This is a genomic window from Prodigiosinella aquatilis (assembly GCA_030388725.1).
Taxonomy (GTDB): domain Bacteria; phylum Pseudomonadota; class Gammaproteobacteria; order Enterobacterales; family Enterobacteriaceae; genus Prodigiosinella; species Prodigiosinella aquatilis.
This window is the reverse complement of sequence record CP128857.1, coordinates 3,861,252-4,091,937: the sequence shown is the minus strand read 5'-3', so window position 1 is coordinate 4,091,937 and position 230,686 is coordinate 3,861,252. Positions and strand designations below refer to the sequence as shown.

Annotated in this window: 199 protein-coding genes, 1 tRNA gene, 3 rRNA genes and 17 pseudogenes (1 of these 220 running past the window's edge); 115 read left to right on the top strand and 105 right to left on the bottom strand. The window is 49.2% G+C overall.

Going from position 1 to position 230,686, the window contains the following annotated elements; translation table 11 throughout:
- Positions 1–925 precede the first annotated feature (925 nt).
- Genes PCO85_19120 through PCO85_19105 form a run of 4 tightly spaced genes read left to right on the top strand, consistent with a single transcriptional unit; the run spans position 926 to position 5,184 of the window.
- Positions 926–1,804, top strand: a complete 879-nt coding sequence (locus PCO85_19120; GenBank protein WJV53254.1) for a glycosyltransferase — start codon at positions 926–928, stop codon at positions 1,802–1,804.
- Complete coding sequence (locus tag PCO85_19115; protein WJV53253.1) at positions 1,791–3,011, top strand: hypothetical protein; 1,221 nt, start codon at positions 1,791–1,793, stop codon at positions 3,009–3,011. Before PCO85_19120 ends, PCO85_19115 begins: the two co-directional genes overlap by 14 nt.
- Before the next feature lie 3 nt (positions 3,012–3,014).
- Entirely contained in the window at positions 3,015–4,064 is a 1,050-nt protein-coding gene (locus PCO85_19110; protein WJV53252.1) for a hypothetical protein, read from the top strand.
- Complete coding sequence (locus PCO85_19105; GenBank protein ID WJV53251.1) at positions 4,057–5,184, top strand: glycosyltransferase family 4 protein; 1,128 nt, start codon at positions 4,057–4,059, stop codon at positions 5,182–5,184. Before PCO85_19110 ends, PCO85_19105 begins: the two co-directional genes overlap by 8 nt.
- Positions 5,185–5,291: 107 nt before the next feature.
- Here the strand turns inward: PCO85_19105 and PCO85_19100 are convergent, their stop codons facing one another.
- From PCO85_19100 to PCO85_19075, 6 genes and pseudogenes are all read right to left on the bottom strand, one after another.
- The gene (locus PCO85_19100; protein WJV53250.1) at positions 5,292–5,957 is read right to left on the bottom strand and encodes an amino acid ABC transporter permease; all 666 of its coding nucleotides are present in this window, start codon (positions 5,955–5,957) and stop codon (positions 5,292–5,294) included.
- An 11-nt stretch (positions 5,958–5,968) separates the two neighbouring features.
- Positions 5,969–6,631, bottom strand: coding sequence for an amino acid ABC transporter permease (locus PCO85_19095; protein ID WJV53249.1), 663 nt, complete (start codon positions 6,629–6,631; stop codon positions 5,969–5,971).
- Positions 6,632–6,705: 74 nt separating this feature from the next.
- Complete coding sequence (locus tag PCO85_19090; protein ID WJV53248.1) at positions 6,706–7,536, bottom strand: transporter substrate-binding domain-containing protein; 831 nt, start codon at positions 7,534–7,536, stop codon at positions 6,706–6,708.
- Between the two features lie 28 nt (positions 7,537–7,564).
- A complete protein-coding gene (locus tag PCO85_19085) occupies positions 7,565–8,479 on the bottom strand; it encodes an aminotransferase class IV (protein WJV53247.1) in 915 nt (304 codons plus the stop codon).
- 20 nt (positions 8,480–8,499) lie between these two features.
- A pseudogene (locus PCO85_19080) lies at positions 8,500–9,287 on the bottom strand (amino acid ABC transporter ATP-binding protein).
- A 25-nt stretch (positions 9,288–9,312) separates the two neighbouring features.
- Complete coding sequence (locus tag PCO85_19075) at positions 9,313–9,999, bottom strand: GntR family transcriptional regulator (GenBank protein ID WJV53246.1); 687 nt, start codon at positions 9,997–9,999, stop codon at positions 9,313–9,315.
- Between the two features lie 322 nt (positions 10,000–10,321).
- On the opposite strand from PCO85_19075, the pseudogene PCO85_19070 reads away from it, so the two are divergent.
- From PCO85_19070 to PCO85_19050, 5 genes and pseudogenes are all read left to right on the top strand, one after another.
- Positions 10,322–10,453: pseudogene (locus PCO85_19070) on the top strand (IS1 family transposase).
- A 197-nt stretch (positions 10,454–10,650) separates the two neighbouring features.
- Positions 10,651–11,370, top strand: a complete 720-nt coding sequence (modA, locus tag PCO85_19065) for a molybdate ABC transporter substrate-binding protein (GenBank protein WJV53245.1) — start codon at positions 10,651–10,653, stop codon at positions 11,368–11,370.
- A complete protein-coding gene (locus PCO85_19060) occupies positions 11,367–12,065 on the top strand; it encodes an ABC transporter permease subunit (protein ID WJV53244.1) in 699 nt (232 codons plus the stop codon). Before modA ends, PCO85_19060 begins: the two co-directional genes overlap by 4 nt.
- Entirely contained in the window at positions 12,065–13,168 is a 1,104-nt protein-coding gene (modC, locus tag PCO85_19055) for a molybdenum ABC transporter ATP-binding protein (GenBank protein ID WJV53243.1), read from the top strand. The genes PCO85_19060 and modC overlap by 1 nt, the downstream gene beginning before the upstream one ends.
- A gap of 29 nt (positions 13,169–13,197) precedes the next feature.
- Positions 13,198–13,515 (top strand): annotated as a pseudogene (locus PCO85_19050) (phage portal protein).
- Positions 13,516–13,874: 359 nt separating this feature from the next.
- On the opposite strand, the gene PCO85_19045 reads toward PCO85_19050, so the two are convergent.
- Positions 13,875–14,237, bottom strand: a complete 363-nt coding sequence (locus tag PCO85_19045) for a type II toxin-antitoxin system HicB family antitoxin (protein WJV53242.1) — start codon at positions 14,235–14,237, stop codon at positions 13,875–13,877.
- The gene (locus PCO85_19040; protein WJV56141.1) at positions 14,234–14,509 is read right to left on the bottom strand and encodes a type II toxin-antitoxin system HicA family toxin; all 276 of its coding nucleotides are present in this window, start codon (positions 14,507–14,509) and stop codon (positions 14,234–14,236) included. Before PCO85_19040 ends, PCO85_19045 begins: the two co-directional genes overlap by 4 nt.
- 350 nt (positions 14,510–14,859) lie before the next feature.
- Between PCO85_19040 and PCO85_19035 the strand changes: the two genes are divergently transcribed.
- Positions 14,860–16,725, top strand: coding sequence for an AAA family ATPase (locus PCO85_19035; protein ID WJV53241.1), 1,866 nt, complete (start codon positions 14,860–14,862; stop codon positions 16,723–16,725).
- 254 nt (positions 16,726–16,979) lie between these two features.
- On the opposite strand, the gene PCO85_19030 is transcribed toward PCO85_19035, so the two are convergent.
- Both PCO85_19030 and PCO85_19025 read right to left on the bottom strand, forming a co-directional pair.
- A complete protein-coding gene (locus PCO85_19030) occupies positions 16,980–17,273 on the bottom strand; it encodes a hypothetical protein (protein ID WJV53240.1) in 294 nt (97 codons plus the stop codon).
- Positions 17,274–18,179: 906 nt separating this feature from the next.
- Positions 18,180–18,716 carry a single-stranded DNA-binding protein gene (locus tag PCO85_19025; GenBank protein WJV53239.1) on the bottom strand — a complete coding sequence of 179 codons (537 nt, stop codon included), beginning with the start codon at positions 18,714–18,716 and terminating at the stop codon, positions 18,180–18,182.
- Between the two features lie 232 nt (positions 18,717–18,948).
- On the opposite strand from PCO85_19025, the pseudogene uvrA reads away from it, so the two are divergent.
- Positions 18,949–21,782 (top strand): annotated as a pseudogene (gene uvrA, locus PCO85_19020) (excinuclease ABC subunit UvrA).
- Between the two features lie 24 nt (positions 21,783–21,806).
- The gene (locus PCO85_19015) at positions 21,807–22,226 is read left to right on the top strand and encodes a secondary thiamine-phosphate synthase enzyme YjbQ (protein ID WJV53238.1); all 420 of its coding nucleotides are present in this window, start codon (positions 21,807–21,809) and stop codon (positions 22,224–22,226) included.
- A gap of 94 nt (positions 22,227–22,320) precedes the next feature.
- On the opposite strand, the gene PCO85_19010 is transcribed toward PCO85_19015, so the two are convergent.
- Entirely contained in the window at positions 22,321–23,919 is a 1,599-nt protein-coding gene (locus tag PCO85_19010; protein ID WJV53237.1) for a sensor domain-containing diguanylate cyclase, read from the bottom strand.
- Between the two features lie 1,066 nt (positions 23,920–24,985).
- Here PCO85_19010 and PCO85_19005 point away from each other — a divergent pair.
- Positions 24,986–26,683, top strand: a complete 1,698-nt coding sequence (locus PCO85_19005; GenBank protein WJV53236.1) for a methyl-accepting chemotaxis protein — start codon at positions 24,986–24,988, stop codon at positions 26,681–26,683.
- A gap of 64 nt (positions 26,684–26,747) precedes the next feature.
- On the opposite strand, the pseudogene PCO85_19000 reads toward PCO85_19005, so the two are convergent.
- The 6 genes and pseudogenes from PCO85_19000 to PCO85_18975 form a co-directional block, all read right to left on the bottom strand.
- A pseudogene (locus PCO85_19000) lies at positions 26,748–26,902 on the bottom strand (phosphonate ABC transporter, permease protein PhnE).
- Positions 26,903–26,994: 92 nt separating this feature from the next.
- Complete coding sequence (locus PCO85_18995) at positions 26,995–27,093, bottom strand: type I-F CRISPR-associated endoribonuclease Cas6/Csy4 (GenBank protein WJV56140.1); 99 nt, start codon at positions 27,091–27,093, stop codon at positions 26,995–26,997.
- A gap of 23 nt (positions 27,094–27,116) precedes the next feature.
- On the bottom strand, positions 27,117–28,319 hold the full coding sequence (locus tag PCO85_18990; GenBank protein WJV53235.1) for an IS256 family transposase: 1,203 nt from the start codon (positions 28,317–28,319) through the stop codon (positions 27,117–27,119).
- On the bottom strand, positions 28,286–28,852 hold the full coding sequence (gene cas6f / locus PCO85_18985; GenBank protein ID WJV53234.1) for a type I-F CRISPR-associated endoribonuclease Cas6/Csy4: 567 nt from the start codon (positions 28,850–28,852) through the stop codon (positions 28,286–28,288). Before cas6f ends, PCO85_18990 begins: the two co-directional genes overlap by 34 nt.
- A 9-nt stretch (positions 28,853–28,861) precedes the next feature.
- A pseudogene (csy3, locus tag PCO85_18980) lies at positions 28,862–29,611 on the bottom strand (type I-F CRISPR-associated protein Csy3).
- A gap of 29 nt (positions 29,612–29,640) precedes the next feature.
- Positions 29,641–31,176, bottom strand: a pseudogene (locus tag PCO85_18975) (IS3 family transposase).
- A gap of 291 nt (positions 31,177–31,467) precedes the next feature.
- Between PCO85_18975 and PCO85_18970 the strand changes: the two are divergent.
- The 4 genes from PCO85_18970 (at position 31,468) to PCO85_18955 (ending at position 34,788) form a co-directional block, all read left to right on the top strand.
- On the top strand, positions 31,468–31,668 hold the full coding sequence (locus PCO85_18970; GenBank protein ID WJV53233.1) for a hypothetical protein: 201 nt from the start codon (positions 31,468–31,470) through the stop codon (positions 31,666–31,668).
- A gap of 811 nt (positions 31,669–32,479) precedes the next feature.
- On the top strand, positions 32,480–32,788 hold the full coding sequence (locus PCO85_18965; protein ID WJV53232.1) for an IS66 family insertion sequence element accessory protein TnpB: 309 nt from the start codon (positions 32,480–32,482) through the stop codon (positions 32,786–32,788).
- On the top strand, positions 32,788–33,156 hold the full coding sequence (tnpB, locus tag PCO85_18960; protein WJV53231.1) for an IS66 family insertion sequence element accessory protein TnpB: 369 nt from the start codon (positions 32,788–32,790) through the stop codon (positions 33,154–33,156). The genes PCO85_18965 and tnpB (PCO85_18960) overlap by 1 nt, the downstream gene beginning before the upstream one ends.
- A 45-nt stretch (positions 33,157–33,201) precedes the next feature.
- Positions 33,202–34,788, top strand: a complete 1,587-nt coding sequence (locus PCO85_18955) for an IS66 family transposase (protein ID WJV53230.1) — start codon at positions 33,202–33,204, stop codon at positions 34,786–34,788.
- A 25-nt stretch (positions 34,789–34,813) separates the two neighbouring features.
- Here PCO85_18955 and PCO85_18950 read toward each other — a convergent pair whose 3' ends face one another.
- The 9 genes from PCO85_18950 to PCO85_18910 form a co-directional block, all read right to left on the bottom strand.
- A complete protein-coding gene (locus tag PCO85_18950) occupies positions 34,814–34,996 on the bottom strand; it encodes a hypothetical protein (GenBank protein WJV53229.1) in 183 nt (60 codons plus the stop codon).
- 275 nt (positions 34,997–35,271) lie between these two features.
- Positions 35,272–36,228, bottom strand: coding sequence for a cupin domain-containing protein (locus tag PCO85_18945; GenBank protein ID WJV53228.1), 957 nt, complete (start codon positions 36,226–36,228; stop codon positions 35,272–35,274).
- Entirely contained in the window at positions 36,197–37,477 is a 1,281-nt protein-coding gene (locus PCO85_18940) for an MFS transporter (protein WJV53227.1), read from the bottom strand. The genes PCO85_18945 and PCO85_18940 overlap by 32 nt, the downstream gene beginning before the upstream one ends.
- 5 nt (positions 37,478–37,482) lie before the next feature.
- Complete coding sequence (locus tag PCO85_18935) at positions 37,483–38,607, bottom strand: ThiF family adenylyltransferase (GenBank protein WJV53226.1); 1,125 nt, start codon at positions 38,605–38,607, stop codon at positions 37,483–37,485.
- A 1-nt stretch (position 38,608) separates the two neighbouring features.
- Positions 38,609–38,872, bottom strand: a complete 264-nt coding sequence (locus PCO85_18930) for a MoaD/ThiS family protein (GenBank protein WJV53225.1) — start codon at positions 38,870–38,872, stop codon at positions 38,609–38,611.
- Positions 38,865–39,638, bottom strand: coding sequence for a hypothetical protein (locus PCO85_18925; protein ID WJV53224.1), 774 nt, complete (start codon positions 39,636–39,638; stop codon positions 38,865–38,867). Before PCO85_18925 ends, PCO85_18930 begins: the two co-directional genes overlap by 8 nt.
- A gap of 14 nt (positions 39,639–39,652) precedes the next feature.
- Positions 39,653–40,309, bottom strand: a complete 657-nt coding sequence (locus tag PCO85_18920; GenBank protein WJV53223.1) for a TfuA-like protein — start codon at positions 40,307–40,309, stop codon at positions 39,653–39,655.
- A gap of 1 nt (position 40,310) precedes the next feature.
- On the bottom strand, positions 40,311–41,552 hold the full coding sequence (locus tag PCO85_18915) for a YcaO-like family protein (GenBank protein ID WJV53222.1): 1,242 nt from the start codon (positions 41,550–41,552) through the stop codon (positions 40,311–40,313).
- A 105-nt stretch (positions 41,553–41,657) separates the two neighbouring features.
- The gene (locus tag PCO85_18910; protein ID WJV53221.1) at positions 41,658–41,810 is read right to left on the bottom strand and encodes a hypothetical protein; all 153 of its coding nucleotides are present in this window, start codon (positions 41,808–41,810) and stop codon (positions 41,658–41,660) included.
- Between the two features lie 256 nt (positions 41,811–42,066).
- Here PCO85_18910 and istA point away from each other — a divergent pair, with 256 nt between their 5' ends.
- Both istA and istB read left to right on the top strand, forming a co-directional pair.
- Positions 42,067–43,602, top strand: coding sequence for an IS21 family transposase (gene istA, locus PCO85_18905; protein ID WJV53220.1), 1,536 nt, complete (start codon positions 42,067–42,069; stop codon positions 43,600–43,602).
- 24 nt (positions 43,603–43,626) lie between these two features.
- Positions 43,627–44,382, top strand: coding sequence for an IS21-like element helper ATPase IstB (gene istB / locus PCO85_18900; protein WJV53219.1), 756 nt, complete (start codon positions 43,627–43,629; stop codon positions 44,380–44,382).
- Positions 44,383–44,813: 431 nt separating this feature from the next.
- On the opposite strand, the pseudogene tnpB (PCO85_18895) reads toward istB, so the two are convergent.
- The 3 genes and pseudogenes from tnpB (PCO85_18895) to PCO85_18885 all read right to left on the bottom strand — a co-directional run bounded on the left by tnpB (PCO85_18895) (position 44,814) and on the right by PCO85_18885 (position 47,057).
- Positions 44,814–44,909, bottom strand: a pseudogene (tnpB, locus tag PCO85_18895) (IS66 family insertion sequence element accessory protein TnpB).
- 76 nt (positions 44,910–44,985) lie between these two features.
- Positions 44,986–45,195 (bottom strand): hypothetical protein, encoded by a 210-nt coding sequence (locus tag PCO85_18890; GenBank protein ID WJV53218.1) that lies wholly within the window; start codon positions 45,193–45,195, stop codon positions 44,986–44,988.
- A 326-nt stretch (positions 45,196–45,521) separates the two neighbouring features.
- Positions 45,522–47,057 carry an IS3 family transposase gene (locus tag PCO85_18885; protein ID WJV53217.1) on the bottom strand — a complete coding sequence of 512 codons (1,536 nt, stop codon included), beginning with the start codon at positions 47,055–47,057 and terminating at the stop codon, positions 45,522–45,524.
- A gap of 41 nt (positions 47,058–47,098) precedes the next feature.
- Here PCO85_18885 and PCO85_18880 point away from each other — a divergent pair.
- Positions 47,099–47,293 (top strand): annotated as a pseudogene (locus PCO85_18880) (transposase).
- A 308-nt stretch (positions 47,294–47,601) separates the two neighbouring features.
- Here the strand turns inward: PCO85_18880 and PCO85_18875 are convergent.
- Positions 47,602–49,002, bottom strand: a complete 1,401-nt coding sequence (locus tag PCO85_18875; GenBank protein WJV53216.1) for an MFS transporter — start codon at positions 49,000–49,002, stop codon at positions 47,602–47,604.
- Between the two features lie 491 nt (positions 49,003–49,493).
- Here PCO85_18875 and PCO85_18870 point away from each other — a divergent pair, with 491 nt between their 5' ends.
- Positions 49,494–50,339: a helix-turn-helix transcriptional regulator gene (locus PCO85_18870; GenBank protein ID WJV53215.1), complete on the top strand. Its 846-nt coding sequence runs from the start codon at positions 49,494–49,496 to the stop codon at positions 50,337–50,339.
- A gap of 98 nt (positions 50,340–50,437) precedes the next feature.
- Here the strand turns inward: PCO85_18870 and PCO85_18865 are convergent.
- The 3 genes and pseudogenes from PCO85_18865 to PCO85_18855 all read right to left on the bottom strand — a co-directional run bounded on the left by PCO85_18865 (position 50,438) and on the right by PCO85_18855 (position 52,407).
- Positions 50,438–50,697, bottom strand: a pseudogene (locus PCO85_18865) (transposase).
- Positions 50,698–50,868, bottom strand: a complete 171-nt coding sequence (locus tag PCO85_18860) for a reverse transcriptase N-terminal domain-containing protein (GenBank protein ID WJV53214.1) — start codon at positions 50,866–50,868, stop codon at positions 50,698–50,700.
- A 13-nt stretch (positions 50,869–50,881) separates the two neighbouring features.
- Positions 50,882–52,407, bottom strand: a protein-coding gene (locus PCO85_18855; GenBank protein ID WJV53213.1) for an IS3 family transposase whose coding sequence is annotated in 2 segments (ribosomal slippage) — positions 50,882–51,963 and positions 51,963–52,407 — 1,527 coding nt in all. Because the reading frame shifts where the segments join, the coding sequence is not laid out codon by codon here.
- Positions 52,408–52,471: 64 nt separating this feature from the next.
- Between PCO85_18855 and PCO85_18850 the strand changes: the two are divergent.
- Positions 52,472–52,714 (top strand): annotated as a pseudogene (locus tag PCO85_18850) (IS4 family transposase).
- 56 nt (positions 52,715–52,770) lie between these two features.
- Positions 52,771–52,929, top strand: coding sequence for a hypothetical protein (locus tag PCO85_18845; protein ID WJV53212.1), 159 nt, complete (start codon positions 52,771–52,773; stop codon positions 52,927–52,929).
- 71 nt (positions 52,930–53,000) lie between these two features.
- Here PCO85_18845 and PCO85_18840 read toward each other — a convergent pair whose 3' ends face one another.
- The 3 genes from PCO85_18840 to PCO85_18830 form a co-directional block, all read right to left on the bottom strand.
- A complete protein-coding gene (locus PCO85_18840) occupies positions 53,001–54,194 on the bottom strand; it encodes an amino acid aminotransferase (GenBank protein ID WJV53211.1) in 1,194 nt (397 codons plus the stop codon).
- Positions 54,195–54,259: 65 nt separating this feature from the next.
- Positions 54,260–54,874 (bottom strand): YitT family protein, encoded by a 615-nt coding sequence (locus tag PCO85_18835; GenBank protein WJV53210.1) that lies wholly within the window; start codon positions 54,872–54,874, stop codon positions 54,260–54,262.
- Positions 54,875–55,120: 246 nt separating this feature from the next.
- Positions 55,121–55,600, bottom strand: coding sequence for an Lrp/AsnC family transcriptional regulator (locus PCO85_18830; protein ID WJV53209.1), 480 nt, complete (start codon positions 55,598–55,600; stop codon positions 55,121–55,123).
- A 550-nt stretch (positions 55,601–56,150) separates the two neighbouring features.
- Between PCO85_18830 and PCO85_18825 the strand changes: the two genes are divergently transcribed.
- Together PCO85_18825 and PCO85_18820 are read left to right on the top strand one after the other, a co-directional pair.
- Positions 56,151–56,915 carry a transporter substrate-binding domain-containing protein gene (locus PCO85_18825; GenBank protein ID WJV53208.1) on the top strand — a complete coding sequence of 255 codons (765 nt, stop codon included), beginning with the start codon at positions 56,151–56,153 and terminating at the stop codon, positions 56,913–56,915.
- Positions 56,916–57,166: 251 nt separating this feature from the next.
- A complete protein-coding gene (locus tag PCO85_18820) occupies positions 57,167–57,415 on the top strand; it encodes a DUF1471 domain-containing protein (GenBank protein ID WJV53207.1) in 249 nt (82 codons plus the stop codon).
- A 164-nt stretch (positions 57,416–57,579) separates the two neighbouring features.
- Here the strand turns inward: PCO85_18820 and alr are convergent, their stop codons facing one another.
- Positions 57,580–58,659: an alanine racemase gene (alr, locus tag PCO85_18815; GenBank protein WJV53206.1), complete on the bottom strand. Its 1,080-nt coding sequence runs from the start codon at positions 58,657–58,659 to the stop codon at positions 57,580–57,582.
- Between the two features lie 17 nt (positions 58,660–58,676).
- Positions 58,677–60,080 carry a replicative DNA helicase gene (gene dnaB / locus PCO85_18810; protein WJV53205.1) on the bottom strand — a complete coding sequence of 468 codons (1,404 nt, stop codon included), beginning with the start codon at positions 60,078–60,080 and terminating at the stop codon, positions 58,677–58,679.
- 124 nt (positions 60,081–60,204) lie between these two features.
- On the opposite strand from dnaB, the gene PCO85_18805 reads away from it, so the two are divergent.
- Complete coding sequence (locus PCO85_18805; protein ID WJV53204.1) at positions 60,205–61,194, top strand: quinone oxidoreductase; 990 nt, start codon at positions 60,205–60,207, stop codon at positions 61,192–61,194.
- A gap of 305 nt (positions 61,195–61,499) precedes the next feature.
- On the opposite strand, the gene pspG is transcribed toward PCO85_18805, so the two are convergent.
- From pspG to PCO85_18790, 3 genes are all read right to left on the bottom strand, one after another.
- A complete protein-coding gene (gene pspG, locus PCO85_18800) occupies positions 61,500–61,721 on the bottom strand; it encodes an envelope stress response protein PspG (protein ID WJV53203.1) in 222 nt (73 codons plus the stop codon).
- Positions 61,722–61,898: 177 nt separating this feature from the next.
- A complete protein-coding gene (gene dusA, locus PCO85_18795) occupies positions 61,899–62,873 on the bottom strand; it encodes a tRNA dihydrouridine(20/20a) synthase DusA (GenBank protein ID WJV53202.1) in 975 nt (324 codons plus the stop codon).
- 311 nt (positions 62,874–63,184) lie between these two features.
- The gene (locus PCO85_18790) at positions 63,185–64,039 is read right to left on the bottom strand and encodes a DUF2971 domain-containing protein (protein WJV53201.1); all 855 of its coding nucleotides are present in this window, start codon (positions 64,037–64,039) and stop codon (positions 63,185–63,187) included.
- Between the two features lie 503 nt (positions 64,040–64,542).
- On the opposite strand from PCO85_18790, the gene PCO85_18785 reads away from it, so the two are divergent.
- Together PCO85_18785 and PCO85_18780 are read left to right on the top strand one after the other, a co-directional pair.
- A complete protein-coding gene (locus tag PCO85_18785; GenBank protein ID WJV53200.1) occupies positions 64,543–65,082 on the top strand; it encodes a hypothetical protein in 540 nt (179 codons plus the stop codon).
- On the top strand, positions 65,072–65,995 hold the full coding sequence (locus PCO85_18780; GenBank protein WJV53199.1) for a nucleotidyl transferase AbiEii/AbiGii toxin family protein: 924 nt from the start codon (positions 65,072–65,074) through the stop codon (positions 65,993–65,995). The genes PCO85_18785 and PCO85_18780 overlap by 11 nt, the downstream gene beginning before the upstream one ends.
- A 407-nt stretch (positions 65,996–66,402) precedes the next feature.
- On the opposite strand, the gene PCO85_18775 is transcribed toward PCO85_18780, so the two are convergent.
- Positions 66,403–67,125, bottom strand: a complete 723-nt coding sequence (locus tag PCO85_18775) for a UTRA domain-containing protein (protein ID WJV53198.1) — start codon at positions 67,123–67,125, stop codon at positions 66,403–66,405.
- Positions 67,126–67,330: 205 nt separating this feature from the next.
- Between PCO85_18775 and PCO85_18770 the strand changes: the two genes are divergently transcribed.
- From PCO85_18770 to PCO85_18750, 5 genes are read left to right on the top strand one after another with little or no spacing between them, the layout of a single operon-like run.
- Positions 67,331–68,389, top strand: a complete 1,059-nt coding sequence (locus tag PCO85_18770; protein WJV56139.1) for an extracellular solute-binding protein — start codon at positions 67,331–67,333, stop codon at positions 68,387–68,389.
- A gap of 41 nt (positions 68,390–68,430) precedes the next feature.
- The gene (locus PCO85_18765; GenBank protein ID WJV53197.1) at positions 68,431–69,255 is read left to right on the top strand and encodes an alkaline phosphatase family protein; all 825 of its coding nucleotides are present in this window, start codon (positions 68,431–68,433) and stop codon (positions 69,253–69,255) included.
- A complete protein-coding gene (locus tag PCO85_18760; GenBank protein WJV53196.1) occupies positions 69,252–70,094 on the top strand; it encodes an ABC transporter permease subunit in 843 nt (280 codons plus the stop codon). The genes PCO85_18765 and PCO85_18760 overlap by 4 nt, the downstream gene beginning before the upstream one ends.
- 20 nt (positions 70,095–70,114) lie before the next feature.
- Positions 70,115–70,900: an ABC transporter permease gene (locus tag PCO85_18755; GenBank protein WJV53195.1), complete on the top strand. Its 786-nt coding sequence runs from the start codon at positions 70,115–70,117 to the stop codon at positions 70,898–70,900.
- A gap of 2 nt (positions 70,901–70,902) precedes the next feature.
- Positions 70,903–71,895: an ABC transporter ATP-binding protein gene (locus PCO85_18750; protein WJV53194.1), complete on the top strand. Its 993-nt coding sequence runs from the start codon at positions 70,903–70,905 to the stop codon at positions 71,893–71,895.
- A gap of 20 nt (positions 71,896–71,915) precedes the next feature.
- On the opposite strand, the gene PCO85_18745 is transcribed toward PCO85_18750, so the two are convergent.
- Entirely contained in the window at positions 71,916–72,845 is a 930-nt protein-coding gene (locus PCO85_18745) for a LysR family transcriptional regulator (GenBank protein ID WJV53193.1), read from the bottom strand.
- Positions 72,846–72,979: 134 nt separating this feature from the next.
- On the opposite strand from PCO85_18745, the gene lysA reads away from it, so the two are divergent.
- Positions 72,980–74,245 carry a diaminopimelate decarboxylase gene (gene lysA, locus PCO85_18740; protein WJV53192.1) on the top strand — a complete coding sequence of 422 codons (1,266 nt, stop codon included), beginning with the start codon at positions 72,980–72,982 and terminating at the stop codon, positions 74,243–74,245.
- Between the two features lie 135 nt (positions 74,246–74,380).
- Here lysA and PCO85_18735 read toward each other — a convergent pair whose 3' ends face one another.
- Genes PCO85_18735 through PCO85_18705 form a run of 7 tightly spaced genes read right to left on the bottom strand, consistent with a single transcriptional unit; the run spans position 74,381 to position 81,075 of the window.
- Positions 74,381–75,772: an FAD-binding oxidoreductase gene (locus PCO85_18735; protein ID WJV53191.1), complete on the bottom strand. Its 1,392-nt coding sequence runs from the start codon at positions 75,770–75,772 to the stop codon at positions 74,381–74,383.
- 41 nt (positions 75,773–75,813) lie between these two features.
- Positions 75,814–76,629 (bottom strand): ABC transporter permease, encoded by an 816-nt coding sequence (locus tag PCO85_18730; protein ID WJV53190.1) that lies wholly within the window; start codon positions 76,627–76,629, stop codon positions 75,814–75,816.
- 4 nt (positions 76,630–76,633) lie between these two features.
- Positions 76,634–77,452 (bottom strand): ABC transporter ATP-binding protein, encoded by an 819-nt coding sequence (locus PCO85_18725; GenBank protein WJV53189.1) that lies wholly within the window; start codon positions 77,450–77,452, stop codon positions 76,634–76,636.
- The gene (locus tag PCO85_18720; GenBank protein ID WJV53188.1) at positions 77,449–78,432 is read right to left on the bottom strand and encodes an ABC transporter substrate-binding protein; all 984 of its coding nucleotides are present in this window, start codon (positions 78,430–78,432) and stop codon (positions 77,449–77,451) included. The genes PCO85_18725 and PCO85_18720 overlap by 4 nt, the downstream gene beginning before the upstream one ends.
- Positions 78,433–78,446: 14 nt before the next feature.
- The gene (locus PCO85_18715; GenBank protein WJV53187.1) at positions 78,447–79,328 is read right to left on the bottom strand and encodes a creatininase family protein; all 882 of its coding nucleotides are present in this window, start codon (positions 79,326–79,328) and stop codon (positions 78,447–78,449) included.
- Between the two features lie 21 nt (positions 79,329–79,349).
- Complete coding sequence (locus PCO85_18710) at positions 79,350–79,805, bottom strand: RidA family protein (GenBank protein WJV53186.1); 456 nt, start codon at positions 79,803–79,805, stop codon at positions 79,350–79,352.
- Entirely contained in the window at positions 79,795–81,075 is a 1,281-nt protein-coding gene (locus tag PCO85_18705) for a cytosine deaminase (GenBank protein WJV53185.1), read from the bottom strand. The genes PCO85_18710 and PCO85_18705 overlap by 11 nt, the downstream gene beginning before the upstream one ends.
- A 217-nt stretch (positions 81,076–81,292) precedes the next feature.
- On the opposite strand from PCO85_18705, the gene PCO85_18700 reads away from it, so the two are divergent.
- The 6 genes and pseudogenes from PCO85_18700 (at position 81,293) to ahpF (ending at position 88,324) form a co-directional block, all read left to right on the top strand.
- Positions 81,293–82,207, top strand: coding sequence for a LysR family transcriptional regulator (locus PCO85_18700; GenBank protein ID WJV53184.1), 915 nt, complete (start codon positions 81,293–81,295; stop codon positions 82,205–82,207).
- A 271-nt stretch (positions 82,208–82,478) separates the two neighbouring features.
- Positions 82,479–83,468, top strand: a complete 990-nt coding sequence (locus tag PCO85_18695; GenBank protein ID WJV53183.1) for an ABC transporter substrate-binding protein — start codon at positions 82,479–82,481, stop codon at positions 83,466–83,468.
- 29 nt (positions 83,469–83,497) lie between these two features.
- Positions 83,498–84,917: pseudogene (locus PCO85_18690) on the top strand (amidohydrolase family protein).
- Between the two features lie 29 nt (positions 84,918–84,946).
- Positions 84,947–85,945, top strand: coding sequence for a 2OG-Fe(II) oxygenase family protein (locus PCO85_18685; GenBank protein ID WJV56138.1), 999 nt, complete (start codon positions 84,947–84,949; stop codon positions 85,943–85,945).
- 177 nt (positions 85,946–86,122) lie between these two features.
- Positions 86,123–86,686 carry an alkyl hydroperoxide reductase subunit C gene (gene ahpC, locus PCO85_18680; GenBank protein WJV53182.1) on the top strand — a complete coding sequence of 188 codons (564 nt, stop codon included), beginning with the start codon at positions 86,123–86,125 and terminating at the stop codon, positions 86,684–86,686.
- An 81-nt stretch (positions 86,687–86,767) separates the two neighbouring features.
- Entirely contained in the window at positions 86,768–88,324 is a 1,557-nt protein-coding gene (gene ahpF, locus PCO85_18675) for an alkyl hydroperoxide reductase subunit F (GenBank protein WJV53181.1), read from the top strand.
- A gap of 116 nt (positions 88,325–88,440) precedes the next feature.
- Here ahpF and uraH read toward each other — a convergent pair whose 3' ends face one another.
- The 3 genes from uraH to PCO85_18660 form a co-directional block, all read right to left on the bottom strand.
- Positions 88,441–88,773 (bottom strand): hydroxyisourate hydrolase, encoded by a 333-nt coding sequence (gene uraH, locus PCO85_18670; GenBank protein WJV53180.1) that lies wholly within the window; start codon positions 88,771–88,773, stop codon positions 88,441–88,443.
- Positions 88,770–89,270 carry a 2-oxo-4-hydroxy-4-carboxy-5-ureidoimidazoline decarboxylase gene (gene uraD, locus PCO85_18665; protein WJV53179.1) on the bottom strand — a complete coding sequence of 167 codons (501 nt, stop codon included), beginning with the start codon at positions 89,268–89,270 and terminating at the stop codon, positions 88,770–88,772. The genes uraH and uraD overlap by 4 nt, the downstream gene beginning before the upstream one ends.
- 244 nt (positions 89,271–89,514) lie before the next feature.
- Positions 89,515–90,441, bottom strand: coding sequence for a LysR family transcriptional regulator (locus PCO85_18660; GenBank protein ID WJV53178.1), 927 nt, complete (start codon positions 90,439–90,441; stop codon positions 89,515–89,517).
- 155 nt (positions 90,442–90,596) lie between these two features.
- On the opposite strand from PCO85_18660, the gene PCO85_18655 reads away from it, so the two are divergent.
- The 10 genes from PCO85_18655 to PCO85_18610 all read left to right on the top strand — a co-directional run bounded on the left by PCO85_18655 (position 90,597) and on the right by PCO85_18610 (position 99,346).
- Positions 90,597–91,631: an aromatic ring-hydroxylating dioxygenase subunit alpha gene (locus PCO85_18655; protein ID WJV53177.1), complete on the top strand. Its 1,035-nt coding sequence runs from the start codon at positions 90,597–90,599 to the stop codon at positions 91,629–91,631.
- 8 nt (positions 91,632–91,639) lie between these two features.
- On the top strand, positions 91,640–92,608 hold the full coding sequence (locus PCO85_18650; GenBank protein ID WJV53176.1) for a PDR/VanB family oxidoreductase: 969 nt from the start codon (positions 91,640–91,642) through the stop codon (positions 92,606–92,608).
- 108 nt (positions 92,609–92,716) lie between these two features.
- The gene (gene hpxO / locus PCO85_18645) at positions 92,717–93,871 is read left to right on the top strand and encodes an FAD-dependent urate hydroxylase HpxO (GenBank protein ID WJV53175.1); all 1,155 of its coding nucleotides are present in this window, start codon (positions 92,717–92,719) and stop codon (positions 93,869–93,871) included.
- Between the two features lie 252 nt (positions 93,872–94,123).
- Positions 94,124–94,570 (top strand): aldolase/citrate lyase family protein, encoded by a 447-nt coding sequence (locus tag PCO85_18640; protein WJV53174.1) that lies wholly within the window; start codon positions 94,124–94,126, stop codon positions 94,568–94,570.
- Positions 94,567–94,893: an aldolase/citrate lyase family protein gene (locus tag PCO85_18635; protein ID WJV53173.1), complete on the top strand. Its 327-nt coding sequence runs from the start codon at positions 94,567–94,569 to the stop codon at positions 94,891–94,893. The genes PCO85_18640 and PCO85_18635 overlap by 4 nt, the downstream gene beginning before the upstream one ends.
- Before the next feature lie 38 nt (positions 94,894–94,931).
- Positions 94,932–96,098, top strand: coding sequence for a siderophore biosynthesis protein PvsA (locus tag PCO85_18630; protein ID WJV53172.1), 1,167 nt, complete (start codon positions 94,932–94,934; stop codon positions 96,096–96,098).
- A complete protein-coding gene (locus PCO85_18625) occupies positions 96,098–96,220 on the top strand; it encodes a hypothetical protein (protein WJV53171.1) in 123 nt (40 codons plus the stop codon). The genes PCO85_18630 and PCO85_18625 overlap by 1 nt, the downstream gene beginning before the upstream one ends.
- A gap of 24 nt (positions 96,221–96,244) precedes the next feature.
- Positions 96,245–96,814, top strand: coding sequence for a ferric iron reductase (locus PCO85_18620; GenBank protein ID WJV53170.1), 570 nt, complete (start codon positions 96,245–96,247; stop codon positions 96,812–96,814).
- Positions 96,811–97,989, top strand: coding sequence for a type III PLP-dependent enzyme (locus PCO85_18615; GenBank protein WJV53169.1), 1,179 nt, complete (start codon positions 96,811–96,813; stop codon positions 97,987–97,989). Before PCO85_18620 ends, PCO85_18615 begins: the two co-directional genes overlap by 4 nt.
- A 268-nt stretch (positions 97,990–98,257) precedes the next feature.
- Positions 98,258–99,346: an ABC transporter substrate-binding protein gene (locus PCO85_18610; protein WJV56137.1), complete on the top strand. Its 1,089-nt coding sequence runs from the start codon at positions 98,258–98,260 to the stop codon at positions 99,344–99,346.
- 41 nt (positions 99,347–99,387) lie between these two features.
- Here the strand turns inward: PCO85_18610 and PCO85_18605 are convergent, their stop codons facing one another.
- On the bottom strand, positions 99,388–101,454 hold the full coding sequence (locus PCO85_18605) for a TonB-dependent siderophore receptor (GenBank protein ID WJV53168.1): 2,067 nt from the start codon (positions 101,452–101,454) through the stop codon (positions 99,388–99,390).
- Between the two features lie 136 nt (positions 101,455–101,590).
- Positions 101,591–101,677: pseudogene (locus tag PCO85_18600) on the bottom strand (DNA-binding response regulator).
- A gap of 223 nt (positions 101,678–101,900) precedes the next feature.
- Here PCO85_18600 and yghU point away from each other — a divergent pair.
- The 3 genes from yghU (at position 101,901) to PCO85_18585 (ending at position 103,717) form a co-directional block, all read left to right on the top strand.
- Complete coding sequence (gene yghU, locus PCO85_18595) at positions 101,901–102,755, top strand: glutathione-dependent disulfide-bond oxidoreductase (protein ID WJV53167.1); 855 nt, start codon at positions 101,901–101,903, stop codon at positions 102,753–102,755.
- Between the two features lie 84 nt (positions 102,756–102,839).
- Complete coding sequence (locus PCO85_18590; protein ID WJV53166.1) at positions 102,840–103,514, top strand: glutathione S-transferase N-terminal domain-containing protein; 675 nt, start codon at positions 102,840–102,842, stop codon at positions 103,512–103,514.
- A gap of 74 nt (positions 103,515–103,588) precedes the next feature.
- A complete protein-coding gene (locus PCO85_18585) occupies positions 103,589–103,717 on the top strand; it encodes a hypothetical protein (protein ID WJV53165.1) in 129 nt (42 codons plus the stop codon).
- 43 nt (positions 103,718–103,760) lie between these two features.
- Here the strand turns inward: PCO85_18585 and PCO85_18580 are convergent, their stop codons facing one another.
- Together PCO85_18580 and galR are read right to left on the bottom strand one after the other, a co-directional pair.
- Positions 103,761–104,807: a LacI family DNA-binding transcriptional regulator gene (locus PCO85_18580; protein ID WJV53164.1), complete on the bottom strand. Its 1,047-nt coding sequence runs from the start codon at positions 104,805–104,807 to the stop codon at positions 103,761–103,763.
- Between the two features lie 278 nt (positions 104,808–105,085).
- The gene (gene galR / locus PCO85_18575; protein ID WJV53163.1) at positions 105,086–106,114 is read right to left on the bottom strand and encodes an HTH-type transcriptional regulator GalR; all 1,029 of its coding nucleotides are present in this window, start codon (positions 106,112–106,114) and stop codon (positions 105,086–105,088) included.
- A gap of 645 nt (positions 106,115–106,759) precedes the next feature.
- On the opposite strand from galR, the gene aas reads away from it, so the two are divergent.
- From aas to PCO85_18560, 3 genes and pseudogenes are all read left to right on the top strand, one after another.
- Entirely contained in the window at positions 106,760–108,922 is a 2,163-nt protein-coding gene (gene aas, locus PCO85_18570; protein ID WJV53162.1) for a bifunctional acyl-ACP--phospholipid O-acyltransferase/long-chain-fatty-acid--ACP ligase, read from the top strand.
- Positions 108,919–110,126 (top strand): annotated as a pseudogene (gene lplT, locus PCO85_18565) (lysophospholipid transporter LplT). The gene aas and the pseudogene lplT overlap by 4 nt, the downstream one beginning before the upstream one ends.
- A gap of 51 nt (positions 110,127–110,177) precedes the next feature.
- Positions 110,178–110,633: a GNAT family N-acetyltransferase gene (locus tag PCO85_18560; GenBank protein WJV53161.1), complete on the top strand. Its 456-nt coding sequence runs from the start codon at positions 110,178–110,180 to the stop codon at positions 110,631–110,633.
- 107 nt (positions 110,634–110,740) lie between these two features.
- Here the strand turns inward: PCO85_18560 and PCO85_18555 are convergent, their stop codons facing one another.
- From PCO85_18555 to PCO85_18525, 7 genes and pseudogenes are all read right to left on the bottom strand, one after another.
- A complete protein-coding gene (locus PCO85_18555; protein ID WJV53160.1) occupies positions 110,741–110,869 on the bottom strand; it encodes an entericidin A/B family lipoprotein in 129 nt (42 codons plus the stop codon).
- A 155-nt stretch (positions 110,870–111,024) separates the two neighbouring features.
- Positions 111,025–112,163, bottom strand: a pseudogene (hemW, locus tag PCO85_18550) (radical SAM family heme chaperone HemW).
- Positions 112,156–112,749 (bottom strand): RdgB/HAM1 family non-canonical purine NTP pyrophosphatase, encoded by a 594-nt coding sequence (gene rdgB, locus PCO85_18545; protein WJV53159.1) that lies wholly within the window; start codon positions 112,747–112,749, stop codon positions 112,156–112,158. Before rdgB ends, hemW begins: the two are co-directional and overlap by 8 nt.
- A gap of 17 nt (positions 112,750–112,766) precedes the next feature.
- A complete protein-coding gene (gene yggU / locus PCO85_18540) occupies positions 112,767–113,057 on the bottom strand; it encodes a DUF167 family protein YggU (protein WJV53158.1) in 291 nt (96 codons plus the stop codon).
- Positions 113,054–113,608, bottom strand: coding sequence for a YggT family protein (locus PCO85_18535; GenBank protein ID WJV53157.1), 555 nt, complete (start codon positions 113,606–113,608; stop codon positions 113,054–113,056). The genes yggU and PCO85_18535 overlap by 4 nt, the downstream gene beginning before the upstream one ends.
- A gap of 52 nt (positions 113,609–113,660) precedes the next feature.
- Entirely contained in the window at positions 113,661–114,482 is an 822-nt protein-coding gene (gene proC, locus PCO85_18530) for a pyrroline-5-carboxylate reductase (protein WJV53156.1), read from the bottom strand.
- 24 nt (positions 114,483–114,506) lie between these two features.
- Positions 114,507–115,220, bottom strand: coding sequence for a YggS family pyridoxal phosphate-dependent enzyme (locus PCO85_18525; protein WJV56136.1), 714 nt, complete (start codon positions 115,218–115,220; stop codon positions 114,507–114,509).
- A 39-nt stretch (positions 115,221–115,259) separates the two neighbouring features.
- Between PCO85_18525 and PCO85_18520 the strand changes: the two genes are divergently transcribed.
- Complete coding sequence (locus PCO85_18520; GenBank protein ID WJV53155.1) at positions 115,260–116,252, top strand: type IV pilus twitching motility protein PilT; 993 nt, start codon at positions 115,260–115,262, stop codon at positions 116,250–116,252.
- Positions 116,253–116,428: 176 nt separating this feature from the next.
- On the opposite strand, the gene codA is transcribed toward PCO85_18520, so the two are convergent.
- The 4 genes from codA to PCO85_18500 all read right to left on the bottom strand — a co-directional run bounded on the left by codA (position 116,429) and on the right by PCO85_18500 (position 122,117).
- Positions 116,429–117,667, bottom strand: coding sequence for a cytosine deaminase (codA, locus tag PCO85_18515; protein WJV53154.1), 1,239 nt, complete (start codon positions 117,665–117,667; stop codon positions 116,429–116,431).
- Positions 117,664–118,899: a PucR family transcriptional regulator ligand-binding domain-containing protein gene (locus PCO85_18510; GenBank protein WJV53153.1), complete on the bottom strand. Its 1,236-nt coding sequence runs from the start codon at positions 118,897–118,899 to the stop codon at positions 117,664–117,666. The genes codA and PCO85_18510 overlap by 4 nt, the downstream gene beginning before the upstream one ends.
- A gap of 3 nt (positions 118,900–118,902) precedes the next feature.
- Positions 118,903–120,165: a cytosine permease gene (gene codB / locus PCO85_18505; protein ID WJV53152.1), complete on the bottom strand. Its 1,263-nt coding sequence runs from the start codon at positions 120,163–120,165 to the stop codon at positions 118,903–118,905.
- 362 nt (positions 120,166–120,527) lie between these two features.
- Entirely contained in the window at positions 120,528–122,117 is a 1,590-nt protein-coding gene (locus PCO85_18500; GenBank protein ID WJV53151.1) for a methyl-accepting chemotaxis protein, read from the bottom strand.
- Between the two features lie 405 nt (positions 122,118–122,522).
- Here PCO85_18500 and nsrR point away from each other — a divergent pair, with 405 nt between their 5' ends.
- From nsrR to rlmB, 3 genes are all read left to right on the top strand, one after another.
- On the top strand, positions 122,523–122,948 hold the full coding sequence (gene nsrR / locus PCO85_18495) for a nitric oxide-sensing transcriptional repressor NsrR (protein WJV53150.1): 426 nt from the start codon (positions 122,523–122,525) through the stop codon (positions 122,946–122,948).
- 40 nt (positions 122,949–122,988) lie between these two features.
- Complete coding sequence (gene rnr, locus PCO85_18490) at positions 122,989–125,442, top strand: ribonuclease R (protein ID WJV53149.1); 2,454 nt, start codon at positions 122,989–122,991, stop codon at positions 125,440–125,442.
- An 85-nt stretch (positions 125,443–125,527) separates the two neighbouring features.
- Positions 125,528–126,259, top strand: a complete 732-nt coding sequence (gene rlmB, locus PCO85_18485; protein WJV53148.1) for a 23S rRNA (guanosine(2251)-2'-O)-methyltransferase RlmB — start codon at positions 125,528–125,530, stop codon at positions 126,257–126,259.
- A gap of 233 nt (positions 126,260–126,492) precedes the next feature.
- Here rlmB and bsmA read toward each other — a convergent pair whose 3' ends face one another.
- Positions 126,493–126,855, bottom strand: a complete 363-nt coding sequence (bsmA, locus tag PCO85_18480; protein ID WJV53147.1) for a biofilm peroxide resistance protein BsmA — start codon at positions 126,853–126,855, stop codon at positions 126,493–126,495.
- A gap of 259 nt (positions 126,856–127,114) precedes the next feature.
- Between bsmA and rpsF the strand changes: the two genes are divergently transcribed.
- From rpsF to rplI, 4 genes are read left to right on the top strand one after another with little or no spacing between them, the layout of a single operon-like run.
- Positions 127,115–127,507, top strand: coding sequence for a 30S ribosomal protein S6 (gene rpsF, locus PCO85_18475; protein ID WJV53146.1), 393 nt, complete (start codon positions 127,115–127,117; stop codon positions 127,505–127,507).
- A 5-nt stretch (positions 127,508–127,512) separates the two neighbouring features.
- Entirely contained in the window at positions 127,513–127,833 is a 321-nt protein-coding gene (priB, locus tag PCO85_18470; protein WJV53145.1) for a primosomal replication protein N, read from the top strand.
- Between the two features lie 4 nt (positions 127,834–127,837).
- Positions 127,838–128,065, top strand: a complete 228-nt coding sequence (gene rpsR, locus PCO85_18465) for a 30S ribosomal protein S18 (protein WJV53144.1) — start codon at positions 127,838–127,840, stop codon at positions 128,063–128,065.
- A 41-nt stretch (positions 128,066–128,106) separates the two neighbouring features.
- Positions 128,107–128,559, top strand: a complete 453-nt coding sequence (gene rplI, locus PCO85_18460) for a 50S ribosomal protein L9 (protein WJV53143.1) — start codon at positions 128,107–128,109, stop codon at positions 128,557–128,559.
- Between the two features lie 107 nt (positions 128,560–128,666).
- On the opposite strand, the gene PCO85_18455 is transcribed toward rplI, so the two are convergent.
- Complete coding sequence (locus tag PCO85_18455; GenBank protein WJV53142.1) at positions 128,667–129,350, bottom strand: LysM-like peptidoglycan-binding domain-containing protein; 684 nt, start codon at positions 129,348–129,350, stop codon at positions 128,667–128,669.
- A 252-nt stretch (positions 129,351–129,602) separates the two neighbouring features.
- Here PCO85_18455 and fklB point away from each other — a divergent pair, with 252 nt between their 5' ends.
- The gene (gene fklB / locus PCO85_18450) at positions 129,603–130,223 is read left to right on the top strand and encodes an FKBP-type peptidyl-prolyl cis-trans isomerase (GenBank protein ID WJV53141.1); all 621 of its coding nucleotides are present in this window, start codon (positions 129,603–129,605) and stop codon (positions 130,221–130,223) included.
- Between the two features lie 40 nt (positions 130,224–130,263).
- On the opposite strand, the pseudogene PCO85_18445 reads toward fklB, so the two are convergent.
- From PCO85_18445 to PCO85_18405, 9 genes and pseudogenes are all read right to left on the bottom strand, one after another.
- A pseudogene (locus tag PCO85_18445) lies at positions 130,264–131,996 on the bottom strand (nitrilase-related carbon-nitrogen hydrolase).
- A 42-nt stretch (positions 131,997–132,038) separates the two neighbouring features.
- The gene (locus PCO85_18440) at positions 132,039–132,677 is read right to left on the bottom strand and encodes an ANTAR domain-containing protein (protein ID WJV53140.1); all 639 of its coding nucleotides are present in this window, start codon (positions 132,675–132,677) and stop codon (positions 132,039–132,041) included.
- On the bottom strand, positions 132,667–133,833 hold the full coding sequence (locus PCO85_18435; protein WJV53139.1) for a transporter substrate-binding domain-containing protein: 1,167 nt from the start codon (positions 133,831–133,833) through the stop codon (positions 132,667–132,669). The genes PCO85_18440 and PCO85_18435 overlap by 11 nt, the downstream gene beginning before the upstream one ends.
- Positions 133,834–133,895: 62 nt before the next feature.
- Entirely contained in the window at positions 133,896–134,891 is a 996-nt protein-coding gene (locus PCO85_18430; GenBank protein ID WJV53138.1) for an acetamidase/formamidase family protein, read from the bottom strand.
- A gap of 99 nt (positions 134,892–134,990) precedes the next feature.
- Positions 134,991–135,710 (bottom strand): ABC transporter ATP-binding protein, encoded by a 720-nt coding sequence (locus tag PCO85_18425; protein WJV53137.1) that lies wholly within the window; start codon positions 135,708–135,710, stop codon positions 134,991–134,993.
- Entirely contained in the window at positions 135,707–136,429 is a 723-nt protein-coding gene (locus PCO85_18420) for an ABC transporter ATP-binding protein (protein ID WJV53136.1), read from the bottom strand. Before PCO85_18420 ends, PCO85_18425 begins: the two co-directional genes overlap by 4 nt.
- Positions 136,426–137,472: an ABC transporter permease gene (locus PCO85_18415; GenBank protein WJV53135.1), complete on the bottom strand. Its 1,047-nt coding sequence runs from the start codon at positions 137,470–137,472 to the stop codon at positions 136,426–136,428. The genes PCO85_18420 and PCO85_18415 overlap by 4 nt, the downstream gene beginning before the upstream one ends.
- A gap of 9 nt (positions 137,473–137,481) precedes the next feature.
- A complete protein-coding gene (locus PCO85_18410; GenBank protein ID WJV53134.1) occupies positions 137,482–138,351 on the bottom strand; it encodes a branched-chain amino acid ABC transporter permease in 870 nt (289 codons plus the stop codon).
- 98 nt (positions 138,352–138,449) lie between these two features.
- Positions 138,450–139,619 (bottom strand): urea ABC transporter substrate-binding protein, encoded by a 1,170-nt coding sequence (locus PCO85_18405; GenBank protein WJV56135.1) that lies wholly within the window; start codon positions 139,617–139,619, stop codon positions 138,450–138,452.
- Between the two features lie 831 nt (positions 139,620–140,450).
- Here PCO85_18405 and PCO85_18400 point away from each other — a divergent pair.
- Both PCO85_18400 and cysQ read left to right on the top strand, forming a co-directional pair.
- Positions 140,451–140,804 (top strand): DUF2502 domain-containing protein, encoded by a 354-nt coding sequence (locus tag PCO85_18400; protein WJV53133.1) that lies wholly within the window; start codon positions 140,451–140,453, stop codon positions 140,802–140,804.
- 420 nt (positions 140,805–141,224) lie between these two features.
- Entirely contained in the window at positions 141,225–141,965 is a 741-nt protein-coding gene (cysQ, locus tag PCO85_18395) for a 3'(2'),5'-bisphosphate nucleotidase CysQ (protein WJV53132.1), read from the top strand.
- Here cysQ and PCO85_18390 read toward each other — a convergent pair.
- The gene (locus PCO85_18390) at positions 141,934–142,557 is read right to left on the bottom strand and encodes a YtfJ family protein (protein WJV53131.1); all 624 of its coding nucleotides are present in this window, start codon (positions 142,555–142,557) and stop codon (positions 141,934–141,936) included. The two genes, cysQ and PCO85_18390, sit on opposite strands and share 32 nt — an antisense overlap.
- Before the next feature lie 329 nt (positions 142,558–142,886).
- Between PCO85_18390 and PCO85_18385 the strand changes: the two genes are divergently transcribed.
- Positions 142,887–143,093: a DUF1107 domain-containing protein gene (locus PCO85_18385; protein ID WJV53130.1), complete on the top strand. Its 207-nt coding sequence runs from the start codon at positions 142,887–142,889 to the stop codon at positions 143,091–143,093.
- A gap of 75 nt (positions 143,094–143,168) precedes the next feature.
- Here the strand turns inward: PCO85_18385 and PCO85_18380 are convergent, their stop codons facing one another.
- Positions 143,169–144,494 carry a hemolysin family protein gene (locus PCO85_18380; protein ID WJV53129.1) on the bottom strand — a complete coding sequence of 442 codons (1,326 nt, stop codon included), beginning with the start codon at positions 144,492–144,494 and terminating at the stop codon, positions 143,169–143,171.
- Between the two features lie 198 nt (positions 144,495–144,692).
- A complete protein-coding gene (msrA, locus tag PCO85_18375) occupies positions 144,693–145,331 on the bottom strand; it encodes a peptide-methionine (S)-S-oxide reductase MsrA (GenBank protein ID WJV56134.1) in 639 nt (212 codons plus the stop codon).
- 337 nt (positions 145,332–145,668) lie between these two features.
- On the opposite strand from msrA, the gene PCO85_18370 reads away from it, so the two are divergent.
- Genes PCO85_18370 through PCO85_18360 form a run of 3 tightly spaced genes read left to right on the top strand, consistent with a single transcriptional unit; the run spans position 145,669 to position 151,516 of the window.
- Positions 145,669–147,375, top strand: coding sequence for an autotransporter assembly complex family protein (locus PCO85_18370; protein ID WJV56133.1), 1,707 nt, complete (start codon positions 145,669–145,671; stop codon positions 147,373–147,375).
- Positions 147,372–151,166, top strand: a complete 3,795-nt coding sequence (locus PCO85_18365) for a translocation/assembly module TamB domain-containing protein (GenBank protein WJV53128.1) — start codon at positions 147,372–147,374, stop codon at positions 151,164–151,166. The genes PCO85_18370 and PCO85_18365 overlap by 4 nt, the downstream gene beginning before the upstream one ends.
- 2 nt (positions 151,167–151,168) lie before the next feature.
- Positions 151,169–151,516, top strand: a complete 348-nt coding sequence (locus tag PCO85_18360; GenBank protein WJV53127.1) for a gamma-glutamylcyclotransferase — start codon at positions 151,169–151,171, stop codon at positions 151,514–151,516.
- Positions 151,517–151,623: 107 nt separating this feature from the next.
- On the opposite strand, the gene ppa is transcribed toward PCO85_18360, so the two are convergent.
- Together ppa and plsY are read right to left on the bottom strand one after the other, a co-directional pair.
- Positions 151,624–152,202, bottom strand: a complete 579-nt coding sequence (gene ppa, locus PCO85_18355) for an inorganic diphosphatase (GenBank protein WJV53126.1) — start codon at positions 152,200–152,202, stop codon at positions 151,624–151,626.
- A gap of 187 nt (positions 152,203–152,389) precedes the next feature.
- The gene (gene plsY, locus PCO85_18350; GenBank protein WJV53125.1) at positions 152,390–153,007 is read right to left on the bottom strand and encodes a glycerol-3-phosphate 1-O-acyltransferase PlsY; all 618 of its coding nucleotides are present in this window, start codon (positions 153,005–153,007) and stop codon (positions 152,390–152,392) included.
- A gap of 107 nt (positions 153,008–153,114) precedes the next feature.
- On the opposite strand from plsY, the gene folB reads away from it, so the two are divergent.
- Positions 153,115–153,468, top strand: a complete 354-nt coding sequence (folB, locus tag PCO85_18345; protein WJV56132.1) for a bifunctional dihydroneopterin aldolase/7,8-dihydroneopterin epimerase — start codon at positions 153,115–153,117, stop codon at positions 153,466–153,468.
- A gap of 193 nt (positions 153,469–153,661) precedes the next feature.
- On the top strand, positions 153,662–154,480 hold the full coding sequence (bacA, locus tag PCO85_18340; protein ID WJV53124.1) for an undecaprenyl-diphosphate phosphatase: 819 nt from the start codon (positions 153,662–153,664) through the stop codon (positions 154,478–154,480).
- 167 nt (positions 154,481–154,647) lie between these two features.
- Here the strand turns inward: bacA and PCO85_18335 are convergent, their stop codons facing one another.
- Together PCO85_18335 and PCO85_18330 are read right to left on the bottom strand one after the other, a co-directional pair.
- Positions 154,648–155,892: a multifunctional CCA addition/repair protein gene (locus PCO85_18335; GenBank protein ID WJV53123.1), complete on the bottom strand. Its 1,245-nt coding sequence runs from the start codon at positions 155,890–155,892 to the stop codon at positions 154,648–154,650.
- 226 nt (positions 155,893–156,118) lie between these two features.
- On the bottom strand, positions 156,119–156,739 hold the full coding sequence (locus tag PCO85_18330) for a TIGR04211 family SH3 domain-containing protein (protein ID WJV53122.1): 621 nt from the start codon (positions 156,737–156,739) through the stop codon (positions 156,119–156,121).
- A 248-nt stretch (positions 156,740–156,987) separates the two neighbouring features.
- On the opposite strand from PCO85_18330, the gene PCO85_18325 reads away from it, so the two are divergent.
- From PCO85_18325 to PCO85_18305, 5 genes are all read left to right on the top strand, one after another.
- Positions 156,988–158,322 carry an inorganic triphosphatase gene (locus PCO85_18325; GenBank protein WJV53121.1) on the top strand — a complete coding sequence of 445 codons (1,335 nt, stop codon included), beginning with the start codon at positions 156,988–156,990 and terminating at the stop codon, positions 158,320–158,322.
- A 49-nt stretch (positions 158,323–158,371) separates the two neighbouring features.
- The gene (gene glnE, locus PCO85_18320; protein WJV53120.1) at positions 158,372–161,227 is read left to right on the top strand and encodes a bifunctional [glutamate--ammonia ligase]-adenylyl-L-tyrosine phosphorylase/[glutamate--ammonia-ligase] adenylyltransferase; all 2,856 of its coding nucleotides are present in this window, start codon (positions 158,372–158,374) and stop codon (positions 161,225–161,227) included.
- 106 nt (positions 161,228–161,333) lie between these two features.
- Positions 161,334–162,761, top strand: coding sequence for a bifunctional D-glycero-beta-D-manno-heptose-7-phosphate kinase/D-glycero-beta-D-manno-heptose 1-phosphate adenylyltransferase HldE (hldE, locus tag PCO85_18315; protein WJV53119.1), 1,428 nt, complete (start codon positions 161,334–161,336; stop codon positions 162,759–162,761).
- Between the two features lie 27 nt (positions 162,762–162,788).
- Positions 162,789–164,822, top strand: a complete 2,034-nt coding sequence (gene ligA / locus PCO85_18310) for an NAD-dependent DNA ligase LigA (GenBank protein WJV53118.1) — start codon at positions 162,789–162,791, stop codon at positions 164,820–164,822.
- A 7-nt stretch (positions 164,823–164,829) separates the two neighbouring features.
- Entirely contained in the window at positions 164,830–165,051 is a 222-nt protein-coding gene (locus PCO85_18305; protein ID WJV53117.1) for a DUF3820 family protein, read from the top strand.
- A gap of 139 nt (positions 165,052–165,190) precedes the next feature.
- Here the strand turns inward: PCO85_18305 and PCO85_18300 are convergent, their stop codons facing one another.
- The 5 genes and pseudogenes from PCO85_18300 to garD all read right to left on the bottom strand — a co-directional run bounded on the left by PCO85_18300 (position 165,191) and on the right by garD (position 169,836).
- A complete protein-coding gene (locus PCO85_18300) occupies positions 165,191–165,553 on the bottom strand; it encodes a FlxA-like family protein (protein ID WJV53116.1) in 363 nt (120 codons plus the stop codon).
- Between the two features lie 163 nt (positions 165,554–165,716).
- Complete coding sequence (locus PCO85_18295) at positions 165,717–166,049, bottom strand: FlxA-like family protein (GenBank protein ID WJV53115.1); 333 nt, start codon at positions 166,047–166,049, stop codon at positions 165,717–165,719.
- Between the two features lie 354 nt (positions 166,050–166,403).
- A pseudogene (locus PCO85_18290) lies at positions 166,404–166,487 on the bottom strand (hypothetical protein).
- 161 nt (positions 166,488–166,648) lie between these two features.
- On the bottom strand, positions 166,649–167,635 hold the full coding sequence (locus PCO85_18285; GenBank protein WJV53114.1) for a methyl-accepting chemotaxis protein: 987 nt from the start codon (positions 167,633–167,635) through the stop codon (positions 166,649–166,651).
- Between the two features lie 626 nt (positions 167,636–168,261).
- Positions 168,262–169,836: a galactarate dehydratase gene (gene garD, locus PCO85_18280; GenBank protein WJV53113.1), complete on the bottom strand. Its 1,575-nt coding sequence runs from the start codon at positions 169,834–169,836 to the stop codon at positions 168,262–168,264.
- 640 nt (positions 169,837–170,476) lie between these two features.
- Here garD and PCO85_18275 point away from each other — a divergent pair.
- The 6 genes from PCO85_18275 (at position 170,477) to PCO85_18250 (ending at position 177,714) form a co-directional block, all read left to right on the top strand.
- Positions 170,477–171,829 (top strand): MFS transporter, encoded by a 1,353-nt coding sequence (locus PCO85_18275; GenBank protein WJV53112.1) that lies wholly within the window; start codon positions 170,477–170,479, stop codon positions 171,827–171,829.
- Between the two features lie 27 nt (positions 171,830–171,856).
- Positions 171,857–173,194: an enolase C-terminal domain-like protein gene (locus tag PCO85_18270; protein WJV53111.1), complete on the top strand. Its 1,338-nt coding sequence runs from the start codon at positions 171,857–171,859 to the stop codon at positions 173,192–173,194.
- A gap of 39 nt (positions 173,195–173,233) precedes the next feature.
- Positions 173,234–174,574 (top strand): glucarate dehydratase, encoded by a 1,341-nt coding sequence (gudD, locus tag PCO85_18265; protein ID WJV53110.1) that lies wholly within the window; start codon positions 173,234–173,236, stop codon positions 174,572–174,574.
- A gap of 54 nt (positions 174,575–174,628) precedes the next feature.
- Positions 174,629–175,399, top strand: a complete 771-nt coding sequence (garL, locus tag PCO85_18260) for a 2-dehydro-3-deoxyglucarate aldolase (GenBank protein WJV53109.1) — start codon at positions 174,629–174,631, stop codon at positions 175,397–175,399.
- Between the two features lie 177 nt (positions 175,400–175,576).
- Complete coding sequence (garR, locus tag PCO85_18255) at positions 175,577–176,461, top strand: 2-hydroxy-3-oxopropionate reductase (protein WJV53108.1); 885 nt, start codon at positions 175,577–175,579, stop codon at positions 176,459–176,461.
- A 110-nt stretch (positions 176,462–176,571) separates the two neighbouring features.
- Complete coding sequence (locus PCO85_18250) at positions 176,572–177,714, top strand: glycerate kinase (GenBank protein ID WJV53107.1); 1,143 nt, start codon at positions 176,572–176,574, stop codon at positions 177,712–177,714.
- A 49-nt stretch (positions 177,715–177,763) separates the two neighbouring features.
- On the opposite strand, the gene barA is transcribed toward PCO85_18250, so the two are convergent.
- A complete protein-coding gene (barA, locus tag PCO85_18245) occupies positions 177,764–180,526 on the bottom strand; it encodes a two-component sensor histidine kinase BarA (protein WJV53106.1) in 2,763 nt (920 codons plus the stop codon).
- Positions 180,527–180,585: 59 nt separating this feature from the next.
- On the opposite strand from barA, the gene rlmD reads away from it, so the two are divergent.
- The 10 genes from rlmD (at position 180,586) to queE (ending at position 193,725) form a co-directional block, all read left to right on the top strand.
- Positions 180,586–181,920 carry a 23S rRNA (uracil(1939)-C(5))-methyltransferase RlmD gene (rlmD, locus tag PCO85_18240; GenBank protein ID WJV53105.1) on the top strand — a complete coding sequence of 445 codons (1,335 nt, stop codon included), beginning with the start codon at positions 180,586–180,588 and terminating at the stop codon, positions 181,918–181,920.
- Between the two features lie 9 nt (positions 181,921–181,929).
- Positions 181,930–184,164, top strand: coding sequence for a GTP diphosphokinase (gene relA / locus PCO85_18235; GenBank protein WJV53104.1), 2,235 nt, complete (start codon positions 181,930–181,932; stop codon positions 184,162–184,164).
- A gap of 208 nt (positions 184,165–184,372) precedes the next feature.
- The gene (mazG, locus tag PCO85_18230) at positions 184,373–185,167 is read left to right on the top strand and encodes a nucleoside triphosphate pyrophosphohydrolase (GenBank protein WJV53103.1); all 795 of its coding nucleotides are present in this window, start codon (positions 184,373–184,375) and stop codon (positions 185,165–185,167) included.
- A 227-nt stretch (positions 185,168–185,394) separates the two neighbouring features.
- Positions 185,395–187,032 (top strand): CTP synthase (glutamine hydrolyzing), encoded by a 1,638-nt coding sequence (pyrG, locus tag PCO85_18225; protein WJV53102.1) that lies wholly within the window; start codon positions 185,395–185,397, stop codon positions 187,030–187,032.
- 80 nt (positions 187,033–187,112) lie between these two features.
- Positions 187,113–188,414 carry a phosphopyruvate hydratase gene (gene eno / locus PCO85_18220; GenBank protein ID WJV53101.1) on the top strand — a complete coding sequence of 434 codons (1,302 nt, stop codon included), beginning with the start codon at positions 187,113–187,115 and terminating at the stop codon, positions 188,412–188,414.
- Positions 188,415–188,900: 486 nt separating this feature from the next.
- Complete coding sequence (locus PCO85_18215; GenBank protein WJV53100.1) at positions 188,901–189,893, top strand: TRAP transporter substrate-binding protein; 993 nt, start codon at positions 188,901–188,903, stop codon at positions 189,891–189,893.
- A 57-nt stretch (positions 189,894–189,950) separates the two neighbouring features.
- Complete coding sequence (locus tag PCO85_18210) at positions 189,951–190,481, top strand: TRAP transporter small permease (protein WJV53099.1); 531 nt, start codon at positions 189,951–189,953, stop codon at positions 190,479–190,481.
- Complete coding sequence (locus PCO85_18205; GenBank protein ID WJV53098.1) at positions 190,474–191,781, top strand: TRAP transporter large permease; 1,308 nt, start codon at positions 190,474–190,476, stop codon at positions 191,779–191,781. The genes PCO85_18210 and PCO85_18205 overlap by 8 nt, the downstream gene beginning before the upstream one ends.
- An 18-nt stretch (positions 191,782–191,799) precedes the next feature.
- Positions 191,800–192,939, top strand: a complete 1,140-nt coding sequence (locus PCO85_18200; GenBank protein ID WJV53097.1) for a glycoside hydrolase family 88 protein — start codon at positions 191,800–191,802, stop codon at positions 192,937–192,939.
- 114 nt (positions 192,940–193,053) lie between these two features.
- Entirely contained in the window at positions 193,054–193,725 is a 672-nt protein-coding gene (gene queE, locus PCO85_18195; protein WJV53096.1) for a 7-carboxy-7-deazaguanine synthase QueE, read from the top strand.
- A 9-nt stretch (positions 193,726–193,734) separates the two neighbouring features.
- On the opposite strand, the gene queD is transcribed toward queE, so the two are convergent.
- Complete coding sequence (gene queD / locus PCO85_18190; protein ID WJV53095.1) at positions 193,735–194,112, bottom strand: 6-carboxytetrahydropterin synthase QueD; 378 nt, start codon at positions 194,110–194,112, stop codon at positions 193,735–193,737.
- A 353-nt stretch (positions 194,113–194,465) separates the two neighbouring features.
- Here queD and cysJ point away from each other — a divergent pair, with 353 nt between their 5' ends.
- The 15 genes from cysJ to rpoS all read left to right on the top strand — a co-directional run bounded on the left by cysJ (position 194,466) and on the right by rpoS (position 209,837).
- Positions 194,466–196,286 carry an NADPH-dependent assimilatory sulfite reductase flavoprotein subunit gene (cysJ, locus tag PCO85_18185; protein WJV53094.1) on the top strand — a complete coding sequence of 607 codons (1,821 nt, stop codon included), beginning with the start codon at positions 194,466–194,468 and terminating at the stop codon, positions 196,284–196,286.
- Positions 196,286–198,001, top strand: coding sequence for an assimilatory sulfite reductase (NADPH) hemoprotein subunit (gene cysI / locus PCO85_18180; protein ID WJV53093.1), 1,716 nt, complete (start codon positions 196,286–196,288; stop codon positions 197,999–198,001). The genes cysJ and cysI overlap by 1 nt, the downstream gene beginning before the upstream one ends.
- Before the next feature lie 12 nt (positions 198,002–198,013).
- A complete protein-coding gene (gene cysH / locus PCO85_18175; protein ID WJV53092.1) occupies positions 198,014–198,748 on the top strand; it encodes a phosphoadenosine phosphosulfate reductase in 735 nt (244 codons plus the stop codon).
- A 377-nt stretch (positions 198,749–199,125) separates the two neighbouring features.
- The gene (gene cysG, locus PCO85_18170; protein ID WJV53091.1) at positions 199,126–200,553 is read left to right on the top strand and encodes a siroheme synthase CysG; all 1,428 of its coding nucleotides are present in this window, start codon (positions 199,126–199,128) and stop codon (positions 200,551–200,553) included.
- A 9-nt stretch (positions 200,554–200,562) separates the two neighbouring features.
- Entirely contained in the window at positions 200,563–201,471 is a 909-nt protein-coding gene (cysD, locus tag PCO85_18165) for a sulfate adenylyltransferase subunit CysD (protein ID WJV53090.1), read from the top strand.
- A gap of 12 nt (positions 201,472–201,483) precedes the next feature.
- Entirely contained in the window at positions 201,484–202,911 is a 1,428-nt protein-coding gene (gene cysN / locus PCO85_18160) for a sulfate adenylyltransferase subunit CysN (GenBank protein ID WJV53089.1), read from the top strand.
- Between the two features lie 25 nt (positions 202,912–202,936).
- Positions 202,937–203,542 carry an adenylyl-sulfate kinase gene (cysC, locus tag PCO85_18155; GenBank protein ID WJV56131.1) on the top strand — a complete coding sequence of 202 codons (606 nt, stop codon included), beginning with the start codon at positions 202,937–202,939 and terminating at the stop codon, positions 203,540–203,542.
- Positions 203,543–203,604: 62 nt separating this feature from the next.
- Complete coding sequence (locus PCO85_18150; protein WJV56130.1) at positions 203,605–203,940, top strand: DUF3561 family protein; 336 nt, start codon at positions 203,605–203,607, stop codon at positions 203,938–203,940.
- A 221-nt stretch (positions 203,941–204,161) separates the two neighbouring features.
- A complete protein-coding gene (gene ftsB, locus PCO85_18145) occupies positions 204,162–204,497 on the top strand; it encodes a cell division protein FtsB (protein ID WJV53088.1) in 336 nt (111 codons plus the stop codon).
- A 2-nt stretch (positions 204,498–204,499) separates the two neighbouring features.
- The gene (ispD, locus tag PCO85_18140) at positions 204,500–205,216 is read left to right on the top strand and encodes a 2-C-methyl-D-erythritol 4-phosphate cytidylyltransferase (GenBank protein ID WJV53087.1); all 717 of its coding nucleotides are present in this window, start codon (positions 204,500–204,502) and stop codon (positions 205,214–205,216) included.
- Between the two features lie 14 nt (positions 205,217–205,230).
- Complete coding sequence (gene ispF, locus PCO85_18135) at positions 205,231–205,728, top strand: 2-C-methyl-D-erythritol 2,4-cyclodiphosphate synthase (protein ID WJV53086.1); 498 nt, start codon at positions 205,231–205,233, stop codon at positions 205,726–205,728.
- Between the two features lie 2 nt (positions 205,729–205,730).
- Positions 205,731–206,759 carry a tRNA pseudouridine(13) synthase TruD gene (truD, locus tag PCO85_18130; GenBank protein WJV56129.1) on the top strand — a complete coding sequence of 343 codons (1,029 nt, stop codon included), beginning with the start codon at positions 205,731–205,733 and terminating at the stop codon, positions 206,757–206,759.
- A gap of 149 nt (positions 206,760–206,908) precedes the next feature.
- Complete coding sequence (locus PCO85_18125; GenBank protein ID WJV53085.1) at positions 206,909–207,535, top strand: protein-L-isoaspartate(D-aspartate) O-methyltransferase; 627 nt, start codon at positions 206,909–206,911, stop codon at positions 207,533–207,535.
- A gap of 257 nt (positions 207,536–207,792) precedes the next feature.
- Positions 207,793–208,791, top strand: coding sequence for a murein hydrolase activator NlpD (gene nlpD, locus PCO85_18120; GenBank protein ID WJV53084.1), 999 nt, complete (start codon positions 207,793–207,795; stop codon positions 208,789–208,791).
- A 53-nt stretch (positions 208,792–208,844) separates the two neighbouring features.
- Positions 208,845–209,837, top strand: coding sequence for an RNA polymerase sigma factor RpoS (rpoS, locus tag PCO85_18115; GenBank protein ID WJV53083.1), 993 nt, complete (start codon positions 208,845–208,847; stop codon positions 209,835–209,837).
- Between the two features lie 58 nt (positions 209,838–209,895).
- Here the strand turns inward: rpoS and PCO85_18110 are convergent, their stop codons facing one another.
- The 7 genes from PCO85_18110 to metN all read right to left on the bottom strand — a co-directional run bounded on the left by PCO85_18110 (position 209,896) and on the right by metN (position 216,967).
- A complete protein-coding gene (locus tag PCO85_18110; protein WJV53082.1) occupies positions 209,896–211,212 on the bottom strand; it encodes an IS4 family transposase in 1,317 nt (438 codons plus the stop codon).
- Between the two features lie 143 nt (positions 211,213–211,355).
- Positions 211,356–213,074, bottom strand: a complete 1,719-nt coding sequence (proS, locus tag PCO85_18105) for a proline--tRNA ligase (protein ID WJV53081.1) — start codon at positions 213,072–213,074, stop codon at positions 211,356–211,358.
- A gap of 115 nt (positions 213,075–213,189) precedes the next feature.
- Positions 213,190–213,897, bottom strand: coding sequence for a tRNA (N6-threonylcarbamoyladenosine(37)-N6)-methyltransferase TrmO (gene tsaA / locus PCO85_18100; protein WJV53080.1), 708 nt, complete (start codon positions 213,895–213,897; stop codon positions 213,190–213,192).
- Positions 213,897–214,301 (bottom strand): Rcs stress response system protein RcsF, encoded by a 405-nt coding sequence (rcsF, locus tag PCO85_18095; protein ID WJV53079.1) that lies wholly within the window; start codon positions 214,299–214,301, stop codon positions 213,897–213,899. The genes tsaA and rcsF overlap by 1 nt, the downstream gene beginning before the upstream one ends.
- A gap of 109 nt (positions 214,302–214,410) precedes the next feature.
- Positions 214,411–215,226 carry a MetQ/NlpA family lipoprotein gene (locus PCO85_18090; GenBank protein ID WJV53078.1) on the bottom strand — a complete coding sequence of 272 codons (816 nt, stop codon included), beginning with the start codon at positions 215,224–215,226 and terminating at the stop codon, positions 214,411–214,413.
- 63 nt (positions 215,227–215,289) lie between these two features.
- Positions 215,290–215,943 carry a methionine ABC transporter permease MetI gene (locus tag PCO85_18085; protein ID WJV53077.1) on the bottom strand — a complete coding sequence of 218 codons (654 nt, stop codon included), beginning with the start codon at positions 215,941–215,943 and terminating at the stop codon, positions 215,290–215,292.
- Positions 215,936–216,967 (bottom strand): methionine ABC transporter ATP-binding protein MetN, encoded by a 1,032-nt coding sequence (gene metN, locus PCO85_18080; protein WJV53076.1) that lies wholly within the window; start codon positions 216,965–216,967, stop codon positions 215,936–215,938. Before metN ends, PCO85_18085 begins: the two co-directional genes overlap by 8 nt.
- Positions 216,968–217,150: 183 nt before the next feature.
- On the opposite strand from metN, the gene gmhB reads away from it, so the two are divergent.
- The 5 genes from gmhB (at position 217,151) to rrf (ending at position 223,248) form a co-directional block, all read left to right on the top strand.
- Positions 217,151–217,717: a D-glycero-beta-D-manno-heptose 1,7-bisphosphate 7-phosphatase gene (gmhB, locus tag PCO85_18075; GenBank protein WJV53075.1), complete on the top strand. Its 567-nt coding sequence runs from the start codon at positions 217,151–217,153 to the stop codon at positions 217,715–217,717.
- A gap of 372 nt (positions 217,718–218,089) precedes the next feature.
- A 16S ribosomal RNA gene (locus PCO85_18070) occupies positions 218,090–219,634 on the top strand.
- 81 nt (positions 219,635–219,715) lie between these two features.
- Positions 219,716–219,791: transfer RNA gene (locus PCO85_18065), tRNA-Glu, on the top strand.
- 223 nt (positions 219,792–220,014) lie between these two features.
- Positions 220,015–223,023: ribosomal RNA gene (locus PCO85_18060) — 23S ribosomal RNA — on the top strand.
- Between the two features lie 109 nt (positions 223,024–223,132).
- Positions 223,133–223,248 (top strand): 5S ribosomal RNA (gene rrf / locus PCO85_18055).
- The 16S, 23S and 5S rRNA genes sit together here with 1 tRNA gene alongside, the layout of an rRNA operon.
- Positions 223,249–223,643: 395 nt before the next feature.
- Here the strand turns inward: rrf and pssA are convergent.
- The 4 genes from pssA to trxC all read right to left on the bottom strand — a co-directional run bounded on the left by pssA (position 223,644) and on the right by trxC (position 229,145).
- On the bottom strand, positions 223,644–224,999 hold the full coding sequence (pssA, locus tag PCO85_18050; GenBank protein ID WJV53074.1) for a CDP-diacylglycerol--serine O-phosphatidyltransferase: 1,356 nt from the start codon (positions 224,997–224,999) through the stop codon (positions 223,644–223,646).
- Positions 225,000–225,153: 154 nt separating this feature from the next.
- On the bottom strand, positions 225,154–227,817 hold the full coding sequence (locus PCO85_18045; GenBank protein WJV53073.1) for a bifunctional acetate--CoA ligase family protein/GNAT family N-acetyltransferase: 2,664 nt from the start codon (positions 227,815–227,817) through the stop codon (positions 225,154–225,156).
- Positions 227,818–227,921: 104 nt separating this feature from the next.
- On the bottom strand, positions 227,922–228,638 hold the full coding sequence (locus tag PCO85_18040) for a tRNA-uridine aminocarboxypropyltransferase (GenBank protein ID WJV53072.1): 717 nt from the start codon (positions 228,636–228,638) through the stop codon (positions 227,922–227,924).
- Positions 228,639–228,725: 87 nt separating this feature from the next.
- Positions 228,726–229,145: a thioredoxin TrxC gene (gene trxC / locus PCO85_18035; GenBank protein ID WJV53071.1), complete on the bottom strand. Its 420-nt coding sequence runs from the start codon at positions 229,143–229,145 to the stop codon at positions 228,726–228,728.
- Positions 229,146–229,382: 237 nt separating this feature from the next.
- Between trxC and PCO85_18030 the strand changes: the two genes are divergently transcribed.
- Positions 229,383–230,474, top strand: coding sequence for a tRNA/rRNA methyltransferase (locus PCO85_18030; GenBank protein ID WJV53070.1), 1,092 nt, complete (start codon positions 229,383–229,385; stop codon positions 230,472–230,474).
- A 158-nt stretch (positions 230,475–230,632) separates the two neighbouring features.
- Here PCO85_18030 and emrB read toward each other — a convergent pair whose 3' ends face one another.
- Positions 230,633–230,686: the 3' portion of a multidrug efflux MFS transporter permease subunit EmrB gene (gene emrB / locus PCO85_18025; protein ID WJV53069.1), read on the bottom strand. It continues 1,485 nt past the right edge of the window; 54 of the gene's 1,539 nt are visible here — the last part of the coding sequence; its start codon lies off the right edge, out of view; its stop codon occupies positions 230,633–230,635.

Below are 230,686 nucleotides of genomic sequence, written 5' to 3'. Positions count from 1 at the left end.
AGCACCTTTTAAATGTAGATGTTTATTGATTAATGAATGATATCGTTAATACAATAGCCGCTAGTCTGACAGAAACGGTTCCATATACAGGGAGTATCGCAATACATCAATGCCCGTAGTGAGTGACATTGCAAGAGATAGGTTATTTTTCAGATTCTTTTTAATGTTTCTCTTCATATGGGTCATTTTTACGCATTTATTTTTGCTTAGAGGGTGTTATTTTTCTTGGTACTGACTGATATCTGGCATTGTTTTTCATCATTAAATTAAATAACATGATGATATTAAATTATTTTTACAGGAATGGACCATTTCGTAATGGACAGTGAATTGGTAGCTGAAAGCCAAGGGCGGTAGCGTGGCTGGGCTACCTACAAAGGTAGGTCGTGATAGTGATAATCGCTATTTTTTGAGTGTTTGCCTGCGTGTTTGTGATGCTTTTTGTCGTGCGTAAAGTTGCAAAGAAAATAGGGTTAGTTGACAAACCGAATAGTCGGGAAAAGCCTCAAGGACATGTCCCCCGGGAGGAAGGAATCTCGATCTCTACCTATCGCTATGGGGGATTTTCGTTTTCATGCCAACTGATCCCTCTCCTTTGACATCTACATGCTATGCGCCAGCGGATTGCTGATAATCGGTATCCTTGAGGATCGCTTCGATCTCCCAGTCCTTCCACGTGTTGGATTGCAATCGTTGATAGCAGTAGCACTGATGATGTGTGCTATCTGATGGTGCTATTTTTGATGAAAAACAGGTGAAGTAAACACGAAGTATAGTGATTAGTGACGTAATGAGCACTCTATTTGGTTATGCTAATGCTGTATTATGTCTCAATGTATTCAATGATAAAATGCTTACTAATATTATATTTTTTATGGAATGTTATTGTTTTTTATTTTTTATATGCGACTGAGAAAATAAAATAATGAAGATAGGAATTGTTGTTGTATGGTATAAGCCTACACTAGAACAAATCAATAATATGAAGAATATTGTAGGCAACAATCAATTTAAAATATGTATTGTTGATAATACACCAGATGTGGATAATGTTTTTTATTTTAATGAGTTGTTAGCGAACGGAAATAATTATTATATATATAATGGAAACAAAGGCGGTATTGCTGGAGGCTTTAATCGTGGGGCGGAAAAGTTATTTGAAGATGGCAATGTAGATTATTTCTTCACTATGGATCAGGATTCCTCTCTAATTTCTGACTTTTTCCTGGGAATGTATTCATTCTGTAAAGAGAAAAAATCAGAGATATCCTGCCCTAATTTTTATGATAGAAATGCTAAGGTCTATGGCAGTTTTGTTTTATTGACTCCCTATTTTTATAAAATATCTACAGATGGCACTACGAACTTCTGTATCTCCTCTGGGATGTGTATTTCTCGTCGTGCATGGGAGCTGGTAGGTCCATTTGATGAGTCATTAATAATAGATCATGTTGATACAGCATTTGCTCTAAAGGCATTAGTATTTGGGTTTATTATAAAGGTTAATTATGATGAATGTCTTAACCATGCCATTGGGGAAAGAGAGGTTCATAAGTTATTTGGCATTACAGTTAAACCTAATCATCATAATTACATAAGAAAATATTACATAGTGAGAAATGGTTTTTATTTGTCTTTTAAATATTTTAAAGAGACTAAAGGCTATTTTAATTTAAATGTATTAAGGGTAATGCATGAGTTTGTTTCTGTTATTTTCTATGAAAAAGATAAAATAAGAAAAATTAAATATATGCTTAAAGGTTTGCTCGATGCTGTAAGGGGGAAACTAGGTGATATTAAATAAAATTCCATTCCTCATCTTAAGTATAAGTAGTTTACTCGCATCTCTTTTTTTACAATTTTATTTCGCTAATCTTTTTTCTAGCCAATTGATTAACTTATTTTATATGGGAGTAACTGTATGTGGTGTTGTGATATCTATGTCTACAAGTGGAATAAGCAGCTACTTGATTTCTGAGTTTTCTTCGATAAAGGATAATAAGTTAGATATAAAAAATGCAGCAACATCATTTCTTATTTTTTTTTCTATCCTGGGTATATTAGTTTTCTTGTTTATTTATATCGTTGGGTGCTATGTTTTAAATATTAATGAGTGGGCAGTGCTGTTTTTTTCTTTTGCATTTTTTATTTACTTCCTATCACTGGCTATCGGTATAGTCTTTCAATCTTACGCATATTGTCATTCCAGAACTAAAGGCGTTTTGTCTTATGAAGTGTTGAACTTTTTTTCATTTCTTATTGTTATTTGTATTTTTTATACTATGAAGTCTAATGAGATGTTATTTTATTTCATTTTTTGTATCAGAAGTCTAATTCAAATAGCAATTTACCTAGTTCTCATTAGACATGATTTGTCAGCGAGTAAGTTTTCTTTTAAAAATTTTTTATATTTCGTTAAAAGTGTCAGAGTGATTATTGGTGGTAGTGCATACTATAAATCAGAACCTGTCATAGATAGGTTTTTTATTATTAGTAATAATACAGGAATTGCTGTATATCATCTGGTTTCTCAAATATATACTGCGGCTCTTGGTGTATGGTTTAAAGTGTATGTGTCGCCTCTAATTAAAGAACTTACTATCAATAATAACAATAAAAAAATATTCAATGAGATTTATTTCCATGGATTAAAAAAACAGATTTATTTTGCATTGCTCTGTGGTTTTTTAGTCTTTTTTACACCGATGATCGATTACATTTCAAGAATAAAAATATTTAAAATTCTGTCTGATGGTAACGATATAATTACAATCCTATTTTTCTTCTTTGTGTCCGGGCTATTAGGGCAAGTTATATCGAATGTTTTTTACTGTGTGAATAAACATTCTATCCCGGTTGTTGTATCTTGTATAACTTTCACAATATTTTTACCTCTTAAGTATGTCGTTACACATAAATGGGGAGTAGAGGGATTATGTGTTTTGGTAGCCTTATATCATTTTGTCAATGTTACTATTCTATTTTTGATAAGTTTAAGGTTTAGACACTGAAATATGAAGAAAATATTAGCTATTACTTCAGGAAAAAATACACCGTCGAGTAGATTTAGAATAAGGCAGCATATTGACGGGCTTAATAAGAAAGGATTCTATGTTACTGAGTCATGTCCACCTATAGATAAAAATAAATCTGTTCCTTTTTTAGGAAAGTATAATCCTAGATTCTATCTTCCAATATATTTTGTATGGCAGATAATTAAAATTTTACAACGTATTCCGATTATTTTCAGAAGAAAAAAATACGACTATGTATGGCTAAATAGGGAACTACTCACTGGGTATTACACCCTGGAAGGGTTTTTGGGAGAAAAGGTTATATTGGATGTCGATGATGCAATATGGAAAAATCCACCTTTTGGCTCTTTTGCTGCAAAAAAAATAGCCCAACGATCGTATGCTATAATTTGTGGGAATGATTATCTTGCCGAGTGGTTTAGGCAATATAATAGTAATGTATATGTTATACCTACATCTGTGAATGTTGATAAATACAAACCAAGAGCTGTAGAATATAAATCTGATATTATTACTTTAGGTTGGATTGGTACCCATGGAAACCTGAAATATGTCAAATTAATTAGCTCTGTGTTGGAAAATATACTATCTAAATATTCATTTGTGAAAATTAAGATTGTATGTGATAAGAAATTTGATTTTATTAATAATAATGAGTCTGTTGAGTACGTAGAGTGGTCTGAGATTGATGAAATAAAAAATTTCCAATCAATTGATATCGGATTAATGCCCCTTGATGAGGACGAATGGACGAAAGGAAAGTGTAGTTTCAAATTGTTACAGCATTTATCTTGTGGGAGTATGGTAGTCGGAAGTCCTGTTGGAATGAATAAGAATATTCTTCTGGGCAATGTCAATGGCGCTTATCCTGCAACATCAAATGATGAATGGTTTGATATACTATCGTGTCTTATAGATAACTATGAAGAATATCGAGATATTTATAAGTATAAAACTCGTGACTTTATTCTGGATAATTATGCGTCAGAGAAAATTTTAAGCGAATTGATGCGGGTGTTCAATGACTAACGTAATTATGGTATTACCTCGCTATTTCCCTATATTAGGCGGTGCGGAGGTTCAGTGCAGTAGATTAATAAAAGCATTTTCTGCTGACCCGAATGTTAACATTGTTGAAGTTGTTACAAGGCGACTAACTCCTTTGTTGAAAAAAAATGAAATAATTGATGGAGTAAGAATAAGACGGCTGCCTCCATTTGGCACAGGCGTACTTGCTGAGTACTTTTTTTGCATTATTTTATTTTTTTATTTACTCTATAAATCAAGAAAATATGATGTTATTCATTGCCATGCAACGTCTATTTTTGGGCTTGTTGTTTCTATCGTTGGCCTTCTTCTGAAGAAAAAAGTAATAGTTAAAGTGTCAACAAACGGCGAAGTCAGTGCAATGAATAGTAGTAAAATAAAGAGCCTGATTGCATCAATATGCTCAAAAAGAACTATTTATGTTGCATTAAATAATGAAGGATATCAGGAAACAATAAAATTTCTTCCTAAAAAAAATGTTGTACTGATCCCTAATGGCATAGAACCTTATCGTTTTGATAATAACGACTGTGCGCAGCATTTTAGAAAAAAATTAGAAGATGAGTATGGTAATGATCTCTGTGTATGTTTATTTATTGGTAGATTTGTGATTCGAAAAGGTATTGTTGATATCTTGAGTGTTGCGGAGCGATTGGAGTCAAAAAGTAATTTTGTTTTTGTCTTTATTGGCGATTCTTCATTGCAACGAGACGCAGAAAGTTTTGAGAAATTTTCAAATTTGAAAAATGTACAGTTTTTAGGCCGAAAAGATAATGTATTTCCATATTTAGTGGCTGCTGATTTTTTTATATCTCCTTCATATAATGAAGGACTTCCGAATACGGTTCTTGAAGCATTGTCTTGTGGGGTACATTGTATTTTATCTGATATATCGCCACATGAAGAGCTTAGCGTTGAACATCCTGAATATATCTCTCTATTTAAAAAAGGAGAGGTAAGTGATTTGGAAAATGTCTTAGTGAATAATTATAACGTATTAACTCAAAAGAGCTCATTGGATGATAAAAAACCGGGTGTTTTGAACGAAAAGTACTTAATGAACAATGTGGCTGAAAGTTATTCTAATTTATATAGAAGCTAAGATCTAAACGTCAGCCATGTCTGCGACGGCAGTAAAATCTTTACGCTGCTCATCATTCTTTTTAAACATCTGAAAGCCAGTTATCGTTGGGCTAAGGCCACACACGATTAATCAAACCTGGCGTATTTCTTCTCAAGCCTGGAAGACAGCCAGCTTCCTGGATAAATCACCAGGAAATAGATCACTGCTACGCAGGTGAATATTTCGAACGGCTTGTAGAATGCCGCACTTAGCAGGCGTCCTTGGTACATAATCTCATGGACCGCAATGACCGAACAAAGCGAAGTCATTTTTGCCAGTTCTATCCCTCGGTTAGTGAATGCCGGAAGCATTCGCTTGAATACCTGAGGAAAGATAATACGTTTCAAGATTTGACTATGGCGCATCCCCACGGCCTTGGCTCCTTCCCATTGGCCACGGCTAATGGAGTGAATTCCACTTCGGTATATCTCCGTACAGTAAGCGGATGTATTCAGGGTCAGACCCAAGACCGCAGCCTCAAAAGCGGTCATTTGATAGCCTGTGAGTACTGGCAATGCGTAATAAAACCAAATCAACTGGATGAGAACCGGCGTATTGCGAAACACCTCGACATAGGCAATGGCGGAGATGTTCAGCAGTTTGTTAGATGACGTCCTGGCGAGCCCAAGCAACCCGCCTACGGCCATACCAATGGGGAAGGCTACCAACCATAACTGAATTGTCATGTACACCCCTTTGAGGAGTACGGGTAAACTCTCTAGCGTAACCGCCATATCCCATGAAAAGTGCATCGGTTATCTCCTCAGTACCGAACCAGGCGGTGCTCCGCAATTCTAAATAGCGTGCTCATCATCAACAGTGAAACGAAATAAATAAGTGCAACAGTGGTGTAAACCTCAAGAGGTCTGAAAGTCATACTGTTGACTCGCATAGCTTGGTACAGGACATCGGAGTAGGCCAGCGTGGATGCAAGAGAGGTTGTTTTCGTCAATTCGAACGTTCGCTCGATAAAAGGCCCGGCCATTCTCCGCGCTGCCTGGGGTACGATCACCCTGAACATGGTGCGAAAATGCGACATTCCTATAGCTTTCGCCGCTTCCCATTGTCCCTTCTCGACTGATTTGATTCCTCCTCGAAAGACTTCTGCATAAAAGGCGCCTGATTGGGTAGCCAAAGCGATAGTCGCTGCCCAGTAAGGCGAAAGATTTATTCCGGCTACCATTGGTAGCGCATAAAAAAACCAGAAGAAATGCACAAGTGGCGGCGTATTCCGATAAAACTCAACAAAAACCGTAGCCGGTGCGTTTAAGTATTTTTTAGGTGAAAGACGCATCACCGCAACAATGCACCCAACGACAATCCCGATTCCTACTGAGAGCGTGGCTAATTGTGCGGTGCCTATGATACCAGTCAAGAACATCTCACGATGTTGCCAAACCGAAGCGAAGTTCCATTGGTAATTCATGCAACACCTATAAACACGAGAGTTACAGTCAACAGTGCTGAACCCGCATAAGCGGCTCCAGCACTATGTTTTAATTACTTTTTAATGCTGGGAATCTTATTGGGATCCAAGCCCTTTGAGGCCATGTAGTCACTAAATACCTTCTGGACGAAACCTTCGTTATTCAGCTTTTGGAACTCGGCGTTTATGTAATGAACCCATACCTGATCACTTTCTTTACGTACACCAGCGCTGGTCGGCATTTCGACCACTGGTTCAGGGATTACCAGATTACCGGTACGGATATGTGATTGAGCAATCGCCAATGCAGGATGGTAGAAAGCAAACACATCAATTCGGTTCGCCATGAATGCCGCCACGGTTTCATCGGTATTGGAGAATCGCTCGATGTTCGCGTTAGGCAGGCGCTTAGTTAAATCCCGGTCGGTTGCAGTGCCTAATACAACACCAATACGGACCTCGGGCTTATTAAGATCTTCCCATTTATCTGCTTTCACACCCGTGCGAGCAAGGACGCCTTGCTTGTACCAGAGCAGCGGCTGCTGAGGGAAATCCAGCGCTTTCTTGCGCTCTTCAGTGGCGTCTAGCACCAACATGATATCGATCTGATTTGCCTGAAGCGCCGCGGCGGCATTTCCGTATGTAGTCTCGACAGGCATTAGCTTCACACCAAGGTCTTTCGCTATTCTCTCGCCGATTTTGTACCCTACGCCTGTCCAGTTACCGCTGATCGGATCTTTGTAGTACCAGGGATCACCTGAAGCCACGCCAATCCTCAGTACGTTGGCGCTTTTGACGTTTTCCAACGTATTATCAGCCGCTGAGGCAATGAGCGGCATGGCGGCTACGCAACACATGAGAAACACTCGCGCAGATTTTTGAAAAACGTTACCAATATGATTCATCGTGTTCCCATCCTAGATAAGCGATTAATTAGTTGTTGATGTAGCTCTCGTAAAGCTCACTCAGCTTGGCCGTCATCGGGCCAGGTTTACCTGCACCAATCCCTTTCCCATCGACCATTATCACAGGTGTAATTCCTCCAAGAGTGCCAGTCAGAAAAGCCTCATCGGCAGTATAAATTTCAGCGAGGGTGTAATCGCCGACGAATAGCTTGATGCCATTTTCTTCAGCGAGGCACTTAATGGTCTTATGAGTGATTCCGTTGAAATTGTATTTACCTGTGGATGTCCACAGCTCATCACCGCGCACGATAAAGAAATTGGTAGAGTTACAGCTGGCAACGAAACCATGTGGGTCAAGCATCAGTGCTTCATCAGCACCCGCATTGATAGCTTGAATTAATGCTTGAATGAGATTCAGACGGCTATGCGAATTCAGTCGTAAATCGAATACATCAGGTGCACTGCATCGGAATGTTGACGTGTAGAGTTTGATACCCGTCTTCTTCGATTTATCGATGACTTTGTATTCTGCGACAATGACAATGGTCGCCTGACCTAACGCGAAACGAGGGTCTTGATTTGGCGTGTGTTTTTTGCCACGGCTGATCATTAAGCGAACGTGAGCGCCATCAGTCATGTTGTTGACTTCTAACGTCTTCAAAATAAGACCTTTGAGTTCTTCCTTTGTGACGCCAATATCTAACTCGATGGATTTGGCGCCATCGAAGATACGGTTGATATGCAAATCAAACGATACGATTTTTCCCTTAACCAGCCTCACACCTTCCCAGACGCCATCACCCAGTACAAAACCGCTATCGAAAACTGAAACTGTCGCTTGGTTTTTAGGAACAAACTCACCGTTGATATAAACCAAGACATCATCATTGCGTGGGTCCGGCAAGTACGCCTGGGAACTGGTAGTGGAACGAGTGGTGCTCATATTGGATCCTTGAATCTGACTCAGAAATGGAAAGCGGTGAAGCGCTTGATAAATTCTTGGGTTTTCTCTTTCTGGGGGGACTTCAAAACCTCTTGAGGAGTGCCTGCCTCATGAAATTCTCCATCAGCGAAAAAGATAACCCTGTTAGCAAAATGATAGGCAAAACCCAGTTCATGCGTTACCAGGAGCATTGTTCGTCCCTCATCCGCCAACCCATTAATGACGTTCAGCACTTCACCCACCAATTCAGGATCAAGGGACGAAGTAGGTTCATCAAAGAGTAAAATCTCAGGTTCCATTGCCAAAGCCCGTGCAATTGCAACCCGTTGTTGCTGACCACCTGAAAGCCGGGTCGGATATGCATCGTTTTTTGAATTCAAGCCCACATTGCCAAGCTCACGGAGCGCGATTTCGCGCGCCTCGGCTTTGCTTTTTTCTTCACCTGTATAAGTCCTTCCATGACATTTTCTAACACCGTCATATGGGGAAACAGGTTGAATTGTTGGAACACCATCCCGACTTTTTTGCGTACCTCGCAGAGATCGCGCTCAGGATAGGACATGAATACTTCGCCATCGCTGCCGCGACCGGTCTCTTTTCCAATAACCTTTCCGTCAAGCTTGATCATGCCAGTAGTGGGTGTTTCCATGAAGTTCAGACAGCGCAGCATGGTGCTTTTACCTGATCCGCTCCCTCCGATGATGGCAATCCTGTCGCCTTTTTTAACGTCGAGATCTACGCCTTTCAAGACATGCAAATCGCCAAATTTTTTGTGCAGACAAGAAATGCTCATCAATGTTTCAGACATGATCTTTACCTGTTTAATTCGCTTGCTAAGGTTGATTCACGCTATCTGTATGGGCTTCCAAAGAGGTAACTACTTTTTCTAATCCTCTCTGGACGTGTTCGGAAATCTCGGAACGCATCAGCTCAAAATCATCACCACAAGCTAACGCTACATATTCTTCGTGAGCATCCAGTTTGGCCCCGGCGCGCCCGTGACTCTCTTGATGCATGGACCAATAGAGCTGAAGCTGTCCCGACAAACCGCGCCATACGTTAAGCAGCAGAGCATTGCCGCAACGTTCAAAGACCGCTCCGTGCAGGCTCAACTCAGCTTTTATCGCTTTGGCTTTATCGCCCGAGCGGATGCAGGTTTTCAACGCTTCGTTGCGCCGCAACAAGTCATCACAAAACATCTGCGTGCGCTTATGCCAAATGGTTTCGAATGCAAACGTTTCCAGCACTCTCCGCATACCGTACAAATCCCGCAAGCTTTGTTCGCTAAGGGTTTGTACGTAATAGCCACCAAAAGGCTCATTGATAATCAACCCTTCTTCTACCAATGCCGAGATAGCTTCACGCAGAGGTGCCCGGCTGATACCGAAATCTTTTGCAATTTGCGATTCGACAAGCTTGGCCCCAGGTTTTAGAAAGCCGCTCAGAATTGCTTCGCGCAAACGCTCGCCGACTTCGCTTCGCTTGGTGGGACGTTGTGCAATTGGAGAAATCATACTCATAGCTTGAATCCTTTTATCGTCGACTGTCGCCTGTCGACAATTTAATCAAAGCACTTCTCGTGCCATTTTTACCTAGACTTGATATTCGCAAGCTCATGTTCAGCCTTGATAGCGGATAATATTCTGGAAAATATGATTTTTTTAAATAAAGTTATTGAACTTGAATCGCGTTTAACGTTTCTTCTTCGCGCAAGAAAACCCCTCTACCCAAATCATTTGCACTACTTTGACGCTCCATGCGCCTGTTTAAAGCAGCATTATTCCTCATCTGTTTCGATAGGTAGTGACGCTGGTGGCATCACCATTTGGTTCAAGGGAGCCGCGTATTGAATGTCACCATCTGAACCTGGGACAGTATCTGGCAAGGCTAAAAAGGAAGTGTCGGTCTTTATCAACGTCCGTGGAAATGCATGAAAATGTCATCGGGTATTATTTAAACATCAATAATTATCAATATGTTGGCGTCATTATCTGTATTCCTTATGTCGTCTTTGTCCCATTAATGGTTTTTTTGTTGGTCTTATAGATATCACCGGAATATAGGTTAATATATAACGATCAATGTTGGCATGACGGTTGTGGATTCTGACATGACTGTTGCGACTGTTCGAAAGATTGGACGGATCAATCCAATCTTTTCTGGAACCTATCATGAAAAAAATATTTTTTGTCTTTCTTCTGTGCTGGATGAGCACACTACATGCTGAACCTTTTTTGTTGGCAGCGGGAGCGGGTTACAAGCGACCGGTGACCGACTTGACCCGGGCTTATGAAGCATCTACGGGGAATCGGATCGACGTGTTCTTCGGAAATATGGCCCAGGTTTCTGCCCAGATTAAGCAGAGCGGTAAGGTCGCTATGATTCTGGCCGATCAGGACTTTCTGCAGAAATTCAGGGGTATCGACATAGCGAAAACGATTGTGCTGGGTGATGGAAAGTTGGTGCTGGCTTACGCCAAAGGTAAAACCCTGAAGCAGGCTCAGGAGCTGAGTGATCCGGCCTGGCGTCGAGTCGCAATGCCAGAGCCTGCTAATGCTACTTACGGCAAGGCCGCTCAGGAGTTTTTGGTCAAGAGTGGGCTCGAACGTCAGATTCGAGACAAATTAATGAAGGTCTCGACCGTGCCTCAGGTTTCGGCTTATCTGATTAGCGGAGATGTTGATGCTGGTTTTATCAATCTCACCGATGCGCTGGGTATTCGTAAACAAATTGGTGGTTATATTGAGATTGACCCAGCAAGTTATAGTCGGATCCACATTACAGCTGCAATCCTAAAAGGTTGGGAGGGTAACGCGGGAGTGCATGCTTTTGCGACCTATCTGCAATCACCCTCTGCGCACGCGATTTTGGCCATGCATGGTTTGCAATGAGTTTTCTGCAAACGTTTTGGGATACCTTGTTACTGCCTGACGTACAATTTTCACTCGGTCTGACCTTGCGGGTTTTAGCGATAACGCTGGTTTTGCATCTGTTTGCCGGGCTGAGCTTGGGTTATTTGCTTAGCCGCCGATCCTGGCCCGGACAGGGATTGCTTGATGTGGTGGTGACTTTGCCGTTGGTCTTTCCGCCGATTGCCACGGGGTTCGCACTGCTTTTGCTGCTTGGGCGACATGGTTGGGTTGGACAATGGCTGGAGAGTATGGGGCAAAACGTCGTTTTTGCTCTGCCGGGAGTGGTGATCGCCTCATTTCTGGCTGGACTGCCGCTGGTGGTCAAGCCGGTCGAGGTGGCCATGCGGGAATTGAGTATCCGGCATGGAGAAGTGGCGAGGACGCTGGGCAAGGGCGAGATTGAAATCTTTCTACTGGTGCTGCTACCCAATTTGCGTATACCCCTTGCCACTGGGCTGATTCTTGGCCTGGGACGCGCTTTGGGCGAGGTCGGTGTCACGCTTATGCTGGGTGGCAATATCGTCGGTAAAACCAATACGCTGTCGCTCGAAATCTACAACGCCGTCTTCAGTGGGGACTTTAGCCGTGCCTGCGTACTGTCGGGTTTGTTGGGTGTGGTGTCTTTACTGGTTTTTATGGTACTTCGGAAACTGTCTTTCAGTAGGAGTCTGTGATGCTGCCAGACAGCGGTTCTTTTGACATTCCGGTAATTTCGGTTCGCGTGTGTGCTATTCGACCCGGCTTTACACTTGATGTTGACTTGCAGTTGCCTGGGCATGGAATTACCGCATTTTTTGGGCCCTCTGGTTCGGGCAAGACGACACTTTTGCGTTGTCTGGCTGGGCTGGAACGGGCCAGTGTGGCCGAAATTACGGTCAATGACGTGTGTTGGCAGGATGAGTTTCACTTTATGCCGACGCGTGAGCGGGCGCTGGGTTATGTTTTCCAGGAAGCGAGTCTCTTGCCGCATTGGTCGGTGCGCCGCAATCTGGCTTTCGCCCAGTCACGGGCGTTTTCCTCTGATACACGCCGACAGGCACTAGAAGAAATGGCTGAACGTTTTGGAATTGACCATCTATTGGAACGGGATCCGTCCACACTCTCCGGCGGGGAGCGTCAGCGCGTCGCTATTGCTCGTGCTCTGCTCGCTCAGCCTCGGGTGTTGCTGATGGATGAACCACTGGCTGCGCTGGATCAGCAGCGCAAGAACGAAATTCTGCCTTATCTCGAGCGATTGCATCGGGAACTCAGTATCCCCGTGATCTATGTTAGCCATTCACTCGACGAAGTACTGCGACTCGCCGATCACCTGGTATTGCTCAATGAAGGTCGTGTACAGGCAAGTGGAACATTACAGGCGACATTGGCGAATCTGGAGTGGTTGCGTCGGCCAGATATGCCAGTGCAGACCGTGATAGAAGGGCGAATCGTGGCGCATGAATCCGCAGATGGATTGAGTCGTATTGGTTTTGCCGGTGGCGAGCTGTGGGTGATGCAACGGGATCTGCCGCTTGGGCAGACGGTGCGTTGTGGTATCAATGCGAGTGATGTGAGCCTGTGCTGTGAACTCCCGGGTGCAAGCAGTATTCTTAATCGCTTGAAAGTACAGATCGTCGACATTACAGAGAGCCACCATCCCGCTCAAATGCTTGTTCGGCTTAAGGTTGGCGAGACGCACTTGCTGGCGAGTATCACCCAGCGGTCGTGTCGTTTGCTGGAATTATGTCCCGGGCAGTTTGTCTGGGCGCAGATCAAAACAGTGGCAGTGTTGGATTGACAATAACACGGTGCCCGCAGGCGATAACCAATAGCACTGATGTGGATAAGCTGAAGAGTTCATTAAAGAACGCACGCGGAAGAGGGGGGGCGTTTAAAAACCTGTTTGTGTATGCCGCAGGCGGGAAGAAAGACGGGCTGCAAATTCTGCCGTTCAGTGAGATCACTGCGAAAGATGAGTTTACCGGCATCAAGAATGCGACGCGGGATGACCTGCTGGCCGCACACCGTGTGCCGCCTCAACTTATGGGGATTATGCCGAACAATACCGGCGGGTTTGGCGATGTGGAGAAAGCCGCGAAGGTATTTGCCATCAACGAACTGACATCCATCATGGAAAGCCTCAAATAGTTAAACGATTGGCTAGGGATCGAGGTGTTGCGGTTTACACCGTATGCGCTGGCAACCTCGCGATAGTCTGTTAAAAACTTTCACGTCATCACCACAGCACAAACCGGGTGCACTGTATGACGCCCGGATTTTTATCACTTCAACATACCCCTACCAACCCCCTCAGCGCGCGAGGTCTCCCCCGCCACGCCCGCACATGAAAAGGGCGTGTTTTTGTGCAGTTTTGCAGAATGAGTAAACCCGCGCCGGGACTGGCGCGGAAGGGACGAAATAACATCAGAATTTTTGTGCACTGGTGTGCGGGATTTTGCAGTGATTTTCACAGGGAAAATAAATCCCGCCGGAGCGGGAGATCGTTACGCGTGTTTCATCCGTTCATTAAGCGCTTCGACAATAAACGCATTCACTGAAACCTGGTGTTCAGCAGCAGCAATGGTCAGCCGTTCCCCGAATGACTCAGGATAACGGAGGGTAAAGGTTTTTACTTTTTCCTCACGCTCGTAAGGCTCTATGCTGTTTTCCTGACAATCTTCCAGATATTCACGTAGTGAGATTTCCCCCTCACTTCTCAGCCCATTAATGCTATCGGCAACAAAATCACAATAGCCTGATAGACCAATAAACTTACCGCGAAACATCCCAATCTCAGGCACGTAACTAATAATAGCCGGTTGCCCGGCAACAACCATCGTATTTGGTGTATTGAGTGCTTTAGTCATGGTTTTACCCCTATACTTTCCAGCCATTCACGCAGGCTGACCACTGCGCCTTTATCAGTATCCGGTGACGGATGAGGACGATGGAACCGGGCAATACTCCCGTTCAGTAAAAATCGCACCCTCGATCCACTACCTTCTTTAATCTCACCGCCTAACGCAGTGATAAGTGACTCAACATTCGACCATTTAACGCCAGAGAGTACCGGTGTTTTGAAAATTTGGTTCAGCGTTTCCCGCTGTTTCTTTCTAAGATGGGCTATTTTTTCCTGCATTGCCTGTTCCATGAAGTCACTTTTTGAAGTCATTATAATAATTAGATGGGTGAAGTCAATTTATGAAGTCAAAAAATGTTATCTGTTTTGTTTAACTTAGTCATAACCGCCAGCCGTTCTGCTGGCATCATAGCCTGGTACTTCGCCGCCCGGAGTTCCGCTTGATACGCAGCCGATCGATATAGTCTTTACCAGCAAACGACGCACATGGAAAAGGGCGTGTTTTTTGCATCGATTTAGCTGGACTTGAAGCTTGGGAATCTCGATTTTTTTACTGAGTAGCGTATTGTTATACGTTAAGGGTCGACTGTATTATTTTTTACATAAAACATAACAAGATGGATTATAGTATGAAGATAAAATCGTTCAGAGTGAGAAATTATCGTTCGATATACAATGATATAAAAATAGATAATATAAATGGCACTGCCATTGTAGGACAGAATAATAGCGGTAAAACTAATATATTAAATGCACTTTTGATTTTCTTTAATGGAAAAAAAGATTCAAATCTTTACGATTACAAAAAAGACTTTCCTTCTGGGACATCTGGTGGACAGACTACAATGGCTGTGTCTTTTGAGTTTGATGATGATGAGTTTATTCCTTCTGGTGCAAAGAGTATAAACGAAGTGATTCCTAATACGGAACTTGGTGGTTTTGTAATTCCAGAAACTAGCTACGGCAGTCTAAGCGATGAAGAGGAAGATGAAGACGAAGACGAAAATGAAGTGTTAATGCATCCAAAAGAAGATAAGGGGCCACCCAAGAGGGGAAATAAACGAAAGCAAAATATGTATGATATTTACTTAGATATACATGAAATGCTCGAAGATTCTAGGACGATAAAACCACAAAAGGAATTCACTGTTTATCTAACCATATCAAATAAAAATAATTTCTCTTACTCTTTATTTAAAGGGTATAGAAGGAAAAAAGAAGCCACTTCTGCGAAATATACTTCAAAAGAAAGGAATTTTATAGATAAAATTTTCAAGAAATTCGACTGCATTTATGTTCCATCATCAAAAAGTATTGATGAAATGTATATTTCATTACTCGGACCTTATTTAAGAAATGAAATTGCCAAAACTATATCACCGCATATTAATTTAATTGAAACACGATTGAATGAAATTTCCAGTAAAATAAATGAAAACATGACGGCGTGTGGTATTAATGGATATGAAATAAAATTTAATATTCCCAATATGGATAATCTTGGTGATATATTTAGTAAGGTCAATATGTCCATAAATGATAATGTTGATAGTGATTTAAATAGAAAAGGTATGGGGATTCAGTGCTTATCATTATTCTCATCTTTTGGATTACTTTCCCAAGAAAATAAACAAAAAGGAATAGAGACTATCTGGCTTATTGAAGAACCAGAGTCGTACTTACATCCTTCATTAAGTCGTTCATGCCATGAGGTTTTAGTTTCTTTATCAAAAAATAGTTTCATTTTAATAACAACCCATTCTCTTTCCTTTATTAGTAATGATATAAATAAAGTATTAGAGATAGAGAAAAAAGGTCCTATATCAATAGCTAAAAAGCACACGAAAATATCAGACGCGGTATCTAGTATAAGAAATAATCTTGGTGTAAAGTTTAGTGATTTCTTTAATTTTTCAAGATTTAATATTTTCGTAGAGGGAGTAACAGATAAAGATTATTTGTCTTGGTTCTTATCCGAAATAAGCAAGCATGATGGATTCGGAGATGGGAAATGGGATGAATTAAAAGGAGCAACAATAACAGAATTTGGAGGAATACGCGCCTTAGTTGGCTTTGTTTTATCAAATTATAAAATAATAAATAATGAAGTTGCCTGTGCTATTCTTGCTGATGGAGATGAAACTGGAAAGGAAGAAATGGCAAGATTGCGCTCAAAACTTACTAATAAAGTGCAAGTTAGATTTGAAGCAAATAGAGACTATGTATCTGTAAGAACAGGCTTTGCTATTGAGGGGCTATTCCCGGATAGTTGGATAAATGAATGTTACGGAGATCACAAATCTTGGTTTGATGATTATAGTATCGATGCACAAGGAAGCCTTGAGCAATTTAGTATAAGAGATGAACACAAAAAATCTTTCTTCAAACTAATGACTAATCACCAGTATAAAAATCACACTGAATGGAGTGACAAATGGATAAATGTTGCCAATGCCTTAAATAATATACTGATAGATAAATCAAGTAAAATTTAAGATGTATTTCATGGCGCAATATCAATGTAAAAAATAAAACGCGCCATGCAATCTTTTAACATATAAATTTTATTAAATTATGACCTGCAATTATTCAGTGGCGACTCTATTGCTATCACAACAAAAATGCCTCATAGAAACGGTAGTGAATTATCACTTTATGAGTATGACAATCGATGGGAAAAGGCCAATGTTGGTGTTCTGGTTTTATGAATACCGTGCTACAGCAGGTTCATTTCCGTCTGTATAGGCAACTATGACTCGCAGCTTAATCTCCACAGTGCTGTAATCCGTTGCATCAAGTCCGAACTTGCAACCGGTTTTTTCACTGGCGCCCGATAAAAGCATCCGTCAGCCCGGACAATGTAGGGCTGATCGCCAAAGGTGATCGCGTGACCGGCTATCAGTCGCTGAACTTCACTTCGGCTGATATCCCAGCCCATTGACCGGGAGAAATCATTAATTTTTTCTGCCAACTCGCTCATTTCTGCGTTCACTGCAGGTATGGCGCGGCCTGACGTTTTGCTTTTACTGGACGTTTTTTCCATTCGGTTTTCGGGCATCTTTAGGTATGTGCGTGCGCCGGCAAGGTTTGGGCTTATACAATCCTGTATTTATTAGTTGAATAAGATTAATAATTCTGTCCACGCTCATTTCATCCATCGTAGTGCTATTTATTCCTCTCGTCATGGCTCCCTGATTAGAATAAATATTAGCATAGGCCTGTGCCCAAAGATCTTTATTACTGCACACGATTTTATGCAGTTTCTTGATCTTATAACTTTGTATACTGGATTTGTTTATACTACTTAGAGCATTGAGTGTTCTCTGTGATAGCACTGACTATCGAACCTCGCTTCTATTAGTATAGATACAGCTGACTCCTTTCCCCCTTACGAATATAATTTCATTGATAATTACTTATCAATTTATATATATTTTTCAGATTGGTTAGCTAATTGTGACTCTATTACAGAGCTACATTGGGTACTACGGAGTCTCCGTTACCATAGTGGTTAATTACTTAACCAACTTAGGTAATCTCATATTTCTTTGTAGTCAAGGTGCATCCCACTTAAGTTTCACTTACGTTCAATTACCACTCTCACCGAGCAGGTGCCAATATTGTTGGATATAGTAATCTTCTAAAAATAATTACTATAAATATTGGTATGACTCCTGAATAACCGTGAGCCATAGATATCCCGAAACCCACTATGAACTATGATTCAACCAATCAGGCATAGCCATATGGGATTTGCAATGGCTGGCGCAAAGTAGGTTATTTCCCCGCAACCAGCCTTTTCCTGACATGCTACACTCCCCTCCCTCTTTCGAGGTTCAAACCCATTGCTGGGCAAGGATAAGTCAGGTTTGCAATAGGCATTCCAACAGCCTATGGTTAACTCAATAACTGGAGTTAACCAATTGGTTTACAAAGAAAAGTGGCGCACCTAGAACGGAATATCGTCGTCAAAATCCATCGGTGGTTCGTTGCTGCTGGGTGCTGGCGTGTTTTGCGGACGTGGTGACGCTGCCTGTGCGCCACCGCTGAACTGGTTGGCGGCAGGTGGTTGCTGTGGTTGTCCCCAGCCACCTTGTTGTGGATTCCCGCCACCTGCAGGCGCCGCACCACCGCCCGCACGACCACCGATCATCTGCATGGTGCCGCCAACGTTGACCACCACTTCGGTGGTGTAACGATCCTGTCCACTTTGATCTGTCCATTTGCGGGTCTGAAGCTGGCCTTCAATATAAACCTGAGACCCTTTGCGGAGATATTCACCCGCGACTTCTGCCAGTTTGCCAAACAGTACTACGCGGTGCCATTCTGTCTTTTCTTTCTGCTCGCCGGTCTGCTTGTCGCGCCAGGCTTCGGAAGTGGCCAGGGTAATATTGGCTACCGCGCCACCATTCGGCATGTAACGGACTTCGGGGTCTTGTCCCAGATGCCCGAGAAGTATCACTTTATTAACGCCTCTGCTGGCCATGTTGGTGTCTCCTGATATATCGACTTTTAAAGTGTAAACGATAGATTCTAGCACGCCACTATAGTAGATAGTACCCGCGAGCTGTTATCCGAAAATTTTCCATTTATTGCACTTGTTGCAGTCTAATACTGGATATTCATTCAGTTTTTTTTGTGCCATAATCAGCCGTTTCATATTGGCTTGCTTTCGTCCAGAGAAGATGGAAACAGCGTTTATCGCGGGAAGAGTGTGAATGGATAATATCGAAGTTCGTGGTGCCCGTACCCATAATCTCAAGAATATCAACCTGATAATTCCACGCGATAAACTGATCGTCGTGACCGGTCTTTCCGGTTCAGGCAAGTCATCGCTGGCTTTTGATACCCTGTACGCCGAGGGACAGCGCCGCTACGTGGAGTCGCTTTCAGCTTATGCACGCCAGTTTTTATCCTTGATGGAAAAACCGGACGTCGATCATATCGAAGGGCTGTCACCCGCGATTTCTATTGAACAGAAATCCACTTCACATAACCCGCGTTCCACCGTCGGGACGATTACCGAAATTCATGACTATCTGCGTCTACTGTTTGCCCGTGTGGGCGAGCCGCGTTGCCCTGAACATGATATTCCGCTGGATGCCCAGACTGTCAGCCAAATGGTGGATAACGTACTGGCACAGCCGGAAGGCAAACGTCTGATGCTATTAGCGCCCATTGTGAAAGATCGTAAAGGGGAACATACCAAAACCCTGGAAAATCTGGCGACACAAGGCTATATCCGTGCCCGTATTGATGGCGAAGTCTGTGACCTTTCTGACCCGCCGAAGCTGGAACTTCAGAAAAAACACACCATTGAAATAGTGGTGGACCGTTTCAAAGTACGTGATGATCTGGCCCAGCGGCTGGCTGAATCGTTTGAAACCGCATTGGAGCTGTCCGGCGGCACCGCTATTGTTGCGGATATGGACGATGACGCTCAATCTGAATTGCTGTTTTCCGCCAATTTTGCCTGTCCGGTCTGTGGTTACAGTATGAATGAACTGGAACCACGTATGTTCTCTTTCAATAATCCTGCCGGAGCCTGCCCGAGTTGTGATGGCTTGGGGGTACAACAGTTCTTCGATCCGGCACGTGTAATACAGAATGCGGAACTGTCGTTGGCGGGGGGGGGCGATACGCGGCTGGGATCGGCGTAATTTTTACTATTTCCAGATGCTTCGCTCGTTGGCGGAGCATTATAAATTTGATGTCGATGTACCGTTTGAGAATCTCGATGCAGAAGTTCAGAACGTCATTCTTTACGGCTCCGGCAAGCAGTCCATTGAATTTAAATATATCAATGACCGTGGCGATACTTCCGTGCGTCGTCATCCGTTTGAGGGGGTGCTGCATAACATGGAGCGTCGCTATAAGGAAACGGAATCCACGGCGGTACGTGAGGAACTGGCAAAATTCATCAGCAGCCGTCCTTGCACCAGCTGCCACGGTACTCGCCTGCGTGAAGAGGCGCGTCATGTCTTTGTAGAACAGACCACGTTGCCACAAATTTCCGACATGAGCATCGGTCATGCAATGACCTTCTTTCGGAATATGAAACTGAGTGGCCAGCGGGCACAAATCGCCGAAAAAATACTCAAAGAGATTGGTGACCGACTTAAATTCCTGGTGAATGTCGGGTTGAACTATCTGTCACTGTCTCGTTCGGCAGAAACCCTCTCGGGGGGGAGAAGCCCAGCGTATCCGTCTTGCCAGCCAGATTGGCGCCGGATTGGTGGGCGTGATGTACGTGCTGGACGAACCGTCTATCGGTCTGCATCAACGCGATAATGAGCGTCTGCTGGATACCTTGATTCATCTGCGTAATCTGGGCAATACCGTTATTGTGGTCGAGCATGATGAGGAGGCGATCCGTGCAGCTGATCATGTCATTGATATTGGCCCCGGTGCTGGTGTTCACGGTGGACAAGTGATCGCGGAAGGTACGGTCGAGCAGATCATGGCGGTGCCGGAATCACTTACCGGTCAGTTCCTCAGTGGTGCGCGGAAAATCGATGTGCCGGAAACGCGTGTCCCGGCCGATCCCACCAAAGTGCTGAAGCTGATAGGTGCCAAAGGTAATAACCTGAAAGAGGTAACTTTGACATTACCGGTCGGGTTGTTCACCTGTATTACCGGGGTTTCCGGTTCAGGCAAGTCTACGTTAATCAACGATACTCTGTTCCCGATCGCGCAGCGACAATTGAATGGTGCAACGCTGGGCGAACCGGCGTCGTATCGGGAAATTCATGGGTTGGAATATTTCGACAAGGTGATTGATATTGACCAAAGCCCGATTGGTCGTACTCCACGTTCCAACCCGGCAACCTATACCGGCATTTTTACGCCGATTCGTGAACTGTTTGCTGGCGTGCCGGAATCCCGCAGCCGGGGATATAACCCTGGTCGTTTCAGTTTTAACGTGCGGGGTGGGCGTTGCGAGGCTTGTCAGGGTGATGGTGTTATCAAAGTGGAAATGCATTTCCTGCCCGATATTTATGTGCCGTGTGATCAGTGTAAAGGCAAGCGCTATAACCGCGAGACGTTGGAGATTAAATACAAGGGCAAAAGCATTCACGAAGTGCTGGATATGACGATTGAAGAAGCTCGTGAATTCTTTGATGCCATTCCGGCACTGGCTCGCAAGCTGCAAACGCTGATGGATGTCGGGCTGTCCTATATCCGTTTGGGGCAGTCGGCCACCACGCTTTCAGGGGGTGAGGCACAACGTGTCAAACTGGCGCGTGAACTGTCGAAGCGTGGCACCGGGCAAACACTGTATATTCTGGATGAGCCTACTACTGGCCTGCATTTTGCCGATATCCAGCAATTGCTGGCGGTACTGCACCAGTTGCGAGACCAGGGCAATACCATCGTAGTGATCGAGCATAATCTGGACGTGATCAAAACAGCCGACTGGATTGTCGATCTCGGTCCGGAAGGCGGCAGTGGCGGCGGTGAAATTCTGGTAGCGGGCACGCCGGAAACGGTGGCGCAGTGTGAGAAATCGTATACTGCACGTTTCCTGAAGCCGATGCTGGAACGTCCGTAAATTGATTGTCGGCAGGGGTGTGATATGTGGATACAACACGAAATTCGTCTCAAGCTAAAAGGCAGAGGGTTTCATCTGATTACCGATGAAGTGTTAGCGCAAGTCGGTGAAATCAGGCAAATCAATATCGGCCTGATGCATGTGTTTATCAAGCATACCTCTGCATCATTAACTCTCAATGAAAATGCCGACCCTACCGTGCGAGCGGATTTTGAACGTTTTTTCAATCATCTGGTGCCGGAAGATGCGCCCTATTATCGTCACACCTATGAAGGTAGCGATGACATGCCCGCACATCTTAAGGGTAGCTTGCTGGGTAATAGTCTGAGTCTTCCCATCCGCAATGGACAATTAAATATTGGTACCTGGCAAGGGATTTACCTGTGTGAACATCGTAATCACGGTGGTAATCGTACGCTGGTGGTGACGTTGCAGGGTGAGTAACCTGGCATTGACGCGAGAAACGATAGTGGTCGTTAAAAAATTACCCAAATAGATCTCAATATGTATTAATGCGAGATGCTGTGCGGTGGTGAGATCAAGAATATGTTGGTGAGACATCATCAGAAATATACCGAACGACGACTCTATTCCTGCCGTCTTTTTTGGCTTGATATAGGGCGGTGTCCGCGGTTTTAATGGCAATATCGAATGCGGATTTGTCAGGATTGAACGTCGTAACGCCAACAGAGATAGTAATATGCTTACATCCCGGAAATTGATGATTTTCCACATTGTTTCGTAGACGCTCGGCAATTAGCGCTGCAATGTGAATGTTTGTCCCCGGCAGCAACATTAAAAATTCCTCGCCGCCGGTACGACACATAAGGTCTATCTTCCTCGCGCTGGAGCGAATGAGTCGGGCTAACAGCCGGATAACTTCATCACCTGTACTATGCCCGAAAGTATCATTCACATGCTTGAAATGATCGATATCAATAACGATAGCGGAGACGGTTTTATTTTCTAATAAAATCATATCAATACTATCATGCAGCCCACGACGGTTTAATAACCCGGTCAATGGATCGGTGTGTGCTTCGGAGCTGAGGCGTCCGATACGTTTATGTAGCAAAACCGTTCCTAACAGAATAACGCGCTTTAATTGTTCGACTTCGAAATACCAGGAGGGGACGGATTTGATTTTGTCGATAACACCAGGCTCATCCATTTTGCTGGCGGACATGGCAAGATGGCGCAACGGGCGGGCAATATAGAATGCAAGAATAGTGAGAATCAATAATGTGAGAATGACGACAGGTGACCCCACTTTTAATATATTGAACATCACGTCATTAAGTGGAGCAATGACTGACTGAGATGATTGTAAAGTGATAATGGTCCAACCAGAGCTTTTTACTCTGGCAAATCCTGCAAGCGCGGGTGACCTCCCTTGACCGCTCGGCATAAGAAATGTGCCTTTATCGTGCACGAAAATAGTGTTTCTGACCTGCTCGTCAGTAATCGCTTTTCCAATATACTGTTTGTTGTGGTTATAGATGATAATTCCGTTTTTATCAACTACATAGATATTGTGCGTGTCATTCGAAAATTGGGTGTTCATAAACTCGTTGAGAATTCTACGGTTGTTAAGATAGATGGTCCCACCGATATATCCAACCTGATTACCCTGCTTATCTTTAATTGGCACCGATATAAAAATGATATAGTTACCTGTCGTGGAGGTATATGGTTGGCTGATAAAGAATTTTTTTTCTTTAAGGGCAAGTTGACTTGTATTTGATGTAAGTGTTACTCCCACAAGATTTAATTCTTTCGGGGATGCCGCTATGACGGAATTTCTATTGTTAACAACCACGACCGAATTGAAATTATGACTCAGTTGACGGATACGCTCGACTTCAGATTGTAAACTTTTTTCATCGTTATAATTTTTTTCGATTAATTGTGCGCTGTAGGTCAATTGCTCTCTAGAGGTAGAGAAAAAACTTTCGACTGTTGTCGATAACTTGAATGAGTAATTCAAGTTGAAATTAAATATTTGATCTGAAAGTAATTTTTTCTGTACTTTATAAATTGAAAAATAGCTATTCAATAATGTGATGACTATGCTGGCTATAGAGATAGCTAATATCAGCCATAACAAGTTTATCTGAAAAATCTTTCTTATTCTCATTTATCGTCAACCGACTTGTTATAAATAATAGATGTGGAACCAATGATAATTGCATGGCTGATTAGTGTGCTAAGTATTTGCTGTGACTAAATAAATAAAGTATTAGTCAATGTTTTACTTAGTGTCAATATGGGGGACGATAAATTTGTATAAATTGCGAGGGATTAACACCTGGGTTTAAAAATCTTATCCATTCTATTTGGCTATTGCTGATAATTGTTAAATTGTGGGCGGTATCTTATTGGCAATTATTATTGTGTGACAAGCGTTAGATGTGTGCTGAATTGGGTTGTGAACAATACGCCGTTTTAAAAATGGATAGTTCATATCGATATCTGCCTAAATTATAATCAGAAGTATTGATCTGTTTTTTCCTTATAAAATCAGATGGCTGTTATGGGATATACGCAATAGATTTCCATTCACCGACTATGCCTGAGGATGGGTTATCAAAGGCAGACAATAAAAAGTCGGATACAGATACGGATGTGTTAAACCGGGAGAAATTTTGTTGAGGTATGATGCCAGGTGTAATGATACTCCTTGCAAATAGGCCTCATATGGCTGCCATAATTTTTATAACACAGTGTCTTATGATTCTTGATCCTTCTGCCGATCGATCTGCTGTTTTTAATAGTTAAATCCTATTGCTTTGTGTTTTTTAAATGATTATAACGATCAAAAGATAAAGCTACCCTCCATATTGCCGATAGAGGGAATGGACAACGGAATGGATGGTGACTGTAGACGTGTGGCGAGGGCATTTCTATAAGAAATAGTGATTATCTATTCAGTATTATTTTTATATGTTTTGTGACGTTATTTTTTATAAGTCACGAACTGTGGAAAAGAAATAATTTTTTATGCTGAAAATAGCGGTGAGAATTATTTCGGGACAATGCTGCGTTGGTAACGTCGCCAATGAGCTACCTTTGAGTTTTTATGGGTACTACCCATAGTGAATGGTGTCCTCCTCCAATGTTAAAGCCAAAAGTTCCACTGTGGTTGTCTTGACAAGATTTTCTTAACGAATTTATTTCCATGGAATTTAATATAGGAGTGGGTTATGCATTTATCTAACTGGCGAATAGGTTATCGTTTAAGTGCCGGGTTCACTTTTTTGGTGATGATGCTTTTTATCGTAAGTATGATTTCTATTAAAAAATTATCTGACTTTCATGATAGTGCACTTGACATTGTTACCGTGTTGTACCCTCAGACGGTGGATTCTAATGAACTTATTGGTGATGTGAATTCGGGAGTCCAGGTTTTCCAGCAGCTAATGTTACTCTCCGAACAGGAAAAAATAAAAAGCACTGTCGATTCTATTGCGGATATCTCCAAAAATATAAGCCAACTGATGGATAAGCTAGAAAACAGTGCCAATAATTCTCATGACACTCAATCGCTCCAGATGCTTAAGAATATCCGGCGTATTCGTGCCGATTTTTTAACTTCAGGACAAACGATCAGCCGTCAAATATTGGCGGGTAATCGGGAGGCGGCGCTCAATGAGTTCAATTCACATCTTTATCCTGTGCAATCAGAATATCGTAAGGCGGTGCACCAGCTAGTGGACCATCAGGATGACATGATGAGTGCGACAGTTGATGTGATGGCCAAAACCTATAGTGAAACCCGATGGGTTTTATTGGGTATTTTTGCTATTTGTGCCGCGTTAGGTGCCTGGATAGCCTGGTCGATGACGCGTAGCGTAACACGACCGATACATCAGGCATTAGATGTGGCGGATAAAGTATCACAAGGCGATCTGACATCAACGATCGTAGCCGTTCACAAAGATGAAACCGGTATGTTGCTCCAGTCGTTGGATCACATGAATGCCAGTTTGCGCCAGATTGTTGGTCAAGTACGTGATGGTGCGGAAACCATCTCGACAGCAGCCTCACAGATAGCGGCGGGAAATCAGGACCTTTCTGCCCGGACAGAGGAACAGGCAAGTTCGTTGGAGCAAACCGCGTCGTCAATGGAAGAATTGACATCGACGATTAAGAATACGGCGGACAATACGCATCAGGCGACCGAAATTTCAAATAAAGCATCGAGCGCAGCGCAGCGCAGTAGTGAAGTAATGCATTCTGTCACGCAGAAGATGCGCGGTATTCGGGATTCTTCGCAACGGATGGCTGAAATCATCGGTGTCATTGATGGCATTGCATTTCAGACTAATATTCTGGCGCTAAATGCGGCGGTGGAGGCGGCCCGTGCTGGCGAACAGGGGCGCGGGTTTGCCGTGGTTGCCGGCGAGGTTCGATCTTTGGCGCAGCGCAGCGCTACCGCGGCGAAAGAGATCAAGGAGTTGATTGATGACTCTGTTGACAATATTCAAGATGGCATGCAATTGGTGGATACTGCCGAGGAAACAATGAATGGGCTGGCAGCTCATGTGCAGGATGTGAACGATATTATCGGTGAAATATCGCAAGCCAGTCGGGAGCAGAGCGATGGCATTAACCAAATCAACATCGCTGTGGGGCAAATTGATACGACGACTCAACAGAATGCGGCATTGGTTGAAGAGTCGGCCTCTGCGGCGTTGTCTCTGCAATCACAGGCGGCAATGCTGGCAGAAGCTGTGAGTGCTTTTAAACTGCACATCAGCCAGGCGGAATCTGAACGGTTTCAGTATGCCTCTCAGCAGAGTCCGATGTTAACGCCGGAGTTGCCCGCTGGCAGAATATCTACGATGAGCAAAGGGAAGGACACTGCCGCTTCATCTGCCGGCGAATGGACATCATTCTAACCCCGCTATATAAAGCTGCTTTCGCTGAAGAAAGCGGCTTTATACCTACAGGTAATGAGCCGTAAACATTTTTAGCGTAAATCAACCAGATTCTCCCAGCGCTGATAAACCCCAGGACTACGGTGAGCGGATGTTGGACTTCATCTGATAGAGACTGAATGCCAAAAATATGAGGAAAGATTGGGTGAAAATACCAAAGTGATGCTTTTGCAGGTTGTTGGTACTAGCGGTATTGAAGGTACTAGCGGCATTGAAGGTAACGACCAACGGTATTTAAAACCAAAGTGTTATCGTTGGCCGTTAAAAAAAGGTCAGAACCAGGGAATGGTGGCTTCCATGCTCAGGCCATAGGCGGAGAATTTCCCAACAGAGGGGCAATCCTGTATCGGTCCATGCTCGAGAGCGTTCAGAATTCTGTGTCACGTTAAAAACTCTATAGCGTTATCACACTATTCAGTCGTCCTTCAAAATAAATGGCTAACTGCGACAATGTCAAATTCCAGTTCTGGATCGGCATTGTCCATTTCTCCCGTGCATTCATCAGTCCCAGATAAAGCAGTTTCAACAGGCTGTTTTCATTCGGAAAAGCGCCTTTGGTTTTGGTCAGTTTCCTGAACTGACGGTGCACCGATTCTATCGCGTTGGTTGTGTAGATCACTTTGCGTATGTTAGCCGGGTAGCGGAAGTACGCTGACAGGTTTTCCCACTTGCGCCGCCATGACTGGAGCACCACCGGATATTGCTGACCCCATTTGGCCTCCAGCTCATCCAGTGCCGTTTCTGCGGCTTCTTTTGACACCGCACGATACACCGGCTTCAGGTCGGCCATGAAGGCTTTATGGTGCTTTGAGGCCACGTATTTAATCGAGTTGCGTATCTGGTGAATAACGCACAACTGCACCTCTGTCTGCGGATAAATGCTGTTTATCGCCTCCGGGAACCCAGTCAGTCCGTCCACGCAGGCTATCAGGATGTCTTCAACGCCACGGTTTTGCAGATCGCTTAATACAGATAGCCAGAAGTTTGCCCCTTCGCTTTCCGACAGATACAGACCCAGAACTTCTTTTTTGCCTTCCAGATTCAGCGCCAGCACAGTGTAAACGGCTTTGCTCTGGTAACGGCCATCCTCGCGGATTTTATAGTGAATGGCGTCCAGCCAGACGAAAGGATAAACTTTCTCCAGCGGGCGCTGTTGCCACTGTTTTAACTCAGGAATGACTTTATCGGTGACGGCACTGATGGTGGCGGTAGACACGCTGAATGCGTATAAATCTTCAATCTCCCGGCTGATATCCTGGTAACTCATCCCCAGCGCAAACAGACGAATGATTTTGCGCTCGATCTCATCGGACAGTGTGGTCTGATGCTTTTTCACCAGTTGAGGCTCAAAAGTGCCATTACGATCGCGCGGAGTCGTCAGTTCGAAGCTGCCGGTCGGGGCTTTAATGGTTTTTTTACCAGAGCCGTTTTTACGGTTGGCTTCCACATCTGAAGCCAAATGGGAGTCAAGTTCCGCAGACAGGGCTGCTTCAGTTAACTGTTTGATTAACGGGGTTAAGATGCCATCTTTGCCGGTCAGGGACTGACCGGACTGTAGCGCTTTCAGGGCTTTGTCAAAATCAAAGGGCTGGGACATTTGTCATTCCTTTTTGATGATATATTACTGGAATGACACGGAATTTCTAACACTCCCCCATGCTCCACGAACAACCGGAACATCTGTCCGCTGGACAGGCTTTTCAGTTGTATAAACGGCAACACACTCCGTTTTTCTACTGCATCAGGAATACGTACCGCTGCTTCCGCTTCACTCAGCCAGCCTTTGCTGACTGAACGCCGGCGTAACCGCTTGGCGCTACTCTTGACTTGAACCCGGCGTACGGTTCGGAACCTGACCTCGTCCGGTACTGCCTGAAGTGCGGTAATCTGGGTGTAATCCCGTAACCCTTTCAGCCAGCCAGTCTGTTCCAGTGCGGATAACGCAGGCGCAGTGCCGTGTAACCGCAGGCACTCCCCCAATGTTTTTCCCACATCAGGAAAACTGACGCCCACAGTACCGTCCGCTAATTGCGCCAATGCGCGGTGCAGTTTGGCAAACACCGCGTTTAATAGTTGTGAGGCGTTGAATTCTGGGTCGGGTAATACACGAATATCGATGTAGTGATCCATGCCGCTACCTTATTCACCTTTTTCGCCGAACACGCCGCCACGAATCAGTGTGGCGATCACATAGTGTTGCTGTTCTGGGGCTGGCACATCATTTTTGATCACCCAATTATCCAGCAGTGTATAAAAGTCCATTTTCTCTTTGGGTTGGCGATAAGCTTTGCCACGGCTGGTGACCGAACCATAGGGCTCGACGGCAATCGGGCCGGCTTCATCCGCCGCCGGGTGCCAGTCGTCTATGGTACGCAGTGCATTGCCGATTTTTTGCGAGTGGATTGCTGCGACTCCATTCACCTGATAGAGAATTTTGCTTTTGCCATTGCGGGCCTTCTCATCCAGTATCAGTTCCTGAGAGGGGAAGACTTCCTGCCCGTTGCCCAGTTGCACAAAGGCTTCCACGGTAAATAACGCAGAGGATTCGCCTGTCAGTCCTTGTTCAATGGCTTTCGCCAGCGCGGCCAGCTCAGCAGACGGTTGGCTGAATTGACGCAGTGAGTAATCCTCACCGTTGAACTCCCAACGTTGCTGGCCTTGCGTGACTACCACATGAATGGTTTCCGCCCCGATACGGTTACGCCACAGAAAACGGCCATTCGCGATATTCTCTGCATAACGTGTCGCCAGTACAGTAAAACCATGCTCATCCACATAACCGGTAATGATTTGCGCCAGTGCCGCCTGATAGTCCTGATCGTTACAGACGGAAGGCTGTGCCAGATTACCTAGCACCCGCAGGGTAAACACCACTTTCAACGTGTCGGTAGGGGGTGCGGATGTTTTCTTGGACGGTTTTATTGCGCGATGCCGAGTTGTCGACGGTACATTTCCGGGCTGAGTGCTCCCAGCGACAACTTGATGCGATGTTCGTTATACCATCGTATATAGGCATCAACATGCTGCATAAAGTGCTCAGGTGTCACGCCTGACCACTCATGACCATAGTACATTTCCGTTTTCAGGCGACCAAAGAACCCTTCACAAGCCGCATTATCCGGTGAACAGCCTTTACGGGACATCGAACGGATAAGACTGGCAGCATTCACACGCTTAAGCCAGCCTGGCCAGCGGTAATGCCCGCCTCGATCGCTATGGATTATTGGTCGTTCGCCTGCGGTTAATGTGCTGATTGCACCATCCAGCATGGTATTCGCCAGTTCTGCATCCGGGCGTGTACCCAACGACCAGCTCACAACTTTACCATCGAAGCAGTCGATTACAGGTGACAACCATACTTTGCCTGACGGCAACTGAAACTCCGTGATATCTGTCAGCCATTTTTGATTAGGCTGTTCCGCGTTAAAGTCTCTGGCGAGAAGATTGTCAGGTGCCGGGCCGATTTCTCCGCCGTATGAGCTGTAGCGGCGCCGACGGTTTCGACTGACCACAAGCTGTTCTTCCACCATAAGTCTGCGTACAACCTTCTCAGAGAGTCGCTGGCCTTTGTGCCGTAGCATAGCGTGCAGACGGCGATAGCCATAACAACGATAGTTACCGTTGAAGATCTCTGTTATTGCGATACGCACGGTCGCGTATTTATCTCCCGAGCGCAGAGCTGTCCGGTGGTAAAAAAACCTGCTCCGTGCAAGTTCAAGGACTCGCAGCAGCTCTGTCAACGGGTACGAGCCTCTCAGGACATCAGCGATCTGCGTCTTTTCCCTGTTTGTCAGAGTGCTGACGCTGATGCCCGGGTCTTTTTTTATGATTTCCTCCGCTTTTTTCAGGATATCGAGCTCCATCTGCTGTCGACGTATCTCCTGATTAAGTCGGTTAACTTCTTCGCGCAGCGTGTCGCGCTCTTCCGTAAGAGACGGCTTTTCATGTTTGCGCATGGACTGGTAAGCCTCATCGCCGATGATTTCATCTTTCCATTTGTACAATACCGTGCGACTGATGCCAACGTTCATCGCGATTTCTCTGGCAGGTACATGCCGTGTACAAAGCGCCATGACAGCCTGACGTTTCACCTCAGGTTCAAAAGGTGCATTTTGATTGATCGTACTGGTGAAAATAATCCGTCTGCCGGGATGACGTTCATTAACCCAGCGAGCCAATACATCACAGCAGGGATAATCAAGAGTCCTGCTGGTAAACGCCAAGCAGCAGCCATGGTTAAGATAATGTTCAACAGCAGCCTGCTTTTGCACATCAGAGTAACGAGGCTTACGGAGTATGGATTTTGTAGCACCGTCACTCGCTTCCCATAAACGGATCCAGCGTCGTAGATTTCTTTTAGAGGGGTAACCCAGTTCACGAACTACGGGAGCGAGCTTTTTACTCTATTTGAAGTAGAGCTCAATTGCGTGAATTTTCTCCGTTTCAGTAAACATATTTTATCTCCTGAGAGTCCAGGAAATCGTCCGCACCCCCATAACGGTCAAAGATCGTGGCGTTGACATTAAGCGAAGCAGAAACCAACAATGACCGTGTTGTTATGGCAAAACGCGGACATGCCTCCCGGGGTCGAAGACCCTGTGCATGTGAGGAAGTTCATCATACGGAACCTGGGAGATCCTGAACAAATTCCCACCGTGAGTCAGTGGGACGGCGCAGCCTAAGCCGTAAGGCGAAGCGGTGCTGTGTTCAGGAAGTCGGACGGGAGCATAGTACCGGAGAAATCAATGAACAAGACAGGTAACAATGTGGCGGAATTGATGGAGGGAAGGCTCCCGACCAAGGGGAACAGCCAACAGTACGCCCGTATCCGGACGCAGAGCCGGGAGAATACGACGTCACGGCTGCTGGCTGTGCGAGAAGCAGCAAGAAAGATACGCGGTGCCAGGGAAAAATTTGCATTCCACCACGCTCAATCAATTGGGTAATATGCGGGCCATGATTAATTTTAATCTGTGGCTGATGAGGCAATAGGCGAAAATCTATTTCGTGTTGATTTATCAGGTAATAACAATCCTCATCCACCAGTAGCTTACCTTCTTTCCAGTTAAAATTATCTTTAACCAAGGCAAGATGAATTTCATCGCGTTGTAACCGCTGGAATATCTCTTCGCTATAGCCACTGATCAAATTAATACTAACGCCAGGTTATTGCTGACGAAAATTTTCCAACAACGCAGGCAGACGGTAGGCGGCATAATTACTGGATACCCCGATGCGGATTTCTCCTCAATCGAGCGTAGCGGGCAAAAGCTTTACGCGGCGTTGGCCACAAAATGAACTACGGTTAGACCATGTAGAAAAACGTTGAACCGTTTAAGATAAAACACTGCCTCAAGTCTTTGGATCGAATGATGATCTTCTCCCATGCTCGTTTATAAAAAGCATTGGGCAATTCATTATGGGTTATCTTTTATAGCTGTTTGAAAAATCAATAGAACTAAATTTATTATTCCAATATTCTAAAGAAGGTTTGCCGTTATTTGATACGGGCCCGGCGACAGCATGTTGGGCAGATATCCCACCGCGCATGCCGGCTGCATCGTAACCGAACGGCGAAGTCGCGTTGTGTGATTAAAATAATGTAATAAGCTGGCAGATATTAACTGAAGCTGTTTTCGGCGTAGGGCAACAGTTCGTTTATTCGATTGTTGGTAAGCGCCCTTAAATCGGCATCTTTTTTTCAGTGATTAACTGCGCCACACTGCCGTTGTCTACCCTAAACACCGAGGCGCAATCATGACATCTCAACAGCGGGCCGACTATTGGCGCGAACAGATCACCACCTGGCAAGCATCCGGTCTTTCTGGCCAGGTTTTCTGTCAACAACAGCAGCTGACATATCACCAGTTTGTTTACTGGCGGCAAAAATATTGTACCGATAACCCGACTCAAGCGCGGGCCCCAGGGTTTGCCAAAGTCACCGCCGACATCACCCACGTCGACACCCCAACCGAGCTGACACTCTCATTGCCCAATGGCCTGGTGATCACCGGTCTTAATGACCGCAATGTTTCCCTGCTGGGCGCTATTCTCAGGCAACTCTGATGCGTAACCGTGACTTACGCCCGGCGCTGGCGATGCCACAGATTTTTCTTTATCGCGCACCCATCGATTTCCGCAAGCAGGTCAACGGGCTGGCGGCGCTGATAGAACAGGAATTGGGACACGATCCTTTTACCGGGGCGCTGTATGCTTTTACCAACCGCCAGCGCAATAAAATCAAATGTCTGATGTGGGAAGATAATGGTTTTGTCCTCTATTACAAGGCGCTGGCAGAGGAGAAGTTCAAATGGCCCAGTCTGGCCGATGACCTGTTACCCCTGACCGGGGAGCAGATTAACTGGCTGCTTGATGGTTACGATATCAGTCTACTCAATGGGCATAAAAAACTGCATTATGATGGCGTTAATTAGTCGAAACAGGAAGCATCAGGTGGCTGTTTTTGTTATAATTTAACCATGAAAACGCTCACTTCTCCGTCAGTCGAAAACCCCGACAACCGCAGTTTATCTGCGGTTGAATTGTTGGCATCGAACGAAGAATTGCGGCAACAACTTCAATACCGTGACTATTATATTCTCTTGTTGGAAGAAAAACTCAGGCTCAAAACAGCCCAACAGTTTGCCGCCAGCAGTGAGCGACATGCCGACCAGATTGCCTTGTTCGATGAAGCCGAACTGGAAGCGGCGCTTGAGGCCATGGAGACGCAATTACCTGAAGATGTTCCCGCTACATCATCCGCGCCAAAAAAGACAACACGCCAACGCGGTTTCTCCGATAGTCTGCTGCGTGAGCGTGTGGAGTTGTGCCTGTCCGACGAAGAAAAAACCGGTGCCCGCACCACCTTCTTCAGCAAGGTTAAAGAAGAGCTGGCGTTTATTCCCGCCCAGTTAAAAGTCATCGAATACTGGCAGGAAAAAGCGGTGTTTGACCGCGATGGCGAGGAGTTTATTGTGGCTGCCCGCCGCCCGGCCCATCCGCTGGGCAAATGTTTTGCCACCACCGCCTTGCTGGCGTATATCATCGTCGCCAAATATGCCGATGGGCTGCCGCTGTACCGCCTGGGAAACATGCTTGCCCGCAGTGGCCACCCGGTAGGCCGCACCAATATGGCCCACTGGATCATCCGGTTAGCCAAGGTATTTGCCCCGCTGCTGGCCAGGTTGCGTGACGTGCAAAACAGTAGCCGTTACCTGCAAATGGATGAATCCCGCATCCAGGTGCTGAAAGAAGAAGGCAAAACCGCCCAATCGGACAAATGGATGTGGGTGATACGCGGTGGCCCCCCCGATAAACCTTCAGTGCTGTTTGAGTATGACCCGAGCCGCTCGGGTAGCGTTCCCGTACGCCTGTTGGCGGAATTCACCGGTATTTTGCAAACCGATGGCTATGCCGGTTATGACGCGGTGTGCCGTGAAAACAATCTCGTGCGTATCGGCTGCTGGGATCATGCCCGGCGCAAATATATTGAAGCGGGCAAAGCGGTTCCCAGGAATGCCAAATCTGCCAAAGGCAAACCCACTAAAGCGGATGTGGCGCTGGGCTACATCAGTAAACTGTATGGGATCGAACGGAGCCTGCAGGGGCGCAGTGAAACGGACAAATACCTGGCCCGTCAGCAATATAGCCTGCCGTTGCTCAATGCATTCAAACTATGGCTGGAGCAGAATGTCGGCAAGATAATGAAGGGATCGCTGACCCGTCAGGCCATGGACTACACGCTCAACCACTGGGCAGAATTGATAGGTTATTGCGATCATGGGCAGGTGAACATCAGCAATGCGTTGGCGGAAAATGCCATCCGCCCGTTTGCGGTCGGTCGCAAGGCATGGCTATTTGCCAACAGTTCGCAGGGCGCCAGCGCCAGTGCGGGGTGTTATTCCTTGATCGAAACGGCGAAGGCCAATCAGTTAGAGCCGACGGCGTATATCCAGTATGTGCTGGATCACATCGGCGAAGCGGACTCGCAGGAAAAACTCGACGCGTTATTGCCCTGGAATGTGGACCTGGTCCCTTTTTTAAAAAATGTGCCGCAGTATGGATAGGGGGAGTACGTCGATTTAACGGCGCTTACGGAATAAATGGCGACGCGGCAGGTGCGGCATCGGTATTATTATTGACGTTTTTCAGCCAATAATAAAAATTACTGAGAGTAATACCCTGCTGTTCACAATAATGCTGTTTAGTTAATCCGCTGTGTTGCCCTGCATCAATATGCTGTTGCTGTTCAGTTCGGGTATGCCGCTTTATCATGATCAAATTCACGCTGGTAATGGGTGAAATAAGCATTTCATAACGGTTAACAATCAACAAGGCGAGATGCCCGATCGTTTACGTAACTTCCGTCCTACCGCGACCACCACGACCGTCTAACTGACTGATATAAAAGAATAAAAACACGATATGGGGCAGGCAAGGGAAAAGTTGGGCAGTCTAGGGATAAAACCCAATCGCTGGAAAAACAAACAATGAGGTTACCCTAAGAGAAAGAACGAATTAAACACAAATACGCTAACATGCGAAACTGGCTACTCTTTTAGCAGCGCATGCCCAGTAAAAACCGCGTTCTTCAAATCCCGACGATCACAAGATTCAATATAAGCGCGAAGCGTGCTGTCGTTAATATGTTCACATAGAGCACTCTTTAAGCCATTAATGTATTCTGTGCTATTTGCTAAATCCGCATGCCTGTCAATATCCTTTCTGACGACTAATTCATCACAAAGTTTTGGGATCAACCATTTGAGATAATCCATTCCATTACGGCGTCTGAAAGCAAAGGATACGTGTAAAGAATGTTCACCACAGGGTTCGGGTGCATGCCAATAGCCGCGGGGAATATAAAGAACATTATTTGCTTCCAGCGTTAAGTCCAAAAAGGGTATATCTGAATGCGGTGGCATAGAGTCTTTATTTTCGTCTATTGGCATATCAAGGGACTTCGAATATATTTTCCATCTTTTCTTTCCGCTAAGCTGATATACAATGACATCACTGTTGTCCCAGTGAGCGGTGAAACCTACCTCCTTACCAGAACTAAAGAAAAGGGTTGCCCCTGTTTTTTCAGAGAACAGTGTCGAAAAATCACCACAAACATCATTTATTTCTTCCCAAAGGTCTTCGCAAAAATCAATGGCTAAAGTGGTACCCTCATCAATCAGTTGAGACACTTTTGTAACATCCAAGGTATTAATAGCTTCCCCTAGAGAACCTCCCTTGCGAACAGTGTAACTTGCGGGAGGAATAAGGGTGCCCTGTCTTATCAACCGGCAACGCGGGAAAGATAATCGACGTGTATTCAACAGCTCGACTAAAGAATTTATGTTGAATAAATCAGAAAAATGCCCTATAGCGCTTCCCGAAAAAACCTCTTGCCGGTAGAAGGACTCGATGAAATTCGAAAAGGCCCTTTCACTTAACACCTTATCAATAGACCATGGTGAAATGGTATTCTTATTTAAATGCAGCTGGATACTTTCTTTCATAATAACCATCCATATCTTTATGTGATAATAAAAGTGCATTCCTGACGTTTTGAGAGAAAATCAAGAAAGGAACGATCATGACAATTAATCCTCCTGAGATAATGACGACAAGTTGTACACCGAAGTGAGTAACGGTCAAACCTGCAAGAAATACCCCTATTGGATTAAAAATTCGGGAGAGAAAAGAAGCGATAGCGCTCATTCTTACCCTAAATGTAGGTGGCGTGGCAGAAATACGCAATGTATTGAGGTTTATATTGATAAGCATAAAAGATACACCGCACACGAAAGCAAAACACAGCACTGCATAAGAATAATTTACGCTAACTATTGAAATAATAGAAAATCCAAGCAGCATAAAACCGGTAAGAATAGTATAAAAACGACCAAAAAGTTCATTGAGTAGTTTTACAAAATAACTACTCCCTGCAATAAGGCCTAATCCGAAGGCACCTTCAAATAATCCAAGGTAACTGGCTGGCAGTTTTAAGACTTGATTTATCCAGTAAGGAATGATGATTGAAAAAAACGGATACATGTTAAAATTCACAATTGCCGCAAAAATGGCAATGTAAAGCTCAGACTTAACATTAATGATGGCGACAAACCCGCTTTTAGTTTTCTTAAACCATTCTAACTTTTCACCGTTTGGCCGGGGTAAGTTAACCGGATTATCCTTTTCCAAAGAAACAACTGCCAAGTAAAACAGGGATGATAATACCGAAAAAAATAATGCTGAGAGCAGGGTGGTTTTTATACCCAAATATGACGTCATAAAAGCCGCGATAAGTGGGCCAAGGAAAATATAGATTGAATTTATTTGCGAGCGACGGGAAATTGCATCTGAGACACACTCTTTATGAACTAGATCAGGTATCGTTCCAATTATAGTTGGTTCACGGAAACAGACCAAAACACTGATTAAAATAAGAAGTGTAGTTATAATGTAGATATTGAAATGATCTAACACATTTACAATTATAATCAAAAAAATTATTAATGATATAACCCATTGGCTTGAGCATATTAGCTTCAATCTTGGGTAGTGATCACCGAATGAACTTAGGAGAGGCGATAAATATATTTCAAAGCCAACAGATAATGATATAACCAACGCAAAAGCCGTTGCCGACTTAGTCTCTTCCAGACACCACCAAGCAACAGCAATTCTCATTATGTGGCCGGTTAATAAACCAGATGTCGCGCCGCACTGAAAGAAAAAAAATGACCACCCAAGTTTTGGTTTCAAAATTATTACCTTATGCTACTCATATTAAACCCTTGGAGTGCAGACAGGTCCGCGGCGCTTATACTTATGACCCCGCCCTTAAGACTGACCGCATTCGTAAACCCTTCCTCTAATAAAAACATAACAGCCCGCCGGCTTCGTATGCCAGATTTACAATAAATAACAAGAGGTAAACTACGATCAAGGATATGTACACTTGCAGATAAGCGTGGCAAAGGGATATGCTGTCCACCCAAGGAAATGATATCTCGTTCTTCTGATTCTCTTACATCGAGCAAAACAAAATCTCGCCCCTCGGTATACCATTGCTTTAAATCAGCCGCACTTACCTCGGTTGTTATTCCCACTGAAGTAATATCACTTTGTGGATACGAGGTGGATCTTTGCCGAACTCTTTTTTTGAGTTTCAAAAGGGAGGACCTGCAGGAAAGAGCATCAAATATGAGAACTTTTCCGCTAAGCACATCTCCAATACCAGTAATCATTTTTATGACTTCATTTGCTTGTAAAGTACCAAGCACGCCTGGGAGAGTTCCAATTACGCCAGCATCATTGCAGCTTTCTCGGAACTCTTTGCTAGGTGGTTCTGGGAATAAATCACGATATCCAATATGGTTTTCTTTGTCTTCGCTATAGTGAAAAACAGAGACCTGCCCTTCAAACTGAAATATTGAGGAATACACCAAAGACTTTTTCATTTTCTCACAGGTTTCGTCAATGAGATATTTGGCATCAAAATTATCTGTACAATCAACAATTATCTCGTATTGCGAAAAAATTTCTTCAATGTTCTCTGTGCTGAGAAATTTATTGAAAATATCGATTTCAATATAGGGGTTCAAACGACTGATTCTTTCTTTGGCTTGCTGTGATTTTTCGAAACCTACGGATTTGAAGTCATAGAGAACTTGCCTAGGAAGGTTGCTCACAGTGACTTGATCTCCATCAACAATACCAATTTTCCCAACACCCGCCCCGGCTAAATACAGCATGCAAGGACTTCCGAGCCCACCCGCCCCGATGACTAATACTTTGGCCTGCTTTAACAACAATTGTTTATCTTGCGTAAAACCTGGCAATGAAAAATGGCGTGCATAAATTTCATTTTCACCTTTAGATAAATTAAGCATTTCAACCCCCGGCCACTGCTAAAATAATTTGAATCCTTGTAGCTGAAGCAATAGGTGTAGCTAAATCTTCCACCATTTCATCATCCACAAAAATATTTATAAATCCCTTGACGTTGTGGTCTGAATCAAAAATATATGTTTTCAACATAGGGTGGGTAGTAGTTAGGTCAGTCAAAGCATTACTAACAGTGTTCGCTTTTGTAGTGAAAATGGAACTGGAAGTTGAATATTGTTTAAACTGATTAGGGATCATGATTTCAGCCATGTGTTGCCTCGTAATTTTTAAGTCGATTAACCAGGTCTGTCCCAGTTTTATCCAAACAAATATCTTGTGTTAATAACTTAATACATCCCGTGAGATAATTTTTAAGATAGGAGATTCTATCTTTGCTATTCTGGGTTCTTAACTGCAGTTTTTCTTTTTCTTGAAAATAAATTAAAACTGCAGCTGCAAAGTGCCCCGCAAAAATAACGCCTCTTGCATCTTTATTCTTGGTTCCTGACGGAAGAATGAATCTTTCATCGCTTGAAACCTCATGGAAATGATGTAATTCACAAATCATACCGAGCCAAATATGGGCTAATTCGTGGATTATAACTTCTTCAAGCCATTCACTGCTTTTAAAAGCTTTTACCCCTAAATAAATTGTTTGGGGGATACAGTGATTTGTCAAACTGACGGTCTCTGGTGGGGCACTCAAGGACCTGTAGCTAACAGGCAATGAAAAGTAAATTTCCCATTGAGGCATAACAGCCTTGATAGTTTCAATTGCTTTAAACAGCTTTTCTTGATGTTCATTACTAAGCTCGCTGCTCTCAGGCACCTCAGTGTTAAGGTTTGTATTCTCAGCGTAAATTTTATAAGCAATGTCAGGATATATACATTGATTGGGTGTGAGTTTGTTTTTTGAAATATTTGACCTGTGATGAGCAGTCAGAGAAACAAGTAATTGACAGCTGAATTGCTTGTCAACCATGGGTATCCCTTTAAGCTCATCTATAATGCTTATTTTCTCGTGTTGATTCTCCATACCACCCCTTATTATTAATTTTCACACTTTGATAAAAAGCTTAATACATCTAAGTTTTTCACTCTGTAGTGTTGGAAGTTATTAACTTTTCCATTTAACGTAGACAGATCTGCTTCCGCAACATGATCAATTAGAATTTTCTTAACTGTCTTAAGAGTTCTATATCCAAACCACATATTAAAAAGGTATTGAAGTAACTCAACATAGACCTCATGGGTAATGATTTTCTCTTTCACTAAATCTTTAAGAAAGAAATCTATATGAACTAATGGTTCACTAATTGGTATGTAAGGTGCTTCATTACCATGGATGAGTGCAACATAATCATCAGGAAGATCATCATTACCGGAGAACATACGATACACTTCACCATACCCTTTCATCCCGACAGGCGCTAACTCGACAGCACGAATAGCTCCCATCGAACTTAAACCCCAGAATGTCCATCCGGCTTCGATGGCAGTTCTGATTTCAGCATGTGAAACCGCTGGGTAACTATGGTAAGTTCCGTCAACAAGTACAACGGTTCCAGGTGGATACTCTACCATCAAGTTTTCTATGTCTCCTCTCTTCGCAGGGGGCATAACTTTCATATTAGAAGGGATGTCCAATTGTATTGCGTAGGAGGATGGGCCAATGAACAGGTATGAAATCTCGTTTTTTTTAATCATTTTACATTCCTTTAGCAGAGAGGGGATTTTTATTTTTTTTAAAAGCCTCTGCAAAACGATATCCTATACGCTTCATACCGGGCTCCACATATTCTGCGTTGGGGATTATCACCCTTTGCACACTGAATGGGAAATTTTTTGGACTAAGTTCAACATGAATGCAACCATTTAGATTGTTAGTAATTAACTTTGCTTTGAGGTATTCATAAAGCTGTTCAATATTATGAAAATCAATAACGCTTTCATCTTCAGAAATGAAATTTACATATTTATTTCCCTGCGTCACTCTTTCTCTTAACCCTCCCATAACTTGCTCTTCTAAACCAGCTTCTTTATCTTTGAAATGCTTAACTCTATCGATAATGTCATCACGTCCTCCGTGGATATGTGACAATCTGCTCTGTACAGCTTCAGTAACGGCTCGGATAGCCGCAATTTCTGCAACGGGGTGTAATCCAAAACCATCCGCTATCGAGATATAAGCGCTGTTTGTTTTTTCCAATACATAGGCAGAGAAAAATGGTAAATTAAATTGGTTGATAGTTTTTCGAAGCACAAGAATCAAACCCGCTTCTTCGATTTTATGCCTTAGTACACGTATACTCTCTGGTTCTGTAGAAATATCAACTTTGAGTGACTTATCCTGAATATGATTAAAAGATTGTACATCTCTTTCTAAGACCTCACATATCCCATGAATTATCGCTTCCAGTGATGTATTACCTGAACATAAACCGTTAGTTGTGGTGCCACCGTAAATATATTTTTTTTGCGGATGCTGAAAAGGATGGAAAACTAATTCCGCTGGGATCATGACCTCAATATTATTGATGATATCATGACCTTTAACACAATAAATATCATCGTCGGAGGATATCTTCTCACCTAAACGTATCCCAAAGGAACTTAAAGAATACAGGTTGTTATAAGAGGCAAGGATATCCGCTGATTTCATTAAGTGAATTTTATCTGCATGATGAATATCATCTACCAGTGAAAACTCAATCGACTCCATATAGGCTCCGATCTTTGCTTCGTTGGGTTTTATCCCTTTGCCTGCATGAACATTAAGAGATCCCTTTGAGGCATAGGGTCTAATGCCCGCAAATACAGGGATGCCTATTTTATCTAACCAGGTGACGTTGGTTACTCTCGTAACGCCCATATCGAGAGCAATTGACTTCGCGAGTTTTAAGGAATCTTCTGCTGTTCGTGTACGAAAACTAGAACTCAGTCTAAACATTCTACCCTCCCTGATTTATCCAATTCTTGTAAGAGGGTCAAATAGTGAATCAGTGTTTAGTTCTGATCATTGCACCATTCGACCCTGGAGTTAAACCATCAGATCTTAATCGTAAGTAATCAGCTGGTTGTTGGAGTCATGTGCGTTAAACGCGCAACCTGCAGCGGTTGTCGCATCATTGGCTAAAAAGTCTTGAAGCTCTGCCGTTAACTCATCGGAAATATTGAGATTGAGAGTTTTAGTATCTTCATCTTTCATGGGTAATACCTCGTATTGTTTAGAGTGCAAAATGGCATCTGAATCGATCACTGTTTGGCATTCGAATCGATCATGATTTGGCATGCATCTCCGATCGCGGTTTGGCATCACAATCGATCACGATTTGGCACGCATCCGATCACTGATTGGCATCCTGTCGCTCACTCCGGGAATTAACTCTTTCCATCACAGTCTCCATTGCTGTTTTAAGCCAATGGAGATATCGATGTCCAAAAAGAGAAAAGCCAGGAGTTCCATGGAAACCTGTTTTAAGATCCTTCAGCTTAAGTTCGACCAGAAGCTGACCAACCGTTGCATCGCACTGACACTGAAAATCAGTGCATCAACAGTTTTTGAGGTGCTCTCCCGCTTTAAAGCCACGTCTCTCCCATGGCCCCTCCCTGAAGCAATATCCCATGATGCCCTTGAAAAGCGCATCTTCCCGGCCAAAAGTGCCTCTGCATCAGAACTGGTGATGCCTGACCTGCTTCACTTCGATACTGAGATGAGAAAGCCTGGCGTAACGCGACAGCTGCTGTGGATGGAGTACAAGGCTCAGGCCGGTGAGCTGGCGATGGGGTACTCCCACTTCTGCCGTTGCTACCGGGAGTGGAAAAAAACGCGCCGCCTCTCTATGCGCCAGGAGCACCGCGCCGGCGAAAAACTCTTTATCGACTTCTGTGGCCCGACGCTCCCCGTCATCAACCCGGATACCGGAGAAATACGCCGGGTGGCCATCTTCGTGGCCGTGATGGGGGCATCCAACTACACCTACGTTGAGGCGTGTGAAGGCCAGGACATGATGTCCTGGCTGAACGCCAACAGCCGCTGCCTGACCTTCCTGGGCGGCGTGCCGAAGCTGCTTATCCCCGATAACCTCAAAAGCGCGGTGAAAAAGGCCGATCGCTATGAGCCTGTCATCAATGACAGCTATCAGGCGCTGGCAGAGCACTACGGCACCGTTATTATCCCGACCCGCCCCTATAAGCCGAAAGACAAACCGAAAGCAGAAAACGGCGTCCTCATCGTCGAAAGATGGCTGCTTGCCCGCATCCGCAATGAAACCTTCTACACGCTCAGGGCGCTGAATACCCGCCTGCGGGAGTTGCTGACGGACATGAATAACCGGCCAATGAAAGGGTACGGCAACCAGACCCGCGCAGAGCGCTTCCGCATACTGGATGCGCCGGCACTCTCACCGCTGCCTCTGGCGACGTATGAATACACGGAGTACAAAGCGGTGAAGGTCGGCCCTGACTACCACGTTGAATATGCCCGCCACTGGTACTCGGTTCCGCACGAACTGGTCGGTCAGCGCCTGTCGCTGAAAGCAGGTCAGACGGTGGTTCAGCTCTGGCACAAGGGGCAGTGCGTGGCGCAGCATCCGCGCAGTTCGCATGAGTATAAGCACACTACCAATCCGCTGCATATGCCGGCTCAACACCGGGGGCACGGAACCTGGACACCGGAACGACTGCTCGAGATGGGATGCAGCATCGGCCCGTTCACCGGCAGGGTGGTTGACGCCATGCTGAAAGCAAAGGCTCATCCGGAGCTGGCCTACCGCGCGGTACTCGGTCTGATCGCGCTGCAGAAAAAATACGGAAAAGAGCGGCTGGAAAAAGCCAGTTGCGTCGCCTGGCACTATAACGCACCGGACAGACGCTTTATCGACAACCTGCTGCGTCACCATCGTGAGCACCAGGAGCTGCCGTTATCCCGTCAGAGCGAGCAGCACACCGTGACCTCACCTGAGCATGAAAACCTGCGCGGCCCGGGCTACTACCACTAACTGACAACCAGAGGAACCGACTGTATGAGCGATAACCTGTTAAACAAACTGACCCAACTGAAGCTCCCGGCGATGGCCGGTGGGCTGATACGCCAGCGAGAAACGCCCCAGACTTACGAGGAGCTGTCGTTCGAGGAGCGGCTGACCCTGCTGGCCGATGATGAGTTGCTGAACAGAGAAAACGGTCGTGTTGCGCGGCTGAGAAAAAGCGCCAACCTGAAGTACCAGGCAGCCCCGGAGGGGCTGCATTACCCGGTCTCACGGGGTCTGCGGGCCGAGCAGATGCGGGAACTGCTGAACGGTCACTACATCACCCACAAGAAAAGCCTGTTGATCACCGGTCCGACGGGGTGTGGAAAAAGTTGGATAGCCAATGCGCTGGGTGAGCAGGCATGCCGACAGAAACACAGCGTGCAGTACTGGCGTACGGGACGGCTACTGGAGATGCTGGCGCAGGGTCGCGTTGACGGCAGCTGGCTGAAGCACCTGAAACAGCTGCAAAAAACGCAGGTGCTCATCCTGGACGATCTGGGTCTGGAGCCACTGAGCAACGCGCAATGTAACGACCTGTTGGAGATAATCGAAGACCGCTACGGACAAAGCAGTACCATCGTGGTGAGCCAGTTCCCAGTAGACAAGTGGCACGGTCTGATGGAGAACCCGACAACGGCAGATGCGATCCTGGACAGGCTGGTGCATAACGCGCACAGACTGGCACTCCAGGGTGAGTCAATGAGGAAAAATAAACCGGGAGTGGAAAGCGACGAAAAAACAGGTTAAAAAGCAGTAGGAAAAGTTAAGTTCCCGGCTGATCGAATGGATGAGAATCGCTGATCGAACTTCGATGCCAATCCGTGATCGAATAGAGCGGAATACGCATTAGAGTAGTTTTCAAGTTGTACGCTTTATCAAAGCCATATTAGGTGTAGTGACTTAAGAACTTATAGTCAACATTAATTTAACAAATTCGCATTAAAAATTAAGTCATCCATTCCTTGGTGCTTTGTTAAGTTTATGATAAATATTATTTATTTTTTAATTTTAATTAAGTGTCGCTAGGTGTTGTTTTATCTTAAATTTGCATTCATTAACATAAGTTAAGTATTTACAGTTTCAATTAGTTGAAGCCGACTATCTTGAGATATTCGCTCTTGGGTCATTTCAGCTTAAGATTGCATGGAGGGTTAGATGATTACCCCTTGCCAAGGTTGGTGCAGGTGGTCGGTAATGTATTGAGTCAGGGTATCAATCCCCCGGCGCATATCGACCGGCTCCCGCGCCAGCCAGATGTGTTGCGGCGTTAACATAGAGACAAGGCCTGCATCACGGCGCGCAACTGAGCGGGAAGACACCTGACCGAACACCCGTTGGGGAGGTTGAGCGTCACGGTGTCGGCGTCATTATTCCCTGGCATAACCCGGCGCGCAGGAATAAATGCGGCGTGAACGGCCACGGTCGCATCATCGTGATGGTGTTTGAGCCAGTAGCCGGGTTCAAATCGTGTTGCTGGCAATAGTGCTGTTTAGTCAATCCGCTGTGTTGCCAGGCGTCGAGATGCTGTTGTCGTTCACTGTGAGAATACCGTTTTGCCATATTTTACCTCAGGTTCGTTTTATTGAATGAGGGCAACATGTGGCAGCAGAGTTCTGTTAGCAATATGAGTTCGCCGGACGCTTAGTACGCCAGGCAAGCTGGTGATAGAACTGAGGGTGAAAGTCCCTCCTGGGTAAGAACTAGCCACTCGCCCAGACCTTTAGCTATGCGCGGCAGCGGGTAACTTCTGACGTGAAGTGTTAGCGAAGGCACTCACAGGCCAGGTATTGAGCCACGTAATTAGGAGTCGGAGGTGGTGATGCTGTTAATGTTAGCGCCAGTGATATAAGACGGTAATGGGGGTGCGGATGTTTTCTTGGACGGTTTTATTGCGCGATGCCGAGTTGTCGACGGTACATTTCCGGGCTGAGTGCTCCCAGCGACAACTTGATGCGATGTTCGTTATACCATCGTATATAGGCATCAACATGCTGCATAAAGTGCTCAGGTGTCACGCCTGACCACTCATGACCATAGTACATTTCCGTTTTCAGGCGACCAAAGAACCCTTCACAAGCCGCATTATCCGGTGAACAGCCTTTACGGGACATCGAACGGATAAGACTGGCAGCATTCACACGCTTAAGCCAGCCTGGCCAGCGGTAATACCCGCCTCGATCGCTATGGATTATTGGTCGTTCGCCTGCGGTTAATGTGCTGATTGCACCATCCAGCATGGTATTCGCCAGTTCTGCATCCGGGCGTGTACCCAACGACCAGCTCACAACTTTACCATCGAAGCAGTCGATTACAGGTGACAACCATACTTTGCCTGACGGCAGCTGGAACTCCGTGATATCTGTCAGCCATTTTTGATTAGGCTGTTCCGCGTTAAAGTCTCTGGCGAGAAGATTGTCAGGTGCCGGGCCGATTTCTCCGCCGTATGAGCTGTAGCGGCGCCGACGGTTTCGACTGACCACAAGCTGTTCTTCCACCATAAGTCTGCGTACAACCTTCTCAGAGAGTCGCTGGCCTTTGTGCCGTAGCATAGCGTGCAGACGGCGATAGCCATAACAACGATAGTTACCGTTGAAGATCTCTGTTATTGCGATACGTACGGTCGCGTATTTATCTCCCGAGCGCAGAGCTGTCCGGTGGTAAAAAAAACTGCTCCGTGCAAGTTCAAGGACTCGCAGCAGCTCTGTCAACGGGTACGAGCCTCTCAGGACATCAGCGATCTGCGTCTTTTCCCTGTTTGTCAGAGTGCTGACGCTGATGCCCGGGTCTTTTTTTATGATTTCCTCCGCTTTTTTCAGGATATCGAGCTCCATCTGCTGTCGACGTATCTCCTGATTAAGTCGGTTAACTTCTTCGCGCAGAGTGTCGCGCTCTTCCGTAAGAGACGGCTTTTCATGTTTGCGCATGGACTGGTAAGCCTCATCGCCGATGATTTCATCTTTCCATTTGTACAATACCGTGCGACTGATGCCAACGTTCATGGCGATTTCTCTGGCAGGTACATGCCGTGTACAAAGCGCCATGACAGCCTGACGTTTCACCTCAGGTTCAAAAGGTGCATTTTGATTGATCGTACTGGTGAAAATAAGCCGTCTGCCGGGATGACGTTCATTAACCCAGCGAGCCAATACATCACAGCAGGGATAACCAAGAGTCCTGCTGGTAAACGCCAGGCAGCAGCCATGGTTAAGATAATGTTCAACAGCAGCCTGCTTTTGCACATCAGAGTAACGAGGCTTACGGAGTATGGATTTTGTAGCACCGTCACTCGCTTCCCATAAACGGATCCAGCGTCGTAGATTTCTTTTAGAGGGGTAACCCAGTTCACGAACTACAGGAGCCAGTTTTCTGCCGTATTTAAAGTAAAGTTCAATTGCGCGGAGCCGTTCTGCTTCGGTAAACATTATTTATCTCCTGAGAGTCCAGGAAATCGTCCGCACCCCCTTTTAACCGAACGTACCGGACAGAGATACTGGATTTTTATCTGTTCAGAACCTTGAATGAAGCGAGGGAAATCACAGAGCGCTGGCTGGCGGAATACAACAGCGAGCGGCCTCATGAATCCCTGAATAACCTGACGCCGGAAGAATACCGGCTGATGACTGAAAAACTGGAAATCTCAAAAAGTGTGTGGAACTAAAAGCGGTGTGCTTACAGGTATCGCTCAGTCCGGTTGGTGACTAGTGATGTTTGGTAATTAATCAGACGGTGCAATCAGGGCTGAGTTCCCTCAAAGGGATCTACTATTTGGCGCAGCTATTTAATGGTAATAATAATCGTTAGCCTCGGTAATAATCATTAGTGCCCATCAGTAATATTTGGGCACTATGATTATCTGGTTAGGAAAATATTATTAAATAGTTTCGCATGATAGTATTCCTCTTACATGACATGATATCCCACCAGTGTTGACTCGCATGATGAGAAGTAAAGCATCAATGCAAGAATTTATTTAGACGTCGCTAATGTATATCGATTGCTTTTGACATACATAGGGACGCCTACGAATATGACCAATAACGACAAAATACTGATTGATATTGTAATTGCGTTTAAGTATCCTTGAGACAATGTAAACGAATAGATTGCGCCAGCAAATGCTGTTCCCAACGCAAAACAGCCTTGCTGTACTGTTGCTAAAGCACTACTTGCTTCACTGGCATGATGTTTCCCAACCCGCGATAATGCAAGTCTGTAAGCGGAGGTTAACATTATCGAATTACCTAATCCTACCACGCCTGTAGCTACCCATAAATTATAAAACCTTAAGTCAAATTTAAACTTATGAAATAGATAGACTGTGCCTAAAAATCCTATAACTGTAAGAATTGCCCCTATAGAATACGATTTGACATCTCCAATCCGTTGGCTCAACGGCTTACTGAGTAATGAACCTATAAAAAACATTGTTCCGAGTGCGATAAATGTATTTCCTGATTCAAGCGGTGTGAAACCTAACTTGCTTTGTAAACATAAGGCTGTGACAAATAGATATCCAGGGTAGGCAAAGGTAACTGCCATTTCACTTACAAAACCATTTATGACCATTGGTGTTTTGAAAAGAGATGGTGGTAAAATTGCCTTGCGGCCTGCGAGTTCATGTGACTTTTCTACCTTCCATAATAAAATCCCGCAAGGCAGCGCGCCTAGCAATAACCACCATAATTCGGGCCAATGTTTCCCCAAAGATACAGGTATCATTATAAATGACAGACATAAAATAAGTAATGCAACCCCCCCCATGTCCATGTGTTGCTCTTCATCTGATTTGGTTTCGGGGATAACAAAATAACAAGCTATAAATATAATCACGCCAATAGGTATGTTAATAAAAAAAGCAATTCGCCATCCTAAGTCCCATAAGTTGGTGGAAACTAACCAGCCTCCAACAACTTGGCCAATAACGACAGAAAGACCTGCAATCGCCGTATAAAGACCTACCGCGTACCGGTGGCGCTCCCCTTCCAATGTTGTGTGGATTGTAGCTAGTATTTGCGGTAATAAAAGTGCGGCAAAAAAACCTTGGAGCAAACGTCCTGATAGCATAGAGATAATATCAGTGGCAAATCCGCAAATCGCTGATGCAATACAAAAACCTGCCGTACCAATCATAAAAAGGCGTTTTCTTCCGTACTTATCTCCTAGTCGGCCTCCTGTAGCAATTAGAGCTGCGAAGCTTAATCCGTATAGCGATACTATCAAAACAAGTCCTGTCGCATCTGTTTTTAATGCTTTACCAATTACGTCAAGTGCAACATTAACTATTGAGAAATTTATTTGAGGTAGTATCTGTCCTGCGACAAGGAGCAATACACCAAATGACGACAGTTCTTTAGTTTTACTTAACATTGAATTAATTCCACGTTGGCGATTTTTTAATGAGCTATAGTTAAGTTTGAGGTATAGAAGCATAATAATGTCTGACTGATTTTCCCCTGTTCAGGGAACACATGTTACAGTCTTTGGTATCATAGGTTATCAACCTCCGCCTTGACGATGTGATTTGGTCGACCTCATGCATGCGGACATGCATGAAAGGTACTGCTGAGCATCAATATCTCCATTTTGTCTGTACCCCGATACTTAACTGCTTTGCATTTGGAGCAGGGTAGAGCTGATGTTTTACTGAATGACTTCCCCAATACTGGTTGATCTGATAGAGATATTCTCTTTTTACTATATAATTTTTAAAAGAAAAAATTATTTTTTCACACACGTTCTTTTTATCCATGCACCAAAAAAACCTATAGTTCCTCCCTAATAGAACATGGACATTTTGACCTTTGTTTTATATCGTGCAAGTAACAGGCTAGACACGTATAAATTGTATAGGTTAATCAATGAATGAAAGTAATCTAAAGTTGGTGGGCGATTTCCTAAGAACGAAAAGAGAAAGCATATCTCCTGAAGAGATTGGCTTGGTGAAGCCAATCAGAAGCAGAACTAAAGGTTTGAGAAGGGAGGATGTGGCATATTTTTCAGGTATTAGTACAATTTGGTATAGCAAAATTGAGCGCGGCCAAGTAACTGGTATATCATCACAAGTACTCATGTCTATTTCGAGGGCTTTGCGACTTACGGAATCAGAATACGAATATATATGCAATTTAATTTCACCTCAAGCACGAACTAACAAACAACCTTGCTGTACTATATCCGAGCATACATCTCAGCTCTTATTACATCTGAATCCATTTCCCGCTCTATTAATGAACGATTATCTAGATATTGTTACATGTAATTATGCATTTAGTCTTATGGTTGGTTTTAGTTTTGATTCACTTCCAGCCAGCGAAAAAAATTACCTTTACCTAACGATTAAGAACCCTTCATGGCAAAGACTATTGTGTATCAAAGATGATGAAAAATTGGAACTGCAACTAACAAGGATGGCAGGGTTTCTTAGAGAGACTCTGGCTACGCGACCTGATGATAAAGTGCTAAAACAAAAAACTGATGATTTTAGAGAGCTATCGCATGTTTTCGATAAAGCATGGGCTGATAATACCGTATTGCACCCAGAAGAACTATCGTATATATATGATCATGCTGAGCTAGGGTTAATTTCATTAGATAAACAGTTGTGGTGGAATTTTAGTGGCGATTCCAGTAGCAGATTAAATGTTTACTACCCTCAAAATGAAGTTGATCTGCAACTTTTGAAGGCAGTAATGAATCGTGTATAGTACAGTAAATTCAATGGTTACATTTTAATGAAGAGAGCGTTCAGAATTCTGTGTCACGTTAAAAACTCTATAGCGTTATCACACTATTCAGTCGCCCTTCAAAATAAATGGCTAACCAGTCGCCCTTCAAAATAAATGGCTAACTGCGACAATGTCAAATTCCAGCTCTGGATCGGCATTGTCCATTCTCCTGTGCATTCATCAGTCCCAGATAAAGCAGTTTCAACAGGCTGTTTTCATTCGGAAAAGCGCCTTTGGTTTTGGTCAGTTTCCTGAACTGACGGTGCACCGATTCTATCGCGTTGGTTGTGTAGATCACTTTGCGTATGTTAGCCGGGTAGCGGAAGTACGCTGACAGCTACCGACCCCGGCAGGTCAGCGCTTGAGCCGCTTGCCATTTTTGCTGCGGATTTACCCATAATGCGCCATCAATACCTGGAGTATTACGCCCCCGGTTCGATGTGACGCGTTTCACTGCCAACAACTTCGCCTGATGAGACCGGGCGGTAGCTGTCAACGAAGTTGACACCCTTATTCGTTTTTTACGCTGCAGATTTTAGCCCGGTTTCTGGCTTGTCTGGATTCAACATTACTACATCTACCCGCTGCCACTGACGGCATGAGGCTGACCACCGTTCCGGTCGGGCTTTTTTAGCCATGTCATACAAGGCTTTTCGTTTTGCCAGCAGGCTTATATCTTCTCCCTGATGCCGTTGTTCTGGTGTGACATAACCGATCGCGCCATGCCGATGCTCCTTGTTATACCACCGGCTAAAGCCCTCCACCCAACGCCGGGCTTCAGCCAGATCCAGGAAGCCTGATGACGGCCACGACGGAACATATTTCAGCGTTCTGAACAGCGACTCCACATACGGATTATCGTTGCTGACTCGTGGTCGGCTGTGCGAACCCGTGATGCTCAGTTCTTCCAGTTTCGCTTTCAGCGTCTGGGATTTCATCGGCGCACCATTGTCGGCATGTAACACTAACGGATGGCGGTAACACCGTTCACGTAACACGGTGCGGTGCAGCAGCGCGGCCGCTCGCTCGCCGCTTTCCTCTTCGTGAACCTCGTAACCGACGATTTTACGGCTAAAAATATCTTCTATCAGATACAGATAAAAATAGCGGCCGCGAACCCTGGAGGCCAGCCAGGTGACGTCCCACGTCCACACTTGGCATGGCCCAACAGCCTGATAGCTGGTCGGTTTATTCACCTTCAGCGGTGCGCGGCTACGGCCACGATGATGCACTTGACCCTGCCGCCTCAGTACCCGGTAAAACGTCGATTCACTGGCCAGATAGAGGCCCTTGTCCGCCAGCCGTGGCACGATCTGCGCCGGCGGCAGGCTGGCATATTCCGGCTCATTACATACCGTGACTATCTGATGCTCTTCTTCGGCGGTCAGTTTATTGGCCGGTACCGGACGCTCTGCCGTGGGACGACGGTCTTCAGCCTGGTGATTCCAGCGCCGCCAGGTGCTCAGGCTTAACCCTACTTCCCGACAAGCGGGGATCAGACGTACACCGGCGTTCATGGCTTCACGTATCCATCGGATCAGTTGCACGCGTTCGTGAGCGGGGGTCAGTCGTCCTCGTCCGCCTCGCCGTAATACTGATTCAGTTTTTTTCTCAGGACCAACAGGGCTGCCGCCTCCGCCAGGGCCTTTTCTTTGCGCGCCAATTCACGCTCCAGCCCTTTGATTTTCTTTTGGGCCTGTTTTTGCGACTGCCGGGTATCGACTTGTGGCGTCTGGAGAAAATCCTGTTTCCACTGCGCTATTTGTTCAGGATAAAGCCCTTTGCGACGGCAGTATTCGCTCAGTTCGGCTTCACTGAGTGTCGCGGTTTCAACGATGACGGCAAAACGAGCTTCTGTCGACCAAAGGTCTGTGGTTTTGTTGGCACCGGGCACTGGTTTTCCCTCCAATTTGGCTTGGACCCGCCAATGATAAAGGGTAGCTTCCGATATCCCTTCCTGTTGTGCAAGTGCGGTGACGGTCATGTTGTAAGGAGGAAGTAATTTAGCTAATACAGCGGCCTTACGCTCTGGTGAATAACGTTTCATAACAGGCTCCGTTGCCCCATAGAGATTTTCAGTCTGGGGTGTCAACTATCCTGCCAGAGGGGGGATGGCGTACAGCCTGAAAGGTGTAGAGCCTTATCAGATGAGTTTTAAACAGTCAGCATTGTATCTGAAAAGCCAGCTGAGTCTGTTACCGGGCGTCTCACCGGGAAAAATACCGCGGATAATGGAAGAGGTAATGGCGATGGCCTCCGGACTGGTGCTGCCGGAGAGAAGAGCGCGACATTACCCCAGGGCGGTAAAAAAGAGGCCACAACGTTATCCGTTGCGGCCTCCTTTAAGCGCTTAACTGGCAAGCATTAGGCCATGTGCGGCCTTTTTTATTGCCTGAATTTTGGAATCCACATGATCACACTCTCACTGATGCTCGATACTGAATCTTGGGATATTGGGCTTGACGATAGAAATAATTTGCAAACGGTAGGCAATCCCTATGCCTGTTCTCAGGACGTTGCAACTGCCTGCTCTACGTTCACTGCCGCACAGGCAGTTGAGTCTGGCTAAGAAGAGCCACCGGAGTAACCAAATTCACCATCAATGATGTAGTGGTTCGGTAAACTCCGGTGGCTTGTTACTTACTGTACAGCGGCGAAGGCTTCCGCTACTCGTTGTACGTTATCGTGGTTGAGGCCAGCCATACAAACGCGACCGCTGGCGATCAGGTATACGCCGAACTCTTCCCGCAGGCGATCAACCTGTTCCGGGCTGAAGCCGGTATAGCTGAACATGCCACGCTGGGTCAGCAGGTAATCAAAGTTCCGTGTTGGTAGCGCTTTTTTCAGGGTATCGACCAGTGTCTGACGCATAGCAATAATACGGATGCGCATCGCTTCCACTTCCGCTTTCCACTCCGCATTCAACGTGGCGTCATTCAGCACACGGGAAACCACCTGCGCACCGAAGCTTGGTGGGCTGGAGTAGTTGCGACGAACTGTAGCTTTCAATTGACCCAATACACGCACTGCGGCTTCCTGATCTTCACAAACCACGGAAAGCCCACCAACACGTTCACCGTACAGCGAGAAGATTTTAGAGAACGAATTGCTGATCAGTGCCGGTAGTCCGGTACCTGCGATAGCGCGGATGGCGTAGGCATCGTCGTCGATGCCGTCGCCAAAGCCCTGATAGGCGATATCCAGAAACGGGATCAGTTCACGGTTGATCAGGACTTCAATGACCTGGTCCCACTGTGAATTGGTCAGGTCGGAACCGGTCGGGTTATGGCAGCACGGGTGCAACAGCACAATGCTGCGCGGCGGTAACTGTTTCAGCGCGTCGAGCATGCCATCAATGTTGACGCCCAGACTATCAGCATCAAAATAGGGATAGGTATGCACCTTGAAACCGGCACCGGAGAAAATGGCTACATGGTTTTCCCAGGTTGGATCGCTTACCCATACTTCCGACTCCGGGAAATAGCGCTTGAGGAAGTCCGCCCCGATTTTCAGTGCGCCGGAGCCGCCCAGTGTCTGGATGGTCGCGATACGTTGAGCGGTCAGTGCCGGATGGCGCTCTCCAAATAGCAGTTTCTGAATCGCATTGCGGTAAGGCTGCAAGCCTTCCATCGGCAGATAAACCGAGGCCTGTGCTGGCAGCGCCTGAAGTTGTTGCTCAGCGATGCTGACAGCCTGGAGCTGGGGAATGGTTCCTTGTTCGTCATAATACAGCCCAATACTGAGGTTAACCTTGTCAGTTCTGGGGTCCTGTTTGAACTTCTCCATCAGTGACAGGATGGGATCGCCAGCATAGGCGTCAACATGTTGGAACACGGTCTTATTCTCCTGATAATAAAAGTATCGGGTTGTGCGGTGGTTAATGGTGTGCTGCACCAGTTTTACACTGTATAACGACCCGGACGGTGGTTCATCGCGATAATCAGATTCAGAATAGTGGCACCCAGCACGGATGTTATCAGCATAGGTATGCTTACCACGAACAGCGAAGCCAGCACAATGGTTACATCTACCGCCATCTGGAATTTCCCCGCCCGAATAGCATATTTATCCTGTAAATAGAGCGCCAGAATATTTACCCCGCCCAGACTGGCTTTATGACGGAACAGTACAATAAACCCCAATCCCATGATGATATTGCCAAACAACGTAGCATAGAACGGGTTCAGATGGTCGATATGGATAAACAAGGTGTGCAGATCGGAAAACAGTGACACCAGTGCTACGGCGCAGAAGGTTTTTAGGGTGAAGTTCCATCCCATGCGGTGAATAGACAGATAATAAAATGGCAGATTTAGCAGGAAGAAGGCGATCCCGAAAGAGACGTGTGTCAGATAGTGAAGCAGGAAAGCCATTCCGGCTGTGCCGCCAGTTAATGCTCCAGACTGGCGTAATAAAATAATCCCGAAAGAGACCATCAGCGTGCCGATCAGGATTGCCAGAACATCTTCCAGAAGTGTGTGTGATAGTTTTGCAGTGGTAATAACGTTATCCATGTAAAAGCGCTCAATTCAAAAGAACACCTTTACTTTCAAGCAAAAAGCGCACCACCGCTGCTGTCGGCAATATCGGATTACGCTAATACTGAGCAGCAATAACGTTAACTTATTGAAACTATTACAGCAAAATTTGCACAAACAATGCATTTTTTGGTCTTATTTACGTTGAATATCGCGATTATTGTGCCACCAATGCACTAACTATACATTGCTGTGCACTATCGCGAAGCATACTGCCCCGAATTAGGGCAGTGTTGTGGCCACCGGTGTTGTCAATCCATTCTCTTTCAATCGATTGAGTACCACGGAGGTTTTTAGATGTGCCACGCTTCTATTCTGCGACAAAATCTGGCTGATCAGGTCGCTCAGGCCATGCAGGTCCGACACGGCGACTTTTAGCAGGTAATCTGCGTCACCCGTGGTTTTATAGGCATCGATAATGGCGTCGACATCACCGAGCATAGTATGAAAACTGTTAACACAGTCCGGCGTATGGTTGATGAGTCGGACCTCAATCAGCCCCAGCATTTCCAGCCCTACGGCATCTGGCGCCAGTCGAGCGTGATAACCAAGAATCATCTGCGCTTGTTCCAGTGCAATACGGCGGCGGGAGCATTGAGAAGCGGAAAGCCCTACCAGATCGCTTAACTCCTGATTGGTCAGCCGTCCGTTTGCCTGCAATAACCGCAGAATTTTTAGATCAAAATCATCAACGTTGTACATGCCAATAACCTGCCAAAGATGTTGTGGGGCTACAGACTAGCAGCTTTTCCCATTACCGAAAGCAGAGGTTTTACCTCGCTTAAAGCTGGGGAGGATTTTTACGGGAGATGTCGCACCATCGTGTTTCATTACTGTGCATTTATAATGGTTAATCATACTTTTACACGCATAAAATATCTCACTTGTGCACCAAATAAAGAATGTATACCCAAAATAATTCGAGTTGCAGGAAGGCGGCAAGTGAGCGAATCCCGATGAGCTTACTCAGGTAAGTGATTCGGGTGAGCGAACGCAGCCAACACACTTGCAACTTGAAGTATGACAGGTATACCCATCTATATACATGAGGTGTGAATTTATCCTGCGGTTTGAATGTTTAATTTACTCAAAATGTTAATTGTCATGGTTATGACTCTGGGGAGCCGTATTTCTGTGTGGAGGATCCCGCTCTGGCTACTGGCAATAGCGATAGGCTATTCAATCAAAAAGAAAAAAAGTACAGTGTCTGCTTTGGTAGTCAATTCGGGTAATAGTTAATCAAGGGGAAAAAATGAAAAAATGGTTGCCGCTCGTCCTGTTGACTGTCGCAGGCGGTGCCAGTGCTGCCTCGCATCTGGATCAGATCCAGAAGCAGAGTGTGTTGAAAGTATGCACTACGGGAGATTACAAGCCCTACACCTCGTTGCGTAGTGACGGAAGCTATGAAGGGATTGATATCTCAATGGCGGAATCGCTGGCGAAAAGCCTGGGAGTAAAAGTTGAGTGGGTGAAAACCAGCTGGAAAACGTTAATGCCTGATTTTCAGTCCGGTAAATGTGATATTGCCATGGGCGGGATTTCAGTCACGCTGGCGCGGCAGAAGCAGGTGTTTTTCACTAATATGCTGGATGTGGACGGTAAAATTCCGTTCGTTCGCTGTGAAGACAAGAATAAATATCAAACCATTGAGCAGCTTAATCGGCCTGCTGTTCGCTTGGTAGAACCCGCTGGTGGTACTAATGAGGCGTTTGTACACGCGTATTTGCCGAAAGCCACTCTGGCTTTGCACGATAATGTAACCATTTTTCAGCAATTGGTGGATAAGAAAGCGGACGTCATGATTACCGATGCCTCTGAAGCATTGTTCCAGCAGAAACGCTATCCGCAGTTGTGTGCGGTGAACCCTGACAAACCGTTGCAGTATGGTGAAAAAGCCTACATGTTGCCGCGTGATGATATGAGCTGGAAGCTGTATGTCGACCAGTGGCTGCATCTCGCTAAAATGACGGGGCAGTATCAGAAAATCCTCGGCCAGTGGTTGGCCAGCTCGAAATAACCCTTCTTTGCCCTGTCACGACCTCACCCGGAACGCTGTCGTATTCAGGGCGCTTTCCGGGTCCAAAACCTACAATTTTAATGTACTGATATGCGTGAGTAGTGTGATGTTTCTTACTCTTAAAATATTCAGTTATTTTGAATGACAATGGCAAATTAACCCGTTTTTAATGACCAGATAGCAGGATTATGATGCTCCACATCGAAGGCAATATCAGCCTTCATAACCAAAAAAATTGTGAGAATCTTATCATGAAAGCTATCAGAAATTTTGTTGCAGTTATCGCCTTGTCTACCATTTCTTTCGGCACCTTCGCTGCTACAGAAGTGCAGAGCACACAAGGCCAGAGTATGGGTACCGTATCCGCCACTGGTTTTAGTCTGGATGATCTACAGTCGCAGTTGGCAGAGAAAGCCAATGCCGCTGGCGCGAAGTCTTTCCGTATTATCTCGACCAATGGTGGGAACCAACTACGTGGTGTAGCGGAGCTGTATAACTGATGCCATTTTTGGCATGGAAAGGTACTTGTAGAAAGATACGCGTTCCTGAACCGGGGAACGCGTCATGCAGTTTTACTGCTGCTTTTCCATGGACAGCTGGCGCGATATGGCAGAAATCCGCATGGTGTTCATGGTGTTATGCGGCTTCTGCTTCGTTTTTCAGCTTATTCGTCAACGTATTCCAGTTGAATACGGGAGGTCAGGCGAGTAATCAGTTCATAGGCGCTGATGCCGTTAAAGGCAGCAACTTTTTCCACCGGTAGATTTTTCCCCCACAGAATCACCTCATCACCAACGTTGTCCTGCGCCTCCGGTCCCAGGTCGACCGAAATCATGTCCATCGAAACCCGGCCTACTAACGGCACCTCACGACCATTGACCCACACCGGCGTCCCACTTTTAGCACCACGCGGATAGCCGTCACCATAGCCCATGGCCACCACACCCAGTTTTGTATTGCGTGGGCTACTCCAGGTACTGCCATAACCGACAGGTTCTCCGGCCTGGTGGTCACGTACTGCAATAAGATGTGAAGTCAGTGTCATGGCGGGCTGCAAATTCCATCGGCTGGCATCGCCGGTGTCCAAAGGGGAAACACCATACAGAATAATGCCAGGACGGATCTGATCACGGTGAGCTTGCGGCCACAACAAAATGCCGCCAGATGCCGCAATGGATTGTGCTCCCGGTTTGTCTTTGGTGAATGCATCAAAACAGCTGAGTTGGCGCGCTGTGGTATCCAGTTCTGGTTCATCAGCCCGGCAAAAATGGCTCATGATATTTACCGGTTGCACCACATTGTGGCAATGGACGAGCCGTTGGTAGAATGCTTCCGCCTGTTCCGGTAGCACACCGAGACGATGCATGCCGGTATCCAGTTTCATCCATACTTTTAATGGGCGTGAGAGCGAAGCTTGTTCCAATGCTGCCAGTTGTTCCACGCTGTGGATAGCGGTTTCCAACTGGTATTCGGCCAGCAGCGGCACATCGTTGGCAGAGAAAAAGCCTTCCAGCAGTAGGATCGGTTTAGTGATTCCTCCGGCACGTAATGCCAGTGCTTCACTGAGACGGGAGACGCCATAACCGTCAGCGTCGTTGAAAATGCGGGCGGCTTCCAGTGCGCCGTGCCCATAGGCATTGGCTTTTACAACGGCTATCAGACGGCTTTGTGGCACCATCTGGCGAATTAATTGCAGGTTGTGTTGTAAAGCACGGCGATTAATGACGGCGGTTGCCGTTTTCATTCTGCATCCTTAGCGAATTAGTCATCATATTGTGGGCCAGCGTAATTATCGAAACGCGACCACTGCCCGTTAAAGGTCAAGCGCACAGTACCAATAGGGCCGTTACGCTGTTTCCCTAAAATAATTTCGGCGATACCTTTCATATCACTGCTTTCATGATAAACCTCGTCACGGTAGATAAACATAATCAGGTCGGCGTCTTGCTCGATGGAGCCGGATTCACGCAGGTCTGAGTTTATCGGACGTTTATCGGCGCGCTGTTCCAGCCCGCGATTGAGCTGCGACAGCGCCACTACCGGGACTTGCAATTCTTTTGCCAACGCTTTGAGTGAACGGGAAATTTCTGCAATTTCCAGTGTGCGGTTATCTGACAGCGCTGGCACCCGCATCAATTGCAGGTAGTCGATCATAATTAGACTCAGGCCGTCGTGTTCGCGGAATACCCGACGGGCGCGGGAGCGAACTTCAGTTGGCGTCAGGCCGGATGAATCATCAATGTACATGTTGCGTTTTTCCAGCAGCAATCCCATGGTGCTGGAAATTCGTGCCCAGTCTTCATCATCCAACTGACCGGTACGGATGCGGGTTTGATCGACGTGGGACAGCGACGCCAGCATACGCATCATTATCTGCTCGCCGGGCATTTCCAGACTGAAGATCAGCACCGGTTTGTCCTGCGTCATGGCGGCATTTTCACACAGGTTCATGGCAAAGGTGGTTTTCCCCATTGAAGGGCGGGCGGCAATGATGATCAGATCGGATTTTTGCAGACCGGCGGTTTTTTTATCCAGATCCTGATAGCCGCTGGATACACCGGTAACGCCATCATGTGGGCGTTGATATAACTGCTCGATACGCGAGACGGTGTTTTCCAGAATACGATCAATGCTTTTCGGTCCATCATCTTTACTGGCCCGGTTTTCTGCGATCTGAAACACGCGGGATTCGGCCAGATCCAGCAAATCTTCACTGCTGCGGCCTTGTGGATCGTAACCGGCATCGGCAATTTCATTGGCCACGGCGATCATCTCCCGCACTACTGCACGTTCACGCACGATATCGGCATATGCACCGATATTCGCCGCGCTGGGCGTGTTTTTCGCCAACTCAGCCAGATAAGCAAAACTACCTGCCGATTCCAGTTCACCTTTCTGTTCCAGGGATTCGGAAAGGGTAATCAGGTCAATAGGCTTGTTCATCTCCAGCAGGCGCTGCATTTCGCTGAAAATCAGGCGGTGAGCCCGGTTGAAAAAGTCATTGGTGGATACGCGTTCGGATACGTTGTCCCAGCGCTCGTTATCGAGCATCAAGCCCCCCAACACCGACTGCTCCGCTTCCAGCGAATGAGGGGGGAGTTTTAACCCTTCTACCTGACGATCGCGGGGTCCTGTCGATTTATTGGTCGGTCTTTTTTCTGCCATTGAGCGCATTCTTTACTGGTTGATTTACCTTAAGAGAGAAGCGCATTGTATATCTGAAAAGCAGGAATGACACGTTCTGGCTGTCATGGTAAATAAGCGAAAGCAGATATAACGAGGAGAAGACATGACTAAGCATATTCAATTCAGCACTCATGGTGGGCCAGAGGTGTTGGAATATGTAGATTTCATTCCCCATGATCCCACGCTGAATGAGGTCCAGGTGGAGAACCGGGCTATCGGGATCAATTTTATTGATACTTATTTCAGGTCCGGTCTGTATTCACCGTCGTCGCTGCCTTCTGGACTCGGAACAGAAGCCGCAGGGGTCGTCATCAAAGTGGGAGCCAATGTCAGAAATGTTAAAGTTGGTGACCGGGTTGTCTATGCGCAGTCTATGCTCGGTGCTTATAGTGAAATACATAATGTACCGGAAGATAAGATCGCCATTCTGCCAGATGCCATCAGCTTTGAGCAGGCTGCGGCCTCTTTCCTCAAAGGGCTGACAGTTTATTATCTGTTGCGCCAGACTTATGAAATCAAATCTGGTGAGCTGTTTCTGTTCCATGCTGCCGCAGGTGGTGTCGGCCTGATAGCTTGTCAGTGGGCGAAGGCCCTTGGCGCGAAGTTGATTGGTACGGTGAGTTCAGAGCAGAAAGCCGTGTTGGCGCAGCAGGCTGGTGCCTGGGCCACCATTAATTACCGTACGGAAGATATTGTTCATCGAGTGCTGGAACTGACAGATGAACAGAAAGTCAGTGTGGTTTATGACTCGGTAGGAAAAGACACCTGGGAGACATCACTGGATTGTCTGAAGCGCCGTGGTCTGATGGTGAGTTTTGGCAATACTTCCGGGCCGGTAACCGGTGTTAATCTGGGGATTCTGAACCAGAAAGGGTCGTTGTATGTCACCCGACCTTCGTTGTTTAGCTATATCACTAACCGTACCGAACTGGTGCAGGCCAGTAGTGAATTGTTTTCCATGGTGGCCAGTGGCGCGATTAAGGTTGATGTGGCAGATAAGCAAAAGTTTGCGTTGGCGGATGCCCAAGCGGCTCACCGGGCGCTGGAAGGCAGTCAAACCTCGGGTTCCAGTTTGTTGATTCCAGGGCTATAACCGGATTATCAGAAAGAAAAACGCCTCCATAAAAGGAGGCGTTTTTCTACAGCGGTAATTCCATCGAACCGTATTGTAGGATACAGCGGAATGGTGCCATGGACGATGTCACTGAGTGACTATTATTGATTCCCTGACACCGATGAAATTGGTATTAGTGCGCATACAAGCGCAATGCAACACTCACCAGCAGCTAATGTGCCGCACATCCTAACAACAGTGATAAGCGAAAAATATCTGTTGGCGCACAGTTTTGCATGAAAATAGTGTGCATCAGCGCTTAACACGCCGTTTTTACGCTGTTGTCAGCGGTAATAGCGTGTCGGTTTCTTTTGATAATAACGCCATATCCACACTACTAGTACGGCCAATAACAGCCAGGGAAGCAGTTTGATTGCCATAATAAACAGCCCGCCCAGTAGCATAAAAAACGTAGCAACCACCAGCGCGGCGATGACACCCAACAGTGACACACCGGTCACCATCAGCATAATAAAGAAACCAATAACGAAGAAAATATCAAACATGGCCTGCTCCTGTGGTAACGATTCTGGATTTGATTGACCATCAATCATCTCAGTGGCCGCTATATAGGAATAACAAGATCTGTGCCAAGAATATATCGCAGACAACCTATTGATTTAGCTGTATTAGCAAAAATATCAGGTTTGATGGCGTGGCCTAATACGCTAACTATTAGTCTTTTACACCTGGTTATGTTCTACCAATGACAGTGCTTTTTCAACTACGGCGATGCCAGCACCTGGTTTATGGACCTGTTCACTCAGATAACGACGCCAGCGACGAGCACCGGGTATCCCCTGAAACAACCCCAGCATATGTCGGGTGATATGACCCAGACTGGTTCCCTGTGTCAGCTCTCGTTCGATATAGGGATACATGGTTTCGACCACGGCAAAGGGACTTGGTGTGTGATCGATACCAAACAGCTGCTGGTCAACCTGTGCCAACATACCTGGATTTTGATATGCCTCGCGTCCGATCATCACGCCATCCACATGTTGCAGATGGATTTTGGCCTCTTCCAGCGTTTTGATACCGCCGTTAATCGCGATGGTCAGCGCTGGAAAATCTCGCTTCAGCTGATAAACCCGAGAGTAATCCAGCGGTGGTATTTCCCGGTTTTCTTTCGGGCTGAGACCGGAAAGCCAGGCTTTGCGAGCATGTACGATAAACGAATTGCAACCACCACGTTCTGTCACTGTGTGAATAAAATCACACAGGAAAGCGTAGCTATCCTGATCATCAATACCGATACGGGTTTTGACGGTGACAGGAATGTTGACCTGATCGCGCATTGCCTGCACACCATCCGCTACCAGCGCTGCTTCCGCCATCAGGCAGGCGCCAAAACGGCCGTTCTGTACTCTATCTGACGGGCAACCGACGTTCAGGTTGATCTCATCGTAGCCGCGTTGTTCCGCCAACGCGGCACACTGCGCCAGTGCGGCCGGATCGCTGCCCCCGAGTTGCAGAGCCAGTGGATGTTCTTCTTCGCTGTAAGTCAGATAGTCGCCTTTGCCGTAGATAATGGCGCCGGTGGTTACCATCTCGGTATATAACAGCGCTTGGTGGCTCAATAGGCGGTGAAAATAGCGGCAGTGGCGATCTGTCCAGTCAAGCATCGGTGCGACCGAGAAGCGACAAGATGGGTGCATAACTAAATTCTCTATTTTTTCAGTGCATTAGCCGCTTTTGCGTTTAGACGTATTTAGGGATGTTTCTGCATATTTTGCCCTATTTTGACGTCGCATGTCCCTTGGGGGACATTTTTTTGGGGACATGCGATCAGGCACAAAAATGTAAGGACGCAGAATTATACAGGTCATAGTGAATTGCTTCAAATTTGAGCAAAATTCCGGCGGAACAAACACCTCAAAGCGAATGGTTCGTTTTACCGGGATGCTTACACTTGGACAATACCTGTATCGTCAATTTTAAGCATGTAGCCTCCTTGGCCTATAACGCCTTAAACAAGCGGTAGTTTTAAATAAGACATTGCATCATAGATGTCCTGTATCGGATCCATTCTAATTTCAGAATCGATGACATCGACCGATAGACCAAATTCATCACAAAGTTTCTCAACTGAGTTCTTGAACCATGGGTCAGAATGCGGTGATACAACTATTTTATCTACTAAAGTTTCTAGTTCTACACCTAGTAATACTCCAGTTTCATTATTGACGCAGCACTTAGACAAATCCACGTTAGAATTCCAAGCCACAACTCTAAACTCTTTTTCAAAAGTGAATGGTTTTGATTTAGACATGAAAGGAGACATAGGATCGCTATAGAAACTATCATCAATATGGCTAATGTAATTCACTTCGCTAAACTCTATTTTATCGAATGAGTTACTGGAAGCTACAGAGTCCTTTAATTTTTCGATTGTTGTAAAAACACAAACTGAGTTTTTGTCACTGCCATATATTTTCCACATGGCCGAGCATTCATGCGATGATTGATGCCAACAACTAACGTATAGCCACTGTCTACAGATTGGAAATAGTTGCTCAACTTTATCACATGGGTATGTGCCAAATGGAGTTTCGAATTTTCTCTCACGAAGCTCGCTCTGAGCGTTATTTGCTTTACTCAATCTTAGCTTTCTCTCATCAGAGCTTTCGTAACATTTTGGCCTGCAGCCATTAACTGCAATATCAATTGTTGCCTGAGCATTAGACATTTTGAAAAAATCAGCGACTGTTAATCCGCCTTCCAACGCGTCTTCAAATGCCGCCATCTTTGCCAAATAAATAGACTTAGTTTGCATCAGACTAACAAACTTGGGCAGATCCATATACCTCTGAAGAATCATCAAAATTACCCCTGTTCCGATGATTGCTTATAACGCACCAAACAGAGGCGCTAATATACTTATGAGCGCAGCGAACACAGTCAGCGTTTTTTGGCATCCTCTGCCTTGGTTTTGTTTGGTTTGTTAAGCATGAAACACTCTGATCTTACCATTATCGGTAAAACAAAGAGCTTGATCAAAAGCTATTTTTCTATGCAAGTAATGGGGGTGATCTTTAGTGGACTGCCCCAAAACCGTGGACAGATTCTGTCCTCACGATGAGGCCCGTTCAAAGGCCTCGGGACTGACCCCGCCAAGGTGGCTGTGTCCGCTCGGTAAGACGCTCAGATAAAAACATTGCATCAACTAAGCTAAGTAAGCCTACAAAGCAGCCCGCGAATTTCGCGGGCTTTTAAGTTATCAATAAACCACTTAATACATGTAATAACTGTCTACTTAATAGATTGAATATCCACAAGTGGACACTTATACTACGAATAAGTGTATTTCACGCACAGATAAAAACTATGCTACAAACCACAGCGGTTCAGCGTTTAAGTGAACTAGACCAGCAAGGGCGCTATGTATTTAGCCAGCGCGATCTGGAAAAAATCTTTCCTGAAGATAGCAAACGGACCCTGCATGCCGGGCTTGAGCGTTTGGTACGACAGAACATTCTGGAAAGGGCTGCCCGTGGCGTCTACCTCTTCGCTTTGTCACATCATAAAAAAGGTCCAGACACTCTGGAACTGATTGCTAAAACTCTGCGGCGTGGTGAATACAATTATGTCAGCCTGGAATCTGCGCTCTCCAGTTATGGCGTGATTTCGCAAATCCCGATGGACAGGCTGACCGTGATGACGACAGGGCGCAAAGGTGAATACAAAACTCACTATGGCACCATTGAATTCACTCATACCAAGCGGCCGGTCAGTGAAATTATTCAGAGTTTCATTTCCATCAATCGGCCACTGAGGATGGCCACAAAGCAAGCGGCCTGGCGTGACCAAAAACGGGTTGGCCGGAATACTCATCTGGTCCAAAAGGAAATGCTGAATGAAGATTGACCCGGCTGATTTTAATGCACTGGTGGCAAAGGCAATGCAGCAGGCTGAAGTTGCCGCCATGCGACCTGTGATTGAAAAAGAGTTACTGCACTACGATATTTTGTATTGTCTTGATCAGGCAGGTTTGCTGAATGAGTTGGTGTTTCAAGGCGGAACCTCGTTACGGCTTTGTCATGGCGGCAACCGCTTCAGCGAAGATCTGGATTTTGCCGGTGGTGTCGATTTTTCTTCTGCCAGGCTGGCAGAGATGAAAACCTGTATCGAAGGCTACATTGGCAAGCGTTATGGCCTGGAAGTCACGGTGAAAGAGCCTGCATCGCTGAAAGAAGAAAAAGAGTACGCCGAACTTCGGATTGATAAATGGCAAATTAATATCACCACAGCCCCCGGCCAGAAGGATATGCCGAGGCAAAAAATTAAGCTTGAAGTGGCGAATGTGCCCGCTTACACCAAAGAAGCTTTGCCCCTTCGGAACAACTATGACTTTTTACCTGATGGTTACGAAGACACTCTGGTGTTTACCGAAACACTGGACGAAGTGATGGCGGATAAGCTGATTTCACTGCCTGCGACTCAACGTTACATTCGGCATCGTGATTTATGGGATTTGGTCTGGCTGCAGCAGCAGAACGCCAAGCTTAAGCCTGAGCTCATCCGTTTGAAACTGGCTGACTACAAAATTCCTGACTACCAACAACTGCTGGAAAGCCGGATTGCTTCGCTGGATGAAATTGTGGCAAGTGCAGCATTTCATAATGAGATGAAACGTTTTCTACCAACCAATGTGTATGACCGGACTTTGGGACAGGACAAATTTAAGTCCTTTATGCTGGGCACTTTGAAAAAAATGCTGACGGAGTTACATACACAGTTTTTCAACAGTTCAACCCCAGAACCTGAATTCAAACTTTAAGCTGCAGTGAATAGATAAAAAAAGAACAAAAAACAGACAAAAACGACAAAAATTTAAGACACCTGCCCCATATCTGCCCCATGACAAGCTCAACCCTTGCCAAATAAGGGCTGCAGCCAAGATCTCACCAGTCAAGCATCGGTGCGACGCTGAAGCGGCCACGCCAGAATGACGGCGACACAACGGTGGATTCCGAGGTCTGCTGGGGCGCTGATGCGGTTGATGGCTTACTCATAAACGATGCTGACTCACTGCCGGAGAGAGAGAAATAAGGGACGTAATATAACGTGATTTAATGATTTTTGGGATTGATATATCAATACTGTGACCGATAGCTGCTCGGTCTGGTTTACTGCGTTTTATCGGGCTGATTTCGGCATCACGCGCCATACGGTTGGTCGTCGGGATTATTCCTGATTATCTCGTTTGGCTTCAACATCAATATACAACGCATCGTAGCGCCAGTATTCGCAGTCACAATCAATGATTCTGTCGTATTGATCGCGGTTGATACGGGTAATAAACAAGGACGGGCTGCCGGGGGCCATTTTCAGTGTCGGCGCGGCAATGGTGGGTAGTGGTGTGGGGAGCATGATAAAACGTACCCGACCATAGCGAATGCCGTAATGAGACCAGTAATAATTGGTTAGGGATTGTGTCAGATCGGCTTGTAGTAAATCGGGGAAATAGGCCGGATTGAGGTAGTGTTCCACGTATAACACGGCACGTCCGTTGATGCGCCGCAACCGTCTGATGCGGTAGATTTCCGTCCCTTCCTGTATCTCCAGATGCTGGCTGATTGACGCGCTGGCGGCGACGAGATTGGCATCCAGCACTTCCGTTTCTGCGACCCGCCCCTGTTTTTCCGCCATCTCATGAAAATGACTTTTATGCAGCGGGTTATAGCTCAGACGTGGTGGTGAAAGAAACCAGCCACGTCGGAGTTCACGGTAGACGATGCCCTGTGATTCCATCATGGTCAGCGCCTCACGCAATGTAATTCGCGTGGTGGAAAATTGTTCACTCAATGTGCGTTCCGAGGGCAGTCGAGCCGTAGTAAATTCTCCCCGGCGAATACGTTCAGTCAGGGCATCACAAATCTGAGTGACAGCAGTGGATTGCATTTTCATCGCGGTAAAGCCTTAACGTAGTGCGACCTGCACCATAGCAGGGATTATCGGGAAATCAAATCTACCGAATCTTTAATGTTCATCGTGATGAAATATAACCGTCGCACAACTGTCATGTAATTTTCACACTATTGTGGTGAATTGGCGTGGTTATTGCTGGACTAGACCAGAGTACGTCAACCCTCCCATTATCTGGAGTATCATGATGAGAAAATTATTGTCTTCCGTACTAATCAGTACGGCGTTGCTTTCCTCGTATTCTGCCATGGCGGCGGATAATTTGTCTGCGCTGGAAAAAGCGGCCCGAGCGGAAGGACAGGTTAACAGCGTCGGTATGCCGGACAGCTGGGCCAATTGGAAAGAGACCTGGAATGATTTATCAACCAAATACGGGTTGAAACACAGTGATACCGATATGTCTTCCGCAGAAGAGATCGCCAAGTTTATCGCGGAGAAAAACAATGCCAGTGCAGACATCGGCGACGTTGGCGTAGCGTTTGGGCCGATAGCGGTACAGAAGGGCATCACCCAACCGTATAAACCCAGCACCTGGAGTCAGATACCGGCCTGGGCCAAGGATAAAGACGGAAACTGGGCTGTGGCCTACACCGGTTCTATCGCTTTCATCATCGACAAACAGCAGGTGAAGAATATTCCACACAGCTGGGCCGATCTGTTGAAAGGCAAATACACGGTCAACATTGGTGATGTGGGGGCAGCTTCCCAAGCGGCGAACGGCGTTCTGGCAGCCAATTATGCGCTGGGTGGTAATGAATCCAACCTCAAGCCAGCACTGGCTTTCTTTGCCAAACTGGCCAAAGAAGGACGTCTGGGTTTAGCCAATCCGGGGCTTGCCAATATCGAAAAAGGGGAAGTGCAGGTTGGCGTGATATGGGACTTTAATGCGCTGAACTACCGAGACAAGATTGATAAAAGCCGTTTTGAAGTGCTGATCCCGTCTGATGGTTCGGTTATTTCCGGTTATACCACGATTATCAACAAGTATGCCAAACACCCGAATGCCGCCAAACTGACCCGTGAATATATCTTCTCTGATGCTGGTCAAATCAATCTGGCCCGTGGTTATGCTCGCCCGATTCGTGCCAAGTACATAACGTTGCCTGAAGATGTGAAAGCCAAATTGTTGCCGGATGCGGAATACAAGAATGTACATCCAGTGATGAATGCTGCCGCATGGGAGAAGAGCGTCAAAGCGTTGCCGCGTCAGTGGCAGGAAAATGTCATCATCAATATGAAACAGTAAGTCCGTAAATAGCGTAGTAAGTCGTAAAACGGAGCAAGTGGATGAGAACGATTCTGGTGGTGCTGGACGGACTGGCTTTTCAAGTGGCACGCGACGCCATGGGGTATATGCAGGCCGAGTGTGCGGCGGGGCGCGGTCAGTTGTATCAGCTTGAATGTGAGCTACCGTCGCTGTCCCGTCCGTTGTATGAATGCATCATGACGGGCAGGACGCCCGTCGAGAGCGGCATTGTACACAACGGGATTTCCCGGTTAACCCACGGGCGCAGTATTTTCCATTATGCCCGGGATGCCGGATTAACCACGGCGGCGGCGGCCTATCATTGGGTCAGCGAACTGTATAATCGCGCGCCGTTTGACGCCGTGCGCGATCGTCATACAGAAGATCTATCGCTGCCGATACAGTACGGCCACTTTTACCATGACGACAGCTATCCAGATTCGCATCTGTTTGAGGATGCAGAAAGTCTACTGCGCCGTTATCAGCCGGATTTTCTGCTGATCCATCCGATGAATATTGACGATGCCGGTCATCGGCATGGGTTGTCATCGCCGCAGTACCGTAACAAGGCACGAATGGCCGATGGTTATCTATCGCACTGGATGCCACGTTGGTTGGCGGAAGGGTATCAGGTACTGGTGACGTCGGATCATGGTATGAATGACGATCACAGCCATGGTGGTAGGTTGCCACAGGAGTGTGAAGTGCCGTTGTATGTGTTCGGCCGTGGATTTTCGTTGCGAGCCGATGCCGCGCCACAACAGACTGAATTATGCGGCGTAGTGTGCCAACTGCTGGGTGTGCCGCATGACAAACCCTGGTGCCGGGAGCTTCTCAGCATCAGTACGGAGAGGGTGATGGTGTGAAAAAAAGTTGGCTGAGTGGGTTGATCCTGTTGCCTTTTTTTGTCGTATTTGCCGCCTTTCAGATAGCGCCGCTGGTATGGATTACCATTAACAGTTTTTACAGCGACGTGAATGAAGCCTGGGGGCTGGCAAATTACGTTGATATTTTAACGTCGCCATTTTATCTACAGGCGATCCGTTTTTCGCTCGAAATTTCCTTTTGGTCGAGTGTCTATGGTCTGATCATCGCGCTGATTGGCGGTTATTCGTTGCGCCAGCTCGGTGCTGGTAGATTGCACCGGTTTGTCATGTCATTTGCCAATATGACCAGTAACTTTTCCGGTGTTCCGCTGGCGTTTGCCTTTGTGATTATGCTGGGGCTGAACGGTTTCTTGTCACTGTTGTTGAAACAATATGGTTTGCTGGGTGGATTCAACCTTTATTCACGCAGTGGCCTGATCATGATTTACACCTACTTTCAGATCCCGCTTGGTGTATTGCTGTTGTATCCAGCGTTTGATGGCCTGAAAAGCGAGTGGCAGGAATCCGCAGCGCTGTTAGGGGCCAGCCGAGGGCGTTACTGGCTGCATATCGGTGTACCGGTGCTGACGCCGGCCTTACTTGGTACTTTTGTGATTCTGTTTGCTAACGCCTTAGGTGCCTATGCCACCATTTATGCGCTGACCAGCGGCAACTTTAACGTGGTGCCGATCCGTATTGCTGCGCTGGTATCCGGCGACATCTCACTCGATCCTAATATGGGCAGTGCACTTTCCATATTACTGGTGGCACTGATGACTCTTATTACTGTGATTCACCAATGGCTGCTGCGACGGAGTTATACCCATGTCGCCAAGTAATGGTTTTTCCGGAGGCAACCATGTTCTGTTCTGAAAAGCGTTATCACCAGTTGGTGGTGTGGCTGCTATTGTTGATACTGATGTTGCCGCTGTTGGCAACATTGGGTTATGCATTGGCGACCGAGTGGGGGGCGCGTATTTTGCCGCAGGGCCTGACCCTGAAATGGTTCATTGCACTGTGGAGTGATCCGCGTTTTCTGGCGGCACTCGGTCATTCATTACTGATTTGCTTCGGTTCGCTGCTGTTTTCGCTGGTGTTGGTGCTGCCAACGATGTTTGTCATTGCTTATGCCTTTCCGCAGTTGAATGCCTTGATGAATGTGTTAATTCTGTTGCCATTTGCTGTGCCCCCGGTGGTTTCCTCTGTCGGGTTATTGCAACTGTACGCCACCGAACCGTTGGCAATCACCGGTACGCCATGGATCCTTATCGGTTGTTATTTCACTATTGCCCTGCCGTTTATCTACCGGACCATCGCCAATAATATGCAGGCGATTAACCTACAAGAGTTACTGGATGCCGCGCACTTACTCGGTGCCAGTACCTGGCAGGCGGCGCTGTTGGTGGTATTGCCCAATCTGCGTAAAGGCGTGGTGATTGCCGTGCTGTTGTCTTTCTCATTTCTGATCGGAGAGTTTGTTCTCGCCAATATGCTGGTGGGAACCAACTATGAGACGTTGCAGGTCTATCTCTACAATAAGCGTGACGATAACGCGCACTTTACCAGTGCGTTGGTGATCTCCTATTTTCTGGTGGTGCTACTGATCACCTGGTTGGCCAATTATCTGAACAAAGGGAAAAGCTGAAGATGGCATACCTTGATGTAAAAAATCTCAATAAACACTATGGCCAGGTACAAGTCTTCCATGAGATCAATTTTTCTGCCGATGAGGGAGAATTTGTCACCCTGCTGGGACCGAGTGGATGTGGCAAATCGACTTTATTACGCTGTCTGGCGGGCTTGACCCCGGTGGATAGTGGACAGATTTTGTTGCAGGGGCAGGATATTGTGCCGCTGACTCCGCAGCGGCGGGGGATCGGCATGGTCTTTCAAAACTACGCGCTATTTCCGAATATGACGGTGGCCGGCAATGTGGCTTTCGGCCTGAAAATGCAAAAGCTCGCAGCGGAAGAGATCCGCGAGCGCGTAGCGGAAGTTTTGGCGCTGGTGGAACTCAGTGACTACGCCACTCGTTATCCGCATCAATTGTCGGGCGGGCAATCGCAGCGTGTGGCGCTGGCCCGTTCACTGGTGACGCGTCCACGTCTGCTGCTGCTGGATGAGCCTTTATCAGCGCTGGATGCCCGTATCCGTCGCCATCTGCGTGAACAGATTCGTCGCATTCAACAAGAGCTGAATCTGACCGCCATTTTCGTCACTCACGATCAGGAAGAAGCGCTGACCATGTCAGATCGTATCGTGTTGATCAATAAAGGTGAAATTGTGCAGCATGGTAATGCCGAAACCCTGTACACCCAGCCGGCCAACCTGTTTGCCGCCGGTTTTATCGGTAGCTACAACCTGCTGAGCGCCGAACAGGCAATGACCCTGACCGGGCAAACCTTCAGCCATCAGGTGGCGTTGCGCCCGGAATCCATTTATCCCTGTTCCCCTGAGCAGGGGTTGGCCGGGGATATCATTGGCCATAGCCTGTTGGGTAATGTGATCCGCTATCGTGTGCGGGTAAAAGGGATTGAGCTGCTGGTGGATGTGCTGAATCGCTCGGTTGACGATCTGTATCCGGATGGCAGCCGCATCGGTTTACAGATCGATACCGCGGTACTGCGGGAAGTTGCCTAGCTTTTATCGGCGCGTCGACGCTATGCGCCGATAATCTGTTGCAAGCGAGCCGGGAACGCCTGTGCCACATCGTGTAATTGGGTAATAAAACGATCCACCAGTGCCGATGCAGGACGATGGTTCGGGCGTATCAGGCTCACGGTAAAAGGGACATCAATGCTGAATGGTCGTACGACGACATCGGCTGATGCGGTGGCGTAATCCACCGCGGTTAGTGGATTGACGATCGACACTCCAATGCCCGCCCGCACCATCGAACAGACAGATGCCGCGCTGTGGGTTTCCAGCACCAGCCTGCGTGCGATGCCTGCCTCCTGAAACAGTTTATCCAGCAACTGACGATAGCTATCGGTGCTGGATAGACTGATAAACGGTTGGTTATTGAAATCATCCGGCGTCAGTATGGTTTTTCCTGCCAGCGGATGGCGTGCCGGCAGTACGCAGACTTCATTCAACTGCATCAGCGTTTGCCGCTCGGTTCCGGCGGGAGTCACGGTATTTTCCGTCAACCCCAGGTCATGTCGCTGGGCTGAAAGCCACTCCTCCAGCAACGGGGACTCCTGTGGAATGATATGCAGATTCAGCATCGGGTAGCAGGCGAGTAATGGCTGACAAACGTCAGGTAACAGTGATTGTGAAAATACCGGCAGACAGGCCACCGATAAGTGCGCCTGTTGAAAGCGGCGGATATCCTGTGCGGCACTGACGATACGCTCCAGCCCGTAATAAGATCGCTGTACCTCTTCAAATAGCTGCAATCCCTGTGCGGTAGGGTGCAGGCGACCGCGTACCCGCTCAAACAGTTGCATCTGTATCAGACGCTCAAAACGTGCCAGTTCCCGGCTGACCGTCGGTTGCGAGGTATTCAGCAACGTGGCGGCTTCTGTCAGGTTGCCGGTGGTCATTACCGCATGAAAAATTTCGATATGTCGCAGGGAAATGTCAGCCATAAACCTGTCTCGATGGATAACGTCAACCTATATCATAGATGAATAGACTCTGTGTAAAAGGATATTTGTTTACCTTCCGGGGACTCTTCACAATATTCTTCATTCCATCGTTTATTTTTCAGGTAACAGAAATCATGCCACACGATCTCAATGACACTACCCAGGCGCTGAATGCGCAAAGCCTGCGTACATTACCGGCCCGCTTTGGCTGCCCGGTCTGGGCCTATGATGCGCAAACCATCATCGACCGTATCGGACAATTACGTCAGTTCGATACTATCCGTTTCGCACAGAAAGCCTGTTCCAACACCCATATTCTGCGTCTGATGCGTCAACAGGGCGTTAAAGTGGATTCTGTGTCGCTGGGGGAAATCGAGCGTGCGCTGGTGGCAGGATTTGTGCCGGGCACTGACGCCCATGAGATTGTGTTTACTGCCGACCTGCTGGATAGCCCGACGTTACAGCGCGTAGCCGAACTGAACATTCCAGTCAATGCCGGATCAGTGGATATGCTGAGCCAGCTTGGCAACGTGTCGCCGGGGCATCCGGTATGGCTGCGGGTTAATCCCGGCTTTGGTCACGGGCACAGCCAGAAAACCAATACGGGTGGTGAAAACAGCAAGCATGGCATCTGGCATGCCGATTTACCGCTGGCGCTGGCGGAAATTGAACGTTACTCGCTCCGGCTGGTTGGTATTCATATGCATATCGGTTCCGGTGTGGATTATGGGCATCTGGAGCAGGTCTGTGATGCCATGGTGCGTCAGGTGATCGATTTTGGGCAGGATCTTGATGCCATTTCCGCCGGCGGCGGTTTGTCTATCCCGTATCGTTACGGTGAAGAGGCCATTGATACCCGGCATTATTTTGGGTTGTGGTATCAGGCGCGGGAGAAGATTGCCACGCATCTGGGGCACCCGGTTACGCTGGAAATCGAACCAGGTCGTTTTCTGGTGGCGGAATCCGGTGTGCTGGTTGCTGAAGTCCGGGCGGTAAAATCGATGGGGAGCCGCCATTTTGTGTTGGTAGATGCTGGCTTTAATGACCTGATGCGCCCGTCGATGTACGGTAGCTATCACCATATTACATTGTTGCCCGGAGATGGCCGTGATATCAGCGATAGCGCGACATGGCGTGATAGCGTGGTCGCCGGTCCGTTGTGTGAGTCCGGCGACGTGTTTACCCAACAAGCGGGCGGTGGTGTGGAAACGATCGCTCTACCGGCGGCGCAGGTGGGGGATTATCTGGTCTTCCATGATACCGGTGCCTACGGCGCGTCAATGTCCTCCAATTACAATAGCCGTCCACTGCTGCCGGAGGTGCTGTTTGAAAACGGTGAGCCACGGCTGATCCGTCGTCGCCAAACGTTGGAGGAACTGCTGGCGCTGGAACAACTCTAGGTAAGTGATTTGAATGCTGTTTGCAGCGGCCCCAAAGGGGGAGGCCCGGAAACGGGCCTCAGCCAACACCGCTGCATCTTGAAAGATGCCGCGTATCCCGGTGCTATGCACTTTTTCCGTCTGCGCGGTGTCACCTTATGGGAGTGGCTGCTCCTCCGGTAACAGCGAGTTGCGCATTTCCCAGCCACGCAGTTTGCCAGGATTGAGTAACCCATCAGGATCAAAAGCCTTTTTAACCGCGACAACCTCCGGTCGAATAATGCCTTGCTTGCCGTCTTCAACCTGTAATACGTGCGGGTTATTAATTTTTACCCCGTGATCGCGGAATATCTGCATTATCTCATTCAGGCGAATCTCGCTGGAATAACGGACTAACGGCAGGCCACTACAGGTGATGTTACCGTCGTTGTCACGCAGGAATTCAATATGCGATATAACTTCATCGCCAAATAAATGCGCCACCTCGACAATTTGCTGCATATAACTCGCGGGTGCAAAGGCGGTTTGTAAATAGGTGAAGGTTGGTTCGACTTTCAGCGCGTGCAGTGTGGTGTGGTTCCAGCAATACTCCATCAGCGACGAGTGGGTCGCACGCGCGTTATCTGCCGACTGGCGCACGGCATTCTGCCCGGCATACTGCGCTAACAACTCATCACATAACGGCTCACTCTCCTGCGCCATGATACTGATTACCGCATGCTGCCCAGCCTGGTAATGGCGGCGCAAATGGGTAAAGTAGGCGGGGATTGGCGCGGCAAACAACGCCAGCTCGCGTTTGACCAATCCCGGCGAGCGGGCCAGTGCATCGGCGTAATTCAGCGCAGCGGTGAAGTCGTCGAACATGTCCAACCGTTCAATCCAGTTGTGGATGGGCGCCAGCGCCAGCTCAATCTCAAGAATAATGCCGTTGGTGCCATAGGTGTGGTGCAACAGCAGTGCCTGCGGTGCCGGGATTGTCAGTACGCGCGGTTCAGCTTCCATGGTCATGACCTTTATGCTCAGCACATTGCCGGGCGCGGCCAGCGGGCCGTAATTGATGGAGCCGATACCGCCAAAGCCGCCGCAGTAAAGCCCGCCTAGGCTGGCCAGCCGATAGGTGGATGGCATACAGCGTAGCTCCCAACCCGCAGGGCGGCTCAAGGCTTCGATATCCGCCAAACGAATGCCGGCCTGGGCGCGTACCACGCCGTCGCCAAATGAGCACACCTGATTAAATAAGGTCATGTCTACCATAATGCCGCCTTCTAACGGCACCAACTGGCCATAGTTACCGGTACCGCCGCCACGCAGCATCAACGGCAGTTGCTGCTGCACACAAGCAGCAACCAGCAGGCGCAGTTCTTCTTCATTACGTGGGCGCACCACGGCATCCGCTTGTTTGTCTTCCAGTTGTTGTTTTAGCACTGGACTGAACCAGTGAAAGTCGCGCGACAAGCGTTTGACCTTTGCTGTCGCCCGCGTCCACTCCAGCATGGGTAACGCCTGGTGGATCAGGGTGACGGCGATCTGGCGTTGTTCATAATCCATATCATCAGTACCTATAATAAGTCAGTTGGCCACTCAGGCGGTTAATTGGACTGCACCACTTCGCTTTCATGCCAGGCGCTGAGCGCGCGACGCGATATCCAGGACATCACCCCAAACAGCATGATGCCCGCCAGCGAGATCAACAGTAAGGCAGCGAACATCAGCGGAATATTCAATTGATAGCCAGCCTGCAAGATTTGATAGGCCAGCCCGGTGTCGCTGCCACCAGTACCGGCGACAAACTCCGCCACCACTGCGCCGATTAGCGACAGGCCGCTGGAAATACGCAGCGCGCCGAAGAAGTAGGGGAGTGCCGAGGGGATACGTAAACGCAGTAGGATCTGCAATCGGCTGGCATGGTTCAGTTTGAAATAACTCAATAGACCGGGCGAGACGCTACGTAGTCCCTGAGTGGTGTTGGAAATGATGGGGAACACCGCCATCAGCGTAGAGCACACCACCAACGATAGCGTGGTGTCTTTCACCCAAATAATAATCAATGGCGCGATGGCGACGATCGGCGTCACTTGCAGGAACACAATGTAAGGGAATAGCGCAGTTTCAATAAAGCGGCTCTGCACCAGCAGAAATGCCACGCTGGCACCAATCAGAATCGACAACGCGAACGAAATCAGGGTGATTTTCAGGGTGAATAGCAGCGACAGCATCAGTGATGCCAGATTGTTCCACAGGCTTTGCACCATCACCAGTGGCGACGGCACCAAAAACGTCGGGATGTTGAACCAACTGACCCAACCTTGCCACAGGAAAACCACCAGTATGGCGACCAGTAGTGGGTAAAACACCTGGCGGAAACGTTGATTGTTCATCAGCGGGGAAAATTTTCGCGTTTTCATGTTATTACTCCATACCAGATTGGCTGGCCTGCAACAGACTGTCCTGCAACTGTTGCGCATAGTGTGAAAACTGCGGGCTGACACGGAAGCGGTCAGTGCGTGGGAAAGGCTCATTGATGGCGATGTTTTCCACTACCCGACCTGGGCGGGCCGCCATCATGATCACGCGCTGGGAAAGAAACACCGCTTCGTGGATAGAATGGGTGACAAATACCACCGTTAGATCCTGTTCTCGCCATAGGTGCAGTAAATCACTGTCCAATTTGTTGCGGGTGATTTCATCCAGTGCGCCGAAGGGTTCGTCCATCAGCAGTAGCTTGGGGCGGGTGACCAGGCCGCGAGCAATAGACACTCGCATTTGCATGCCGCCGGAAAGCTCACGTGGCAGTACGTGGGCAAATCGGCCCAGTCCCACCAGTTCCAGCGCTTCACTGACGCGGGTGTCGGCTTCAGCACGCGGGACGCCAGCCAGATCCAATGACAACCGCACATTGTTATGCACATTGCTCCACGGCATCAGTGTGGCTTCCTGAAACACGAACGAAAGCGGTAGCCGCATTTTTTCGCGGCTGTCACGTCGCCACAGCACCAGCTTGCCATCACTCGGTTCCACCAGTCCGGCAATCATTTTCAGTAGTGTGCTTTTGCCACAGCCGGAAGGCCCTAACAGGGTGACAAACTCACCCTGATTGATGGTGAGATTTACGGGTAGCAGTGCCCTGGTGCCGTTGCTGTAGATTTTTTCCGCTGACAGAATCTCGATAGCTGGCGCGGTAGGGGGGCGGATATCTCTCATCACGGTCAGTTTGGCTATCTGGCTCATGGCATAACCCGCGCGTTTTTGATCAGGGCGAGGGTGTAACTCTGAGCAAAAGGTACTTTGTTCGCGTCGATCAGTTTATTTTTCACCAACATGTCCCAGGTCTTTTTCAAACGCGGTTCGGTAATGGTTCCAATGCCGCCGGTCTGGGCGTCGCCGCCGGTCACCAACTGGTATTTCTTCATTTGTGACAGACTGAATGCCAACTGGGCGGCGCTGATACTTGGGTTATTTTTATGGATCAGCACATTTCCTGCGGTTGGGTCTTGCAGATACGATTTCCAGCCCTGCATCGAGGCTTTCACGAACGCCGCCAGCACCGCCGGGCGTTTTTGTACGGTGCTCGCCATGCAGATGATCGAGTTGCCGTATGGCGGGTAGCCCCAGTCGCTCAGCGGATAAACGTGGAATGGCTTGCCGCCTTTGGCCACTGCAAAGGGTTCAGAGGTGATGTAGCCCTGTTGCACCAGATTGTTGTCCGCCAGAAACGGCTGCACGCTGAAGGTGTAAGGGCGGATACGGGCGTTGGCTAACCCCAGCTCGCTCTTGGCCCACGGCCAGAAAGAAGTGTATGCCTCGGTGGCCAGCAGAAAGGTTTTGTCTTTTAGCGCCTGTGGATTTTTCACGGCGTCATGGGTAATAAACACCGTTGGCGAATGCTGGAACACGGTGGCGATGGTCATGGCATGTACACCCGCTTGCCAGGACTCCAGCGCCTGACCATTGTCGCCAAGGACACAATCGGCCTGACCGGCAGCCATCAGTTGCATCACGTTGACCTGCGGCCCTCCCATTTTGATGGTGACATCAAGCCCGGCGGCTTTGTAGCGACCGTTGGCCTGGGCATCGTAAAAGCCACCGTGTTCGGCCTGCGCGTACCAGTTAGTGAGAAAGGTCAGTTTTTCCGCCGCCATGCTGGAAGAAGCGACGGTGAACAGTAACAGGCTTAGCAGCTTGCCATAAGGCAAAAGTCTTGTTTTCATCGTAAGTATTCCTGTTATTCAGTGGCAAAAGGAGACGATGGTGGCGTCACGCGCGATTGCACAAAACCGTGCCAGTGATGTTTACCCCAGCTTGGTTCGTTGCGTACTACCCATTCCATCTGATGGACTTCGGTTATGGCTTGCGCCCAACTGTCGGCCAGTGAGTCAAGAATCGCCTGGCCTTGTTCAGCGGTAGCGTCGGTTGGGTCACCAATCACGCCGCTGGGGCTGAAGTCGTATGATGCCCAGGCAGCGGCCGGACGGCCGCTGGACAGTGTTGGGCAGGGAAATACGGGCGGATAACTGGCCACCGCCTGTTCCATATGTACGTATTCTGGTGCCAGTGCCAGCATCAGGGCGGTTTCGCCATGACCGGCGTGCATCGCCAACTGTTGTTCTCTGACGCTCAGGAATTGGTCGGCCGCATTCGGTACCCGGAATACATCATGGGCTATCAGCACCATGTCGCCGTGTCGCAGTCGCAGTTCGCGCCCAGCCATTTGCAACACCTGCGGCTGGCCGCCGTGACCGTTGATCATCAGCAATTTGCGAAAGCCGGCACGGTAAAGGGATTCACCGATCTCAAGCACGGTTTGCAGTAAGGTATCGCCGCTCAGGGTGAGGGTGCCGGGAAAGTGCAGGTGTTCGTCGGATTTGCCGTAAGTGATAGGTGGGATACCAAACGCCGGTACACTTTCCGGTAAACGAGCCAGTGCATGCCCCGCCACGCCGGAGGCGATCACGCTGTCCACCGCACAAGGCAGGTGCGGGCCGTGCTGCTCAATGGCGCCAGTCGGTAAAATGATAACGGTGTTGGCCTTGTCCGGTAGCGCAGCAATTGCGGGCCAGCTCAGAAAAGGAAGAAAACGTGATGCGGGAATATAGCCGTTTATCATAATTTGCCTCATCGTCAGGAATTATTGTGGTAGCCAGGCAGTGGCTTCGACTTCAATCAGCACCTCGTTGCCGGGCAGCATTTCACTGACCTGCACCACCGTAGAAACTGGCGGTTGCTGCGGATAGAACAGCTTTCTTACCCGGCTGTAATACGGAAAGTGATCCAGATTGCGGAAATATTGCACCAGTTTGAACACGTCGCTCATTTGCCCACCGGCGGACTCAATGGTCTGACGGATGCTCTCCAGCACATACCAGCTCTGCGCCAGGATTGGCCCCTCTTTGGCATCAGTGGAAAACTCACCGGTTTCACCCAACAGGCGGCGCGCTTCTGGTGGAATATCCTGATAGCCGCGTACGATAAGCGAGCGCTGTGGATTGACCGGGATAATGCCGGAAAGAAAGATAAAATCGCCGGCGCGATGCCAGGCGGCATAGTGGGCGAGCGGTTTGCCCGCGCCATCGTCAAGCATCATGAGCGAGTTCCTTGTTCCACGTCCGTTGATGAGTGATGGCGCCACGGCGTATTACTATGCGGGCGGCACTGTTCAATGGCCAGGTGCCAATATCACTGTCGGGGAAGATAACCATATCGGCCGGGTTGCCTGCCGCCAGCGGTGACCCCGTCGGGCCAGCACCAGTCAGTGAATGACGATCACAGATCAGCCGTGATTGCTGGTCGAAAATCTGGTCAAGCTGGGCGGCGAATAGACTGCATATCAGTGTATCCACCGGGTCATAGCTGCCGGTTGGGCAGAAGGCATCCTGCACATTGTCACAGCCGAGCAATACCGGTACACCAGCGTCCTGGGCTTCTTTCAACAGTGTGATGCCGCGCTGGCGCGGCGTGCGGCCAGTGACGGCATCCTGCAACAGCAGATTGGTCATTGGCAGGGCGATCAATGTGACGCGCGATGCCGCTAATGCGGCAAGTACCCATTGCGCCTGTTCTTCGTCGCCAGCCGCCAGGGCGCAGCCGTGGCTACAGCAGATGTGTCCGGGGAAATCGTGCTCGGTCAGGTAGTGAGCCAGCCATACCAGGCCGTTTGCTGTCGGCGACAATTCTTCATCAATGTGCAAGTCCAGGTTTAATCGCCAGCGCGCTGCGCTGCGCATCAGATTAGTCATCGCCGCTTCATCCCAGTTAGATGAGTGGATGAATGCGCCGAGCAGCCCCTGTTCATTGCTGTCTGCGACTTGACGGGCTATTGTTTCAGCCACTGCGATATCGGCAAATAGCGGCAGCGGCACCAGTGCTACGCGCTCCAGTGTGCAATCGTGTTGATCCAACGCAGCGATTTCCAGCCAGGCGGTGGGTGGCGTGGCAGTAAACCAGTCGATATGGGTGCGCAGATGGCTGATACCGCTGGCCACCGCCCGCGCCAGGCCTTGTGCGGCGCGCTGGTGAATATCTTGCGGACTCCAGTGGCGACGGTCTTGATGCATGGCGTCGATGGCGGCCAACAACCCCGGTCCTGCCGGTCGGCTGCGTTGCCGGGTAAACGTTTTGTCCAGGTGTGCATGGGGTTCAATCATTCCGGGTAACACCAATGCGCCGCCGAGATCCCACAAGCCATCCGTAGGCTGATGACCTGGAATCAGTGCAGCAATGTGGCCAGCGCTGAACAGGATGTTGCCGTTAAGCGGTTCCCCGGTTTGTTGTGGCCAACTGGCGGGTAATGCCCAAGCCGGTAGCCGCGCATTACAGAGGCCGTTCAGCGGTACAGGTGGGCGTGACATAGACATGGTGAGACTCCGTGTTGACATTATAGGTCCAGAACCAGAACCGGGCTTTTGCCCGGGAACAACACCGTGCGAATTGCTTAAACAGGATTATCAACACGCTGGACTCGTCTTGAAACGAAAGTTCCCGTTGTCATGAAGGCTACGTTATTGTTATATGATTGTTGCGTCCATTGCTTTGATTCGCACGTCTTGTTGCAAAAAAGAGAGCACCCAACCCATGTTTGCCTTCTCCCGGTTTTTGTTGTATTTCACTGAAGTGGCCCGTCAGGGCTCGTTTCGTAAGGCATCGGAAACGTTGCATGTCGCGGCGTCGTCCATTGACAGACAGATACTGCGCGTGGAGGAGGAGCTGGAAATGCCATTGTTTGAACGGCATCCAGCTGGCCTGCGTCTGACCGCTGCCGGTGAATTGCTGCTCAACGCCGCCAATAATTGGAAAAAGGATTTTAGTCGGGTGCGGGATCAACTCGATGACTTGCGCGGATTACGGCGCGGACATGTGCGCATCGCGACCATTGATGCCATCAACCGGGGGTTTTTCTCGTCGATGCTGAAGAAAATCCACCTGGAATACCCGAATGTCTCATTCACCCTCACCACCATGAACAATATCGATATCCAGCAGGCGTTGATTTCTGGCGATGTGGACTTCGGTATCATGCTCAATCCGCAAAGCTCGAAAGCGTTGCAGGTACAGTCATTCGCTGAAATCAATTTAGGGATCGTGGTGCCACAAGGCCACCCACTGGCGGGACGTGACCGTATTCGTTTCAATCAATGCCTGGACTATCCGTTTATCATTCCCTCCGCACCGTTGATGCTGGCCGAACCAGTGCAGGCATTGTTGAATATTAACGGCGGCAGCGTTAACGAAGTGGGTATTTCCAACAATATCCATATGATTCGCTCGTTGATCAAAGAACAGATTGGCATCGGTATTCTGTGTTGGTTGGACATTATGGACGAGGTACAGCGTGGAGAACTGATGTTCATTCCGCTTAGCGATCCGCAGTTAAAGCCGTTTACTTTGTCACTGTGTGTGGCACCGGCGCGGCAGTTATCGATCGCCGCGTCGATGATGCTCAAGCGACTGGAAATGTTGTTCAGCCAATTGCAGACCGAGAGCCAGTAAACGGAATAAATTGCACCGGTTTGGTGCGGATTGCGCTGTATTGAATCAATCGTTGCAGCTGGCGAAACGGAAATCACTGAAAAAGACGGGGCGGCAGAGCCTGTCACAGATTGGCATCATTTTTGTATCATCCAGTGTGAGTAGAAGCGGTCAGCACAGATATCGGTGCGGGACATTGCTCAGCAATCATTTTCCGGTTCATGACATGAGCTGATTTGAGAGGCTGAGCCATCTTTACCCGGCCTCTCCGACAGCAACAAGGAGAGGCGCAATGAAGGTCATATCACGTATTACTCTGTCATGCTATATGCTGAGCGCGCTTGCGCTTGGCGCTGTTTCCCCGGCCGTTCAGGCCAATGAAAAACTGGTACTGCTGACGTCCTGGTATGCCCAGGCCGAGCAGGGCGGTTACTATCAGGCACTGGCTACCGGGATTTACCGACGCTACGGTCTGGATGTCAGCATCCAGTCGGGCGGGCCACAGGTCAATGGCATGCAACTGCTGCTGGCAAAACGCGCCGATGTGATCATTGGCTATGATTTACAACTGTTGCAAACAGTTGAACGTGGATTCCAGGCTGTAGCGATCGCCGCCCCATTCCAGTTCGACCCTCAAGGCTTGCTGATCCACACGGGGGTAACCTCCCTGGGAGATCTCAAAGGCAAAACCATTCTGGTGTCCAGTTCAGGCCAATCGACCTGGTGGCCGTGGCTGAAAGCACGTTACTCATTGAGTGATGCACAGACTCGTCCCTACACCTTCAACATTCAGCCATTTGTGGCCGACGAGAATATTGCCCAGCAGGCTTATGCCAGCTCGGAGGTTTTCCAGGCACACAAAGCCGGAGTGAAAGCCAACTTCTTCCTGTTTGCCAAGTATGGTTATCCGCCTTACGGCGGCATTCTGATCACCCGGCCGGATGTGATTGCTCGTAACCGCGACGCGATGGCTAAATTCGTGCGCGCCTCCATGGAGGGCTGGGTGAGCTACCTGAAGGATCCGACGCCGGGAAATATGTTGATCAAAAAAGAGAATCCAAACATGGGGGATGATCTGCTGGCGTGGGGGGTGGCGCAAATCAAAAAGTATCACTTGATTGACGGTGGCGACGCGGCTACCCAGGGCTGGGGAACGATGACCGAAGAGCGTTGGCAGAAAACGCGTGATTTCATGGTCAATGCCAAATTGCTGAAAGCCGACACCCATTGGCGACAGGCTTACACCACCCAGTTTATTCAGGATCTGCATGTTAAGCCCTGAGATCCATGCTGCAAGAGGAGTCTGCTGCCGTGTCACTATTGATTAAAAATGCCTACGCCATTCTCACCGGTTTGCCGGGGGAGGCGGGACGTCACACCGGGCCGGATATTCGTGTCGTTGATGGTGTGATCGACGCTATTGGCGTATTGACGCCATTGCCGGAGGAGCCGCTGATTGATGCCCGTGATTGTGTTGTGTACCCGGCATGGGTCAACACGCACCATCACCTGTTTCAGTCGTTGCTGAAGGGAGAACCACAAGGATTGAACCAGAGCCTGACCGCCTGGTTGAGCGCCACGCCGTACCGCTTTCGTGCCGTTTTCGATGAGCAGACGTTCCGTCTGGCGGTACGCATTGGCTTGATTGAGCTATTGCGCTCGGGCTGTGCCACGGTTGCCGACCATAACTATCTGTATTGGCCGGATATGCCGTTCGATACGTCAGAGATCGTGTTTAGTGAAGGGGCGGCGCTGGGGATGCGCATCGTGTTGTGTCGGGGGGGGTGCCACCCAGACACGGGTGTTGGAGCAAGATTTGCCGATCGCGCTGCGCCCGGAGAGTATCGACAACTATATAGCGGATATTGAACGGCTGGTGAAACGTTACCACGATCCGCGGCCAGAGGCGCTGCGCAAGGTAGTAATGGCACCGACCACCGTGTTGCACTCGGCACCGCCGTCGCAATTGCGCGAGATGGCGCGGGTGGCGCGCCGGTTGGGTATCCGCTTACACAGCCATCTGTCGGAAACCGTGGATTATCTGGATGCGGCGCGGGCCAGGTTTGCCATGACGCCAGTGCAGTTCTGCGCTGAACACGAGTGGCTGGGGGATGATGTATGGTTTGCCCATCTGGTGAAATTGTTGCCGGAAGAGATCGCTTTGCTGGGGAAAACCCGAACCGGCATTGCCCATTGTCCGCAGAGCAATGGGCGTCTGGGCAGCGGTATTGCCGATTTGGTAGCGCTGGAACAGGCAGGCGTGCCGATTTCACTCGGGGTTGATGGCGCAGCGTCTAATGAAGCGGCAGACATGCAGAGCGAAGCGCATGCCGCATGGTTGTTGCAGCGCGCGCGAAAAGGCATGCAGGCGCAGCCACGCTACGCGGGTGGCACCTTCGAGGGGGGTGCTGACGCCGTCACCATCGAGGATGTGGTGCGTTGGGGCAGCGCAGGCGGCGCGCAGATCCTTGGGTTGACGCGTAGCGGCACTCTTCAACCTGGCATGTTGGCTGACATTGCCATCTACCGGCTGGACGATCCGCGTTACTTTGGTCTGCACGATATGGCGATTGGTCCGGTGGCCTGTGGTGGTCGTGCAGTGCTCAAAGCGTTAATGATCAATGGCCGGCTTATCGTTGAAGATGACACCGTACCTGGCATCGATCTGGGCGCTATGCGTCAAGAGGCGTTGTCGGCTGTCCGCACACTGAAACGGCGTGTGGGCTTGTAACCTGAGAGAAAAAGAACAGGATAATCATGATGACCCAATCCAATAAGGCTCAACGCTATACGTTGCAGGAACTGGAAAAAGAAGCACTGATGGGTGACATCGGCCAGGAAACCTTTGCCCGTGAAGTGCGCTGTATTGATTTATCTGATTTTGATTGCCGTAAAAGCGAAATCGCCGACCAGCTATGGCGGGCAGCTGTTGAGATCGGCTTCTTCCAGGTGAGTAATCACGGCATTGATTTGATAGACATCCGCCACGCTTTTGATATGACGGAACGGTTCTTCGCGTTGCCCGAAACCGTCAAGGCACAGTATCCGCTGGCCCACAATGCTGGCTGGGAAAGTCGAGCGCAAGTACGCCCTTCTACCCGTACCCCGGATCAAAAAGAGTCTTATCAGATAACGCGTCCACTGATGGATGGCTTGTGGCCGAGTGAGCAGGTGTTGCCGCAGTTCCAACACACCATGTTGGCATTCGAATCACGTTGCTGGCAGTTGGGTATGAAACTGCTTTCCTGTTTTGCTCTCAAACTGGGCTTCCCTGAGCATTTTTTCCAGCAGGCCCACAACCCGAGCCATGCTGACTACCAGAGCACCTTACGCATGCTGCACTATTATGCGACTGACCCGGAGCAGGTTACTCAGCCGGGGCAATGGCGTGCCGGGGCGCATACCGATTTTGACTGCCTGACGCTGTTGTTTCAACGTCCGGGGCAGGGTGGATTGCAGGTTTGTCCGGGTAAAGACAGAGAAAGCCAGCAGTGGACCAGCATTGAGCCGAGTGAAGCGGTGATCACCTGCAATATCGGCGATATGTTGATGCGCTGGAGTGATGATCAACTGCCGTCGAATTTCCATCGGGTGAGGAACCCGACGCCGGACGAGTATCAAGGCCCTCGTTACAGCCTGGCGTTTTTCTGCCAGGCCAATAAAACAGTGGAAATTGTTGGGCCGGGCGGGAAATATCCGGCGATCCGCGCCGATGCATATCTTCAGCAACGTATTCAGGCTAACTTTGCTACAGGATAGCGACAGACGTTCCCTTGCCACGTTTTTATGGCGCTCTGGCGGATCGGCTATCAGGTCTATCGGTCACGAGTAAGGTATTGCTTATTGATTCGATACAGACAACGGATTAGTGACGGGCATCACGTTATTGTATTTTAGCTCCCATGCCAAACACATGAGACAAATGAGGAAATACTAATGTCCGTTATCAATACCCAGGTTAAACCGTTTAAAAATCAGGCGTTCAAAGCAGGTCAGTTTATTGAAGTCACTGAAAAAGATATTGAAGGCAAATGGAGTGTGTTCTTCTTCTATCCGGCTGACTTTACATTTGTCTGCCCAACCGAATTGGGTGACGTAGCAGATTATTACGATGAATTCCAGAAGATCGGGGTTGATATCTATTCTGTGTCCACCGATACCCACTTTACCCATAAAGCGTGGCACGGCAGTTCTGATACCATCGCCAAAATCAAATACGCCATGATCGGCGATCCGACGGGTCAACTGACGCGCAATTTTGAAAACCTGCGTGAAGCAGAGGGTTTAGCTGACCGTGGTACTTTCATCGTTGATCCGCAGGGCATTATTCAGGCAGTGGAAATCACCGCGGAAGGTATTGGCCGTGACGCTTCTGATCTGTTGCGCAAAATAAAAGCGGCTCAGTATGTCGCCGCTCATCCTGGTGAAGTGTGCCCGGCAAAATGGCAGGAAGGTGATGCCACATTGGCGCCGTCTTTGGATCTGGTTGGCAAAATCTGAATAAGCCAGCGTGGTTGAAAGACTGATTTTACTATCGGGTGCTCAGCACCCGATTTTTTCCTCCAATGCCAGGAACCCTCTATGCTCGACAATAACATGCAGATCCAGTTGAAAGCCTATCTGGAAAAATTAACCAAACCGGTTGAGATAGTGGCGACGCTAGATGATTCGGTTAAATCTTCTGAAGTCCGGCAACTGCTGATCGAAATTGCCGAACTATCTGAAAAAGTCAGCTTTTTTGAAAACAATGAACTGCCGGTACGCAAGCCTTCATTTCTGATCACCAATCCGGGATTGGCGACCGGGCCTCGCTTTGCCGGTGCCCCGATGGGACATGAGTTCACTTCACTGGTGTTGGCGCTGTTGCAGACGGGAGGACATCCGTCAAAAGAGACGCAAGAACTGCTCGACCAGATTCGCTATCTGGACGGTAAATTCCATTTCGAAACCTATTATTCGTTGACCTGTCACAACTGTCCTGATGTGGTGCAGGCACTGAATTTAATGTCCATCCTGAATCCAAATATTACCCATACCGCAATTGATGGCGGCGTGTTCCAGGATGAGATCAAAGAACGCAATATTATGGGCGTACCCACGGTATTTCTGAACGGCGAGCACTTCGGTCAGGGACGCATGAGTCTGGGGGAAATTGTCGGCAAGATTGATACCGGCGCCAGCGATAAACTGGTTGAAAAACTCAACAATCGCCCGATTTATGATGTGTTGGTTGTCGGTAGCGGCCCGGCGGGGGCGGCAGCGGCGGTGTATGCCGCCCGTAAAGGGATCCGTACCGGATTGATGGGAGAACGTTTCGGTGGGCAGATTCTCGATACCGTAGATATTGAAAATTATATCTCGGTACCGAAAACTGAAGGCGCCAAATTGGCCACTGCGCTGAAAAGTCATGTCGATGACTATGACGTGGATATTATTGATCTACAAAGCGCGCAGAAACTGGTGCCAGCCAGTGAACCCGGCATGCCGCATCAGATTGAAACCGTATCTGGCGCGGTACTGCGATCCCGCAGCATTATCATCGCTACCGGCGCCCGCTGGCGGAACATGAATGTGCCCGGTGAAGATCAGTATCGTACCCATGGGGTAACCTACTGTCCGCATTGTGATGGCCCCTTGTTCAAAGGTAAACACGTGGCCGTGATCGGCGGCGGTAACTCCGGCGTTGAAGCCGCTATCGATCTGGCGGGGGTAGTGAAACACGTGACGCTACTGGAGTTTGCGCCGGAACTGAAAGCGGACTCTGTGCTACAGGATAAACTGCGTAGCTTGCCAAATGTGGATGTCATCATGAATGCGCAGACGACAGAAGTGCTGGGGGACGGACAAAAAGTCATCGGACTGGCGTATCAGGATCGCGTTAGCAGCAGTATTCATAAGCTGGCGCTGGAAGGGATCTTTGTGCAGATCGGCCTGTTACCCAACACCAACTGGCTGGGTAGTACCGTGGCGCGTAACCGCATCGGTGAAATTGAGATTGATGTCAAATGCGAAACCAGTGTGAAAGGGATCTTCGCTGCCGGTGACTGTACTACTGTGCCGTACAAACAGATCATTATCGCCACAGGTGAAGGGGCCAAAGCCTCGCTGAGTGCCTTTGACCATTTGATCAGAACCTAATATTGCTCGGTATCCGCAATGTGTGGTCGAGCCGACGCCGTTAGCATGCTGACGGCGTTTTTCTATGGCTATCTCGCTACCCGCCAGGGTGTTTAGCATATGTTTTTCTCTCGGTATCAGCTACCGCGATAGGTGGACCAGGAAAAAGGTGAAATCAGGAACGGCAGATGATAATGACCGGCACCAGTCAGCTGAAAGTCGATTTGTGCCGTCACGTACAACGCCTCTCGACCTGCCGCGGCAAACCAGCGGCCGATGTCTGCCGTCATACGGTAGCGACCGGGTAATAGCGGATCAGCGGTGAAGGCCGTAATGCGGCCGTCATCATTGGTCTGATCTTGCGCCACGCTATGCCATTCATCGTTTTCCCACCGTTCCAACAGGATATTCACTCCCGCTGCGGGTTTTCCCTGGGTGGTATCCAGAATATGGGTGCTGAGTGTGCTCATGCGCGAATGATTCCTTCCAGTCTGAGTAACGTGATTTGGCGCAATTGCTCCAGTGTTTCTTCTATTTCCTGCTGTTCACTGTTCTGTAGCCGACGCTGTAGTATCTGTAGGATCTCTTCTCCACTGCGATCTTTGGCACGGATCAGAAATATCCGGCCAAAGGTGTCTTCATAACGGGAATTACCTATCCGTAATGCTGCCGCCAGCGAGAGGTTTTCAGTGCTGATGGCTGACTGTTCCTGCCGGGAAAAATCAGCGTGCCGACGGGTACCGCCAGCCTGTTCACCGATACGGGGATGAGCGCGTAGTGCCAGTGTCAGCTCCTCCTCCTGCCAGCCGGTCATTGCCTGCTGTCCGGTAGCCAGTAGGGCGGCACGGTTGCCATAAGGTCGCCTGGCGGTCACTTGTCTGGCCCAATCGGGAATGGCAACACAAGATTCTAGTAGTGCCACTGCTTCACTGATATTGAGCTGGTTAAAGGCTTCCAGTGTAATCATTGTTTCTCTCCTTGCCCGCTGGCAACAATAGATTCTTTGGTATGACTTATTCGTAATAAGAGAGATGCAACTAGCATGCCATTTATATCGAGACGGGTACCTGAAAAGCCTCTTTTTCAGAATTGAGCGTCAGATAGTTGTACCCGGACAGATTGTCACCCAAACCGGATTTTTTCGGACGAATACCTGGCATTGTCGTGTTCCTTGAGACAAGAATGTGATCGTGTGAGATGGCAGGGTGCCTTTATGGTGCGTCTTTTCCCATCTCTGAATGCATATCATCGATGGCTTGCGTAAAGTGTTTGATCACTAACTGCGCCGCCCGCGATAACTGGCGTTTGGGCGCTACACACAGCGCCAGCGTCAGGGGTCTAACGGCTCGATGGCTGAAGGGGACGAATGTTAATGTGCCACTTCTGACTTCACTATAGACATCCAGCAGACTCAGGATGCCTACTCCGACATTCTGATATACCAGTGATTTCATCACTTTCAGGTCATTACACACCATATTTTGTACCGGGATGAGATGGTGACGGTGGTACAACCCTTCCATGCGCTCATGCACCATGAGTGGCGCGGCAGGCAGTAACTGGCGGTAGCTGACAAGTTGGCTGAGGGTGACATCAGTCTGGCTGGCCAGCGGATGTTCCGGCCGCATCACTACGCCAATGGGGATTTCGGTAAACGCCCGTACCTCGATACCTTGCCCTTCCAGCGGATCGAGCAGAATACCGATATCCACCTCAGACTCGGCCACCAGACTGTTGATGGCATAGCTTTCGTCGGTATGGAGGTTAAACGTCAGATGAGGATATTGACGGCTGATCTCCGCCAGTGCCTGGATCAGCACCCCTTCGCTCAGGGCGGCAACCATCGCCACGGAGACATGGCCGCGCTTGAGTCCCTGTAATTCGTCAAAACGTTGGCGTGTGAGGGCGTACTCTTTTTTCCAGCGATGCAGATCACTATAGAGTAGCTCGCCTGCGGAAGTGAGTCTCAATCCGCTGGGCAGCCTTTCAAACAGCGGGGTTTCCATCTTCTCTTCTGCCATCAGAATCTGCCGGTTGATGGCGGAGCTGGAGACATGCAGCACCTCGGCAGCTTTACGCAAACTGCCCGTAGTGGCCACTGCCATGAAGTAATGGGAAAAACGGGACAAGGGATCCATAGCTTTACCTGTACGAATTTTTGCAGCGAATATGTTAAAAAACTATTATGGACTGCAACACTTCTTGTTATCCACAATAACATTACCCATTTATTGCTCTGGCTGATGGCAGGTTGATATCAGTCTGACCCGTCTTTGTGTGAAAGGTGATGCTTATGAAGGTAACGCTGAATCCCCCCGCCAATTGCTCCTTTGAGTCTGATGACTGGTATCGTCTGGCCCGCTACTGGCATCCGGTGGCGGTAGCGGCAGAGGTTGGTCCAGCGCCTATGTCGGTCACGCTGCTGGATGAGCCATTAGTGGTGTACCGTGCCGGGAACGATATTGTGGCGGCACGGGATATCTGTCCGCATCGCGGGGTGCCGCTCAGTATGGGGTCATCTGACGGGCAGGGGATTGTCTGTCCTTACCATGGGTTGCGGTTCGGAGAGGGCGGGCGTTGTAATCGGGTGCCAGCCAGCCCGGACCTGCCGATTCCGCCCAAATTGAATCTACTGACCTTCGCGGCACGAGAACAGTATGGCCTGGTGTGGGTGTGTATGGATCCGCCGGATGGCATCCTGCCGGCCCTACCGCTGATGCCGCACTGGAATGATGACGGCTTTCAACAGATTGTCTGTCCCTCTTTTCATATCGCCGGTTTTGCCGGACGCCAGATTGAAGGTTTTCTGGATGTGGCGCACTTCGCCTGGGTACACACTGACACTTTCGCTGATCCGAATAATCAACAGGTGCCGGATTACCAAACGCTGGAAACCCCCTACGGATTCAATGCCGATTATGTGAGTTCGGTGTCCAACTTTGCTCATGGTTCGGGATGTCAGGCGCCTGATGGGTTTACCTGGCTGCGTCATTTCGAGATGCACCTGCCGTTTACCGCCACACTGACCATTCATTTTCCGGATGAAGGGCGTCTGGTGATCATGAATGCCGCCTCACCGGTATCCGCTCGCAAAACGTGTCTGTTTGTACCGATAGTCCGCAATTTTGATCTGCACATTCCGGTGGAGGAGGTTCATGCCTTTAACCAACGGGTGTTTGAGGAGGACCGGATGATGGTGGAAAGCCAGCGGCCGGAGCATCTTCCGCTCGACCTGACGCTGGAAGCGCATATTCCGGCGGATCGCAGCTCGATTGCCTACCGCCGTGGTCTAAAACGACTGGGTTTCGGTGAATTTTTTCTGGTGTAAGCGGGAGTATGCCAATGTTGAATGTGGTGGTTGACGCCCTTTCTCGCCAGGGGGAGGGCAATCTGGCGTTGCGGCTGGTATCGGCGGACGAACAGCCGTTGCCGGCATTTGAAGCGGGAGCCCATATTGATGTTCACCTGGCTGATGGTATCCGGCGACCATACTCGCTGGCGGGTGATCCGGCGGATCGCGACCATTATCTGCTCTGCATCCGGCACGAAGCAGCTTCTCGTGGCGCTTCCCTTTATGTACATGAGTCATTGCGCGTAGGGCAGCACCTGACTGTGTCTTACCCACGCAACCAGTTTGCCCTGGTGCCAGCTGAACGTTATCTGTTGCTGGCGGGGGGCATCGGCATTACTCCGCTGTTATCCATGGCGGAGTCGCTGGATCAGGCCGCTACGCCGTTTGAATTGCACTATTTTGTTAAACATCGGCGTGCCATTGCCTTTCGTGATCGTCTACAGCGGGGCTTTCGTCATGGTGAGTGCCAGATTTGGTGCGGAAACGAAGGGCACAGCCCACGCCAGACACTACCGGAAAGCCTGTATACGGGGGCGAGTCATCGGCGTTTATATGTGTGTGGCCCGTCAGGATTTATGGCGCAGGTGATTCAGCAGGCACAAGCTCACGACTGGCCACGGGATAGGATTCATCATGAAGCGTTTTGCCCGCCGGTTGTGGCGGACAGCGCAACAGCGACGGACAGCGAATTTACCGTTGAGCTGGCATCTTCTGGTCGTTCATTTCGGGTGCCATCAGACAAAACCATTGCCGCTGTGTTGTTGGAAAATGACGTGGCGGTGCCGCTTTCCTGCGAAATGGGGATTTGTGGTGCCTGCCTGACTGCCGTAAGGGAAGGTACGCCGGATCACCGCGATACCGTGCAATCTGATGCGGAAAAATCCGACCCGGATCAACACATTGCGCTGTGCTGCTCTCGTAGCCACTCGACGCGTTTGGTTATTGATTTATAAGCATCAGCCGATGCGCTGATGGATCAGTGAACTCGGTGGCGGATGCGTCAGAGATAAAGGATTGGCACACAAATTGCTGCACTTGAAACGGCAACAAATGGGGGATAAATGAAAGCTCTGGTGATTGGTGCCGGTATCGGCGGATTGTGTGCGGCGGTAGCGCTGAAAAAAGTCGGGATCGCCTGCGACGTCTTTGAGGCCGTGGCGGAAATTAAACCGGTGGGTGCTGCCATCTCCATCTGGCCTAATGGTGTGAAGTGCATGAACCATTTAGGCATGGGTGACATCATGGACCGTTCTGGCGGGCCAATGCACTACATTGCGTATCAGGATTATCAACAAGCTCGGATCATGACTCGTTTCAGTCTGAAGCCACTAGTGAACCGGGTGGGAGAACGTCCTTGTCCTGTCGCCCGGGCGGAATTACAGGGGCAGATGTTGGATTTCTGGGGACGCAAATCGGTACAGTTTGGTAAACGAGTCAACCGTATTGAGGAAAACGCTGGCGGCGTCAGTGCTTATTTCAGCGACGGTAGTGTCGCGCAGGGTGATTTTCTGATTGCGGCTGACGGTACTCACTCCGCCATTCGGCCTTATGTGCTGGGGTACACGCCGGAGCGCCGTTACGCTGGGTATGTTAACTGGAACGGACTGGTGCCGATTGATGAAACCATTGCTCCCGCCGACCAATGGACCACGTTTGTGGGGGAGGGCAAGCGCGTGTCGCTGATGCCGGTAGCCGATGGCCGCTTTTACTTCTTTTTTGATGTGCCGTTACCAAAAGGGTTAGCGGAAGATCGCCAGAGTGTACGGCAGGATCTGCAACGTTATTTCTCGGGATGGTGCCTGCCGGTACAGCAGTTGATCGAGCGGATTGATCAGCAAACTACCAATCGGATTGAAATTCACGATATCGACCCTTTCAATCAATTGGTTCGTGGTCGGGTTGCGCTGCTGGGGGATGCCGGCCACAGTACCACGCCGGATATCGGGCAAGGTGGGTGTGCAGCGATGGAAGACGCCGTCGTCCTGGGGCAGGTGCTGGCGTCTCATGACCGCATTGAATCAGCCCTGCTGAATTATCAACAACAGCGACGTGATCGTGTACGGGATTTGGTGCTCAAAGCCCGTAAACGCTGTGATATCACCCACGGTAAAGAGATGCCACAGACCCAGGCGTGGTATGAAGAACTGCGGCAGGAAACCGGCGAACATATTATTGACGGGTTGTGTGACACGGTTTTGGGTGGACCGCTGGCTTGAGATACCACTGAGTCAGGTCTTTCCCTGATGGAGGGCCGCGCTCTTTTTTACGTTAATAAAGAAAAGGATATGACTGTACCAACCCGTTTTCACCCTGGCCTATCCACGGAATTACCTGAGAAATCAGAATTTGTTCAGAATGAAGATATTCATGAGAGAACTAGTTAATAGTTTAAAATAAAAAAACAGGAAAGATACAATTCATTAATGATACTCCCAATGGTAACTGTTATCATTAGCATTTAAATCATTATGCCAGCACTGTATTTACTCTCCGATCGGTTGCAGCAACAGCATCCGCTTTTCGGTATTTTGAATTCGGTCTCCCATCCCACTTTGGTTGAAATGATTGCCTGCGCCGGGTATGACTTTGTCATTCTGGATATGGAACATCTCCCTCATAACGAAACGTTACTTTCACACTGTATTCAAATAGCGCAACTCAATGGCTGTGCGCCATTGGTTCGGTTAACGGTAAACGATCTGGATAAAGCTGGGCGAGTGTTGGATATGGGGGCTCACGGGATTGTTCTCTCCCGCACGGAAACAGGGCAACAGGTTCGGGCCTTACGCGATGCCATCTGTTTCCCACCTCGGGGAAGGCGCGGTATTACCGGTGGGACGGTCACAGGTTTCGGCACCCTGTGCTCCCCGATTACATCCAGCAAGCCAATGATCAGGTGTTGCTCATTCCGATGATTGAATCCCGCGCTGGCGTGGAATCGATAGATGACATTCTTGCTATTGAAGGCGTGAGCATGGTCATGGAAGGCGCTCTTGATCTTGCGCTCGATCTCGGTCTGGGGCCCATTCCTCATCACCCGGACGTAGAGGTGAGCATTCGCCAGATAGCCACGCGCTGCAAACATGCCGATATTCCGTTTTGTGCCAATCCGCGCACGCCTGAACAACAGCATTTCTGGCAGCAAGCTGGAATTCAACTCTGGCTGTGTGGTGAGGATCGGGGATTCTTGTTCCGTACTCTGCGACAGCGTTTGCAGGATATTAAAGCGTCTTCCTGACTTCCATTAACCCTTTCTGAAATCAAACAGGTATCAACATGCCGTGTAAATCTCCTTATTTGATCGTCAGCCACGTCGTCAATGCCGCCGTGATCGAAGGTTTTATTCCCGCCGCGCAACAACTGGGATATCCGGTCGTCCTGGTGACCGATCAGTATCGAGCGCATAACCAGATGCTGGAAGGTCAGGTGCAAATCCTGGAATGTGATGTTTTTAATCCGTTGGCCATCCTTGATGCGTTGACGGAAGAGGGGATGACGCCGGCAGCGGTGTTTTCCAATAGCGATCACCTTCAGACGTCCACGGCAATTGTGGCCAGCGCGCTTGGCCTGCCAGCTAAAAACTGGCAGATCTGTTATGCCGCAAAAGATAAGTGGCGCATGCGTCAGCGTCTGGCTTCACTGTCACTGCCCTCCGCCTGGTCAGCACAGCTATTACCGACCGACACGCCTGATCCTGCCTGGCCTTGGCCATTAGTCATAAAACCCAGCCAGGGTGTCGCCTCCATGGATGTTTCGCTAATCCGGGATTGTGACACGCTTAATCAGCATCTTGCGGTGTTGCCGTTGCGTCAGACTTGGTTGCTTGAACAATTCCTGCAAGGTCCGCTGTTTACTCTGGAAACGTTTGGCGATGGTCATGAACTGGTGGCACTCGGTGGTTTCGATGTCGAACTTTCCGCCCCGCCGCATTTTGTGGAAATGCAGGCACGTTGGGAAGGAGAACACACGGTCCGCTGGCGTGATCAGGCTCTGGAGCAATTACGCCAGTTTGGCGTTGGATTCGGCGTGTGCCACAGCGAATTTATCGCGACGGAAAACGGCCCGGTGTTGGTTGAAATTAACTATCGCAGCATCGGCGACGGGCGGGAGTTCTTGTTGGATCGTATCCTGCCCGGCGGTTGGTTTACCCCTATTCTGCAACTTCACCTTGGTCAACCGATCCCGACCATAAAACCGGCGCAATTACAGGCACTGATCCACTATCTGGTGGCCGAGCGCAGCGGTCTATTATCTGAGGCCCCTCAGCCTGTGAGGTTACCGGGACTGCACTATCGTCGTTTGAAAGAGCAAGGCGAGCCTATCGCGCTGAGCCACTCCAACAAGGACTATCTGGGCGTGCTGTATCTGGAAGCGCCTGATATCGGCCAGTTGCAGAGGCTTACCCAAAAGGCGCTGGCTAGCCTGCACTGGGAGATCGCGTGATGAATCAACGTGATTACATCACACTGCGTATCATCAATGCATGCCTGCGGGAGAACGTCTCCGGCTCAGGATGCCGCGCATTACGCTGGTCTTACTGCGCTACTCAACTGCTACATTCGTGAATTTGCTCAACCACAAGGGGAGGTGTGTCTGGCCTCACACGGCAATATCCCCCAGGGTTGCCTTATCACGATGCTTGTCTGCACTGGCTGACGCACTATCTGGATCGGTTAGTTCCGGGGGTTTTGCACGCCTTCTTTGCTGAGGGCATTATTTTTGAGCCTCATCTGCAAAATGTGTTGGTTGGATTTGAAAACCATCTGCCAACCCAGATTTGGGTTCGTGATCTGGAGGGTACCAAACTGGTGAGTGAATGCTGGCCGGAGAGCCAACTGGCCGATATGTCTGCGCGTGCGCGTCAGTCGGTCTGGTATTCCCGGGAAAAAGGCTGGAACCGCGTCGCCTATTGCCTGTTCATTAATCATCTTTCCGAGGCCATTTTTCATCTGTCAGACGGCGATCGTGTGCTTGAACAACAGCTCTGGAATGTGCTCAGTGCACAACTGGAAACCTGGCAACAGGAACCAGAAATCGCCGCTATGCTGGCGGGCGCGCCTATCCCTTCGAAAAATAATCTGCGTACCCGGCTATTACAGCGGGCTGATAAGTTAGCTGATTATACCTTGATGGACCATCCGATAAGGAGCCGGCAATGACGCCTCGTGTTTATCAGACGCTGCGTGAATTGCAGCAACGCCGTACCGTTCCTTTTTGCGGTTATGTGTATGATTTGGACTCACTACGATCACATATTCAAACTATGCGCTCCGCTCTGCCGGAAGGTTGTGAGTTGTTTTACGCAGCGAAAGCCAATCCTGACGAGCAGATCCTGAATACTCTGGATAAGTGGGTGGATGGATTTGAGGCAGCTTCCGGCGGTGAGTTAGCCTGGTTAAAGCAACATGTTCCGGGTCGGTCATTGATTTTTGGTGGACCGGGAAAACTGATTTCAGAGCTGGAGCTGGCCGTCCGCCATGAGATTGATGCCATTCATGTCGAAAGTCTTACCGAGCTAAACCGGCTGGAGGCGTTGGCGCAACAAACGCAGCAGAGGGTAAATATTTTACTCAGAATGAACATTCCGTTGCCGGGCATTGAGGGGACGCGCTTGATGATGGGCGGCAAGCCCACGCCTTTCGGGCTGGATGTGGACGAGCTTCCCCAGGCTTTACATATCGTGAAGGCTTCCTCCTGGTTACAGCTCAAGGGGTTTCATTTCCATTTAATGTCCCATCAGTTGGATATTGAGCTCCATCTTGCATTAATGCAGCGCTATCTGCGTCAGGTAAAGGCGTGGTGTCGCGAGTTTGCGCTTGAAGTGCAGCTGGTTAATGTCGGCGGCGGGATCGGCATCAATTACCAGGATCCGACGCGTCATTTTGACTGGCCTGCCTTTTGTGCGCGTTTACCGCACACTATTGCTGCTTGCGATGCACAACATCTGACACTGCGTTTTGAGTGTGGCCGCTATATTAGCGCAGGGTGTGGTTATTACGTGATGGAAGTGCTGGATGTGAAGAAAAATCTAGGCGAATGGTTTGCCATTGGTCATGGTGGTACGCATCATTTTCGCACGCCCGCCGCGCAGGGGCATGATCATCCTGTCACCGTGTTAAGACGAGAACACCGGCCTGCGGTGATCGAAAACCAGCGGGTGACGATGGTGGGGCAACTGTGTACGCCGAAGGATGTGCTGGCTCGCCAGCAACCTGTTGCGGCACTTGCACCGGGTGACTGGCTGGTATTCAGTCTTGCTGGTGCCTATGCCTGGAATATTTCTCACCAGAATTTCCTGATGCACAGCCCACCCGAGATGATATGGCTTGACTGACGATGTCACGATGGGCCGGTCAGGTTGATTCGCCCGCTTGTGGTGGCGTATTTTCTGTTTTTTCTTCCTGTGTCTAATAGATTTCAGGATGAGGGAGGGCGGCGAGAGAATGAATACCGCCGAGCTTACGTCAGTAAGTGATTCGGGGCGTGAACGCGGCCAAAACGCACCGGCAACGTGAAGGATGACAGATATATAGTGCTGATATTCACTTTTTTAACATGAGATAACGATGAACAGAGCAATCTGGTTTTTGATTTCAGTGGTGATGTTGTTGTCACCGGCGCTAAGTACCGCATCACCGCTCACGGTAGTGGATATGGCGGGGCGAAAAGTAACACTTAATGTGCCGGTATCACGGGTAATACTCGGCGACAGCCGTATGTTGTTGGCGATGAACATTATTCACCCGGATGCACCTCTGAGCGACATTGTTGCCTGGGATGACTCACTTATTCGCCGGGCGCCGGATATGGCACGCCATTATCAGCAGCGTTATCCGCAATTGAGCAAAATTACCGTTTTTGATAACCCCTATCGCAGCGGCTTTAGCGTCGAACGTGCACTTCTTTTACGGCCTGATCTGATTATTTTTGACACTGGCCTGCTGCCCAGACTGCGCGATAGCGGGACACTGTCACTGTTGGCAAAAAGTGGTATTGCGGTGATATTTATTGATTTCAGGCATCAGCCGCTGACGAACACCTTGGCCAGTATTCGTCTGCTTGGCCAGGTTTTTGCGCAGCCGCAAAATGCGCAACGCTTTATCACGCGCTACCAGCAGTTGCTTGAGCGTGTGCAGCACCGTATTGCTCAGATCCCTCAGACGCAGTGGCCAGGTGTCATATTTGAGAACCATGCCGGTATGACGGGCGACATGTGCTGCGCCGTTTTTGGGCGTAACAGTTTTGGACAGTTTGTCACGGCGGCAGGCGGACGTAATCTTGTCGAAAACAAGGTCCCCGAGCAAGGGGCGAATATTAACGTCGAGCAATTGATTACGGACAATCCAGACTATTATCTGCTGAGCGGGGCAGACTGGCGCCAGCGCGGCAGTAAATCGCTCGCGGTTCCTTTGGGTTATGAGGCATCACGAGAAACGGCGTTACCGAAACTTCAGCACCTGATGACTCGCACTGGGTTCTCGGTTCTCAAAGCGGTGCGAGATAAGAAGGTGATGGCGATTTATCATCAATTCTACGATAGCCCTTTTAACGTGATTGCGCTTGAAGCGATGGCGAAGTTTTTCCACCCACAGCACTTTGCGGATGTTGATCCACACAATGATCTGGTGGCCTTTTATCGAGAGTTTACCGGCGTGGATTACTCAGGCTTATTCTTTCTAACGCTCCAGTAATAAGGCCAGCCCGTAGCGGGCTGGCTGTATTGAGACCGCGGTCAGAACTTATAACTCAGTCCAACCGTCACCGAACGGCCTGGCGCAGGCTGTTGTCCCCATGGGCTGGTGTCAATGCCTCGAAACCAGTAGTCTTCATCAAACAGGTTGTTCACACTGACATAACCACTGAGCAGGTTTCGTCCGGATTTCCACAGGTCGCGACTAATCTGTGCATTCCATACCCAGTAGGATGGCATTTCACCCGCCGAGCCGTTGGCATTTTCATTAACCGTGTTAGCCGTATCCGAGAAGGATTTACTGAAGTAGTAACCGGCCAGTGTAAACGTGGTTTCACGCCATTCATAGCTACCATCAAGTGTAATTTGGTGGCGCGAAGCGTAAGGCACTTTGTTGTTTTTGTACTGTCCATTCATCTGTTCTGCATCAAGATAAGCATAACCGGCGTGCAGCTTCAGGCCCTGAACAACTTGTGGCTGCCAATAACCTTCCAGCTCAATCCCCTGATGGCGCGTTTTGCCGATATTTTCATAGGTATCATTGGTGCTGTTATAGGAAACCTGATCGTTGTAATCGATACGATACAGACCGGCATTCAGGCTGATATTCGTCGCTGGGGTGTAACGGACGCCACTTTCATAGTTCCAGGAAAGTTCAGACGTTACGTCGCCGCCTTTAACTATCTGGGTGGCCTGTGCCGGGCGCAGGCTTTTCTGTGCATTGGCATACAAGAACCACGCTGGCGTCATCTGGTAGCCTAGGGTTAGACCAGGCAACCACTGTTCATCGGGTGCGGACGTATTTAAGCCGGAAACACTATCCCGGTACTTTTCACTAATGTGCTCATAGCGTATACCTGGGGTAATGGTCAGACTATCGTCAAAGAGTTTTACCGCGTTACTGATGTAACCGGCCCAGGCTTTGTCATCAAAATGCCAGTCACGAGTGGTAGTGGTGGTACCCGTTGCCAGCGTGCGTTGGTTCACCTGATAGTCTATTTTTTCCTGGATGAAACGGGTGCCGAGGATCCATTGCTGGTTCACATTGTCACCATCAATATTCAGGCTCAAGCGGGGTTCTGTACCCCAGACTTTAAAATTACGCGGCGAGTTTTGCACAATATCGGCTGGCAAAGACGGATTCCAGGTCTGGCCGGAAACGCGACTCATGCCCACATGAAAATCGCGGTCAGACTCATGTCCGAAAAACATCCAGTTCAACTCGGCGGAGTCGATAAAGCCCAGCGAACCGAGTTGCTGATTATAGACCGCGCTGTAGAGCTTGGTGTGCCCATCATAATCATCCCAGGGGCGGGTGCTTTGGCGGCGATTGGCGTTGTAGTCTGCGGTAGTCAGTGCGCCAGCCAGATCAGCATGTGCATCGTAATATTGATAAGAAAGGTCAAGGGTGGTGTCTTCGTTGATGTTCCACAGGCCGCGCAGGTGGTAGTTTTGGACTTTACTGGCGCTATGGTCGCGGAAGGAGTTCCCCTTGACCTGGTTTAGTTCCACCTGCAAACCAAAATCGTCGTTGACCATTCCACCGGTACGCAGGTAAGTATCCCAGAGATTTTTCCCGCGTCCGTAAAAAGTCGCTCGTTCAGTAATCTCATTTTCCCACGCCACCGGGATCGGTTTGCTGATGAGGTTAATCACACCGCCAACGTTGTTAGGGCCGTATTGGACGGCGGCACCGCCACGCACCACATCAATACGCTCGATAGTGGAGAAACTCACCGGGAACAGTGACATTCCCTCTTGGCCGTAAGGCGCCAGCGCCAGGGGGATGCCATCCTGCAGAATCTGGGTGCGACCGCTACGGCTGTCATAGAGACCGCGAACCGAAATCTGGGGTAAAATCCCGGTTCCGGTTTCATCCTGAATTTTTACCCCTGGCACGCGCTGCAAGGCATCATCCAGTGTCCGGTTTGCGTCTTTGTGCAGTTGCTCCTGAGTAATCACCGTACGGTTTCCGGGCCAGGTTTTCACTTCGTCGGCCCCGGAGTCACCCAGTATGTTGCCATTAACGGTGATGGTTTCTTCTTTTGCCAGTGCGGTATTACTGCATAGAATTAAAGCAATAACGCTGGCAATACGACTATATTGCATTAGCACAATCCTTTTATGTTAATGATAATTATTCGCATAATAATATTTAGAATTATTATCAGATAAAAAGGATTATTTTACATTTATTCACCTTTCCTAACGCTGGCGATCTTCCAGACTCAACTTGTGGGATTTTAACGCGCGTATTTACAGTATGTTCATATCCTTTGTGCTGATAACCCCACACTTGCTCCAACAAACTTAGATAAGAAAAAACCTTGCCGAGCATGGGGAAAGATTTTTCCAGATAGTCATCGTCGTCCCGTTCATGATAATTGGCGTGTAGCGTCTGCCAATAAATCTCCAGCCCGTCAACGCCAGGTAGCATCAACGCACCCCCAACCACTCAAAAAGATCGCTATTGCTTGCTTGCATTACGCTAATGACGTGCGAGTATGATTATCTTCTCACCCTCATCTATTTTTTCGCTGAACAGGAAAATCACAATGGCAGATAACAATTATCAACCACCAAAGGTCTGGACATGGGATAGTGGCAGCGGAGGTAGCTGGGCGAACATTAATCGCCCTACGGCGGGTGCTACGCATGAGGCGACTTTGCCCATTGGCAAACATCCGCTGCAGCTATACTCATTGGGCACGCCCAATGGTCAGAAGGTTACTATACTGCTTGAAGAATTGTTGGCGCTGGGGGAGCAAGGGGCGGAGTATGATGCCCACCTGATTGTTATTAGTGAGGGGGCGCAGTTCTCAAGTGGCTTTGTCGCGGTGAATCCCAATTCTAAAATACCGGCGCTGATGGATTATTCAGCAACGCCGTCCATACGGGTGTTTGAGTCAGGTGCCATCCTGCTTTATCTTGCCGAGAAGTTCGGCCATTTTCTGCCGCAATCCCTTGCCGCCCGTACCGAAGCACTAAACTGGTTGTTCTGGCTACAAGGCGCAGCACCCTACCTGGGGGGCGGTTTTGGTCACTTTTATCACTATGCTCCTGTCAAAATTGAATATGCTATTAACCGTTTCACCATGGAGGTTAAGCGTCAGCTCGATCTACTCAATAGACAACTGCAAGATCATCACTATATCGCAGGCGATGAGTATTCGATTGCCGACATGTCCATTTGGCCGTGGTACGGTAATTTGGTTCAAGGGCTGCAATATGAGGCTGGCGAATTTCTGGATGTGAAGTCTTACCCACATCTGCTGCGCTGGACGCTGGAAATTGCTGAACGTCCTGCGGTTAAGCGTGGGCGTATCGTCAATAAAACCGGGGGAGAACCTGGCAAGCAGCTTGCTGAACGCCATGATGCCTCGGATTTTGACGGTCTATCCATCGGATAATAACACCGGGAAAATCCACCGCGAGAAGTCAGTTAACCCGCACTTTTTGTCAGTCAGATGCTGTTATGATTCAAGGAAAACAAAATGTTAAAATTTTACTTTCATCCCACGCCGAATCCAATGAAAGTGGCTCTTTTTCTGGAAGAAAGTGGTCTACCTTACGAGCTCATCCCGGTCGATACCCTTAAAGGTGAACAGCATTTGCCTGCTTTTCGCCAAATCAATCCGAATGGAAAATTGCCCGCCATTGACGACAATGGCACTGTCGTTTTCGATTCTAATGCGATTCTGCTGTATCTTGCCGAAAAGACGACGAGTTTCCTTGGCCAGCCTGAGGATCGGGGCGCGTTGTTATCCTGGCTGATGTTTATTGCCACTGGATTAGGCCCTTTTTCGGGGCAATCTGTACATTTCCAGCGCATGGCACCAGAACCGATTCCTTATGCGATTAATCGCTACCGTCGTGAAGCAGAACGTCATTACGCGATCCTCGATGAGCATCTGAAAAATCGTGAGTTCATGGTAGGTAACAGCTATACCATTGTTGATATGGCGGCATGGGGTTGGATAGATCGCGTTGCAATGGTTCTTGACGACAAAGCGCTGCAAAGGTTTCCTAATCTGTCTCGCTGGTTTAAACATATTGATAGCCGCCCTGCTGTTGGGCGCGCCCGCGCAGTGGGTAAAGATGTGCAATTCAAGAGTGAACGCGATGAGGTCGCTCTGCGTGCTCTGTTCCCGCAGAACTTCACCCATTAACGACGGATATTCATCACCACCGATCGCCATTCCTTAATTTCAAGACAATATAGCTGCTGTCCACTCTGTATGGTATGCCGGTTATTTCTCTGCCACTGGTTTTGGCAGGCATTGAACGTTACTCGTTCCGGCTGGTGGATATTCATCTGCACATTGGTTCTGGTGTGGATTATGGTCAAATGATGAAGAGCGTATCGGGCTAATAAACAGGTATAGCGATGATTTGTCGCTATACCTGAATGCGGATTAACGCCGATGGTGGTTTGTCATTGATTGTCGGGGGTCTGAAGCGTAGGGACCCGGTAGCACAGATTCCCTGATTTTCAGTTCCCCGGTGAATGGGGAAAGCGGTTTGACAGCCTCTTCGGCAATCAGCTTCAGCGCTTGTGTGATGGCCGCGCTGATCATCTCTTCTATCGGTAGATAAACAGTAGACAAGGAGGGATGCAGGTAAGCCGCGTTAGGTTCATCATCAAATCCAAACAGAGACAGATCCTGCGGCAGCTGTTTGCCCACTTCGATAAAGGCCTTCATCGCCCCGACAATCATGTCGTCATTGCTGGCAAACAGTGCAGTGAAGTTGATATTGCGGGCCAGTAGTTCTTGGGCGGCGCGATAGCCGCTGGATACGGTACTGTCGCCATTGGCGATCCATTGTGGATTGAACTTGATCTGGTGGAATGCCAGCGCCTGTCGATAGCCCGCCAGGCGCGTCTGTGCCGTAGGGGTTTGCATCGGCCCGGTGATACAGGCAATTTCCCGATGACCCTGTTTTACCAGGTAATCCACCACCTGAAATACTGCCTGTTGCTGTTCAAAGGATACACAGCGTTCGCGCATCAGCGGGAGGTCACGGTTGATCACCACCAGCGGTACGGTAGCGTTCTTCAGTAATGTCATCAATTCTTCGTCAGACATATGACGCGTGTAGAGAATAATGGCGTCACAGCGGCGATCGGTCAGTAGTTGAATCGCCTGTAATTCATCGTCCGGCGTGTCATGCCCATCGGTGACGATCAAATGCTTGCCACTGGCTTCTGTCAATTCTGCGGCACGGCGCAATAGGCGGCCAAAGTAAGGACCATCGAAATTGGATACTACCAGCCCAATACTGTTGGAACGGCGGTTTGCCAGCGAACGGGCCAGAAAGTTGGGGCGATAACCCAATTCTTTCATTGATTTGAACACAATATCCCGCGTGCTTTGCCTGACCTGTCCAGTGCCGTTGAGCACCCGTGAGACCGTGGCTTTGGAAACCCCCGCGTGATTGGCCACATCAAGCATGGTAATCATGGAAATTCACCTGTTTAGGTTTATCGCTAAGATCCTTTATTTTAACACAAGCGGTGTCGGATAGCCGTGACCATCCCCAGATTTGCAGCCGTACTGGTAAGTTAAACCGCCTGAATTCGCCGCGTTATCTGTGTGGCTGGAAATGGTATCCCAGGTTTTCCTTAATGGTTGGCTTCCGCCGATGCTTTCAGCAGATCGTCAGATATGGCATGGCGCAGATTGTTTTTTCGCAGATGATCCAAATAGATCAGTACGGTTTACACCATCAGGCTATGACTTCATTTGGGGGTTGATATTTTTTTAGCCACCGTCAGGTTGTTTACCGAATGACGACGGATAAGCGTAGGGTGGAACAGGTTGATTACGTTGGGTAACGGCGTGTTATTGGCCAACGCTAATGCCATTTGGGCCGCCTGCGTCGCCATGGTGACAATCGGGTAACGGATGGTGGTAAGCCGGGGACGTAAATAACGCGACAGCAGGACATCATCAAAGCCTATCAGCGAAATATCCTGGGGTACGTCAATGCTATTATCGCTCAGCACTGATAGTGCGCCAGCCGCCATCGGGTCGTTATAGCAGGTCACGGCAGTGATGGGTTTACCACGTACCAGCAGTTCCGTCATCGTCTGTTCACCACCGGTTTCATCAGGTTCTCCGTAGGCAACCAACTGCTCATCAAACGGAATACTGCTTTCTGCCAGCGCGTCTTTATACCCCAGTAAACGGTCAGCCGCGTCGGAAATCGGGTGATTGGAACAAAGCAGGCCAATCTGGCGGTGTCCTTGCTGAATCAGATGGCGAGTAGCGAGCCAGGCACCGTAGCGGTCATCCAGCGCCACGCAACGGGATTCAAATCCGGGCAGAATGCGGTTAATCAACACCATTCCGGGAATTTGCTGCATCAATTGCACCAGTTCTTCATCCGGCAGCATTTTGGCATGGACCACCAACGCCGCACAGCGGTGACGAATCAGTTGCTCAATGGCTTGACGCTCTTTCTGGGCAATATGATAGCCGTTACCAATCAGCAGAAAGTTTCCAGTACGGTAGGCTTCCTGTTCTACGGCTTTCACCATGCTGCCGAAGAAGGGGTCGGAAACGTCAGACACGACCAGCCCTAGTGTTTCCGTGGATTGCTGGGCCAGCGCCCGGGCGTTGGCATTCGGATGGTATTGCAACTGTTGCATGGCATCGAATACCGCGCTACGAGCCTGCTCACTGGCTTTCGGCGAGTGATTAATGACACGTGACACCGTAGCTACTGATACGCCTGCCAGTTTGGCAACATCCTTAATCGTAGCCATTATGTCTTCCCGGGTTATCTCTGTGTTGAGGATTGAACGAACCTGAATAAAGCGTTTATAACGTTGTGCCGCTCTGTGCAGTGTCACGAAAAAAATGCGTTACTGCAAGGGGTTGGGATCGCAACTTCAGCAGGTATCCTGCCACTGTCGTGGTAAATCAGGCCGTAGATTATCCGACGTTACAGGTTGGTTATTACATGATTCAGTATAATTTTACAGTTGGTTGCACTTCGAGCAGTTATCTTTCGATTATGCGCTAGTGAATTACGATGACTCTCTCTAGAGTAATAAGTCCCAGAGGTATTGATGGGTGACAAATCGATGTGTTCATCACATTGGACCATTCAAATTGCACCAACCTACGCAGATGCGTAGGTTTTTTTTTGCCGGTACTTATTTACATGATAACGGCAAGCAAACATAGACCATTAATACAGGCAAATGGACGCGCCAAAATAAGGACAAACGCAAATTGGGTTGCGCCGGGTTGGGCACATTATTCAGCGCCTTTTCTCTGTTTATTATGGTGACTATCAAGTAGCTGTAGTATTTTGAGCCGCTCGTTATTTACCTAATCCATTTTGAACCATCACGTATACGGCAACGCCAATTCAGGTCATGTCGTTTATTACATAAGGGGGTGGGATGATTTTTACCTTTTTACGTTGGTTATTACGGCACCTGTACCGTATTCGTATTACCGGTGACGAGGTTTTTTCCCAACATTCGAGGTTATTAATTACCCCGAACCATGTTTCGTTTCTTGATGGCGTATTGTTGGTGCTGTTTCTGCCGGTAAACGTCAAACCGGTATTTGCCATCTATTCTCACATTTCTGAGCGCTGGTTTATGCGCTGGCTTCAGCACTATATTGACTTTGTGCCGCTGGACCCCACCAAGCCGTTGGCGCTCAAACGGCTAATCCGTATTGTGGAACAGGGGCGTCCGGTGGTGGTGTTTCCGGAAGGGCGCATTACTGTCACCGGTTCATTGATGAAAATATACAGTGGTGCCGCGTTTGTGGCAGCACGCGCCGGTGCCGTGGTGGTTCCGGTACGACTGGAAGGGCCGGAGTTTACCCCGTTGAGCCGCTTGGCTGGCGTGGTCAAATACCGGATGTTTCCGCCGATCTCCATTCATTTCCTGCCTCCAGTACCATTACCGATGCCGACAGCAGAGACCGCCAGAGCCCGCCGTGAACTGGCCGGACAGCATCTGCACCGGATTATGATGGAGGCCCGCATGGCGATCCGCCCGCCGCATACGTTGTATCAGGCGTTTCTTGCCGCCTGCTCCCGCTATGGCTACAGTTCGGCCAGTATTGAGGATATTGCATTCAAAGAAGACAGCTATCAGTCGCTGCTGAAAAAATCGCTGGGCGTATCGCGCATTCTGCGGCGGTTTACCACCGAAAAAGAGCATGTCGGTTTGCTATTGCCGAATACCACCATCACGGCGGCGGTGATCCTGGGCGCGTCGCTGAGTGGTCGCGTGCCGGCAATGCTGAATTACACCACCGGTGCCAAAGGGTTGCGAAGTGCGGTAACTGCGGCTTCTATCAAAACCATTGTTACGTCCCGCCAGTTTCTGGAAAAGGGTAAGCTGACCAACTTGCCATCACAGGTTTCTGAAGCCAACTGGGTGTATCTGGAAGATTTGAAAGGGGCCGTCACGCTGAGCGACAAACTGTGGATCCTGTTTCATCTGTTGTTTCCGGTGCGAGCCATGAGCTTCCAGCAACCGGACGATGTGGCGATGATTCTGTTTACCTCCGGTTCGGAAGGCAACCCGAAAGGTGTGGTGCATTCTCATGACAGTCTGCTGGCTAATGTTGAGCAGATTCGCACCATTGCCGACTTTACGCCCCACGATCGCTTTATGTCGGCATTACCGTTGTTTCATGCTTTCGGGCTGACGGTCGGACTTTTGACACCGCTGATGACTGGTGCACGGGTATTTCTCTACCCCAGCCCTCTGCATTATCGTGTAGTTCCAGAGCTGGTTTATGATCGCAATTGTACCGTCCTGTTCGGCACATCCACCTTTCTGGGGCATTATGCCCGTTTTGCGCATCCGTATGATTTTGCCCGCTTGCGCTATGTGGTGGCGGGAGCGGAGAAATTGTCAGAAAGCACACGCCACCTTTGGCAGGATAAGTTTGGTATTCGCATTCTGGAAGGCTACGGGGTGACAGAGTGTGCACCCGTGGTGGCGATTAATGTCCCGATGGCGGCGAAAATTCATACTGTTGGCCGCTTGTTGCCGGGGATGGAAGCGCGTCTGATTGATGTGGACGGCATCGCTCATGGCGGCCGTTTGCAACTGCGTGGCCCGAATATGATGAAGGGTTATCTGCGGGTCGAACATCCTGGCGAACTGGAAATACCAATGGCTGAAAATGCCGCAGGTCATCAGGCGGAGGGCTGGTATGACACGGGTGATATTGCCAACCTGGACGATCAAGGCTTCTGTAGCATCGTCGGCCGGGTTAAACGTTTCGCCAAACTGGCGGGGGAAATGGTGTCGTTGGAAAGTGTAGAACTTCTGGCTTTGCAGGTCTCACCCGATGGGCAACATGCCGCCAGCGCCAAAAATGACAGCAGCAAAGGAGAAGCCGTGGTGTTGTTTACGACGGATGCCGAACTGACGCGCGAACGTTTACTGGCGCAGGCACGCCATAGCGGTATACCAGAGCTGGTTGTGCCGCGAGATATCCGGCATATGAAGGCGTTGCCGCTGTTGGGTAGCGGTAAACCGGATTTCGTGACGCTGCGGCAAATGGCAGAGCAATCGGAGCAGACGCTATGAGTAGCGTTCCAGAGAACGCCACATCGCTATTTTCCCGTAGTATGAAGGCGGTTATGGTAGCGCAGTTTTTCTCCGCTTTTGGCGACAATGCCTTGTTGTTCGCCACGTTGGCGTTGGTGAAATTCCTACATTATCCCAACTGGAGCCAGCCTTTTCTGCAAATGGGATTTGTGGCGGCTTACATCATTCTGGCTCCGTTTGTTGGCCAGTTTGCTGACAGTATTGCCAAAGGTCGGGTCATGATGTTGTCGAACGGACTGAAACTGGCGGGCGCGTTAGTGATCTGTTTCGGAGGGAGCCCTTTTTTGGGCTATACGTTGGTGGGGTTGGGGGCGGCGGGCTATTCTCCGGCAAAGTACGGTATCTTGGGAGAAATCACCTGTGGCAACCAACTGGTAAAAGCCAATGGACTGATGGAAGCATCGACCATCGCTGCTATTCTGATCGGCTCGGTGGCAGGTGGTGTACTGGCTGACTGGAATATTTATGGCGCACTGGCGCTCTGTGTGCTGGTGTATGGCATTGCGCTGGTGGCTAACCTGCTGATTCCCCGTTTGCCTGCGGCACGCCCCGGTGCATCGTGGCATCCGTGGCGGATGACACTGGCGTTTTTTCTGCCAGTAGGGTGTTATGGCGCAATGGTGAGACGCGGTTTACGCTGGTCGGGACCAGTATGTTTTGGGGGGCGGGTGTTACACTACGTTTTTTACTGGTGCTGTGGGTGCCGCTGGCGCTCGGTATCAGTGATAACTCGACACCGACGCTGCTGAACGCGATAGTCGCCGTCGGGATTGTGCTCGGCGCCGCCGCTGCCGGGCGTCTGGTGACGCTGAATACGGTTTGGCGTTGTCTGCCAGCGGGTTTGTTGATTGGCGTGATGGTGGTGATTTTTATCCTGCAACACAGTCTGCTGAATGCTTATGTTTGTCTGATTATTCTGGGGGCGCTGGGAGGATTTTTCATTGTGCCGCTCAATGCACTACTGCAAGAGCGGGGTCAGGCGAGTGTTGGTGCGGGGCACGCTATTGCGGTGCAAAATCTGGGGGAAAACAGCGCCATGTTACTGATGCTGGCACTGTATTCACTCGTGGTTAAATTAGGCGTATCTATTATCGTTATCGGAATCGGTTTCGGTATATTGTTCGCGCTGGCGATGGTTGCACTTTGGGCCTGGTTAATCGTGACCAAACGGCGTAATAATTAACAACAACGGGGCAAATCACATCGTGCTGAATATATTACCGGAAGAGTTGATATGAATCTTATATGGCATGACTGGGGTATTGATGATCTCAATCTCTATTCGTTACATGACATTCTATTGCTGCGTAATCAGGTGTTTGTGGTCGAGCAACACTGTCCATATCAGGATATCGACGGCAGAGATCTAACGGTCGGTAACCGTCATGTAACGGCCTACCAAAACGGTAAATTGGTGGCCTATGCCCGCATACTGGCTCCTCATTCAGACCATGATGCAGTGAAAATCGGCAGAGTAATTGTCGCATCACCGGCAAGAGGGGAACATGTTGGACATCAATTGATGGAACACGTTTTGATCGTCAGCGCTCGTCACTGGCCGAAGAAGCCGCTGTTTCTCTCCGCACAGGTCCATTTGCAGCGCTTTTACAGTCAGTTCGGTTTTATGACCACTGGCGACGTCTATGATGAAGACGGTATTCCCCATATTGATATGCGGACGACGCTTTAACGATCTGTCTGGTCTCTCTGATGTGATGTTATTACCGCATCTTAGCGAAAAAATAGCCCCCGGCGTGGGTGCCGAGGGTTAATAGCGGGATATCAGCAATGACGCAATTAGCTGGCTGAATGGGAAATCTTACTGCCCAGTTTCTCCACATCCTGACCAAAGCCGCGTGTGGTATTACAGCCGCTTAACGTTGTGGTCATCAACAGCACTACCGCCAGTAATTTCATTATTTTCATAATTGTTACCTGTTATCTCGGTTTGAATTCTGTGCCCACTTTGTCATATTTCAGCAAGGAAATTCAATATGGTGTGGTGAGCTACTCAAGGTACTCGTGTGTTTCAGCTATTTCCGATAAACCAAGGATACCGCCTGATATCACTGAGGTTATCGTCATTCATCGTCCAGAAACAGTTCCAGCAATGAATTAAGAAACAGTTTTCCGTGTTCGGTAATCTGCCAGTGGCTGTCTGTTTCGATCACATATCCCTGTGTGATCGCCATCTCGATCTGTGGCCGGATGGTATCTTCCGTTAACCCGGTATAGGCAATGAAATCCGCACGTGGCGCAGGTTCCAGCAGACGAAAACGGTTCATGAAAAACTCAAACGGGCGCTCCTTGGCAGCAACATCATTCGTCTGGTGCAGGTAATTCCCTTGCATATAGCCGCGTGGATGCCGGGTTTTAACGGTACGCATAATCCGCCCATCCATAAATGTCAGTTTGCCATGCGCACCGCAGCCAATACCCAAATAGTCGCCGAAACGCCAGTAGTTGAGGTTATGTTGGCACTGGTAGCCCGGTTTGGCATAGGCGGAGGTTTCGTATTGTTGATAGCCTGCATGACTCAGTAACTGGTGACCACGTTCGAAAATTTCCCACAAGGCGTCATCGTCCGGCAAGGCGGGGGGCGCGAGCCAAATAGCGTGTTGGGCTCGATTGTGAGCTGATACCACGACAGATGCGGTGGATTAAGTGCTATCGCCTGGTGTAGATCGTCCAGTGCATCTTCCAGCGATTGATCCGGCAAGCCGTGCATCAGATCAAGATTGAAACTGCGTAAACCAAGTTCTGATGCTAATTGTGCCGCACGTTTGGCCTCTTGTGGGCCGTGAATGCGCCCTAGTCGGGTCAGTTTTTCCGCACTGAAACTCTGCACACCGATGGAAATGCGATTAATGCCCGCGCGCTGGTAGCCACTGAAGCGTTCGGCTTCTACTGTTCCGGGATTGGCCTCCATGGTAACTTCGGCGTTTTCCTCCAGTGGTAAGCGCGCCCGTACACCGTCCAGCAAATGTTGCATGGCGTCGGCGCTGAGTAGACTGGGGGTGCCGCCGCCAATAAAAATGGAATGCAGAGGCCGACCGCTGGCAAGCGGTAAATCGGCATCCAGATCCGCTAGCAGATGTTCCACGTATTCCTGATGTGGTACATCACCTTTCAACGCGTGAGAATTGAAGTCGCAGTACGGGCACTTCTGTACACACCAGGGAATATGAATGTACAAGCTGAGTGGCGGTAGCTTAAGCATGGCGCAATGCGTCCAGCAGCAGGCGTAATGCCTGTCCACGGTGTGAATGGAGGTTCTTTTCGGCGCGGCTCAGTTCGGCGGAAGTTTTTCCCAGTTCAGGAACATAAAAGATTGGATCGTAACCGAATCCGCCTTCTCCAGCAGCAGCATGGGTGATGATGCCGGGCCAGCGTCCATGACACACCAGTGGTGTTGGATCTTCCGCGTGACGCAAATAGACCAGTACACAGTGGAAACTGGCGGATCGCTGTTCATCTGGCACGTCTTTCAGCGTGACTAACAGTTTCTCCAGATTTTGCCGGTCACTGGCTGCATCTCCGGCGTAGCGGGCAGAGTAGATCCCCGGTGCGCCACCCAATGCGTCAACTGCCAGACCAGAGTCATCGGCAATGGCGGGTAAACCCGTGATTTTTGCGGCATGGCGTGCCTTCAGAATCGCGTTCTCAATGAAAGTCAGGCCGGTTTCTTCGGCAGAATCGACACCCAGTTCGGTTTGCGCCACGATATCCAGACCAAAAGCTGTCAGTAGACTGGCGAGTTCACGCACCTTACCGGTATTACCCGTAGCCAAAACCACTTTTTGCATGTGTTATTCCTGCGATGTTATTGAATAAGTTCCGCGACAGTCGCCGGGATAGTTTGCGGATTAACGATTTTAATCTGCTTATGACGCCCAAGTTCACCTTTTTCGATCGTTACCAACCCTTTGGCGACGCGAAACTGCTTGGCGAGAAATTTGATCAGATGCGCATTGGCCTGGCCGTCAACCGGCGAGGCGGTAATGGCGACTTTCAGTTCGTCGCCATGTAAACCGACAATGAGGTCGCGGCTGGCTTTCGGCTGGATATACAGTTGAATTACCAGCCCATTGTCGCAGCGAGTAACGGCACTCACAGCAGGAACCACAGCCCCGGAAACAGATCCATGCCCAGATAATTCAGCATGTACAGAATCAGGATAACCACCATGGCTGAGAAATCCAGCCCGCCCATCACCGGCAGAATACGGCGGATCGGCGACATCATCGGTTCCGTCAGTTGATACAGCAGATAGTCCACCGGGCTACGGCCCTGACTTACCCAGCTCATCAGTGAACGAATGATGATCATCCAGAACACCAGATATCCCGCTGATTTCAGCAGTGACAGCAGACCAACCAGCAGATTCACCGGGCTCAACGAAAATGCCCCTACCTGAATCAGTAACAGTAGCGGATATTTCAGGGTCGTCAGCAGGAAAGCCACCAGTAGCGATGAACTGTCAATCGGGCCCAGTGACGGAATAATCCGACGTAGTGGTCCCACTATCGGTTGGGTCAGCTTCACCACGAGCTGAGAGAGCGGGTTATAAAAATCGCTGCGAGACCACTGCATCCAGATACGTAGCAGCAGTACCATTACATAGAGGTCAACCAACGTTTTGACCAGAAAAGTCAAGGTAAGCATAGAGGCAATAATTCCTTAATTAACAGGGATAATTCCGATGAAATTACCGTCATTAAAACAGCTTTTCCATTTCTTTTGCACGAATTACCGCTGCCTGCATGGCATCGGCAACCGTTTGTGTTAACTGCCGTTCATTAAATACCCGTAAGGCCTCAGCCGTCGTGCCGCCTTTGGAGGTGATATTCTCACGCAGGGTAGCCAGAGACGTTCCAGGGTTGGCTTCGACCAGCGCCGCTGCGCCGCAAGCTGACTGCTGCACGAGCAGGCGTGCGGTATCCGGATCGAACCCTTGACGTATCGCCTCTTCCTGCATGGCTTCCATCAACAGGAAAAAATAGGCTGGAGCGCTGCCCGCCGCTGCAATAATACCGTTAATCTGGGTTTCTTCCTCCACCCAGCACACTTTACCAACACTGCTCATCAGGCTGGCGGTAAACGTCCGATCGGCATCGCTGACCGTTGTCGGGGCGTAAAGGCCGCTCATGCCTTTCCCTACCAGTGATGGCGTATTGGGCATAATCCGCACGATATTTAATTTTTCATCCAGTATGGATTGAAAACGGGCGACACTAATGCCTGCCGCAATCGACAATACCAGCTTGTGACTGAAATCCACCTGCTGTGATAGTGGTTCGCATACGGTTGCCATCAGTTGCGGTTTTACCGCCAGTACGACGACCTCGGCCTGCTGCGCGCAACTGATATTATCATCGCTACTGATGACGCCATAGCGTGCCGCCAACGCATCGCGGTGTAGGGTTGAAGGCGCACATACGCTGATATATTGCGCGGGATACCCGCTATCAACCAAGCCGGCAATAATGGCCTGTGCCATATTCCCCGCTCCAATGAACGCTATTTTACGGTACTCCATACAGATTCTCTTTTTTTCAAATAGTTAAGCGGCTGGTGACGAATAATCACGCGCGCCAAAAATAGCGGTGCCGATCCGAACCAGCGTACTGCCTGCCTCAATTGCCGCCGCCATATCATCCGTCATTCCCATGGACAGCGTGTCGATATGGGGATAGGTAGCCTTGAGCTGTTGAAAAAGTACCGACATCTGCTGGAATACGGCCAACTGGTGCTGGTGATCGGTTTCCGGTGCCGGAATAGCCATCAAACCACGCAGACACATATGGGGCAAAGCCGCAACTTTAGCGGCCAGTTCAGGCAGTTCGTCGACCATAATGCCGGATTTGCTCTGTTCATGGCTGATATTAATCTGTAACAGAACATTGAGCGACGGCAGTGAAGCCGGGCGCTGTTCGCTCAACCGTTGGGCGATACGCAGGCGGTCAATGGTGTGGCACCAGTCAAAGTTCTCCGCGACCAGACGACTTTTATTCGACTGCAACGGACCGATAAAGTGCCATTCCAGTTGTGTCTGTGGTTGGTGTTCCCGGAAGTAATGGATTTTATTCACCCCTTCCTGAACGTAGTTTTCACCAAACGCACGCTGCCCGGCAAGGATGGCTTCTTCGATGGCTGTCACAGGTTTGGTTTTGCTGACAGCAAGCAACGTCACTTCTTCTGGTACCCGCGCGCAATGTTCAACTGCCGCTGAGATTCGCAGCCTGACGTCCTGTAGATTCTGCTGGATAGTGCTCATAGTGAGGTTCGTACTCATAGTTATTCAGGAGGCTTATCTATGGATGTGCATGAATGGGTGAGGTGTAGTGTAAAACAGAATGCCTCTGATCTGCACCTGTGTAGCGGACATCCGCCGGTACAGCGTATTGATGGTGTGCTGAGAATGGACAATAGCATGCCGAACTTGAAATCAGATCAACTGGAATGTTGGTGTGAACGCTGGCTGGAACCTGTTCATCAGCAGCAATTACAACAGTGCGGGCAGGTTGATTGCGCACTCACCTTGCCGGAGGGGCAGCGTTTGCGGGTGAATCTGTTTATGCAACGGCACGGCCTTTCTATTGCACTGCGGTTGATCCCTGCCTCCCATCCTTCGCTTTCCGCGCTGAAAACGCCACCGATTGTCGCGGAGTTGGCTGAGCGTCCAGATGGACTGGTTCTGGTGACCGGCGCCACCGGCAGTGGCAAGTCCACCACATTGGCGGCGATGATCGATGCACTGAACCAGCGGTGTTCACGGCATATCATCACACTGGAAGATCCCATCGAGTTTCTTCATACCAGCCAGCAATGTCTGATTCAGCAGCGTGAAATAGGTCGGCACAGTGAGTCATTTAACGCGGCATTGCGGGCAGCACTGCGAGAAGACCCAGATGTGCTGTTACTGGGGGAATTACGGGATGCCGAGACTATCCGGCTGGCATTGACGGCTGCAGAAACCGGACATCTGGTGCTGGCCACACTACACACCCGTAGCGCTGTGCAGGCGGTAGAACGATTGGTGGATGTGTTTCCCGTCGATGAAAAAGCGTTTGTGCGTACCCAACTGGCAGCGAGTTTACAAGCGGTGGTAGCACAAAAACTGATGCCGGGAGTCGGAGGCGGGCGTATTGCGCTGTTTGAAATATTGATGGTAACGCCTGCCGTTAGTAATCTGATCCGGGAAGGCAAAACCCATCAACTCCCCAGTTTGTTGCAAACCGGTGGGCAATTGGGCATGCAAACCTTTGAGCAAAGCCGTCAGCAGCGTTGTCGGGAAGGCGAATTATAGATAACGATGATGAGTGTCAATTCAACATACGCTATGGCTATTTGCGCCTATCTTGTATCTTTCTTATTTCACTATTGGAAACAGGTATCATCCCATCATCAGATGTCCGCGAGCAGCGGACATCTGATGATGACGCTACGGTAATATAAACATCATGCCTGCGATGTCAGAAGATGCTATTGACCATAACCAATTTGCTCTGGAATGCGCCGCATAATCACTTTACCGTGGCGGATGGAAAGCCGTGCTTTGGCTTGATGTCGTACCGCTTCGTAATCATTTTCCGCATCAAGAATCAGCAGATTTGCCGGACGTCCAACGACAATGCCATAGCGTTCACCCAGATGCATGGCAACGGCGCTGTTATCGGTTACGAAGTCCAGACAACGTTGCAAATCCTGATATCCCATCATATGGCAAATGTGCAATCCGGCATCCAGTATGCGCAGGATGTTTCCGTTGCCCAGCGGATACCAGGGATCTTTGATGGAATCCTGCCCAAAACACACGTTCAGGCCCGCGCGGTCGAGTTCTGCCACTCGGGTGACGCCGCGTCGTTTGGGGAAGGTATCGAAACGTCCTTGCAGGTGAATGCTTTCCGTCGGGCAAGAAATAAAGTTGATGTCTGATAAACGCAGTAGCCGAAACAGTTTGGAGCAGTAGGCATTGTCATAGGAACCCATCGCAACGGTATGACTGGCGGTAACGCGTTGTCCCATACCGCGAACCCGGGCCTCCTCCGCCAATACTTCAAGAAAGCGGGATTGGGGGTCGTCGGTTTCGTCGCAGTGAACGTCAACCAGACAACCGGTGCGTTCAGCCAGGTCCATCAGAAATTTTACCGAACTGACACCCTGCTCACGGGTATTTTCAAAATGTGGAATGCCACCGACGACATCAGCACCCATTTCAATCGCTTGCTCCATTAAGCGGCGACCATTGGCAAACGACTCAATGCCCTCTTGCGGAAACGCCACGATTTGCAGATCGATCAGGCCGCGGGCTTCTTCCTTTACCTCCAGCATGGCCCGCAAAGCGGCCAACGACGGATCAGTAACGTCCACGTGGGTACGTACATGTTGAATGCCGTGATCCCGCAGCATGCCGATCGTGGTATGCGCCCGCTGTTTGATATCATTGTGGGTCATGGTCGCCTTACGTTGGCTCCAACGCTCTATACCTTCAAACAGCGTACCGCTCATGTTCCATTCCGGTTCCCCGGCAGTTAATGTGGCGTCCAGGTGAATATGTGGCTCCACCAGTGGTGGAATGACCAACTGGCCGTTAGCATCAATGGCGTCGCTTTCTGGCGCTAGTCGTCCGGTTTGCGGTTCGATGGCAGCAATCAACCCGTTCTGTAACCGGAGGGTATGGAAACCCTGTTGATGCCGTAGGCTGGCGTTAATCAATTTCATAATAGCTCCTGCTGTTGCGCATTAGACATGCGCCAGACCAGTAAGGCTACTGACGCATTTAACCGAAATTGTGGGTCATTGAGTGATTGCCCGGATCGCTGTTCGATACGCTGTAGTCGCTGATGCAGCGTATTACGGTGGATAGCCAGCCGTTCCGCCGCTTTGATCAGATTACCGTTTTCCTGCAGAACTGCATCCAGTGTTTCAATTAGCAGATCGGGATGTTTTCGGTTGCTTTCGAATAGCATGCCGAGCGTCTCTTTCACAAACTGAGTGACCAGCGCTGGTTCACTTACCGCTGTCAGTAGTTTGAGTACGCCAAGTTCATTGTAATCACACCAGCCTTTTTCCGGTTGCATGCTTTCAGCAACGTCGAGCGCCTGGCGAGCCTCCGTTAATCCCCGTCGATATTGATGAGCCGAAGCCACTACTGATGAAAGACCGCCTAACAGCATCAATGGCTGAATATCGGTGCCGAGAGTTTGCTGCACCTGCTGTAACCACAGTTTGTCTGGCTGAAACAGTACACTATTACTGGGTAACAGCAGAATGTATAAATCTCCCAGCACAATTAACGGTAAAGCGCCTTCAACATCGGCCAGGTACTCTTCCAACCGCTGTTGTACTCGCTGGCGTATCAGTTGAAGTCTGCTTTCGGCAATAGCGGGTGTTTGGGTAGCAAACAAGGTCTGAATGCCGGAAAGCCGTAGTGAGATGACACGATGCGGGCGATCAAGCATCAGTTGCAAGTTATTAGCCCGCAGACTGGCTATATCAATACTGGGGTAGTCGCCGGTGAGCAACTGGACCAGAATGTCGCGCTGTGAACGCAACAAGGTTTCCCGCTGTACCAAGGCAGTACCAATAAGTTGCGTCACGATCACCATCTTGAGCAGGTAAGGTTGCTCAATCAATGGGATACCCAACTGATTCGCCAACATAATCACCGAATCGGGAATAGCGTGAATGAAGGGTTCGCCAGTGAGGATCACCATCCCGGCAATACCGCACTGGTATCCTTCACGCACTAACTGTTGCAGGTTCGCCTCGTCACGAGGATGGTTTATACCGGTCACGAATACCAGTTCCCCGCCCATAACCCACTCAGCAATTCCTTCGTTTTCTGCCACATAATACCAACGTACCGGCCGGTGAATTTTGCTTTGGCCGGCACGCAGCGTTAATTCCTCAAGTCCTGGTAGTACCATAATCTCACTGACGGACAGACTCATGCGCTATTCTCCCTGCGCCGCCACAGAAGGTGTGGCGCGCCTGATGATCATCGTAAGGAGCAGATAGCTGGTTGCGGAGGCGGCAATTCCTACCAACGGCGCAATCCACGGTGAGAAATAGGCCAGCAGTGCGCCGATAGCGTAGGCGCTCAACCCGGTTACATTAAAGCGTGGCAAGACTGTTTGCCGAATGGCGGGGTACTGTCCGCGATAACGAAACCAGTAGTCAGCCATGATGACACCGCCGATCGGGGGAATGATTGACCCCAGTAGTACCAGGAAAGGGATCAGCATTTCATACATACCGCCAAGTGCCAGCAGAATGCCGACTCCCGCGCTGATCAGCGTCAATGTGCGGCGACGTTCGGTACGTAGCAGATGGCAGGCCGCCGCGGAAACGTTGTAAATGGTCGGGCCCTGAATAGTCCACAGATTCAGGCATAGCATGATGACGGCAGCGATAGAAAGCCCTTGTAACATCATGACTGCCACGATATCCGCCTGTTGATAGACAATCGCGCAGTAGGCACCAGAAATAATCATCAGGCCGTTGCCGCCGAGAAAGCTGATCATACTGGCGGTAACGGCAACCTTGCCACTGCGCGCCAGTCGGGTCCAGTTGGTGGCCTGCGTGGCACCGCTGGCAAATGTGCCGAAAACCATGGTAATGGCCACCGACCAGGTCATGGTTTTCGCCGGCATCTTACCTGTCAAACCTTGCCAGCCACCGGCGTCTCCCGTGGCGATCCACATCGATACCACCAGCATGATGAACATCAGTGGTACAGAGATGCGTGACAATATATCCAATCCTTTATAACCCACCAATGCCGTAATGGAAAAACCGAGTCCGAACAGCACCATCAGTGGTTGTGTGAATTCGGCTGGCAACGCCAGCAGTCTGACCAGCGTGATGGCGACTGTCGCGGTGCCCCAGGCATACCAACCCAATTCGGCAAAGCCCAGCAGAAAATCGGAAAGCTTGCTGCCTATTTCGCCAAAGCAGAATCGTCCCATCAGGACAGCGTTCAGCCCGCTGCGCGCGGCAACCAGTGCCAATGACGCAGCATATAAGGCCAGTAGCAGGTTGCCGATAATGGCGATCCACAGCATATCTACAAGCGGAAACGCGACGCCCAGCTTCCCCCCAGCAAACATGGTACCGGTAAAAAAGGTGAAGCTGAACAACACCATGGAAATGGATAATAGCCCTCTGCGGCCCTCTTTCGGGGTTTCGCTTAAGGGAAATTCGGTTTGTTCAGACATGATTTTTCCTCTGGTTCACTCTCTCTGACAGAGATGAAAGCAATAACAATCAGAGGGAATAGAGCAATAAGCGTGCCTATTTTTGTATGTACAGGAAGAGGGCAATCAGCACAATGACTATTGTGCAAAACGCATTGTTTAATGGTTTTTTTTGCTAATTATTGCCCACTTTCTGTGCATTATGCTGAGCAATGCACTGAAGGTGGGCCGCAAAAAAAGAGACCGGTTGATGTTGTATATATCCCTCATCTTGAAGAACGATGAGGATAATCACTCCAATTCAATAATAGTCCTGATTTACATTTCCATACGGCCCTTTTACATAGGGCAGTTTCGTCATGAGTGGTAGTGATGTGTGTTGATCAATTGGCCTGACTCAGCAACGGTGTGTTCTCTTCAATGTGAAACATCCCCATCGCCTGGATCAGCTGACGTGATTGTTCTTCCAGTAACTGTGTCGTGGTGGCGGAGGCTTTTACCAACGAGGCGTTCTGTTGCGCGACCTTGTCGATTTGCGTAAACGCCACATTCACCTGTTCAATGCCGAGATGCTGTTCCTGCGAAGCATACGAAATTTCCTTCATCAGACTGGTAACACGGCTAATTTCCTGAGAGACATCATCCATGGTTTCACCCGCAGTTGATGCCAGATCCAACCCTTCCGACACGCGTGACTGGGAATCCATAATCAGCGTTCGAATCTCTTTGGCCGCCTGGGCACTGTGCTGCGCCAGATTACGCACTTCGCCTGCTACCACCGCAAAGCCTTTACCCTGTTCGCCGGCACGGGCCGCTTCTACCGCCGCATTTAGCGCCAGAATATTGGTCTGGAACGCGATACCATCAATGACGCCCAGAATGTCACTGATACGTTTGGCGCTATTGGAGATTTCCTGCATTTTTTCGATCACATAACAGACCGATTCATTGCCGCGATCGGTCGTGTCAGAGGCTTTATTGGTTAACTGATGCGCCAGCTCGGCATTGTCGGCATTGCGCTTCACAGTGGCACTCAGCTCTTCCAGGCTGGCTGCCGTTTGTTCCAGTGCGGCCACGGATTCCTCCGTGCGTTCAGCCAGATGGCTATTCCCGGCGAACAGCTCCCGGCTGCCATTATCGATCTGAACGCTGGCATCGCGCACTTGGCTGACCGAACCCAGTAGCGCCATTTGCATACGATCAATTGCATCGCTGAGCCGTCCCAGCTCATTGGTTCCTCCTTGTGAGATCCGGTGTGTCAGATCACCGGCAGCGACCAGCTCCAATTGTTCAATGGCGCGATCCAATGGTTTTAACAGCATGTGGCGCAGTGCGACCCAGGCAAGCAACACCATCACCACAGAGAGTGCGCAGGCAATGCCAATCAATAGCAGCATGAGCTTTTCGTCATGTGCGGCTTCCTGAATCCGGGCATCGGAGAGCTGTTGGGCATAGGTGTGGAAATCCTGAATGGATTGTTCAAACGTATCATTCAGCGGCGTGAGGCTATTTTCCAGCAGGGTGTAATATTCATCGGTATACTGTTTTTCCAGCGCCTCGTACATGGGTTTCAGCCCTTGTGCAAGATAGGCCTGATAGCTTTTCAGTACTTTTTGTGCAAGCAATTGTTCTTGTTTGTTTTCGCTTTTTGCCTCGCTAAACTGCTTGAGGACCTTCTCGGATTGCTGGATATAGTTCCCCAGTCGTTCGGTTTCTTTGGCGCCGACGTCCAGCAGGCCTATCTCGATTTTACGCACAGCCAGCGTGGCCGAAGCTCTGGATCGTAATGTCAGGTTATAGCCATCCATCAACCCGCCTAATTGTGTGCCTTGAATCCGGTTTAATGCGGTGAGAGATTCCCGGCTTTTGTTGATGGACTGAATGCCCATGCCGCTGACAATCAGCAGAAGAAGTGTGATGAGTAACAGTAATACCAATAAGCTGGCACGGATGGAGATATTTCTCAGACGCATGATGTCCCTTTCCTAAGGTGTACAGGTAATGAAGATAAAGAATAATTGACAGAACGTGGCAAGGTATCGCTGGGCGCTATGTTCTGCAGTAATAATACGTTCAGAACATAACAAAATAATTATCGTGTATGGAAAAACATTTCACTTATCTTTTACGACATTGCTGGCCTCGTTAACGTGAATTCTGTTTTAAAAAGCAGAAGATGTTTCTACTTTGCATTAAATGATTAGCCCTGATGTTTACGGCTGGTTTATCATCTACCGATAAAAAATGAGCATGTGTTTCGAGAGTGTGTTTATGTGTGCCATTGCGTAATACCTGGTTCTTGTTAATAGTTTATGGTGAAAATCACCATGTACTCTTGACATACCAGCGATTGATACCCTGAGGTTCCAGAGGTTTATGTGCAGTTAACAAGCTTTACGGATTATGGTTTACGGGCGCTGATTTACATGGCGTCACTGCCAGAAGGGCGAATGACCAGCATTTCAGAAGTCACTGAAGTGTATGGCGTCTCACGTAACCATATGGTCAAAATCATCAATCAGTTAAGCCGAGCCGGATTGGTAACCGCGATACGAGGTAAAAACGGAGGCATACGGCTGGGCAAAGATCCTGCCACTATCCGCATCGGTGATGTGGTTCGTGAACTGGAGCCTTTGGCACTGGTTAACTGTAGCCATGAATTTTGCCATATCACTTCAGCCTGCCGGTTAAAGCAGGTGCTTCAACAGGCGGTGCAAAACTTTTTGGTGGAACTGGATAAATATACCCTCGCCGATATGGTTAAAGAGAACCCACCGCTCTACAAATTGCTTTTGGTTGAATAAATTTGTTCAGCCTCCTGCTGATGACAACGGAGGAACCGCTATGTCAAAAGATCCATTTTTGGAACGAGAAGCAGAGAAATACGAATCCCCAATTCCCAGTCGTGAATATATTCTGGCGCACATTGCCAAGCGGGATACGCCAATCAGCCGTGAGGAGTTGGCAACTGATCTGGCATTAACTACCGATGAACAGCTTGAAGCGTTACGCCGCCGCTTGCGGGCCATGGAACGTGATGGGCAGTTGGTCTTTACCCGTCGCCAGTGCTATGCGCTGCCGGAAAAACTGGATCTGCTGCGCGGTAAGGTTATTGGTCACCGCGATGGTTATGGTTTTCTGCGGGTGGAAGGTCGCAAGGACGATCTCTACTTATCGGCAGAGCAAATGAAAATTGCCATTCATGGCGATGTCGTATTAGCCCAACCGTTGGGTGAAGACCGTAAGGGGCGCCGAGAAGGGCGTATTGTCCGTATTCTTGAACCTCGTACCGGGCAGATTGTTGGCCGCTATTTTGTTGACGCTGGTACTGGTTTTGTCGTGCCGGACGACAGTCGCCTGTGTTTCGATATCCTGATCCCGCCGGAATTTATTGGCGGTGCGCGGATGGGGTTCGTGGTGGTTGTAGAGCTGACTCAGCGTGCTACACGCCGCACCAAGGCGGTAGGGAAAATCGTCGAGATCCTCGGAGACAACATGGGCACCGGGCTGGCGGTAGACATTGCCCTGCGCACCAACGAAATACCGCATACCTGGCCACCTAAAGTAGAAGAGCAAGTACGTGATCTTGCTGAAGAGGTGCCGGAAAATGCCAAGAAAGGTCGGGTGGATCTCCGTGAACTACCACTGGTAACAATTGATGGTGAAGATGCCCGTGATTTTGATGACGCCGTTTTCTGCGAGAAAAAACGTGGTGGCGGTTGGCGTTTGTGGGTCGCTATTGCTGATGTCAGTTATTATGTCCGGCCTAATACCCCGTTGGATAACGAGGCTCACGCCCGCGGCACGTCGGTTTACTTTCCTTCCCAAGTTGTTCCCATGCTGCCGGAAGTGCTCTCCAATGGACTGTGCTCGCTGAATCCACAGGTAGATCGTCTGTGTATGGTGTGCGAAATGACGGTCTCAGAGCAAGGTAAACTCACGTCTTACAAATTCTACGAAGCGGTGATGAGTTCCCACGCCCGTCTCACCTATACCAAGGTGTGGCATATTTTGCAGGGCGATGAAGAGTTGCGCGCCCAGTATCATTCACTGGTGACGCCGCTGGAAGAACTGCACCGTTTATATAAGGTGTTGGAACATGCCCGGGATGTCCGCGGCGGTATTGCGTTCGAAACGGAAGAAGCCAAGTTTATTTTTAACGCCGAACGCCGGATTGAGCGGGTCGAGGCAGTGGTGCGTAACGATGCGCATAAACTGATTGAAGAGTGCATGATTCTGGCGAATATCTCGGCAGCCAGATTTGTGGAGAAAAACGAAGAGCCGGCATTATTTCGTGTGCATGATCAGCCGAGTGAAGATCATGTCCTGGCGTTGCGCAGTGTGCTGGGAGAGCTGGGGCTGACATTAAAAGGCGGCATGAAACCGCAGCCGAAAGATTACGCCGAGTTGATGAACGAGGTCGCCGAACGCCCCGATCATGAAATGTTGCAAACCATGCTGCTGCGCTCAATGAAGCAGGCGGTGTACGATCCGGAAAACCGCGGACACTTTGGTCTGGCGTTGACGTCGTATGCGCATTTCACTTCGCCGATTCGTCGTTATCCTGATCTTTCACTGCATCGTGCAATTAAATATCTGCTTGGTGCACGTAAGGAACGTTGGACTCCAACCGGAGGCTGGCACAGTGACTTCCAGGAAATGCTACAACTGGGCCAACACTGTTCGATGACTGAACGCCGTGCGGATGAAGCCACTCGTTATGTATCGGACTGGCTGAAATGTGATTTCATGCAGGATCATGTAGGTAGCGTCTTTACCGGTATTATTGCCAGTGTGACGGGTTTTGGTTTCTTTGTTCGCCTGAACGATCTTTTCATCGACGGCCTGGTGCATGTCTCCACGCTGGATAACGATTACTATCGTTATGATAACGTTGGTCAGCGTTTGATCGGTGAATCCCGTGGCCAGGTTTATCGGCTGGGCGATGAAGTGGAAATCCGTGTGGAAGCGGTACATATGGATGAACGCAATATCGATTTTGCACTGGTTTCCAGTACCCGGAAAGTGCGGGGAGAAGGGAAAACCGCCCGTGAGCGCACCAGGAAAAGCAATGATCGGGAAGAAAAACCTACCCGTCGTCGTCGGGTAAGCCCGCGTACCAATTTTGAGCCGGATAAGGCGTTCCGTAATGAAGGAGAACGGAAGGGCAAAACCGTGGCCAAGTCGACAGACAAGCCGAAAAAGAAAACGGACAAAGCCAAAAAGAACGTGGAAAAAACACGTAAAATTGCGGCCGCGACCAAAGCAAAGCGGGCAAACAAAAAAACCGCAGAGTGATCTCTGTGGTATCGGTGATATGCCGATGATTGATTGAAATGATAGCGGGCGGTTGCCGCCCGTTTACCACTATTGAAGAGCATCAATGAGCGAAATTATTTACGGTATCCATGCGGTTAAAGCCCTGTTGGAGCGCGATCCTCAGCGCTTTCTGGAAGTATTCATCCTAAAAGGACGTGAAGATCGTCGTTTGCAGCCGCTGATTGCGGAACTGGAATCCAGCGGTATCGCGATACAGGTTGCCAACCGTCAGTGGCTGGATACCAAAGTCGAGGGCGCTGTACATCAGGGGATTGTCGCCAGAGTGAAGGAGGGTCGGCAATATCAGGAAAATGATCTGCCCGACTTGTTGTCGTCACTGGATACACCGTTTCTACTGGTGTTGGATGGTGTGACGGATCCGTACAATCTCGGTGCCTGCTTGCGTAGCGCCGATGCTGCCGGCATCCATGCGGTTATTGTCCCACGTGATCGTTCTGCCCAATTAAACGCTACAGTGAAGAAAGTAGCTTGTGGTGCAGCGGAAAATGTACCGCTGATCCGCGTCACTAATCTGGCGCGTACACTGCGTTTTCTGCAGGAACAGAATATCTGGATTGTGGGCACGGCTGGGGAAGCTGACCATACGTTGTACCAAAGTAAACTGAATGGCCCGTTGGCGCTGGTCATGGGTGCCGAGGGTGAGGGCATGCGCCGGTTGACCAGAGAGCATTGCGACGAGTTGATCAGCATCCCGATGGCGGGTAGCGTTTCTTCCTTGAACGTCTCTGTGGCGACGGGGATCTGCCTGTTTGAGGTGGTGCGTCAGCGTAGCTGAAGCGGATTTTTCTGTGGCGGGCAATTAATCACTGGCGTGTTTTATTGCCCGTTTCTCTGGTTGCCTCCATGGGGCGAATCGCCGTAATTTACCTTTATTGAGCAGCGAGTTTCTTCTGTACCATAATGCACCACAGTACCGAGTTCTTGGTCGGCCATGTCTCTTTCTTCGATGTTGATCTCAACAGAACAAAAATGGTAATCGCTTGTTTCATTACTTACTCTCACGCCCTGTTAAAACGACGATGTGGAAGCGGGTTTCACGGATGAACTCGACGCGGAGTGGTACAGCACGGCATAGGCATGCCAAAGCTCCGAGATTATGCCATCACCATCGGTTTTCATGACGATCAGATAGTAATCCGCACCACGGGCATCGGCCTGACGCTGAATTTCCCGATCAGCATCATCCGGGCCGCCACGTACAGTAACGGAAACTGTTCCGAATTTTTTCAGCGAGTAAGTTTGTGCCCGGCTAACTTCAATGGCGTGCTTGCCTGGCGGTGGCGGTGGAACGGGTTTTCCCTCAAACACGCTACATCCGGCCAGTAACATAATCAGCAGGATAGGAATAGCAAGAGTGTGTATCTTCATCATAGGCTCCTATTTTCCCGAGGGTAATTCACAGTGTATCTGTTCTGGCGGATGGTCGATACCATAGCGGAGCAGGGTTCAAGAATATCATCAGGAAAATTACCTCCATTGGCTGATTAATCTGTAATGTTCCTTGTGTTCCCTATCGCTGGCACCTATAATTACGCGTCATTTTTTCAGCCGATCATATAACACGTTCCTTGCTTCCATGGGCCGCGGCTGACCCTGACAGGAGGCTGAATAATCCGTAAGGAGCAATTTGATGCGTCATTACGAAATCGTTTTTATGGTTCATCCTGACCAAAGCGAACAGGTTCCAGGCATGATCGAACGTTACACTGGTGCTATCACCAATGTACAAGGTCAGATTCACCGTCTGGAAGACTGGGGCCGCCGTCAACTGGCTTATCCGATCAACAAACTGCACAAGGCTCATTATGTTCTGATGAACGTTGAGGCTCCGCAGGAAGTGATCGACGAGCTGGAAACTAACTTCCGCTTCAACGACGCCGTTATCCGTAGCATGATTATGCGCGTTAAACACGCGGTAACTGAAGCATCTCCAATGGTGAAAGCGAAAGACGAACGCCGTGAGCGTCGTGATGATTTCGCTGAAGCTGGCGAAGGTGCCGAAGCTGGGGATTCTGAAGAGTAATTGTTGTGGTGACGACTAATCGTCTGGTGCTGTCAGGCACGGTGTGCAAGACACCTATTCGAAAAGTCAGTCCTTCGGGTATTCCTCACTGTCAGTTTGTGCTTGAGCACCGCTCAATGCAGAAGGAAGCCGGATTCAACCGACAAGCATGGTGTCGTATGCCCGTGATTGTCAGTGGACGCGAGTCACAAGCATTTACCCACAGTATAACGGTCGGCATGCAACTTACTGTCTACGGTTTCATTAGTTGCCACCAAGGGCGTAATGGGCTGAGTAAAGTTGTGTTACATGCCGAGCAGATTGAATTGATAGATTCTGGAGACTAGCCAAATGGCACGTTATTTCCGTCGTCGCAAGTTCTGCCGTTTCACCGCGGAAGGCGTTGTAGAGATCGACTATAAAGACATCGCTACGCTGAAAAACTACATCACTGAAAGTGGTAAAATTGTACCAAGCCGTATTACCGGTACCCGTGCAAAATACCAGCGTCAACTGGCTCGTGCGATCAAGCGCGCGCGCTACCTGTCTTTGTTGCCGTACACTGATCGTCATCAGTAATCGGCCACTGTCCATTAACGAGACTTTGAGAGGATAAGGTAATGCAAGTTATTCTGCTTGATAAAGTAGCAAACCTGGGCAGCCTGGGTGACCAGGTAAATGTTAAATCGGGTTATGCTCGTAACTTTCTGGTTCCGCAGGGTAAAGCTGTGCCGGCAACCAAGAAAAACGTAGAGTTCTTTGAAACTCGCCGCGCTGAACTGGAAGCCAAGCTGACAGAAGTTCTGACGGCTGCCGAAGCACGCGCTGCTAAAATCACCGAGCTGGGCACCGTTACCATCGCGTCTAAAGCAGGCGATGAAGGTAAATTGTTTGGTTCTATCGGTACCCGTGATATCGCTGATGCGGTAACTGCGGCGGGTGTTGACATTGCCAAGAGCGAAGTTCGTTTACCGAACGGCGTTCTGCGTACTCTGGGCGATCACGAAGTGAGCTTCCAGGTACACAGCGATGTATTTGCTACGCTGAATGTTGTTGTCGTTGCTGAAGTGTAATTAGCGCTGAAGATAACGAGTGAAACGCTGGCTTAGGCCAGCGTTTTGCATTTTGGGATACATACCCACACCATTACATTAATGGCCTCGCACTATTGCCATCACCATTAACGGGTACGGATGAATGAGCCATCCTGCTGCCGGACAAACTGGATAACCTGATTTTCCGGTGTTTCAATTTCCAACTCACTTACCATGCCTTGTGCGTTAAGTTGCAGCTTTATCTTCTGCCCAGCGTGGAGATTGTTGAGTGGTTTATTGCGCCCTTCTACCTGCGCCATGGCAAATACATCATTTACCGGCAGATTATTATCCCGAAATAATTGCGCCAGCGTTTGCCCGGCAACAATCTGGTAGTTCTTCCACTGATTGTTTGTAGTCGATGCCTCAGGTGCAGGCATGTTATCGACCAGTTTTGCCTGCATTGGTATGTTTCCCATCGTCAGTGGTATGGATCCGGACTCCTGATGTGATTGTAGGGGTGATTGTGGGGATGAATAAGGCCATAGCAGAACCAACAGCAGAAAGCCGGTGGCGATTAAAATCCAGCGACGATGGAAGTGAGGCAGTGGATCCATCCAATGGTAACCATCAGAAAGATGCCAGATATGATTCAGTGACATTTTTATTTGCCGAATAATGAGAAGTGCAGCAGAAGCGGTATCCGTTTCTTTATGCTCACCTGTCGTGCCAGTTTGTATCCGTCTCTGCCGGAAAAAACACAGGCGAGATTGCCACAAGATGTGGCGATTCCGGGTGGCTTTTTCTCTCCTGGGCGCGATTCTGCCCATGGTGACCTCTCTTAAAACCGTATAAAAGTAATAACAGATTAAGTATATCGGTAATTGATGAATGATGACCAGTTAACCATTTGATGCACAGCATAAGATGTACTTTGGTCAGTCTATTCTTTGATAGCTGTCGGATGCCAGTATCATTCTGGTTTGTGAAATAAACTATAACCGTCTGCACAGAGGATTTTACCCCTAAACGCCGCGCTGTTATGCTTCGCTCTCAGTATTTTACAGATTAAAGGAACATCAATGACAACCCCTTCTTATGAAAGTGTAGAAGCGCAGGCAAGTTATGGTATAGGTTTACAGGTTGGTCAACAGTTGCAGGAATCAGGTTTGGAGGGATTAATTCCCGAAGCGCTGGTTGCTGGCTTGCGTGACGCGATAGAAGGAAAAGTGCCAGCAGTGCCTGTAGACGTAGTACATCGTGCGCTGCGTGAGGTTCATGAGCGTGCAGATGCCGTGCGACGTGACCGTCAGCAGGCGTTGGCTGTTGAAGGACAACATTTTCTGGAAGCAAACGCACAGCAGGAAGGCGTAAGCAGTACAGAGTCTGGTCTACAGTTCCGGGTCCTGACCCAGGGCGAAGGTGAGATTCCGTCGCGCCAGGATCGTGTCCGGGTACATTATACTGGGCGTTTGATTGACGGAACGGTATTTGACAGTTCGGTAGAGCGCGGTCAGCCTGCCGAGTTTCCGGTAAATGGTGTGATCCCCGGCTGGATTGAAGCGCTGACCCTGATGCCAGCCGGTTCTAAATGGGAACTCTATATCCCGCATAATCTAGCGTATGGCGAACGTGGCGCAGGTGCCTCTATTCCGCCATTCAGTGCGTTGATTTTTGAAGTTGAATTGCTGGAAATTCTGTAAATAGTCATGCCGGACATCCAGACTGATGTCCGGCTGCTCGTCATCTGGTCAGCATGGGACGATAGTGATGAACCTGTCGCATGGCTACCAGATCTTTGCGCCTGACCACATTGGTGGGATAAGCGCTTCCGGCCAGTGACGTGGTATCCACCTGTAGTGTTGTCGTAACGCCTTCCTCCTGCCATAACACTTGCTCATCTCTGGGATAATGAAAGGTTTCCGGTCCGAACAGACCACTGTACCCGCCGATTCCTGACTTGGGTTCTACTCGGTTTGCCAGGGCCAGATAGAGGTTGTTTTCTCCAGCCCGTGTACGGAATAAGTGCCAGTGAAGCGGGTCAGCCCCTGTGGGGATCGGGTAGTTTTGTGCCACCCGGCTGCCGGTATGCTTATCGGTAAATCCGCCATCCAACGCAGCTGAGCAGGCTACGATATCGCATCCCATCAAGGCCAGAATGCGGGCCGATTCGGGAAATAGTGCATCATGTCCCAGTAGTAGCCCAATACGACCGACAGCAGTATCAAAAACACCCCATTGTTCACCTGCACTGGCCCACTGTTGATAAGTCGTGGGAATGTGCAGTTGGCGATAACAACCGACCACGCCTTCCGGGCCGAGCAACACCTGAGCGTTATAGCGGTTTTCACCGATCTTTTCGGCCATGCCGAATACCAGCCAGACACGCTGGGTCATGGCCAGATGCAACAAGGGTTGGAGATACGGCGACGCTAGCGTGATGGCCCGATTTTCCGGGTTGTCATAACCGGTGAGCGCCAGTTCGGGAAAGACGATCAGGTCACTGTGCTGCTGTTCGATGGCTTGTCGAGCCAGCGTTACCATACGTTTACTGTTGTGTTCAATGTCGTTATCAGGAGAGAACTGAACCACCGAGAGGTGGCTTTGTTTGCCGGGTGGTAGCGGACGGTGATCGTAGAGTTTGAAGAAGTCAGTTGGATTCCATAAGAAACTATCACTTAGCAACTGATGATAGAGCGCGGGGCGGCGTTGCTGAAAAACAGCTTCCCCCAGCACCTGTCGTGGGCGGTTGATAATATCCAGCATGGCGTAGGCGATGCCATTACCCTGATCTACCACATCCAGAATATGGCCGTCCGGCGCAATGATGCAACTCCCACCGCTGAACTGCACGCCTCGTTCCTGTCCCCAGCGGTTACTTTCCAGCAGGTAACAGCTGTTTTCCATGGCTCGGCTGATCCAATATGGCGCAGGAGTTCGTTCCGCTAACCAGTTGCTGATATGGCAGATAATATCTGCCCCGGCCAATGCCAGCAGTCGTGCAGTTTCCACATAATGAATATCCATGCAGATCAGCATACCAATGCGGCCCAACGGGGTATCAAACACCCGGTGTTCCTCGCCTGTGGCGGCCCATTTGGGTTCGAAATATAGGGATGACTTTTGCGGTGGCAACCCATGACGCCATCAGGACCAATTAATACAGCGCTGTTGTAGTAAAGCCCTGTTGCCGCTTCAAGCTCTGGCATACCCAGCACGATGTAACATTGATAGTGTTTCGCCAGTTCGGTAAACCGTTCTGTCGTGCGTCCGGGCACGGTTTCCACTTGATCGGCAATTTCCTCCCGGTCGTACCAACAGTAACCGGTAGTGGCCATTTCTGGGGTAGTGATGAGTCTGGCGCCTTGTTGCGCGGCTTGTTCCACCAGTGAAAACAGACTGTCAATATTGGCTTTCTTGTCGAATAACCTGGGTTCGAACTGCACGGCAGCGGCAAGAAAAGAGGGAGTAGGCATTATGTTTCCTCTTAAAATAGGATTCAGGGATGCGGTTTGCTGTCAGCCTTTTTTGGTAGCAAGCGCATTAGGGGTTGTCATGGAAAACACATCATTGGCTTGCATCAGTGCGCAAGCCATCTCTTCCACAGTGATACGTTTGTCCATGGCCTGATGGCGTAAAATTTCATAAGCACGCACCTCACTGATGCCATGCATACGCATCAGAATCGCTTTGGCTTCGCTGACGTAGCGAATCCCTTGCATTTTCTTTTCCAGTCTTTCGAAACGTTCCGCCATGCATCGGTGTCGCTGGGTATGATGTAGTGCCATCACCATGGAGGAGAGCAGACCTGATGCGCGGATAGGCGTGGTGATGATGGCACCGGCCCCCATGTTTAACGCTTGATCGATAAACGTCGGGTTTTCATAGGTAATCACCGAAATCAGTGCATGGCGGCGGTGATCCATCCAGGGGGTGTCCAATTCCGGTTGATCCGATTGCGGCGTGAAAAAAATGACGTCAGTGTCCGTTGGTAATCGTTCCGGAATCGGCCAGAAGGCCCGAACCTTGAACCCCATGCGGCGCAGATGTTTGGTTAGCGTTTCACCGTCCTCGTCATTGGGATGAAGAACGACACAACGGACTTCCCGGCTGAGCAATAGGGTGGTGGTATTGTTATTAAGTGGGTTATGGCGCATGGGGATACTCCACTTTTGACAGTTTGGTGACCCAGTCTCCCTGTACCTGATTGGTCATGTAAGGATCGGGAGGGACAATCCGTCGTGATTCCCGCAAGATAGTGAACTGGCCGGTTGGGTTGGCTTTTCCGATACGTGGATACAATCCGGTATGGTGGTTAAGCGGGTCGATGCATATCCGTCCCTGGGGAGCGTTAAATTCACTACCGCACAGTGCGGGCAGCAATTTCGGCAGGGCATCACTGCCGCAAGCGCCCATAGCGTTAGCGAACAGATGTACCTGGCTGTAAGTGGCTTCCCAGTTCATGTCCGTGGTCAGTGTCGAGCCGAACATTTGCCGAAATGTGGTCAATGCCATTTGGTTGGCTGGTGTGGCAATGCTTTGAAAATACGGGGACGAGGTGATATGCCCCGCCGCCATGTCTGCTCCCATCACTGCAATTTCCGTCTCGGACGTGTTCAGACTACCGATAGGCATTTTCTCCGGATCGAGCCCTGCCTCATAGTAAGCCCGGTATAGATAGGGAACGGTTTGGCCGATGACCGTACTGAAAATAAAGTCTGGTTGTTTTTTGCGTACTTCTTCCATGATGGGTAGAAACGCGTCATAAGAGGCATTCAGGTCCAAATAGCGTTCACCTATCACCGCGCCATCATCTCGTTGTAACAGCAACTCTTGCATATTCCGGTTGCATTCATAGGGATAGATGTAACGTGAGCCGATCATGAATACCCGGGCGCCAAAATGGCTGGAAAGGTAATCTTCCAGTTGCAGGCAATTCTGGTTTGGTGCCGCCCCGCCATAGAAAATGTTTTCCGAAAATTCAAAACCTTCATATAACTGAGAATAGAACAGCAGGCGCTGATATTTTTCCACCACAGGTGACATGGCTTTGCGGCTGCTGGACGTGTAGCCGCCGAAAATGACATTCACCTGATGTTCCACAATCAGCTGTTCTGCCAATGTTCGAAAGCGGGCATTGTCTGATAATGGATCAAGGTGAATCGCTTGCAGGGGACGTCCGTGGAGCCCCCCGGCCTGATTGATCTCGTCAATGGCTTGCAGTGCTCCCCGTAGCTGAGACTGTTCCAGCAGCGCGGTGACACCACTGGACGAGTACAGCAAGCCGATGTTGATTGGTGTTGAAAGCCCCATAATGACTCGCTTTAGGTTGGTAAAAGGGTAACGAGACGCCGAACGTCATCTATTTCGTAACATTACCGGGCCAGCAGATGTTTGTTCAGCATGGCACCAACGGTATATTTAGGATCGACCATATTGCCCAGCCGGACCTTACCGCACTGGCTTAGCAGCATGTAGGCATCCCACTGTTCAAAGCCAAAATCCTCCACCAGCCAGTAAATCAAGTCACGGTAGGCAATACGGGTGGCATCTTCCAGCGGACGGGCGCTGCCAATGCTCATAATGGTTTCCTGGTTTTCCATCCGCGGCCAGGAGAGTGCCCAATGTTTGATTAGATCGACTTTAATGGTAGTAACGGATGGGTATTCCACCGCCGTACCGCAGATTTCACCATCTCCCTGACAAGCGTGCGCGTCGCCGATGAACAACCTGCCGCCGGGAGAACGTACCGGCAAATAAGTAATGCTGCCTGGGCCGATGTCAGGAACATCCATATTGCCGCCGTGATTATCTGGCGTCAGTGAGTTGATAGAGTCGATCTCCGGCGACACGCTCAGTGTGCCGATATGGGGTTTATAAGGCAGAGTATGGCGTTTGCTCCAGTAGACTTTTTCGCTGTCCAGCTTGATGATCCTGACCTTCTCCGGCAGTGGATCGTTAAGCATGGCGGTCAGATCAGTACCGGTCAGCCCGCCAAAATGCGGGATCATGGCACAGATGCCATAGGGATTTTCCCCACGTGGTAGCATGGATTCAATATGTACCGCCAGCACATCACCTTTTTCCGCGCCACTGACCATAATCGGACCATTTTGCGGATTGAGAAATGGCATCTTCAGCAACTGGCTGGGGATATCCTGCTCGGACTGAATAGCACCTTCAAACGCATCCCGGGTATCGACGATGACACGATCACCTGGCTCGATGGTTAGCACTGGCGTGGAGTAAGGACCGATAGTGTAGTGAAATGCTTTCTGCATCTCTTCGGTCAAATGGTGAGTAATGGATTCTCGCTGTGCGCCTACTCCACGTTTGAACATGATAGATTCTTTCAACCAATCATTTTTCATTGTTCATTTCTCCGTAAATGGGTTACCAACCGCAGGTATGGGTATCGGGCCATCAACGTAAACGTGTGCTGATGACGCCAGTAATTATTGGCATGACGGTTACAACATCAGATGTCGGCGTATGCCGTCGTCATCTGAGAGCTGCCGCTGATCCAGCGTGTCGATGACCCGGCCTTTATCCATGACACAGCATCGGTGAGCAGCCCGTTGAATCATGGCGATATCCTGTTCTACCAAGATCACGGCGACTCGCAGTTCGTGGGCGATGCGCACCAGCGTATCGGCGATGATGGTGACGATAGAGGGCTGAATGCCTTCGGAGGGTTCATCTAGCAACAATACTTTGGGGGAACCGACCAGTGCGCGGGCGATGGCCAGTTGTTGTTGTTCACCACCACTCATGGTGCCGGCCTTTTGTTTCAGCCGCTGGCGTAGAATCGGAAAATAGTTGAGCACCCGCTCCAGCAGATCCTGTGCCAGTTCCCGGTGTTCCCGGACAAACTGCATGCCAACCTGTAGGTTTTCCGCGACGGTCAATCCGGAGAAGATCTCCCGTCCTTGTGGCACATAGCCGATGCCCAGCCGAGCCCGTCGTTGGGGGGAGGTGTGGGTGATTTCGGTTTCGCCCAGCAGTATCTTGCCTTGTCGTATAGGTATGGTGCCGATCAGGGAACGCATCAGTGTGGTTTTACCCACACCATTTCGGCCAATCAATCCCAGGATTTCCGCCGTATTGAGTTGCAATGAGGCGCCATTGAGCACCAGTCCGCCGTCGTAGCCACTAGTGACATTATCGATTTGCAGTAGTACGTCTTTCATCCATTTTTCCCCAGGTAGATATCTGCCACGTCATCCCGCATCAGTACCTCTTGTGCGTTACCGTCGGCAAACACGTGACCACCGTGTAGTACGGTGACCTGAGAGGCGATTTGTCGAACGAACGTCATGTCGTGTTCCACCACCATCAGTGTCAGGCCATCGCGCTGCATTTGTTTGATAAGTTCACCGGTTAAATAGGTTTCTTCCACCGAGAGCCCTGCTACAGGCTCATCCAACATCAGCAGAGAGGGTTGAAGCGACACCGCCATAGCCATTTCGAGCCACTGTTTTTTACCATGAGAGAGGTTGCCCGCCCGTTGATGGTATTCGCTGGTGAGATTGAAACGCTGCAACAGGTCATCAACGTTATCGGACTGGCGGCGCTTTGCACGCCGATGACTCAACGACAGTTGCAGATGCTGCGCTACGCTGAGATCCGCAAAGATGCCGGGGATCTGAAATTTGATGCTCATGCCCCGACGAATGCGCTGAAAAGGGGGTAAAGCATTGAGGCGTTCTCCCTGAAAACGGATCTCGCCGCTACTGGGGGCGTGTTCACCGGTCAACAACTTGAAGAAGGTGCTTTTGCCCGCGCCGTTCGGCCCGATCACACAACGTACTTCTCCCTGGCGGATGCGGATGTCCACCTGATGGATCACCTGAATGCCGCCGAAACGTTTACCCAGTCCCTGCGTCTCTAGTACCGGTGTGTTATTCATGATGAAGTCCTCTTGTGACGAGAGGCGGCAAATAGTCGTCGTATACGATGCATCAACCAGGCCAAAATACCTTCAGGTGCGATAAGAATGACGAACAGCAGAATGACGCCGAGCAGAATCATGGCGTATTCACTGCCATAAACCGCCAGCCACTGCGACAGCCACACCAGTAGTGCGGTTATGATGACAGTGCTGAGGAGGCTTTTTCGTCCAGCGGTAGCCACCCAGATCACTGGCATGGCCGCCGCAGATAATCCCATTGAAGACGGGGTGATGTAGGAGCCCCATAGGGTGTACAGCACACCAGACAGGCCGGACAGTACCCCGCCGATAGTGAATATCAGCAATTGATAGCGACGAATATCAATACCCAACATTTCGGCTCGACGTGGATTTTCCCGGATAGCGGCGAGCGTCAGGCCGGCATCGCTGCGTAACAGACGCTGCATGCCGAAGTAAACCACTGTCAGCAGCAACACAATCAGGTAATAGAAAGCGTTGTCCTCCAGCGTAATCCCTCCCGGCAGCTCCAGCGGCGGCATGCCAGACATACCATTGAAGCCGTTCAGGCGTGCGCTGCCGATAGCCCATTGTGGACCGGCGGTTTGCGACATAAACATTTCCAGCACCAGTGTGAACGACAGCGTGACAATCCCTACGAAGATGCCAGTCACACCACCATAGAACATCATGTAACCGAGGGCGGCAGCGACTGCGCCAGCCATCACTAATGCCAGTACGAAGCCGGACCAGGTAGAAAAAACGCCATCACCGAAGTTCAGTGTTAGAACACCATAGGTATATCCGGCCAGCCCGAAAAAGGCTGTCTGGCCAAATGAGAGAATCCCGGCCTGCCCCCACATGGCGGCCAATCCTATAGCGCAGAAAGCCCAGAGCAGAAAGTAGGCCAGGTTGTTAATGAATCCGCTGTCTAGAATCAGTGGCAACAGTACTGCCGATACCAGAAATATCAGACCATTCCATGGTATACGCGGGTGTTTCTGTCGTTCTGTCATGGTGAGGTTGAGAGAGTTTATGGTCACAGGCAGCTCCTAACGATTGCGGGTAAACAGGCTACCGACACCGTTTGGCAACAGGCGGATAACCAACATGGCCGTAATCAGCAGGCCGATTTGACCGGCCAGTTGTCCATACCAGGCATTCAGACCGGTCTGGATAGTGCTAAGCGTCATGGCAGCAGGAATGGTGCCAATCAGCACATTGGCACCGCCTACGACGACTGAAACGAAAGCTTGTATGATGAACGCATTGCCCATCGTGGGAACAGCCGTCATCGTCGGGGCATAAATAGCCCCCGCCAACCCGGCCATCCCGGCACCCAGTGCGAATGTCTGGGTATAGATACGGTCGGTTTCCAGTCCAAGACAAGAGGCCATGCGGGCATTTTGTATTGTGGCTCTGGCGCAGACGCCGTAATTGGTATGGAAAAACAGCCAGTACAGCAGCAGGAGCACCGCGATGGCAAACAGCGGCAGTAAGGCCCGGTAGGTGGAAAACGAGTAGTCACCCAGTGTGAATGAACCAAACGGCGTGGAAAGTCCTTCCAGTGAGGGCCCCGCCAACAGCAACATGCTTTGCTGCACAATCAGGCTAATCGCCCAGGTGGCTACCACAGAGTCATACAGGCGATCATACAGATGACGAACCACTAGCCGTTCGATGACACCACCGGCAAAAGCCGATACCAGGGCGCCGACCAGCATGGCGAGCGGGAGTGGTAGCCCGGATTTGTTCAGCGTGATGGTCACGTAAGCTCCGCACATGATGAATTCACCATGGGCCAGATTAATAACGCCCATCATGCCGAAGATCACCGCCAGCCCAAGAGCTGACAGAACCAGAAAGGCAAAGTTATCGCCAAACTGGTAGATCGCTGAATAAACAAAGGACAGCAATAACATGAAAGTACAATCCTTGGTGTCCCGACTGACACCGGTTGAGATAGATAACTCAGGGAAGCGCATGTAGGACAACGACTTCCCTGATGGTCATTTCAGACTCAGGCTTTGGGCGGATTGGACGGCGTATACTGGCTGGTATCTGGTTTGACCGGGAGGTTGCAACCTGCCTGATCCAGCCAGTAAGGTTGGATATCCGGCCATACCTTGGGTATTTCGACAGAATGGTCAGCCTTGACGTGCGCCAGATAAATGGTGTGGCTCAGATGGTGGCTTTTGGGATCGATACAGACCTTTCCGGAAGGGCCATCGGTACAGATACCACCACTTTCTAATGCCTTGCGTACAGCAACTTGATTGGTGCTATTGGCTTTTTCCACTGCCAGTTTGTAGAGGTAAACCGCATCATAGGCGTTGGCCGCCTCCTGATTGATATACGGCTCATCAGGGAATTTGGCGTGGAACCGTTTTTTGAAGTCATTACTGGCAGGTGTGTCCACCTCTTCCATATAGTTGGCGGTGATGTACATGTCTTTCAGTGCTGGTGGCTTAAAGCGTTTGTGTTCATAAGCTTGTGCCACGCTAACTGAGCTTGCCATGGGTAGATTCAGTCTGGCGGCAGCTTGCTGCTCATAGTAGGAAGACTGGTTGGTGCCGACCAGAAGTGTCATGACAAAGTCTGGTTTGGCTTTCTGAATATTCTGAATGGTTTGGCTAAACTGAGAAACACTCAGCGGGATAAACTCTTCCCCGACCATGGTGCCACCGTTTTCTGCGACAATTTTTCGCACCCATTCCGCCGAGATCTGACCAAAGTTGTAATCGGCAGCAATGGTATAAACCCGTTTGCCATATTTCTTCATCATCCAGGGAATCAGTGTGGAAAATTGCTGTTCAGGCACCGCGCCGGTGACAAAGACATTGGTGTCGCAGACACCGCCCTCATACTGGTTGTTATACCAGTAAAGCTGTTTTGCTTTATCCATAATAGGGCGAATGGCCTCACGGGAAGCGCTAGAGAAAGCGCCGAAAATAACATCTACTTTATCGTTTTTAATTAAACGACGAGCCATTTGCTGAAAACGGGTATTATCGGATTGGGTATCATATTTAATTAGTTCAATCGGACGACCAAGAATACCGCCTTTCGCATTGATTTCGTCAACAGCTAATTCCGTAGCGTGGATCTTGGGAATAACGGGCAAGGCAAAATTGCCGGATGCGTCTTCTAATAAACCTATTTTAATGGGCTTGTCGGCCGCAACAGCCATGTGTGCAGTGCCTGCTACTAATATGGATGCCAGCGCAAGTGTCAACGTGGCGTAATGACATTGTATTCTGGACATAATTACCCCTGGTGTTGGTATTAAAAAAAAAGCAAAAAAAAAGCCCCGTAAAGTCAGATGACTTTCTCAGGGGCTCTGATGCCTTCACCACAAGCCGACAGCGTTGGCGGTCTTGCGGGGGAGTGGGTATCACTATAAGAAGCGGGTTAATGGATTGTCAACGGTTAACTTGTATTATAAGTATTCTCTATTTCAGTATTAATGATTGCACTTAAATAGCGCCGTGATGCACAAAATATCACAAGATGAAGAGAAGATAGATAAGAAACAAACAACATTTTTACGATAAAAAACAAATGATGAACTTGGCGTAAAACAATATAGAACACAAGTGGAGCGAATTCCGTTAATTATTTGCACCAGAATAAAGCGAGAGTTTATTTTAATCCTTCCATTTTATGAAAGGTTATATGAAAAGTCATTCTTGGACGCCTAAATATAGCTATTCCATTCCTATGAAAGTCATTCATTACATATCTAATAAACGGCAATATGCAGCGGTAAGCATACCTGAGTAAGTGATTCAGGTTTCTGCCTGAGGTCAATCTGAACGCTACTTGCAATAGTTCAGAAGCGGCCGAATACCATGATGAATCATCAGGCTGGCGAACAGAATGAGTGACGGTATTTATCGTGGTTTACGGATAAACATGGGTGATGGCTTATCGAAAATTAGCCCTTTTCTGATGGTGACAAGGTTTGATTTGCCATATATCTGTGCTATCTGCCGCATCGCGGTGACGTAGGGGTTGTTTTATGATCAAGCCGCTTTTATTCGGTGTCATGATGACTGGAATGCTGTTGTTCGCTGTGCCTACGGTACAGGCCGATAGCCTGAGCATTGCGCTGCCGGGGGTCTATTTCCATATTGGCGATCGTGACCAGCGTGGCTATTACTGGGATGGACATCGGTGGTGTGCTCCGCATGAGTGGCGGCGTGAACACAGATACCACAGGCCACGACCCGTTTATTACTATGAAGCACCACCGAGATATTATGAAGCGCCACCACCACGGGTTGTTGTAATGCAACCGCCTCGGCCAGTGTTTATTGCGCCGCCGCCAGGGCCTGGTTGGGGTCACCACTATAGAGGTGACCCTCGTTGGTAAACTGGCACTAGCGAAACCGCGCCATCCCTGGCGCGGATGCTTTGCTTTTCTTCCTCACTATCATCGTGTTGGCTCCGTTCATTTCACCACCGATGTAGGTTCTCAATATCGCCTGATTTTCATCTGGTGATGCAACGGCATTGTATTTCTCGCTGTAAGCACGGCAGTAATTGGCGGTAATCGTAATCAGTGCGACGCGCAAACTTGGCGTCAGCATGTGCTTTATTACATCGTTTTCTCGATGTGTTAATGAGGCCGGTATCTCATGTAATGCTGAATACAGTGTTAATTATCACTGCAAAACACGGAATGTGGCATAGAATAACCACAATAAACATAAAGAATGCCACAGTTATCAGTCACAAAGACAAATCTGAACGGGCGGATGATGCGCCCTGACAACCGGTAGAGAGGTGAAAAATGTTAGAACATATTTGCCAATTGGCGCGTGAGGCAGGCGATGCCATTATGCAGGTTTATGAGGGACATCAGCCGGTTGAGGTAGCGCACAAGAAAGATGATTCCCCAGTAACCGCTGCCGATATGGCGGCACATCGTGTCATCAAACAAGGGTTGGCGGCACAGTACCCCGATATCCCGTTACTGTCTGAGGAAGATCCTCCGCTGTGGTCGGAGCGCCAGCACTGGCAGCGTTACTGGTTAGTGGACCCGCTGGACGGTACGAAAGAGTTTTTGAACCGCAATGGTGAATTCACGGTAAATATTGCGCTGATTGAGAATGATCTACCGGTACTGGGCGTGATCTACGTTCCGGTGACCGGGGTGATGTATGCGGCGGCAAACGGCAAAGCCTGGAAAGAAGAGGGGGGGCACCGACAGCCGATACAGGTGAATGATGCCCGGCCTCCATTGGTGGTGGTAAGCCGTTCACACTCAGATAAGGAGTTACAGGATTACCTTGGTCAGTTGGGTGAGCATGAGACTGTTGCTATTGGGTCATCGTTAAAATTTTGTCTGGTGGCGGAAGGGAAAGCCCAGCTTTATCCCCGTTTTGGGCCCACCTGTATTTGGGATACCGGTGCCGGGCATGCAATCGCGTTAGCGGCGGGAGCACAGATACATGATTGGCAGGGAAAACCGTTATCTTATGCCCCACGGGAATCGTTTATTAATCCCGGATTTCGTGTTTCACTGTTTTGATGACAGGCAGCGTGCCTGTGTCATGATGAGATTCCTCCTGGTTTAATAGGGTATGCAGCAGGCTGACGACCTGCTGTATTTCTTGTCGGTTCAGGGCGCCATCCTTTACAAAACGAACTTTTCCCTGTGCATCCAGCACGACGATAGCCGAGCTTTTAGGCGTCAATTCCCATGCTCGACATGCATCACCATTACTGTCGATAACAAACTGTGACCAGGGATTTGCCTGCTTACTGTCCTTGACGCGTCCACGTACAAACATGCCCGTGCCTATCACGGCATCGTCGACATTGACGATTGTCGTTGTTTGGTAATATTCACGCGGTAGATTAGCCTCCCTGAGCGTGGTGATCAGCGGATTATTCATGTTCCGGGCAGATATACGCCCGGCGACATGCAGGATGACACGGACTTTTCCATTGAGCTGGGCACTACTCCAGTTCTGGTAGCTGAATTTTTCATTCTGATACTTCAGCTCCCCCTTTTCTACCACACCAACGGATGGCACAGGCTGGTTAATGGCAAAGGAGTGTGCGGATGTCAGGAACGGAATAAAAATCAGGGCAACAAACAGACAGGTCATTCTGGTCATTGATATTTCCCTCTTGTATCAAGCCGGTGGCGAGTCGTGTATTACTCATAAGCGTAGATACTGAGTGTTAGTCTGTCCTGAGCGTTTATCGCTGAGTTTGTGCCAGTTCGCACAATTTACAGCGACTTGAAGGTTTATACTGATTTGTGAGGGATAACGTTAATCTACTCCGTAAAATTATGTAAATTCAGTAAGGAATGCTGAGATGTGAGGAACTATTGAGGGAATCACAGCACTAAATATTGTGTATGTCATTGACACTCCATCAGCTCCGTTACTTTTTTGAAACGGACGGCGTGTCAGAAGAAAAAGCGGGAGGAGAATAAAACATGAGGATCTTCGAACGTTACAACCCGATGAAAGTCGCAAAGTACGTGAAAACGTTGTTTCGCGGACGGTTGTATATTAAAGGAGTCGGTGCTTTTGAGTTTGATTATGGCAAGATTTTATTGCCGAAAAAACAGGATAAACAACACTTGGTGGTGATGTCTGAAGTTAACCGCCAAGTGTTGAAATTGCAGGCCGAAATGGGATGACGGTGCGTGCGTACCAGCAGTGCTGAAAAATAAACGGCCCATATACGGGCCGTTGTGGTTTAAGTCGATAATGGTTTATGACTCGGAGGTATTGGCGGCGGATGATGCTACTGTTGGTTTGTCTTCCAGTCGGGTGACCAGTAACTGATCAATTTTGTAACTGTCGATATCCACCACTTCAAATTTATAACCGTAAAAGCGTACAAAATCAGTGCGTTTTGGTATTTTACGCAGCGTATACATCATAAAACCCCCGATGGTTTCGTAGTTACCGGAATGCGGGAATTCATCAATACTCAGCGCTCGCATCACATCGTCGATAGGCGTCCCGCCTTCAATCAGCCACGAGTTTTCATCACGAGCGACAATCTGCTCTTCCAGACCTTGCCCAACCAGATCTCCCATTAGGGTGGTCATCACATCATTGAGCGTAATAATCCCCACGACCAGTGCATATTCATTGAGGATAACGGCAAAATCTTCTCCGGCAGCTTTAAAACTTTCCAGTGCTTCTGACAGGGTAAGGGTATCTGGCACAATCAGCGCCGGACGAATCTGCACGCCACTGTTCAGTTCCAGACTTTGATTCCCCAGTACGCGATTCAGTAAATCTTTCGAGTCGACATAACCGACGATCTGGTCAATGTGGGCATTACAAACCAGAAACTTGGAGTGCGGCTGCTGGGCAATCTTCTCTTTAATCTGCTCTTCGTCCTCATGCAGGTCAAAGTACACCACGCTTTCCCTGGATGTCATGGACGAGGGAACGGTACGGGACTCCAGCTCAAACACATTCTCAATCAGTTCATGTTCTTGCTTGCGCAACACCCCAGCCAGTGCGCCGGCTTCCACCACCGCATAGATGTCATCGGAAGTGATATCGTCCTTGCGCACCATGGGTAATTTCAGCAACCGGAAAATTACGTTAGCCAGACCGTTAAAAAACCAGACCAGTGGGCGGAATATGAACAGGCAAAAGCGCATAGGATTGATAATCTGGACAGCCACCGTCTCTGGGGCAATCATGCCAATACGTTTGGGGGTCAAATCACCGAACAAGATAAACAGACTGGTGACAAGAACAAAAGAGCAGATAAAGCTGACTTTTCCCGCTAACTCTGGAGACATGACGTTTTCAAACAACATATTGAGATAGGGGGAAAAGGCTGCGTCACCAATAATACCGGCCAGAATGGCGACGGCATTAACACCAATTTGAATCACAGTAAAAAAGATACCTGGTGTCTCCTGAAGTTTTAACACCAGGTCAGCATTCAGGTTGCCCTCATCGGCCATCTGCTTCAGTTTGATTTTACGTGAAGCGGCAAGGGATATTTCAGAAAGAGAAAAAAACGCGCTGATGGCAATAAGAAGTATTATTAGTAATAAGCTGTTTAACATAGTTTTTTCGCTTTGTCTCAGCAGACATAGGCGATCCTCGGGAAGGAAAATCATTATAAGGCAGCGAATGTGGTACCCGCTGGCAAGGGCTGGTTTCCAGCCCTGTATTCCTTGAATCTATCCGGTCAGGAACCTATCACCGTGGGTGGCCCTGACGCGGTGCGCATTATAACAGGTGTGACGAAATAACCGCCATATTTAGCGTTGCGGCGGCAAGCAGACACCAATGCCACCTAACCCGCAGTAACCATCCGGGTTTTTGTACAGATATTGCTGGTGCTCGTCTTCAGCATAGTAGAACGGCCCGGCAGGTTTGATTTCCGTGCTGATGGTACGATCATCTCCGCTGTCTTTCATCGCCAGCTGGAAACCGTGTGCGCTTTCCTTGGCGGCCGACTCCTGTTCAGGTGTGACGGGGTAAATAGCGGAACGATACTGAGTGCCAATATCGCCGCCCTGACGCATGCCTTGCGCTGGGTCATGATTTTCCCAGAACAACTGTAACAGTTGTTTGTAGCTGATGACCGTTGGGTCAAAGACAACCCGTACTACTTCAGCATGGCCGGTTTTACCGGTACAGATTTCCCGGTAGGTAGGGTTGGGCGTATAGCCGCCACAGTAGCCTGCTGCTGTACTGTATATTCCCGGCTGTTGCCAGAACAAACGTTCTGCCCCCCAGAAACAACCCATGGCAAAGATGGCCACCTGCATATTTTCTGGCACGTATGTCATGGAGTGTTGGCTAACTGCATGAAGTCGGGCAACGGGCATTGGTGTTATCCGACCGGAAAGTGCGTCAGATTGACTGATGCATTGGGTTTTATCGAAACTATCGATCACTTTTGGCTCCCGATATTGTAGTAATATCATTGTGTTTTCAGAGCATAACCGAGAAGCTTTCGCCTGTCTTTACGGTATCATGGTTAAAAATGGCAGTAATGAATCAGTTAAGAAACCAGTATTCACGGGGAAAACCGCTTAAGTAAGCAGTATGGCAGTAATTACCCTACGCCATTTTTAGATTTACAAATTTAACTCTATATTTAGAAAGAAAAACCAGTTTATCTGATTGATATTACCAAGGGGTAACGTGGTAATTTTTACAGGAAAAAAGAAGCCATTCTTTCACCACAATATGCAGCGTGGCTGTGATTTGAAAATATGTGTATTGTGCATGTTGTTGGTGTTGCCTTCAGCCAGGGCAGCGTCCAATGTTCGGTTGCAACTTGTCGGGCTTAAGGGTGAATTACAAAAAAATGTCCGGGCGCGGTTATCGACAATTGCGCCAGACGAAGTCAGTGCCGATGGTCGTTTCCAGGCCCGTGTTGATGAGGCGATCCGACAAGGGTTGCGGGCATTGGGGTATTACGATCCTGAAATTCTGTTCAAATTCGAACCGGCGGTGAACGGTGGTCGTCCGGTACTCTTGGTTAATGTCACGCCGGGAAAACCAGTCAGGATCGCCGGTGTGAATATCATTATTACTGGTCAGGCGCGAGATGATAAAGATTTTCAGCAACTGATTCAGACGAGTAAACCGCCCCTGGGAAGCATTCTGAACCATGGCGATTATGATGGTTTTAAACGCTCACTTAGCGACCTTGCCGTCAATAAGGGTTATTTCGATGCCCGTTTCACTAAAAGCCAATTGGGAGTGATACAAAGCACTCGTCAAGCGTACTGGGATATTGATTACGCTAGTGGTGAGCGTTACCGCTTTGGCAAAGTGCACTTCCAGGGGTCGCAGATCCGTGAAGATTATCTGCAAAATCTGTTGCCGTTCCATGAAGGCGATGAATACACCACACAAGCATTAGGTGAATTTAACCGCCGCTTATCAGCGACAGGCTGGTTCAACGCCGCCGTGGTGTCGCCGGATTTCAGTCAGGCCACACAGAGCAAAAAACTGCCGTTGGATGCGGTGCTGACGCCACGCAGCCGCAATACGGTAGAAGTCGGGGGCGGGTATGCCACGGATGTGGGGCCCCGGCTGAAAACCACCTGGAAAAAGCCATGGATTAATTCGCGTGGACACAGTCTGGAAAGTAACCTCAGCCTGTCGGCACCGGAACAGGTGTTGGATTTCAGCTATAAAGTACCGCTGCTCAAGAATCCGCTGGAGCAATATTACCTGTTACAGGGCGGATTTAAACGAGAAGACCTGAATGATACCCGTTCGGATGCCACTACACTGAATGTGGCGCGTTATTGGAGTTATCCCAGTGGTTGGCAGCGGGCAGTCAACCTGCGCTGGAGTCTGGACCACTTTACGCAAGGTAGCATAACCGATACCACCACGCTGATTTATCCCGGTGTCAGCATCAATCGTACGCGCCAACGCGGTGGTCTGATGCCTTTCTGGGGAGACACCCAACGTTACTCGGTAGATGTCTCCAATACGGCGTGGGGTTCGGATATCGATTTTGCTATTTTCCAGGCGCAGAACGTGTGGATCCGTACGTTGGCGGATAAACATCGCTTTGTGGCCCGCGGCAATCTGGGGTGGATAGAAACCAGTGACTTTTCCCGCGTGCCGCCATCCCTGCGTTTCTTTGCCGGAGGCGACCGCAGTATCCGTGGCTATAAATACAAGTCAATCTCGCCCCGTGATGATGACGATAAGCTGACCGGTGCCTCAAAGTTAGCGACCGGATCGATCGAATATCAATACAACGTCACTGGCAAGTGGTGGGGGGCGGTGTTTATCGACAGTGGTGAAGCGGTTAACGATATCAGAAAGAGTAATTTCAAAACCGGTGCCGGGATTGGTGTGCGCTGGGAATCACCAGTGGGACCAGTCAAGTTTGATCTGGCCAGACCGATTGGTGATGCTGAAAAACATGGATTGCAGTTTTATATCGGTCTGGGGCCTGAATTATGAGTTGGCTAAAAAAAACCATAATTGGTTTCACCGTGTTTTTGTTGATGCTTGTCCTCACTGTCGCCTTGCTAATCGGTACGACCCCGGGCCTGCATCTGGTGTTGAACAGCGCTTCGCGCTGGGTGCCGGGATTGAATATTGGCAGTGCCAGCGGTGGCTGGCGAGATTTAACACTAAAAGATCTGCATTACCATATGCCCGGTGTTTCGGCTAATGTGAGTGCATTACACTTATCGCTGTCGCTATCACCCGCTTGCCTGTGGCGGGGGCAATTGTGTATCGATGCACTATCCGTCCAGGGTCTGGACGTCGTAGTGAAAACACAACAAATGCCAGTATCTGAGACGCAAGCCGCGTCCACGGTGCCGTCAACAGAAATCAGCATACCTTTTACTCTCGATCTCCAGCATGTCAGTCTGTCTAACAGCCTGGTCACCGTTGATGATATGACACTGTCACTGGCGGAATTCCGCTCTGGGCTGCACTGGCAGGGTCGAAAGTTAACGCTGTTGCCAACGTATATTGGATCGTTACTGGTATCTCTACCCAAAACGCCCTCGACGCATCCTGAAACACCGCCCTCCGTGGCAAACAGTAAGCTGTCATCCTCTGAATTATCTGCGCTGTCAGAGCAGCCTTTGGGAGAACGTTTGCAGTCGCTGTTTGCCAAACCGTTGTTGTCAAAAATTCCTGACATGACTCTGCCGATGGATGTCACGATCACTGAAATACAAGGTAAGCAGCTACGGATTACCGGCAGTCAGGACCTGATGATCACCCGGTTTTTTTTACAGGCCAGCAATCAACAACAGAAGTTGACACTGCAACGGTTGGACCTTCAATCGCCACAAGGCGCGTTGTTTGCTCATGGAGAAGCGACACTTGATGGGCAGTGGCCGCTAGAGCTAAATGCCAACGGTGTGCTGAATATCGATCCGTTGAAAGGTGAACGCCTCAAACTGACGGTAAACGGTGCTCTGCATGAGCAACTGAACGTCGCGCTGAATTTGTCCGGGCCACAACGTGCACAGCTGACATTGCAAGCAAAACCGGCTGTAGTGGGATTACCACTGTCGCTTAGCCTGCAAAGTCCGCAGGTCCGCTGGCCTATTATCGGAGATGCGCGTTACGAATTGAACGATATCCATCTGAATATTAACGGTAAGGCCACAGACTATGCACTCTCACTGCATGGCGCTCTGCAGGGCAGCGAGTTACCTCCCGGTTCACTGTTACTGGAAGGTAAGGGAAATGTACGACAATTCTCTCTGACCCGCCTGCGTCTGGATGCATTGCAGGGGAATGTGGAAATGACAGGGCAGATGGACTGGAACAACGCTATCAGTTGGAACAGTGAACTCATGCTGAGTGGTATCAATACCGAGCAACAATGGCCGCAATGGCCCGCCCGCCTGAACGGTAAACTCGTTACCCAAGGGAGCATTGAAGGAAGCGACTGGCAACTGAAGATTCCACAATTACAGTTAGAGGGCAATGTCCGTCAGAATCGGCTGACAGTACAAGGTAAATTGAGCGGCAATGCCGCCGGGCAATGGAGCATCTCTGATCTTGCCCTGACGCTGGGCCGTAATCGGCTGATGGTGAAGGGAACGTTGGGTGAGCAATGGAATATCACGGGTGATATTAATGCACCGGCATTGGACGGTACACTGCCCGGTCTGGCCGGGAGGATTGTGGGTAATCTCAAACTGGATGGCAACCGCGATGCGCCGCATCTGAAAACCGATCTGGCGGTGTCGGAATTACGCTGGCAAAACATGACTATCAAGCAGCTTGATATCGCGGCTGACGTGCAATCCGACAAGCAGATCCACGGGGCGATAACGGTACATTTGCAGCAGCTACACCGGGATAGCCTACGTATGAATACACTGGCACTGCGGGTGGAGGGCAATGAAACCCAGCACCAGATGCGCCTGACCATGAATGGGGAGCCGGTGTCGGGTCAACTGTCGCTGGCCGGCAGTTTTGATCGGGCACAGCAACATTGGCGTGGTGAAATAACGAGCACTCATTTTGACACCCCGGTTGGCGAGTGGCGGTTGATGCAGGCGATGTCACTGGATTATCAGGTGGCTCAGCAGAAAATGACGATTGGTCATCACTGTTGGCATAACCCTGATGCTGAGCTGTGTGTGCCGCGTCCGATTGAGGTCGGGCCATCTGGTCAGGCAAGTCTGGTCTTGAAGCGGTTTGATTTGGCAATGCTGAAACCGCTGATGGGAAATGGCACTGAACTGGGCGGTAATGTCACCGGCAATGCAGATGTCAGCTGGCAAACCGGAGCAGGGTTACCTCAGGCGAAAATTACGCTAACTGGACACGGCGTTACTGTGCAGCAACAAGTGCAGGGGAAAACGCTGCCGATTGCTGTTGAAACCCTGACATTGAATGCGGGGATCACGCATGATCAGGCGCAACTTGCCTGGGAGGTAGCATTGCGCGGAAATGGGCGTTTTGCGGGGGATGTGCAGATTGCTGATCCGCAAAATCGACGTGACCTGAGCGGGAATGTGTCCATCAGCCATTTCTCATTGGATATGCTGAATCCGGTGTTGCAGGAAGGTGAAAAAGCAGCGGGATTGTTGAATGCCAGTCTGCGGCTGGGTGGTAATGTGCAGCGTCCTGAACTGTTTGGGCAAATGGTGCTGGAGCAGTTGGACATCAATGGTAACTGGATGCCGGTGGATTTGACTAATGGCCGCCTGGCTGTCTATTTCAACGGGGTTAATTCGACGTTACAGGGTTTCCTGAAAACCACTAATGGTCAGGTCAATCTGGCAGGGAATGCAGACTGGTCACAAGTAAATGACTGGCGAGCACATATTGCCGTCAAAGGGGAACGTGTGCGGATTACCCTGCCGCCGATGGCCCGTCTGGATATTTCCCCCGATATCACCTTTGATGCATCGCCGAGGATACTTGCGTTAAATGGTATGGTCACTATTCCCTGGGCGAGGATTGTCGTCCATGATATGCCACCGAGTGCGGTGGATGTGTCCAAAGATGAAGTCATGCTGAATGAGAAACATCAGCCGATTACGAAGGCATCAAGTGGAATACTGATTAACAGCAACCTGATCGTGCGGATCGGGGATGATGTTTGGCTGGATGCCTATGGCCTGCATGCTCAGTTGAACGGTGATTTGAAGGTAGCGCAGAATGAGCGCGGACTGGGTCTGAACGGCCACATCAATATACCTTCCGGCCGTTTTAAAGCCTATGGGCAGGATTTGCAGATACGTAAAGGGCAACTTCTTTTCTCTGGACCACCGGCACAGCCGATGCTGGACATTGAGGCTATCCGTAATCCGGACAATACTGAAGGTGATGTGATTGCCGGTGTTCGTATTACGGGGTTGGCGACGTCACCTCGGCTGGCAATATTTTCCGAGCCGACTATGTCGCAACAGGAAGCGCTCTCTTACCTTCTGCGTGGTCAGGGATTGGAGAGCAGTGGCACCGACAGTGCAATGATGACATCCGCACTGATTGGTTTAGGGGTTGCACAAAGTGGTCAAGTTGTGGGTAAAATCGGCGAGGCCTTTGGCGTAAGCAATTTAGCCCTGGATACACAGGGCGCTGGCGACAGCTCACAGGTAGTGGTCAGCGGTTATGTCCTGCCGGGCCTGCAGGTCAAATATGGTGTTGGTATATTTGATTCACTGGCAACGTTAACATTACGTTACCGTTTAATGCCGAAACTATACTTGGAGGCGGTGTCTGGTATCAATCAGGCATTAGATGTGCTCTATCAGTTTGAGTTTTAGCGATGCGAATTATTGTCTACGGCAGTTTACGACGCAAACAGGGAAACAGTCATTGGATGACCAATGCGCAATGGTTGGGTGACCATCGGCTTGAAGGGTATGAGCTGTATGACTTAGGTCACTATCCGGCAGCAGTGGCAGGCGAAGGGGAGATTTATTGCGAAGTCTACCGGGTTAGTTCGTCCATTTTATCAGAGTTGGATGAGTTGAAACGGGGAGGGGGAGAGTATAAGCGTGCGTTAATCTCAACACCTTACGGTAGTGCCTGGATTTATCTCTATCAACGTCCTGTTACGGGGTTGCGTAGAATTACCAGTGGTGATTGGTTGAAGCGAGATACAGCGAAATAAAGTGAGAAATAAAAACACCGCGTACTGCACGGTAATATTTGTTCAGTTAAGAAGCCGAATACACGAGACTTAAGTGAATTGTATTACGCATTACGCGGTGTTTTTGACTATTGGCTGAAACGGCTCCCACTATTTCTGTTGGGATCGGTGCGGCCTTGCTTATTTTTTGCGCGGTTGAAAGAAGCCAGAATCTCTGCTTTGGCAGCGTCAACGTCAGCCCAACCTTCAACTTTCACCCACTTGCCTTTTTCCAGATCCTTATAGTGCTCGAAGAAATGGCTAATTTGCGCACGAAGCTGTTCCGGCAGGTCGGTCACGTCTTTAACATGATCGTAGTCTTTGCTGAGTTTGCTGTGGGGAACGGCAACCACTTTGGCATCTTCACCAGACTCATCGGTCATTTTCAGTACACCAACCGGACGGCAACGGATCACTGAACCTGGCTGTAACGGATACGGGGTTGGCACCAACACGTCAACCGGATCGCCATCCAGTGACAACGTGTGGTTGATGTAACCATAGTTACACGGATAGAACATGGCGGTAGACATAAAGCGGTCTACAAACAGCTCACCGGTTTCCTTATCAACTTCATATTTGATGGGATCGGCATTCGCAGGGATTTCAATAACCACGTAAATATCTTCCGGAAGATCTTTACCCGCCGGGACTGTATTCAAACTCATGTCGGTTTCCTTCTCTTCAAACCAGAAATAGAGTGGTGGCCATTATAGCCAACTCATCAGAAAAGTTCGCGATTTTTAGGGCGTACAATCGGGAAGGAATCGGTGTGAAACGATGGGTGTACTGATAGGACTGGCTGGCAGCCCCATTATTTCCGTCCACCTGAAGATCATGGAAAACAGCAGACGCTTATTTTTTCTGCGCGGGCTTGTTTTTTCGCCGCTTTTTCCAGATTTTATGTTCCTGACCACGCCACAAGCGTTGGATATTATCGTGATGGCGCATCAGAATCAGGCAGGAAAGCATCGCGACCGGGAAAGTAAGCTGTGGTTTGAACCACCAGACATAGAACGGGGCGATTAACGCACTGACAATAGCGCCTAACGAGGAGTAGCCGCTCAGCAGCACGGTCAGTAACCAGGTGCCGATCATCAGGCCGGTAAGATCCCAACCGATCGGCGCAATGGCACCTAACGCCGTGGCTACACCTTTGCCACCGTGAAAGCGGAAAAAGGCCGGATAAATATGCCCAAGGCAGGCGGCAATGGCAGTCAGCCCGAGATAAAGAGGGGGGATGCCCAGCGCATAGGCTCCCCACACGGGCAACATCCCTTTCAGAATATCGAAGATCAAGACAGTGGCAGCGGCGGCTTTTCCTCCGATACGCAGTACGTTGGTAGCACCAGGATTGCCTGATCCATGCTCGCGTGGGTCTGGCAGGCCGGCGATCCTGCAGACCAGAATTGCACTGGAGATCGAGCCGCACAAATACGCGAGGATAATCATGCCAAGCGCGATAGCACTCATAATACGGTTCCGTTTAATAAAGGTCGTTTTAATCTCAGCATCAATGGATAATACGCATATTCTGTCGGAAGTGGTATCCGGCAACAGTAAAAACAGAGTGTGACGTGATGGATATCGTATTTATTGAAGAACTTGGTGTGATCACCACTATTGGTGTTTATGACTGGGAACAGACTATTCAACAGAAGCTGGTGTTCGATATCGAAATGGGATGGGATAACCGTCATGCGGCGGCCAGTGATGATGTGAACGATTGTCTGAGTTATGCCGACGTCAGTGACGCAGTCATCTCGCTGGTGGCCGGGCAACGTTTTGCGCTAGTGGAAAGAGTGGCGGAAGAGGTGGCGCAATTACTGATGCAACGGTTTGGTATTCCCTGGTTGCGAATTAAGGTTAGTAAACCCGGCGCAGTGGCCCAGGCACGCAGCGTAGGGGTAATAATTGAGCGGGATGTGCGATAACGCTGATTTATTGGAAACTGGGATTAACTTTGGTCTTTGGTCTATCAAAAACCGGGATTAATTCTGATTTATTGGAAACAGGGATATTAAGGTAACCTAAAGGTAACCTGTATAACGTAATATGTGTTTTTTAGTAGCGGCTCGCTGGTAGCGATGCCGCTTTTTTACGGGCTACGGAAAAGGTAAGCGTGTGATGGCGGATATGCATTCGTTACTGGTGGCATTCATTCTTGGTATAGTCGAAGGGCTCACCGAATTTTTGCCGGTATCATCTACCGGACATCTGATCATTGTGGGCCAGTGGTTGGGTTTTGAGGGCGCAACAGCTAAAACATTCGAGATTATCATTCAACTGGGATCCATTCTGGCGGTGGTAGCGGTGTTCTGGCGCCGGATGTTTGGTCTGATTGGGATTCATTTTGGCGAGGTTCCCCACGAGGGGCAGCATAATGGTCATTTAACGCTGGGACATATCCTGCTGGCGATGATACCTGCTGTGATACTGGGTCTGCTGTTCCATGATTTCATCAAATCGTTGTTTAATCCACGTACGGTTGCATATGCCCTGGTTGTCGGTGGTTTTTTACTGTTGGCCGCCGAGTGGTTAAAGCCAAAACATCCACGTTCCGTGGGACTGGATGATATCACTTACCGCCAGGCATTTATGATTGGCTGTTTCCAGTGTCTGGCGTTGTGGCCGGGTTTCTCTCGTTCTGGATCAACCATCTCAGGTGGGATGCTGACGGGTGTTAGCCGTTATGCGGCGTCTGAATTTTCGTTCATTCTGGCGGTGCCGATGATGCTTGGTGCCAGTGCGCTGGATCTGTACGAAAGCTGGCACTTTCTGACAAAGGCTGATTTGCCGCTCTTTATCGTGGGATTCCTGACGGCATTTGTCGTGGCGATGATTGCGATTAAAACTTTCCTGCAACTGATTAAACGGATGTCGTTTATCCCGTTTGCCATCTATCGATTCATTATCGCGGCAGTAGTGTATCTGGTCTTTATGTAAATCAGTAGCCCGCCGGCCGGATCCCTCCGTTCGATCGCTATAATGTGATATCTGTAAGGTTCCCGGGGATAAAATTTCAGAAAATTCTTATCCCCGGCTCGCACATGAAAGCATGACGTGATAATGACGCAATATTGCCTTCGGATGTGGTTTTTATTGCAGCCAGATTATGAGCGGTCGGAAACATCAGACTGCTGTGCTTTCCAGCTTTCCAATGCACTAAGGCGCCGACGCTGTAATTCTTCTCCGATTTCGGCATTCTGAAATCCTGCGGCAATCACTTCTGCATTGGTAACCTGGCTGGCGACCTGAAAAGCCTGCCGCAGGTAGTCACTTTGGGGATATGCCGCGTGTTCAAAACCGGTACGGCCCCGGGCGTCCGCTTCTCCGGTAATAATCAGCTGTTCCAGCCGTTGTGGTTTGCGCCAGACGTCAATCGCACTAAGCAGTTTCAGTAACGTCTTGGGTTTCAGGATCTGTACGTTATGCATCAGGTCGTGATATTCGGCCACAATTCTGGCCAGATCTCTTAGTGCATTGGGAATACGCAAGCGATGACACAATGTATCCACCAGCTTGACACCTGCCCGCCCATGTCCGTGATGATGTGGCCACTGTTCGGGCGGGGTCAACCCTTTACCCAGATCGTGACACAATGTGGCGAAGCGCACGTCAAGGCTCGGGCTCAGGCGGGCGGCCATCTCCAGTGCCATCATCGTGTGGATACCCGTATCGATTTCCGGATGCCATTTGGCCGATGCCGGAACACCATACAGGTGGTCAATTTCGGGGAACAATACTGCCAGCGCGCCGCAATCACGCAAAACCTGAAAATAGATTTGCGGATCCTGCGTTCCCAATGCTTTTTCCGTTTCTTTCCAGACGCGTTCTGGTGTCAGATATGCCAACTCATCTTCTTGGGTCATCCGTTGCATTAATGCCATGGTTTCTTCAGCAATATGAAACCCCAGATGAGCATAGCGAGCGGCAAAACGGGCGACACGTAACACCCGTAACGGATCCTCGCCGAAGGCGTCGGAAACATGGCGTAAAATACGGTTTTGCAGATCGCGCCGACCTTCATAAGGATCAATAAGATTGCCGTTTTCATCCTGAGCGATGGCATTAATGGTTAAATCCCGACGTTGTAAATCTTCTTCCAGTGTGACATTCGGTGCGGCATCGCAGATAAAACCCGTGTAGCCTTTACCGGCTTTTCGCTCGGTTCGTGCCAGTGCGTACTCTTCCCGGCTGACAGGGTGCAGGAAGACCGGGAAATCTTTTCCCACCTGCTGATAACCCAACGCCAGCAGATGTTCTGGTGTCGTGCCGACCACAACCCAGTCACGTTCCGTCACCGGTCTGTTTAACAAGCCGTCACGTACTGCACCGCCAACAAGGTAAATCTTCAAGCCCGGCTCCTTTACACCCGATATTACGGTTTATGTTTTACCGCATACTATAGACTCCCCGTCATCTTTCAAGTCGCGGGTGCGTTGCCTGCCCCAGTCACTTACTGACGTAAGTTGCAGGGGATTCATTCGGTTCTCGCTTTTCTGCACGTTGAAATCTATTGAGTATCGCCGTGATTTTTAGTCTCATCGGGGTCGTCACTATCAGATGTTGATGATGGTGTGTCTATCCCATCCAGCGATCGTTCTTCTTGCGGCGCGGGATGAGATGCGGCAGCAGTAAACCAAGCAACAATCCGGCACCGGCTACGCCGCCACCGTACATAAACCACTGTAAAATGAGCGTGCGTTTTTTGTCATCTAACTGCACGCTGACCGCGCTGACCTTTTGTTGCGCCGACAGCAGTTGTGCTTTCAAATCCTGATTATTCTTTTGTAGCCCGCTGATGATGCTGTCGCTGGCATCCACCTTCTGTTGCATGGCGGTGGTGCGCTGTTTCCAAGTCTGATCGATATTATTCAGCTTGTCCGTCAATACCTTGACTTGATTTTCCAGTTCGGGCACTCGGGTACTCAAACTGGGTGTCTGACTCAGTTGATCGAGAGGAATCCAACTGGTGTGATTTTTGTCATCGCGGATCTGAGCATAACCCGCGCTGTCATTCACGCTTAATAGCGTGACTTCTGCGCCAGCTTTCAGTGCGCCAACGATACGGTATTGATTACCCGGACCGCTATGAGTGTAGGTGATTAATTCATCGGAGATATAGCGCTTTTCTTCTGCATGGGTAGAAAAACTGCAAACGAGAGCGATAAGGCAGATAAAAATAGAACGTGATTTATGCATAAGATCATTATGTTATGTGAGTAGTTAGCGAAGAGTCGGAGAATAAGTCTGACTATGCAGGCGGAAAACCTGAATGAGAACTGTCTTACTCTGGTAAAGGTGCATTCCTGAATTATAACCTGTGATTCGTCTCGCAGAAGAATAACAGCAATGCAGCGAACCTCGGTATCTGATGTGCCTAAAAGTGGCAAGGTGACGTAAAATGTTATTTACTGGCGTCATTATTACTGAACCCGGTGTTGTAGATTATGAGTGAAGAGATCGAGCTAAAGTTTATTGTCCATCCAGATACCGTTAGTTCTTTACGGCAGCAACTGAATGACTGGCAGAGTGAATACAGTCATAGCGAGCATCTTCAGGCGCAGCAGTTAGCAAATACTTACTATGAAACCAAAGATGGCTACCTGCGACAGCATGGTATCGGCTTGCGTGTGCGTGGCGAAAATGGCCATTATGAAATGACCGCCAAAACGGCGGGCAAAGTTGTTGGCAGTTTGCACCAGCACCCGGAATATAATGTCGATTTGACCAGCCCGCAGTTGGATATCAGTCTATTGCCGGAAGATATCTGGCCGGAAGGGTGTGACGTGGCCGCATTGACACAAGCGCTTCAGCCGTTGTTCAGTACGAATTTTCGTCGTGAAAAGTGGGCGGTGACTTACGCGCAAAGCGTGATTGAAATGGTATTCGATAGCGGCGAAGTTGTTGCGGGTCACCACCGTGAGCCTATTTGCGAATTGGAACTTGAACTGAAGGTTGGCAGAATCGAAGATCTACTGTCATTTGCCAATGAGCTGTCCGATGTCGGGGGACTGCGTCAAGGCAGTTTAAGCAAGGCTGCTCGCGGGTATCATCTGGCAAAAGGCAATCCACATCGTGAACGGCGGCCGCTGGCGTTCATGCCTGTAGAACCCAAGATGACTCTCGATCAGGCCATTCGTGCCGGATTGGAATATGCGTTAAGCCACTGGCAATATCATGAAGAATTGTGGGTTCGAGGTAATGCGGCAGCTCGTGAAGCATTGCCAGAGGCAGGCACCATGCTCCGGGAAATGCTGGTGTTGGTAGGCGGCGTGGTGCCACGTAAAGTCACGACGTTATTCCGGGCGGCATTAAGTCAACTGGAAGCACTGGTTGACGCGAATCAGGATGCTGAAGCCGTCTGTTATGCCAAGGATTATCTGAAAAGTAAGCTGGTACTTACTTCCTGGTTGGTGGAAGCCGGTTGGCATCAATACATGGATAACAAGGAACGTATGCGATTGCAAGGCTCCTACAAACGCTTTGCAGATATTATGCTGAGCCGAACGCTATCCGAGCTCAAGCAGGTATTCAGCCACTCGCTGGACACCCTGCAATATTCACAACAGCTGCCGCGTCTGAGGCGTGGAGTTTGTGCATTTCTGCTGCTTTCCGGTTTTTATCCTGTTCATGAAGCGACAAGTTATCTGCGTTTCTGGCGAGACATAGAAGATATTATTGCCCATCTTTCACCAGGAGATGATCTTCCGCATCAATTGGAACTCAGCCGTAAGCAGGCCATATCGCAACCCCCATTCTGGCTGAGTAGCGCCAATAATTGATAACTGAAGCCGCCTGCATGCTGTCAGGCGGTCGTGCAAGGATATTGCCATGTCCAGTAGTCCTACGCAGGTTTTCCCCTTATCCGAACCGCTGGTTGCTCAGGCCCAATGCATCATGGCGCGACTACGAGAGCAGGACGTCTCCACTACATTTTCTGAACAGGAACAGTCCGTACTGGCGCTCAGTGATTTTGTCAGTGATGCACTGGCGCTCCACGCTGACTGGTGGCAAGAAATGCATCAGCAGCCGCCACAGCCAGACGAGTGGAGGAGTTATGCTCAATGGCTGGACGCAGCGGTGGGTGAGGCGACAGATGACAACGGGTTGATGAAGATACTACGGTTGTTCCGTCGCCATATGCTGGTGCGTATTGCGTGGTCACAAATCCTGCAAACCAGCACCACGGAACAAACGTTGCTTCAGCTCAGTACCTTGGCGGAGTTGCTGATTATGGCGGCGCGCAACTGGCTGTATGAAGCATGTTGTCGCGAATGGGGAACGCCGTGCAATGTGGCGGGCGATGCACAACCGCTATTGATCCTCGGCATGGGAAAACTGGGCGGCGGAGAGTTGAACTTTTCGTCGGATATCGACCTGATTTTTGCCTATCCGGAAAATGGTCAAACCCGCGGTGGACGTCGTGAGTTGGATAATGCCTCGTTTTTTACCCGTCTGGGGCAACGGCTGATCAAGGTACTGGATCAGCCGACTGTTGATGGTTTTGTCTACCGTGTCGATATGCGATTGCGGCCGTTTGGCGACAGCGGCCCACTGGTGCTGAGTTTTGCGGCGCTGGAGGATTATTATCAAGAACAGGGACGAGACTGGGAACGGTATGCGATGGTGAAAGCGCGTCTGATGGGCGGAACGGAGGACCGCTACAGTCAGGAACTGATGAGCATGCTGCGGCCTTTTGTGTATCGTCGTTACATTGATTTCAGCGTGATTCAATCATTACGTAATATGAAGAGCATGATCGCGCGGGAGGTTCGCCGTCGTGATTTACGTAATAATATTAAGCTGGGCGCTGGCGGTATTCGCGAAATTGAATTTATCACTCAGGTATTTCAGTTAATTCGTGGTGGCCGGGAACCGGTGCTGCAATCGCGCTCGTTGTTGCCCACGTTAGATCAAATAGGGACGCTGGGATTGCTGGCTCCGCCGCTGGTTTCCCAACTGCGTGCCGCTTACCTGTTCCTGCGCCGGCTGGAAAATCTGTTGCAGTCAATTGCTGATGAACAGACGCAGACGCTACCGGCTGATGAGCTAAATCAGCAGCGCCTGGCCTGGGGAATGGGAGTGGCGAGCTGGACACAACTGTGTGACGTGTTGCAGCAGCATATGCAGGCGGTACGTGCGGTATTTAATGATCTGATTGGGGATGACGCACCGGACGGTAGCGAAACGCCAGAATATACGCGCTATGGCAGTTTGTGGCAGGATCTGCTGGATGAAGCGGATTTGGCGTCATTGATGCCGCAATTGACGGAAGGCGTCCGCGAGGCGCTGTTACGTAACATCATGGATTTTCGGAGCGATCTGGCAAAACGGACTATTGGCCCGCGGGGCCGGGATGTGCTCGATCAATTGATGCCGACGCTGTTGGCGCAGGTATGTCAGCATGAACAGGCTGATAACATTCTGGCGCGTATTACGCCGCTGCTACTGGGTATTGTAACCCGCACCACATATCTGGAATTGCTGCTGGAATCCCGTGCAGCGTTAATCCATCTGATTCGGTTATGTGCCGCGTCACCGATGATTGCCAACCAATTAGCCCGCTATCCGCTGCTATTGGATGAACTGCTTGACCCTGCCACCTTATATCAACCCACCGCGCCACATGCTTATGCCGATGAACTGCGGCAATACATGATGCGTGTGCCGGAAGAGGATGAAGAACAGCAACTGGAAGCATTGCGTCAGTTTAAGCAGACCCAACAATTGCGTATCGCTGCCGGGGATATTGCCGGGGCATTGCCGGTAATGAAGGTCAGCGATCACTTAACCTATCTGGCGGAAGCGATTATCTCTGCCGTTATTCAGCAGGCATGGAGCCAGATGGTGGCCCGGTTCGGACAACCATCACATCTGCATCAGCGCGAGGGACGTGGTTTTGCCGTTATCGGCTATGGCAAACTGGGTGGCTGGGAACTGGGCTACAGTTCCGATCTCGATCTGGTGTTTTTGATCGACTGTCCATCTGATGTCATGACCGAGGGTGAACATAGCATTGATGGCCGTCAGTTTTACTTGCGGCTGGCCCAGCGGGTAATGCATCTGTTCAGCACCCGTACCTCATCTGGCATTTTATATGAAGTGGATGCGCGTCTGCGTCCGTCCGGCGCGGCAGGCATGTTGGTCAGTACCGTGGAGGCCTTTGACGACTATCAGCGTACTGAAGCCTGGACTTGGGAACATCAGGCGCTGGTACGTGCACGCATGGTCTATGGGGAAAAACAGATCCAGCAGCAGTTTGAATCTATTCGCCAGGCTATTCTTTGCTGTCCCCGTGATGGTGACCGACTGCGTATTGATGTCCGGGAAATGCGGGAAAAAATGCGCCTCCATCATGCCAGCAAATCTCAGGATTGGTTTGATCTGAAGGCGGATGCCGGCGGCATTACCGATATCGAATTTATCGTCCAATATTTAGTGCTGTGCTATTCCGCTCAAGAGCCACGATTGACACGCTGGTCCGATAATGTGCGCATTCTGGAGCTGATGGCCCAGTATGACATTATGGAAGAACGTGAAGCCACGGCCCTGAAGCTGGCTTACATCACACTGCGTGATGAGATGCACCATCTGGCGTTGCAGGAACAGTCTGGTCGGGTCCGGGCCGACCGGTTTATGGCCGAACGTCAACAGGTACAGCAGAGCTGGGCAACATGGCTGGGTTGAGAGTGTGTTCGCATAATAGTCAATGTGGCGGTGGATTGTCATTGTTCTGTCAGTGCCTGTGATAGTATAGCGCGCGTCAAATTGAACCCATTTTTGGAGCCAGGGAATGAAAGTTACGCTGCCTGATTTTCGTCATGCCAGAGTATTGGTTGTGGGAGACGTTATGCTGGATCGCTACTGGTACGGCCCAACCAGCCGTATTTCACCGGAAGCACCGGTGCCGGTAGTGAAGGTTGATACGATTGAAGAGCGTCCAGGGGGCGCGGCAAACGTAGCAATGAATATTGCCTCACTAGGGGGCGGTTCACGTCTGGTTGGTCTCACCGGTATTGACGATGCAGCCCACGCCCTGAGCGCCAGATTGAATGAAGTTAACGTCAAATGCGATTTCGTTTCTGTTCCTACACATCCGACAATCACCAAGCTGCGCGTACTGTCCCGCAATCAGCAACTTATCCGCCTGGACTTTGAAGAGGGGTTCGATAACGTTGATCCGCAGCCAATGATTGAGCGTATCCAGCAGGCATTGCCACAGATTGGCGCCCTGGTTCTATCTGATTATGCCAAAGGGGCGCTGGTACACGTACAACAAATGATCCAGACGGCAAAAGCTGCCGGTGTTCCGGTGCTAATCGACCCGAAAGGTGCTGATTTTTCCCGCTACCGTGGCGCGACGCTTCTGACGCCTAACCTGTCTGAATTTGAAGCGGTTGCCGGTCGCTGTAAAGATGAAGACGATCTGGTGGTGCGGGGTATGAAGCTGATGGCTGATTATCATCTGTCGGCGTTATTGGTGACCCGTTCCGAACAAGGCATGACGCTGCTGCAACCGGGTAAGGCACCACTGCATTTACCGACGCAGGCGCAGGAAGTTTACGACGTGACCGGTGCCGGTGATACGGTGATCGGCGTACTGGCCGCTGCGCTGGCCGCCGGGAAACCGCTGGAAGAGGCGTGCTTTCTGGCCAATGCCGCCGCCGGTGTGGTTGTCGGCAAACTTGGGACGTCAACAGTCACACCCATTGAGTTGGAAAATGCCATCCGTGGGCGTGCTGACACCGGTTTTGGCATCATGACGGAAGAGCAACTCAAAGCGGAGATGGCGATGGCTCGCCAGCGTGGTGAAAAGATCGTCATGACCAATGGTTGCTTTGACATTCTGCATGCCGGACATGTTTCCTATCTGGCAAATGCCCGTAAGCTGGGGGATCGTCTGATTGTGGCGGTAAACAGCGATGATTCAACCAAACGCCTGAAAGGACCAACCCGACCGGTAAATCCGCTGATGCAGCGGATGATTGTGTTGGGGGCTCTGGGGGCAGTGGATTGGGTTGTACCGTTTGATGAGGATACGCCACAGCGACTGATCGCCGAGATCCTGCCGGATGTATTGGTGAAAGGCGGAGACTATAAGCCAGAAGATATCGCCGGAAGTGAGGAAGTCTGGGCCAACGGTGGTGAGGTCAAGGTGTTGAATTTTGAAGATGGCTGCTCAACCACGAACATTATCAATATCATCAAGGCCGGTAAATAACTGGCCGCATCATGTTAGATAAAAGGTATGAACCTATTGAATTCACAGTCTGTTGAGTCTCGTATTAACGCATTACGCGCCCTGCTGCGTCATCACGAATACTTGTATCACGTCGAAGATGCGCCGGAAATTCCCGATGCGGAATACGATCGGCTGATGCAGGAGTTGAAAGGCCTGGAATTGACGCATCCTGAACTGGTGACGTCGGATTCGCCTACTCAGCGGGTAGGTGCTGCGCCACTGGCGGCATTTGAGCAAGTACGCCATGAAGTACCCATGCTGTCGCTGGATAATGTATTTGATGAGCAAAGCTATCTGGCCTTCAACAAACGTATCGGCGATCGTCTGAAGAGTGACGATGAGCTGACATTTTGCTGCGAACTGAAACTTGATGGTCTGGCCGTCAGCTTGCTGTATGAAGAGGGTGTGCTGGTCGGTGCTGCTACTCGTGGTGACGGTACCACGGGTGAGAATATTACTACCAATATTCGTACTATTGGTGCAATTCCGCTGCGACTAACGGGAGATAATATTCCTCGCCGACTGGAAGTGCGTGGTGAAGTGTTTATGAAACACAAAGGGTTCGAGGCGCTGAATGAGGAAGCGCGTCGTACCGGCGGCAAAGTGTTTGCCAATCCACGTAATGCGGCGGCAGGTTCTCTGCGTCAACTGGACCCACGTATTACGGCCAAACGGCCATTGAGCTTTTTTTGTTACGGTGTTGGGCTGGTGGAGGGGGGCACGTTACCCGATAGTCATTGGCAGCGTCTGATGCAGTTTAAAGCCTGGGGGCTGCCAGTCAGTGGGCACGTCACGCTATGCACTGGCAGTGATGCGGTACTGGCGTTTTATCACCGGGTTGAGCAGGAACGGGGCTCGCTGGGTTTTGACATCGATGGTGTGGTGATCAAGGTTGACGATCTGGTTTTGCAGGCGCGGTTGGGGTTTGTCGCCCGAGCCCCACGCTGGGCGGTCGCGTACAAGTTCCCGGCGCAAGAACAGCTTACCTGGCTGCGTGATGTGGAGTTTCAGGTTGGTAGAACCGGGGCGATCACACCGGTGGCTCGTCTGGAGCCGGTGGCTGTGGCCGGCGTGATGGTCAGTAATGCCACGTTACATAATGCGGATGAAATTGAACGCCTTGGTATACAGATTGGCGATCGGGTGATTGTGCGCCGCGCGGGCGATGTGATACCACAGATTGTGGGTGTCGTCATGGCGGAACGGCCGCAGGATAGCTATCCGGTCGTGTTCCCGACACATTGCCCTGTCTGTGGCTCCGATGTGGAACGCGTCGAAGGGGAAGCAGTCACCCGTTGCACGGCAGGGTTGGTGTGTGGTGCACAGCGAAAAGAATCACTGAAGCATTTTGTTTCCCGCCGGGCACTGGATGTAGATGGTATGGGCGATAAGATCATTGATCAACTGGTAGAAAAAGAATACGTGAAAACGCCGGCTGATCTATTCCGGCTTGGTGCGGGTATGCTTACCGGGCTGGATCGTATGGGGCCAAAATCAGCACAGAATCTGGTAAATGCGCTGGAAAAAGCCAAGTCCACCACGTTGGCCCGTTTTCTGTATGCGTTGGGTATCCGGGATGTTGGTGAAACGACGGCCGCCAGTCTGGCTTCACATTTCGGTTCGCTAGAGACATTATTCAACGCCGATATTGAAATGTTACAGCAAGTTCAGGACGTGGGAATTGTCGTTGCCACACATGTGCGCCATTTCCTGGATGAGGCACATAATCAGCAGGTTATCCGCGAACTGATCGGTTCTGAGATTGGGATTCACTGGCCCGCTCCCGTGGTAATTGATGCTAATGAACTAGACAATCCGTTCGCGGGTAAAACTATCGTGTTAACTGGTTCACTCAGTATTCTGTCCCGTGATGAGGCTAAAGATCGGTTAACGGCGTTAGGGGCGAAAGTCAGCGGCAGTGTCTCGAAAAAAACGGATTTGGTGATAGCTGGAGAGGCGGCAGGTTCCAAGCTGACTAAAGCGCAAGCGTTGGCTATTCCGGTGATTGATGAAGCAGAAATGATACGGTTATTAGGGTGACTACGATATGGAAAAAGACGATCTGGTCGCTATTGCCACCACGGTAATGCCATTTGGTAAATATAAAGGCCGAGTGTTGATCGATCTGCCGGAAGAGTATTTGCTGTGGTTTGCCCGTAAAGATGAATTTCCCAAAGGGCGATTGGGTGACCTCATGCAGATAACGTTAGTTATTAAAACGGAAGGATTGCAAAATCTGGTGATGCCACTACGAAACGCTGGTGGCTGAATGTGTCTCATGGTGGCGGCATTCGACACGATTTTGTTGTTTGCCGCGCAGAGAAGCCTTGATGCCGGGCGTAAAAAAAGCACCACGGAGTGATGCTTTCGTTGTATTAAATCAATTACCCGCTATGTGATATTGACCATCAAATATACACGTTGACGCTGTTTTCAGCTGTAGAGCTGTTAACGCCTTCCTTAGGCTTTATTTGCATGGCATCGCTGGGTTGTGGTTGTTGAGCTGTCTGACTTTGAGTCTGTTGCTGCTCTAACCGGGCAATTTGAGCTTGTAATTGCTGGATTTGCGCCTGAATGAGTTGTTGCTGTTGGCTCAACAGTTCGCTCTGTTTTTCATCCTGTGCCGCTGCTGCCTGACCTGCTAACTCTTTTGTCTTTTGCATCAGCTTTTGAACCTGTTTGTTCAACTGTGCAATCTGCTGATCCGTACTGCCACTGCTGCTGGATGAAGCAGCTGCGCTGGAAAGCACAGCATTGACTATACCTGCCATCGTTCTCTCCTGAAGATGAAATAGCGTTGCGTTACTACTATCGGCTCAACGTGTTATGTCTTTATCTTCTTTTTGAAATACTAACAAAAGCGGCATTAAACAACATTCCTTCCCAGAAGATAGGCCAGGTACTTCACTCCAATAGAAACGTAATGGATATCATCTAGATATAAACATCAATAGCATGTTCAGCCGAAGGGCGATTAACCCCTTCCACTGGTTTTACCAATGGTTTGCTTTCCTGAGTTGGCTGAACGGGTTGATTCTGTAACTGAGCTATTTGGGCCTGTAACATGACAATCTGCGCCTGCATAACCTGTTGTTGCGCATTGGGACTGGTTGTCTGCTGTTTATTTGTGGTATCCACAGAACTTTCAGCCACTTTTTGATTTTGCAGATTACGCTCAGCGACTTTCTGATCAGTATTGGTTTTTACATTCGATGAAGCCGTAATCGGCATCACAGCGAATGCGGAGGGGGCGAGTGAACTTATCATATTTCCTCCTTGATGACTTACCACTCAGCAGAACGGTTGTTCTGCTATATATGTTATCGGTATGAAATTTAAATATATGAATAATTATTGACCAAGGAAAGCAATTTATCTATTCGTAGATGTTCAATGAAGGTAAGCATATGTATTTTTCGTCTATCGGCTCGACGGCTATGGCCGTTCATGGTCATGATTTTTTAGGTTTTAATCCTTCGATTGCTTCAAAATATTTCTTTTAATGCAGTGATTATTTCCCTTGCGAGACAGTGGTTGTCCCGCAGGTATCTTTTCGGGAGGATCAAGTGATTGGCACCGGGCTGAAAACCGCGAACGCATTACGCAGTCCTCATTAATGGATCACATTTTCTTTCTGCCACTGGCGATAGTACCAGCATTGATCTCCATGAGATCATGCCAGCGGTTGGTCAACGCTGTGCGGGTTGTTGTGCACCACAGAAGAAATCACACTGATACTGTTCATTTCCCCTTCGGATAAATGAACGAAAATTGTGCTAATTCACTATTGGCAAAAGGTCTTATCCTTTTAATACCAATTCACAATAACAGGATGATGGCAAGATGCCCTCGATGCCATTGCTGGGCTAACAGCCGTAAACATTTACTGCACTGGTTAACCGTATCGCTTGATGGTTAAGTCTTTCGGCGGCGCAGGTTGACTGGGTAACCATATCCATATTCTGTTGTGTCATATCGCCTATTTGAGCAACTGAATCATTAATCATTGATAATGTGGAGGTCTGTTCCCTTGTGGCATGACTGATTTCTTTGATCATGGCGGAGACTTGTAATACTTCTTTTACGATATCATTGATATGCCTGCCTGCGTTTTCTACCAGCTTGCTGCCATTCAGTACATTTTCCAGGTTGGTATCGATCAATGTCTTGATTTCTTTTGCCGCAGAAGCGGAATGCTGGGCCAAATTGCGCACTTCCGCTGCCACCACAGCAAAACCACTCCCCTGGACGCCGGCTCTGGCGGCTTCCACCGCAGCATTCAATGCCAGAATGTTGGTCTGAAAAGCGATACTGTCAATAACGGCAATGATGTCGACAATTTTATGACTGGCACTGGAGATTGAATCCATCATGATCACTGCTTTCTTCATGATACCGCCGCCTTGTTGTGCCGTATCGCTGGCTCGTTCCGCTATCTGCGTTGCTTGTGTGGCGGTTTCTGCGCTCTGATGAACGGCGGCGGTAATCTCTTCTGCATGAGGGGTATTACGAACAGAGATATAACCTGTCAGCTGATTATCATGGTATACCGGCGTCACATTAGCCCGGACCCAATAGTGATCACCATTTTTACGCCGGTTTTTTACCAGCCCGGTCCAACTATCACCTTGTTGCAGGGTGTACCACATGTCAGCAAAGGCTTCGACAGGCATATCGGGATGCCGCACGATATTATGTGGTTGTCCGACGAGTTCATTTTCTGCGAAACCGCTGACCTGGATAAACGTGGAATTGGCGTAAGTAATATGACTTTTTACATTGGTGGTTGACATAAGTGTCGCATCGGCATCCAACGGATACTCTTGTTGTGTAATAGGTGTATTGACCTTCATGAAAAACCCCGATGTGTGTGTCAGCCCATATTATTGGGTTGATGCTAAGCAAGTAAAAGCAAATAGGAAGGCCAATAGTCTTGACCTGTATGGTAAATAAGTAGGTGCGAAAAATGTATATCCACTATTTTTCACGTTACAGATGTGTTGGTGATGCTTATTGACCCGAATTACTTACCTGAGTAAGCGCATCGAATTTATTCTCTTGCACCTTCACATGTCTTGAAATCTATTCGATTTATTAGTAACTATCTATTTATTGGTTTTTATTATGGTATGGCTCGTATCTGAACAATAGAGTAATTTTTTTGGAAAAATCCTTTGCTAAAGCATTTTCATTCCTTTAGCACGGAAATTATGATGAGGGGGATGTGTTTGTCAATGAAATAATTACTTTATTCTCAATAATGATTTTATTGTAATAATTATTTTAACGCAGAATCATAAATGATAATTTGATTTAATAATCATGTCATGGAGTCAGAAAAGTAACTTATTGTTATTCATGATCGATATATTTGATTAAGTGAAAGATAGGTATGTTATTTCACATAACGGCGGTGTTAATTTTATGAGTATGTTACCCTCTGCCCAGCATTTGACCAGAGGGTGTTATTGGGGGATGTTCAGGTTACTGGCGCCGGGTTGAAAACCGCTAAAGCATTATGCAGCCCCCATTGATCAGACCACGTTTTCTTTCTACCACTGGCGATATCCAGGATAAAGTGGAACAACTGCCAGCCGACGTCTTCAATAGTAGCTTCGCCAGTGGCAATAGTACCAGCATCAATATCCATGAGATCATGCCAGCGGTTGGCCAGTGCTGTACGGGTCGCCATTTTGATTACCGGAACCGCAAGCAGTCCATAAGGCGTACCGCGACCGGTAGTAAATACCTGCACGGTAATTCCGGATGCGAGTTGCTGTGTACCACAGACGAAATCGCTGGCAGGTGTCGCGGCGTAAATCAGGCCTCGTTTCGTGGGGCGCTGACCCGGTGACAGCACTTCCATAATCGGGCTGGTGCCTGATTTGGCAATCGAACCGAGCGCTTTTTCCACCACATTTGCCAGCCCCCCTTTTTTATTACCAGGCGACGGGTTGGCACTGCGATCTGTCTGCCCGTTATCCAGGTAATTGTCGTACCAGGCCATCTCTTCCAGCAGACGTTTGCCAACGTCCACATTAATAGCGCGTGGCGTCAGCAAATGGATGGCATCACGTACTTCGGTGACTTCGGAGAACATCACAGTGGCACCACAACGGACCAGCAGATCAGACGCAAATCCTACTGCTGGGTTGGCGGTTACGCCGGAGAAGGCATCGCTGCCACCGCACTGCGTGCCAACCACCAGTTCGGAAGCCGGTACAGTTTCCCGACGGCGCCGATTGAGGCGTTGCAAATGTTTATCCGCCATGGTCAGGATGTCATCCACCATAGATCTGAATCCTACGTGAGATTCATCCTGCAAGCGCACGATACTGGTATCATCTGGTGATATGGGCTGCACATCCGGCGTTCCTTCCAGCAGACGCTCAGGTTGCAGTTTTTCACAACCCAGTCCGATAATCATGACTTCACCGCCGAAATTGGGGTTAAGTGCCAGATTGTGGATGGTACGGATCGGTACAATCGCTGCTGGAGCATTGATGGCCACACCACAGCCATATAGATGATTCAGTGCGACTACACCCTCTACGTTTGGATATTTGGGTAATAGATCGCGTTCAATAATCTTCACCACATAATCAACGACGCCAGCCACACAATGTACGCTAGTGGTGATACCTAACAAATTTTTGGTACCGACACTGCCATCAGGATTACGGTAACCTTCAAAGGTATACCCTTCTAGCGGCGGCAATGGAGGGGGAACTTTGGTTGCCAGCGGTAGCGTTTCCAACGCCGGAGCCTTTGGCAATGCGACCAATGACTCATCGATCCAACTTCCCTGAAGTATATCCCGCAATGCATAGCCAATAATTTCACCGTAACGGATAATCGGATCTGATGCGGCAATATCTACCAGCGCGACTTTATGTCCCTGTGGAATATGTTCAATCAATTCCAATCCGTTATTAAAACGGGTACCGATGCGTAAGCCATTATTATTAACCACAATGGCAACATTATCAGACTCATGAACTTTTATATAAAGTGGCTGCTCTTGAGCTGCGTTTTCTCTGGTGTGATCTGACATGATGCAACCCTTTTATTATCTTATGATAATGCGTAAACCCTATTCCACTATGCCTGTTTCACCTGCTACGTTGAAGCCGTTACGTTGAAACGGAAATCATGCCTGAAATCCTCGCATACTACGTGTGCTTTGCTGTTTCCGTCATCCGTCGCTGTCAATTATCACTTCGCTCAGGAAGTAGTATAAGTGAATGGGATGGACCAAACATTATGCAATTGACTGACATTATGTTTGATTACTTTTAATTTCTTTGGCAAAGAACTCATTATCAGTGAGGCCAATCACATTATTGGGCGTTTATCTCTTTTCTTTATGATATGGCCTATACCGATCGGTGTGCTTTTCTCTTCTCAATACCCACTTCCGTGAAATAACTCCCATTAAGTCGTACTTTTGCACCAACATAAGTTTTTTAAAACGGATAATGTTGTGCATACCTACAATGAGTCGCTATTGATAACCTTTTATAATCTCTCCCCGAAGCCATAAGACGTCATTCGTGTTTATTGTTGCTGTCATGCTATTTGCTCTGCTCAAAATTAAAAAATCATTACCTGACACTCGACTTCATTCTGATAACCCTACACCGTTTTGTTATCCAGGATGAATGAGCTAACCGCGATTTAAGTAGGAGTTCATTATGAATACAGCAAGCTCAGCGGTAGGCGCGATACCAAAGAGAACTAACGCCCGCTACTGGATTGTCGTGATGTTGTTTATTGTCACGTCATTTAACTATGGCGACCGCGCCACGATTTCCATTGCGGGTTCCGCAATGTCGAAAGATATAGGACTGGATGCTGTTGGCCTGGGGTATATCTTTTCCGCATTTTCATGGGCCTATGTGATCGGGCAAATACCAGGAGGCTGGTTGCTTGACCGCTTTGGTTCGAAGCGGGTGTATTTCTTCAGTATTTTTACCTGGTCGGTATTCACCTTCTTACAGGGATTCGTCGATCTTTTCCACGGTTCTGCCATTGTCGTTTCGCTGTTTATGTTGCGCTTTATGGTTGGGCTGTGTGAAGCGCCATCGTTCCCCGGTAACAGCCGTATCGTCGCGGCCTGGTTCCCGTCACAAGAACGTGGCACGGCTGTGGCTATTTTCAACTCGGCCCAGTATTTCGCTACCGTGATTTTTGCTCCCATCATGGGCTGGTTGACGCATGCCGTGGGGTGGTCGCATGTATTCTGGTTCATGGGCGGTCTGGGCATCATCATCAGTTTTATATGGCTGAAAGTGATTCATGCTCCGAAAGATCATCCAGGTGTCAATAGTGCCGAACTTGAGTACATCGAAGCGGGTGGTGCGTTGATCAACATGGATGCGGCCAAGGCGAGGAAAGCAACGGTCAAGGGTGAGAAGTGGCACCAGATTAAGCAATTGCTGACGTCTCGCATGATGCTTGGTGTGTATCTCGGCCAATACTGTATCAATGCGTTAACCTACTTCTTTATTACCTGGTTCCCGGTTTATCTGGTACAGGCCCGTGGAATGTCGATTTTGAAAGCCGGGTTCGTTGCTTCTGTGCCTGCTATTTGCGGTTTTGCTGGTGGGGTATTAGGCGGGGTGATTTCTGACTTTTTGATGCGTCGTACCCAATCACTGAATATTGCACGCAAAACCCCAATTGTACTGGGCATGCTGCTTTCCATGTCGATGGTGATTTGTAATTACGTGTCGACCGAGTGGGTGGTTATCGCCGTAATGGCTATGGCCTTCTTCGGTAAAGGCATTGGTGCGCTGGGCTGGGCGGTGATGGCTGATACCGCGCCGAAAGAAATCAGCGGGTTAAGTGGTGGACTGTTCAATATGTTCGGTAATATTTCCGGCATTGTTACGCCGATAGCGATTGGTTATATCGTCGGCGAAACGGGGTCATTTAGCGGCGGTCTGGTTTACGTCGGTATCCATGCGTTAGTGGCGATTCTTAGCTTCCTGTTCATCGTTCAGGATATCAAACGTATCGAACTGGAACCTTACCGAGCAAATTGATGCCTATTTTCACTAAAGGAATACGTTATGCGTAGTACACAAGATACGCCTGTCATTACTGACATGAAGGTCATTCCTGTCGCTGGTCATGACAGCATGTTGTTAAACATCGGGGGTGCTCACGGGGCTTATTTCACCCGTAACATCGTGATTCTTACCGATAGCGCCGGTCATACTGGTGTAGGGGAAGCACCCGGCGGTGAAGTGATTTACAAAACGTTGATTGATGCTATCCCTCAGGTTGTCGGTGCACAGGTAGCGCGGATGAACCGGCTGGTTCATGACGTGCATGTGGGGAATCAGTCATCTGATTTTGATTCCTTTGGTAACGGCGCCTGGACATTTGAGCTGCGGGTCAACGCGGTAGCGGCACTGGAAGCCGCTTTGTTGGATCTGATGGGGCAGTTTCTTGGTGTTCCGGTGGCTGAACTGCTGGGGCCGGGCCAACAGCGTGATGAAGTCACGGTACTGGGTTACCTATTCTATATTGGCGATCGCACCAAAACCGACTTGCCTTATCAGCCAGGGGAAACGGGTAAACATGAGTGGTATCACCTGCGCCACCAACAGGCTATGAATAGCGACGCGGTGGTTCGGTTGGCTGAAGCAACTGCGGATCGCTATGGATTCAAGGATTTCAAACTCAAGGGAGGTGTTCTGCCGGGCGAACAGGAAATTGATACGGTTAACGCATTGAAAAAACGCTTCCCCAATGCCCGTATCACGGTCGATCCCAACGGTGCCTGGCTGTTGGATGAAGCCATTCGTCTGTGCAAAGACATGCAAGGAGTATTGACCTACGCGGAAGATCCCTGTGGTGCAGAGCAGGGTTTCTCCGGTCGTGAAGTCATGGCGGAATTTCGCCGCGCGACCGGATTGCCGGTCGCCACCAATATGATTGCCACCAACTGGCGTGAAATGAACCATGCAGTGATGTTACAGGCAGTGGATATCCCGTTAGCGGACCCGCATTTCTGGACCATGCACGGTGCGGTGCGTGTTGCCCAGTTGTGTGATGAGTGGGGGCTGACCTGGGGTTGTCATTCCAACAATCATTTCGATATTTCACTGGCGATGTTCACTCACGTCGGGGCGGCGGCACCGGGTAATCCTACCGCGATTGATACCCATTGGATCTGGCAGGAAGGACAGCATCTGACCAAAGAGCCGCTACAGATTGTGAACGGGAAAATCAAGGTGCCGGAACGACCGGGGTTAGGCATTGAGCTGGATATGACGCAGGTAATGAAAGCGCATGAATTGCACAAAAAACTGCCCAGTGGCGCACGCAATGACGCGATGGCGATGCAATACCTGGTTCCCGGCTGGAAATTTGACCGTAAACGCCCGGTATTTGGTCGCTAGTTTTCACTGAATTTCGACATTAAGCAGAAGGAAAGAATCATGACTTCGCAAAGTATGACACCGGTGATAGCCAGTATGCAGGTTATCCCGGTAGCGGGGCACGATAGCATGTTGCTCAATTTGAGTGGCGCGCACGCCCCTTATTTCACCCGTAACATTGTCATTCTGAAAGATAACGCTGGCCATACCGGTGTGGGAGAAGTGCCCGGTGGTGAGAAGATTCGTCAGACGCTGGATGATGCCAGCGCGCTGGTGATCGATAAAACGCTGGGTGAATACAAGAACGTAATGACAGCGGTTCGTCATCAGTTTGCAGATCGTGATGCTTCTGGTCGTGGTACGCAAACTTTCGACTTGCGAACCACCATTCATGTGGTTACCGGTATTGAAGCCGCGATGCTGGATTTACTGGGGCAGTTTCTCAACGTATCGGTAGCTTCACTGCTAGGGGATGGTCAGCAGCGTGATGCGGTAGAAATGCTAGGTTACCTGTTCTATATCGGCGATCGTAACAAAACTGACTTGCCGTATCAGAGCCAGCCAAATGAGGCATGCGATTGGTATCGTCTTCGTCATGAAGAGGCGCTGACGCCGGAAACCGTGGTGCGTCTGGCTGAGGCGGCTTACGAAAAATATGGCTTCAACGACTTCAAACTGAAAGGCGGTGTACTGGCTGGTAGTGAAGAAGCGGAGGCGGTAACCGCGCTGTCAAAACGTTTCCCGCAGGCGCGTATCACACTGGATCCGAATGGTGCCTGGTCATTGAATGAGGCTATCCACCTGGGCAAGCAATTACGTGGCGTGCTGGCGTATGCGGAAGACCCGTGTGGGGCGGAGCAGGGCTTCTCCGGTCGAGAAGTGATGGCGGAGTTCCGGCGTGCTACCGGGTTGCCGACGGCTACCAATATGATCGCCACTGACTGGCGTCAGATGGGGCACGCCATTTCTCTGCAATCCGTGGATATCCCACTGGCGGATCCTCACTTCTGGACTATGCAGGGATCTGTCCGTGTCGCACAGATGTGTCATGAATGGGGTCTGACCTGGGGTTCTCATTCCAATAATCATTTTGATATTTCGTTGGCAATGTTTACCCACGTTGCGGCGGCAGCACCGGGCAAAATCACCGCTATTGATACTCACTGGATCTGGCAGGAAGGTAACCAGCGCCTGACCAAGGAACCGTTGCAGATTATGGGTGGGATGGTTGAAGTACCGAAGAAACCGGGTTTGGGAATCGAGCTGGATATGGCTCAGGTTATGAAAGCCCATGAATTGTATAAAAACATGGGGTTGGGTGCCCGCAACGATGCCGTCGGTATGCAGTATTTAATTCCTGACTGGACGTTTGATAACAAGCGTCCTTGTCTGGTTCGCTAATGATAAACCGTGCCGCTTCGGCTGAGGTGGCGTGGTAATGAGTAAGGACAAAACATGAAAACTCCACTATTACCTAACCGTTTTCGTCAAGACTTACAGCAAGGAACAACACAGATTGGTTGCTGGTGTGCACTTGGCAACCCCATTTCCACCGAAGTACTTGGGTTGGCGGGATTTGACTGGCTGGTACTGGATGGGGAACACGCACCGAACGATATCAACACGTTTATTCCGCAATTGATGGCGCTGAAGGGCAGCCATAGTGCGCCGGTGGTTCGTCCACCTTGCAATGAGCCGGTGATTATCAAACGTTTGCTGGATATCGGGTTTAACAATTTTTTGATCCCGTTTGTAGAAACTGAAGAAGAAGCTGTGCGTGCCGTTGCATCAACACGCTATCCGCCTGCCGGGATCCGCGGGGTTTCTGTCGCCCATCGTAGTAACGCCTATGGCACAGAACCTGATTACTTCGCCACGATTAACGACAACATCACGGTGTTGGTTCAGATCGAAAGCCAGGATGGGGTGGATAACCTGGATGCGATTGCGGCGGTAGAAGGTGTCGACGGTATTTTTGTCGGCCCGGGAGATCTTTCTGCGGCGCTGGGCTATTTGGGGCAGCCAAATCATCCAGCCGTGCAAAAAGTTATCCGCCATATTTTTGACCGTGCGGCGGCTCATGGCAAATCCAGCGGCATTCTGGCTCCACAGGAAGCGGATGCCCGTCGTTATCTGGAATGGGGGGCCACCTTTGTCGCGGTCGGCAGTGATCTAGGCGCTTTCCGTGCCGCTACACAGGCACTGTGTGACAAATTCAAACAGTAACCAAACGACAGGTTCCCTGAATAACCTGATGGTGTCATTTTTGCGTGAAAAGCGAAAATTAATCTATCTATCAGGTTGTTGGCACCGTGAATGAGCGGGAGAGGGAATCGCAAGGCATGCTGTCCGGATTAATGCAGCACAAGGTATCTAAATGCATCTGACAATGGGGTTATAGCGATGAAAATTGGTTTTATTGGACTGGGCATCATGGGGAAACCGATGAGTAAAAACCTGATCAAAGCGGGTTACTCATTAGTCGTGCTGGATAGAAATAGCGATGCTGTCGCCGAAATCGTAGCGGCGGGCGCTGTAGCGGCGGAAACCCCTAAATCTGTTGCAGAACAGAGTGATATCGTCATCACCATGTTACCGAATTCACCGAATGTGAAAGAGGTGGTATTGGGTGAAAATGGTGTAATCGAAGGTGCGCGTAGTGGTAGCGTGGTCATCGATATGAGCTCTATTGCACCACTGGTTAGTCGTGAAGTCGCCTCCGCGCTGGCGGAGAAAGGGGTGGATATGCTGGATGCCCCGGTGAGCGGGGGTGAGCCCAAAGCAATTGATGGCACGCTTTCCGTAATGGTTGGCGGAGATAAAGCAATCTTTGCGCGCTGCTATGACATCATGAAATCAATGGCCGGATCCGTGGTACATACGGGGGATGTGGGCGCGGGTAACGTGACCAAACTGGCAAATCAGGTGATTGTGGCACTGAACATCGCGGCGATGTCGGAAGCTTTGGTGCTGGCCACCAAAGCAGGCGTGAATCCGGATTTGGTGTTTCAGGCTATTCGTGGCGGACTTGCGGGCAGTACCGTACTGGATGCCAAGGCTCCGATGGTGATGGATCGTAACTTCAAGCCCGGTTTCCGTATTGATCTGCATATTAAGGATCTGACAAACGCGCTGGATACTTCTCACAGTATCGGGGCGCAACTGCCGTTGACCGCGGCGGTTATGGAGATGATGCAGGCACTGAAAGCAGACGGTTTGGGTACGTCAGATCACAGTGCGTTGGCTTGTTACTATGAGAAACTGGCTAAAATTGAAGTCACTCGGTAGTTGGCAGGGCTGGTGCCCTGCGTCTATGGGAGCCAGCCCGGTTAACGGGTAATCATTCCGGCAAGCGTCTAGTCAATAACGCGCGGAGTATTTATGAAATCGGACTGTTTATGAAAATAGTTATCGCACCGGATTCTTATAAAGAGAGCCTATCCGCACAAGAGGTTGCCGCACAGATTGAAGCCGGGTTCCGGGAGGTGTTTCCTGATGCCTGCTATATCAAGTTGCCGGTCGCGGATGGTGGTGAAGGTACCGTGGAAGCCATGGTGGCGGCGACCAATGGTAAAATTGTGCATGTGAATGTAACTGGTCCGTTAGGCGATAATATTGACGCTTTTTTTGGATTGTCTGGTGATGAACAAACAGCGTTCATTGAAATGGCGGCGGCTAGTGGTCTGGAACGGGTGCCATCTCAATTGCGGAACCCATTGTTAACCACCAGTTACGGTACTGGTGAATTGATCCGCAGTGCACTGGATCATGGTGTGAAACATTGCATTATCGGTATTGGTGGTAGTGCAACCAACGACGGTGGTGCCGGGATGGTTCAGGCGTTGGGCGCAAAATTGCTGGATGCGCAGGGAGCCTCTATTGGTTTTGGCGGTGGTGAACTGGAGACGTTGGCTCAGATTGATATCAGTGAACTGGATAAGCGGATTAAGTTCTGTCGTTTTGAGGTGGCGTGCGATGTCACCAATCCATTGACGGGTGAAAATGGCGCCTCGGCTGTTTTTGGTCCACAAAAAGGGGCGACGCAAGCGATGATCTTACAGTTGGATAGCGCGCTGAAACATTATGCTGCAGTTATCCGTCACGATCTGGATATTGATGTCGAACAAGTGTCGGGTGCGGGTGCCGCCGGTGGCATGGGTGCTGCATTGCAGGCGTTTTGCGGTGCGGAACTGCGTCAGGGGATTGAAATTGTTACTGAAGCCTTGGGGCTGGAGGCGTTGGTCCGTGATGCATCACTGGTGATTACCGGTGAAGGCCGTATCGACAGCCAGACCATTCACGGTAAAGTGCCAATAGGCGTGGCGCGGGTAGCCAAACGTTATAACAAACCGGTCATTGGTATTGCAGGAAGTCTGACCGAGGATGTCGGTGTTGTGCATGATCATGGTCTGGATGCGGTATTTAGCATACTGCACAATATCTGTTCATTGGAGGAAGCGTTGGATAACGCCGCCGCTAATGTACGTATGACGGCGCGTAATATCGCGGCGACGATTAAACTGGCCCAGAAACTCGTTTGACTTGTCTCAACATTGCAGGCGTTGCTGCTGCTACGCCTGCCTGCTGGTTTCAGTTGATTTTTGTCAGATGCCGCTTGGCCGCTATATCCACATTGGTTATTTCATCCAGCAGTTCCAGCCATTCCGGTTCCAATTCCAAGATATCAGCACCTTCACGTAGTTGCTGTTCCAGGCAATGGCAGATCTGCTTCAGCCGGGGAACGCCGCTATAACTGCAACTGCCATGCAGCTTGTGGACCAGATCCACAATATGATCCACCTTATGTCCATTGAGCATGGTTTCTACCTGTTGGCGAACCTGGGGTAAAAAATCCAGCAACATGATGAGTAGATCCCGTGCCAATTCAGGTTTATTGGCCGCTTGTCTTTTCGCCAGTTCCCAGTCAAGGGAACTGGTAATAAGGTGTTTTTCGGTAGCGGGTGGCACGGTATTTTCATGATTATGTACATGACGCAACAAGACATTCTGCAACATCTGTTCGTCTATCGGCTTGGCCAGATAATCGTCTATCCCGGCCTGAAGCAGTGATTCGCGTTCTCCACTGATGGCATGAGCCGTAACAGCGATAATCGGCGTATGGTGATGGTAAGGTAATTGTCGGATTAATTCGCTGGCGTGGATGCCGTCCATACCTGGCATCTGGATATCCATCAAAATAACATTGAGTGTATTTTCCCGGGCTTTGGCCACGGCTTCGGTACCGCTTCCACACAGAATGATGTTTTCCACTTGCTCATCCAGTAATGCACCAATCAGTTTTAAATTAGCAGGATTATCGTCTACGGCCATGACACTTAATGGCAGTCGTGATAGCGGCATTTTTTTAATCTGAGGTGTGGAGACTACCGGCAATGTCTGTTGAAGCAGCGAACTATCCTGTAACAATGATCGCAGTCGGGGAACGGTAATCGGTTTGCTCAGTAGGGTATGAATGCCAAAAGATTTCAATTGCTCTTCATCAATTTGCGCCAGGCTGGGAAGTGCCAGAATAGCCACTGGCGCCAGACGGCAGATATCCCGAATCGTAGGCGTAAAATCAAGCAAGGCTTGGTGACTGTTAACAGGAACACCAATCAGCAGAATATCAAAAGTGTGATTGGGGAGCTGTTCCAGTGTCGGGCTGTAACTCACTATCAATGGGGTATTGGCCAGAATATCCAGCGTGGACTGAGCCGCCGCCGGGTTGGCTTCTACATAGGCCAGGTGCCGGCCTTCCAGCATATCAAAGTTATTATTAATCGAAATGGTATGTGGATTAAGCAGCAGGTTGATGGTGAACCAAAAGGTAGATCCTTGATTTAATTTGCTGTGGAAACTGATATCGCCACCCATTTCACGCACCAGTCGTTGAGTAATAACCAGACCCAGGCCGGTACCGCCATGACGGCGGGAAATACTGGTATCCGCCTGACGAAACGCCTGAAAAAGCTGAGCTTGCTGGATTTCAGCGATACCGATACCGGTATCTTTAAGCTGGATTTCCAGTTGTACCTGCTGATGTTCCTGCCTACGTTTTTCGACCCGAATATCAATGTTGCCCTGTTCAGTAAACTTGATGGCATTACCAAGCAGATTAGTGATGATTTGCTGCAACCTCAGTGGATCGCCGATGAACTGTTCCGGGACATCGTTCTGAATATTTAGCGTCAGCTCCAGACCCTTTTCATGCGCGGTATGTGCTAGCAGCATCACCACTTCATCCAGCGTGTTATGCAAGGAGAAGGGAATGTTCTCCAGTACCAGCTTGCCAGCTTCCAGCTTGGAGAAATCCAGCACGTCATTGATGATGTTTAACAGGTTATTGGCAGAACGTTCAATGGTTTGCAGATAATCTTTTTGCGTAGCGGTAAGCTGGGTTTTCAGTGTTTGGCGGGTAAATCCGATCACGCCATTAAGTGGTGTGCGCAGTTCATGCGACATGTTGGCCAGAAATTCTGATTTAATCCGGGCGGCTTCCTGAGCGCGTTTTTTGGCCAAATCCAGCTCTACGTTCTGTATTTCCATCTGCTCCAGCGTTTCACGCAGATCGTAAGTTGCCTGATCGATATTTTGCTGCATCTCTTCGTGATAAGCCGTTAGCGACATCGCCATAGAGTTGATGCCGTTTTTCAACATATCCAGTTCGCCGAGCATTTTCCCTTCTACCCGGCTGTCCAACTGACCGCGCCGGATGCGATCAACCGTTTCCACCATATTACTGATAGGCGCGGTGACATCACGCATTAGCCGGTAGGCGAACAATACGGCAATACCCATGCACAGCAGCAGTAACAGTGCCGCCATGGACATCTCCCGGTATTGCTGCAATTCAATCGTGTTTAAACTCAGCTCGATAGCGACATACCCGGAGGGGATAGAGCTTGGCATTGCCTGGGAAGCGGTCGGCGTAAATTCACCATCTGTAAAGATCGGCGTGCGTAAAATCAGGCGATCATCATGGCGTTCCATATAGAGTGAGCCAGGGATAGGCTCGCCTTTTGACAGTTGAAGTATCGTTGAGTCGTCACGAACGCTGGAGGTGATAATCAGTTGATTTTGTGCGTCGAAAATGCTGATAGCACGGATGATGTCGGAATGTTGGCGGTGCAACATATTAACCAATCGGCGTAATGAGTCTGGCTGGTGCATTGCAATGGCATAAGCGCTGTTTGCTGCCAGTGGTTCAATGATACTGGTACCGGTATCTGCCAACTGGTTCTGCAATTGGTTGTAGCGGTGGATGACAAAAAAGGTACTGAGCAGTAATCCGATCATCAGCGTCGGAGCCAGAATCAGTATCATCATGCGCGCACGCAGACTGTATTTGGTCATGTGGTTCCAATGTGGGAGAATTAAAGCCGAATATTCCGTTAAAACAATGACAGCAAATTATGGCGCAATTCTACTCTCCAAACCGGCGTGTGACGACCCGGCAAATCATAACTGTGACGGTAAATGATCTCGATCCTTTTGGCCTGGGTGTTGCCCGCTATCAAGGTAAAACGATTTTTATTGCCGGTGTATTGCCGGGAGAGCAGGCCGAGATACAAATTACTGACGAAAAACGTCAGTTTGCGCATGCCCGGCTCAAACGGTTGCTCAGTCGCAGCGAAGAACGTGTCGAGCCGTGCTGTCCACACTTTATGGTGTGCGGAGGCTGCCAGCAGCAGCACGCTAGTCAGTCGCTTCAGCATCGCAGTAAAATGGCGGCTTTGACGCGAATGATGGCACGGGAAACCGGTACCCCGATACCGGAGGCGACGTTGATCGCCGGATCGGCCTATGGGTACCGGCGGCGTGCCCGACTTGCATTATACTATCTGGTGAAACAGCAGCGCTTGCTGATGGGATATCGGCAGGCTGGCTCACACGATCTGGTAGATATTCAAGTCTGCCCGATATTGTGCCATGAACTGGAGACATTGCTGGTGCCGCTGCGTGATTGCCTGAGCAGTTTACAAGCGGTGAAACGGCTGGGGCATGTGGAACTGGTACTGGCAGAACAGGGACCGCTGGTTGTTCTGCGTCATCTCGATGTGCTCAGTCAGACTGACCGGCAGGTATTGTCTGGATTTGCCCGGCAACAGACTGTCTCTTTGTTTCTGGCCTCTGATGCCGACACGTTGGAATGCCTGCACGGCTCTGAGCCGCATTATCAGGTTGATTCACTATCTCTGGCATTCAGTCCGCGTGATTTTATTCAGGTTAATGATGATATTAACCAGAAAATGGTCGCGCAGGCGATGGATTGGCTGGATGTCCAGCCGCAAGATCGGGTGCTGGATCTGTTTTGCGGCATGGGGAATTTTACGCTACCGCTGGCACAGCGTGCAGCAGCGGTCGTCGGCGTGGAAGGTGTGGCTGCCCTCGTGGTAAAGGGCAAGGAGAATGCCTACAGTAATGGTTTATCCAATGTTACATTTTTTCACCAAAATCTTGAAGATGATGTGACCCGGCAGCCGTGGGCGTCCCAAGGGTTTGATAAAGTGTTACTTGATCCGGCACGTGCGGGTGCTCCCGGCGTGATGCCACAGATTGTGAAACTGAGCCCCAAACATGTAGTTTATATATCCTGTAATCCGACCACGCTGGCACGGGACAGTAAAGTCCTGCTGACGGCGGGTTACCAGCTGGCGCGTATCGCGATGCTGGATATGTTTCCACATACCGGGCATCTCGAATCAATGGCACTTTTTTTGCTTGGTTCCGGTGGCTCAGTAAAGTAGGGAGAAATTATGGTTGCGGTAAGAAGTGCACATTTGAATACAGCGGGCGAATTTGTACCGGATGCATGGATTGCGTCGTTAGGGATTGCCAGCAAGCAATCGTGTGACCGTTTAGCCGAAACCTGGCGCTATTGTGAACAACGAACTCAGAATCATCCGGATGCTATGTTGCTGCTGTGGCGTGGTATCGAGATGGTCGAAATTCTGTCTACATTGAGTATGGATAATGACAGTATGCGCGCCGCCATGCTGTTTCCGTTGGCCAATGCCAACGTGGTGGATGAAGACGTACTCAGAGAAGAATTCGGTGCGAATATTGTCAATCTGGTGCATGGCGTGCGTGATATGGATGCTATCCGCCAACTGAAAGCCACGCAGAATGATTCGATGGCCTCAGAGCAGGTGGATAATATCCGCCGTATGTTGCTGGCCATGGTGGAAGATTTCCGTTGCGTTGTGATCAAGCTGGCAGAGCGGATCGCACATCTGCGTGAAGTGAAAGATGCACCAGAAGAAGAGAGAGTACTGGCTGCCAAAGAGTGTACCAATATCTATGCGCCACTCGCGAACCGGCTGGGTATTGGTCAACTTAAATGGGAATTGGAAGATTTCTGTTTCCGTTACCTGCATCCGGATGAATACAAACGGATTGCCAAGCTGTTACATGAGCGGCGTATTGACCGTGAACAGTACATTGATGATTTCGTTAAAACATTGCGTGCAGAAATGGCGAAGGAAGATGTGAAGGCTGACATATATGGCCGACCCAAGCATATCTACAGTATCTGGCGCAAGATGCAAAAGAAATCGCTGTCGTTCGATGAGCTGTTTGATGTCCGCGCCGTGCGTATCGTGGTTGAGCGTTTGCAGGATTGTTATGCGGCGTTGGGGATTGTTCACACTCACTATCGCCATCTGCCGGATGAATTTGATGACTATGTAGCCAACCCGAAACCGAATGGTTATCAGTCTATTCATACTGTGGTGTTGGGGCCTGGCGGTAAAACGCTGGAAATACAGATTCGTACCCGGCAGATGCACGAAGATGCCGAACTGGGCGTGGCGGCGCACTGGAAGTATAAAGAAGGTGCTTCGGTCGTCGGTCGTGCCGGCTATGAAGGCCGTATTGCCTGGTTACGCAAACTGCTGGCCTGGCAGGAAGAAATGGCTGATTCGGATGAAATGCTGGACGAAGTTCGTAGTCAGGTGTTTGATGATCGGGTTTATGTGTTTACCCCGAAAGGGGACGTAATGGATCTGCCTATCGGCTCAACCCCGCTGGATTTTGCCTACCATATTCACAGCGATATTGGTCACCGTTGCATTGGCGCCAAGGTCGGCGGACGGATTGTGCCGTTTACCTACCAGCTACAGATGGGTGACCAGATCGAAGTCATTACCCAAAAACAGCCTAACCCCAGCCGTGACTGGCTGAATCCTAATCTGGGTTATGTCACCACCAGTCGTGGTCGTTCCAAAATTCATAACTGGTTCCGTAAACAGGATCGCGATAAGAATATTCTGGCGGGCAAACAAATCCTGGATGATGAGCTGGATAATCTGAACATCAGTCTGAAGATGGCGGAGAAGCTGTTGCTGCCTCGCTATAACATTAATTCCATGGATGAGTTGCTGGCGGGCATTGGCGGTGGGGATATCCGTCTCAACCAGATGGTAAATTTCCTGCAATCCAAGGTGAATCAGCCCAGTGCGGAAGAGCAGGATCGCGAGGCGTTGCGTCAGTTGACACAAAAGCCACAGCCAGCCATCCAACGCAATAACAAAGATAATGGACGAGTGGTGGTGGAAGGGGTTGGTAACCTGATGCACCATATTGCTCGTTGCTGCCAGCCGATCCCCGGCGATGAAATTGTGGGGTTCATTACCCGCGGGCGGGGGATTTCCATTCATCGGGCGGATTGTGAGCAACTGGATGATCTGCGTGTCCATGCGCCGGAACGAATTGTGGAAGCAGTGTGGGGAGAAAGTTACTCCAGCGGTTATTCACTAGTGGTACGCGTTACTGCTAATGATCGTAGCGGATTACTGCGTGATATCACCACCATCCTGGCCAACGAAAAGGTTAATGTGCTTGGGGTTTCCAGCCGTAGTGATGTGAAGCAGCAGGTCGCCACCATTGATATGGAGATAGAAATCTACAACCTTCAGGTGTTGGGGCGCGTATTGGCGAAGCTGAATCAGCTACCAGACGTTATTGACGCTCGTCGTCAGCAAGGAGCCTGAGTGAACCCAGCCGCGAATGTTTGTCGGACTTTGTGCATGACACCTTCCCGTCCTTTTCTTTTCAGGAGAGGGTATTTTTGCCTTCTTTCTCCTGAAAAGGGGGACTGGTCGGGGTTAAGCATGTCGATTTGCCATCATACTCTCGACGCTTATCAATTCTGCTTTCCTTCTCATCGGAAAAACCCATCGGAAAAATCAGGACAGAACAATGCCTTCATCCACAGAACGCCTGCTTGACATCATGAAAAAACTACGCGATCCAGCAAAGGGTTGCCCCTGGGATCGTGAGCAGACGTTTGACACTATTGCACCTTATACGCTGGAAGAAACGTACGAAGTTTTGGACGCCATCAGCCGTAAAGATTTTGATGATTTGCGCAGTGAACTGGGCGACCTGTTATTTCAGGTCGTGTTTTACGCGCAGATGGCACAAGAGCAAGGGTTGTTTGATTTTTCTGACGTGTGTGATGCCATTAGCGATAAGCTGGAACGCCGTCACCCGCATATTTTTGCTGATGCTTGCCTGCCAGACAGTAAAGCCGTGCTGGCCAATTGGGAACAGACCAAGTCGCAGGAACGTGCCGAAAAAGATCGTCATTCGCAGTTGGATGACATCCCTGAATCGTTTCCGGCACTGATGAGAGCGCAAAAGATACAGCAGCGCTGTGCCGCTGTCGGTTTTGACTGGACCAGCCTGGGACCAGTACTTGACAAGCTCTATGAAGAAATAGACGAAGTCATGTTTGAGGCAAAGCAGGCGGTGATTGATGAAGATAAACTGGAAGAAGAAATTGGCGATATGCTGTTTGCTGCCGTGAATTTTTCCCGTCATCTCGGACATAAAGCGGAAATTGCGCTGCAAAAGGCGAATCATAAATTCAGCCGACGCTTCCGTCAGGTAGAACAAATCATTAGTACTAAAGGAAAAACGCTCTCTGACGCGAGTCTGGACGAAATGGAAGTAGCCTGGCAGCAAGTGAAAGAGACTGAAAAAAACAGGTAAGTCCTTTCCCTCTGAGATAATGCCTGTTTAGGGATCTTTTTTACGCTATCTGTATGATTATTAAATAACTTGTTACGATCGCTTTTTGGCGTTAGCGCCCGTTCACCAAGAAGATGGCTACGTCACAATTGGCAAAACGAACATTTGTGACGTTCATCAGGTTCGGGTATACTACTTTCCCGTCTTGGTCTTTCTATCGTCCTTAAACCTAAACTCTCAGGTTCAGCATGACAACTAATTATATTTTTGTGACCGGCGGGGTCGTTTCCTCTCTGGGTAAAGGCATTGCCGCAGCCTCTCTCGCGGCTATTCTCGAAGCCCGTGGCCTCAACGTTACCATCATGAAACTGGACCCGTATATCAATGTGGATCCGGGTACGATGAGCCCAACGCAGCACGGCGAAGTGTTTGTTACTGAAGATGGCGCAGAAACCGATCTTGATCTGGGACATTATGAGCGCTTTATCCGCACTAAAATGACGCGCCGTAACAACTTCACCACCGGACGTATCTATTCCGATGTTTTGCGTAAAGAGCGTCGGGGAGACTATCTGGGGGCGACCATTCAGGTTATTCCTCACATCACTAACGCGATTAAAGAGCGCATCATTGAAGGCGGTGAAGGCCATGATGTCGTGCTGGTGGAAATCGGCGGTACGGTGGGTGACATCGAATCCCTGCCATTCCTGGAAGCTATTCGCCAGATGGCAGCGGAAGTAGGGCGTGAGCACACGCTGTTTATGCACCTGACGCTAGTACCTTATCTGGCGGCGGCCGGTGAAGTGAAAACCAAACCTACCCAACATTCCGTTAAAGAGCTGCTGTCTATCGGTATTCAGCCCGATGTGCTGATTTGCCGTTCTGATCGTACCGTGCCGGCTAATGAGCGCGCAAAAATTGCGTTGTTCTGCAACGTACCGGAAAAAGCGGTTATCTCTCTGAAGGATCTTGATTCCATTTATAAAATCCCGGCGCTATTGAAATCACAGGGCCTGGACGATTATATTTGTAAACGATTCAGCTTAGACTGTGAGGAAGCTGATCTGTCAGAATGGGAACAAGTCATTTATGCAGAAGCGAATCCTGGCGGCGAAGTGACGATTGGTATGGTCGGTAAGTATGTTGAACTACCGGATGCCTATAAGTCAGTAATTGAAGCATTGAAACATGGTGGTTTGAAGAATCGCCTGACGGTGAATATCAAGCTTATTGATTCACAGGACGTTGAAACCCGTGGTGTCGGCGTGCTGAAAGGTTTAGATGCGATTCTGATTCCGGGTGGCTTTGGCTATCGTGGTATCGAAGGCAAAATCATGGCGGCTGGTTATGCCCGTGAAAATCAGATTCCCTATTTAGGCATTTGTCTGGGGTTGCAGGTCGCATTAATTGAATTTGCCCGTAATGTTGCCGGTATGGATGGGGCAAACTCAACAGAGTTTGTACCAGACTGTAAGTACCCGGTTGTCGCGTTGATCACCGAGTGGCGTGACGAAGATGGTAACATCGAAGTCCGCAGCGAGAAGAGCGATCTGGGCGGTACTATGCGTGTAGGCGGACAGCAATGCCATCTGGCTGAAGGAAGCCTGGTACGCCAGCTTTATGGTGAACCGACGATTATTGAACGTCATCGTCACCGTTATGAAGTGAACAATATGTTGTTGAAACCGCTTGAAGCGGCGGGATTACGTGTTGCCGGTCTTTCCTCCGATCGCAAGCTGGTGGAAATTATTGAAATTCCTGATCATCCGTGGTTTGTCGCGTGTCAGTTCCATCCGGAATTTACGTCAACTCCCCGTGATGGACACCCCTTGTTTGCTGGCTTTGTAAAAGCCGCAGGGGCGTATCAGAAGCGCTTGGTGAAATGAATTTTGTCAGCAATGCGCGAGTCTGTGATCGCGCGTTGTTTGTCTGAGGTTTTAGTTTAACTTGTACTGAGGAAAATCTAATGTCCAAAATTGTTAAAGTCATTGGCCGTGAAATCATCGACTCACGCGGAAATCCGACTGTTGAGGCTGAAGTTCACCTGGAAGGTGGTTTCGTTGGTCTGGCTGCGGCGCCGTCAGGTGCTTCTACCGGTTCCCGCGAAGCGCTGGAACTGCGTGATGGCGATAAATCCCGTTTCCTGGGCAAAGGTGTTACCAAAGCGGTTGCTGCTGTTAATGGTCCTCTTGCTCAAGCCGTTCTGGGAAAAGATGCTAAAGACCAGGCTAACATCGATAAGATCATGATCGATCTGGATGGCACTGAAAACAAATCCAACTTCGGTGCTAATGCCATTCTGGCGGTTTCTCTGGCCAGCGCTAAAGCGGCGGCGGCTTCCAAAGGTATGCCGCTGTATGAACATATTGCCGAACTGAACGGTACCCCAGGCAAATTTTCTATGCCATTGCCGATGATGAACATCATCAACGGTGGCGAACACGCGGATAATAACGTTGATATCCAGGAGTTCATGATTCAGCCGGTTGGCGCGAAAACCGTGAAAGAAGCGATCCGTATCGGTTCTGAAGTGTTCCATAACCTGGCAAAAGTCCTGAAAGCTAAAGGTATGAATACCGCTGTGGGTGATGAAGGTGGTTATGCACCAAACCTGGAATCCAACTCGGCTGCATTGGCTGCTATCAAAGAAGCGGTAGAAAAAGCCGGCTACGTGCTGGGTAAAGACATCACGTTGGCCATGGACTGCGCGGCTTCCGAATTCTACAACAAAGAAACGGGTAACTACGAGCTGAAAGGCGAAGGTAAAACCTTTACTTCTCAGGAATTCACTCACTATCTGGAAGGCCTGACCAACGAATACCCGATCGTGTCTATCGAAGATGGTCTGGATGAGTCCGACTGGGACGGTTTTGCTTACCAGACCAAAGTGCTGGGTGACAAAATTCAGTTGGTGGGTGACGATCTGTTCGTGACCAACACCAAGATCCTGAAAGAAGGCATCGAAAAAGGTATCGTCAACTCCATCCTGATTAAATTCAATCAGATTGGTTCTCTGACCGAAACCATGGCAGCTATCAAGATGGCGAAAGATGCTGGCTACACCGCTATCATTTCTCACCGTTCTGGCGAAACTGAAGATGCCACCATCGCTGACCTGGCGGTAGGTACGGCGGCTGGCCAGATCAAGACCGGTTCCATGAGCCGTTCTGACCGTGTTGCCAAATACAACCAGCTGATTCGTATCGAAGAAGCACTGGGTGCCCGCGCACCGTTTAATGGTCTGAAAGAAGTGAAAGGCCAGGCGTAATTATCGCGTCTTCCGCGGAGCGGTATTGCTGGCAACATGCAGTAAAAACGTCCTGCGTTACGTAACAAAAAAACCAGAGGTGCTTTGTACCTCTGGTTTTTTTTTGTCATCACTTCGGTATTTTCCAGGCCACGATATCTCCTAAACCACAACGTTTCTCGGTGCGCTAACTGCACTGACGAGCAACTCTTTTTCTCTCCTGCGTTATCGGCCTTGATGCCACAAGTCTTTCTCGTGGTGGCGTGGCAGTAACCCCTCGTTTCCTGTGATCGTCATAAACGAACTTCAGGTTTTGTTTTGTTAAAATTGCTTTTTATAAAAACTTTGAACCCGATCAAGATGTTCTTCTTCAGGTTGCCAGTGCATAGCCCGACATGGCAAAAGCACAAAGGTCTTCAGTATGGTCGGGTGCTACGTTAGGGCAATGACAGCGAAATATTGGTCTGTCCTGAAACCGTCATAAAAAACGATTGGAGAAGAATGGCGATGAAGATATGTAAAATTAATACCTCGATGAAGCTGGTTGCTGCGGCCTTACTCTTCTCACTCAGTCACGGTGTTTACGCAGCAACCGTACTTAAGCTGGCCTATGCGGAAAATAGTGAACCAGTAAAACAAGCGCTGCAATACATCGGTCAAAGTGTTGAACAAAAAACGCATGGTGAGGTGCAAATTCAGTATTTCCCCGACAGCCAGCTCGGTGGTGAGCGTGAACTGGTTGAAATGACGCAGGTCGGTGCGATTGACCTGACCAAGGTTTCATCGGGTTTATTGGAAAGTTTCTCTCCGCTTTATGGGGTGTTCTCTTTACCCTATCTATTTAAGAATCAAGAAGAATTTTACAAGGTGATGGACGATCCCGACATCATGGATCCGGTTTATCAATCTACTGAAACACAGGGTTTCATTGGCATGGGGTGGTATGACTCTGGTGCGCGCAGTTTCTATATGAGCAAAGGACCGGTCAAAAGTATTGATGATCTGAAAGGGAAAAAGATTCGGGTCATGCAGAGTGAAACGTCCATCAACACAATGAAACTGCTCGGTGCTTCCCCTATCGCCATGAGTCAGGCAGAAGTCTATACCTCATTGCAGCAAGGTATCATTGATGGTGCGGAGAATAATGAATTTGCCCTCACTATCGCCCGCCACGGAGAAGTGGCCAAGTATTACACCTACGACATGCATACCCGCATTCCTGACATTGTGATCATGAGTAGTTTGACCAAAACCAAGTTAACACCGGATCAAATGAAAGCGTTACAGGAATCGATTCACGAATCGGTTGAGGTTGAGAAGAAAGCGTGGAAGGAAGAGATGGATAAAACCCGTGATCTGGCCAAATCCCAGTTTGGAGTGCAGTTCTTCAACATCGACTATGCCCCGTTTAAAAAGGCGGTCCAGCCGATCTATGAAAAACTGAAAAGCAAGCCACAGGTTTATGCGCTGTACCAAAAAATCAGCCAAGTGAGTCAATAGGTTTTGTTGTGGAGAAAGGGTTTCCTTTCTCCCATTTGGCATGATGTTGAGGGTTTTATGAACATAATTAGAAAATGGCTGGACAGAGTCATAGAGGTCTTCTGTTGCAGTTTACTGATCGTGATGGTTTTGGTTGCCTGTTGGCAGGTTATCAGTCGCTATATATTCAATGCACCCAGCATTTTCTCAGAAGAATTTCTCTGTTTCTCCCTGGTTTGGCTGTCCGTCATTGGTTTAGCCTATGTTGCAGGTAAACGTGAACACATTAGTTTAACGCTGTTCCTGGATAAGTGCCCGCCACGCCTGACCGCTTACTGGAACATGGTTATTCAGGTGGTGTTTATCCTATTTTCGATTTACATCCTGATCATTGGCGGCTGGCATGTTTCGCTAAACGCCATGATGCAGATTTCTCCAGTCTTGCAGATTTCGATGGGGAAAGTGTATTACTCCCTCCCGCTTTCAGGTGTCCTCACCATTGTTTACTGCGTGCTGAATATCGTCGATATGAGCAAGGAGGCACAGAACCAGAATAAGAAGTCGAACCCGAAACAAGGTCATACATTAGCGGGAGGCCATCATGATTGATCCTGTTATCGCCGCCAGCATGTTGGTGGGTATTTTTATCTTGTTACTGGCTTTAGGCGCCCCCATTGGTTTGTGTATCGTGATTGCTTCCGGCGCGACTATCATGTTGGTGCTGCCGTTCAATATCGCGATGTTCACCACGGCGCAAAAAATGTTTTCCAGCTTAGACAGTTTTGCACTGCTGGCGGTCCCGTTTTTCATTCTGTCCGGGGTCATCATGAATAACGGTGGTATAGCCTCCCGTTTGGTGAATTTTGCAAAACTCTTCACTGGCCGCATTCCCGGTTCACTCTCTTACACTAATATCGCCGGGAATATGATGTTTGGTGCGGTCTCCGGCTCGGCGATTGCGGCATCAACCTCCATTGGCGGTGTACTGGTGCCGATGAGTGCTAAAGAGGGATACAGCCGTAGTTTTGCTTCCGCTGTCAATATTGCTTCAGCGCCGACGGGCATGCTGATTCCACCTACTACCGCCTTCATCCTGTATGCACTAGCCAGTGGTGGAACCTCTATCGCTGCGCTGTTTGCCGGGGGGCTGGTGGCAGGAGTTTTATGGGGAATCAGTTGTATGGTAGTGGCTTATATCGTTGCCAAGCGTAACAACTATACTAATTTCTTTGCTCTGCAAAAGGGGATGGCCTGGAAAGTTACACGTGATGCGCTTCCGAGTATGCTGCTGGTGGTCATTATTGTCGGTGGTATCGTCCAGGGAATCTTCACTGCCATCGAAGCCTCGGCGGTGGCAGTAATCTATACCGCCTATCTGACACTGTTCTTGTATAAAACGCTGTCCTGGACGGATATCCCAAGGATCCTCATCCAGACCTTTATTATGACGGGCGTTATCATGTTCTTGTTGGCAACGTCTTCCGCGATGTCGTTTGCCATGTCGATGACTGGTATTCCAGGTGCTCTTAGCAAACTGATCCTGGGTATTTCACAAAGTCCGAAAATAATCTTGCTGGTAGTGACACTCTTCCTGTTGGTCGTGGGCGCGTTTATGGATATTGGCCCGGCAATTTTGATTTTCACTCCCATTCTGCTGCCAATCATGGTGAGAATCGGCGTCGATCCGGTGCATTTTGGGATTCTGATGGTTTACAACCTGGCGATTGGCACTATCACACCGCCTGTCGGTAGCGGACTGTATGTCGGGGCCAGTGTCGGGCAAGTCAAAGTGGAAGATCTGATTAAGCCACTAATCCCTTTCTACATTGCCATCATCGCTGTGCTGATGCTTATCACCTATTTACCTGAATTAACACTATTTTTACCAAAAATGCTTGGTGTGATGTAATCGAATTCGAGGAACGCTATGAACGTCTTTCCTGTAAAACACAGTCCGCTGTTGTGCCAGCCTGCATACTTTATTTCACGTGATGGTCTGAAAGCGCTGATTTGTCGTATTACCAATAATCTGATCAATATCGAGGACAAAACCGGGGAGTTTTTGCTGCGACTGGATGATGGGCGTGTCATTGATACCAAAGGCTGGGCTGGCTGGGAATGGACGCATGGCATCGGGTTGTATGGTATTTATCAATATTATCGTCAGACTGGTGATGAACAGATGCGGACCATCATTGATGACTGGTTTACCGCTCGTTTGGAGGAAGGCACGCCGACCAAGAACGTCAATACTGTTTGTCCGTTTCTGACGCTGGCCTATCGCTATGAAGAAACGGGTGACAGCCGTTGGCTACCTTACCTTGAGCGTTGGGCTGAGTGGGTGATGTACGACATGCCGCGCACCCATAAAAACGGCCTGCAACATATTGTGTATAACAGTGAAAATACCGATCAACTGTGGGACGATACGCTGATGATGAGTGTGTTGCCGCTGGCCAAAATCGGTAAATTGCTCAACCGCCCTGAATTCGTTGAGGAAGCGACTTATCAGTTTCTGTTACATGTGCAGTATTTGATGGATCGCCAGAGCGGGCTATGGTTCCACGGCTGGACATTCGCGGGTAGTCATAATTTTGCCGAGGCGCGTTGGGCACGTGGTAACAGTTGGCTGACGATTGTCATCCCGGAATTTATCGAACTGCTTGACCTGCCAGCACACAATGCAACCCGTCGTTTTCTGATTCAGGTACTGGAAAACCAGGTTGAGGCGCTGGAGAAATATCAGGATGACAGCGGCCTGTGGCACACCTTGTTGGATGACCCGAATTCCTATCTGGAAAGCTCCGCTACCGCCGGGTTTGCCTACGGTATTCTGAAGGCAGTGCGTAAGCGTTACATTGATAAACGCTACTCTGTCGTGGCTGAAAAGGCGATTCGTGGTGTGGTGAACAATATAAATAGTGACGGTGAGCTGCTACAGGTGTCTTTCGGCACCGCGATGGGCAAGGACCTGGACTATTACCGCCAGATTCCGCTGACTTCCATGCCGTATGGCCAGGCGATGGCGATTTTGTGTCTGTCTGAATATTTGCGTGTGTATTTATAATTGGGCTCATGGCTTATTCTGTACGGGCTTTCGTGGTTGGAAGCCCGTTTTTTTATGATTGTTATCCGCTATCGGTGATAATGCGGATTTAGCCAGAAGGAATAATGAAACACGATGCTGTACCCGATTAACGAAATGTTCCAGACCCTACAGGGTGAAGGTTACTTTACTGGTGTGCCAGCGGTATTCATCCGTCTACAGGGCTGCCCGGTGGGGTGCAGTTGGTGTGATACCAAACATACCTGGGATATGTTGGCGGTTCGACAGATTCCGCTGGATGAAGTCTTGGTAAAAACCCAGGAGAGTGACGCCTGGGGTGAAGCCAGCGTGAATGATATCCTGTTACAGATCAGTAAACTGGGCTATACCGCTCGGCATGTGGTGATTACCGGCGGAGAACCCTGTATCCACGATCTGACACCGCTGACACAAGCGTTGGAGCGGCAGGGATTCAGCACACAGATTGAAACCAGCGGCACACACGAAGTGCGCTGTTCGCCGAAATGTTGGGTCACTGTCTCGCCGAAAGTGAATATGCGCGGTGGTATGGTGGTTATCGATCAGGCGTTGCTGCGTGCCGATGAAATCAAACATCCAGTCGCGCGGGAGCGGGATATCGCCGCGCTGGATATACTGCTGGCCCGCCTGACTGACGATAAATCCCGTATTGTCGCTTTGCAGCCCATTAGTCAGAAAGAGGATGCTACCCGGCTGTGCATTGAAACCTGTATTGCCCGCAACTGGCGGTTATCGATGCAGACCCACAAATATCTCAATATTGCCTGATGCCCGGATTCAGGCGTTATTGATGCCTTCACCCCGATAGATACAGCCCGCGGTGCAGGTTTCTTTAACCATGACTGCACTCAGTTCCGGCAGTGATGATTTCATCTGCTGCCAGATCCACTGGGCCAATACTTCACTGGTCGGGTTTTCCAGACCGGGAATCTCATTCAGATAGTGGTGATCCAACTGTTCCCATACTGGTTTAAATGCTGCTTTCAGCTCGGCGAAATCCATTACCCAGCCGGTATACGCGCCGACTTCGCCAGTAATTTCCAGTCGGACGATAAATGAGTGTCCATGCAGGCGGCCGCATTTGTGTCCGGCAGGAACATGGGGAAGACGATGTGCAGCTTCAAACTGAAAATCTTTGAACAGTGTGGTTGGCATGGCGGTAAATCTCTTATGGCCTGAAAAACCGACGCATACTACCGGAAAGTTGTCTGTTGTGCTATTTCTCCCCAGTAAGTAAGCGTGAATAGTGATTTTCACTGCTTAATTGTGAACATAGAGGCATATTTTCTGTAGCTAAAGTATGAATGAGATATTTTGCTATGGATGCGACATACCACTTTTAGTGGTAGTTTCTATCAAAAAAACCATTTAGTCGTTTTGGTTATTTGATATGTCCATCATTTCTTTAATTGTTACCATGCGGATGGTTACCTTATACCCTATTCGATTTTTATCTCGCTCAATCTGCATGAGTGCCGGCCGACCAGAACAAGGATACAGATATCACGATGACAACTTCGGTTTCCCCGACTTCGTTGCTCCCGTTGAGTACGGAGCAACTTTCGCGCTTGCAGGCGGCAACTGGTGATTTATCACCAATGCAACTGTCCTGGTTGTCCGGTTATTTTTGGGGGATAGCGCAGCAGCAATCCGGAGTGACAACAACGGATATTACGAACAGTGCGACTATTGCTTCCGCACCACCGCAGATAATCACGCTGATTTCAGCTTCTCAGACAGGTAATGCCCGACGCGTGGCTGAACAGGTGCGCGATGATTTATTGGCCGCCAACCTGCCGGTGACGCTGGTCAATGCCGGTGATTACAAATTCAAACAGATTGCGCAGGAAACGCTGCTGCTGTTGGTAACGTCTACCCAGGGTGAAGGAGAACCGCCGGAAGAGGCGGTGGGGTTGTATAAATTTTTGTTTTCGAAAAAAGCTCCCCAACTTACCGGTACAGCGTTTGCGGTATTTGGTCTGGGCGATACGTCTTATGAATTTTTCAGCAAGGCTGGCAAAGATTTCGACCGCCGTTTGGCGGAACTGGGTGCCGAGCGTTTGTTGGAGCGTGTTGATGCGGATATGGAATATCAGTCGCAGGCGGAGCAGTGGCGTCGCCAGTTGGTGGACACGATTCAGCCTCGATTGTCGGCTCAGAGCAGGGTAACCGCGCCGACAGCAGTCAGTTCAACGGCTAATACTATTGTCAGTAGCCCATATACCAAGGAGGCACCGCTGGTGGCCTCTTTGTCGGTGAATCAAGTCATTACTGGGCGCGCTTCTGAAAAGGATATCCGCCATATCGAAATCGATTTGGGGGAATCCGGGTTGCGTTATCAGCCTGGTGATGCCCTCGGTGTCTGGTATGAAAATGATCCGGCGCTGGTGCAGGAATTATTGGATTTACTGTGGTTGAAAGGTGACGAACCCGTGGTGGTGTCGGGGGAGACCGTGCCGTTATCGCAAGCGTTGCGTTGTCATTTTGAATTGACCCAGAACACGGCACCGATTGTGGAAAAATATGCCGCCTGGTCACGTAGTGAAAAACTGTTGGGACTGGTGGCGGAAAAGGCCGTGCTACAACAGTACGCACAGCAGACGCCGCTGGTTGATATGGTACGCGAAGCCCCGACAGAACTAACGGCAGAGCAGTTAATAGCGTTACTGCGTCCATTGACGCCACGCTTGTACTCTATCGCTTCTTCACAGGAAGAGGTTGGCAATGAAGCACATATCACCGTTGGGGTAGTTCGCTATGATTATGAAGGGCGTCACCGCATAGGTGGTGCTTCTGGTTATCTGGCAGATCGGCTTGGTGAAGATGACGAAATACGTGTTTTCATTGAACGCAATGACAATTTCCGTCTGCCAACCAATCCAGAGGTACCCGTTATCATGATTGGCCCCGGAACCGGAATTGCACCATTTCGTGCCTTTATGCAACAACGGGAAGCCGCGGGTGCCAAGGGTAAAAACTGGCTGTTTTTTGGTAACCCGCACTTTACCGAAGATTTTCTGTATCAGGTGGAGTGGCAACGCTATGTGAAAGATGGCTTGCTGACCGATGTCGATCTAGCCTGGTCACGTGATCAGCCGCACAAAATTTATGTGCAGGACCGGATCCGCGAAAAAGGCGCTGAAGTGTGGCGCTGGATTCAGGATGGTGCACATATTTACGTTTGTGGCGATGCTAATCATATGGCGAAAGATGTCGAAAGGGCATTATTGGATGTGGTGGCGGCACACGGTGGCATGGATACCGAGCTGGCAGATGAATTTTTAAGTGAACTGCGCCTTGAGCGGCGTTATCAGCGAGATGTGTACTAATGAGCGATAAACATCCTGGCCCTCTGGTGGTAGAAGGTAAACTGGCTGATGCCGAACGTCTGAAGCTGGAAAGTAATTTTCTGCGTGGCACCATAGCTGAAGATTTAAACGACGGCCTGACTGGCGGTTTTAACGGCGATAATTTTTTGCTGATCCGTTTTCATGGTATGTATCAGCAGGATGACCGTGATATTCGTGCCGAGCGGGCTGAACAGAAACTGGAACCACGGCATGCCATGATGCTGCGTTGCCGTCTACCCGGTGGGGTAATGACGCCTGAGCAGTGGCTGGGCATTGATAAATTTGCTGCGGAGGAGACGCTGTACGGTAGCATTCGTATCACTAACCGGCAGACGTTTCAGTTTCACGGTATTCTGAAATCGAAGTTGAAATCGGCTCACCAGGTATTACACGATGTGGGGCTGGATTCACTGGCTACCGCCAATGATGTTAACCGTAATGTATTGTGTACCTCTAACCCGGTAGAGTCTGAACTGCACCAGCAGGCTTATGAATGGGCGAAAAAGATCTCAGAGCATCTGTTACCGCGTACTCGCGCCTATGCTGAAATTTGGCTCGATCAGGAAAAAGTAGCCACTACGGACGAAGAGCCGATTCTCGGTCCGGCTTATTTGCCGCGTAAATTTAAAACCACGGTAGTCATTCCACCACAGAATGATGTGGATCTGCATGCTAACGACCTGAACTTCGTTGCTATTGCCGACAATGGTCGCCTGGTGGGCTTTAACGTACTGGTGGGCGGGGGATTATCCATCGCTCACGGTGATAAAGCGACCTATCCGCGTACCGCCAGCGAACTGGGTTACATCCCTGTGGAGCAGACGTTGGCGGTGGCTGAAGCTGTGGTAACCACTCAACGTGACTGGGGCAATCGCACTAATCGTAAAAACGCCAAAACCAAATACACTCTGGAGCGGGTTGGCGTAGATATTTTCAAACAAGAAGTAGAGCGTCGGTCGGGTGTAATGTTCGGAACGGTACGTCCGTATGAATTCACCGGACGTGGTGATCGTATCGGCTGGACAAAAGGTATTGACAATAAATGGCATTTAACACTGTTTATTGAGAATGGCCGCATCCTGGATTATCCGGGACGTCCGCTGAAAACCGGTATCGCCGAGATTGCCAAAATTCATAAGGGAGATTTTCGTCTGACAGCCAATCAGAATCTGATTGTGGCTGGTGTATTGTCACGGGATAAGGCCAGCATTGAAACATTAGCCCGGCAATATGGGCTGATGGATGATGCGATCAGTGAGCAGCGTAAGAATTCAATGGCGTGCGTGTCGCTGCCAACCTGCCCGCTGGCGATGGCGGAAGCTGAACGTTTCCTTCCCGAGTTTGTCACTAAAGTGGAAGCGGTAATGCAGCAACATGGTGTGGCTGATGAACATATCGTTTTGCGGGTAACTGGCTGCCCCAATGGCTGTGGTCGTTCTTTACTGGCGGAAATTGGACTGGTGGGTAAAGCGATTGGCCGTTATAACCTGCATATTGGTGGGAATCGGGAAGGTACGCGAATTCCACGTATGTATCGGGAGAATATTACCGAAGCGGAAATCCTCAGTGATATTGATCAATTGATTGGCCGTTGGGCCAAAGAGCGTCATGACAGGGAAGGCTTCGGCGATTTTACGATCCGCACCAACATTGTTAAACCGGTGCTGGACCCAGCTCGTGATTTTTATGACTGACAGGAGAGCCTGATGTCTACGTTTGATCTGGCGGCGCTTAACGTTTTGCCACATTCGGAACAGTCTGCCGCGTTGGTGGTGATAAACGGCCAACTTGAATTACTATCGGCACATGAGCGAGTAGCCTGGGCACTGGAAAATCTGCCGGGTAATTTTGTGCTCTCCTCCAGTTTTGGCATTCAGGCGGCAGTGTGTCTGCATCTGGTGACTCAGCAGCGTCCAGATATCCCGGTTATCCTGACGGATACCGGGTACCTGTTTCCGGAAACCTATCAGTTTATCGATAACCTGACGGAGCGGCTCAATCTGAATCTGCATGTCTATCGTGCGGAATTCTCTCCAGCCTGGCAGGAAGCTCGCTATGGCAAACTGTGGGAGCAGGGTGTGAAAGGTATTGAGCAGTATAATCACATCAACAAGGTTGAACCGATGAATCGTGCCCTTAAGGAACTACAGGCGCAGAGCTGGTTTGCCGGGTTGCGTCGTGAGCAGTCTGGCAGTCGTGGTCATCTACCGGTATTGGCGGTGCAGCGTGGTGTGTTCAAGCTCTTGCCGATTATTGACTGGGATAATCGGCAAGTTTATCAGTATCTGAAAGAAAACGACCTGAGCTATCATCCGCTGTGGGATCAAGGCTATTTGTCGGTAGGCGATACACATACTACTCGTAAATGGGAGCCAGGTATGAGTGAAGAGGAAACCCGTTTTTTCGGCCTTAAGCGAGAGTGCGGGCTGCACGAAGGCTGAACGCTATCTCGGCTTGACTACTGTTGTCAGTAAATGTGCTTTTGACGGTTAATCTTTTTGTTGTAGTAATCACTTTTATGTGGTGATTCTTGCTGTTTCCGTGATCTCCGTGAAAGCGGAGATCTATTTTGATGTAAATAAACGCACACTGTTTTTGATGTAAGCGTGAAAAATGTTGAATCAGAAAAATGCTATATTGTTCAACAATAAATGCAGTGTAATTAAGGGATAATATAAACAGTTATTAGGCTTTTTGTTCTGTTTTTAATAACTCGTTATTCCATTACGGAACTTATCATTCTAATTCGGCATTTCATAACCCTTCCCCATACACTTTATAGTCACTTTATGATTTGTTTAGCTTAGTAAAGGCCTCTGTGAACTATCTTCCTTTATTCGCTGATCTCCGGCATCGCCCCGTACTTGTCGTCGGTGGCGGCGAAGTGGCAACGCGTAAAATTGAACTGCTTCAACGTGCTGGCGCCGAAGTAAAAGTGGTGGCTAAGGCATTGTGTGAGCCACTTAGTGTGCAGCAGCAGACGGGAAAGATCGCTTGGATTGCCCAGGAGTTTACGCCATTGCAGTTAGACGGTGTTTTTCTGGTCATCGCGGCGACTGATGATACCGAACTGAACGCGGTGGTATTTGATGCCGCCAATCGGCGTCAGTTGTTGGTTAACGTGGTAGATGATCAGCCAAAATGCTCGTTTATTTTCCCTTCGTTGGTCGACCGTTCTCCTTTGCTGGTAGCGATCTCTTCTGGTGGACAAGCACCGGTGCTGGCACGGATGTTGCGCGAAAAATTGGAAGCGTTATTACCCTCCAGCTTGGGGCAAATGGCTCAATTGGCGGGTAGTTGGCGTACCCGAATCAAACAGCGTTTGCAATCGATAACAGAGCGCAGGCGTTTCTGGGAGCGTATTTTCAACGGACGCTTTGCCAGTTTAATCGCCGCCGGACAATTGGCGCAGGCAGAGCAGGAGCTACAGCAGCAGCTCGAACAGCCTCAGTCAGTACAGGGCGAAGTAGCGTTGGTTGGTGCCGGTCCGGGGGATGCGGGGTTACTCACACTCCGCGGTTTACAATTGATCCAGCAGGCTGATGCGGTGCTGTATGACCATCTGGTCAGTTCGGATGTATTGGAACTGGTACGCCGGGATGCGGAACGCATCTGTGTCGGTAAGCGTGCTAGTGCACATCTGCTACCTCAGGAAGAGATTAATCAACTGCTCGTCACGTTGGCGCAGCAGGGGAAACGTGTCGTGCGTCTGAAAGGTGGCGATCCGTTCATGTTTGGTCGTGGTGGCGAAGAGTTGCAATATGTGGCACGAGCAGGGATTCCATTTCAGGTGGTGCCGGGAATTACGGCGGCAGCGGGAGCAACAGCGTATGCCGGTATTCCGCTGACGCATCGGGATTATGCCCAGAGCGTCGTGTTCATCACCGGTCATTGTCGTCCTGATGGTGATGTTTTGGATTGGTCGGCACTAGCTTGTGGGCGTCAGACTTTGGCGATCTATATGGGAACGGTCAAGGCAGCGGAGATCAGCCATCAGTTGATTACTCACGGACGTGAGGCGACAACGCCCGTGGCGGTGATTAGTCGTGGTACACGACGTGATCAGCAGGTGCTGATCGGCACACTGCAGACATTGGAACAACTGGCGCAGCAAGCTCCGACGCCGGCTTTGCTGGTGATCGGCGAAGTGGTCAATTTACACCAGCATATCGCCTGGTTTGGTGAACATACACAAACGCAGATGGCTACGGTTGAACACCGTCCGGTCGTCGTGAATTTGTCTTAAGGTACGATTATGGACGAAAAAAGACTCACGCATTTACGGCAGTTAGAAGCAGAAAGCATTCAGATCATCCGTGAAGTGGCGGCTGAATTTGGTAACCCGGTAATGCTCTATTCGATCGGCAAGGATTCATCGGTCATGCTCCATCTGGCGCGTAAGGCATTTTATCCGGGAACACTGCCGTTTCCATTACTGCACGTGGATACTGGTTGGAAATTCCGCGCAATGTACGAATTCCGTGATCGCACGGCCAAAGCCTATGGCTGTGAATTGCTGATACACCGTAATCCACAGGGCGTTGCTATGGGAATTAACCCCTTTGTACACGGCAGTGCCAAACACACCGATATTATGAAAACCGAAGGGTTAAAGCAGGCACTGGATAAATACGGTTTTGATGCCGCCTTTGGTGGCGCACGTCGGGATGAAGAAAAATCGCGTGCCAAGGAACGTATTTATTCGTTTCGTGATCGTTTTCATCGTTGGGATCCTAAAAACCAGCGCCCGGAGCTGTGGCACAATTACAACGGACAGATCAATAAAGGTGAAAGTATCCGTGTGTTCCCGCTGTCTAACTGGACTGAGCTAGATATCTGGCAGTACATCTATCTGGAAAATATCGATATTGTCCCACTCTATCTGGCGGCTCCACGTCCAATTGTGTCACGTGATGGCATGTTACTGATGGTGGATGACGACCGTATCAATCTGCAACCGGGTGAGGTGATTACGCAACGTATGGTGCGTTTCCGTACTCTGGGATGCTGGCCGCTGACGGGAGCGGTGGAGTCGCAAGCACAAACATTGCCGGAAATCATTGAAGAGATGCTGGTCTCTACTACCAGTGAGCGTCAAGGACGGGTGATCGACCGCGATCAAGCCGGGTCAATGGAGCTGAAAAAGCGTCAAGGGTATTTCTGAGGAATCGGTCGAATGAATCATGTAATAGCAAAACAGATCGCTGAACAGGGCGGTGTCGAGGCTTACCTCCAAGCACAGCAGAATAAAAGTTTGCTGCGTTTTCTGACCTGTGGCAGCGTCGACGATGGCAAAAGTACGCTTATCGGGCGTTTGTTGCACGATACCCGTCAGATTTATGAAGATCAGCTCTCCACACTGCATAGTGACAGCAAGCGGCTTGGCACCCAGGGTGAAAAGCTGGATCTGGCATTACTGGTGGATGGTCTGCAGGCAGAACGTGAGCAGGGTATTACCATTGATGTGGCTTATCGCTATTTCTCTACCGAGAAGCGTAAATTTATTATTGCTGATACGCCGGGCCATGAGCAGTACACGCGTAATATGGCGACAGGCGCTTCTACTTGTGAACTGGCCATTCTGCTGATCGATGCCCGTAAAGGTGTGTTGGATCAGACTAGGCGACATAGCTTTATTGCCACCTTGCTGGGTATTCGCCATCTGGTGGTCGCTGTGAATAAAATGGATTTGGTGGATTACCAGCAAACTGTTTTTGAACAATTCAAACAGGATTATCTGGACTTTGCCCAGCAACTGCCTACCGACTTGAATATTACTTTTGTACCCATTTCTGCACTGGATGGTGACAATGTAGCTTCACCCAGTGAGACGATGAACTGGTACACTGGCCCGACATTGCTGGATGTTCTGGAAACGGTCAACGTGATTCCACGTAGTCTGGAACAACCGATGCGTTTTCCTGTGCAGTATGTCAACCGCCCTAACCTGGATTTCCGTGGTTACTCGGGAACCGTGGCTTCGGGAGTCGTCCGCGTCGGTAATCGTATCAAGGTGTTACCTTCTGGCGTTGAGTCCACCATCAGCCGAATTGTCACCTTTGATGGCGACTTGCAGATGGCGCAAGTGGGAGAAGCCATAACACTGGTACTGGAAAACGAAATTGATATCAGTCGGGGAGACCTGCTGGTGGATAGTGCTGAAAACCTGAATACAGTACAAAGTGCGCGGGTGGATGTGGTCTGGATGGCGGAACAACCGTTAGTGCCGGGCCAAAGTTACAATATCAAGATTGCGGGTAAAAAAACGCGCGCCCGGGTGGAAAATATCCAGTATCAGGTTGAAATCAATACGCTGACGCAGCGTGTGACGGATGCTTTGCCATTGAATGGCATTGGGCTGGTTGAACTGACTTTTGATGAACCGCTGGCATTGGATAATTACCAACAGAATCCTGTTACCGGCGGTATGATTTTTATCGACCGTTTAACCAATGTCACGGTGGGTGCCGGCCTGGTACGTGAAGTGATTGAACAGCCGTATCAGGATCCTGATGCTTATAGTGCGTTTGAGCTGGAGTTGAATGCGTTAGTCCGCCGTCATTTCCCTCATTGGGGTGCGCGTGATCTGTTGGGAGGGAAATAGCGTGTCTGAATATTCTCCCCGAGTGATGGCGTCTGCTGACGAGAATGTTGTCTGGCATCCTCATGCGGTTACACAAACTGATCGAGAACGCCGGCATGGACACCGTGGTGCCGTGGTGTGGTTTACCGGACTTTCCGGTTCTGGTAAATCTACGTTGGCTGGCGCGCTGGAGCAGGCGCTGCATGCAAAAGGCGTCAGTACCTATCTGTTAGACGGCGATAATGTCCGGCATGGTCTATGTCGTGATTTAGGCTTCAGTGATGATGACCGGCGGGAGAATATCCGCCGGGTAGGCGAAGTATCTAAATTAATGGTCGACGCGGGTCTGGTTGTGTTAACGGCGTTTATATCACCGCACCGTGCTGAGCGGAAAATGGTGCGTGATTTGCTGGATGGTCAGCCATTTATTGAAGTTTTTGTGGATACGCCACTGGCGATCTGTGAAACACGCGATCCCAAAGGGTTGTACAAGAAAGCTCGTGCGGGTGAGTTGCGTAATTTTACCGGCATTGACGCTGTTTATGAGGCACCTGAGCTGCCAGAATTGCATTTAGATGGAGAACAATTGGTAACACATTTGATCTCTCAATTGTTAGATATGTTGCAGGGTCGAGCTATTATCAACCCTTGATCTCCTTGTGAAAATATCATCAGGCGTTTGATGATAGGGAGACCGTGGGAAAGATAAAGATTATGCAGAATGTCACACCATTACTGGGTAGTGAAGCTAGCCATCGGCGGGATGAAGATACTCAAGTATCCTATCCGTTTATGGGGGCTATCGCTGGTTTCTCTTTCTATTGGCTGGCGTTTGTCCTTCCTTTTTTAGTCTACGGCCTGAATGTCACTTTGTTTCTGATGCTATACACCTGGCCTTTTTTCCTGGCTCTGATGCCGTTATCGGTGTTGATTGGTGTGGCTTACAGTATATTGTGGCAGGAAAATACCACGCTGATGATTTTGTGCAGCGGGATCACGACGGTATCGTTGTTCTGGCTGGTATTTGCATTACTTACTGGCTGGTGGTGATCATTCAGGCCGTGTTAGTCGTTTTATCGGCGATTATTCCCCCCGATTCTCCTCCGTTCCACTTCTTTGTTGAATCGTGTTGTCTTGTAAAAAATTTACCTTTCCCCTCTTTCTTCGCTATTTAGAGGCTTTTTTCTCTCTCATGTATTCAGCAATTGTTGATGCACTGTGGAGTCTGGATAAAAGTTATGGGATGATTAGATGGCTTTTCAGGGGGCGGAATGGGAAAACTTACGCTGTTATTGTTAATAATACTTGGCTGGTTGCAGTATTCACTGTGGCTGGGCAAAAATGGTATCCATGATTACGTGCGGGTGAAAGATAGTGTGTCTGTTCAACAGGAGAATAACGCCAAACTAAAATCCCGTAACGAGCAGTTGTTTGCTGAAATCGACGATCTTAATGGTGGACAGGAAGCCATCGAAGAGCGTGCACGTAATGAGCTGGGAATGATTAAACCTGGTGAAAGTTTCTATCGTCTGGTCCCTGATCAATCTGGCCGTCGCACTGCCACTACCGCGCTACCTGCGCCATCCTCCAACCCAACATTACGCTAGGTATGTCTACTCTGATTGCCCCCCCGCATGAGGTCGTTGCTATCTTGCCGGCTGCTGGCAATGGTAGCCGGATGAAAAGTGACCGTCCGAAACAGTATTTGACTATCGGTTCCAAAACCATCCTCGAACATACTATTGACGCGTTGCTACAGCATCCTCGCATTCGGCAAGTGATCGTAGTTATCAGTGCCGATGATGGCTATTTTTACTCTCTGCCTTTGGCAAATAATCCGCAGATCGCAGTGGTGACCGGTGGCAAACAGCGTGCGGATTCCGTCTTGGCGGGTTTGCTGCGTGTGACTCAGACCGAATGGGTACTGGTACATGATGCAGCTCGTCCATGTCTGCATCGAGATGATCTGGATCATCTGTTGGCGCTGACAGAACAGAGTGAGATAGGCGGCATTCTGGCTGCTCCTGTTCGTGATACGATGAAGCGTAGTTCAGATGGGTTGATTGAGCATACAGTAGAACGAGATGACCTCTGGCATGCTTTAACTCCGCAGCTCTTTCCTTTGGATTTGCTCAGAACCTGCCTTCAGCGGGCACTGAATGATGGCGTATCCATCACTGATGAAGCATCAGCGTTGGAGTACTGCGGTTATCATCCACAGATTGTCAGTGGCAGATCGGATAATATCAAGATAACACGTCTGGAGGATTTGGCTTTGGCTGAGTTTTATCTGACCAATAATTTTAAAAATCAAAAGATTACCTAAAAGGAGAGTGCGCGATGCGTATCGGTCACGGTTTCGATGTCCATAAATTTGGTGGCGAAGGTCCACTGGTGATCGGTGGTGTTCGTATCCCCTATGATCAGGGATTGTTGGCCCATTCTGATGGTGATGTCGTGTTGCATGCCATAACTGACGCGTTGTTGGGTGCGGTTGCTCTGGGGGATATCGGTAAACTCTTTCCTGACACCGACCTTTCTTATAAAAATATAGACAGTCGAGAGCTGCTACGCGATGCATGGCAACGTATCAGAGATAAAGGTTACTGTCTGGGAAATCTGGATGTCACCATCATTGCCCAGGCCCCCAAAATGGCTCCACATATTCCACAAATGCGTGTCAATCTGGCGGAAGATCTGCAATGCCACATGGATGATGTGAATGTCAAAGCGACCACGACTGAACAACTAGGATTTACTGGTCGTGGCGAGGGCATTGCCTGTGAAGCAGTCGTATTGTTGTTAAAAGATGATTCTGCCGGGGTCGTGGCATGGTAACGATGAACACTGCAGATGAGCTTACCTGGTTGCATGGAAAACCACAGTCAACGGGGCTGATGAAATCCACTGCTGACGATTTTATTGTGGTCGAGGATCTCGGTTTTCAACCAGATGGCGAAGGCGAACATCTGTTGGTACGGATACGTAAACGGGGATGTAATACTGTATTTGTGGCTGAAGCGCTGGCAAAGTTTGCGCATATTCCTGCGCGTGCTGTCAGTTATGCCGGTCTTAAAGATCGTCATGCGGTTACTGAACAATGGTTTTGTCTCCATTTACCAGGAAAAGAAACTCCGGATCTGCAGGCATTTGAACTGGAAGGATGTGAGCTTCTTGAGGCTGCTCGACACCGTCGTAAACTGCGTATAGGTGCGCTGCAAGGCAATGCCTTTACGCTGGTATTGCGTCACATCAGCGATCGACAATCGGTAGAAGATCGTTTGCAACGTATTACTACTGCTGGCGTGCCTAATTATTTCGGTAGTCAGCGGTTTGGCCGCGAGGGCAATAACCTTGATCAGGCCCGGCGTTGGGCGAGTAATGACATTCTGGTGAAAGAACGTAGTAAACGCAGCTTTTATCTTTCTGCCAGCCGTAGTGAACTCTTTAATTGTGTTACCAGCGCCCGCTTGGCGCAGCAACAGGAGAAAGTGGTTTTTTGCGGTGATGCTTTACAATTGACGGGTCGAGGTAGTTGGTTTGTGGCGCAGAAGGATGAGCTAACTGCTCTACAGCAGCGTGTCGAACAGGGCACATTACAGATTACGGCGCCATTGCCTGGCGATGGCGCGTTAGGTACGCAAGATGCGGCTCTGGACTTTGAGCAACAGTGCCTGCAGACACAACCATTGCTGTTGTCATTATTGCAGCGTGAGCGGGTAGAGCCCGCTCGTCGTGCCGTTTTACTTTATCCTCGGGAATTGCAGTGGGAATGGCAGGATAAGATGACGGTTCAATTGCGCTTTTGGCTTCCAGCGGGAAGTTTTGCCACCAGCGTAGTAAGGGAAATTGTGCTACAGGCACAGTAGGCGGCAGACATTACTGCCTCATTCAACACGAGTTTACCTTTTTCAGTTTTAGAATATCTGAATATTTTCTTGATGTTACAGAGATATATTCCCTTTCTTTAGAGGATAGATACGTTGATAAGGTTAGCTAGCGCTGAGGTTTGCGGGGAATGGTAAACAAGCGTATGCATACGTTGCTGGCGCAGTTGCATCAGCAGGGGATTCAGGATGAGCGTCTGTTACAGGCGGTAGCTGCCGTACCTCGGGAGCGCTTTGTTGATGAGGCTTTTGAACATAAAGCCTATGAAAATACAGCGCTACCAATAGGTTTTGGCCAAACGATCTCCCAGCCTTATATGGTTGCCAGAATGACCGAACTCTTACGGTTAACACCAGTTTCAAGAGTATTGGAAATAGGCACGGGTTCCGGTTATCAAACTGCAATTCTGGCTCACCTGGTTCAACATGTATGTTCAGTCGAACGTATTAAAGGACTACAGTGGCAGGCCAAACGTCGCCTTAAACAGCTTGATTTGCATAATGTATCTACACGTCATGGTGATGGATGGCAAGGCTGGGCATCAAAAGGCCCTTTTGATGCCATAATCGTCACGGCTGCGCCACCTGAAATTCCTGCCGCGTTGATGGAGCAGCTCGATGAAGGTGGCATTATGGTATTACCGGTGGGTGAACAGCAGCAAATGTTGCAGGTGGTAGAACACCATAGCGGTGAGTATATCGTTCAGACCGTTGAAGCTGTTAGGTTTGTTCCGCTGGTCAAAGGTGAGCTTGCCTGATACCGTGACAAATCATCATTTAAATGTTCTCAGCCTTTAAGATTTCAACACAAGTGTTTATTGTACTAATTTGTTGATATCGCTAGCATCACAGAATTGCATTATTTCTTAAATTGGCTTGTATGCCCTGATGAAAAAGTACATTTTCTCATTCTGAATACAGAATAATTACCAGAGTTCAGCGACTTTTCTACGGATGAGGGATATCACTGGCTGGATAGAATAGTAAATTTTATGGTTATAGGGGAGTTCGGCGCATGGGAGGCCAAATAATGAATTGGCAACAGATCGCTGCATGTATGGTTATTGTTGCAGGATTAGCAAGTTGTTCTAACAGTAACAATCGATCGGCACCGATCAGCAGTGTGGATGGTGGCACTGGAAGTCGGGGAGGCATGATGTCTTCTCCGACTCCGCGCATTACTTCGCCAAGCTCTTCCAATATTACCACTCATGAAGGCAAGATAGTTTATAACCGCAGCTACAGTAATATTCCGAAAGGCAGTTATACCGGTACTAACTATATCGTCAAGCGCGGCGATACCCTGTTTTATATTGCCTGGATCAGCGGTAACGATTACCGGGAGCTGGCTCAGCGCAATGGCATTCCTGAACCGTACAGTCTGAATGTCGGCCAGACACTGACGCTGGGCAACAATATGAACGTTAATGATTCACAGGTAATGGCCAGTAATAGTGGTCACATGTTACCCGTGAATGCAACCAGAAACGGGCAGATGCAAACTTCTCAGGTTGATTCTCAATCGACTAATGCGTATTCTGGAAATTCGGGTAAAAAGAATGTGGGTAAGATGTTACCCAAGGCAGGGGCGTCGGCTCCTGTTGCCGAACCGAGGCCAGTACCCAGCAGCAGTAATGTTGCTATCACTGGTTGGCGTTGGCCTACAGAAGGGAAAGTCATAGATAATTTCTCAGCCGCTGAGGGGGGAAATAAAGGGATTGATATCGCTGGCTCACGTGGGCAACCTGTAGTCGCTACCGCTGGCGGGCGTGTAGTGTATGCGGGAAACGCGTTGCGCGGTTACGGTAATCTGATAATCATCAAACATAATGATGACTACCTGAGCGCCTATGCCCATAACGAAACCATGCTGGTCCGGGAACAACAAGAGGTAAAGGCGGGGCAAAAAATCGCTACTATGGGTAGCACCGGAACCAGTTCAGTACGCTTACATTTTGAAATTCGTTACAAGGGGAAATCCGTAAACCCGCTGCGTTTTCTTTCGCAGCGATAAATCGGGCAGGGTATTTCGGTATTCTGCCATGGGATCACGGGTAGGAGCCACTTATGAGCCAAAGTACGCTGAAAGTTAACGAGTTACATGAAGATACTGATTTCGACGAGAATGGAATTGATGTATTTGATGACAAAGCGCTGACAGAAGAAGAGACTAATGATAATGACTCGCAAGAAGATGAGTTGCTATCACAAAGTATTGTCCAGCGAGTTTTAGATGCAACGCAACTCTATTTAGGAGAGATTGGCTATTCACCTCTTTTAACCGCTGAAGAAGAGGTTTATTTTGCCCGGCGCGCGTTGCGTGGTGATGTATCATCACGCCGCCGTATGATCGAAAGCAACCTGCGGTTGGTGGTGAAAATTGCCCGCCGTTACAACAACCGTGGACTGGCACTGCTTGACCTGATAGAAGAGGGAAATCTCGGTCTGATTCGGGCAGTTGAAAAATTTGATCCTGAAAGAGGATTCCGCTTTTCAACCTACGCTACTTGGTGGATTCGGCAGACCATAGAGCGAGCGATTATGAATCAGACTCGGACTATTCGTTTGCCTATTCACATCGTTAAAGAACTTAATGTTTACCTTCGTACCGCGCGTGAATTATCTCATAAACTGGATCATGAGCCGAGTGCGGAAGAAATTGCCGAACAGCTCGATAGACCGGTTGATGACGTTAACCGCATGCTACGCTTGAATGAGCGCATTACTTCCGTTGATACGCCATTGGGTGGGGATTCGGAAAAAGCGTTACTGGATATTCTGGCAGACGAAAAAGATAACGGACCTGAAAATACAACTCAGGATAACGATATGAAGCAAAATATCGTTAAATGGTTGTTTGAGCTGAACGCCAAGCAGCGTGAAGTTCTGGCTCGTCGTTTTGGTTTGCTGGGGTATGAAGCCGCTACGCTGGAAGATGTTGGTCGTGAGATCGGATTAACCCGCGAGCGTGTTCGCCAGATTCAGGTTGAGGGATTGCGGCGTCTGCGTGAAATATTGCAGGTACAAGGATTGGATATTGAAGAGCTGTTTCGTGAATAATATTCACTGGCTGTTCTGAAAAATAAAAAATGGTGGGATTACCCATAATGCTCGTCAGTTAAGCTTTTAAAGGTGGCCGTAACGGATAACGTTGCGGCCTCTTTTTTACGGCTCTCGGGTAATGTCGCGCTCTTCTCCCTGGTAGCACGAAGCTAGATGCCATGCTCAGTATCTCTTCCATGACTTTTGGCAGTTTTCCCGGGGACACTCCTGGCAGTAACCGCAGATGACTGCACAGATACAACGCCGACTGCTTAAATCCCATCTGATAAGGCTCCACACCTTTCAGACTGTACGCCATCTGCGCCATCATAAAGCGCAACAGATTGTACGCCAGCGCCACACCCCACAGTTCCTGACGCACCAGCTCCGGCTTTTTACTCCTCAACGTCAGCTCATTATTCAGCAGATGCTGTTTCATCTCCCTGAACCCGTGCTCTATCTCCCACCTGTGACTGTACAGGTCAACGATATCTGCTTTCGGGTATCTGAGCGGATCACACATCGACGTCAGTATCTGCACCGTTTTGCCACCCACTTCCTTGCTTATCAGCCTTGCTGTCAGGGTTTCCGGGGCATCCCGCCATTTCTTTTTCGCCTGGGGTGACAGCCGCAGGGTCACCAAGCTCTGCCCGGGCCCCAGGTTTCTCACCACCTCATACTGTGCACCTTTGCGTAATGGCAGCATCCAGTGTCTTTCTGCGCCTGATGACTGCCAGCGATGCAGCAGGCCCAAGGCATAGAAGCCTTTATCCATAATGGTCAACGAGTGGTCAGGCGTTTTGGCGATAAGCTGGGCAGCAAGCTCAGCCTCACCTGCATCAGAGACGCTGTCGAAGGCAACGGCAGATAACAGATGACTTGTCACTTCCATTTGGCAGACCATACGCAGTTGTGGCCATTCGGACCGCTTATTCACATTGGCGGTACGGCCAAAAGCGGCATCATTCTCTGGTGTGTCCGGTGTTCTCCACAGCGTGCCGTCTACTGCCATCAGCGTCAGTCCGTTCCAATGAGACAAGGGCGTTTTTTCAAACCAGAGTTGGCGTGTTTTTTCGAACATCAGCCGGATAGCATCCTCCCCGAGCCGTTGACGGGCCTGAACAACGGCACTGGGTGCAACAAAAGGCCGGTTACCAGGCAGAAGAATGTCCATATGGGAGACCAATTGGCTCATGGAGTGAGAGCGGAACAGGGCCATGCCGGTGACAGCCCAGACCATCATCTCCATGGAGAGACGGCGCTTGCGCAGGGTGACGATGCCTGTGTCGGCCAGGCACTCATCAATCAGTTCAGGAGAAAGCAGGTCTGCAAGAGCAGCAAACTCCTGCGGGGAAAATTTATGGGCAGTATCTAAAGCTTGGCTGAATAACATAAAAAAATCCGTAATCCCTGGAGAGATTACGGATTCTTACACAGTGGCTGGATCGTTCAAGTGATCCTTAACTGATCGGCATTAGGGATTACCCACCATTTTTTTATACCACGCTTAGCGACTATTCAGTGATAAACAGCGGATTAATGGAAAACCCGTGCCAGCAGAAAATCCACAATTTCACTGGTTTTAAGCATCTGCTTCTCGCCGTTACGGCGGTTCTTGTATTCAACCTCTTCGTTATCAAGGTTACGGTCACCGATAACGATGGTATGTGGGATCCCGATCAGCTCCATATCGGCAAACATCACCCCAGGACGTTCTTTACGGTCATCCAACAAAACATCAACTCCTTTAGCCCGTAACTGCTGATAAATACTTTCCGTCATTTCCTGCACACGGAAGGATTTATGCATATTCATTGGCAGAATAGCCACATGGAACGGCGCAATCGCTTCTGGCCAGATAATACCGCGGTCATCATGATTTTGCTCAATAGCAGCGGCGATAACACGGCTAACGCCAATACCGTAGCACCCCATTGTCAGGATTTGATTGCGCCCATCCTCACCTTGCACTGTGGCTTTCAGCGCTTCGGAGTATTTTGTACCAAGTTGGAATATATGACCTACTTCAATACCGCGTTTGATCAACAGCGTGCCTTTACCATCCGGGCTTCTGTCTCCTTCAACGACATTGCGGATATCGGCAACTTGTGGCAATGCCATATCGCGTTCCCAGTTGATACCAAAATAGTGCTTACCATCGATATTGGCACCAGCGCTAAAGTCACTCATCACCGCCACTGTGCGGTCAATGATCACCGGAACCGGTAAGTTAACCGGGCCCAGAGAACCTGGACCAGCGCCTATGGTGGCACGGATCTCTTCTTCAGTGGCGAATGTCAACGGGTTAGCAATCGGTTCAAATTTTTCGGCTTTCACTTCATTGAGTTCGTGATCGCCACGAACTAACAGTGCCACCAGCTTATGTCCACTTTCTTCGGTGGCTTTGACTAACAGAGTTTTGACCGTTTTTTTTACTGGTATGTTGAATTGTTCAACCAGTTCCGCGATGGTTTTCGCGTTTGGTGTATCGACCAGTCGCAGTTCTTCCGTTGCTGCTGCGGGTGTTGCCATGGAGGCAACTGCTTCTGCCAGTTCGATGTTAGCGGCATACGCGGATTCCGTGGAGAAGACGATATCGTCTTCTCCACTGCCAGCCAGAACTTGGAATTCGTGGGATGCGTTGCCTCCAATAGAGCCGGTATCAGCCTGTACTGCACGGAAATCCAGATCCATGCGGCTGAAAATCTTATGATATGCGGCATACATGGCATCGTAAGTCACCTGCAACGATTCCTGTGATGTATGAAAGGAATAGGCATCTTTCATCAGAAATTCGCGGGCGCGCATTACACCAAAACGTGGGCGGACTTCATCACGGAATTTAGTCTGAATTTGGTAAAAATTCAGTGGTAACTGTTTGTACGAGCTGATTTCATTGCGGATCAGATCGGTAATCACTTCTTCATGTGTTGGGCCCAGGACAAACGGGCGATCTCCGCGATCAACAAAACGAAGTAATTCTGGACCGTATTGTTCCCAACGGCCACTTTCTTGCCATAAATCTGCAGGTTGGACGACAGGCATGGATATCTCGATAGCACCGGCGTTATCCATCTCTTCTCGCACAATGTTTTCGACTTTTTTCAGAACCCGTAATCCGGTCGGCAACCACGTGTAAAGCCCTGAGGCCAGTTTACGAATCATCCCGGCACGCAGCATTAGCTGATGGCTGATGACTTCTGCATCGGCGGGAGTCTCCTTCAATGTGGAGAGCAAATATTGACTTGTACGCATGATGTTTTAGTTCCGTCAGAACGATAGATATCATTGGCTGTAATACAGCCGAAGACATAAAAAGTGGCCTAGTTTACCAGTGTGAACGGTTACTCAAAAGAGAAGACCGGGGTTTTTAGCTCGGGTCCAGGCATATTACTTCTGTTTGCTCGTCAGTTATCCGCCATCGGACGTTAAATTCTAACAGTAATGCGGCATATTCTCTCGAGTCTGCCACATTTTTGCGATAAGCGGGACGAGGATCCTGTGCCAGCACTTGGGTGATAAAACGGCGTAAATAGGGATATTTATGCTGACAGGCCGCAAGTTGTTGTTCTGCTAAAGACGTAAAAGTCACTGACATGTCTGTCGCTGGTGCCAATTGGGCAAAGCCTGCTTTTGCCTGTGGTTTACTTTCCGCAAAGGGAATATAAGGTTTGATGTCAATAACGGGCGTTCCATCAACCAGATCAAGGCTGCCTAACTCAAGGGCAACAATATCTTTTTCAATGCGAATGGATTTTAACTTAACCAGTGACATACCAATAGGATTGGGGCGGAATGTTGACCGAGAGGAGAATACACCAACACGAGTATTCCCGCCGAGCCGTGGGGGACGTACTGTCGGATGCCAACCGGCATTCAATGTTTGGTGAAAAATAAAGAGCAACCATATATAGCTAAAGTCACCCAGTCCACGCACTGTTTCCGGGTGGTTGTAAGGCGGAGTAAGGTACAACTCGCCACCACCATCTTCAATAAGACCGGGTTGCCGTGGGACGGCGAATTTCTCTTTATAAGGTGAGCGGATCACACCGATCTGATTGAAGATGAATTGGCTCATTATTCAGAAACTTTCAGTGCTGTACCTTGGCATATTGCCTGACGATAACAACCTGCAATACTGCTAACGATCTGACAGTCATGCAACAAAACCGCGTTTGCCTTCATAGCTGCAGCACGACTTTGCATTCTTTTCTGTGCACTGGCTATGTTGGGTGGTGTGTCCCGAGCGCTTACCTGACAAGATGATCCTGAAACTTCCCCCATATCACGGAATGGTTTACCGACTAGCTCTTCGGCATTTTTATACAGAACAGCGTGTACTGGGCGGTAAACCGGTTTGGCTTTGGGAGAGTGTTCAGTGGCTGTATGAACTGGCTGTTTGGGCGCTGGGTGCGTCGATTTATTTAGCAGAGAACATCCGGTCAGCGAAAAGGCTAACATCAGAAAGAGTATAGAACGCATAGGTTTCCCTCTGGTTTTTTAGATGAGGCTATTGAAGCAAGCTATTAAATAAATAACAAGACGGGCTAAAGCCCGTCTTGTTATTTATTTACATGATGTAAGTGTGAGTTTACCAGCCTTTAACTGCACCACCGTTAAAGATTTTATTTGCTGCCTGGTTCACTTCTTCAGATTGATAAGCTTGCACGAATTTTTTTACATTTTCGGCATCTTTGTTATCTTCACGAGCGACGAGTAGATTGACATATGGAGAGTCTTTGTCTTCCACGAACAAACCATCTTTGGCAGGTGTCAGGTTAATCTGGCTAGCATAGGTAGTATTAATCACTGCTAGCGCAATTTGGTTGTCATCCAGTGATCGCGGCAATTGTGGCGCTTCCAGTTCAACCAACTTCAGATTTTTCGGGTTTTCTGTCACATCTAGTGCTGTTGGCATCAGTCCGACGTTATCTTTCAGTTTAATTAACCCCACTTTTTGCAGCAGTAATAGTGAGCGTCCTAGATTGGTTGGATCATTTGGCAGCGCAATTTGTGCACCGTTTTGCAGTTCGTCCAGAGATTTGATCTTTTTAGAGTAACCGGCAATGGGATAGACAAAGGTGTTACCAACCGGAACCAGTTTATAACCACGATCCTTGATTTGCTGATCGAGGTAAGGTTTATGCTGGAATGCATTGAGATCAATATCTCCTTTGCTTAGCGCCTCGTTAGGTAAAACGTAGTCGTTGAAGGTAACCAGCTCAACGTCCAGCCCATATTTCTCTTTAGCCACTTTTTGTGCAACTTCCGCGACTTGTTGCTCGGCACCAACGATAACGCCCACTTTTATGTGGTTGGGATCTTTTTGTTTCTGATCACAACCGGCTAATGCCAATACACCAATCAAGGCACCAACAGTAGCGATAGATTTCAATTTAATTGCCATTTCCTTACCTCAGCTTCAGAGTCTTTCCATCACGCACTTGATGAGTGCATGGCTATTGAACAATTACTTGTGTGTGACTGCCCGTACTGCCTTATCACCACAGAATTGAATTAGATAAACCAAAATAACTAACAATACTAATACGATATTCATTATTGTGGCGTTATACCCGACATAGCCGTACTGGTAACCAATCTGACCTAATCCGCCAGCACCGACTGCGCCTCCCATAGCAGAATAGCCCACCAGAGTTATCAATGTGATGGTGGCAGCATTGATCAACCCTGGTAGCGCTTCGGGTAGCAATATTTTTTTGATTATTTGCATCGGTGTGGCTCCCATTGCCCGGGCCGCTTCAATTAAACCGGTCGGAATTTCCAACAGTGCATTTTCTACCATGCGGGCAATAAACGGCGCTGCACCGACAGTTAATGGAACCATTGCCGCTTGTAACCCGATAGCTGTACCGACAATTATGCGAGTAAATGGAATCATCCAAACGAGTAAAATGATGAATGGAATCGAGCGGAAAATATTTACCAGCGCGGAGATGCTACGGTAGATTTTAGGATTAGCGATAATTTGTCCTGGACGGGTGATATAAAGAAGAACACCAACAGGTAATCCAAGTACAAAGCCAAAAAAACCAGAAACAAGTGTCATGATTACGGTTTCCCAGACACCACGGGCAAGTAACCAGATCATTGCTTCAGACATAACCCAATACCTCGATATTTACATGGTGATCTTTCAGGAACTGAATTGCGGCAGTAGTATCCGCTACTTCGCCGTGCATTTCTGCCAACATGATGCCGAATTTCACGCCACCGGCGTAGTCCATCTGAGCGCTGATAATGTTGTTGTTGATATTAAAGCGTCGGGCTATTTCAGACAGCAAAGGTGCATCAACCGATTGGCCGGTAAACTCCATACGCAACAAGGGTAAACTTCCCAGCTTGGGTGTTGGTATCATCCGCTCCAGATAGTCATCAGGAATATCCAGATGTAGCGTTGACTGAATAAATGTTTGTGCCAAGGGTGTCTTGGGATGAGAGAAAACCTCACTTACCGTGTCCTGCTCAATCAGACGACCATCACTAATAATGGCGACCTGGTCACAAATGCGTTTCACGACATCCATTTCATGGGTGATCAGTAAAATTGTTAATCCCAGACGACGGTTAATGTCTTTCAGTAGTTCAAGAATGGAGCGTGTGGTTGCCGGATCCAGTGCACTGGTGGCTTCATCGCATAACAGCACTTTAGGCGCGCTAGCCAGCGCCCTGGCAATGGCTACCCGCTGTTTTTGTCCGCCGGAAAGATTTGTTGGATAGACATCGTGTTTATCCGACAAACCGACTAACTCCAGCAAATTATGTATGCGCTGTTTGATTTCTGCTTTAGGCATATTATCCAGTTCAAGTGGTAATGCCACATTGCCAAAAACAGTTCGTGAGGAAAGCAGATTGAAGTGTTGGAAAATCATGCCAATCTGGCGACGAGCTCGCGTTAGCTGGCTTTCTGACAATTGAGTCAGATCCTGCCCATCAACCAATACCTTTCCCTGAGTCGGACGCTCCAGCAAATTTACACAGCGAATCAATGTGCTTTTACCCGCGCCGGAAGCACCAATTACACCATATATTTGCCCAGCAGGAACGCGAAGACTCACGTCGTCGAGTGCGGTAATCGTTCGTCCGTTCTGCTGGAACGTCTTGGTAATATTAGAAATTTCTATCATAAATTTTATCGATAATAACGGTGGCCGGATAAATATCATTATATACAGGCCAGAATGTGGACGGGATGTTAAGGCGTCTAGACGTCTAAGTCAATGGAGATTGTCATGGCCGTCATTCTCTCTCTCTGAAGATGAAAACATGCGATACTACGCGGTAATTTACGTTATCAGGAGCAAATTTAAGTGGCACAAAGCGTTCCAGCAATCTTTCTTGACCGTGACGGTACCATAAATGTTGATCATGGGTATGTGCATGAAATCGACCAATTCCAGTTTATTGATGGTGTCATTGATGCCATGTCTGAATTAAAGCGGATGGGGTTTGCTTTGGTTCTGGTGACGAATCAATCGGGTATTGCACGAGGTAAATTCACTGAAGATCAGTTTATGCGGTTGACCGAGTGGATGGATTGGTCTTTGGTTGATCGTGGTGTTGATTTGGATGGCATCTATTTTTGTCCTCATCATCCTGATGTTGGCAGTGATGAGTATCGGCAGCAATGTGATTGTCGTAAACCTAAACCAGGAATGTTGGAAGCGGCACAGCATCATTTAGATATCGATATGGCGGCTTCCTATATGGTGGGGGATAAAGCAGAAGATATGCAGGCGGCAATCTCTGCGGGTGTAGGCACCAAAGTCTTGGTTCGTACCGGAAAACCGATTACGGAAGAGAGTGAAAAACTGGCTGACTGGATAATTGATAGTCTTGCCGACCTGCCAAACGCGATAAAACAGCGCAGTAAATAAACGATGGGGTGAAAAAAAACGCACTTGTGATTTTTTTTGCAATTACCCCTTGTCAGGCCAGGAGAAGTGCCTATAATGCGCCTCCACTGACCCGGTGCTGGTGAACAACACAACGCCGAGTCAGGCGGGGAAAAACGAATTATTCGTTGACTCTGCAAGAGGATAGCGTAGTATACGCGACCTCACGTCAGCGGCAGTGCCGCGACGAACGCTCTTTAACAATATAATCAGACAATCTGTGTGGGCACTCACAGGACCCTATCGTAATCAATACGAAAAGACTTGAAGAGTGACTGACAGTAAATTCATTACGAATAAACAGTTATAAATTCTTTGAGCATCGCTTCTTCGGAAGCACATCAAACAAATCTTAAATTGAAGAGTTTGATCATGGCTCAGATTGAACGCTGGCGGCAGGCCTAACACATGCAAGTCGAGCGGCAGCGGGGGGGAAGCTTGCTTCCCCGCCGGCGAGCGGCGGACGGGTGAGTAATGTCTGGGGATCTGCCTGATGGAGGGGGATAACTACTGGAAACGGTAGCTAATACCGCATGACGTCGCAAGACCAAAGTGGGGGACCTTCGGGCCTCACGCCATTGGATGAACCCAGATGGGATTAGCTGGTAGGTGAGGTAATGGCTCACCTAGGCGACGATCTCTAGCTGGTCTGAGAGGATGACCAGCCACACTGGAACTGAGACACGGTCCAGACTCCTACGGGAGGCAGCAGTGGGGAATATTGCACAATGGGGGAAACCCTGATGCAGCCATGCCGCGTGTATGAAGAAGGCCTTCGGGTTGTAAAGTACTTTCAGCGGGGAGGAAGGGGAGCACTCTAACAGAGTGTTTCATTGACGTTACCCGCAGAAGAAGCACCGGCTAACTCCGTGCCAGCAGCCGCGGTAATACGGAGGGTGCAAGCGTTAATCGGAATGACTGGGCGTAAAGCGCACGCAGGCGGTCTGTTAAGTTGGATGTGAAATCCCCGGGCTTAACCTGGGAACTGCATTCAAAACTGACAGACTAGAGTCTCGTAGAGGGGGGGTAGAATTCCAGGTGTAGCGGTGAAATGCGTAGAGATCTGGAGGAATACCGGTGGCGAAGGCGGCCCCCTGGACGAAGACTGACGCTCAGGTGCGAAAGCGTGGGGAGCAAACAGGATTAGATACCCTGGTAGTCCACGCTGTAAACGATGTCGACTTGAAGGTTGTGGCCTTGAGCCGTGGCTTTCGGAGCTAACGCGTTAAGTCGACCGCCTGGGGAGTACGGCCGCAAGGTTAAAACTCAAATGAATTGACGGGGGCCCGCACAAGCGGTGGAGCATGTGGTTTAATTCGATGCAACGCGAAGAACCTTACCTACTCTTGACATCCTCAGAAGAGACTGGAGACAGACTTGTGCCTTCGGGAACTGAGAGACAGGTGCTGCATGGCTGTCGTCAGCTCGTGTTGTGAAATGTTGGGTTAAGTCCCGCAACGAGCGCAACCCTTATCCTTTGTTGCCAGCGCGTAATGGCGGGAACTCAAGGGAGACTGCCGGTGATAAACCGGAGGAAGGTGGGGATGACGTCAAGTCATCATGGCCCTTACGAGTAGGGCTACACACGTGCTACAATGGCGCATACAAAGAGAAGCGAACTCGCGAGGGCAAGCGGACCTCATAAAGTGCGTCGTAGTCCGGATTGGAGTCTGCAACTCGACTCCATGAAGTCGGAATCGCTAGTAATCGTAGATCAGAATGCTACGGTGAATACGTTCCCGGGCCTTGTACACACCGCCCGTCACACCATGGGAGTGGGTTGCAAAAGAAGTAGGTAGCTTAACCTTCGGGAGGGCGCTTACCACTTTGTGATTCATGACTGGGGTGAAGTCGTAACAAGGTAACCGTAGGGGAACCTGCGGTTGGATCACCTCCTTACCAAAGATAGTGGTAATGTGAAGTGCTCACACAGATTGTCTGATGAAAACAGAGCGCGCGTCTGCGAAGCCGACATGATGTGTCCCCTTCGTCTAGAGGCCTAGGACACCGCCCTTTCACGGCGGTAACAGGGGTTCGAATCCCCTAGGGGACGCCAAAAATGACAGTGGGTGAAAGGCACGGTCAACGATAACCTAAAGCTGATTAGCGATAGTCAGGTTTATGTTATTTGCTCTTTAACAATCTGGAACAAGCTGAAAATTGAAACGATACAGCGAAACCTGGCCTTGATGGCGGGAGTTGGCTGTATCAGAGTCTCTCAAATAATTGCAGCGCGAGGTGGTCTTGCTCTTCATGAAAAAGACACCTTCGGGTTGTGAGGTTAAGCGACTAAGCGTACACGGTGGATGCCTAGGCAGTCAGAGGCGATGAAGGGCGTGCTAATCTGCGAAAAGCGTCGGCAAGGTGATATGAACCGTCATAGCCGACGATACCCGAATGGGGAAACCCAGTGTGTTTCGACACACTATCATGACATGAATACATAGTGGCATGAGGCGAACCGGGGGAACTGAAACATCTCAGTACCCCGAGGAAAAGAAATCAACCGAGATTCCCCCAGTAGCGGCGAGCGAACGGGGAAGAGCCCAGAACCAGAATCAGTTTGTGCATCAGTGGAAGCGTCTGGAAAGTCGCACGGTACAGGGTGACAGTCCCGTACACGAAAATGCACGTGCTGTGAGTTCGACGAGTAGGGCGGGACACGAGATATCCTGTCTGAAGATGGGGGGACCATCCTCCAAGGCTAAATACTCCTGACTGACCGATAGTGAACCAGTACCGTGAGGGAAAGGCGAAAAGAACCCCGGCGAGGGGAGTGAAACAGAACCTGAAACCGTGTACGTACAAGCAGTGGGAGCCCCACCACCAAAGCATTCTCTGGTGATGAAGGCACCGCAACAGCAGCATCGCGGTGGCGGCGCGTCTTTTGCGACGCCCAACACACAAAACAAGCGGTGAGTGCTTTGGGGTGGGGTGACTGCGTACCTTTTGTATAATGGGTCAGCGACTTATATTTTGTAGCAAGGTTAACCGAATAGGGGAGCCGCAGGGAAACCGAGTCTTAACTGGGCGTCAAGTTGCAAGGTATAGACCCGAAACCCGGTGATCTAGCCATGGGCAGGTTGAAGGTTGGGTAACACTAACTGGAGGACCGAACCGACTAATGTTGAAAAATTAGCGGATGACCTGTGGCTGGGGGTGAAAGGCCAATCAAACCGGGAGATAGCTGGTTCTCCCCGAAAGCTATTTAGGTAGCGCCTCGTGAAGTCATCTTCGGGGGTAGAGCACTGTTTCGACTAGGGGGCCATCCCGGCTTACCAACTCGATGCAAACTGCGAATACCGAAGAATGTTATCACGGGAGACACACGGCGGGTGCTAACGTCCGTCGTGAAGAGGGAAACAACCCAGACCGCCAGCTAAGGTCCCAAAGTCATGGTTAAGTGGGAAACGATGTGGGAAGGCCCAGACAGCCAGGATGTTGGCTTAGAAGCAGCCATCATTTAAAGAAAGCGTAATAGCTCACTGGTCGAGTCGGCCTGCGCGGAAGATGTAACGGGGCTAAACCATGCACCGAAGCTGCGGCAGCGACGCTTAGGCGTTGTTGGGTAGGGGAGCGTTCTGTAAGCCGTTGAAGGTGGTCTGTGAGGATTGCTGGAGGTATCAGAAGTGCGAATGCTGACATAAGTAACGATAATGCGGGTGAAAAACCCGCACGCCGGAAGACCAAGGGTTCCTGTCCAACGTTAATCGGGGCAGGGTGAGTCGACCCCTAAGGCGAGGCCGAAAGGCGTAGTCGATGGGAAACAGGTTAATATTCCTGTACTGGGTGTTACTGCGAAGGGGGGACGGAGAAGGCTATGTTGGCCGGGCGACGGTTGTCCCGGTTTAAGCGTGTAGGTGGGTGCTCCAGGCAAATCCGGAGCGCTGTCAACACCGAGGCGTGATGACGAGGCACTACGGTGTCGAAGTGACAAATGCCACGCTTCCAGGAAAAGCCCCTAAGCATCAGGTAACATCGAATCGTACCCCAAACCGACACAGGTGGTCAGGTAGAGAATACTCAGGCGCTTGAGAGAACTCGGGTGAAGGAACTAGGCAAAATGGTGCCGTAACTTCGGGAGAAGGCACGCTGTGCGAGGTGAAGTCCCCTGCGGATGGAGCATTGCGCAGTCGCAGATACCAGCTGGCTGCAACTGTTTACTAAAAACACAGCACTGTGCAAACACGAAAGTGGACGTATACGGTGTGACGCCTGCCCGGTGCCGGAAGGTTAATTGATGGGGTAAGCCGCAAGGCGAAGCTCTTGATCGAAGCCCCGGTAAACGGCGGCCGTAACTATAACGGTCCTAAGGTAGCGAAATTCCTTGTCGGGTAAGTTCCGACCTGCACGAATGGCGTAATGATGGCCAGGCTGTCTCCACCCGAGACTCAGTGAAATTGAACTCGCTGTGAAGATGCAGTGTACCCGCGGCAAGACGGAAAGACCCCGTGAACCTTTACTATAGCTTGACACTGAACCTTGAGCCTTGATGTGTAGGATAGGTGGGAGGCTTCGAAGCGTGGACGCCAGTCTGCGTGGAGCCAACCTTGAAATACCACCCTTTGATGTTTGATGTTCTAACGTGGGCCCGTGAACCGGGTTGCGGACAGTGTCTGGTGGGTAGTTTGACTGGGGCGGTCTCCTCCCAAAGAGTAACGGAGGAGTACGAAGGTTAGCTAATCCTGGTCGGACATCAGGAGGTTAGTGCAAAGGCATAAGCTAGCTTGACTGCGAGAGTGACGGCTCGAGCAGGTGCGAAAGCAGGTCTTAGTGATCCGGTGGTTCTGAATGGAAGGGCCATCGCTCAACGGATAAAAGGTACTCCGGGGATAACAGGCTGATACCGCCCAAGAGTTCATATCGACGGCGGTGTTTGGCACCTCGATGTCGGCTCATCACATCCTGGGGCTGAAGTAGGTCCCAAGGGTATGGCTGTTCGCCATTTAAAGTGGTACGCGAGCTGGGTTTAGAACGTCGTGAGACAGTTCGGTCCCTATCTGCCGTGGGCGTTGGAAGATTGAGGGGGTTGCTCCTAGTACGAGAGGACCGGAGTGAACGCACCACTGGTGTACGGGTTGTGATGCCAATTGCATTGCCCGGTAGCTACGTGCGGAAGAGATAACCGCTGAAAGCATCTAAGCGGGAAACTTGCCCCGAGATGAGTCTTCCCTGGGCCTTCAAGGCCCCTGAAGGGACGTTTAAGACGAAGACGTTGATAGGCTGGGTGTGTAAGCGCAGTGATGCGTTGAGCTGACCAGTACTAATGACCCGAGAGGCTTAACCTTACAACACCCAAGGTGTTTTGGAATGAGAGACGAGATATTTTCAGTGATGTTCCGGTATTGGTTCTGATGGTTGCGCGGAAGTGTGACGGTTGGAACGAAACAGAATTTGCCTGGCGGCGATAGCGCGGTGGTCCCACCTGACCCCATGCCGAACTCAGCAGTGAAACGCCGTAGCGCCGATGGTAGTGTGGGGTCTCCCCATGTGAGAGTAGGGAACTGCCAGGCATTCAACTAGTAGACGAAGCCCTCTGTGAAAGCAGAGGGCTTTTTCACGTCTGTCGTGTTGATGCAGCCGGCAGGCACGGAGGGATATCTGCCCAGTATGTCGCCGCCGGGCCAGTATCAAATAACGGTAAACCTTCAGTGGATACCGCGGGTTTTCGCTTTTAAATTTAGTACCTAGTCTACAGATGGCAAACAGTCAGAGATAAAAGGCTAAAATCATTAACGTAATTTGGGATTTTTTCTCATGATTTTTAATATTTGCGAGGCCTATGGATTAGATGCTATCTGGATTTATCCAAAATATTAAAGTGATATGGCAAAACACGGGGGAGTTTGATTTCGTTTCGTTTCTTTGTATATAAATAAACCCCGTAGATACGAGGTTTATTTATGGGCTAAAGGAGACGGCTAATCAGCTTGTCTATACGAACCCGGCGCAATCGCCGAATTAGTTTACGTACTTTAACCGGATATTGTGCAATGCCTTCAAGTTCTTGATAATGATGAACAATAGTCGAGTGAGAGCGAATACATTCCAGTTCCTGCATTCGTTGTTCTGACAGTAATTGGCAGGGATCATGAATAAGAATGGCATTTTCGAGATCAAGATGCCAGGCTCGGGGATTAAGGTTATTACCCGTCAGTAGTTGCCATTCATCATCGACCCACATACCTTTCAAGTGAAAACTGTTGTCCGCGTCTGTCCACAGGCGAACGACCAACTGCGAACTATCAATATATTTCTGCAGGCGGCTGAGGAAACGTCGCAAGTTGATTTCATACAGATATGGCAAGGCACCGATAATTTTAAAGGGTTGGTCTTCTGGAATAAAAAAATCGTTTGCGGTTTTATCACCGATGATGATTTCTACCTTCTTACCATCACGCAGCAGCCGAATGATGTTTCTGACTAGCAGCGTTGGCAGATTAAAGTAAGGCGTACACATCACCAGATGCTGTTCACAACAGTACATCAAATGATGAATTGTTTTATTTAATGGACTGTTTTTCCCCAATCCTACTAGTGGTGTGACCGTTAGTGTATCGCCAGTATCGTTATAGGCTGGAATCCGATAAAACGCGGTGCGTAATGATTGACGGAATTGGCGGATTTCATTTTTGATTTCAATCGTTCTAGGACGAGTTTCGTAATCAAGCCGTTGTATTGCCGGTGCCATCAGTAAATCGTTTACATAGTGGCTCATAGTGTCAGCAAGCGCAGGATTACAGATAAGCTGATAGCGGTCATAACGATATTTATCATGACTGTTCAGATAAACGTCGTTCAGACTAGCTCCGCTATAAAGTACGGTGTCGTCAATGATGAAACCTTTAAGATGGAGCACACCTAACGCTTCTCGAGTGTTCACCGGAACGCCATAAACCGGGAAGCTGGCATCAGTATTTTGCTGTGCCATCTCACAGTACCAATCGGCGTTGGTGTTAACTGCTTTGGCACCAATGCGCCCGCGTTGTGCGCGGTGCCAGTCAACCAGCACTCGAATGTCCAGTTCAGGACATTGCCGCTTCGCCTGATAGAGTGCAGAAAGAATTGCTTTACCACCATCATCATGTTCCAGATAGAGCGCCACTAAATAAACACGTTTCTTGGCGGCAAGAATCGTGTTTATGAGCGTGGTGCGAAAAAGTGCTGGACTATGAAGCGTCTGTACATTGTCAGCTGACTGGGGGATTTTAGGCAGTTGTGCAAGGTGTTGTTGGTATTGATTACGTTTTAATTTTGACAACATCACAGTGCGGTTCTTCTCTCATCGTGTTATGACCATGCCTGGTCATGGTGAACATTAACGTATAGTTGAATCGGGCGATAATACCATTACTTTCCGGCTGTTGTGAGCAAGTTTTACCATTGATAGCATATCGTTTGCTATACAAGGGGCTATATCACATTTGATGTGGTGTATTTAACAGCAATTCTAAAGAAACGATCCCTTCTTCCAATTGGATATCGAGAGAAAAACCCAGTTTCTTTGCCAGTGTCAACATGCCCTGATTATGGGGCATGGTAATGCCGGTAAGTTTCTCCAGCCCATGAACATCAGCATAGTGAATTAGCTTTTCCATCAGGTGTCTGCCTAATCCCAGTCCTTTTAAATCAGAACGAACCAAAACCGCAAACTCTGCGTCAGTATTATCGGGATCGGAAATGGCGCGGCTAACACCAATAATTTCTGGTCCTGCATCAGTTGGCCGGAGAGCGACAAATGCCATTTCTCGATCGTAGTCAATTTGGGTCATATTGGCTAGGTCTTCATGGCTAAACTCATTGATTTCACTGAAATACCGGTAGTAAAGATCCTCTTTGGTCACTTTGCTGATAAAATTTTTCAGCAGCGGTTCATCTTCAGGCAGAATAGGGCGGAACAGGCAGGTCGTCTCATTTTTTAATGTGACGATTTCCTCTAGTTGCTGCGGATAAGGTCTGATTGATAGTCTTGATTGTGGATCGCCGCTAAAGGGCGAGATGTGTAGTGTCACGTCCAGTAACGTGAATTCGTCCCCTGAGGCCAACAAGGGATGGATATCAAGACGGGAAATTTCCGGACAGTCAAGAATAAGGTTGGATACCTGTACCAGCAGGCGACTCAATGAGGGAATATCTAACGGTTTGAGGGCGCTATGGCCGCGTATTTTACCATTTTTCAGTGCCTGCATGATCAGGTAGCGGGCCAGTGTCATGTTCAATGGGGGCAATGCCACTGCAGCCTGTGTCTCATTGTGCCATTCAACACCACCTTCACCCAGCATGATCAGCGGGCCGAAAACGGCATCTTGTACTACCGCGACCCTCAATTCCTGCGCACCGGCACGATTTGCCATTCTCTGCACTAGCAGACCGTATATTCGGGCCTGTGGATAGGTACGCTTAACCCGTTCCAGCATTGCATCAGCAGCCTGTTGTACCTCACGTGCAGTACCTAAATAGAGCATGACTCCCTGTACTTCTGATTTATGCGCAATGTCTGGGGATCTCAGCTTAATTGCGACCGGATAACCAATTTTTTCCGCGATGTAGACGGCTTCAGTACTGTCGCCAGCGATCCAGGTAGGCAGTGTATTCAGTCCATAGGATTTCAATATGGGCTGTACTTCATGTGTATCAAGTTGTGTGGCTCCCTCTTTCAGCGCTTGGCAGATAAGCTTATGGGCTTCACCAGTATTGGCCGTGAGATCTTGTGGCAATACCGGTGTTTCCATCAATTGTTTCTGGTTCCGCCGGTATTCGACAATATGCATAAATGCTGTCACGGCACCTTCGGGTGTCCGATAAGTAGGAATACCGGCTCCATTGAACAAACGACGTGCTTCCTGCGAGGAGAACTCGCCACACCAGTTGGTTAAAATTGTCATCCGTTTGCCGCGTGGGTGCTGCTGGAGCAAATGAATCATTTTTTCTGCGCTTTCGGTACCTGGCGCGGCAGCACTTGGGGCATGAATGATCAGTAAGGCATCATAGTCATCATTATCCAACAGGATCGTCAATGCGGCCAGATAGCGTTCGGCAGTAGCATCATCACGTAGATCAAGCGGATTACCGACAGACACGGAATCAGGCAGCGCTTCTTGCAATGCCTGTTGTGTGGCTTCATTTATCAGCGCCAGTTTTCCCTGTCGGCTGAGAAGTTGGTCAAGTGCTTGAGCCGCCGGAGAGGCTCCATTACTGATCAGTAGTAAACGCTCACCTCGTAGTGGTCGCAAGTGACTGAGGGTTTCTACTGCGGAAAATAGCTCATGTGTATCCCTGACGCGTAGTAACCCTGCACGTTGAATGGCCGCATCATAGGCAGCATCCAATCCTTGACGGGTACCGTGGAGAAGTTGTTGTGCCTGCTGACTACGCCCGCTTTTGATCACCAGAATGGGTTTGTTGCGTGAGGCGCTGCGGGCAGCAGAAAGAAAACGCCGCGCATCGCTGATCTGTTCCAGATGTAGCAAAATAGCGCTGGTTTTGCTGTCACGGGCCAGAAAATCCAGCAAGTCATCTACGTCGATGTCGATGCTGTCACCTAGCGCGATGAAGTAAGAGAAGCCGATACCTCTCTGTTGTGCCCAGTCAAGAATAGTATTGGATACTGCCGCTGATTGCGAAATAAATGCCAGCTTTCCTTTTATTATCGGAACGGGTGAAAAACTGGCGTTAAGTCCCTGCCAGGGGGCCAGTAGCCCGAGACTGTTGGGACCCAGCAGTCGCATATGATACAGGGTGGCGCAGGCCTTGAGTTCAGTGAATTGAACCGGAGGTGCCGACAGTATGATGACGGTTTTACAACCGTGTTTTCCCAAATCTTCCAACAAGAGCAGATTACGCTCGGCACGGGTGCAAATGACAGCGAGATCCGGTGTCATGGGAAGACTGGCAACATCAGGATAAGCCAGTACGCCACAGACAGCGCGATATTTTGGTGTAACCGGTAACACCGGTCCGCTGAAATTACCATCCAGCAAATTGCGCATCATAAGAAACCCTGCCCGCCCCGGTTTTTCTGATGCGCCAAGAACGGCTATTGATTTGGGACGTAATAGTGCTTCTAACCCGCGCTGGCTCATAAATCGCTCCTGTCAGGATAAAGACCGGGCAGTGTTTCACGATGGGCGAGTGATCTGGTGAGTTGTGTATTCATTGTGATCACGTACTGCCTAATTAATAGATATTAAACGCTTTCTGTCGGTATTGCTGTGACAACTAGTGGAATTTCTCGCGGGGCATGATTGGCTTTGCCGGCCAGATAATGTTTTCTGAAACGATCAAAATGTTCTGCTAATGCACTGGATGCCAATGTATCGTCAGCTTGCTGCAACAATGCGATCGCGATTTCGGCGGTACAGTGCTGTCCAGCACTGCTGGCTTCCCGAAGTTGATAGCGTGAAATTGCATCAACGTCCAATGACAATATCGGTAACGGATCCAGATAAGGGCTTTTACGAAACATTTTGCGCGCTTCTGGCCAGGTGGCATCCAACAGGATAAATAACGGTGGTTTACCTTGCGCCGGTAATTGGTGAAGCACCTGTCTCCCTGTTTCATTTTTATCAGCCAGAAACACCAGATAAGGCTGATAGTCGGGATTCTTGATTGCGTTTAGCAGGAAGGGATCCGGATCGGTACGCGACCACAGAAAAGCCTGGGTATCTGGCAGAATATCGGCAATCAGGCGGCCGGTATTACTGGGTTTCAGCGGTTCGGTATCAAACATGACCAGACAAAAGCGGCTGCGGGAGGATTGAGAGTGAATGGTATGGCATAAGCAGTTGGCGACGGGTAACAGACAGCGCTGACAGCGTATTACCCGACAACCACGCGCGCGGAAAGGGCGCGTGGCTTGCCCAAGACGTTGCTGGCGTAAACGAAGAACGGCATTTTCGGTCATAGTATCCCGCTTAAAAGCGTCATTCTAAACCACTGGTGAATGGACCAAAAGGCCCGGCATACCGAATGCACTGGGTTTACGGGAGAATCAGAGTGATTCACTCAGCCATTTTTCAAAAGAGGCTTTAGGCATAGCGCCATTCACCATGTCCACCAGCTTGCCTTGCTTGAAGAGCATGATTGTGGGAATACTGCGGATACGAAAACGAGCACTGAGTGCTGGCTCGGCCTCGGTATTTATCTTGACGAAGCGGACTTTGCTGCCATTTTCCTGGGCTACGCTTGTAAATACGGGCGCAAAGCTGACACAAGGACCGCACCAAGGAGCCCAGAAATCTACGACTATCGGTAGGTCGTCTTGCAATAATTTATCCAGCGTTTGTTCGGTTGCATTGATCACTTCGCCGCTGAACAACGGCATACCACATCGACCACATTTGGCGTGATCGTCAATACGTTCTTCAGGTAACCGGTTTGTTGTGTGGCAAGATGCACATACCGTATTCATAACAATGCCTCAAATGATAAAGGGCTGATTAAGTGAGCTGTTGATAAAAGTATGCGGTGGAGCAATAGAAGATCAACAACGGATAACTTGGAGTAGGATAAGTATGGATAGTGGTCGCGGTATGAACAAGGTGGTTTATTCAATGGCTACAATAGTTGTTGGCTTTTATGACAAGCAGGTAGCTAAGCCGGTGTACATAAGGTAATCTTCGCGCCCAGCGCGTAGGTGGAGAAAGACATGAGTGATTCATTCAGTGGGAAAAACGGCAAAGTCCGTGTGATGTACGTCCGTAGCGATGATGGGGACGAAAAAAACAATAAAAACAAACGTCCGACAGACAACCGTCGTAATGATAGCGGATCGCGAGATAAAAATCCGCGTTCGTCGCGTGACAATGGACCACGTGGTGCAAGTCAGGATAAAGGGCGTGAAAAGTGGCCTAGCGAGAAGAGCAGTGATCGCGAACGTCCGGCCCGTCGTGATGACAATACGGGTTATGATTCACCGTGGAAGACCGTCTCCCGCGCACCGGATGAAACACCTGATCATGGCGGTATTGGTGGCAAAAGCCAGATTGACCATGAGCAGATTCGTCGTCAACGGGCGGAAGAAACTCGCGTATATGGTGAAAATGCTTGTCAGGCGCTATTTAAAAGTCGCCCAGAAGCGATTATCCGGGCCTGGTTCCTGCAGGAAGTCACACCGCGTTTCCGTGATGCACTTCGCTGGATGGCGGCGAATCGTAAAGCTTATCATGTAGTTGAAGAAGACGAGCTAACTAAAGCATCAGGTACTGAACATCACGGTGGCGTGTGTTTTCTGATCAAGAAACGCAATGGTATGGATGTAAGTGAATACTTGCACAGTGTGAGTGAGACCGATTGCGTACTGGCATTGGAAGATGTAGGTAATCCACATAATCTGGGCGGTATCATACGTAGTTGTGCGCACTTTGGTGTGAATGGTGTACTGGTTCAGGATGCGGCGCAGCTGGAGTCCGGTGCGGCGGTACGTACTGCGGAAGGTGGTGCGGAACATGTGAAAGCCATCAATGCCGATGATTTTATTGATGTGCTGTCTCAGTTTCGTCGTGCTGGCTATACCATTGTAACGACATCCAGCCATAAAGGGACGGCATTATCCCAAACAACGCTGCCGGCCAAAATGGTCATCGTGTTAGGGCAGGAAGGCGATGGCCTTTCTGATAGCGCCTGGCAGCAAGGAGATATGAAAATCTCTATCGACGGTACTGGGAAAGTGGAAAGCCTGAATATTTCTGTCGCAACGGGTATTCTGCTGGCGGAATGGTGGCGTCAGAACCACCATTAATTTGCTGGCAAAGCAGATAATAGTCTGGACACTGGAGCTGGTATCATTCACCTACCGCAGTAGATGACGCATGAGGATAGTCTCCCCGAAGGAATGCCTTTCCTCATGCCAGATACTCGGAGTGCAACCTTGACTGATATCAAAGGAAGATATCGCTGTCAGTGCGCGCCGCCACCAGCTCCGACTCCACTGCTAAACGGAGGACGGGAAAA

Coding starts and splice junctions, on each gene's coding strand:
- PCO85_19120 (WJV53254.1), top strand. CDS start 926: ATGAAGATAGGAATTGTTGTTGTATGGTATAAGCCTACACTAGAACAA.
- PCO85_19110 (WJV53252.1), top strand. CDS start 3,015: ATGAAGAAAATATTAGCTATTACTTCAGGAAAAAATACACCGTCGAGT.
- PCO85_19105 (WJV53251.1), top strand. CDS start 4,057: ATGACTAACGTAATTATGGTATTACCTCGCTATTTCCCTATATTAGGC.
- PCO85_19100 (WJV53250.1), bottom strand. CDS start 5,957: ATGCACTTTTCATGGGATATGGCGGTTACGCTAGAGAGTTTACCCGTA.
- PCO85_19095 (WJV53249.1), bottom strand. CDS start 6,631: ATGAATTACCAATGGAACTTCGCTTCGGTTTGGCAACATCGTGAGATG.
- PCO85_19090 (WJV53248.1), bottom strand. CDS start 7,536: ATGAATCATATTGGTAACGTTTTTCAAAAATCTGCGCGAGTGTTTCTC.
- PCO85_19085 (WJV53247.1), bottom strand. CDS start 8,479: ATGAGCACCACTCGTTCCACTACCAGTTCCCAGGCGTACTTGCCGGAC.
- PCO85_19075 (WJV53246.1), bottom strand. CDS start 9,999: ATGAGTATGATTTCTCCAATTGCACAACGTCCCACCAAGCGAAGCGAA.
- modA (WJV53245.1), top strand. CDS start 10,651: ATGAAAAAAATATTTTTTGTCTTTCTTCTGTGCTGGATGAGCACACTA.
- PCO85_19060 (WJV53244.1), top strand. CDS start 11,367: ATGAGTTTTCTGCAAACGTTTTGGGATACCTTGTTACTGCCTGACGTA.
- modC (WJV53243.1), top strand. CDS start 12,065: ATGCTGCCAGACAGCGGTTCTTTTGACATTCCGGTAATTTCGGTTCGC.
- PCO85_19045 (WJV53242.1), bottom strand. CDS start 14,237: ATGACTAAAGCACTCAATACACCAAATACGATGGTTGTTGCCGGGCAA.
- PCO85_19040 (WJV56141.1), bottom strand. CDS start 14,509: ATGCAGGAAAAAATAGCCCATCTTAGAAAGAAACAGCGGGAAACGCTG.
- PCO85_19035 (WJV53241.1), top strand. CDS start 14,860: ATGAAGATAAAATCGTTCAGAGTGAGAAATTATCGTTCGATATACAAT.
- PCO85_19030 (WJV53240.1), bottom strand. CDS start 17,273: ATGGAAAAAACGTCCAGTAAAAGCAAAACGTCAGGCCGCGCCATACCT.
- PCO85_19025 (WJV53239.1), bottom strand. CDS start 18,716: ATGGCCAGCAGAGGCGTTAATAAAGTGATACTTCTCGGGCATCTGGGA.
- PCO85_19015 (WJV53238.1), top strand. CDS start 21,807: ATGTGGATACAACACGAAATTCGTCTCAAGCTAAAAGGCAGAGGGTTT.
- PCO85_19010 (WJV53237.1), bottom strand. CDS start 23,919: ATGAGAATAAGAAAGATTTTTCAGATAAACTTGTTATGGCTGATATTA.
- PCO85_19005 (WJV53236.1), top strand. CDS start 24,986: ATGCATTTATCTAACTGGCGAATAGGTTATCGTTTAAGTGCCGGGTTC.
- PCO85_18990 (WJV53235.1), bottom strand. CDS start 28,319: ATGTCCCAGCCCTTTGATTTTGACAAAGCCCTGAAAGCGCTACAGTCC.
- cas6f (WJV53234.1), bottom strand. CDS start 28,852: ATGGATCACTACATCGATATTCGTGTATTACCCGACCCAGAATTCAAC.
- PCO85_18970 (WJV53233.1), top strand. CDS start 31,468: ATGAACAAGACAGGTAACAATGTGGCGGAATTGATGGAGGGAAGGCTC.
- PCO85_18965 (WJV53232.1), top strand. CDS start 32,480: ATGACATCTCAACAGCGGGCCGACTATTGGCGCGAACAGATCACCACC.
- tnpB (WJV53231.1), top strand. CDS start 32,788: ATGCGTAACCGTGACTTACGCCCGGCGCTGGCGATGCCACAGATTTTT.
- PCO85_18955 (WJV53230.1), top strand. CDS start 33,202: ATGAAAACGCTCACTTCTCCGTCAGTCGAAAACCCCGACAACCGCAGT.
- PCO85_18950 (WJV53229.1), bottom strand. CDS start 34,996: ATGATAAAGCGGCATACCCGAACTGAACAGCAACAGCATATTGATGCA.
- PCO85_18945 (WJV53228.1), bottom strand. CDS start 36,228: ATGAAAGAAAGTATCCAGCTGCATTTAAATAAGAATACCATTTCACCA.
- PCO85_18935 (WJV53226.1), bottom strand. CDS start 38,607: ATGCTTAATTTATCTAAAGGTGAAAATGAAATTTATGCACGCCATTTT.
- PCO85_18930 (WJV53225.1), bottom strand. CDS start 38,872: ATGGCTGAAATCATGATCCCTAATCAGTTTAAACAATATTCAACTTCC.
- PCO85_18925 (WJV53224.1), bottom strand. CDS start 39,638: ATGGAGAATCAACACGAGAAAATAAGCATTATAGATGAGCTTAAAGGG.
- PCO85_18920 (WJV53223.1), bottom strand. CDS start 40,309: ATGATTAAAAAAAACGAGATTTCATACCTGTTCATTGGCCCATCCTCC.
- PCO85_18915 (WJV53222.1), bottom strand. CDS start 41,552: ATGTTTAGACTGAGTTCTAGTTTTCGTACACGAACAGCAGAAGATTCC.
- PCO85_18910 (WJV53221.1), bottom strand. CDS start 41,810: ATGAAAGATGAAGATACTAAAACTCTCAATCTCAATATTTCCGATGAG.
- istA (WJV53220.1), top strand. CDS start 42,067: ATGGAAACCTGTTTTAAGATCCTTCAGCTTAAGTTCGACCAGAAGCTG.
- istB (WJV53219.1), top strand. CDS start 43,627: ATGAGCGATAACCTGTTAAACAAACTGACCCAACTGAAGCTCCCGGCG.
- PCO85_18890 (WJV53218.1), bottom strand. CDS start 45,195: ATGGCAAAACGGTATTCTCACAGTGAACGACAACAGCATCTCGACGCC.
- PCO85_18885 (WJV53217.1), bottom strand. CDS start 47,057: ATGTTTACCGAAGCAGAACGGCTCCGCGCAATTGAACTTTACTTTAAA.
- PCO85_18875 (WJV53216.1), bottom strand. CDS start 49,002: ATGTTAAGTAAAACTAAAGAACTGTCGTCATTTGGTGTATTGCTCCTT.
- PCO85_18870 (WJV53215.1), top strand. CDS start 49,494: ATGAATGAAAGTAATCTAAAGTTGGTGGGCGATTTCCTAAGAACGAAA.
- PCO85_18845 (WJV53212.1), top strand. CDS start 52,771: ATGATCACACTCTCACTGATGCTCGATACTGAATCTTGGGATATTGGG.
- PCO85_18835 (WJV53210.1), bottom strand. CDS start 54,874: ATGGATAACGTTATTACCACTGCAAAACTATCACACACACTTCTGGAA.
- PCO85_18830 (WJV53209.1), bottom strand. CDS start 55,600: ATGTACAACGTTGATGATTTTGATCTAAAAATTCTGCGGTTATTGCAG.
- PCO85_18825 (WJV53208.1), top strand. CDS start 56,151: ATGAAAAAATGGTTGCCGCTCGTCCTGTTGACTGTCGCAGGCGGTGCC.
- PCO85_18820 (WJV53207.1), top strand. CDS start 57,167: ATGAAAGCTATCAGAAATTTTGTTGCAGTTATCGCCTTGTCTACCATT.
- alr (WJV53206.1), bottom strand. CDS start 58,659: ATGAAAACGGCAACCGCCGTCATTAATCGCCGTGCTTTACAACACAAC.
- dnaB (WJV53205.1), bottom strand. CDS start 60,080: ATGGCAGAAAAAAGACCGACCAATAAATCGACAGGACCCCGCGATCGT.
- PCO85_18805 (WJV53204.1), top strand. CDS start 60,205: ATGACTAAGCATATTCAATTCAGCACTCATGGTGGGCCAGAGGTGTTG.
- pspG (WJV53203.1), bottom strand. CDS start 61,721: ATGTTTGATATTTTCTTCGTTATTGGTTTCTTTATTATGCTGATGGTG.
- dusA (WJV53202.1), bottom strand. CDS start 62,873: ATGCACCCATCTTGTCGCTTCTCGGTCGCACCGATGCTTGACTGGACA.
- PCO85_18785 (WJV53200.1), top strand. CDS start 64,543: ATGCTACAAACCACAGCGGTTCAGCGTTTAAGTGAACTAGACCAGCAA.
- PCO85_18780 (WJV53199.1), top strand. CDS start 65,072: ATGAAGATTGACCCGGCTGATTTTAATGCACTGGTGGCAAAGGCAATG.
- PCO85_18775 (WJV53198.1), bottom strand. CDS start 67,125: ATGAAAATGCAATCCACTGCTGTCACTCAGATTTGTGATGCCCTGACT.
- PCO85_18770 (WJV56139.1), top strand. CDS start 67,331: ATGAGAAAATTATTGTCTTCCGTACTAATCAGTACGGCGTTGCTTTCC.
- PCO85_18765 (WJV53197.1), top strand. CDS start 68,431: ATGAGAACGATTCTGGTGGTGCTGGACGGACTGGCTTTTCAAGTGGCA.
- PCO85_18755 (WJV53195.1), top strand. CDS start 70,115: ATGTTCTGTTCTGAAAAGCGTTATCACCAGTTGGTGGTGTGGCTGCTA.
- PCO85_18750 (WJV53194.1), top strand. CDS start 70,903: ATGGCATACCTTGATGTAAAAAATCTCAATAAACACTATGGCCAGGTA.
- PCO85_18745 (WJV53193.1), bottom strand. CDS start 72,845: ATGGCTGACATTTCCCTGCGACATATCGAAATTTTTCATGCGGTAATG.
- lysA (WJV53192.1), top strand. CDS start 72,980: ATGCCACACGATCTCAATGACACTACCCAGGCGCTGAATGCGCAAAGC.
- PCO85_18735 (WJV53191.1), bottom strand. CDS start 75,772: ATGGATTATGAACAACGCCAGATCGCCGTCACCCTGATCCACCAGGCG.
- PCO85_18730 (WJV53190.1), bottom strand. CDS start 76,629: ATGAAAACGCGAAAATTTTCCCCGCTGATGAACAATCAACGTTTCCGC.
- PCO85_18725 (WJV53189.1), bottom strand. CDS start 77,452: ATGAGCCAGATAGCCAAACTGACCGTGATGAGAGATATCCGCCCCCCT.
- PCO85_18720 (WJV53188.1), bottom strand. CDS start 78,432: ATGAAAACAAGACTTTTGCCTTATGGCAAGCTGCTAAGCCTGTTACTG.
- PCO85_18715 (WJV53187.1), bottom strand. CDS start 79,328: ATGATAAACGGCTATATTCCCGCATCACGTTTTCTTCCTTTTCTGAGC.
- PCO85_18710 (WJV53186.1), bottom strand. CDS start 79,805: ATGATGCTTGACGATGGCGCGGGCAAACCGCTCGCCCACTATGCCGCC.
- PCO85_18705 (WJV53185.1), bottom strand. CDS start 81,075: ATGTCTATGTCACGCCCACCTGTACCGCTGAACGGCCTCTGTAATGCG.
- PCO85_18700 (WJV53184.1), top strand. CDS start 81,293: ATGTTTGCCTTCTCCCGGTTTTTGTTGTATTTCACTGAAGTGGCCCGT.
- PCO85_18695 (WJV53183.1), top strand. CDS start 82,479: ATGAAGGTCATATCACGTATTACTCTGTCATGCTATATGCTGAGCGCG.
- PCO85_18685 (WJV56138.1), top strand. CDS start 84,947: ATGACCCAATCCAATAAGGCTCAACGCTATACGTTGCAGGAACTGGAA.
- ahpC (WJV53182.1), top strand. CDS start 86,123: ATGTCCGTTATCAATACCCAGGTTAAACCGTTTAAAAATCAGGCGTTC.
- ahpF (WJV53181.1), top strand. CDS start 86,768: ATGCTCGACAATAACATGCAGATCCAGTTGAAAGCCTATCTGGAAAAA.
- uraH (WJV53180.1), bottom strand. CDS start 88,773: ATGAGCACACTCAGCACCCATATTCTGGATACCACCCAGGGAAAACCC.
- uraD (WJV53179.1), bottom strand. CDS start 89,270: ATGATTACACTGGAAGCCTTTAACCAGCTCAATATCAGTGAAGCAGTG.
- PCO85_18660 (WJV53178.1), bottom strand. CDS start 90,441: ATGGATCCCTTGTCCCGTTTTTCCCATTACTTCATGGCAGTGGCCACT.
- PCO85_18655 (WJV53177.1), top strand. CDS start 90,597: ATGAAGGTAACGCTGAATCCCCCCGCCAATTGCTCCTTTGAGTCTGAT.
- PCO85_18650 (WJV53176.1), top strand. CDS start 91,640: ATGCCAATGTTGAATGTGGTGGTTGACGCCCTTTCTCGCCAGGGGGAG.
- hpxO (WJV53175.1), top strand. CDS start 92,717: ATGAAAGCTCTGGTGATTGGTGCCGGTATCGGCGGATTGTGTGCGGCG.
- PCO85_18640 (WJV53174.1), top strand. CDS start 94,124: ATGCCAGCACTGTATTTACTCTCCGATCGGTTGCAGCAACAGCATCCG.
- PCO85_18635 (WJV53173.1), top strand. CDS start 94,567: ATGATTGAATCCCGCGCTGGCGTGGAATCGATAGATGACATTCTTGCT.
- PCO85_18630 (WJV53172.1), top strand. CDS start 94,932: ATGCCGTGTAAATCTCCTTATTTGATCGTCAGCCACGTCGTCAATGCC.
- PCO85_18625 (WJV53171.1), top strand. CDS start 96,098: ATGAATCAACGTGATTACATCACACTGCGTATCATCAATGCATGCCTG.
- PCO85_18615 (WJV53169.1), top strand. CDS start 96,811: ATGACGCCTCGTGTTTATCAGACGCTGCGTGAATTGCAGCAACGCCGT.
- PCO85_18610 (WJV56137.1), top strand. CDS start 98,258: ATGTTGTTGTCACCGGCGCTAAGTACCGCATCACCGCTCACGGTAGTG.
- PCO85_18605 (WJV53168.1), bottom strand. CDS start 101,454: ATGCAATATAGTCGTATTGCCAGCGTTATTGCTTTAATTCTATGCAGT.
- yghU (WJV53167.1), top strand. CDS start 101,901: ATGGCAGATAACAATTATCAACCACCAAAGGTCTGGACATGGGATAGT.
- PCO85_18590 (WJV53166.1), top strand. CDS start 102,840: ATGTTAAAATTTTACTTTCATCCCACGCCGAATCCAATGAAAGTGGCT.
- PCO85_18585 (WJV53165.1), top strand. CDS start 103,589: ATGCCGGTTATTTCTCTGCCACTGGTTTTGGCAGGCATTGAACGTTAC.
- PCO85_18580 (WJV53164.1), bottom strand. CDS start 104,807: ATGATTACCATGCTTGATGTGGCCAATCACGCGGGGGTTTCCAAAGCC.
- galR (WJV53163.1), bottom strand. CDS start 106,114: ATGGCTACGATTAAGGATGTTGCCAAACTGGCAGGCGTATCAGTAGCT.
- aas (WJV53162.1), top strand. CDS start 106,760: ATGATTTTTACCTTTTTACGTTGGTTATTACGGCACCTGTACCGTATT.
- PCO85_18560 (WJV53161.1), top strand. CDS start 110,178: ATGAATCTTATATGGCATGACTGGGGTATTGATGATCTCAATCTCTAT.
- PCO85_18555 (WJV53160.1), bottom strand. CDS start 110,869: ATGAAAATAATGAAATTACTGGCGGTAGTGCTGTTGATGACCACAACG.
- rdgB (WJV53159.1), bottom strand. CDS start 112,749: ATGCAAAAAGTGGTTTTGGCTACGGGTAATACCGGTAAGGTGCGTGAA.
- PCO85_18535 (WJV53157.1), bottom strand. CDS start 113,608: ATGCTTACCTTGACTTTTCTGGTCAAAACGTTGGTTGACCTCTATGTA.
- proC (WJV53156.1), bottom strand. CDS start 114,482: ATGGAGTACCGTAAAATAGCGTTCATTGGAGCGGGGAATATGGCACAG.
- PCO85_18525 (WJV56136.1), bottom strand. CDS start 115,220: ATGAGCACTATCCAGCAGAATCTACAGGACGTCAGGCTGCGAATCTCA.
- PCO85_18520 (WJV53155.1), top strand. CDS start 115,260: ATGGATGTGCATGAATGGGTGAGGTGTAGTGTAAAACAGAATGCCTCT.
- codA (WJV53154.1), bottom strand. CDS start 117,667: ATGAAATTGATTAACGCCAGCCTACGGCATCAACAGGGTTTCCATACC.
- PCO85_18510 (WJV53153.1), bottom strand. CDS start 118,899: ATGAGTCTGTCCGTCAGTGAGATTATGGTACTACCAGGACTTGAGGAA.
- codB (WJV53152.1), bottom strand. CDS start 120,165: ATGTCTGAACAAACCGAATTTCCCTTAAGCGAAACCCCGAAAGAGGGC.
- PCO85_18500 (WJV53151.1), bottom strand. CDS start 122,117: ATGCGTCTGAGAAATATCTCCATCCGTGCCAGCTTATTGGTATTACTG.
- rnr (WJV53149.1), top strand. CDS start 122,989: ATGTCAAAAGATCCATTTTTGGAACGAGAAGCAGAGAAATACGAATCC.
- rlmB (WJV53148.1), top strand. CDS start 125,528: ATGAGCGAAATTATTTACGGTATCCATGCGGTTAAAGCCCTGTTGGAG.
- bsmA (WJV53147.1), bottom strand. CDS start 126,855: ATGATGAAGATACACACTCTTGCTATTCCTATCCTGCTGATTATGTTA.
- rpsF (WJV53146.1), top strand. CDS start 127,115: ATGCGTCATTACGAAATCGTTTTTATGGTTCATCCTGACCAAAGCGAA.
- rpsR (WJV53144.1), top strand. CDS start 127,838: ATGGCACGTTATTTCCGTCGTCGCAAGTTCTGCCGTTTCACCGCGGAA.
- rplI (WJV53143.1), top strand. CDS start 128,107: ATGCAAGTTATTCTGCTTGATAAAGTAGCAAACCTGGGCAGCCTGGGT.
- PCO85_18455 (WJV53142.1), bottom strand. CDS start 129,350: ATGGGCAGAATCGCGCCCAGGAGAGAAAAAGCCACCCGGAATCGCCAC.
- fklB (WJV53141.1), top strand. CDS start 129,603: ATGACAACCCCTTCTTATGAAAGTGTAGAAGCGCAGGCAAGTTATGGT.
- PCO85_18440 (WJV53140.1), bottom strand. CDS start 132,677: ATGCGCCATAACCCACTTAATAACAATACCACCACCCTATTGCTCAGC.
- PCO85_18435 (WJV53139.1), bottom strand. CDS start 133,833: ATGGGGCTTTCAACACCAATCAACATCGGCTTGCTGTACTCGTCCAGT.
- PCO85_18430 (WJV53138.1), bottom strand. CDS start 134,891: ATGAAAAATGATTGGTTGAAAGAATCTATCATGTTCAAACGTGGAGTA.
- PCO85_18425 (WJV53137.1), bottom strand. CDS start 135,710: ATGAAAGACGTACTACTGCAAATCGATAATGTCACTAGTGGCTACGAC.
- PCO85_18420 (WJV53136.1), bottom strand. CDS start 136,429: ATGAATAACACACCGGTACTAGAGACGCAGGGACTGGGTAAACGTTTC.
- PCO85_18410 (WJV53134.1), bottom strand. CDS start 138,351: ATGTTATTGCTGTCCTTTGTTTATTCAGCGATCTACCAGTTTGGCGAT.
- PCO85_18405 (WJV56135.1), bottom strand. CDS start 139,619: ATGGCTGTTGCGGCCGACAAGCCCATTAAAATAGGTTTATTAGAAGAC.
- PCO85_18400 (WJV53133.1), top strand. CDS start 140,451: ATGATCAAGCCGCTTTTATTCGGTGTCATGATGACTGGAATGCTGTTG.
- cysQ (WJV53132.1), top strand. CDS start 141,225: ATGTTAGAACATATTTGCCAATTGGCGCGTGAGGCAGGCGATGCCATT.
- PCO85_18390 (WJV53131.1), bottom strand. CDS start 142,557: ATGACCAGAATGACCTGTCTGTTTGTTGCCCTGATTTTTATTCCGTTC.
- PCO85_18385 (WJV53130.1), top strand. CDS start 142,887: ATGAGGATCTTCGAACGTTACAACCCGATGAAAGTCGCAAAGTACGTG.
- PCO85_18380 (WJV53129.1), bottom strand. CDS start 144,494: ATGTTAAACAGCTTATTACTAATAATACTTCTTATTGCCATCAGCGCG.
- PCO85_18370 (WJV56133.1), top strand. CDS start 145,669: ATGTTGTTGGTGTTGCCTTCAGCCAGGGCAGCGTCCAATGTTCGGTTG.
- PCO85_18365 (WJV53128.1), top strand. CDS start 147,372: ATGAGTTGGCTAAAAAAAACCATAATTGGTTTCACCGTGTTTTTGTTG.
- PCO85_18360 (WJV53127.1), top strand. CDS start 151,169: ATGCGAATTATTGTCTACGGCAGTTTACGACGCAAACAGGGAAACAGT.
- ppa (WJV53126.1), bottom strand. CDS start 152,202: ATGAGTTTGAATACAGTCCCGGCGGGTAAAGATCTTCCGGAAGATATT.
- plsY (WJV53125.1), bottom strand. CDS start 153,007: ATGAGTGCTATCGCGCTTGGCATGATTATCCTCGCGTATTTGTGCGGC.
- folB (WJV56132.1), top strand. CDS start 153,115: ATGGATATCGTATTTATTGAAGAACTTGGTGTGATCACCACTATTGGT.
- bacA (WJV53124.1), top strand. CDS start 153,662: ATGGCGGATATGCATTCGTTACTGGTGGCATTCATTCTTGGTATAGTC.
- PCO85_18330 (WJV53122.1), bottom strand. CDS start 156,739: ATGCATAAATCACGTTCTATTTTTATCTGCCTTATCGCTCTCGTTTGC.
- PCO85_18325 (WJV53121.1), top strand. CDS start 156,988: ATGAGTGAAGAGATCGAGCTAAAGTTTATTGTCCATCCAGATACCGTT.
- glnE (WJV53120.1), top strand. CDS start 158,372: ATGTCCAGTAGTCCTACGCAGGTTTTCCCCTTATCCGAACCGCTGGTT.
- hldE (WJV53119.1), top strand. CDS start 161,334: ATGAAAGTTACGCTGCCTGATTTTCGTCATGCCAGAGTATTGGTTGTG.
- ligA (WJV53118.1), top strand. CDS start 162,789: ATGAACCTATTGAATTCACAGTCTGTTGAGTCTCGTATTAACGCATTA.
- PCO85_18305 (WJV53117.1), top strand. CDS start 164,830: ATGGAAAAAGACGATCTGGTCGCTATTGCCACCACGGTAATGCCATTT.
- PCO85_18300 (WJV53116.1), bottom strand. CDS start 165,553: ATGGCAGGTATAGTCAATGCTGTGCTTTCCAGCGCAGCTGCTTCATCC.
- PCO85_18295 (WJV53115.1), bottom strand. CDS start 166,049: ATGATAAGTTCACTCGCCCCCTCCGCATTCGCTGTGATGCCGATTACG.
- PCO85_18285 (WJV53114.1), bottom strand. CDS start 167,635: ATGAAGGTCAATACACCTATTACACAACAAGAGTATCCGTTGGATGCC.
- garD (WJV53113.1), bottom strand. CDS start 169,836: ATGTCAGATCACACCAGAGAAAACGCAGCTCAAGAGCAGCCACTTTAT.
- PCO85_18275 (WJV53112.1), top strand. CDS start 170,477: ATGAATACAGCAAGCTCAGCGGTAGGCGCGATACCAAAGAGAACTAAC.
- PCO85_18270 (WJV53111.1), top strand. CDS start 171,857: ATGCGTAGTACACAAGATACGCCTGTCATTACTGACATGAAGGTCATT.
- gudD (WJV53110.1), top strand. CDS start 173,234: ATGACTTCGCAAAGTATGACACCGGTGATAGCCAGTATGCAGGTTATC.
- garL (WJV53109.1), top strand. CDS start 174,629: ATGAAAACTCCACTATTACCTAACCGTTTTCGTCAAGACTTACAGCAA.
- garR (WJV53108.1), top strand. CDS start 175,577: ATGAAAATTGGTTTTATTGGACTGGGCATCATGGGGAAACCGATGAGT.
- PCO85_18250 (WJV53107.1), top strand. CDS start 176,572: ATGAAAATAGTTATCGCACCGGATTCTTATAAAGAGAGCCTATCCGCA.
- barA (WJV53106.1), bottom strand. CDS start 180,526: ATGACCAAATACAGTCTGCGTGCGCGCATGATGATACTGATTCTGGCT.
- rlmD (WJV53105.1), top strand. CDS start 180,586: ATGGCGCAATTCTACTCTCCAAACCGGCGTGTGACGACCCGGCAAATC.
- relA (WJV53104.1), top strand. CDS start 181,930: ATGGTTGCGGTAAGAAGTGCACATTTGAATACAGCGGGCGAATTTGTA.
- mazG (WJV53103.1), top strand. CDS start 184,373: ATGCCTTCATCCACAGAACGCCTGCTTGACATCATGAAAAAACTACGC.
- pyrG (WJV53102.1), top strand. CDS start 185,395: ATGACAACTAATTATATTTTTGTGACCGGCGGGGTCGTTTCCTCTCTG.
- eno (WJV53101.1), top strand. CDS start 187,113: ATGTCCAAAATTGTTAAAGTCATTGGCCGTGAAATCATCGACTCACGC.
- PCO85_18215 (WJV53100.1), top strand. CDS start 188,901: ATGAAGATATGTAAAATTAATACCTCGATGAAGCTGGTTGCTGCGGCC.
- PCO85_18210 (WJV53099.1), top strand. CDS start 189,951: ATGAACATAATTAGAAAATGGCTGGACAGAGTCATAGAGGTCTTCTGT.
- PCO85_18205 (WJV53098.1), top strand. CDS start 190,474: ATGATTGATCCTGTTATCGCCGCCAGCATGTTGGTGGGTATTTTTATC.
- PCO85_18200 (WJV53097.1), top strand. CDS start 191,800: ATGAACGTCTTTCCTGTAAAACACAGTCCGCTGTTGTGCCAGCCTGCA.
- queE (WJV53096.1), top strand. CDS start 193,054: ATGCTGTACCCGATTAACGAAATGTTCCAGACCCTACAGGGTGAAGGT.
- queD (WJV53095.1), bottom strand. CDS start 194,112: ATGCCAACCACACTGTTCAAAGATTTTCAGTTTGAAGCTGCACATCGT.
- cysJ (WJV53094.1), top strand. CDS start 194,466: ATGACAACTTCGGTTTCCCCGACTTCGTTGCTCCCGTTGAGTACGGAG.
- cysI (WJV53093.1), top strand. CDS start 196,286: ATGAGCGATAAACATCCTGGCCCTCTGGTGGTAGAAGGTAAACTGGCT.
- cysH (WJV53092.1), top strand. CDS start 198,014: ATGTCTACGTTTGATCTGGCGGCGCTTAACGTTTTGCCACATTCGGAA.
- cysD (WJV53090.1), top strand. CDS start 200,563: ATGGACGAAAAAAGACTCACGCATTTACGGCAGTTAGAAGCAGAAAGC.
- cysN (WJV53089.1), top strand. CDS start 201,484: ATGAATCATGTAATAGCAAAACAGATCGCTGAACAGGGCGGTGTCGAG.
- cysC (WJV56131.1), top strand. CDS start 202,937: ATGGCGTCTGCTGACGAGAATGTTGTCTGGCATCCTCATGCGGTTACA.
- PCO85_18150 (WJV56130.1), top strand. CDS start 203,605: ATGCAGAATGTCACACCATTACTGGGTAGTGAAGCTAGCCATCGGCGG.
- ftsB (WJV53088.1), top strand. CDS start 204,162: ATGGGAAAACTTACGCTGTTATTGTTAATAATACTTGGCTGGTTGCAG.
- ispD (WJV53087.1), top strand. CDS start 204,500: ATGTCTACTCTGATTGCCCCCCCGCATGAGGTCGTTGCTATCTTGCCG.
- ispF (WJV53086.1), top strand. CDS start 205,231: ATGCGTATCGGTCACGGTTTCGATGTCCATAAATTTGGTGGCGAAGGT.
- truD (WJV56129.1), top strand. CDS start 205,731: ATGAACACTGCAGATGAGCTTACCTGGTTGCATGGAAAACCACAGTCA.
- PCO85_18125 (WJV53085.1), top strand. CDS start 206,909: ATGGTAAACAAGCGTATGCATACGTTGCTGGCGCAGTTGCATCAGCAG.
- nlpD (WJV53084.1), top strand. CDS start 207,793: ATGGGAGGCCAAATAATGAATTGGCAACAGATCGCTGCATGTATGGTT.
- rpoS (WJV53083.1), top strand. CDS start 208,845: ATGAGCCAAAGTACGCTGAAAGTTAACGAGTTACATGAAGATACTGAT.
- PCO85_18110 (WJV53082.1), bottom strand. CDS start 211,212: ATGTTATTCAGCCAAGCTTTAGATACTGCCCATAAATTTTCCCCGCAG.
- proS (WJV53081.1), bottom strand. CDS start 213,074: ATGCGTACAAGTCAATATTTGCTCTCCACATTGAAGGAGACTCCCGCC.
- tsaA (WJV53080.1), bottom strand. CDS start 213,897: ATGAGCCAATTCATCTTCAATCAGATCGGTGTGATCCGCTCACCTTAT.
- rcsF (WJV53079.1), bottom strand. CDS start 214,301: ATGCGTTCTATACTCTTTCTGATGTTAGCCTTTTCGCTGACCGGATGT.
- PCO85_18090 (WJV53078.1), bottom strand. CDS start 215,226: ATGGCAATTAAATTGAAATCTATCGCTACTGTTGGTGCCTTGATTGGT.
- PCO85_18085 (WJV53077.1), bottom strand. CDS start 215,943: ATGTCTGAAGCAATGATCTGGTTACTTGCCCGTGGTGTCTGGGAAACC.
- metN (WJV53076.1), bottom strand. CDS start 216,967: ATGATAGAAATTTCTAATATTACCAAGACGTTCCAGCAGAACGGACGA.
- pssA (WJV53074.1), bottom strand. CDS start 224,999: ATGTTGTCAAAATTAAAACGTAATCAATACCAACAACACCTTGCACAA.
- PCO85_18045 (WJV53073.1), bottom strand. CDS start 227,817: ATGAGCCAGCGCGGGTTAGAAGCACTATTACGTCCCAAATCAATAGCC.
- PCO85_18040 (WJV53072.1), bottom strand. CDS start 228,638: ATGACCGAAAATGCCGTTCTTCGTTTACGCCAGCAACGTCTTGGGCAA.
- trxC (WJV53071.1), bottom strand. CDS start 229,145: ATGAATACGGTATGTGCATCTTGCCACACAACAAACCGGTTACCTGAA.
- PCO85_18030 (WJV53070.1), top strand. CDS start 229,383: ATGAGTGATTCATTCAGTGGGAAAAACGGCAAAGTCCGTGTGATGTAC.